This is a genomic window from Jeotgalibacillus salarius, from assembly GCF_004405125.1.
Lineage (GTDB): Bacteria > Bacillota > Bacilli > Bacillales > Jeotgalibacillaceae > Jeotgalibacillus > Jeotgalibacillus salarius.
The window spans coordinates 184,128-404,891 of record NZ_SORX01000003.1; the positions used below are offsets into that span (position 1 = coordinate 184,128).

The 220,764-nt window shown below is 42.3% G+C and carries 272 protein-coding genes, 1 pseudogene and 1 other annotated feature (1 of these 274 cut by a window edge); of the genes and pseudogenes, 91 read left to right on the top strand and 182 right to left on the bottom strand.

Annotation, left to right across the window (positions count from 1 at the left end):
* Positions 1-20: 20 nt before the first annotated feature.
* From E2626_RS06100 to E2626_RS06120, 5 genes are all read right to left on the bottom strand, one after another.
* A complete protein-coding gene (locus tag E2626_RS06100; RefSeq protein WP_134380850.1) occupies positions 21-863 on the bottom strand; it encodes a DUF1206 domain-containing protein in 843 nt (280 codons plus the stop codon).
* Between the two features lie 15 nt (positions 864-878).
* Positions 879-2,747, bottom strand: coding sequence for an LTA synthase family protein (locus E2626_RS06105; RefSeq protein WP_134380851.1), 1,869 nt, complete (start codon positions 2,745-2,747; stop codon positions 879-881).
* A gap of 121 nt (positions 2,748-2,868) precedes the next feature.
* A complete protein-coding gene (locus tag E2626_RS06110; RefSeq protein WP_134380852.1) occupies positions 2,869-4,572 on the bottom strand; it encodes a methyl-accepting chemotaxis protein in 1,704 nt (567 codons plus the stop codon).
* A 234-nt stretch (positions 4,573-4,806) separates the two neighbouring features.
* The gene (locus E2626_RS06115) at positions 4,807-5,718 is read right to left on the bottom strand and encodes a DMT family transporter (RefSeq protein WP_134380853.1); all 912 of its coding nucleotides are present in this window, start codon (positions 5,716-5,718) and stop codon (positions 4,807-4,809) included.
* A gap of 18 nt (positions 5,719-5,736) precedes the next feature.
* Entirely contained in the window at positions 5,737-6,378 is a 642-nt protein-coding gene (locus E2626_RS06120; RefSeq protein WP_134380854.1) for an MOSC domain-containing protein, read from the bottom strand.
* Between the two features lie 109 nt (positions 6,379-6,487).
* On the opposite strand from E2626_RS06120, the gene E2626_RS06125 reads away from it, so the two are divergent.
* Positions 6,488-7,912 (top strand): NAD-dependent succinate-semialdehyde dehydrogenase, encoded by a 1,425-nt coding sequence (locus tag E2626_RS06125; RefSeq protein ID WP_134380855.1) that lies wholly within the window; start codon positions 6,488-6,490, stop codon positions 7,910-7,912.
* A 411-nt stretch (positions 7,913-8,323) separates the two neighbouring features.
* On the opposite strand, the gene E2626_RS06130 is transcribed toward E2626_RS06125, so the two are convergent.
* From E2626_RS06130 to desA, 6 genes are all read right to left on the bottom strand, one after another.
* Positions 8,324-10,477: an ATP-dependent helicase gene (locus tag E2626_RS06130; protein WP_134380856.1), complete on the bottom strand. Its 2,154-nt coding sequence runs from the start codon at positions 10,475-10,477 to the stop codon at positions 8,324-8,326.
* A gap of 283 nt (positions 10,478-10,760) precedes the next feature.
* On the bottom strand, positions 10,761-12,473 hold the full coding sequence (cydC, locus tag E2626_RS06135) for a thiol reductant ABC exporter subunit CydC (protein WP_134380857.1): 1,713 nt from the start codon (positions 12,471-12,473) through the stop codon (positions 10,761-10,763).
* Positions 12,466-14,187 carry a thiol reductant ABC exporter subunit CydD gene (gene cydD / locus E2626_RS06140; protein ID WP_134380858.1) on the bottom strand — a complete coding sequence of 574 codons (1,722 nt, stop codon included), beginning with the start codon at positions 14,185-14,187 and terminating at the stop codon, positions 12,466-12,468. Before cydD ends, cydC begins: the two co-directional genes overlap by 8 nt.
* A gap of 285 nt (positions 14,188-14,472) precedes the next feature.
* Positions 14,473-15,072 carry a response regulator transcription factor gene (locus tag E2626_RS06145; RefSeq protein ID WP_134380859.1) on the bottom strand — a complete coding sequence of 200 codons (600 nt, stop codon included), beginning with the start codon at positions 15,070-15,072 and terminating at the stop codon, positions 14,473-14,475.
* A complete protein-coding gene (locus E2626_RS06150) occupies positions 15,069-16,202 on the bottom strand; it encodes a sensor histidine kinase (protein WP_134381125.1) in 1,134 nt (377 codons plus the stop codon). The genes E2626_RS06145 and E2626_RS06150 overlap by 4 nt, the downstream gene beginning before the upstream one ends.
* 151 nt (positions 16,203-16,353) lie before the next feature.
* Positions 16,354-17,400 carry a Delta(5) desaturase DesA gene (gene desA / locus E2626_RS06155; protein WP_134380860.1) on the bottom strand — a complete coding sequence of 349 codons (1,047 nt, stop codon included), beginning with the start codon at positions 17,398-17,400 and terminating at the stop codon, positions 16,354-16,356.
* Positions 17,401-17,906: 506 nt separating this feature from the next.
* On the opposite strand from desA, the gene E2626_RS06160 reads away from it, so the two are divergent.
* The 7 genes from E2626_RS06160 to E2626_RS06190 all read left to right on the top strand — a co-directional run bounded on the left by E2626_RS06160 (position 17,907) and on the right by E2626_RS06190 (position 23,347).
* The gene (locus tag E2626_RS06160) at positions 17,907-18,851 is read left to right on the top strand and encodes a M23 family metallopeptidase (RefSeq protein WP_134380861.1); all 945 of its coding nucleotides are present in this window, start codon (positions 17,907-17,909) and stop codon (positions 18,849-18,851) included.
* 106 nt (positions 18,852-18,957) lie between these two features.
* The gene (locus E2626_RS06165; RefSeq protein ID WP_134380862.1) at positions 18,958-20,085 is read left to right on the top strand and encodes an NADH-dependent flavin oxidoreductase; all 1,128 of its coding nucleotides are present in this window, start codon (positions 18,958-18,960) and stop codon (positions 20,083-20,085) included.
* 300 nt (positions 20,086-20,385) lie between these two features.
* Positions 20,386-20,769: a hypothetical protein gene (locus tag E2626_RS06170; protein WP_134380863.1), complete on the top strand. Its 384-nt coding sequence runs from the start codon at positions 20,386-20,388 to the stop codon at positions 20,767-20,769.
* Positions 20,770-21,068: 299 nt separating this feature from the next.
* On the top strand, positions 21,069-21,434 hold the full coding sequence (locus E2626_RS06175; protein ID WP_134380864.1) for a YidH family protein: 366 nt from the start codon (positions 21,069-21,071) through the stop codon (positions 21,432-21,434).
* Positions 21,435-21,549: 115 nt separating this feature from the next.
* Positions 21,550-21,819, top strand: coding sequence for a 30S ribosomal protein S14 (gene rpsN, locus E2626_RS06180; protein WP_134380865.1), 270 nt, complete (start codon positions 21,550-21,552; stop codon positions 21,817-21,819).
* Between the two features lie 12 nt (positions 21,820-21,831).
* Positions 21,832-22,179: a hypothetical protein gene (locus E2626_RS06185; protein WP_134380866.1), complete on the top strand. Its 348-nt coding sequence runs from the start codon at positions 21,832-21,834 to the stop codon at positions 22,177-22,179.
* Between the two features lie 10 nt (positions 22,180-22,189).
* Complete coding sequence (locus E2626_RS06190) at positions 22,190-23,347, top strand: SidA/IucD/PvdA family monooxygenase (protein WP_134380867.1); 1,158 nt, start codon at positions 22,190-22,192, stop codon at positions 23,345-23,347.
* Positions 23,348-23,352: 5 nt separating this feature from the next.
* On the opposite strand, the gene E2626_RS06195 is transcribed toward E2626_RS06190, so the two are convergent.
* The 4 genes from E2626_RS06195 to E2626_RS06210 form a co-directional block, all read right to left on the bottom strand.
* Positions 23,353-23,550, bottom strand: a complete 198-nt coding sequence (locus E2626_RS06195; RefSeq protein WP_134380868.1) for a hypothetical protein — start codon at positions 23,548-23,550, stop codon at positions 23,353-23,355.
* Between the two features lie 12 nt (positions 23,551-23,562).
* A complete protein-coding gene (locus tag E2626_RS06200) occupies positions 23,563-24,999 on the bottom strand; it encodes an NAD(P)H-binding protein (RefSeq protein ID WP_134380869.1) in 1,437 nt (478 codons plus the stop codon).
* A gap of 119 nt (positions 25,000-25,118) precedes the next feature.
* Positions 25,119-26,414: a globin-coupled sensor protein gene (locus tag E2626_RS17450; RefSeq protein ID WP_134380870.1), complete on the bottom strand. Its 1,296-nt coding sequence runs from the start codon at positions 26,412-26,414 to the stop codon at positions 25,119-25,121.
* A gap of 152 nt (positions 26,415-26,566) precedes the next feature.
* The gene (locus E2626_RS06210) at positions 26,567-27,004 is read right to left on the bottom strand and encodes an RrF2 family transcriptional regulator (RefSeq protein ID WP_134380871.1); all 438 of its coding nucleotides are present in this window, start codon (positions 27,002-27,004) and stop codon (positions 26,567-26,569) included.
* 174 nt (positions 27,005-27,178) lie between these two features.
* Between E2626_RS06210 and hmpA the strand changes: the two genes are divergently transcribed.
* The 4 genes and pseudogenes from hmpA to E2626_RS06230 all read left to right on the top strand — a co-directional run.
* The gene (gene hmpA, locus E2626_RS06215; protein ID WP_134380872.1) at positions 27,179-28,384 is read left to right on the top strand and encodes an NO-inducible flavohemoprotein; all 1,206 of its coding nucleotides are present in this window, start codon (positions 27,179-27,181) and stop codon (positions 28,382-28,384) included.
* Positions 28,385-28,842: 458 nt separating this feature from the next.
* Positions 28,843-29,061, top strand: coding sequence for a DUF1659 domain-containing protein (locus tag E2626_RS06220; protein ID WP_134380873.1), 219 nt, complete (start codon positions 28,843-28,845; stop codon positions 29,059-29,061).
* Between the two features lie 31 nt (positions 29,062-29,092).
* Complete coding sequence (locus E2626_RS06225) at positions 29,093-29,314, top strand: DUF2922 domain-containing protein (protein ID WP_134380874.1); 222 nt, start codon at positions 29,093-29,095, stop codon at positions 29,312-29,314.
* Positions 29,315-29,377: 63 nt separating this feature from the next.
* Positions 29,378-29,464 (top strand): annotated as a pseudogene (locus E2626_RS06230) (YvrJ family protein); the annotation flags it as partial.
* Between the two features lie 92 nt (positions 29,465-29,556).
* Here E2626_RS06230 and E2626_RS06235 read toward each other — a convergent pair.
* Both E2626_RS06235 and E2626_RS06240 read right to left on the bottom strand, forming a co-directional pair.
* Positions 29,557-29,736 (bottom strand): hypothetical protein, encoded by a 180-nt coding sequence (locus E2626_RS06235; protein ID WP_134380876.1) that lies wholly within the window; start codon positions 29,734-29,736, stop codon positions 29,557-29,559.
* Complete coding sequence (locus tag E2626_RS06240; RefSeq protein WP_134380877.1) at positions 29,733-29,921, bottom strand: hypothetical protein; 189 nt, start codon at positions 29,919-29,921, stop codon at positions 29,733-29,735. Before E2626_RS06240 ends, E2626_RS06235 begins: the two co-directional genes overlap by 4 nt.
* 104 nt (positions 29,922-30,025) lie before the next feature.
* On the opposite strand from E2626_RS06240, the gene E2626_RS06245 reads away from it, so the two are divergent.
* Positions 30,026-30,334 carry a TIGR04104 family putative zinc finger protein gene (locus E2626_RS06245; RefSeq protein WP_166786753.1) on the top strand — a complete coding sequence of 103 codons (309 nt, stop codon included), beginning with the start codon at positions 30,026-30,028 and terminating at the stop codon, positions 30,332-30,334.
* A 37-nt stretch (positions 30,335-30,371) separates the two neighbouring features.
* Here the strand turns inward: E2626_RS06245 and E2626_RS06250 are convergent, their stop codons facing one another.
* On the bottom strand, positions 30,372-31,217 hold the full coding sequence (locus E2626_RS06250; protein WP_134380879.1) for a putative RNA methyltransferase: 846 nt from the start codon (positions 31,215-31,217) through the stop codon (positions 30,372-30,374).
* A 147-nt stretch (positions 31,218-31,364) separates the two neighbouring features.
* Between E2626_RS06250 and E2626_RS06255 the strand changes: the two genes are divergently transcribed.
* Complete coding sequence (locus tag E2626_RS06255) at positions 31,365-31,556, top strand: hypothetical protein (RefSeq protein ID WP_134380880.1); 192 nt, start codon at positions 31,365-31,367, stop codon at positions 31,554-31,556.
* 420 nt (positions 31,557-31,976) lie between these two features.
* Here the strand turns inward: E2626_RS06255 and E2626_RS06260 are convergent, their stop codons facing one another.
* The 11 genes from E2626_RS06260 to E2626_RS06310 all read right to left on the bottom strand — a co-directional run bounded on the left by E2626_RS06260 (position 31,977) and on the right by E2626_RS06310 (position 41,874).
* On the bottom strand, positions 31,977-33,017 hold the full coding sequence (locus E2626_RS06260) for an NAD(P)/FAD-dependent oxidoreductase (protein ID WP_134380881.1): 1,041 nt from the start codon (positions 33,015-33,017) through the stop codon (positions 31,977-31,979).
* Positions 33,018-33,320: 303 nt separating this feature from the next.
* Positions 33,321-34,289 carry a phosphotransferase enzyme family protein gene (locus E2626_RS06265; RefSeq protein ID WP_134380882.1) on the bottom strand — a complete coding sequence of 323 codons (969 nt, stop codon included), beginning with the start codon at positions 34,287-34,289 and terminating at the stop codon, positions 33,321-33,323.
* An 87-nt stretch (positions 34,290-34,376) separates the two neighbouring features.
* A complete protein-coding gene (locus tag E2626_RS06270) occupies positions 34,377-34,838 on the bottom strand; it encodes a GNAT family N-acetyltransferase (protein ID WP_134380883.1) in 462 nt (153 codons plus the stop codon).
* Positions 34,839-34,848: 10 nt separating this feature from the next.
* Positions 34,849-35,445, bottom strand: a complete 597-nt coding sequence (locus E2626_RS06275; protein WP_134380884.1) for a hypothetical protein — start codon at positions 35,443-35,445, stop codon at positions 34,849-34,851.
* Positions 35,442-35,651: a helix-turn-helix transcriptional regulator gene (locus E2626_RS06280; RefSeq protein WP_134380885.1), complete on the bottom strand. Its 210-nt coding sequence runs from the start codon at positions 35,649-35,651 to the stop codon at positions 35,442-35,444. The genes E2626_RS06275 and E2626_RS06280 overlap by 4 nt, the downstream gene beginning before the upstream one ends.
* Positions 35,652-35,934: 283 nt before the next feature.
* Positions 35,935-36,546, bottom strand: a complete 612-nt coding sequence (locus tag E2626_RS06285) for a flavin reductase family protein (protein ID WP_134380886.1) — start codon at positions 36,544-36,546, stop codon at positions 35,935-35,937.
* Positions 36,547-36,563: 17 nt separating this feature from the next.
* Entirely contained in the window at positions 36,564-37,919 is a 1,356-nt protein-coding gene (locus E2626_RS06290) for a sensor histidine kinase (protein ID WP_134380887.1), read from the bottom strand.
* Complete coding sequence (locus E2626_RS06295) at positions 37,916-38,611, bottom strand: response regulator transcription factor (protein ID WP_134380888.1); 696 nt, start codon at positions 38,609-38,611, stop codon at positions 37,916-37,918. Before E2626_RS06295 ends, E2626_RS06290 begins: the two co-directional genes overlap by 4 nt.
* 30 nt (positions 38,612-38,641) lie before the next feature.
* The gene (locus tag E2626_RS06300) at positions 38,642-39,397 is read right to left on the bottom strand and encodes an ABC transporter permease (RefSeq protein WP_134380889.1); all 756 of its coding nucleotides are present in this window, start codon (positions 39,395-39,397) and stop codon (positions 38,642-38,644) included.
* Entirely contained in the window at positions 39,369-40,298 is a 930-nt protein-coding gene (locus tag E2626_RS06305; protein WP_134380890.1) for an ABC transporter ATP-binding protein, read from the bottom strand. The genes E2626_RS06300 and E2626_RS06305 overlap by 29 nt, the downstream gene beginning before the upstream one ends.
* 115 nt (positions 40,299-40,413) lie before the next feature.
* Entirely contained in the window at positions 40,414-41,874 is a 1,461-nt protein-coding gene (locus E2626_RS06310) for a glycoside hydrolase family 32 protein (RefSeq protein WP_134380891.1), read from the bottom strand.
* A gap of 302 nt (positions 41,875-42,176) precedes the next feature.
* On the opposite strand from E2626_RS06310, the gene E2626_RS06315 reads away from it, so the two are divergent.
* From E2626_RS06315 to E2626_RS06340, 6 genes are all read left to right on the top strand, one after another.
* On the top strand, positions 42,177-43,157 hold the full coding sequence (locus E2626_RS06315) for a nuclease-related domain-containing protein (RefSeq protein WP_166786754.1): 981 nt from the start codon (positions 42,177-42,179) through the stop codon (positions 43,155-43,157).
* A 258-nt stretch (positions 43,158-43,415) separates the two neighbouring features.
* Complete coding sequence (locus tag E2626_RS06320; RefSeq protein WP_134380893.1) at positions 43,416-43,799, top strand: GntR family transcriptional regulator; 384 nt, start codon at positions 43,416-43,418, stop codon at positions 43,797-43,799.
* Positions 43,796-44,701 carry an ABC transporter ATP-binding protein gene (locus E2626_RS06325; RefSeq protein WP_134380894.1) on the top strand — a complete coding sequence of 302 codons (906 nt, stop codon included), beginning with the start codon at positions 43,796-43,798 and terminating at the stop codon, positions 44,699-44,701. The genes E2626_RS06320 and E2626_RS06325 overlap by 4 nt, the downstream gene beginning before the upstream one ends.
* On the top strand, positions 44,673-46,655 hold the full coding sequence (locus E2626_RS06330) for a DUF6449 domain-containing protein (protein WP_134380895.1): 1,983 nt from the start codon (positions 44,673-44,675) through the stop codon (positions 46,653-46,655). Before E2626_RS06325 ends, E2626_RS06330 begins: the two co-directional genes overlap by 29 nt.
* 72 nt (positions 46,656-46,727) lie before the next feature.
* Positions 46,728-47,420, top strand: coding sequence for an ABC transporter ATP-binding protein (locus tag E2626_RS06335; RefSeq protein WP_134380896.1), 693 nt, complete (start codon positions 46,728-46,730; stop codon positions 47,418-47,420).
* Positions 47,417-48,751, top strand: coding sequence for an ABC transporter permease (locus E2626_RS06340; RefSeq protein ID WP_134380897.1), 1,335 nt, complete (start codon positions 47,417-47,419; stop codon positions 48,749-48,751). Before E2626_RS06335 ends, E2626_RS06340 begins: the two co-directional genes overlap by 4 nt.
* Before the next feature lie 96 nt (positions 48,752-48,847).
* On the opposite strand, the gene E2626_RS06345 is transcribed toward E2626_RS06340, so the two are convergent.
* The 5 genes from E2626_RS06345 to E2626_RS06365 all read right to left on the bottom strand — a co-directional run bounded on the left by E2626_RS06345 (position 48,848) and on the right by E2626_RS06365 (position 54,823).
* Positions 48,848-51,157, bottom strand: a complete 2,310-nt coding sequence (locus tag E2626_RS06345; protein ID WP_134380898.1) for a bifunctional diguanylate cyclase/phosphodiesterase — start codon at positions 51,155-51,157, stop codon at positions 48,848-48,850.
* A 125-nt stretch (positions 51,158-51,282) separates the two neighbouring features.
* On the bottom strand, positions 51,283-52,383 hold the full coding sequence (locus tag E2626_RS06350) for an S-layer homology domain-containing protein (RefSeq protein ID WP_134380899.1): 1,101 nt from the start codon (positions 52,381-52,383) through the stop codon (positions 51,283-51,285).
* A gap of 130 nt (positions 52,384-52,513) precedes the next feature.
* Positions 52,514-53,143 carry a YczE/YyaS/YitT family protein gene (locus E2626_RS06355; protein ID WP_134380900.1) on the bottom strand — a complete coding sequence of 210 codons (630 nt, stop codon included), beginning with the start codon at positions 53,141-53,143 and terminating at the stop codon, positions 52,514-52,516.
* An 80-nt stretch (positions 53,144-53,223) separates the two neighbouring features.
* Complete coding sequence (locus E2626_RS06360) at positions 53,224-54,288, bottom strand: hypothetical protein (RefSeq protein WP_134380901.1); 1,065 nt, start codon at positions 54,286-54,288, stop codon at positions 53,224-53,226.
* Entirely contained in the window at positions 54,281-54,823 is a 543-nt protein-coding gene (locus E2626_RS06365) for a sigma-70 family RNA polymerase sigma factor (protein ID WP_134380902.1), read from the bottom strand. The genes E2626_RS06360 and E2626_RS06365 overlap by 8 nt, the downstream gene beginning before the upstream one ends.
* Before the next feature lie 210 nt (positions 54,824-55,033).
* Here E2626_RS06365 and mbcS point away from each other — a divergent pair, with 210 nt between their 5' ends.
* The gene (gene mbcS / locus E2626_RS06370; RefSeq protein WP_134380903.1) at positions 55,034-56,614 is read left to right on the top strand and encodes an acyl-CoA synthetase MbcS; all 1,581 of its coding nucleotides are present in this window, start codon (positions 55,034-55,036) and stop codon (positions 56,612-56,614) included.
* Positions 56,615-56,814: 200 nt separating this feature from the next.
* Here mbcS and E2626_RS06375 read toward each other — a convergent pair whose 3' ends face one another.
* The 12 genes from E2626_RS06375 to E2626_RS06430 form a co-directional block, all read right to left on the bottom strand.
* Entirely contained in the window at positions 56,815-57,339 is a 525-nt protein-coding gene (locus E2626_RS06375) for a FixH family protein (protein WP_134380904.1), read from the bottom strand.
* Positions 57,340-57,434: 95 nt separating this feature from the next.
* Complete coding sequence (locus E2626_RS06380; RefSeq protein WP_134380905.1) at positions 57,435-57,989, bottom strand: SCO family protein; 555 nt, start codon at positions 57,987-57,989, stop codon at positions 57,435-57,437.
* Positions 57,986-59,362, bottom strand: coding sequence for a sensor histidine kinase (locus E2626_RS06385; RefSeq protein ID WP_134380906.1), 1,377 nt, complete (start codon positions 59,360-59,362; stop codon positions 57,986-57,988). The genes E2626_RS06380 and E2626_RS06385 overlap by 4 nt, the downstream gene beginning before the upstream one ends.
* Entirely contained in the window at positions 59,359-60,036 is a 678-nt protein-coding gene (locus tag E2626_RS06390) for a response regulator transcription factor (RefSeq protein WP_134380907.1), read from the bottom strand. Before E2626_RS06390 ends, E2626_RS06385 begins: the two co-directional genes overlap by 4 nt.
* Positions 60,037-60,387: 351 nt before the next feature.
* Positions 60,388-61,110: an amino acid ABC transporter ATP-binding protein gene (locus E2626_RS06395; RefSeq protein WP_134380908.1), complete on the bottom strand. Its 723-nt coding sequence runs from the start codon at positions 61,108-61,110 to the stop codon at positions 60,388-60,390.
* 12 nt (positions 61,111-61,122) lie between these two features.
* A complete protein-coding gene (locus E2626_RS06400) occupies positions 61,123-61,791 on the bottom strand; it encodes an amino acid ABC transporter permease (RefSeq protein WP_134380909.1) in 669 nt (222 codons plus the stop codon).
* Positions 61,792-61,816: 25 nt separating this feature from the next.
* Positions 61,817-62,659, bottom strand: coding sequence for a transporter substrate-binding domain-containing protein (locus E2626_RS06405; protein WP_134380910.1), 843 nt, complete (start codon positions 62,657-62,659; stop codon positions 61,817-61,819).
* A 47-nt stretch (positions 62,660-62,706) separates the two neighbouring features.
* Positions 62,707-63,558: a MurR/RpiR family transcriptional regulator gene (locus E2626_RS06410; protein WP_134380911.1), complete on the bottom strand. Its 852-nt coding sequence runs from the start codon at positions 63,556-63,558 to the stop codon at positions 62,707-62,709.
* A gap of 339 nt (positions 63,559-63,897) precedes the next feature.
* Positions 63,898-64,731, bottom strand: coding sequence for an SDR family oxidoreductase (locus E2626_RS06415; protein WP_134380912.1), 834 nt, complete (start codon positions 64,729-64,731; stop codon positions 63,898-63,900).
* A gap of 340 nt (positions 64,732-65,071) precedes the next feature.
* A complete protein-coding gene (locus E2626_RS06420) occupies positions 65,072-65,512 on the bottom strand; it encodes a MarR family winged helix-turn-helix transcriptional regulator (protein WP_134381126.1) in 441 nt (146 codons plus the stop codon).
* 295 nt (positions 65,513-65,807) lie between these two features.
* Entirely contained in the window at positions 65,808-66,320 is a 513-nt protein-coding gene (locus E2626_RS06425) for a divergent PAP2 family protein (protein ID WP_244094251.1), read from the bottom strand.
* 87 nt (positions 66,321-66,407) lie between these two features.
* Positions 66,408-67,430, bottom strand: coding sequence for a phosphotransferase enzyme family protein (locus tag E2626_RS06430; protein WP_134380914.1), 1,023 nt, complete (start codon positions 67,428-67,430; stop codon positions 66,408-66,410).
* A gap of 259 nt (positions 67,431-67,689) precedes the next feature.
* Between E2626_RS06430 and E2626_RS06435 the strand changes: the two genes are divergently transcribed.
* A complete protein-coding gene (locus E2626_RS06435; RefSeq protein ID WP_134380915.1) occupies positions 67,690-67,881 on the top strand; it encodes a hypothetical protein in 192 nt (63 codons plus the stop codon).
* A 119-nt stretch (positions 67,882-68,000) separates the two neighbouring features.
* On the opposite strand, the gene E2626_RS06440 is transcribed toward E2626_RS06435, so the two are convergent.
* The gene (locus E2626_RS06440) at positions 68,001-68,285 is read right to left on the bottom strand and encodes a hypothetical protein (RefSeq protein ID WP_134380916.1); all 285 of its coding nucleotides are present in this window, start codon (positions 68,283-68,285) and stop codon (positions 68,001-68,003) included.
* A gap of 6 nt (positions 68,286-68,291) precedes the next feature.
* A complete protein-coding gene (locus tag E2626_RS06445) occupies positions 68,292-68,696 on the bottom strand; it encodes a hypothetical protein (RefSeq protein ID WP_134380917.1) in 405 nt (134 codons plus the stop codon).
* Positions 68,697-68,821: 125 nt separating this feature from the next.
* Between E2626_RS06445 and E2626_RS06450 the strand changes: the two genes are divergently transcribed.
* Positions 68,822-69,481, top strand: a complete 660-nt coding sequence (locus tag E2626_RS06450) for a haloacid dehalogenase type II (RefSeq protein WP_134380918.1) — start codon at positions 68,822-68,824, stop codon at positions 69,479-69,481.
* 176 nt (positions 69,482-69,657) lie between these two features.
* On the opposite strand, the gene E2626_RS06455 is transcribed toward E2626_RS06450, so the two are convergent.
* A complete protein-coding gene (locus tag E2626_RS06455; protein ID WP_134380919.1) occupies positions 69,658-70,194 on the bottom strand; it encodes a cysteine hydrolase family protein in 537 nt (178 codons plus the stop codon).
* A gap of 69 nt (positions 70,195-70,263) precedes the next feature.
* Here E2626_RS06455 and E2626_RS06460 point away from each other — a divergent pair, with 69 nt between their 5' ends.
* Both E2626_RS06460 and E2626_RS06465 read left to right on the top strand, forming a co-directional pair.
* A complete protein-coding gene (locus tag E2626_RS06460) occupies positions 70,264-70,545 on the top strand; it encodes a hypothetical protein (RefSeq protein WP_134380920.1) in 282 nt (93 codons plus the stop codon).
* Complete coding sequence (locus E2626_RS06465; RefSeq protein ID WP_134380921.1) at positions 70,542-70,916, top strand: VOC family protein; 375 nt, start codon at positions 70,542-70,544, stop codon at positions 70,914-70,916. Before E2626_RS06460 ends, E2626_RS06465 begins: the two co-directional genes overlap by 4 nt.
* Positions 70,917-70,964: 48 nt before the next feature.
* Here the strand turns inward: E2626_RS06465 and E2626_RS06470 are convergent, their stop codons facing one another.
* Entirely contained in the window at positions 70,965-72,248 is a 1,284-nt protein-coding gene (locus E2626_RS06470) for a Bcr/CflA family multidrug efflux MFS transporter (protein ID WP_134380922.1), read from the bottom strand.
* Between the two features lie 202 nt (positions 72,249-72,450).
* On the opposite strand from E2626_RS06470, the gene E2626_RS06475 reads away from it, so the two are divergent.
* Entirely contained in the window at positions 72,451-72,711 is a 261-nt protein-coding gene (locus E2626_RS06475; RefSeq protein ID WP_134380923.1) for a hypothetical protein, read from the top strand.
* A gap of 112 nt (positions 72,712-72,823) precedes the next feature.
* Positions 72,824-73,060, top strand: coding sequence for a hypothetical protein (locus tag E2626_RS06480; RefSeq protein WP_244094252.1), 237 nt, complete (start codon positions 72,824-72,826; stop codon positions 73,058-73,060).
* Between the two features lie 45 nt (positions 73,061-73,105).
* Here the strand turns inward: E2626_RS06480 and E2626_RS06485 are convergent, their stop codons facing one another.
* Positions 73,106-73,951: a GNAT family N-acetyltransferase gene (locus E2626_RS06485; RefSeq protein WP_134380924.1), complete on the bottom strand. Its 846-nt coding sequence runs from the start codon at positions 73,949-73,951 to the stop codon at positions 73,106-73,108.
* 182 nt (positions 73,952-74,133) lie between these two features.
* On the opposite strand from E2626_RS06485, the gene E2626_RS06490 reads away from it, so the two are divergent.
* Positions 74,134-74,385 (top strand): GlsB/YeaQ/YmgE family stress response membrane protein, encoded by a 252-nt coding sequence (locus tag E2626_RS06490; RefSeq protein WP_134380925.1) that lies wholly within the window; start codon positions 74,134-74,136, stop codon positions 74,383-74,385.
* A gap of 27 nt (positions 74,386-74,412) precedes the next feature.
* Here E2626_RS06490 and E2626_RS17455 read toward each other — a convergent pair whose 3' ends face one another.
* The 7 genes from E2626_RS17455 to E2626_RS17575 all read right to left on the bottom strand — a co-directional run bounded on the left by E2626_RS17455 (position 74,413) and on the right by E2626_RS17575 (position 79,354).
* Positions 74,413-74,925: a methylated-DNA--[protein]-cysteine S-methyltransferase gene (locus E2626_RS17455; RefSeq protein ID WP_134380926.1), complete on the bottom strand. Its 513-nt coding sequence runs from the start codon at positions 74,923-74,925 to the stop codon at positions 74,413-74,415.
* Positions 74,926-74,984: 59 nt separating this feature from the next.
* Positions 74,985-75,821 carry a VOC family protein gene (locus tag E2626_RS06500; RefSeq protein WP_134380927.1) on the bottom strand — a complete coding sequence of 279 codons (837 nt, stop codon included), beginning with the start codon at positions 75,819-75,821 and terminating at the stop codon, positions 74,985-74,987.
* A gap of 100 nt (positions 75,822-75,921) precedes the next feature.
* Entirely contained in the window at positions 75,922-76,872 is a 951-nt protein-coding gene (locus E2626_RS06505; RefSeq protein ID WP_166786755.1) for a sensor domain-containing diguanylate cyclase, read from the bottom strand.
* 16 nt (positions 76,873-76,888) lie between these two features.
* Entirely contained in the window at positions 76,889-77,698 is an 810-nt protein-coding gene (locus tag E2626_RS06510; RefSeq protein ID WP_134380929.1) for an alpha/beta fold hydrolase, read from the bottom strand.
* A gap of 89 nt (positions 77,699-77,787) precedes the next feature.
* Positions 77,788-78,774: a hypothetical protein gene (locus E2626_RS06515; protein ID WP_134380930.1), complete on the bottom strand. Its 987-nt coding sequence runs from the start codon at positions 78,772-78,774 to the stop codon at positions 77,788-77,790.
* 180 nt (positions 78,775-78,954) lie between these two features.
* Positions 78,955-79,257 (bottom strand): DUF4870 domain-containing protein, encoded by a 303-nt coding sequence (locus tag E2626_RS06520; RefSeq protein WP_481808265.1) that lies wholly within the window; start codon positions 79,255-79,257, stop codon positions 78,955-78,957.
* On the bottom strand, positions 79,220-79,354 hold the full coding sequence (locus E2626_RS17575; protein WP_481808264.1) for an HvfA family oxazolone/thioamide-modified RiPP metallophore: 135 nt from the start codon (positions 79,352-79,354) through the stop codon (positions 79,220-79,222). The genes E2626_RS06520 and E2626_RS17575 overlap by 38 nt, the downstream gene beginning before the upstream one ends.
* A 188-nt stretch (positions 79,355-79,542) precedes the next feature.
* Between E2626_RS17575 and E2626_RS06525 the strand changes: the two genes are divergently transcribed.
* Positions 79,543-80,193 carry an SDR family NAD(P)-dependent oxidoreductase gene (locus E2626_RS06525; protein WP_166786756.1) on the top strand — a complete coding sequence of 217 codons (651 nt, stop codon included), beginning with the start codon at positions 79,543-79,545 and terminating at the stop codon, positions 80,191-80,193.
* A gap of 53 nt (positions 80,194-80,246) precedes the next feature.
* On the opposite strand, the gene E2626_RS06530 is transcribed toward E2626_RS06525, so the two are convergent.
* Genes E2626_RS06530 through E2626_RS06545 form a run of 4 tightly spaced genes read right to left on the bottom strand, consistent with a single transcriptional unit; the run spans position 80,247 to position 85,370 of the window.
* Positions 80,247-81,383 (bottom strand): mannitol-1-phosphate 5-dehydrogenase, encoded by a 1,137-nt coding sequence (locus E2626_RS06530; RefSeq protein ID WP_134380932.1) that lies wholly within the window; start codon positions 81,381-81,383, stop codon positions 80,247-80,249.
* The gene (locus E2626_RS06535) at positions 81,383-81,814 is read right to left on the bottom strand and encodes a PTS mannitol transporter subunit IIA (RefSeq protein ID WP_134380933.1); all 432 of its coding nucleotides are present in this window, start codon (positions 81,812-81,814) and stop codon (positions 81,383-81,385) included. Before E2626_RS06535 ends, E2626_RS06530 begins: the two co-directional genes overlap by 1 nt.
* Positions 81,811-83,904: a BglG family transcription antiterminator gene (locus E2626_RS06540; RefSeq protein ID WP_244094271.1), complete on the bottom strand. Its 2,094-nt coding sequence runs from the start codon at positions 83,902-83,904 to the stop codon at positions 81,811-81,813. The genes E2626_RS06535 and E2626_RS06540 overlap by 4 nt, the downstream gene beginning before the upstream one ends.
* A gap of 29 nt (positions 83,905-83,933) precedes the next feature.
* Complete coding sequence (locus E2626_RS06545; protein ID WP_134380935.1) at positions 83,934-85,370, bottom strand: PTS mannitol transporter subunit IIBC; 1,437 nt, start codon at positions 85,368-85,370, stop codon at positions 83,934-83,936.
* Positions 85,371-85,693: 323 nt separating this feature from the next.
* On the opposite strand from E2626_RS06545, the gene E2626_RS06550 reads away from it, so the two are divergent.
* Complete coding sequence (locus E2626_RS06550) at positions 85,694-86,452, top strand: RsbR, positive regulator of sigma-B (RefSeq protein WP_134380936.1); 759 nt, start codon at positions 85,694-85,696, stop codon at positions 86,450-86,452.
* 57 nt (positions 86,453-86,509) lie between these two features.
* On the opposite strand, the gene E2626_RS06555 is transcribed toward E2626_RS06550, so the two are convergent.
* The 3 genes from E2626_RS06555 to E2626_RS06565 all read right to left on the bottom strand — a co-directional run bounded on the left by E2626_RS06555 (position 86,510) and on the right by E2626_RS06565 (position 88,542).
* Positions 86,510-87,052, bottom strand: a complete 543-nt coding sequence (locus E2626_RS06555) for a glycerol-3-phosphate acyltransferase (protein ID WP_166786757.1) — start codon at positions 87,050-87,052, stop codon at positions 86,510-86,512.
* A 175-nt stretch (positions 87,053-87,227) separates the two neighbouring features.
* Positions 87,228-87,767 carry a GNAT family N-acetyltransferase gene (locus E2626_RS06560; protein WP_134380938.1) on the bottom strand — a complete coding sequence of 180 codons (540 nt, stop codon included), beginning with the start codon at positions 87,765-87,767 and terminating at the stop codon, positions 87,228-87,230.
* A gap of 136 nt (positions 87,768-87,903) precedes the next feature.
* The gene (locus tag E2626_RS06565; protein WP_134380939.1) at positions 87,904-88,542 is read right to left on the bottom strand and encodes a TetR/AcrR family transcriptional regulator; all 639 of its coding nucleotides are present in this window, start codon (positions 88,540-88,542) and stop codon (positions 87,904-87,906) included.
* 171 nt (positions 88,543-88,713) lie between these two features.
* Between E2626_RS06565 and E2626_RS06570 the strand changes: the two genes are divergently transcribed.
* The 3 genes from E2626_RS06570 to E2626_RS06580 all read left to right on the top strand — a co-directional run bounded on the left by E2626_RS06570 (position 88,714) and on the right by E2626_RS06580 (position 90,552).
* Complete coding sequence (locus tag E2626_RS06570; protein ID WP_134380940.1) at positions 88,714-89,454, top strand: glucose 1-dehydrogenase; 741 nt, start codon at positions 88,714-88,716, stop codon at positions 89,452-89,454.
* Positions 89,455-89,559: 105 nt separating this feature from the next.
* The gene (locus E2626_RS06575) at positions 89,560-90,156 is read left to right on the top strand and encodes a hypothetical protein (RefSeq protein WP_134380941.1); all 597 of its coding nucleotides are present in this window, start codon (positions 89,560-89,562) and stop codon (positions 90,154-90,156) included.
* A gap of 108 nt (positions 90,157-90,264) precedes the next feature.
* Positions 90,265-90,552, top strand: coding sequence for a hypothetical protein (locus tag E2626_RS06580; protein WP_134380942.1), 288 nt, complete (start codon positions 90,265-90,267; stop codon positions 90,550-90,552).
* Between the two features lie 48 nt (positions 90,553-90,600).
* Here E2626_RS06580 and E2626_RS06585 read toward each other — a convergent pair whose 3' ends face one another.
* From E2626_RS06585 to E2626_RS06620, 8 genes are all read right to left on the bottom strand, one after another.
* Complete coding sequence (locus E2626_RS06585; protein WP_134380943.1) at positions 90,601-92,154, bottom strand: flotillin family protein; 1,554 nt, start codon at positions 92,152-92,154, stop codon at positions 90,601-90,603.
* A 184-nt stretch (positions 92,155-92,338) separates the two neighbouring features.
* Positions 92,339-92,812: a GNAT family N-acetyltransferase gene (locus E2626_RS06590; protein WP_244094272.1), complete on the bottom strand. Its 474-nt coding sequence runs from the start codon at positions 92,810-92,812 to the stop codon at positions 92,339-92,341.
* Between the two features lie 5 nt (positions 92,813-92,817).
* Positions 92,818-93,603 (bottom strand): nucleotidyltransferase domain-containing protein, encoded by a 786-nt coding sequence (locus tag E2626_RS06595; RefSeq protein WP_134380945.1) that lies wholly within the window; start codon positions 93,601-93,603, stop codon positions 92,818-92,820.
* Positions 93,604-93,621: 18 nt separating this feature from the next.
* Complete coding sequence (locus E2626_RS06600; protein ID WP_134380946.1) at positions 93,622-93,924, bottom strand: hypothetical protein; 303 nt, start codon at positions 93,922-93,924, stop codon at positions 93,622-93,624.
* A 6-nt stretch (positions 93,925-93,930) separates the two neighbouring features.
* Entirely contained in the window at positions 93,931-94,128 is a 198-nt protein-coding gene (locus E2626_RS06605; RefSeq protein WP_134380947.1) for a hypothetical protein, read from the bottom strand.
* Positions 94,129-94,203: 75 nt separating this feature from the next.
* Positions 94,204-95,196 carry a YeiH family protein gene (locus tag E2626_RS06610; RefSeq protein WP_134380948.1) on the bottom strand — a complete coding sequence of 331 codons (993 nt, stop codon included), beginning with the start codon at positions 95,194-95,196 and terminating at the stop codon, positions 94,204-94,206.
* A 118-nt stretch (positions 95,197-95,314) separates the two neighbouring features.
* Entirely contained in the window at positions 95,315-95,935 is a 621-nt protein-coding gene (locus E2626_RS06615) for a pyridoxamine 5'-phosphate oxidase family protein (protein WP_134380949.1), read from the bottom strand.
* Positions 95,932-96,144, bottom strand: coding sequence for a hypothetical protein (locus E2626_RS06620; protein WP_134380950.1), 213 nt, complete (start codon positions 96,142-96,144; stop codon positions 95,932-95,934). The genes E2626_RS06615 and E2626_RS06620 overlap by 4 nt, the downstream gene beginning before the upstream one ends.
* A gap of 126 nt (positions 96,145-96,270) precedes the next feature.
* Here E2626_RS06620 and E2626_RS06625 point away from each other — a divergent pair, with 126 nt between their 5' ends.
* A complete protein-coding gene (locus tag E2626_RS06625; RefSeq protein WP_134380951.1) occupies positions 96,271-96,552 on the top strand; it encodes a hypothetical protein in 282 nt (93 codons plus the stop codon).
* A gap of 83 nt (positions 96,553-96,635) precedes the next feature.
* Entirely contained in the window at positions 96,636-97,769 is a 1,134-nt protein-coding gene (locus E2626_RS06630) for a M14 family metallopeptidase (protein ID WP_134380952.1), read from the top strand.
* 181 nt (positions 97,770-97,950) lie between these two features.
* Here E2626_RS06630 and E2626_RS06635 read toward each other — a convergent pair whose 3' ends face one another.
* Both E2626_RS06635 and E2626_RS06640 read right to left on the bottom strand, forming a co-directional pair.
* The gene (locus E2626_RS06635) at positions 97,951-98,376 is read right to left on the bottom strand and encodes a DUF5392 family protein (protein WP_166786758.1); all 426 of its coding nucleotides are present in this window, start codon (positions 98,374-98,376) and stop codon (positions 97,951-97,953) included.
* A 185-nt stretch (positions 98,377-98,561) separates the two neighbouring features.
* A complete protein-coding gene (locus tag E2626_RS06640; protein WP_134381129.1) occupies positions 98,562-99,515 on the bottom strand; it encodes a phosphatidate cytidylyltransferase in 954 nt (317 codons plus the stop codon).
* 40 nt (positions 99,516-99,555) lie between these two features.
* On the opposite strand from E2626_RS06640, the gene E2626_RS06645 reads away from it, so the two are divergent.
* Entirely contained in the window at positions 99,556-100,113 is a 558-nt protein-coding gene (locus E2626_RS06645; RefSeq protein WP_134380954.1) for a hypothetical protein, read from the top strand.
* 19 nt (positions 100,114-100,132) lie between these two features.
* Here the strand turns inward: E2626_RS06645 and E2626_RS06650 are convergent, their stop codons facing one another.
* The 5 genes from E2626_RS06650 to E2626_RS06670 form a co-directional block, all read right to left on the bottom strand.
* Positions 100,133-100,834 carry a DUF459 domain-containing protein gene (locus E2626_RS06650; RefSeq protein WP_134380955.1) on the bottom strand — a complete coding sequence of 234 codons (702 nt, stop codon included), beginning with the start codon at positions 100,832-100,834 and terminating at the stop codon, positions 100,133-100,135.
* 101 nt (positions 100,835-100,935) lie between these two features.
* Positions 100,936-101,325 carry an RDD family protein gene (locus E2626_RS06655; RefSeq protein WP_134380956.1) on the bottom strand — a complete coding sequence of 130 codons (390 nt, stop codon included), beginning with the start codon at positions 101,323-101,325 and terminating at the stop codon, positions 100,936-100,938.
* The gene (locus tag E2626_RS06660; RefSeq protein ID WP_134380957.1) at positions 101,322-101,762 is read right to left on the bottom strand and encodes a DUF1801 domain-containing protein; all 441 of its coding nucleotides are present in this window, start codon (positions 101,760-101,762) and stop codon (positions 101,322-101,324) included. Before E2626_RS06660 ends, E2626_RS06655 begins: the two co-directional genes overlap by 4 nt.
* The gene (locus E2626_RS06665; RefSeq protein WP_134380958.1) at positions 101,763-101,978 is read right to left on the bottom strand and encodes a hypothetical protein; all 216 of its coding nucleotides are present in this window, start codon (positions 101,976-101,978) and stop codon (positions 101,763-101,765) included.
* A 47-nt stretch (positions 101,979-102,025) separates the two neighbouring features.
* Positions 102,026-103,060, bottom strand: a complete 1,035-nt coding sequence (locus tag E2626_RS06670; RefSeq protein WP_134380959.1) for a DUF2332 domain-containing protein — start codon at positions 103,058-103,060, stop codon at positions 102,026-102,028.
* A gap of 151 nt (positions 103,061-103,211) precedes the next feature.
* On the opposite strand from E2626_RS06670, the gene E2626_RS06675 reads away from it, so the two are divergent.
* Positions 103,212-104,234: a threonine aldolase family protein gene (locus E2626_RS06675; RefSeq protein WP_134380960.1), complete on the top strand. Its 1,023-nt coding sequence runs from the start codon at positions 103,212-103,214 to the stop codon at positions 104,232-104,234.
* Between the two features lie 43 nt (positions 104,235-104,277).
* On the opposite strand, the gene E2626_RS06680 is transcribed toward E2626_RS06675, so the two are convergent.
* Positions 104,278-105,756: an MDR family MFS transporter gene (locus E2626_RS06680; RefSeq protein WP_134380961.1), complete on the bottom strand. Its 1,479-nt coding sequence runs from the start codon at positions 105,754-105,756 to the stop codon at positions 104,278-104,280.
* Between the two features lie 117 nt (positions 105,757-105,873).
* Here E2626_RS06680 and E2626_RS06685 point away from each other — a divergent pair, with 117 nt between their 5' ends.
* Positions 105,874-106,410, top strand: a complete 537-nt coding sequence (locus E2626_RS06685) for a TetR/AcrR family transcriptional regulator (RefSeq protein WP_166786759.1) — start codon at positions 105,874-105,876, stop codon at positions 106,408-106,410.
* 192 nt (positions 106,411-106,602) lie between these two features.
* On the opposite strand, the gene E2626_RS06690 is transcribed toward E2626_RS06685, so the two are convergent.
* From E2626_RS06690 to E2626_RS06725, 8 genes are all read right to left on the bottom strand, one after another.
* Positions 106,603-108,051 (bottom strand): protein adenylyltransferase SelO, encoded by a 1,449-nt coding sequence (locus E2626_RS06690; protein WP_134380963.1) that lies wholly within the window; start codon positions 108,049-108,051, stop codon positions 106,603-106,605.
* A 178-nt stretch (positions 108,052-108,229) separates the two neighbouring features.
* Positions 108,230-108,847 carry an HAD family hydrolase gene (locus tag E2626_RS06695; RefSeq protein ID WP_134380964.1) on the bottom strand — a complete coding sequence of 206 codons (618 nt, stop codon included), beginning with the start codon at positions 108,845-108,847 and terminating at the stop codon, positions 108,230-108,232.
* A gap of 108 nt (positions 108,848-108,955) precedes the next feature.
* Positions 108,956-109,303: a carboxymuconolactone decarboxylase family protein gene (locus E2626_RS06700; RefSeq protein WP_166786760.1), complete on the bottom strand. Its 348-nt coding sequence runs from the start codon at positions 109,301-109,303 to the stop codon at positions 108,956-108,958.
* Between the two features lie 84 nt (positions 109,304-109,387).
* Complete coding sequence (locus E2626_RS06705; protein WP_134380966.1) at positions 109,388-109,678, bottom strand: DUF5316 domain-containing protein; 291 nt, start codon at positions 109,676-109,678, stop codon at positions 109,388-109,390.
* Positions 109,679-109,696: 18 nt separating this feature from the next.
* On the bottom strand, positions 109,697-111,358 hold the full coding sequence (locus tag E2626_RS06710; protein ID WP_134380967.1) for a DUF2207 domain-containing protein: 1,662 nt from the start codon (positions 111,356-111,358) through the stop codon (positions 109,697-109,699).
* A 138-nt stretch (positions 111,359-111,496) separates the two neighbouring features.
* Entirely contained in the window at positions 111,497-112,102 is a 606-nt protein-coding gene (locus E2626_RS06715) for an NUDIX hydrolase (RefSeq protein WP_134380968.1), read from the bottom strand.
* Positions 112,084-112,599 carry an NUDIX hydrolase gene (locus E2626_RS06720; protein ID WP_134380969.1) on the bottom strand — a complete coding sequence of 172 codons (516 nt, stop codon included), beginning with the start codon at positions 112,597-112,599 and terminating at the stop codon, positions 112,084-112,086. The genes E2626_RS06715 and E2626_RS06720 overlap by 19 nt, the downstream gene beginning before the upstream one ends.
* On the bottom strand, positions 112,592-113,125 hold the full coding sequence (locus tag E2626_RS06725) for a histidine phosphatase family protein (protein WP_134380970.1): 534 nt from the start codon (positions 113,123-113,125) through the stop codon (positions 112,592-112,594). The genes E2626_RS06720 and E2626_RS06725 overlap by 8 nt, the downstream gene beginning before the upstream one ends.
* A 171-nt stretch (positions 113,126-113,296) precedes the next feature.
* Between E2626_RS06725 and E2626_RS06730 the strand changes: the two genes are divergently transcribed.
* From E2626_RS06730 to E2626_RS06740, 3 genes are read left to right on the top strand one after another with little or no spacing between them, the layout of a single operon-like run.
* Positions 113,297-113,722 (top strand): DMT family transporter, encoded by a 426-nt coding sequence (locus E2626_RS06730; protein WP_134380971.1) that lies wholly within the window; start codon positions 113,297-113,299, stop codon positions 113,720-113,722.
* 8 nt (positions 113,723-113,730) lie between these two features.
* Positions 113,731-114,408, top strand: coding sequence for a Crp/Fnr family transcriptional regulator (locus E2626_RS06735; protein ID WP_208528128.1), 678 nt, complete (start codon positions 113,731-113,733; stop codon positions 114,406-114,408).
* Positions 114,408-114,908: a DMT family transporter gene (locus E2626_RS06740; protein WP_134380972.1), complete on the top strand. Its 501-nt coding sequence runs from the start codon at positions 114,408-114,410 to the stop codon at positions 114,906-114,908. Before E2626_RS06735 ends, E2626_RS06740 begins: the two co-directional genes overlap by 1 nt.
* Before the next feature lie 269 nt (positions 114,909-115,177).
* Here E2626_RS06740 and E2626_RS06745 read toward each other — a convergent pair whose 3' ends face one another.
* The 6 genes from E2626_RS06745 to E2626_RS06770 form a co-directional block, all read right to left on the bottom strand.
* Complete coding sequence (locus E2626_RS06745; protein WP_166786761.1) at positions 115,178-115,639, bottom strand: hypothetical protein; 462 nt, start codon at positions 115,637-115,639, stop codon at positions 115,178-115,180.
* 115 nt (positions 115,640-115,754) lie between these two features.
* The gene (locus tag E2626_RS06750) at positions 115,755-116,258 is read right to left on the bottom strand and encodes a GNAT family N-acetyltransferase (protein WP_244094254.1); all 504 of its coding nucleotides are present in this window, start codon (positions 116,256-116,258) and stop codon (positions 115,755-115,757) included.
* 4 nt (positions 116,259-116,262) lie between these two features.
* Complete coding sequence (locus E2626_RS06755) at positions 116,263-117,249, bottom strand: glutathione S-transferase family protein (RefSeq protein ID WP_208528129.1); 987 nt, start codon at positions 117,247-117,249, stop codon at positions 116,263-116,265.
* Positions 117,250-117,526: 277 nt separating this feature from the next.
* Positions 117,527-118,102, bottom strand: a complete 576-nt coding sequence (locus E2626_RS06760; RefSeq protein WP_134380975.1) for a protein kinase — start codon at positions 118,100-118,102, stop codon at positions 117,527-117,529.
* 6 nt (positions 118,103-118,108) lie between these two features.
* Complete coding sequence (locus E2626_RS06765) at positions 118,109-118,483, bottom strand: DnaJ family domain-containing protein (protein ID WP_134380976.1); 375 nt, start codon at positions 118,481-118,483, stop codon at positions 118,109-118,111.
* Positions 118,484-118,564: 81 nt separating this feature from the next.
* Positions 118,565-119,128 carry an XRE family transcriptional regulator gene (locus E2626_RS06770; RefSeq protein ID WP_134380977.1) on the bottom strand — a complete coding sequence of 188 codons (564 nt, stop codon included), beginning with the start codon at positions 119,126-119,128 and terminating at the stop codon, positions 118,565-118,567.
* 101 nt (positions 119,129-119,229) lie between these two features.
* Here E2626_RS06770 and E2626_RS06775 point away from each other — a divergent pair, with 101 nt between their 5' ends.
* Positions 119,230-120,177 (top strand): DMT family transporter, encoded by a 948-nt coding sequence (locus E2626_RS06775; RefSeq protein WP_134380978.1) that lies wholly within the window; start codon positions 119,230-119,232, stop codon positions 120,175-120,177.
* Positions 120,178-120,352: 175 nt separating this feature from the next.
* Here E2626_RS06775 and E2626_RS06780 read toward each other — a convergent pair whose 3' ends face one another.
* The 4 genes from E2626_RS06780 to E2626_RS06795 all read right to left on the bottom strand — a co-directional run bounded on the left by E2626_RS06780 (position 120,353) and on the right by E2626_RS06795 (position 122,772).
* Positions 120,353-121,219, bottom strand: a complete 867-nt coding sequence (locus E2626_RS06780) for an aminoglycoside 6-adenylyltransferase (protein ID WP_134380979.1) — start codon at positions 121,217-121,219, stop codon at positions 120,353-120,355.
* On the bottom strand, positions 121,216-121,413 hold the full coding sequence (locus tag E2626_RS06785) for a DUF4083 domain-containing protein (protein WP_134380980.1): 198 nt from the start codon (positions 121,411-121,413) through the stop codon (positions 121,216-121,218). Before E2626_RS06785 ends, E2626_RS06780 begins: the two co-directional genes overlap by 4 nt.
* A 171-nt stretch (positions 121,414-121,584) precedes the next feature.
* Complete coding sequence (locus E2626_RS06790; protein ID WP_134380981.1) at positions 121,585-122,313, bottom strand: MOSC domain-containing protein; 729 nt, start codon at positions 122,311-122,313, stop codon at positions 121,585-121,587.
* 18 nt (positions 122,314-122,331) lie between these two features.
* Entirely contained in the window at positions 122,332-122,772 is a 441-nt protein-coding gene (locus tag E2626_RS06795; protein ID WP_134380982.1) for an NUDIX domain-containing protein, read from the bottom strand.
* A gap of 140 nt (positions 122,773-122,912) precedes the next feature.
* Here E2626_RS06795 and E2626_RS06800 point away from each other — a divergent pair, with 140 nt between their 5' ends.
* Positions 122,913-123,374, top strand: a complete 462-nt coding sequence (locus E2626_RS06800; protein WP_134380983.1) for a hypothetical protein — start codon at positions 122,913-122,915, stop codon at positions 123,372-123,374.
* Between the two features lie 38 nt (positions 123,375-123,412).
* Here E2626_RS06800 and modB read toward each other — a convergent pair whose 3' ends face one another.
* The 5 genes from modB to E2626_RS06825 all read right to left on the bottom strand — a co-directional run bounded on the left by modB (position 123,413) and on the right by E2626_RS06825 (position 126,627).
* On the bottom strand, positions 123,413-124,072 hold the full coding sequence (gene modB / locus E2626_RS06805) for a molybdate ABC transporter permease subunit (protein ID WP_134380984.1): 660 nt from the start codon (positions 124,070-124,072) through the stop codon (positions 123,413-123,415).
* A 3-nt stretch (positions 124,073-124,075) separates the two neighbouring features.
* A complete protein-coding gene (modA, locus tag E2626_RS06810) occupies positions 124,076-124,831 on the bottom strand; it encodes a molybdate ABC transporter substrate-binding protein (RefSeq protein ID WP_134380985.1) in 756 nt (251 codons plus the stop codon).
* Positions 124,832-125,172: 341 nt separating this feature from the next.
* Positions 125,173-125,643, bottom strand: coding sequence for a hypothetical protein (locus E2626_RS06815; protein ID WP_166786762.1), 471 nt, complete (start codon positions 125,641-125,643; stop codon positions 125,173-125,175).
* A 122-nt stretch (positions 125,644-125,765) separates the two neighbouring features.
* A complete protein-coding gene (locus E2626_RS06820; RefSeq protein ID WP_134380987.1) occupies positions 125,766-126,275 on the bottom strand; it encodes a GrpB family protein in 510 nt (169 codons plus the stop codon).
* A 133-nt stretch (positions 126,276-126,408) separates the two neighbouring features.
* On the bottom strand, positions 126,409-126,627 hold the full coding sequence (locus E2626_RS06825) for a hypothetical protein (protein WP_134380988.1): 219 nt from the start codon (positions 126,625-126,627) through the stop codon (positions 126,409-126,411).
* Between the two features lie 350 nt (positions 126,628-126,977).
* Between E2626_RS06825 and E2626_RS06830 the strand changes: the two genes are divergently transcribed.
* Entirely contained in the window at positions 126,978-127,562 is a 585-nt protein-coding gene (locus tag E2626_RS06830; protein ID WP_134380989.1) for an MEDS domain-containing protein, read from the top strand.
* On the opposite strand, the gene E2626_RS06835 is transcribed toward E2626_RS06830, so the two are convergent.
* On the bottom strand, positions 127,555-128,505 hold the full coding sequence (locus E2626_RS06835; RefSeq protein ID WP_134380990.1) for an NAD(P)/FAD-dependent oxidoreductase: 951 nt from the start codon (positions 128,503-128,505) through the stop codon (positions 127,555-127,557). The genes E2626_RS06830 and E2626_RS06835 overlap by 8 nt on opposite strands.
* A gap of 116 nt (positions 128,506-128,621) precedes the next feature.
* Here E2626_RS06835 and E2626_RS06840 point away from each other — a divergent pair, with 116 nt between their 5' ends.
* Positions 128,622-129,035, top strand: coding sequence for a VOC family protein (locus E2626_RS06840; RefSeq protein WP_166786763.1), 414 nt, complete (start codon positions 128,622-128,624; stop codon positions 129,033-129,035).
* 113 nt (positions 129,036-129,148) lie between these two features.
* Here the strand turns inward: E2626_RS06840 and E2626_RS06845 are convergent, their stop codons facing one another.
* Entirely contained in the window at positions 129,149-130,087 is a 939-nt protein-coding gene (locus E2626_RS06845) for a sensor domain-containing diguanylate cyclase (protein WP_134380992.1), read from the bottom strand.
* A gap of 247 nt (positions 130,088-130,334) precedes the next feature.
* On the opposite strand from E2626_RS06845, the gene E2626_RS06850 reads away from it, so the two are divergent.
* Entirely contained in the window at positions 130,335-130,520 is a 186-nt protein-coding gene (locus E2626_RS06850) for a hypothetical protein (RefSeq protein ID WP_134380993.1), read from the top strand.
* Between the two features lie 11 nt (positions 130,521-130,531).
* Here E2626_RS06850 and E2626_RS06855 read toward each other — a convergent pair whose 3' ends face one another.
* The 4 genes from E2626_RS06855 to E2626_RS06870 form a co-directional block, all read right to left on the bottom strand.
* Entirely contained in the window at positions 130,532-130,978 is a 447-nt protein-coding gene (locus E2626_RS06855; protein ID WP_134380994.1) for a DUF4181 domain-containing protein, read from the bottom strand.
* 139 nt (positions 130,979-131,117) lie between these two features.
* Positions 131,118-131,771 (bottom strand): SDR family oxidoreductase, encoded by a 654-nt coding sequence (locus tag E2626_RS06860; protein ID WP_134380995.1) that lies wholly within the window; start codon positions 131,769-131,771, stop codon positions 131,118-131,120.
* A gap of 54 nt (positions 131,772-131,825) precedes the next feature.
* The gene (locus E2626_RS06865) at positions 131,826-132,332 is read right to left on the bottom strand and encodes a peroxiredoxin family protein (protein ID WP_134380996.1); all 507 of its coding nucleotides are present in this window, start codon (positions 132,330-132,332) and stop codon (positions 131,826-131,828) included.
* A gap of 76 nt (positions 132,333-132,408) precedes the next feature.
* A complete protein-coding gene (locus tag E2626_RS06870; RefSeq protein ID WP_134380997.1) occupies positions 132,409-132,690 on the bottom strand; it encodes a GNAT family N-acetyltransferase in 282 nt (93 codons plus the stop codon).
* 118 nt (positions 132,691-132,808) lie between these two features.
* Between E2626_RS06870 and E2626_RS06875 the strand changes: the two genes are divergently transcribed.
* On the top strand, positions 132,809-133,702 hold the full coding sequence (locus E2626_RS06875; RefSeq protein WP_244094255.1) for a DUF5996 family protein: 894 nt from the start codon (positions 132,809-132,811) through the stop codon (positions 133,700-133,702).
* A 76-nt stretch (positions 133,703-133,778) separates the two neighbouring features.
* Complete coding sequence (locus E2626_RS17185; protein WP_166786764.1) at positions 133,779-133,943, top strand: hypothetical protein; 165 nt, start codon at positions 133,779-133,781, stop codon at positions 133,941-133,943.
* Between the two features lie 33 nt (positions 133,944-133,976).
* Here E2626_RS17185 and E2626_RS06880 read toward each other — a convergent pair whose 3' ends face one another.
* Positions 133,977-134,183: a hypothetical protein gene (locus tag E2626_RS06880; protein ID WP_134380998.1), complete on the bottom strand. Its 207-nt coding sequence runs from the start codon at positions 134,181-134,183 to the stop codon at positions 133,977-133,979.
* A 165-nt stretch (positions 134,184-134,348) separates the two neighbouring features.
* Positions 134,349-135,305: an alpha/beta hydrolase gene (locus tag E2626_RS06885; protein ID WP_134380999.1), complete on the bottom strand. Its 957-nt coding sequence runs from the start codon at positions 135,303-135,305 to the stop codon at positions 134,349-134,351.
* 124 nt (positions 135,306-135,429) lie between these two features.
* Between E2626_RS06885 and E2626_RS06890 the strand changes: the two genes are divergently transcribed.
* A complete protein-coding gene (locus E2626_RS06890) occupies positions 135,430-136,290 on the top strand; it encodes an MBL fold metallo-hydrolase (RefSeq protein ID WP_134381000.1) in 861 nt (286 codons plus the stop codon).
* 115 nt (positions 136,291-136,405) lie between these two features.
* Here E2626_RS06890 and E2626_RS06895 read toward each other — a convergent pair whose 3' ends face one another.
* The 7 genes from E2626_RS06895 to E2626_RS17190 all read right to left on the bottom strand — a co-directional run bounded on the left by E2626_RS06895 (position 136,406) and on the right by E2626_RS17190 (position 139,843).
* A complete protein-coding gene (locus E2626_RS06895) occupies positions 136,406-136,699 on the bottom strand; it encodes a putative quinol monooxygenase (RefSeq protein ID WP_134381001.1) in 294 nt (97 codons plus the stop codon).
* Positions 136,700-136,718: 19 nt separating this feature from the next.
* Complete coding sequence (locus E2626_RS06900; RefSeq protein ID WP_134381002.1) at positions 136,719-137,354, bottom strand: nitroreductase family protein; 636 nt, start codon at positions 137,352-137,354, stop codon at positions 136,719-136,721.
* A gap of 24 nt (positions 137,355-137,378) precedes the next feature.
* Positions 137,379-137,813: a MarR family winged helix-turn-helix transcriptional regulator gene (locus E2626_RS06905; protein WP_134381003.1), complete on the bottom strand. Its 435-nt coding sequence runs from the start codon at positions 137,811-137,813 to the stop codon at positions 137,379-137,381.
* 219 nt (positions 137,814-138,032) lie between these two features.
* Positions 138,033-138,533 (bottom strand): cupin domain-containing protein, encoded by a 501-nt coding sequence (locus tag E2626_RS06910; protein WP_134381132.1) that lies wholly within the window; start codon positions 138,531-138,533, stop codon positions 138,033-138,035.
* A gap of 106 nt (positions 138,534-138,639) precedes the next feature.
* Positions 138,640-139,428 carry a putative hydro-lyase gene (locus E2626_RS06915; protein WP_134381004.1) on the bottom strand — a complete coding sequence of 263 codons (789 nt, stop codon included), beginning with the start codon at positions 139,426-139,428 and terminating at the stop codon, positions 138,640-138,642.
* Between the two features lie 38 nt (positions 139,429-139,466).
* On the bottom strand, positions 139,467-139,676 hold the full coding sequence (locus E2626_RS06920; RefSeq protein WP_134381005.1) for a DUF6440 family protein: 210 nt from the start codon (positions 139,674-139,676) through the stop codon (positions 139,467-139,469).
* 17 nt (positions 139,677-139,693) lie between these two features.
* Positions 139,694-139,843: a hypothetical protein gene (locus E2626_RS17190; protein WP_166786765.1), complete on the bottom strand. Its 150-nt coding sequence runs from the start codon at positions 139,841-139,843 to the stop codon at positions 139,694-139,696.
* A 111-nt stretch (positions 139,844-139,954) separates the two neighbouring features.
* On the opposite strand from E2626_RS17190, the gene E2626_RS06925 reads away from it, so the two are divergent.
* The 4 genes from E2626_RS06925 to E2626_RS06935 all read left to right on the top strand — a co-directional run bounded on the left by E2626_RS06925 (position 139,955) and on the right by E2626_RS06935 (position 141,438).
* Positions 139,955-140,140 carry a hypothetical protein gene (locus E2626_RS06925; protein WP_134381006.1) on the top strand — a complete coding sequence of 62 codons (186 nt, stop codon included), beginning with the start codon at positions 139,955-139,957 and terminating at the stop codon, positions 140,138-140,140.
* Positions 140,140-140,613, top strand: coding sequence for a hypothetical protein (locus E2626_RS06930; RefSeq protein WP_134381007.1), 474 nt, complete (start codon positions 140,140-140,142; stop codon positions 140,611-140,613). The genes E2626_RS06925 and E2626_RS06930 overlap by 1 nt, the downstream gene beginning before the upstream one ends.
* 70 nt (positions 140,614-140,683) lie before the next feature.
* On the top strand, positions 140,684-140,806 hold the full coding sequence (locus E2626_RS17460; protein ID WP_279587257.1) for a hypothetical protein: 123 nt from the start codon (positions 140,684-140,686) through the stop codon (positions 140,804-140,806).
* Between the two features lie 86 nt (positions 140,807-140,892).
* On the top strand, positions 140,893-141,438 hold the full coding sequence (locus E2626_RS06935) for a hypothetical protein (protein ID WP_134381008.1): 546 nt from the start codon (positions 140,893-140,895) through the stop codon (positions 141,436-141,438).
* A 6-nt stretch (positions 141,439-141,444) separates the two neighbouring features.
* Here the strand turns inward: E2626_RS06935 and E2626_RS06940 are convergent, their stop codons facing one another.
* The 9 genes from E2626_RS06940 to E2626_RS06980 form a co-directional block, all read right to left on the bottom strand.
* Complete coding sequence (locus E2626_RS06940; protein WP_134381009.1) at positions 141,445-141,960, bottom strand: hypothetical protein; 516 nt, start codon at positions 141,958-141,960, stop codon at positions 141,445-141,447.
* Positions 141,957-142,475, bottom strand: a complete 519-nt coding sequence (locus E2626_RS06945; RefSeq protein WP_134381010.1) for a DinB family protein — start codon at positions 142,473-142,475, stop codon at positions 141,957-141,959. Before E2626_RS06945 ends, E2626_RS06940 begins: the two co-directional genes overlap by 4 nt.
* A gap of 41 nt (positions 142,476-142,516) precedes the next feature.
* Entirely contained in the window at positions 142,517-143,119 is a 603-nt protein-coding gene (locus E2626_RS06950; protein WP_134381011.1) for a hypothetical protein, read from the bottom strand.
* A 51-nt stretch (positions 143,120-143,170) separates the two neighbouring features.
* Positions 143,171-143,620 (bottom strand): hypothetical protein, encoded by a 450-nt coding sequence (locus E2626_RS06955; protein ID WP_134381012.1) that lies wholly within the window; start codon positions 143,618-143,620, stop codon positions 143,171-143,173.
* Positions 143,621-143,635: 15 nt separating this feature from the next.
* Entirely contained in the window at positions 143,636-144,052 is a 417-nt protein-coding gene (locus tag E2626_RS06960) for an RDD family protein (protein ID WP_134381013.1), read from the bottom strand.
* A gap of 222 nt (positions 144,053-144,274) precedes the next feature.
* Positions 144,275-144,727, bottom strand: coding sequence for a tetratricopeptide repeat protein (locus E2626_RS06965; protein WP_244094256.1), 453 nt, complete (start codon positions 144,725-144,727; stop codon positions 144,275-144,277).
* Between the two features lie 16 nt (positions 144,728-144,743).
* The gene (locus E2626_RS06970; RefSeq protein ID WP_134381014.1) at positions 144,744-145,403 is read right to left on the bottom strand and encodes an HAD family hydrolase; all 660 of its coding nucleotides are present in this window, start codon (positions 145,401-145,403) and stop codon (positions 144,744-144,746) included.
* 24 nt (positions 145,404-145,427) lie between these two features.
* Positions 145,428-146,393 (bottom strand): phosphotransferase, encoded by a 966-nt coding sequence (locus E2626_RS06975; protein WP_134381015.1) that lies wholly within the window; start codon positions 146,391-146,393, stop codon positions 145,428-145,430.
* A 120-nt stretch (positions 146,394-146,513) separates the two neighbouring features.
* A complete protein-coding gene (locus tag E2626_RS06980) occupies positions 146,514-147,107 on the bottom strand; it encodes a class I SAM-dependent methyltransferase (RefSeq protein WP_134381016.1) in 594 nt (197 codons plus the stop codon).
* A gap of 146 nt (positions 147,108-147,253) precedes the next feature.
* Between E2626_RS06980 and E2626_RS06985 the strand changes: the two genes are divergently transcribed.
* The gene (locus E2626_RS06985) at positions 147,254-147,985 is read left to right on the top strand and encodes a hypothetical protein (protein WP_134381017.1); all 732 of its coding nucleotides are present in this window, start codon (positions 147,254-147,256) and stop codon (positions 147,983-147,985) included.
* 255 nt (positions 147,986-148,240) lie between these two features.
* Positions 148,241-149,821 carry a glutathione ABC transporter substrate-binding protein gene (locus tag E2626_RS06990; protein WP_341785732.1) on the top strand — a complete coding sequence of 527 codons (1,581 nt, stop codon included), beginning with the start codon at positions 148,241-148,243 and terminating at the stop codon, positions 149,819-149,821.
* Between the two features lie 217 nt (positions 149,822-150,038).
* On the opposite strand, the gene E2626_RS06995 is transcribed toward E2626_RS06990, so the two are convergent.
* Positions 150,039-150,821: an MBL fold metallo-hydrolase gene (locus E2626_RS06995; RefSeq protein WP_134381019.1), complete on the bottom strand. Its 783-nt coding sequence runs from the start codon at positions 150,819-150,821 to the stop codon at positions 150,039-150,041.
* Positions 150,822-151,179: 358 nt separating this feature from the next.
* On the opposite strand from E2626_RS06995, the gene trhO reads away from it, so the two are divergent.
* Complete coding sequence (gene trhO / locus E2626_RS07000) at positions 151,180-152,139, top strand: oxygen-dependent tRNA uridine(34) hydroxylase TrhO (protein WP_134381020.1); 960 nt, start codon at positions 151,180-151,182, stop codon at positions 152,137-152,139.
* 54 nt (positions 152,140-152,193) lie between these two features.
* Here the strand turns inward: trhO and E2626_RS07005 are convergent, their stop codons facing one another.
* Positions 152,194-152,430: a hypothetical protein gene (locus tag E2626_RS07005; protein ID WP_134381021.1), complete on the bottom strand. Its 237-nt coding sequence runs from the start codon at positions 152,428-152,430 to the stop codon at positions 152,194-152,196.
* A gap of 244 nt (positions 152,431-152,674) precedes the next feature.
* Between E2626_RS07005 and katG the strand changes: the two genes are divergently transcribed.
* From katG to E2626_RS07030, 5 genes are all read left to right on the top strand, one after another.
* Positions 152,675-154,885, top strand: a complete 2,211-nt coding sequence (katG, locus tag E2626_RS07010) for a catalase/peroxidase HPI (protein ID WP_424955121.1) — start codon at positions 152,675-152,677, stop codon at positions 154,883-154,885.
* Positions 154,886-155,192: 307 nt separating this feature from the next.
* A complete protein-coding gene (rluF, locus tag E2626_RS07015) occupies positions 155,193-155,900 on the top strand; it encodes a 23S rRNA pseudouridine(2604) synthase RluF (protein ID WP_134381022.1) in 708 nt (235 codons plus the stop codon).
* Positions 155,901-155,992: 92 nt separating this feature from the next.
* Positions 155,993-156,718 (top strand): YwaF family protein, encoded by a 726-nt coding sequence (locus E2626_RS07020; RefSeq protein ID WP_134381023.1) that lies wholly within the window; start codon positions 155,993-155,995, stop codon positions 156,716-156,718.
* 48 nt (positions 156,719-156,766) lie between these two features.
* Positions 156,767-158,257 (top strand): phytoene desaturase family protein, encoded by a 1,491-nt coding sequence (locus tag E2626_RS07025; protein WP_134381024.1) that lies wholly within the window; start codon positions 156,767-156,769, stop codon positions 158,255-158,257.
* 76 nt (positions 158,258-158,333) lie between these two features.
* Complete coding sequence (locus E2626_RS07030) at positions 158,334-159,023, top strand: phosphatase PAP2 family protein (protein ID WP_134381025.1); 690 nt, start codon at positions 158,334-158,336, stop codon at positions 159,021-159,023.
* 105 nt (positions 159,024-159,128) lie between these two features.
* Here the strand turns inward: E2626_RS07030 and E2626_RS07035 are convergent, their stop codons facing one another.
* The 3 genes from E2626_RS07035 to E2626_RS07045 all read right to left on the bottom strand — a co-directional run bounded on the left by E2626_RS07035 (position 159,129) and on the right by E2626_RS07045 (position 160,710).
* Positions 159,129-159,281 carry a YpzG family protein gene (locus tag E2626_RS07035; protein WP_134381026.1) on the bottom strand — a complete coding sequence of 51 codons (153 nt, stop codon included), beginning with the start codon at positions 159,279-159,281 and terminating at the stop codon, positions 159,129-159,131.
* A 191-nt stretch (positions 159,282-159,472) separates the two neighbouring features.
* Positions 159,473-159,877 (bottom strand): anti-sigma regulatory factor, encoded by a 405-nt coding sequence (locus E2626_RS07040; RefSeq protein ID WP_134381027.1) that lies wholly within the window; start codon positions 159,875-159,877, stop codon positions 159,473-159,475.
* A gap of 134 nt (positions 159,878-160,011) precedes the next feature.
* The gene (locus E2626_RS07045) at positions 160,012-160,710 is read right to left on the bottom strand and encodes a Na-translocating system protein MpsC family protein (protein WP_134381028.1); all 699 of its coding nucleotides are present in this window, start codon (positions 160,708-160,710) and stop codon (positions 160,012-160,014) included.
* Between the two features lie 274 nt (positions 160,711-160,984).
* On the opposite strand from E2626_RS07045, the gene E2626_RS07050 reads away from it, so the two are divergent.
* Complete coding sequence (locus E2626_RS07050) at positions 160,985-161,164, top strand: hypothetical protein (RefSeq protein ID WP_166786766.1); 180 nt, start codon at positions 160,985-160,987, stop codon at positions 161,162-161,164.
* A 64-nt stretch (positions 161,165-161,228) separates the two neighbouring features.
* Here the strand turns inward: E2626_RS07050 and E2626_RS07055 are convergent, their stop codons facing one another.
* Positions 161,229-161,891 (bottom strand): TVP38/TMEM64 family protein, encoded by a 663-nt coding sequence (locus E2626_RS07055; RefSeq protein WP_134381030.1) that lies wholly within the window; start codon positions 161,889-161,891, stop codon positions 161,229-161,231.
* Between the two features lie 287 nt (positions 161,892-162,178).
* Here E2626_RS07055 and E2626_RS07060 point away from each other — a divergent pair, with 287 nt between their 5' ends.
* Complete coding sequence (locus E2626_RS07060) at positions 162,179-162,358, top strand: hypothetical protein (RefSeq protein WP_134381031.1); 180 nt, start codon at positions 162,179-162,181, stop codon at positions 162,356-162,358.
* Between the two features lie 32 nt (positions 162,359-162,390).
* Here E2626_RS07060 and E2626_RS07065 read toward each other — a convergent pair whose 3' ends face one another.
* On the bottom strand, positions 162,391-162,621 hold the full coding sequence (locus tag E2626_RS07065; RefSeq protein ID WP_134381032.1) for a hypothetical protein: 231 nt from the start codon (positions 162,619-162,621) through the stop codon (positions 162,391-162,393).
* Positions 162,622-162,742: 121 nt separating this feature from the next.
* Positions 162,743-163,150 carry a hypothetical protein gene (locus tag E2626_RS07070; RefSeq protein ID WP_134381033.1) on the bottom strand — a complete coding sequence of 136 codons (408 nt, stop codon included), beginning with the start codon at positions 163,148-163,150 and terminating at the stop codon, positions 162,743-162,745.
* A gap of 121 nt (positions 163,151-163,271) precedes the next feature.
* Here E2626_RS07070 and E2626_RS07075 point away from each other — a divergent pair, with 121 nt between their 5' ends.
* A complete protein-coding gene (locus E2626_RS07075; RefSeq protein WP_134381034.1) occupies positions 163,272-163,646 on the top strand; it encodes a DUF5412 domain-containing protein in 375 nt (124 codons plus the stop codon).
* Positions 163,643-163,903, top strand: a complete 261-nt coding sequence (locus E2626_RS07080) for a hypothetical protein (protein WP_134381035.1) — start codon at positions 163,643-163,645, stop codon at positions 163,901-163,903. Before E2626_RS07075 ends, E2626_RS07080 begins: the two co-directional genes overlap by 4 nt.
* Before the next feature lie 290 nt (positions 163,904-164,193).
* Here E2626_RS07080 and E2626_RS07085 read toward each other — a convergent pair whose 3' ends face one another.
* The 4 genes from E2626_RS07085 to E2626_RS17540 all read right to left on the bottom strand — a co-directional run bounded on the left by E2626_RS07085 (position 164,194) and on the right by E2626_RS17540 (position 167,552).
* Entirely contained in the window at positions 164,194-164,742 is a 549-nt protein-coding gene (locus tag E2626_RS07085) for an AAA family ATPase (RefSeq protein ID WP_244094258.1), read from the bottom strand.
* A 285-nt stretch (positions 164,743-165,027) separates the two neighbouring features.
* The gene (locus tag E2626_RS07090; RefSeq protein ID WP_134381037.1) at positions 165,028-165,381 is read right to left on the bottom strand and encodes a nuclear transport factor 2 family protein; all 354 of its coding nucleotides are present in this window, start codon (positions 165,379-165,381) and stop codon (positions 165,028-165,030) included.
* 76 nt (positions 165,382-165,457) lie between these two features.
* Positions 165,458-167,311 (bottom strand): ribosomal protection-like ABC-F family protein, encoded by a 1,854-nt coding sequence (abc-f, locus tag E2626_RS07095; RefSeq protein WP_134381038.1) that lies wholly within the window; start codon positions 167,309-167,311, stop codon positions 165,458-165,460.
* A gap of 106 nt (positions 167,312-167,417) precedes the next feature.
* Entirely contained in the window at positions 167,418-167,552 is a 135-nt protein-coding gene (locus E2626_RS17540) for an RAxF-45 family protein (protein ID WP_424955122.1), read from the bottom strand.
* 166 nt (positions 167,553-167,718) lie between these two features.
* Here E2626_RS17540 and E2626_RS07100 point away from each other — a divergent pair, with 166 nt between their 5' ends.
* Both E2626_RS07100 and E2626_RS07105 read left to right on the top strand, forming a co-directional pair.
* Positions 167,719-168,189, top strand: coding sequence for an NUDIX hydrolase (locus tag E2626_RS07100; RefSeq protein ID WP_134381039.1), 471 nt, complete (start codon positions 167,719-167,721; stop codon positions 168,187-168,189).
* Between the two features lie 23 nt (positions 168,190-168,212).
* Positions 168,213-168,620 (top strand): DUF4279 domain-containing protein, encoded by a 408-nt coding sequence (locus E2626_RS07105; RefSeq protein WP_134381040.1) that lies wholly within the window; start codon positions 168,213-168,215, stop codon positions 168,618-168,620.
* A 315-nt stretch (positions 168,621-168,935) separates the two neighbouring features.
* Here the strand turns inward: E2626_RS07105 and E2626_RS07110 are convergent, their stop codons facing one another.
* The 6 genes from E2626_RS07110 to E2626_RS07135 all read right to left on the bottom strand — a co-directional run bounded on the left by E2626_RS07110 (position 168,936) and on the right by E2626_RS07135 (position 171,709).
* On the bottom strand, positions 168,936-169,151 hold the full coding sequence (locus tag E2626_RS07110; RefSeq protein ID WP_041121612.1) for a helix-turn-helix domain-containing protein: 216 nt from the start codon (positions 169,149-169,151) through the stop codon (positions 168,936-168,938).
* 11 nt (positions 169,152-169,162) lie between these two features.
* Positions 169,163-169,642 (bottom strand): DUF2975 domain-containing protein, encoded by a 480-nt coding sequence (locus E2626_RS07115; protein WP_134381041.1) that lies wholly within the window; start codon positions 169,640-169,642, stop codon positions 169,163-169,165.
* 178 nt (positions 169,643-169,820) lie between these two features.
* A complete protein-coding gene (locus E2626_RS07120) occupies positions 169,821-170,135 on the bottom strand; it encodes a hypothetical protein (RefSeq protein WP_134381042.1) in 315 nt (104 codons plus the stop codon).
* Positions 170,136-170,156: 21 nt separating this feature from the next.
* Entirely contained in the window at positions 170,157-170,711 is a 555-nt protein-coding gene (locus E2626_RS07125) for a hypothetical protein (RefSeq protein ID WP_134381043.1), read from the bottom strand.
* Between the two features lie 64 nt (positions 170,712-170,775).
* Positions 170,776-171,348, bottom strand: coding sequence for a group-specific protein (locus tag E2626_RS07130; protein WP_134381044.1), 573 nt, complete (start codon positions 171,346-171,348; stop codon positions 170,776-170,778).
* A 22-nt stretch (positions 171,349-171,370) separates the two neighbouring features.
* Entirely contained in the window at positions 171,371-171,709 is a 339-nt protein-coding gene (locus E2626_RS07135; RefSeq protein ID WP_134381045.1) for a cupin domain-containing protein, read from the bottom strand.
* 122 nt (positions 171,710-171,831) lie between these two features.
* On the opposite strand from E2626_RS07135, the gene E2626_RS07140 reads away from it, so the two are divergent.
* On the top strand, positions 171,832-172,077 hold the full coding sequence (locus E2626_RS07140) for a DUF3953 domain-containing protein (protein WP_134381046.1): 246 nt from the start codon (positions 171,832-171,834) through the stop codon (positions 172,075-172,077).
* A gap of 16 nt (positions 172,078-172,093) precedes the next feature.
* Here E2626_RS07140 and E2626_RS07145 read toward each other — a convergent pair whose 3' ends face one another.
* From E2626_RS07145 to E2626_RS07155, 3 genes are read right to left on the bottom strand one after another with little or no spacing between them, the layout of a single operon-like run.
* Entirely contained in the window at positions 172,094-172,288 is a 195-nt protein-coding gene (locus E2626_RS07145; protein ID WP_134381047.1) for a hypothetical protein, read from the bottom strand.
* A gap of 17 nt (positions 172,289-172,305) precedes the next feature.
* Positions 172,306-173,097: a phosphotransferase family protein gene (locus E2626_RS07150; RefSeq protein ID WP_244094259.1), complete on the bottom strand. Its 792-nt coding sequence runs from the start codon at positions 173,095-173,097 to the stop codon at positions 172,306-172,308.
* The gene (locus E2626_RS07155) at positions 173,094-173,549 is read right to left on the bottom strand and encodes a GNAT family N-acetyltransferase (RefSeq protein ID WP_134381049.1); all 456 of its coding nucleotides are present in this window, start codon (positions 173,547-173,549) and stop codon (positions 173,094-173,096) included. The genes E2626_RS07150 and E2626_RS07155 overlap by 4 nt, the downstream gene beginning before the upstream one ends.
* Before the next feature lie 108 nt (positions 173,550-173,657).
* On the opposite strand from E2626_RS07155, the gene E2626_RS07160 reads away from it, so the two are divergent.
* The 5 genes from E2626_RS07160 to E2626_RS07180 all read left to right on the top strand — a co-directional run bounded on the left by E2626_RS07160 (position 173,658) and on the right by E2626_RS07180 (position 178,122).
* Positions 173,658-173,996, top strand: coding sequence for an NIPSNAP family protein (locus E2626_RS07160; RefSeq protein ID WP_134381134.1), 339 nt, complete (start codon positions 173,658-173,660; stop codon positions 173,994-173,996).
* A gap of 121 nt (positions 173,997-174,117) precedes the next feature.
* Positions 174,118-175,341: a dicarboxylate/amino acid:cation symporter gene (locus E2626_RS07165; protein WP_134381050.1), complete on the top strand. Its 1,224-nt coding sequence runs from the start codon at positions 174,118-174,120 to the stop codon at positions 175,339-175,341.
* A gap of 108 nt (positions 175,342-175,449) precedes the next feature.
* Complete coding sequence (locus E2626_RS07170) at positions 175,450-176,277, top strand: metallophosphoesterase (RefSeq protein ID WP_134381051.1); 828 nt, start codon at positions 175,450-175,452, stop codon at positions 176,275-176,277.
* A gap of 26 nt (positions 176,278-176,303) precedes the next feature.
* Positions 176,304-176,726 (top strand): NUDIX hydrolase, encoded by a 423-nt coding sequence (locus E2626_RS07175; protein ID WP_134381052.1) that lies wholly within the window; start codon positions 176,304-176,306, stop codon positions 176,724-176,726.
* A 97-nt stretch (positions 176,727-176,823) separates the two neighbouring features.
* Complete coding sequence (locus E2626_RS07180) at positions 176,824-178,122, top strand: APC family permease (RefSeq protein WP_134381053.1); 1,299 nt, start codon at positions 176,824-176,826, stop codon at positions 178,120-178,122.
* 71 nt (positions 178,123-178,193) lie between these two features.
* Here the strand turns inward: E2626_RS07180 and E2626_RS07185 are convergent, their stop codons facing one another.
* Complete coding sequence (locus tag E2626_RS07185) at positions 178,194-178,520, bottom strand: four-helix bundle copper-binding protein (RefSeq protein WP_134381054.1); 327 nt, start codon at positions 178,518-178,520, stop codon at positions 178,194-178,196.
* A 151-nt stretch (positions 178,521-178,671) separates the two neighbouring features.
* Here E2626_RS07185 and E2626_RS07190 point away from each other — a divergent pair, with 151 nt between their 5' ends.
* Positions 178,672-180,006, top strand: a complete 1,335-nt coding sequence (locus E2626_RS07190) for a sensor histidine kinase (RefSeq protein ID WP_134381055.1) — start codon at positions 178,672-178,674, stop codon at positions 180,004-180,006.
* The gene (locus E2626_RS07195; protein ID WP_134381056.1) at positions 179,981-180,655 is read left to right on the top strand and encodes a response regulator transcription factor; all 675 of its coding nucleotides are present in this window, start codon (positions 179,981-179,983) and stop codon (positions 180,653-180,655) included. Before E2626_RS07190 ends, E2626_RS07195 begins: the two co-directional genes overlap by 26 nt.
* 57 nt (positions 180,656-180,712) lie before the next feature.
* Here the strand turns inward: E2626_RS07195 and E2626_RS07200 are convergent, their stop codons facing one another.
* Entirely contained in the window at positions 180,713-181,345 is a 633-nt protein-coding gene (locus tag E2626_RS07200) for a YdhK family protein (protein ID WP_134381135.1), read from the bottom strand.
* A 268-nt stretch (positions 181,346-181,613) separates the two neighbouring features.
* On the opposite strand from E2626_RS07200, the gene E2626_RS07205 reads away from it, so the two are divergent.
* Entirely contained in the window at positions 181,614-181,874 is a 261-nt protein-coding gene (locus tag E2626_RS07205; protein ID WP_134381057.1) for a hypothetical protein, read from the top strand.
* Between the two features lie 49 nt (positions 181,875-181,923).
* On the opposite strand, the gene E2626_RS07210 is transcribed toward E2626_RS07205, so the two are convergent.
* From E2626_RS07210 to E2626_RS07235, 6 genes are read right to left on the bottom strand one after another with little or no spacing between them, the layout of a single operon-like run.
* Positions 181,924-182,436, bottom strand: a complete 513-nt coding sequence (locus E2626_RS07210; protein WP_134381058.1) for a GNAT family N-acetyltransferase — start codon at positions 182,434-182,436, stop codon at positions 181,924-181,926.
* A 10-nt stretch (positions 182,437-182,446) separates the two neighbouring features.
* Entirely contained in the window at positions 182,447-182,851 is a 405-nt protein-coding gene (locus E2626_RS07215; RefSeq protein WP_134381059.1) for a hypothetical protein, read from the bottom strand.
* Positions 182,848-183,588 (bottom strand): AAA family ATPase, encoded by a 741-nt coding sequence (locus E2626_RS07220; protein WP_134381060.1) that lies wholly within the window; start codon positions 183,586-183,588, stop codon positions 182,848-182,850. The genes E2626_RS07215 and E2626_RS07220 overlap by 4 nt, the downstream gene beginning before the upstream one ends.
* A 43-nt stretch (positions 183,589-183,631) precedes the next feature.
* Complete coding sequence (locus tag E2626_RS07225) at positions 183,632-183,997, bottom strand: YybH family protein (protein WP_134381061.1); 366 nt, start codon at positions 183,995-183,997, stop codon at positions 183,632-183,634.
* Between the two features lie 47 nt (positions 183,998-184,044).
* A complete protein-coding gene (locus E2626_RS07230) occupies positions 184,045-184,761 on the bottom strand; it encodes a hypothetical protein (protein WP_134381062.1) in 717 nt (238 codons plus the stop codon).
* 24 nt (positions 184,762-184,785) lie between these two features.
* Positions 184,786-185,328 carry a nucleotidyltransferase family protein gene (locus E2626_RS07235; RefSeq protein WP_134381063.1) on the bottom strand — a complete coding sequence of 181 codons (543 nt, stop codon included), beginning with the start codon at positions 185,326-185,328 and terminating at the stop codon, positions 184,786-184,788.
* Between the two features lie 113 nt (positions 185,329-185,441).
* Between E2626_RS07235 and E2626_RS07240 the strand changes: the two genes are divergently transcribed.
* Complete coding sequence (locus E2626_RS07240; RefSeq protein WP_134381064.1) at positions 185,442-186,251, top strand: SAM-dependent methyltransferase; 810 nt, start codon at positions 185,442-185,444, stop codon at positions 186,249-186,251.
* A gap of 38 nt (positions 186,252-186,289) precedes the next feature.
* Here E2626_RS07240 and E2626_RS07245 read toward each other — a convergent pair whose 3' ends face one another.
* Both E2626_RS07245 and E2626_RS07250 read right to left on the bottom strand, forming a co-directional pair.
* Positions 186,290-186,472 carry a hypothetical protein gene (locus tag E2626_RS07245; RefSeq protein WP_134381065.1) on the bottom strand — a complete coding sequence of 61 codons (183 nt, stop codon included), beginning with the start codon at positions 186,470-186,472 and terminating at the stop codon, positions 186,290-186,292.
* Positions 186,473-186,658: 186 nt separating this feature from the next.
* A complete protein-coding gene (locus tag E2626_RS07250) occupies positions 186,659-187,300 on the bottom strand; it encodes a uridine kinase family protein (protein ID WP_134381066.1) in 642 nt (213 codons plus the stop codon).
* Positions 187,301-187,443: 143 nt separating this feature from the next.
* Between E2626_RS07250 and E2626_RS07255 the strand changes: the two genes are divergently transcribed.
* The 3 genes from E2626_RS07255 (at position 187,444) to E2626_RS07265 (ending at position 190,003) form a co-directional block, all read left to right on the top strand.
* Complete coding sequence (locus E2626_RS07255; RefSeq protein ID WP_134381067.1) at positions 187,444-188,391, top strand: hypothetical protein; 948 nt, start codon at positions 187,444-187,446, stop codon at positions 188,389-188,391.
* A 25-nt stretch (positions 188,392-188,416) separates the two neighbouring features.
* Positions 188,417-189,517, top strand: coding sequence for a serine hydrolase (locus E2626_RS07260; RefSeq protein ID WP_134381068.1), 1,101 nt, complete (start codon positions 188,417-188,419; stop codon positions 189,515-189,517).
* Positions 189,518-189,598: 81 nt separating this feature from the next.
* On the top strand, positions 189,599-190,003 hold the full coding sequence (locus E2626_RS07265) for a GNAT family N-acetyltransferase (protein ID WP_134381069.1): 405 nt from the start codon (positions 189,599-189,601) through the stop codon (positions 190,001-190,003).
* A gap of 40 nt (positions 190,004-190,043) precedes the next feature.
* Here the strand turns inward: E2626_RS07265 and E2626_RS07270 are convergent, their stop codons facing one another.
* Together E2626_RS07270 and E2626_RS07275 are read right to left on the bottom strand one after the other, a co-directional pair.
* Positions 190,044-190,568, bottom strand: coding sequence for a dihydrofolate reductase family protein (locus E2626_RS07270; protein ID WP_244094260.1), 525 nt, complete (start codon positions 190,566-190,568; stop codon positions 190,044-190,046).
* Positions 190,569-190,618: 50 nt separating this feature from the next.
* On the bottom strand, positions 190,619-190,990 hold the full coding sequence (locus tag E2626_RS07275) for an iron chaperone (protein ID WP_134381136.1): 372 nt from the start codon (positions 190,988-190,990) through the stop codon (positions 190,619-190,621).
* 228 nt (positions 190,991-191,218) lie between these two features.
* Here E2626_RS07275 and E2626_RS07280 point away from each other — a divergent pair, with 228 nt between their 5' ends.
* The gene (locus tag E2626_RS07280; protein WP_134381071.1) at positions 191,219-192,418 is read left to right on the top strand and encodes an EAL and HDOD domain-containing protein; all 1,200 of its coding nucleotides are present in this window, start codon (positions 191,219-191,221) and stop codon (positions 192,416-192,418) included.
* Between the two features lie 52 nt (positions 192,419-192,470).
* Here the strand turns inward: E2626_RS07280 and E2626_RS07285 are convergent, their stop codons facing one another.
* A complete protein-coding gene (locus E2626_RS07285) occupies positions 192,471-193,688 on the bottom strand; it encodes an MFS transporter (RefSeq protein ID WP_134381072.1) in 1,218 nt (405 codons plus the stop codon).
* Positions 193,689-193,885: 197 nt separating this feature from the next.
* On the opposite strand from E2626_RS07285, the gene E2626_RS07290 reads away from it, so the two are divergent.
* Positions 193,886-194,314 (top strand): NUDIX hydrolase, encoded by a 429-nt coding sequence (locus tag E2626_RS07290; protein WP_134381073.1) that lies wholly within the window; start codon positions 193,886-193,888, stop codon positions 194,312-194,314.
* Between the two features lie 255 nt (positions 194,315-194,569).
* Positions 194,570-194,746: a hypothetical protein gene (locus E2626_RS07295; protein WP_244094261.1), complete on the top strand. Its 177-nt coding sequence runs from the start codon at positions 194,570-194,572 to the stop codon at positions 194,744-194,746.
* Positions 194,747-194,803: 57 nt separating this feature from the next.
* Here E2626_RS07295 and E2626_RS07300 read toward each other — a convergent pair whose 3' ends face one another.
* The 3 genes from E2626_RS07300 to E2626_RS07310 form a co-directional block, all read right to left on the bottom strand.
* A complete protein-coding gene (locus tag E2626_RS07300; protein WP_134381075.1) occupies positions 194,804-195,154 on the bottom strand; it encodes a hypothetical protein in 351 nt (116 codons plus the stop codon).
* Between the two features lie 99 nt (positions 195,155-195,253).
* Positions 195,254-195,652, bottom strand: coding sequence for a hypothetical protein (locus E2626_RS07305; protein ID WP_134381076.1), 399 nt, complete (start codon positions 195,650-195,652; stop codon positions 195,254-195,256).
* 30 nt (positions 195,653-195,682) lie between these two features.
* The gene (locus E2626_RS07310) at positions 195,683-197,185 is read right to left on the bottom strand and encodes a S41 family peptidase (RefSeq protein WP_134381077.1); all 1,503 of its coding nucleotides are present in this window, start codon (positions 197,183-197,185) and stop codon (positions 195,683-195,685) included.
* Between the two features lie 204 nt (positions 197,186-197,389).
* Between E2626_RS07310 and E2626_RS07315 the strand changes: the two genes are divergently transcribed.
* Both E2626_RS07315 and E2626_RS07320 read left to right on the top strand, forming a co-directional pair.
* Positions 197,390-198,778, top strand: a complete 1,389-nt coding sequence (locus E2626_RS07315; RefSeq protein WP_134381078.1) for a vWA domain-containing protein — start codon at positions 197,390-197,392, stop codon at positions 198,776-198,778.
* A gap of 310 nt (positions 198,779-199,088) precedes the next feature.
* Positions 199,089-201,881, top strand: coding sequence for a bifunctional diguanylate cyclase/phosphodiesterase (locus E2626_RS07320; RefSeq protein ID WP_134381079.1), 2,793 nt, complete (start codon positions 199,089-199,091; stop codon positions 201,879-201,881).
* 97 nt (positions 201,882-201,978) lie between these two features.
* Here E2626_RS07320 and E2626_RS07325 read toward each other — a convergent pair whose 3' ends face one another.
* Both E2626_RS07325 and E2626_RS07330 read right to left on the bottom strand, forming a co-directional pair.
* On the bottom strand, positions 201,979-202,653 hold the full coding sequence (locus E2626_RS07325) for a DNA alkylation repair protein (RefSeq protein ID WP_134381080.1): 675 nt from the start codon (positions 202,651-202,653) through the stop codon (positions 201,979-201,981).
* Complete coding sequence (locus tag E2626_RS07330) at positions 202,650-203,150, bottom strand: GNAT family N-acetyltransferase (RefSeq protein ID WP_134381081.1); 501 nt, start codon at positions 203,148-203,150, stop codon at positions 202,650-202,652. Before E2626_RS07330 ends, E2626_RS07325 begins: the two co-directional genes overlap by 4 nt.
* A gap of 95 nt (positions 203,151-203,245) precedes the next feature.
* Between E2626_RS07330 and E2626_RS07335 the strand changes: the two genes are divergently transcribed.
* Positions 203,246-203,437 carry a hypothetical protein gene (locus E2626_RS07335; RefSeq protein ID WP_134381082.1) on the top strand — a complete coding sequence of 64 codons (192 nt, stop codon included), beginning with the start codon at positions 203,246-203,248 and terminating at the stop codon, positions 203,435-203,437.
* 73 nt (positions 203,438-203,510) lie between these two features.
* Here the strand turns inward: E2626_RS07335 and ileS are convergent, their stop codons facing one another.
* Both ileS and E2626_RS07345 read right to left on the bottom strand, forming a co-directional pair.
* A complete protein-coding gene (gene ileS / locus E2626_RS07340; RefSeq protein WP_134381083.1) occupies positions 203,511-206,585 on the bottom strand; it encodes an isoleucine--tRNA ligase in 3,075 nt (1,024 codons plus the stop codon).
* A 47-nt stretch (positions 206,586-206,632) separates the two neighbouring features.
* Positions 206,633-206,870, bottom strand: a binding site (T-box leader).
* Between the two features lie 92 nt (positions 206,871-206,962).
* Positions 206,963-207,211 (bottom strand): hypothetical protein, encoded by a 249-nt coding sequence (locus E2626_RS07345; RefSeq protein WP_134381084.1) that lies wholly within the window; start codon positions 207,209-207,211, stop codon positions 206,963-206,965.
* 135 nt (positions 207,212-207,346) lie between these two features.
* On the opposite strand from E2626_RS07345, the gene E2626_RS07350 reads away from it, so the two are divergent.
* Entirely contained in the window at positions 207,347-207,898 is a 552-nt protein-coding gene (locus E2626_RS07350; protein WP_134381085.1) for a DUF4256 domain-containing protein, read from the top strand.
* Between the two features lie 33 nt (positions 207,899-207,931).
* Complete coding sequence (locus E2626_RS07355; RefSeq protein WP_134381086.1) at positions 207,932-208,561, top strand: alpha/beta hydrolase; 630 nt, start codon at positions 207,932-207,934, stop codon at positions 208,559-208,561.
* A 16-nt stretch (positions 208,562-208,577) separates the two neighbouring features.
* Here E2626_RS07355 and E2626_RS07360 read toward each other — a convergent pair whose 3' ends face one another.
* From E2626_RS07360 to E2626_RS07385, 6 genes are all read right to left on the bottom strand, one after another.
* A complete protein-coding gene (locus tag E2626_RS07360; protein ID WP_134381087.1) occupies positions 208,578-209,138 on the bottom strand; it encodes a DJ-1/PfpI family protein in 561 nt (186 codons plus the stop codon).
* Entirely contained in the window at positions 209,135-210,037 is a 903-nt protein-coding gene (locus tag E2626_RS07365) for a hypothetical protein (protein ID WP_134381088.1), read from the bottom strand. Before E2626_RS07365 ends, E2626_RS07360 begins: the two co-directional genes overlap by 4 nt.
* A gap of 174 nt (positions 210,038-210,211) precedes the next feature.
* Complete coding sequence (locus E2626_RS07370) at positions 210,212-210,922, bottom strand: class I SAM-dependent methyltransferase (RefSeq protein WP_134381089.1); 711 nt, start codon at positions 210,920-210,922, stop codon at positions 210,212-210,214.
* A gap of 316 nt (positions 210,923-211,238) precedes the next feature.
* Positions 211,239-211,769, bottom strand: coding sequence for a GNAT family N-acetyltransferase (locus tag E2626_RS07375; RefSeq protein WP_134381090.1), 531 nt, complete (start codon positions 211,767-211,769; stop codon positions 211,239-211,241).
* Positions 211,723-212,523 carry a phosphotransferase gene (locus E2626_RS07380; protein WP_244094262.1) on the bottom strand — a complete coding sequence of 267 codons (801 nt, stop codon included), beginning with the start codon at positions 212,521-212,523 and terminating at the stop codon, positions 211,723-211,725. The genes E2626_RS07375 and E2626_RS07380 overlap by 47 nt, the downstream gene beginning before the upstream one ends.
* 33 nt (positions 212,524-212,556) lie before the next feature.
* Positions 212,557-213,069, bottom strand: a complete 513-nt coding sequence (locus tag E2626_RS07385) for a CGNR zinc finger domain-containing protein (protein ID WP_134381091.1) — start codon at positions 213,067-213,069, stop codon at positions 212,557-212,559.
* Between the two features lie 107 nt (positions 213,070-213,176).
* Here E2626_RS07385 and E2626_RS07390 point away from each other — a divergent pair, with 107 nt between their 5' ends.
* Together E2626_RS07390 and E2626_RS17545 are read left to right on the top strand one after the other, a co-directional pair.
* A complete protein-coding gene (locus tag E2626_RS07390; RefSeq protein WP_134381092.1) occupies positions 213,177-214,328 on the top strand; it encodes an MFS transporter in 1,152 nt (383 codons plus the stop codon).
* Between the two features lie 57 nt (positions 214,329-214,385).
* Positions 214,386-214,529 carry a hypothetical protein gene (locus tag E2626_RS17545; protein ID WP_424955123.1) on the top strand — a complete coding sequence of 48 codons (144 nt, stop codon included), beginning with the start codon at positions 214,386-214,388 and terminating at the stop codon, positions 214,527-214,529.
* A 279-nt stretch (positions 214,530-214,808) separates the two neighbouring features.
* Here E2626_RS17545 and E2626_RS07400 read toward each other — a convergent pair whose 3' ends face one another.
* From E2626_RS07400 to E2626_RS07430, 7 genes are all read right to left on the bottom strand, one after another.
* A complete protein-coding gene (locus E2626_RS07400) occupies positions 214,809-215,294 on the bottom strand; it encodes a GNAT family N-acetyltransferase (RefSeq protein ID WP_244094263.1) in 486 nt (161 codons plus the stop codon).
* 15 nt (positions 215,295-215,309) lie between these two features.
* Entirely contained in the window at positions 215,310-216,662 is a 1,353-nt protein-coding gene (locus E2626_RS07405) for a sensor histidine kinase (RefSeq protein WP_166786767.1), read from the bottom strand.
* Entirely contained in the window at positions 216,659-217,330 is a 672-nt protein-coding gene (locus E2626_RS07410) for a response regulator transcription factor (protein WP_134381094.1), read from the bottom strand. The genes E2626_RS07405 and E2626_RS07410 overlap by 4 nt, the downstream gene beginning before the upstream one ends.
* Positions 217,331-217,341: 11 nt before the next feature.
* Entirely contained in the window at positions 217,342-218,505 is a 1,164-nt protein-coding gene (locus E2626_RS07415; RefSeq protein ID WP_244094264.1) for an ABC transporter permease, read from the bottom strand.
* Positions 218,498-219,187, bottom strand: a complete 690-nt coding sequence (locus tag E2626_RS07420; protein ID WP_134381095.1) for an ABC transporter ATP-binding protein — start codon at positions 219,185-219,187, stop codon at positions 218,498-218,500. Before E2626_RS07420 ends, E2626_RS07415 begins: the two co-directional genes overlap by 8 nt.
* Positions 219,184-220,053, bottom strand: a complete 870-nt coding sequence (locus E2626_RS07425) for an efflux RND transporter periplasmic adaptor subunit (protein ID WP_134381096.1) — start codon at positions 220,051-220,053, stop codon at positions 219,184-219,186. The genes E2626_RS07420 and E2626_RS07425 overlap by 4 nt, the downstream gene beginning before the upstream one ends.
* Positions 220,054-220,173: 120 nt before the next feature.
* Positions 220,174-220,626: an NUDIX hydrolase gene (locus tag E2626_RS07430; protein ID WP_134381097.1), complete on the bottom strand. Its 453-nt coding sequence runs from the start codon at positions 220,624-220,626 to the stop codon at positions 220,174-220,176.
* Positions 220,627-220,667: 41 nt separating this feature from the next.
* On the opposite strand from E2626_RS07430, the gene E2626_RS07435 reads away from it, so the two are divergent.
* Positions 220,668-220,764: the start of an aspartate/glutamate racemase family protein gene (locus E2626_RS07435; protein ID WP_134381098.1), read on the top strand. It continues 596 nt past the right edge of the window; only the first 97 of its 693 coding nucleotides appear in the window; the start codon lies at positions 220,668-220,670; the stop codon falls past the right edge of the window.

Consider the following 220,764-nt stretch of genomic DNA (forward strand, 5'->3'; position numbering starts at 1 on the left):
AAACGCCTGCTTCCGCTTTTCTATTCATCTTTACCAAAGTTCATTCTTGCGTATCGTCCTCTGATGATTTCGTAGATGGCGTAGAGGATGAGTCCTGCTGCTGTGAGGCCGAGAAGAACTTGTCCATATGGCTGTGAGGCGATTTCTCCGAGTGCCCCGTCCAGGCCTTTAGACTCTTCAGGATTTGCCGTAATTGCTGTCTGCATAAAGAAAAAACCAACCATTGCGAGCACAACTCCTCTTGCAATTAAACCTATTTTACCTGATTTACGAGCCAGGTTTTTCTCATGCTCATTCATATCATTTAATATAAACTTGCGCATAAATTTCTCTTTATAACCAGTGTATAAGTTATAAAGTCCATAAATGATGACGCCGGCACCCAGTATTCCGATCAGCAATCTGCCAAAAGGCTGACCAAGCAGCATGGCAGAAATTGTTTGGTTCGAATTCCCTCCGCCGCTGCCTGCATGCATCGCGATCTGGATCGCAGAAACAGCTAAACCTCCATAGATGATACCGCTGATTGCATAAGCGATTCTCGTTGCAATTCCCCTGGTGTCCTTCCCCTTATGCTGGGGATCCAGAATCGCACGGATAAATTCCCATATGACATAAAACAGGAGCCCGATTCCTACAATCCATAACAGAATTTCTCCAAACGGAAGTGTAGCAACCTGCTGCATGGCACCGGATGTATCAGTGGTCTCTCCGCCTCCAACACCAAGTGCAGCAAGCAGCGCCAGAATCCCGACGATTCCATACACTGAGCCTTTGGACATGTAGCCAAAGCGCCCCATACGACGTACCCACGGTTTCACTTCTTCTTTTGTCTCATCTGACTTCGTTGTCATCTGACTCATGATTTTTCTCTCCTTTTATTCCTCTACTGTTTGTCCCTGGAGCTGACCAACACCATTTTTCTTAATAATCGTGTCGGACATTCTTAATTGTCCGGCAGCTTCATACAACATTTGTGCACAATTTTCTTTATCTGCTTCTTCTTCGCTTTCGATGTTATAACATTTTCCATTTTCCCGTTCGCTTGTTAAGTCTGCCTCATAGTAATAGCCGTCATAAACAAAGGAGCCTTCTCTGAATACTGTTAATCTCGGCTGATCATGTAAAAGGGAATTGCCCATCATATACCCTTTATCCAAACCAAGTAAGGAAAGGATTGTAGGTGCAATATCAATTTGACCACCGGTTTGTTCCATGACGGTGCCATCATCCATCTTTGGCAGTTTCATAAACAGAGGCACTTCCTGACCGAGTGCGAGATAGTCAACTGCTGACTCTGCTTCTGCCATCTCAGCCATCTCTCTGCCCGACTCCTGTAATCCACTGTCATGATCACCATAAGCAATCACCAGCGCATCTTCCCATATACCTTCATCTTTCAGGCGTTCAACCATAGCGCCAAAAGCCTGGTCAACAAAGTGGATGTTATGGTAATAATTCTGAATAATTTCTTCTTCCAGGCTCTCAAGATTGAGCTCCTTTTTTTCTTCAGGGAAGTCGTAAGGAGTATGACTGGTTAAAGCGACCATAAATGCATAAAACGGATCATTCATTTCAAGCATTCTGTCTACAGAGGACAAAAAGAAATCCTCATCATTTAATGTCAGTCCAATGACATCACCTTCCGGAAAATCTTCTATGCTGTAAAAGTGATCGAATCCGAAGTTTTCATACACTTCATCTCGGTTCCAGAAAGTTCGTTCAAATGCGTGAAAAGCAGCCGTTTCATAGCCCGCTGATTCCATTTTTTCTGGCAGTGAATCATATGAATGATCCGGGTATCTTGTATACACTGAACCTGCTTTCAGTGGATAAAAAGAACTGTTAAGAATAAATTCAGCGTCAGAGGTTCTTCCCTGATGGGTTTGATGATAAAAATTTGGGAAATACATCACTTCATCTTTAAACTCATTTAAAAACGGAGTCAACTCCTGCCCTTCAATTTCCTGATCAAGCACTGAGTTCTGGAAAGATTCCAACTGTACGATAATGACATTTGGACGTCCTTCTACAGTTGTTTCAACCGCAGACTCCTGGTCCCGGTTACTATCAAAGAATTGCTGCATTTCCCTCAGCTGGGATGAAGTAAGTGATTTCTCTTCAATAAACTGGTCATCAATCTCCCGTCCAATATCTATTGCATGATGACCGAGCATGCCAAGCTTAAAGTAGTTTCTCATGTTAGATAAAGAGTCCTGCACAAGCCATTCATCTCTGTCAGCTGCATTGATTGCCAGTGGAGCAGTAAACAATACAACACCTGTAACGGCAGCAGTTAAAGCAGCCTTTGACCGCTTCTTAGCAGGATAATCATTAAATTTTCTTTTTCGATCTTTAAGAAGCAGTACTCCCCACACAATTACATCAGCAAACAACAGGAAGTCGAGTGGATAGATCAGATCCCCGAGTCCACCTCCAACTGCGCCCATCTGTGGAATCTGTATAAGTAGTGCTACTGATAAAAAGTCTGTAAAATAGCGGTAATACCAGATATTAGACGCAATTAATACGGTGATTAAAATGCTCAGATAAAATAAAACCCATCGCCTGATACGTGGTGAGATCCACAGAGACCAAAAAGAAATCAGAATGAGTGCGCCAAGACTTACGAAAAATAAATTCAGCCCGAAATAAGTCCCTGTAGCCGGGCCTACCATGATCATTTTAATAAGTAGTATAAGTACAAATAACATATAGTCTCCGTACATCAGCCATATTCTCTTCAATTGTTAACCTCCTCCCATGTTACCCTTTACCCTCTGTAAACTGTATGTAACCTGCATGAAATATGGAAATTTCACAAAAGAAAAACCGCCCTGTTTGGGACGGTTTAATAATTGAGGATTATTAAGACAACTTAAATTGTTTCAACAATCCGTTCAACTGCACAGCTTCATCTTTCAGAGAACGTGCGCTTCTATTTACTTCTTCCATAGAGGCACTCGACTGCTGTGAAGTAGCAGATACTTCTTCAATTCCTGCTGCTGATTCTTCTGAAACGGAAGCAATGCTCTCAATTGACGCGTTCATCACTCTGGTTGATTCAATGACTTCGTTGACAGAAGCAGTTACACTTTCAACCTGAGTAGAAACATTATCAATTGTTAACTTCAACTCTCCAAACAATGTACCAGTATGTGAAATTTTTGAAGAACCATCTTCCACCATTTCATAGCCTTCTTCCAAAGAAACGACTACTTTCTTAGCCTCACGCTGAATTCCGCCAACAATATTTGTGATATCGGAAATCGATGTCGTGACGCCTTCAGCGAGCTTTCTCACTTCATCCGCAACAACTGCAAATCCTTTTCCGTGCTCCCCGGCGCGTGCTGCTTCAATCGCAGCATTTAGCGCAAGAAGATTTGTCTGGTCTGCAATTGCCTGAATGACTTCAGTAAGTTTTGCAATGTCATTTGTCTGCTGATCAAGTCCTCTTACCATTTCAAGAGATCCCTTTACTTTCTCATCAATCGCCGACATGGTTTCAACCGATTCAGTCATGGCTTTACTGCCCTGAGTTGTTACTGACATCATAGACTGAGAATCTGATTTAACCTGATTTTGTTTTTCTTCCACACTGCTCATGACAGCAGTAAAATCATTCATTTTCTCAGACAGGTCTGATGAAGCATGCGCCTGCTCTTCAGAACCGCTGGAAAGCTCCTGCATTGTAGAAGCGATCTGATGACTGCCTTCCTGCACTTCATCAGCGTATTGTGTAAGTACTTCACTTTGCGAATGCACAGTACCAGACACTGCCGAAACCTGCGTAAGGAGATTCCTTAAATTCCCTTTCATCGCATTGAAAGAATTACTAAGCTGTCCAATCTCATCTTTACTCTCATAGTCCATATCCTCAACAGTTAAATTACCATTAGCAACTTCATCTGCAAGACTAACCACTCTGTTGATATGACGTCGGACTGTACGATTCACGGCGAATAAAATGATCAAACTGATTAAGATTGATAATCCTACCGCGATAAACATTGTCGTAATACCTCCCGCTGCTGAAGCTCCAGCATCAGCGGAAGCCTGATCACTGTCTTCCTGAATCAATGCTGTTAAACTCAAAAGCTCATCTACAGTTGTACTTCTCAACTCCTGCGTTTCATCGCGGGCTGCGTCAAGTGCTGCACTGCCCTCTTCTGTATAATTCGGAATGATGTCATTTATAAAAGCATCATCCATCGCTGCTTTGTCCTGCTGAACCTGATTCATCAATTCAATCTGGTCAGCTTCATCCAGATCTGCTATTAATTCTTCCGCCGCAGCATCAAAACGCCCGCTCATTTCATTGTATTCATCAATATACACATCCTGGCCTTCATTAACATAATCAGCTACCCGGATGTCCATTCCTCTGAAAATGGCTGCCATATTGTTCACACTAACTGCACGGTCCCCCCGCCTATCCATTGCGTCAACATCTTCCTGAATCCCCTGGAACACAAAAAGTAAAACAACTGCAGTCACTAAAAACATCACAATTGTTGCTAATACGGCTGTGAAGTATTTCATACCAATAGACAAATTACGAAAAAATTTCATTCTCAAACCTCTTTTCTTATTAAATTATCAATTCAAATTATAGTATAAAAGAATCATGATGCATTTATATGTTACTACTCATTTTCTAATTAAACAATAAAATTTACATTAATAATTAGTTCTTTCGATTCACAAAGGAAGTTTTTATGTACAAAAAAACTATTAAATGGAAATAAAACGGTTATGTAATTTCACAGAAAAAGGTGACCAGTCTCCAAGGACTGATCACCTTTTTCAATTTAATCTTTGTTTTTTCCGTTGAAGCCAATGATCAACAAATCCGCTTCCTCCAAGTACACCAGCTACAATCAGCGCAAAGCCTGCAATTTGCCCTAAGAATACCGGCTCCCCCAGAAGCAGTGCTGCTCCGGTAATGGAGAATAATAAATTCAGATTTGTGAAAACGGCAGATTCACTGGGACCGATCAGACGAATCGCGTTATTATAAATCATATGACCTACTCCGGTTGCGATGAAGGCTGAAGCAAAAAAGATTGCGTAATGATACCCCTCACCTTTTAACAGCGTCTGATAACCTGCAGGTTCTGTTGCTAAGCTGATTACACCAAGCATCACCGACCCAAGTACCATCATCCAGCCAGTCAGTAACAGAACATTTAAAGACGTAGAGAGCTTTTTGATTAAGACGAAGCTGATCGCCTGCGTAATGGCTGCCATTAATATATACCAGTCTCCTGCAGCTACTTCAAAATCACCGGTGCTCCCGGCGACCATCACAAGAAATACGCCTGCAAACCCCACTATAATTCCGCCAACCTTCAGCAGTGTGAGCCGTGCATTTAAGAAAATGACTGCTGCAATGGCAGTCAGGATTGGAATGAGCCCTAATATAAGGCCGGTATTAACTGCTGTTGTACCTTTCAAGCCGATCGACAAAAAATAATGATGACCAACAATGTTGAATAAACTGATGAGAAAAATAACACCGAAATCTTTTACACTCGGAATCTCCCATTTTCTCTGCAGCAGGAGCACTGAAAGTACGACGAGTCCTGCAGTTAATATTCTCATTGAAGTCATGGCTACCGGAGAAAATTCATCTACTAAAACTTTAAGTGCAACTACATTCAGTCCCCATGCCACCATGATTGACACGAGCCATATATATGCGTTGGATTGTGTCATGTGTTCACCTGATTTCTTCTATTGATTACGTTTCTGTATTAATTTTGGCTTAAGTGTTTTCGACAGCGCCTCTGCCTCCAGGACGCGGTCGTATTGTTTTAATGCAGGGTTTGGTGAAAACAGCAGTTCATTCACTTCCTGAACCGTCACACCCGCGGGATCGCGACTGATCAGCTTCAACCCATCACCAGGCTTCACCGTTCCATCCTTCAGCACACGAAAGTAAAACCCGGTATAACCAGACTCTCTCATGCGGACGATCAGCTCAGGTTTGTTATATTTAGCAGCGATCTTAAAACACGGCTGCCTTGGCTCTGTGACCTCGAGCATTGCTTCTCCAAACTCAAACCTGTCTCCTATGTGTGTGTTTCGTTCATGAATACCTTCTGTTGTAATGTTTTCCCCAAAGAGAGCTGCTCCGTCATGTACATCCATCCAACCATCCCAAAATGCATAATGGTCATGCGGATACAGACAAAGCGCTTTCTCAGTTCCACCATGATGTTCTGGCGTCTGCTCATCTTCAGCCAGCCCTGTAAATGATAAAAACATTTCATTCTGGATGGGCTGCTTTAAAAGCGCGCTTGGAAATGATTTTCTGCCAAATGTAAGCTCTGTAATTCTTGCAGTATGTATCGCACGGACCTTGTAAACAGTCATGATCAGCCTCCTCACTTTGACACGCTAAACATAGTATACAGTACTTTTTGATTGAACTGAAAATGAATAGGGTAGAGATAGTATAAACCAAAAATCAGGAGTGAGTGAAATGGATACATATAACTTAATTATCAATGGAGAAGAAACCGGACAGAATCTGGAAACAATTGATGTGATTAACCCGGCAACTACAGAAACAATTGCAACGGTACCTAAAGGCAGTAAAAAAGAAGCTGTGAAAGCAGTGGACGCAGCCCACCACGCTTTCAAAGACTGGTCAAAGCGCAGCGCGTATGAGCGCAGTGCTTTGTTAATGAAATGGGCAGACTTAATCGATGAACACACTGATGAGCTCGCACGCATCATGACAATTGAACAGGGAAAGCCGCTAAAAGAAGCTGCAGGTGAAATCAAGTACGCAAATGGCTTTATTAAGTGGTTTGCTGAAGAAGGCAAACGTGTATATGGTGAAACGATCCCTTCTTCAAAAGGAGAAAGACGCCTTTTTGTTCATAAGCAGCCAGTTGGTGTGACAGCAGTCATTACACCATGGAATTTCCCTGCTGCCATGATTACCAGAAAGGTTGCGCCAGCTCTCGCAACTGGCTGTACAACTGTGATTAAACCGGCAACTGCAACGCCGCTGACTGCTTTTCGTCTCGTGCAGCTTGCGAAAGAAGCAGGTATACCGGATGGTGTGATTAACGTTGTGACAGGAAAAGCATCTGATATCAGTGAAGCCTGGCTTGAGGATACACGCGTGAGAAAGCTTACATTTACAGGCTCTACAGAGGTTGGTAAATCGCTGATGAAGGGTGCAGCAGACACGATGAAAAAGATCTCACTTGAGCTTGGCGGTCATGCCCCTGCAATTGTAATGGATGATGCTGACCTGGAAAAAGCAGTGGATGGTGTTATTGCAACGAAGTTTAGAAACGCTGGTCAGACATGCGTAAGCGCAAACCGCATCTATGTACATGAAGACATTGCTGACGCATTTACAAAGCGATTCACTGAAAAAGTTGAGGAAATGAGACTTGGAGATGGTCTTGAAGAAGGCGTTGACCTTGGACCACTGATTGACGAGGATGCGGTTGAAAAGGTACAAAAGCATATTGAAGATGCGAAGGAAAAAGGTGCAACCGTTGAAACAGGCGGTGAGCTCCGTGACGGATTATTCTTTAAACAGACTGTTCTCTCAGGTGTTACAGATGACATGCTTTGCATGAAAGAAGAAACGTTTGGACCAGTTGCACCAATTACGACTTTTAAGACTGAAGAAGAAGCGATTGAGCGAGCAAATGATTCCATCTATGGTCTGGCTGCTTACCTGTTCACCGAGAATATTTCAAAAGGAATCCGCTTATCCGAGCAGCTTGAGTATGGCATCGTCGGGTTGAACGATGGACTGCCATCAGCTCCGGAAGCACCATTTGGCGGATTTAAGCAAAGTGGACTTGGCCGAGAAGGCGGACATCAGGGAATTGAAGAGTTTCTTGAGACAAAGTTTATTTCGGTTGGTATGGAAGAATAACAGTCAAAGAGGCTGAGACAAAACAAACTCTTTTGTTGAGTTAAACAAACTTTATATTAAAATCTAAGTGTAGCGGAGCGTAAGGCGGTGACTCCAGCGCGAAGAGACGGACAGGTGAGACCCCGCAGACGCGAAGCGTTGAGGAGGCTCACCGCCGGCCGCGCGGAAAGCGTCCGCCTGAAGCGCAGCGAAACGAGTAAGAGGATAAGACAGCTTATATGTCTTATCCTCTTTTTATTTTATTGAATTCTACTTTCCCTGCTCCAAATGAATGTCTGCGCACTCATGACAAAATAACTTCCCCTGGTGATAAACAGCATCCAGAAATCCATCTGCACAATACACTGTTTTTCCACACTTCTTGCACTTCCCAACTTCTTCCCGCATGTTCTGTCACCCCAATCAAAATAATCACTCAACCGGCTCCAGCAAACCCATCGTTAAACACAGATCAAGCGCGAGCCTTTTTGTTCCTTTTGAAAACTTAATCTCAAGTCCATCTTCAGAAAATCCTTCAATTCGTCCGGTCCCGAACACACGGTGCTTCACTTCCCGCCCGACTTCAAGGTCAGATACCTTCCTTAAAGCAAGAGGGTTTTGAGGCACTCTGCTTTCATCAATTTGCTGTTCCTCAGGTGGATTTATTATTTTGTTCACCCTCAGCAAAAACGGTGAAGGGTTCGTTTTGCTTCCTGCACGGTTTCTATACGATAGCAGTTCAAGCTCTTTTTCAGCACGCGTCATACCTACATAAAACAGACGCGCAGCTTCTTCCATCGGATCTCTATTTCCATTATCCTGTTCTTTCACATCACTTTTGGAAGGGATCACATCTGCAATCAAATCCAGCATATACACCTTTTTGAACTCCAACCCTTTTGAACTGTGAAGTGTTGAAAGCGTCACAGCATTTTCCTGCTTGTTAAACTTGGATGTTTTCAATAACGACTCCAGCTGCTTCAGGCGATTTGCAAAAGCAACCATTCCTGTTTCCTTCTGCGCAATTTGTTCAAGCGTTGAAAGCACGTCATGCAAATACTCGATGGAAAAGCCCAGGTTTTCACTCATTTTCTCGAGCGCCCGGTCATACCCCGCCTGTTCTCTGATCAGACGAATTACGTGGTAAGGCTCCCCGCCCTCCATTCTGGCAAACGCACGCTTCAGTCCATTAATCTGCTTCCTCTGATAATCTTTTAGCGAATTCAAATTCAGTAAACGGTCAAAAACAGTCCCTTCCTCCGGCTGCTTTTTTAATTCAAACAGCTGCTGACGCGTAACATATCCAAGACACTTCATTGAAATCTTCTCAAACAAATCAACCCGACCGCTATTAAACGTCAGCCTCATAAAATTAAGAATGTCCTCCACAATCCAGTGATTAAAAAACCTCACGTCTGAATCCTTCATATAAAACGGAATCCGCGCACGCTCAAGTTCATTCATAATCAATATAGAAGAAGCATTCGTTCTGTACAGTACCGCCGCGTCCCTGTAATGATCAAGCTTTGAAAGCTCCTGCGCCAGATAAGCAGCCTGGTCCTCGTAATCAGGAAACACCTTGATACTGACTGGTTCTCCTTCTTCATTTTCAGTGAACATATTCTTTTCATATCGATTTTTATTGCGTTTGATAAACTCATTTGCCGCATTGACAATTTCAGTTGTAGAACGGTAATTCTGCTCCATCATTAAAATGGTAGCGGAAGGATAAACTTTTTTAAAATCAAGCAAATACTGTGGTTCAGCTGCACGCCATGTATAAATCGACTGGTCATCATCCGCTACGACACACAAATTCTGATGAGGCTCAACCAATTTTTCAACAATCGCGTGCTGAACAAGTGATGTATCCTGACTTTCATCTGTCAGCAAATGATCATAGCGGTCCTGGTACTTTTTCAACAGTTTTTTATCTGTCTGAAACGCTTCGAGTGCGAGTGTCAGCATATCATCATAATCTAGCAAAAGCTTTTCGGGATCCTGTCGCTTGATCGCTTCATATTCTGCTGCGATTTCTTCAGCATTCGCAACTTCACATATGACTGAATGCCACTTTTTCCGCGGGAGTAGCTTGTTCTTAATCAGACTGATATAGTTTGACATTTCCTCAAGCTGATCATCAGTCATGGCTTCTTTGTTGAACCGTTGAAATAACGTACGCAAAAGAAGCTTTTTATTTGCAGTATAGTCCGCCGGATCTTCCACAGGCCCTTCAATCAGCTGCCAGGTCTTGTTTCCTCTTTTTAAATACTCACGGACAACCGCAAACGCAAGACTGTGGATCGTTGAAAAATCTACCTCGGGAAGTGCAGGAAACATCCTTCTATAACGCTGTTTCATATCCTCGGCTGCCGCTTTACTGAAGGTGACGCCTTTGATACGCACAGGGTCCGCCCCGCGCTCTTCTATCAAATGTCCAATCCGCATCATAATGGTTGTTGTCTTTCCTGACCCGGGAGATGCGAGTAAAAGCAGTGGTCCGTTGCCGTGAAGGACAGCCTGCTTTTGCACGTCATTCAGTTTGACACCAATCTCACGCTGTTTTCTTGTAAAAAAATCTGCCATTTACGTTCGACTCCTGTGATTAATAGTACTGTTATCGTACCACTGATTTTGCTTTTTGAGCAGGGGATAATTGTGTGTTTACAATGTTAGACGCAGCACTCTTTTTGGACGAATAGGACTTCCCGGTCAGCTGATTGCTACTGCTTGCCCAGGGGATTGCTATCAGTTCCCGTGCGTATCGCTACATCTTCAGCGAAGATTGCTACGACTTCAGACCAGCATTGATACAACTAACACGCCATCTTCTAAACTTTGAAAAAGAAAAACCGCCTCATCGGCGGTTTCACACTAAAATTTCCTGTTCAATTCTCTTCATTTCGTAAAACATTCCGCGTGCATCCATCAGGTCAGTAAACGTACCCTGTTCAGCAATCCGGCCACCATCCATGACGATGATCCTGTCCATTTTCTCAAGCCCCTTCAGCTGATGGCTGATCAGACATACCGTCGCATCTTCAGTGCGTTCTTCCAAATAACGCATAATCTCTGCAGACGTCACGTTGTCTATTGAACTGAGCGGTTCGTCAAGCAGCCATAAACTGCGTTTTCTCAGTAAGACTCTTGCAATTGCCAGCCGCTGACGTTCCCCGCCCGAAAGATTTTCTCCTTTTTCAAGCACCGGATCATCTAAAGAAAATCTGGAGAGGCTTACTTTTTCAAGCATCCAGAGCATCTCTTCATCTGTCAGACCTTCTCTGGCAATTTGCAGATTATCTCTTACTGTACCGAAAAAGAAATGATTTTCCTGCATGACGACGTTTGACTTTTCCCAAATATCTTCAGAGCGGATATGACTGATCTGCTTATTCTGAAGCTGAATGTCACCCTCTGATGTTCTCAACACTCCGAGCAAAAGCTGAAAAATTGTCGATTTACCTGAACCGCTTGCACCGACAATGGCTGTTTTGGAACCGGCTTCAATGCTAAAAGAAACTTCATTAACTGCCGGCCGCTCTTCTCCTTCATGTGTATAGGAGATATCATTAAATCGGATCACCGGTGCTTCATCAGACAGTGTTTCATATGGTTCAATAGCAGTAACCGGCTTTATCTCTGTCACCTCATTCAACCTTTCAGAAGCTTTTCTGCTGTCTTCTAAGTGGGGTGGCAGTGCAGCCATTGGTGAAGCATTTTCAAAAACACTCAATGACAGCATGACAAGCATCGCAAGAAACAGCCCGTCCAGTTCACCCTGCTGCACAAGATAAACACCTGCTGCCAGGACACCCCAGGAAATCAGGAGACCCGCTGCCTGGTTGACTGACTGATTAAACATACTCTGACTGCTGCTTTTTTCCTGATTAGCAATATAAGCAGCAGATGAGTGATGAAGCGACTTCTCTTTATCATTAAGCTGCTGATAGATTTTAAGATCTCTGAACCCGTAGAGTACTTCAGCCGTATCAGTTGAAAGTACCGCTCGTGACTCTCTGACTTTCTCTTCAATCTTTTGTCGGCGCAGCGCAAATACTGCAGGAATTAATAGTCCGGTTAATAATAGACCCGCTGCAAATATCAGCGGAAACCAGAACGAGTAAAAAGCGGTAAAGATCATTGAACTCAGGAATACAAACACGAGTACAATTGGCGGGTAATAAACGCGTAAAAAGAAGTTTTGCAGACTTTCAACGTCGCCTGTAATTCTTGCCAGTAAATCCCCGCTTCTGAATTTCTGAAAAATCCCCGGAGCCAGTGGTTCCAGCTTTTCAAAAAAACGTACACGGATACCTGCCAGAATATTAAAAGTTGCCCGGTGTGAAACCATCCGTTCACCATATTTTGATCCTGCCTTTACAAGACCAAACACCTTAATAAAAGCAATAAGCAGCGTTAGCGTATAGACAGGAGGCAAAAGTGCAGCTTTAGAAATTAAATATCCGCTGGCCGCAAAAAGACCAGCTGCGGTTACTCCTCCTATATATCCGAACAGGACAGAATACCAGACGTTTTTTCTTTCAGCTGCGATTTGTTTTAATACGATTCCGAGCTCATTCATGACCGGCACCTCCCTGCACCATTTCTATATAAGCAGGTTCTATTAACAAGTCCTCATGCTTCCCTTTTGCTTTTAACGATCCGTCTTCAAGCATCAGAATCTGATCTGCGTTTCTGATCGTATAAAGCCTGTGTGCCACAGTAATGACTGTAGCACGCTTGGAAAGCTCCTCCATCGAAGCTGTCAAGATCTGCTCTGTTTTCAGATCAAGACCTGTTGTCGGTTCATCAAACAAAATGACAGAAGGCTTTTTAAGAAAAGCTCTTGCCAGCGCAAGACGCTGTTTTTCCCCTCCCGAAAGTCCTCTGCCGCCTTCTCCGACAGGTGTATCCAGGCCGTTTTGCAATGCTTCAATTAACGGATTCAAACCTGCTTTTTCAGCTGCTGATGCAACCTCTTCAAGAGTGGTTTTACGCTTACTTCCGATCGCAATGTTGTCAGCCAGCGTACCCGAGAAAATAAACGGCTGCTGGGATATATAACTAAGCTGATTAAACCAGCTTTCCTCTTCAAACTCAGACAGTACTTTCCCATTCAGTCTGACCACACCTGACGAAGGGGCAATCAAACCGCTTAATATGTTCAAAGCAGTTGATTTTCCTGAACCACTTTTTCCTATTAAAGCGACATTTTCATATGGTTGAAATACTGCATTCAACGGGCCAATTTCAAATCCGTCTTTACCGTATTGGAATCCAGTCTGGTCAAGTTCGATGCGCGGCGGGGCTGAACCTTCCAGCTTTTCACTTCCCCAATTTACGCGATCTTCATCTTTCGACAGTTCTTCATCAATTAATTTGGCAGCACCAATACTTCCACGCCCTGTATGAAATGCATTGCCAAGCTCTCTGATCGCAACATAGAATTCAGGTGCCAGAACCAAAATGAAAAATGCAGTAAAAAACGTAACACTTTCAAAATAAATCAGTCTCAAACCGAGCTCAAGCGCAACCAGCCCGACACCGAGCATCGAAATATATTCAAGTGCCAGCGACGAGATAAACGCTATTTTCAGTACTTCAAGCGTTGCATCTCTGAACTTCAGGCTGCTGTTCTCAATTGATTCGCGCTGCTTCTTCGCCTGACCAAACAGCTTCAAAGTTGTCAGGCCCTGAAGAGTATCGAGAAATGTGCCTGAAAAAGCAGAAAGCTGCTCCATCTGTTCTTCCGACTTTTTTTGAGTTTTAATACCAATAATAATAAAAAATAGTGGAATAAAAGGTGCAGTTATAAGTAATACAGCTCCTGAAATCCAATCCATCGCAAACGCGGCAATGATAATCATCAGTGGAATGACACCTGTTAAAATTACCTGTGGAATATATTTACTGAAATAACTGTCCACTTCATCAACCGCATCCATTAATACGCTCACCTTTCGGCCAGATTGCCCTTCAAGAGAGGCCTGAACCGGATTTCCCGCGTATTTTTCAAGTAACTTTTCCCTGATCATCTGTTTGACTTTCGCAGCCATCCAGGCTCCTGCCCGACCGCTGGCAAACGTCAGCATTGCACGCGCAATTAGTGCTAAAGCCAACCAGCCAAATAAAGGGAATACATCTGAAAATGAAGCTCCGTTTAAAAATACTTCATCAACGATTTTGACAATAAAGTAAGCTTGAGCAATTATACTTGCCCCGGTTAAGACCGCTATTACTGTAATTAACAGCTGGGTCCCTTTATATTGCTTCGCATATTGCGAAAGTTGATTCATAAAGGATGTCTCTCCGATCATAAAATATTGGCGATATTGTGAATTTATTCACATGTGTTGTTAGTGTTTATTATATATGATTATACGTGATTTTTCATCAGAGAGGATTGCTTTAGCACATCGTATGTAGAGATGAATATTTTTTAATAGAAAAACTCTATTCAAGTAAGCAGTTAATTTCCGCTTCAGGGGATGGCGCGGCCTGGTGCTGAGCCGTCAGTCTCAACTGTCCATTCCTGCCGCGGTCGTCCACTTCCGCTCCATCCACCTCAGAAAAAAATGATATTATTTAAACCAGCCCTTCTCCCTGAAGCGGGAAATGGCCTCTATACGGTTTGTCACTTCAAGTTTATCAAGAATAACTGATATATAGTTTCGGACGGTGCCATTTGTAATAAATAGTGTACCGGCAATTTCTTTTGTGGTTTTGCCTTCCGCAATCAGTTCCATTACTTCACGCTCACGCTCTGTCAGCGGATTCGCTTCAGTCAGTGCCATATCAACGAGCTCCGGTGCATAGATTCTGCGTCCATCCATAATTGTGCGGATCGAGCGCCCAAGTTCTTCACTTGGACTGTCTTTTAATAAATAACCGCTGACACCTGCGTTTCTGGCTCTTTCAAAATAGCCGGGTCTTGCAAATGTGGTTAAAATGATAATTCTGCATGCGTCCCCGCGCAGTTCCTCAGCAGCATCCAGACCCGTTTTCAAAGGCATTTCAATATCCATAATGCAAATATCAGGCTTTAGTGATTTCACCATTTCAACAGCCTCTTCACCATTCTTAGCCTTCCCGATGACTTCCATATCATCTTCAAGATCCAGCAGGGAACCAAGCGCTCCGAGCAGCATAGTCTGATCTTCAGCTAACACGATTTTTATCATAGCGCTTCCCCCTTAGACACCTGTCTCAGTATAGTTGGCACACTGATCGTGATCGTTGTACCGAGTCCACTTTCAACATCAAGTGTCCCATTAACAAATTCGAGACGTTCTCTCATTCCTCTTAAGCCGTTACCTTCTATTGATCTTTCCGCAGAAAAACCCTTACCGTTATCTTCAATTACTATATTTAATTCCTTCGTCAGCTGTTCTACATTCACTTTGCAACGCGTGGCATTACTGTGCTTAACCACGTTGGTGACTGCTTCTTTCACACACATGCTAACCACATTTTCAACTAAAAGAGGCACATTCTCAAGTACAGGGTTTCCTGTAATCTCAACATGAATCTGAGCGGCATGAAGCAGCTCACGAATATGCGTCATTTCTTCATCAAGTTTCGTACCTCTCATATCAGATACGAGCTCACGTACTTCTTTCAGCGCTGTCCGTGCTGTCTGATTAATATCACCCAGTTCACTTTTAGCACTTTCAGGATTTGCGGTAACTAACTTTGAAGCCAGATCACTCTTCAACCCTATTAAAGAAAGCTTTTGTCCAAGCGTATCGTGCAGATCTCTTGCGATTCGCTGACGTTCCTCCATTACCATGAGGTCAGAAATACGCTTTTGAGCATATTCAAGCTGGCCTTCAAGCTTTTCCCTTTTCATTCTGTTATACGAATTAAGCGGAAGTAAAATAACCCCGATTATACTGATTAAAACAAATGGAAACTGTGTGAAAAACAATTGGTCCTGTGTGAAAAAAGCAATGTTTACAGTAATGATTGTTGAACCGACTAAAATCCCATATAAAGTAAAGAATCCCGCTTTATTCTGAACACTTGCAATCATAAAAGATAAAAATATCGCAAAGTACACAAAGCCGAAGTAAATCGTCATCGCAATACTTATCGCAATCGCAATGCCAACCCATACATAATTTACCCACCCTTTAGTCAGGTAGGTTAAACGGTAAGCTGCAAAAAACATCACAATCATGACGACACCGGCTGATATCTCTACCCAGGAAGATGACCTGAATATGAAATAAAAAGGCAGCATACAAAAGATAATCCATATATAAATGTTCAATCCTGCATTCTGAGGAAAAATATTATACCATTTTTGCACAGTCATTCCGCCCTTTCTCTGCATTTAGTATAGCACGGATTAAAGGCTGCTCAGAAGAATAGAATCGCACGGCATTCAATTTTTGGGTTCCCTTTTAAAACCCCGGAAATGAAAAAAGCGTCCGGAAAGTCTGATGACTTCCCGAACACTTCTATTCAGACTTCGTTTGCATACGACGAAGTTCAATTGACATCTTTTCTTTTTTAATCTGCTGCTTTACTTCATTGAAGCTGACAAATGTTTTACGCGATTCATCGTAAAGACGGAACTTGATTGAAGCAAGACTCGAACGCATTGTGATCGTTGTCGCCTGTTGAAGCGGCGGCGTTGACTCATGCGCTTTTTCAAGATGATAATTCGGTACTCTCGGGCTTAAATGGTGAACGTGATGGTAGCCAATGTTACCAGTCACCCACTGAAGTACTCTCGGCAGCTTATAAAAAGAACTGCCATCTACTGCTGCTTTCACATAATCCCATTCAGACTCATCTTCAAAATAAGAATCTTCAAACTGATGCTGTACATAGAACAACCAGATGCCAAGGAATCCTGAGATAAACATGATAGGTGCATGGACAAGCAGGAATGCTTCCCAGCCAACCAACAGAATCATTGCCGTATACAGAGCAACAATCGAAATGTTCGTCACATACGTATTTTTACGTTCTTTCTTACGCGCATCTTTTCTGTTGAAACGATTTGTTACCAGGAACAGATAAATCGGTCCCAGTCCGAACATAACGAGTGGGTTACGGTACATTCTGTATGAAAGACGTTCTTTCCATGAAGCTTCTTTATACTCTTCAACCGTCATCACCCAGATATCACCCGTTCCACGCTTATCAAGGTTTCCGCTTGTAGCATGGTGGATTGAATGCTCACGCTTCCACTTTTCATATGGAAACATCGTAACAATCCCTGACAATGTGCCGACCACATTATTCAGCTTTTTATTCTTGAAAAACGATCCGTGACAGCAGTCATGGAAGATAATAAAAATCCGAACCACAAATCCTGCGGCAATGATGCCAAGACCCAGTGTTAGTAAGTAAGAAATTTCAAGGCTCTGGTAAGCCAGGAACCATAATATAAAGAATGGTGGTATGGTATTAATCATTTGTTTAATGCTTGCTTTCATATCTGCTTTTTCATAAGGAGAGACACTTTTACGCAACTCAGCTGTTTTTTGTTTACTCATGTTTTTCCTCCTCTGTAACTCTTATGACCTCATCATAAAGCTTTCCCCATAATAAAATAAGTCATGAGTGTAAGGAGTTATATATGACACTTGTCATATACCGAAAAGCAGAGGCAGGCGTTTTGGGGCGTATGTGCTGGACTGAAACGATTAAGATAAAGGAAACACGGTGAACGAAGTGAACCGATGTTGACTTATCGAAATGAGCTGAGGGAAGCACACTAGCCACTGCCTGTCGGAGCTGGACAACACGAAAATTGGAGGCGAGCGTTCTGGGGCGTACACGTTGGACTGAAGCGCCGGAAATTTGTGCGAATACAACCTAATTTTTGCCCGATTGCTACCACTCACCAGTCTGATTGCTACGAGTTCCCAGGTGTATCGTTACAATCTCAGCGCGGATTGCTACCACCTCCGACGAAATCACGACTTCCCCGCTGCATTAGAATGAAAGAACAACGCTTGAAATCACTTCATCTGTACATACTACTCATGAGGTGATCAAAATGAAAACTTTTTTAGCTGCAACTGTCAGCTTTCTGCTATTATACTCAACTGCAGCTGCTCAGGAAGATCGGCAGGCATTATTAAACGAACGTTTGATTTACTACAGTGCATACCATCATCAGGGTGTACCGTGGTATTATCTCGCAGCCATTGACCAGTTCGAACGGAATATACAGCCTCTCCGTCATGATATGGAGAAAAAAGAAGGGTCGCTTGCACTAACGATTCCGGAAGAAAGATGGTTTGGTCCGCTCCACCCCGACCAGGAAAATCTATCGCCTTTTTTCATTGAATTTTTCGGGGGAATCGGACAGGATATAAACGGTGACGGCAAGGCTGATCCGAATGACCCGGAGGATCTTTTTGGGTCTATGGCAGACTATATCAACAGCTACAGTTCTTTTAAAGAAGCGATGAATGCTTATTACGACCGTAAAGAATCTGTCAGTCAGATTCTGACGATTGCAGAATTGTACCAGCACTTTAATACACTCGATTTGTACACGCACTTCTTTCCTCTGCAAAAGGATTACCTTTACAGTTATCGCAGTACCTGGGGCGGAAAGCGCGGATGGGGTGGCCGGCGCATGCATGAAGGCACTGACCTTTTCGCAGGATACGGCACGCCTGTCCTGGCAACAACTTTCGGAAAAATCGAAGCACTCGGCTGGAATGATTATGGCGGATGGCGCGTCGGTCTCAGGGATATTCACAATGTCTATCATTACTATGCGCACCTTTCCAGCTTTAAAAAAGGGCTCGAGCAGGGTGACATTGTAAAAGCCGGCGACCTTATCGGCTATGTCGGAAGTTCAGGCTATGGGAAAGAAGGTACGAGCGGTAAATTCCCCCCTCACCTCCATTATGGTATGTATATTGATAACGGAAAGAATCAATGGGCGTATGACCCTTTTCCATCATTAAGAAAATGGGAATCAAGCTGACCTGCACATTCACTGAGCAGGTTTCTTTTAGTTACTCGAAATAACAATTATAATGAGTCTCGTGTTATTCATTCATTTTGGTAAACACATAAGGAGGCTGACAACGATGACTAGAAAATTCATGGACTCATTTACATTTAAGAATGGGGTCACACTGAAAAATAGAGTGCTCATGGCACCAATGACAAACTTCTCTTCAAAGGATAATGGAGAAGTAACAGAAGAAGAGCTTGCGTATTACCGCGTACGTTCAGGCGGAGTAGGTGCTGTATTGACTGCCGTTGCTAATGTTACTGATGGCGGCAAAGGTTTCCACGGAGAAATCGGCGCACACCGGGATGACCTTGTACCAAGCCTTAAAAAGCTTGCTGACACAATCAAAGGTGAAGGTGCCAAAGCGATCTTACAAATTTTCCACGCTGGCAGAATGTCACCGCCTGAATTACTTCCTGACAATCAGACAGTCAGTGCGAGTGCGGTTGCACCTGAACGGGAAGGCGCAGCAACTCCACGCGAACTGACCAATGATGAAATTGAACAAATTATTAAAGCATTTGGCGATGCAACCCGCCGTGCGATTGAAGCAGGATTTGATGGTGTTGAAATCCATGGTGCAAACACTTATCTGATTCAGCAATTTTTCTCCCCTCATTCAAACAGACGTGAAGATAAATGGGGCGGCTCCGTTGAAAAGCGTATGACGTTCCCGCTTGGAGTGATTGATGAGGTAAACAATACAGTAAAAGAATTCGGTGATGATTCATTCATCGTTGGGTACCGTCTGTCACCTGAAGAACGTGAAGAACCTGGTATCACAATGGAGGATACCCTGACATTTACGGATCGCCTTGCAAAAGAAGAGCTTCACTACATTCACGTGTCAGTACAGGACTTTCAGCAGGGATCAATGCGTGACGAATCAGATACTGCTTCACGCGTGCAGCTGATTCAGGATCGTATCGGTGATCAGGTACCAGTCATTGGAGTCGGCTCACTTCATACACCTGATGACGTTGAAAAAGCAATGGAAGGCGGAGTACCGCTTATGGCGCTTGGCCGTGAAATCATTGTTGAACCTGAATGGATTCAGAAAGTTGAAGCGGGTCGCGAAGGCGAGATCAGAACGTCCCTTTCAGTGGATGACCGCGAAGTATTAACAGTTCCTGAGCCATTATGGAAGGCGATTGTAAATACAAAAGGCTGGTTCCCGGTAAAAGAGCACCAGAACGCATAATGATTTCCACCCCCACTCTGCGTGGGGGTTTTTTATTTGATTGCACGTTTGTGTAGATAATTTGTGAGTCTCGATGTTGGACTTGTGAGTTCAGAAAGCACTTTTGGCAGTTCAGCCATGCTTTTTGTGAGTTCACCATCCCTGTTAGCCGCAACCATGCCGTTTATACCATCCCCTTTTCATCCACTACTCATATTACGACACCTGATTTCTTTAATTTGTCATATAGATTCATAGCCACTGCTTCTGATTGCAGTTAGAATGGGAGGTGATGATTGTTAAAAAGGAGCGTCATTTAATATGCATAAAAAGCACAGTAATTTACTTTTAAAGACAGCCGCGATTTTCGGAATGATCGGTGCAGGTATCGGCGGACATATGGCGGGTTCTTATGATTATGCTTTCAGAGCTGCCCACGCACACATTCTCGTCGTAGGCTGGCTTTCTTTATTTTCATGGGCCGTTTACTACCGCGTATTTAAACCAGTTTCTAAAAAGCTGGCAGCTGCTCATGTTTATACTGCGATTATTGGTACCATCGGTTTAACTTCAGGAATGATACTGGACATTTTTTCATTGCCACAGCCGCTCTATTTTATCGTCTATATCGGCGGTGGTGTAACACTGCTTGTCAGCTTTATTCTGTTTGCAGTTCTTGCATTGTTTATGAAGCACGAAGGATAATGAATGCTCGGTAAATTTCCGTTCCGTACGGAGGCTTTCCGGACGTGGACCGTTTTTTGGTCCCATCAAGCCTCCTCGGCTTCGCCTGCGGGGTCTCAGTTGACACGCTAATCGTCCTGAAGTCCCCGCCTTCCACTGCAATTAACCTATCATTTTCTGAATGAAATTAGTATTAAAAAAGGAGTATTATTCTGTAACTTTTACAGAATAATACTCCCTATTTAATGGCAGGGGCATTTGTTTTTTAATCCACCTAAAGGGAAATGATAATGATAGAAGAAATGGAAAGGAGCTCCCATATGAACAAGAATTCTGATATAGAAAAAACACTTATACAGCAGCATCTTGCCAACGAACGGACCATGCTTGCGTGGATCAGGACTGCTATTGCATTAATCGGAATCGGCTTTTTGGTGACGAACCTTCACTATACGATTGGAACATCAGGCACTTATAATACAGATTCTTTTATTAATTTCATCGGATTTTTTTCCGTTTTTCTTGGCATCCTCACCATCGTACTTTCCATGATTTCTTATTTTAAAAATGCTAAATCCATTAACGATCAATCCTTCCACTCCTCCCGCTATACAGTCATTCTACTTGGTGTATTCGTACTGATCGTTGCAGTTCTTTTTGCCATTTATTTTGTTATAAGTATCTAAGCTAAGCTGTCCTTCTGATTGAAGGTCAGTTTTTTTATGCTTGCATTCGTTTTCTTTATGTGGTTTACTATCATTTATAAAACGTAATCATTACGATTTAAAAGGAGTTTTATAAATGGCTAAGAAATCAAAAGTTGTCAAAGAAAAAAAGCGTCAGGCGCTTGTTGAAAGATATGCAGAACAACGAAAAGCGCTGAAGGAAGCCGGCGATTATGCTGCGCTCGCGAAGCTGCCGAGAGACTCTGCCCCATCGAGATTAAAAAATCGCTGTGAAGTAACGGGGCGTCCGCGCGGTTACATGAGAAAATTCAAAATGTCGCGCATCGTATTCCGTGAATATGCACATAAAGGTCAGGTACCTGGCGTTAAGAAATCAAGCTGGTAAGGAGCATGTATGATGAACCCTCATTTGTTGGAGATCCTGGAAAGAGATATTGTACGTTTATTACCACCATTTGATAAAGCACTGTACACATTTATAACCGATGCTGAAGAAGAAATTGCCGCACAGTGTGAAACGAAAGAAGAATTTCTTCAGCAGCTAGTTCAGCAATCGCCGCATACACTCGCTGCTAAGCAATTCAATCTGTCATTTGAACAGGTTCTGATGATGATGAAGAAAATTGAAGTTCATATTGATGATGCAATGAATCAAAAACTGAAACGGATCAAGTGGGAAGAGAAAACTCCGGTCAAACGACATGCCGGTTCAGTGTCTTCCCAGTATTTCCTCCTGACAGTCTAGAGGTGATAGAATGCTTGAATGGCTCATAGCAGGTGGCGGTATACATGGTTGTACCATTGCAGCCCATCTTTTAAAACAAAAAAACACTTCACAAAATCAATTAAAAATCATTGACCCAAATCCCGAACCGCTCGCTGAATGGAAGAATCGCACTGGGTTTATCGGGATGCCCTATTTACGTTCACCCGGCGTTCACCACCTGGATGTGAAGCCATTCAGCCTGAAACAATACGGGAAATCTTATGGGACGGAAACCGATTTTTACGGAACTTACAGACGGCCCTCACTCTACTTATTCAATGAACACTGCGACTCTCTCATCAAAAAGACTAACCTGAAAGAAGTTTGGCACGAAGGCATGCTCAGCCTGATTGAAAAAATGGATGGTTACTGGAAGGTACAAACAAAAAGTGGCGATCAGTTTTATACGAAGAATCTTGTGATTTCAACGGGAGTTAATCAAAAATTGTTTTTGCCTGAGTGGGGACACACAGCAAAGAAACTTGCAGCAAATCGGGTGTCACACGTGTTCGACAAACAGCCAGTAAAGCCGGAAGGTCCTATTATCGTAATTGGCGGTGGGATCAGTGCGGCACACCTGACCATTAAGCTCGCCAGACAATTCCCCGGTCAGGTCACACAATTATCAAGACACCCATACAGGATTCACGATTTTGACAGTGATCCCGGTTGGCTGGGTCCTAAATACATGAACGGTTTCAGCAAGCTTAGTCTCAATGAGAAACGAAATACAATTTCAAAAGCAAGAAACAAAGGATCCATCCCCCGCGACTTGAACAATAAGTTACACCATTTAAAAGAAAAAGGTCGTTACTCCTTCGCGATTGGTGAAGTTGAAACGGTTCAATATAAAGCTGATGCGTTTCATATAAAATTGGGCACGGGTCAGAAAATGACAGCTAAAACCATTTATTTTGCTACAGGCTTTTCACCTGAAGTGATGAATACTGATTTTCTGAGTGATTTAATAAAAAAAGAGAACCTTCAGTGCGCACACTGCGGGTTCCCTATTGTTAATCAGCATCTGGAATGGTGTGACCACTTGTTTGTGTCAGGACCTCTTGCTGAACTTGAGCTCGGACCTTCTTCAAGAAATATTATCGGCGCGATGAAGGCAGCAGAAAGAATTACTTCTGCCTCATGCTAAGTCACCTATTCTTTTCTTCTGAACCTGGCAGCGATATACAAAATCATAAAGAGCAGTGCAAGGCTCAGCATCATGTTTGTTTCAAGAATACCACCCATTGCTGAACCTTCACCCGCGCTCGTCATCAGCAGACTGACTGCTGCCAGGAAAAAGAAGAAGATTGAGATGACGAGCAGGATCAGTTTCCACCCCTGCTTCAGCATATGATATCCCTCCTAAGCTTCCACCACTTCTTTTTTTGCACCGGAATCTTCATGGTGTTTTCTCATTAGCTTTTCTAAATGCTTTTTATATAAATACATCACAACCAGATGCACGTTTGCCTGCGTATATTTATAAATAAACCATGGCATTGAAGGCTCGTATTCATGAATTGCGATGATGCACTCCTGAGTATCAGGGATTTGTCTGAATTCTATTCGTGCGCGGCTGTCGTCCTTGACAGAAACAAACCGGCCGCCCGTTATTTTGTATAACACCCTGTACTGATCACTTTCATCAGGTGCGTATGACAGTTCAAGCAGAGGCTTAGTTTTGCTAAGTAGAAACACCTGTCCCTTTTTATGTGCGTCCACTTCTGTCCATAACAGAGGATTTGCAAGCGTAGAGAGCCATTTCATGTACTCCTCGCCAGCCCACTCTGCATTTTTACCTTCAGGCAGCATGACACGCTGAACTGAACGCACATCTTTTCCTGTTGGATTCGGCTTCAGGTAGTCAGGTGCTCCGGACGCTTCTTCTTCCTCTTCTAAAGCAGTCTTTGCAGCTTCTTTAAAGGAAATCTTCCCTTCACTGATCCCTTCTGCCTTATTCTTGGCCACCATTGAATGCTGAAGACTCTCTACAAGCGGATACACCATTTCTTTTGAAGCGCCGGTAACCAGCATGACCCACAATCTCGAAAGATTAACAGTCATAAATGGTACATCCACCACTCTTGGCTGTTTCCCAAGCACTTCAGCAGTCTGTATCATCATTTCTTTGTAGGTCATCACTTCAGGACCACCTACATCGATTGAGCGATCCTTCACTTCATCATTGCCCACACTCTTACTTAACGAACCTACTACATCTTTAAGGGCAATCGGATGTGTCTTTGTGCGCGTCCATTTTGGCAGCAGCATGAAAGGAAGTCTCCTGGCGAGTTTTGATAAGATCGGAAATGAAGAACCTTTTGGCCCGACAATCAGTCCCGCACGAATGGTCGTAACTGGTGTCCCATAAGCTCTTAACACTTTCTCAACTTCAAGCCTGCTACGCAGATGGCGGCTTAATTTATTGCGCTCTTCGTTCTGAGGGACAATACCACTCAGATAAATAATCTGTTTTACTCCCTGCTTTTTCGCGGCACGGGCAAAGTTATCCGCTAAAATCAAATCCATATCTTCAAATTTCGCCTGCGTTAATTTAGCAGACGGCTTCATTGAATGAATCAGGTAAACGGCATAGTCTGCGCCTTCAAGTGCTTTTTCAGCATCCTTCATTGAGAAGAAATCAGCAGATCGCCATGTTACGTGCTCAGTATTTTCTTTATCGTCACCACTTCGGGACAGCGCAATCACATCGGCTTTTTGTTGTATTTGTTCCAGCAGATTTCCGCCTATGTATCCTGTTGCGCCTGTCAGTGCAATGACTGGTCTATTATTTTCCATACCATCCCGCTCCCTTATTTAATCAAGTCCTTCGTGTATACCCGGAAAAGATTAGATTGTAACAAAATGGATGAGCGGAGTGTGTTTTTTCGCAAACAAAAAAACCGGTTCACACCGGTTTACTTCTGCTCTGCTTTTCTCACAAGCTGCTCTGTGGCAAGTGAGAGACCACTGGTCGTTTCATTAATTTCCTGGATGGAGGAAACAATTGTTTCAAGATCTTTTTTATTTCGTCCGAACATTTCCAGGTAGTTCTCCATCTCCACCTGGAAAGTCGTTAATCCGGTTTTCACCCGTTTCACGTTGTCCTGGGAAGCATTATTCTCTTCATTCACTTCTTTCAATTGTTTCACTAATGATTGAATGCCTTTGTTATTCTGATCGATCAGCTCATTAATTTGTCCGCTGAGTGCTTTGGCGTTTTCAGCAAGCTTTCTCACTTCACTCGCTACAACTGCGAATCCTTTTCCATGTTCCCCTGCTCTTGCAGCTTCAATAGAAGCATTAAGTGCTAAAAGGTTCGTCTGATCAGCAATTTCTTCAATGCCTTTGGTCATTTTAATGATTTCCTCAGACGTATTCTTCAAATGATTCATGCCCTCTACAGACGTTCCAACTTTTTCAGCCGCCTGAACAAATTGCACTTCCATTTCATTCATCAGTTTTGCATTTTCTTTTGCCAGTCCTACCAGATTTCTGCTGGATTTTTCTGTATTGCCGGTCTCTTCTAAAATTTTAGCCGCACTCTCACTTGTACTGATCACAGTATGCTCAGCCTGAGTTACAGAAGCAGCCACTTCCTGACTGACTGCTGCAATCTCAGTCTGTAATTGCTCATTACGCTGATTCGATTCTTCGAGTGCATTCATTCTGATTGTCATATAATGATCTGTCACCAGCTGCGAATCTAGATTCATCGCATGTGTGATTGCCAGAAGTGCTTTTTGAAGTCCCTCAGGATCTTTTTGCAACTGCTCTACTACTTTTGGAATCAGCAGTGTCTGAAAAGATGCATAGGTTGCCAGAAACCAGGTCACCGGAACACCGAATCTATTATGCGTTTCGCCCATTCTTTTTCGCATAGCAAAATACTGCTCGTCCAAATTTCCACTCAATAGACTTCTGAAGTAATCAGCAAATACTTTTTTCAGCCTTTCACGTGTTGAAGATTCACGTGCAATCGTTGCCATTTCAGGACTTTTCATTAAATGATCAAGAACTGTTTCCAAAATATCATCCAGAATAGATGTGATGACCGGACGGAGATCCACAAGTGTTTTTAAATACTCCTCTTTGAATCCCATATAAAATAATCTGTCTGCTAATTCAGGTTTTGTCTCAACGATTTCTCTTTTGGCTGGGTACGACATCGGCGCTTCAAACTGAGCAATCTCTTTTTTGCGGAAATTCAGCATTTTACTAACCTCACTTATATTATGATAATAGTCCTTTTTATTATAACTGATTCTTTATTCCTATTCCCTATTTATTTTAAAAAACTCATTTCTATTTGTCTTTTTTTAATGTGCAAAAAAGAGACAAAGCCCATAGTTTAGGACTTTGTCTCTTATTCGTTCTGAAACAGGCTGCGTAATTCGAGCGGATTATGCACCAGGTCAGCAAGCGTATATTCATCCAGCACATCCAGGTATGCCTGCAGAGCTTTCGCCAGTGCATGCTTTAATCCGCAAACCGGAGAAATCACACAGTGTCCTCCTCCAGGCTGGAAACATTCAACCAGTTCAAAATGATCTTCTGTTTTTTTTACCACTTGACCAATATTGATTTCTTCAGGGTTTTTCGCAAGACGAATACCGCCATTTCTCCCTCTGATCGTTTCAATCAGGCCCAGCTTCCCAAGTTCATGCGTCACCTTCATCAGATGATTTTTCGATATTTGATAAGCATCCGCAATTTCCTGGATATTAGACAGCTCCTCTTTGTTTTTAGCACCTAAATAAATGAGTACACGCAGGGAGTAATCTGTATATAAAGTTAACTTCATTAACCTCACCCTATTCTATATTGAGACCTTATTATACATGTAAAGACATCTGACTGCCAAAATGAAGTTTAGTTGTGTCTATTTTATTAAAGATGTATTTTAAATATTGCTTTTAAATTCACAGACGTTATCATTAAGATATATTAAAAATACATCTTTAATGGAGTGAATGATATGTTATCTCAAAAAACGATCGACACAGTCAAAGCCACAGTACCTGTACTTGAAGTCAAGGGTGTTGAAATCACCACACGTTTTTATGCCATGCTTTTCGAAGCCCATCCCGAGCTGTTAAATATATTTAACCACGCTAACCAGAAGCAGGGTCGTCAGCAGACTGCACTTGCGAATACCGTTTATGCTGCAGCAGTGCATATTGATCAGCTTGAAGCCATTATTCCTGCCGTTAAAAAAATTGCTCACAAACACCGCAGCCTTGGCGTATTGCCTGAGCACTATCCGATCGTTGGAGAGTATTTACTAAAAGCGATCAAAGATGTACTCGGTGACGCAGCAACAGATGATATTTTAAACGCTTGGGGTGAAGCATATGGTGTGATCGCCGATGCATTTATTTCTATTGAAAAAGATATGTACGACGAAGCATCTTCAATAGAAGGCGGCTGGGAAGGATTTAAAGACTTTACGATTGCGAAAAAGGAAAAAGAGAGCTCTTTGATTACTTCTTTCTATTTAAAACCTGTAGACAGTGAAAATCTTCCTGAATTTATGCCCGGCCAATACGTAACTGTACGCACACAGATTCCTGGTGACGAGTACATGTTAAACCGTCAGTACAGCCTTTCAACTTCATATACACCGGATTACTACAGAATTTCTGTCAAAAAAGAAGCTGAGATGGACCCAAATGGACGCGTTTCAACTTTTCTTCATGAGGAATTAACTGAAGGCGATACGCTTGAGTTAAGCGTTCCAGTCGGAGACTTCTTCTGCAATATTCACGAAAATCAGCCCTTAACACTGATCAGCGGCGGGGTTGGTATTACACCTATGTACACGATGTTAAAATCAATTGCTGAAAAAAATACCGAGCGTCCTGTCACCTTCATTCACGCAGCACGTAACCAGGACGTTCGCGCATTTGGTGAAGATGTACAGGAAACTGTGTCTAAGCTGACCAACGGCAAAAGCTATATTGTCTACGAACAGGAAGGCCTTGACGGGGACTTTACCGGATTTATTAACGCTGAAGTGCTGAAACAGGCAGCCAACCTTGATGGCGATTTCTTCGTCTGCGGACCAGTACCGTTCATGGAAGCCGTGATTCAATCCCTGACTGCGATCGGTATCCCGGCTGAAAGAATTAACTTCGAATTTTTCGGCCCGGCCATGGCCATTAAAACAGAACAGAATGAGTAATACCATTCTGTTAAATTTAACTATTGGATCTGTTAAAGCTGTGCAAAAACAACATTAGGCTTTTACAAAGCTTGATTATTAAAATAGTATTGCTAAAAACAAAAATATCATAATGCTTAATAAAGGAAATGGCACTGTTAAAATACAGAGCCATTTCCTTTTTGATTACATCACAATTATTAAAAACTTAGGTTCATTGGAGCGTAAGGCGGTGACTCCGGGAAGATAAGCCTGTCAGCTGAGACCCCGCAGGCTTGCCTAGGAGGCCATATCGGACCACAAAACGGTCCATCGATCCGGAAACCGGAAACCCTCTGCCTGAAGCGGAAATGAACCGGACTCCTTTCGAAGACTTTCTTCCATCAAAAGTGTTCTCCTCAGTTTACAAATTTAAAAATCCGCTAGGTGTCTCTTCTTTCATTTACTTACGATCTAGTGAGTGAAAGGAGGTGATCAACATGGCGAACATTTCAACAGATGATATCAGAATCAGATTACTTTTTGACGCAGGACTGAACGAAGAAGGAAAGCCATTTACAAAACGTAAAACTTACAGCCGAATTCGTCTGAACGCAACAGCAGAACAGATGTATAACACTTCGGCAGCACTCGCTTCTCTGTCAAGCTACCAGCTGATCGAGATTGAGCGTGTAGAAACAGGTGCGGTCACACTTTAATTTAACATTACTCTAGAAAGGAGGAACTTGTATGAACAAAACGTTAGAACTCATTTTCATTACAGCTGAAGGTGGCAGCGCCTCTTTAACAGTGGATTCACCTGTTGAGCCGGTTGTTCCGTCAGCTGTTCAGGCTGCAATGCAGACTGTCATTGACGAAAATATGTTTCTTTCTCCATCAGGAGCACTGACAGGGGTAAAAAGCGCGCGGGTTGTATCCAGAGGTGTTGAAGCAGTTGATTTAGAAGTATAAAAAGATGAAGCGGTCAGCTCAGGCTGATCGCTTTTTTAACTCATATCGAAAGGAGCTGAAAGAATGGAACAGTGGATTTCTTTCATTAGTGATGTCGGCTTTCCAATTATTGTGACGCTATACCTGCTTCACAGAATTGAAGCCAAGTTATAAGCAGTCATTCAATCCATTCACGGTTTAACAGAAGCCGGTCATAGCTAGAAAAAAAAAGAACCTGAGGCATCGTGGCCTCAGGTTCTTTTTCATTTTTCATCGGGAGCCTTATACCATCCCATCTTCGTCCATAGCAGGTAATAAGCAAAAGCAAATACTGCGGCTGCGACGATATTGACTGGAAATAGTACTTCTCCATTTTGAATCAGATCAAATATTCCGAGCAGGCTGAAAACGATGATGAATACGCCCATTGCCCGTTTCTTCATTCCTGATCCTTCTTTTTCCTTTTTAATTCAAAGTACCACATGAGCATTGTAAAGAAGAATCCGAAAAGAACAGATTGAACCGCATTTGGCCCCCAGTTAATCTGATCAGCCAGCGCCAGGTCCCACAGCATAGAAAATACAAAATAAATGACAGTGTAAATGACAAAACGAATAATAAAAGACAAATTTGACGCCCCTTTTTTCCAATCTTTTGAAACCTATCGCGATGTTATTCGTATATAAGCTAACAACAGTATGACATATATAAACTTAAATGAGGAGGGTGAACATGCCTGTCTGTCAAAATTGCAATTACAAGTGGACATATAGTGAAACATTAAAAAGATCTGTTTTTATAGGACCTAATGGCGCAAAATGCCCTGACTGTAATGAGAAGCAGTATCCAACTACCCGCTCGAGACAAAAATGGGGCGTACTTGCTGGACTGATACCAGTTTTAATGATCATCATAACCGGGATGATATTAGATTTTGCTTGGCCTGTCGCATTGTTTATAGCTTTAGTCGCTGCTATTTTAGTTATAACTCTCTTACCATTCACTTTCGACCTATCAAATGAAAACGAACCGCTTTGGTGATTTTATTCCTGCTTAAGCAGATTGATCAACTGTAGCTTTATCTTCTTTTCCGTCCAAACAGTACCTCGACATCTAATGTCATTTCCGTTTCTTGTTTCGCTTTAAATGAGGTCACCTTTTCCGGATCCGCACTCCAGCTCAACGGCGTCATATTTACCAGTGCTTCAATGGCCTTACGATCAAGTTTTTGCGTAACTGTGACAGTGATTTTATGAAACACATCGAACTGTTCATAAAAAGCAGATACAGTCTCATCGTTTTCATAATGATCCCCAAAATAATGATTGCGCAATTCCTTTAAATAGCCTGCTCCTGGAACGATCTTGATCACTTCTCCGGCATTTTTTAGAAGTCGATTAAATTCCTGATAATTCGCAGGTGACAGGATATTTAAAATATAATCAACAGTTCCGGCTTCTACCGGAGCTCTCGCCAAATCAGCTGTAATCCACAGCGGCTGATCGTAATGACGGGCAGCTAACTGGATGCCATCTTTCGCAAGGTCAATCCCCACTCCAGTAAATCCTTCAAGTTCACCTGTAATATGTGCTAAATGAGTCCCCTCACCGCAACCCGCATCCAGGATGATACCCGCTTCACGCTCCTTCAAATGGGTAATTACTTCATTTATGGCTGGTTTAAAAAACTCAGCTTCACTCATTAAATAATGCCTTGATTCAAATAGATCCTTTGTATATTTAGTTTTTAAATTTTTTGTCAGCAAATGTAATGATCCATTTTTAGCGAAATCAAACTGGTGATTTTCTGAACAGGTCAGTGATAATGACTGTTCTGTGAGTTTTTTTCTGCAGATTGGGCAAAGTAAATAAGGAAATTCTTCATTCACTCTTAATGCAGCAGCCTCTCTTTTTTTTAATTTCATTCATTTACGCTCCGTTCACTTTTCTAGTTTCCTCTATCATAACAAAAACCGAACTTTTTCTTATTTCATTTAATGATAGATGTGACAAATGTTTGTCCTGTTGAATAGCGGGTAAATTAAAAACAAAATCCTAAGGAGTGTTTTACAATGGAAAACAAGCATCAGGATTTCGGTGAGAAAGTAAAAGATGCTGTAAACAAAATCACTGGAAAAGATGAAAAGAAGAATGCTAACAATCACGAGCACGACGATCCGTTGTTGAAAAATAAGCTCCACGAAGCAAAAACAAAAGGACTGGTCAGAGACGATTCAGGAATTACGAAGAATAACAGTATATAATGAGAAACTGTCTGTAAAGCCCCCGTGCTGATCAGACAGTTTTTTTATTGGAGATGATAAAAAGTAAATACTGGTGTCAGACGAATAAAGTTACACACATATCATGGAGTTATTCACATACTTTATGCACATATCCACTAAAAAGCCTGAATTTACAGGGTAAGTCGCGAATTGTTGTCCACATGTGGATGACTTAATTATACGGATTATAGAACTGAGGCTGTGGATAATAATCGTCTATAACAGACGAAGAGGATAAGACACATTTGTCTCATCCTCTTCATTCCAGCATTTATGAAATAGCTATATTAAAGACTACTTAAGCTGCTGATTGGAGCGTAAGCAGTGACTCCTGCGTTCGGCCGCGAAAAGCATCCGCCTGATGCGGAAATCATTAGCCAACTTTGTCAGAACCAAAGATTAAATATTTTTAGCAAGTTCACGATTTTTTTCTTTGAACACATCATTATGTGAAGACACCATTGCAGCAGCCCCGGCATCAGGCGTAATATAGCGCTTCGCCTCGTTCACCGCATTAGCAGCATCATGAAATGCCCCCATCAGTAAATTCAGCTTCCCGTCATGCTTGGAAATATCACCAGCAGCATAAAGGCCCGGCACACTTGAGCTTCCACTTGATTCGGTTTTAATAAAATAATCATCCACCATCTCAATTGGCAGTGCGCTGTTCTTAATCAGTGACGCATCAATTTCATAGCCGTGATTGATAATGACATCGTCTACTTCCAAAGAACTTAATTCATTTGTAATGCTATGCGTCAGTTCAACGCGATCAATGCCATCATGCGCCTCGTTTGCATGCAGCTTTGTAATTTGAGTATTCAGCAGACATTCAGCCGTACTGCTCATCAGCTGACCAATCTGCGCTTCATGTCCTTTGAAGTTACAGCTTCGGTGCGTAATATAGACTTTCTTAGCGATTGGCTCAAGCTCGTTAGCCCAGTCAATTGCTGTATTACCTCCACCTGAAATCAGAACCGTTTTATCCTTAAATTTCTTAAGGGATTGCACAGTGTAATGAAGATTAGTGACTTCAAAGCGCTCTGCCCCTTCAATCTGCAGTTTTTGCGGGTTTAAAATACCACTTCCAACTGCTACGATAACAGTTTTTGAAATATGTAAATTACCGCTGGCAGTCTGCACTTCAAAGTGACCGCTTTCATTTTTACGGATAGATTCAACCTTCTCATTCAGAAAGACAGATGGGTTAAAAGTCAGTCCCTGTTCAATCATTTGCTCAACCATTTTTGCACCCGTGACCGGAGGCATACCTCCTGCATCCCAGATCATTTTTTCAGGATAAACATTTACTTTACCGCCTAAATGCGGCTGATATTCAAGAATATTCACTTTCATGCCACGCAGTCCACTATAAAAAGCTGAATATAGCCCCGCTGGCCCTCCACCGATAATTGTCACATCAAATAAATTTTTATGCATGATCTTCACTCCTGATTTTCAATTAAAATCTCCCGTGAACATTGATATACAAGCAAATGATTCTCATTCTCATTTAAATTCCTTCTTTATTGTAGCATATGTATCAGAGAAATTACATTGACAATTTTATTTTGGGTAGATTCGGAAGTTTTTGTTAGTACTTGGTGGGGTTTTGATTAGTGGACTCTTACTTTTGACAGTTCAACTTCCTGATTTGTCAGTTGAAATTATATTTTGTGTGGTTTATTACTATGTATATATTTTCACCAAAAAATCCAGGCACCCTCTCAGGTACCTGGATTGTTATTTTTCCTTAAATCCTCTCACATCAGAAGCCAACTGTCCGAAAAAGTGGTTCATATTCTGTCCATTGATCCAGGCGCGGCCCCAAACATCTTCATTTGCAGCAAGAATCCCCATGAACCAGATTCTGCGGGCGGCCACGAAGTATGGCAGTGCTTTTTTATCTGCTTCGCTGATTTCCCTTACGCTTTCATACCCATTTAAAAATGAACGCCAGCACGTTTTTTCCTGCTGTGGATAATTGTTTTTCAGGTTCCACCAGAATACCGCAATATCGTAGGCACGGTAACCGACACCGCAGCAATCGTAATCAAAAGCTTCCAGATTCCCATCATGTAAATGGAAGTTGAAGTTGTGAAAATCACCGTGACAGAAGCCATAAGAAAGTTCTTTATTTTCTACAACCTCTTTTACTTTACTGACAGCTTCATGCAAAAGTGTTTCCTGTTCTTCTGTCAGTGCATGCCCGAGCCGTTTCATAACGATTCCAACCGGCGCCTTCAGTAAATGGTTGATGTTCAGCTCATAACCTCTGCTGTAGGACGGCTTGAATCGATCAGTGGCATTGTGCAGATTCGCAAGCGCGCGGCCGATTCTTCCACTGTTCTCTTCCGTAATCTCCGGACGCTCACCTTTAGAATAAGTAAACATCACACCAAACCTTGTACCTTCAGGCGCTTCAATTTTTGTTAAATGCTGGCCGTCTTTACGCTTAATCGGGACTGAAGAATGGATGCCTTCATGCTGAGCAAACTCTATTGCTTCCAGCTCAAATAATATTGCATCCTCCTCCCGCCAGCCTTTGCGGTACACGCGGAAAATATAATTGTCTTTTTCTGTTTTCAACACATACGTGTCATTCAGACCGCGTGCAAGAAACAGACATTCTGTTACTTCAGGCAATTCGTAATCATGAGCCAGATCTTGTATCGTTTGTTCTCCGATAAGTGAATGTTTGATATGGATCATTTAGACTCAATCCTTTCAGACGTTATTACTCTATACATTCGTGACAGGCATAAAAATTCCTTCTTTTCTAAAAGTGAAACGAGTATTTTATACAGATTGGAGCAGCTCAGGACTTCTATACACCTTTATCTTCCCGCCGCTCAATCCGTAACAGACATCTACATAGGTCCAGCCTGCTTTTTCATAATAACCATCAAGATCAGTACTTAAATAAACATGCCGATAACCCATCTCTGCGGCTATTTTGCACACTTCATTCATCATTTTGAATCCTAATCTCTTCTTCCTGTAATCAGGATCAACATAAAGACAGGCAAGCCAAGGCGTCAGATCCTGCCTGCTGACGAGTTCATTTCTAAGGAGTGCGACCGTACCGATGATTCTGTCAGCATCTTTTATGATATAAAAACAGGGTACATCCGATTTCTTTGAATGCCTCATACAGTCCTCATAAAACATCCGATTATCTTCTGAGCCCCACGTCTTCCAGAACCACTCCACTTTTTCGTTAAAGTCATAATCATTAGCGTTTACTTGTATAAGTTCCATTCAACGTCACCTATTTTCTGTATTCTTTTATCCAGACGATTCCGTATACGAGGGTTGGGATGATGATTGTACATGCAAGGAGGTATACTGGATATTCAGGTAAAAATTTGTAGACTAACGGATATACCATTACAAACACTAATAGAGTCGGCACAAGAATTCCGAGTGACTTATAAGCTGCTTTAGTGGCATCGCGAGTAATCTGAATTTCTCTTTCATCAGTCTCTTGAAACTCAGTCATTTTTGTCGCAAATATATTAAAAGTCTTTGAACGATCACGTGTAATAATACTATAGACCATCCATAAAATCGTAAAAATAAATAAAAGCAACCACGGAAGCGAATTTATTGTTTCGTTAATTACATCTGTCTCTGTCTGCCCTGTTTCATTATCCGTTACTTCCCGCACATCTTGAATCGTGATTCCATTCAAATCGACTGTTATCTCATTCGACCAACTTACCGTTTTTCCAAGGACATCATCCAATTGACGTGCCTCAAACCCTTCTGTTAAATCCTGCATTGTATGTACAGTACTCCCGATCGTAACTGCCAACAGCACATAAAAAATCACACTGCATATCGTCTCGATTAATACCCGCTTCACTGACCTTCCTCCTCTTTTGTGAAAATAGCTTCTACCGATTCTCCAAACACTTCTGCAATATTTAACGCCAGCAGGAGTGAAGGCGTGTAACTGCCCTTTTCAAGCGACACAATCGTCTGCCTTGTCACGCCAATCTTCTTGGCGAGTTCTCCCTGCGTGAGACCATCCCTCGCCCGGAGTTCCTTCACCCGATTTTTGATAGCCATTTGATCTCCTCCAATATATGTTAATCAGATTGTAAAGTATACTTGTCATTTTGTAAAGTTGGTTTTACTTTTAGTGGTTGAGAAGATTTGGGGTTCGTGGATAGAATGCGGTTGTTCGTAGAAGAACAGGGTAGGTTCTTAGAACAGGGAATGGTGTTCTAAGAAAAAGTGAGGAGGTTCGTAGAAAAAACAACCTTGTTCGTGGAATAGTGCCAAAAGACCCACTCTCCATACACAATAATAAAACCGGAAAGCACTCCGCTCCCCGGTCATCAAATCAACTCTATTTCGGCCGCTCCAGCGAAAATACTTCACCGAGCTTCGCATAATTGCTGCCGGCCAGTCTGCTCACAGCCTTCAGCACGTCTGCATGAATCCTGCCATTTTCATAGATCGCCTCATCAATATGAAACCGCACCACACGGCCGATCAGTAAGTCTGCAGCAGGCTTTCCATCATGCCTGCCAAGCTGAACATTCTGCTCAAGTACACACTCCATTCTGAACCTGGATTCCGCCAGACCCGGTACACTTATCGCTTCGCTATCAACTGTTGTCAGCTCGGCCAGTTCAACTTCACTCTCGTCAGCCGGCAGATTAGCTGATGTCTGATTCACCTTTTCCACATTTGATTCATCCACAATATGAACCACAAATTCATTTTTGAACTCAGCGTTCCGCGCAGTGTCCTTCTGCTCACCCGCTTTTCGTTGAACCGACACTGAAATCATCGGTGGGTCAGCAGATACAATATTAAAATAACTAAATGGCGCTGCATTCAGTACGCCTGTTTCAGATTCAGTTGTCACAAACGCAATAGGACGCGGAATAATCCCACCGGTTAAAAGCTTATAGTTGTCGCGTTCTGATTGATTTTCAGGGTTGATGGATAACATATTGACTCACTCCGTTTTTAATGTTCATCTTCCCTTTTAAAAGGAAGACTAACCGTAAAAGTACTTCCCGTTCCTTTTTCACTGATGACAGAAAGTTTGCCGCTGTGAGCCTCAACGATAGATTTCGCAATCGAAAGTCCGAGTCCGCTGCCACCATCGGTTCTTGCCTGATCAGCTCTATAGAACGGGGTGAAGACTTTTTCAAGTAAATTCCGATCCATTCCATGTCCATTATCCATAAGATCAATATGCCAGTTGTGATTTGACAAACGCGTGCTGATTTCTACACGGTCTCCGCCATACCGGAAAGCATTATCTATAAGGTTTGTCATTACCTGCTGCATTCTGAGAGGATCAATTTCAAGAATAACTGCTGGCGCCACTGAACCCTTGATTAGCATCCTGTGGTCGTGCTCAGCTGTTTCCATATATTCAATTAAATCATCAGTGAATAAGGTACTGACAACAGGTTGTCTATAGACCGGCAGTTTTCTCAACTCCAGCCTGGTCAAGTCGAACAGATCCTCAATCAGACTGTCTACCTGAAGTGTCTTCTTATGAATGATATTTAAATATTTCTGCTGTTTTTCTTCTGATTTGACAACACCATCACGAAGCCCTTCCACGTATCCCTGAATAGAGGATAACGGGGTTCTGAGATCGTGTGATATACCTGCAATAAGCTCCTGCCTCGCACGTTCATATTCCTGCTGTTTTGCAAAAGAGTCTTTTATTTCCTGTCTCATTAAGTTAAAAGAGCTGATAAAGCGCCCGATCTCATCTTTTTTACCTTGCTGAACCGGATACTCAAGATTCCCTTTTCTTGCTTCTTCACTCGCTTCATAGACTGATTTTAAAGGTCTTAAAACTGATTTTGACAGCAGCCACACCCATAAGCCGATCGTCAGCAGCAGCGCGAGTATTCCACTGCCAATACTGATAAGGATGTACGTAAGGATCTTTGACTCCAGTTCAGTGGATTGAAGAAATAACTCAGCCTGCACCGGTTCTCCTCTGGACGTTTCTCCTTCAATCACGTCTGGTGTGTAATTAAAAGCAAGTCCATTAGGAGAGGTGTTCCGCAACGATTCACCATAGACCTGTTCACCCTGGTACGTCACATCTAAGGCCACGTCATATGATTCGGAGATTTCATCCAACCGCTGATCAAATTCACTGCTGGTAACTGACGGCAACTCCTTAAGCAGCGCTTGTATTTCCTCTGTAGTTTGCTGGTGGGACGACTCTATTTCACCAGCCACCCTTTCGATACTTAAGGATAATAGAGTGAGTGTCCCTGCTATGACAGCTAGCGGAATCACAATGACAGAGATTAAAGCAACTACCATTTTCATCTTCAGCGTTTTCATCATTTACCGTCTCCAATAAACTTATATCCAACACCCCATACAGTTTGGATCCACCGTGGTTGTGAAGGGTCTGTCTCAAGCTTCTCACGCAGCTTTCGGATATACACATTTAACGAATTAAAATCCCCCAGATGGTCATATCCCCACACTTCGTTGAACAATTGTTCTTTAGAATAGACTTGTCCCGGACGCTTGGCGAGGACGTAAAGAATCTGAAATTCTCTCGCAGATAAAAGTAGATCGCGTTCTGAAAGCTTAACGGTCATCTGCTTTTCATCCAGTATCAGCTCTCCGTAGCGGAGCACCCCCTGCTCATGTTGTGCTGAAAAATAACGGGAGCGTCTGAGATGGGCTTTTACCCTAGCCGTGAGTTCACCTGGACTGAAAGGTTTTGTAATATAATCATCCGCTCCAATGCCCAGCCCGATAATTTTATCCGTTTCACTGCGTTTAGCTGTCATCATCAGCACCGGGACGGTAGACGTACTCCGTATACTCCGGCACACTTCCATCCCGTCGATCTCCGGCAGCATTAGATCCAAAAGTACAAGTGAAGGATCAGCGTGCTGAAATTGTTCCAAGCCTTCTTTACCATTAGCAGCGAGAACAGTGGTAAAACCCTCAGCTTCCAGGTAGTCCCTCACCAGCTCTGCAATTTCTGTTTCATCTTCAATAATCAGTATCGTTTCGCTCATAGATTACACACCCTTAATAGATTGACTCTATTATACGGCAACATCCCGCCGCTGAAACACCTGCCAGGACACAACTGCAAAAATAACCAGATATGCTGCAATGACAGCCAGTGAAAATCCAACTGTCATTCCCTCAAACAGCACTCTATTTTCTTTAAACTGAGTCAGGTTCGTATTTGCAAATAAAATATACTTCGCCCATTCATAGCGACCCGCAAGCATCGTCATCTGCGGACCGGTAAACATAAGGAAAATCGACAACCCAATCGCAAGGGAACTGCTTCTGAACACTGTTGAAATCATAAAGGCCATTGCTGCATAAATGACCAGTTCACCTATATAAAGAAGGTAAGTCTCAGCCAGGTCTCCCAGCATATTTACTTCATTTATATAAAGCGGTTCAAAACCAAAGAGTAATCCGCCAATCATGAGAGAAGCACCTGCCAATACAAAAAGCATCAACACACCATAAAGAATAACCACCAAGAACTTTGCAGCCAGAATTTTCACACGTCTGACAGGTCTGATCAGCAGCAGTTTAATCGTTCCACTTGAAAATTCTGATGCAACCGTGCTGCCCGCTGCAATAATCGAAAAGAGAATTGTCACCGCATAAAGTGTGGAAGCGTCTGCGACGAACTCCCAAAACGCTGTAACCTCAGTAAAATAAGCGGTTCCACCTCCAAGAGTTGCCACGAGCGCTACAAGAATAACACCCATTATCAGTGCAGATGGTTTTTTAATTAATTTTACCCATTCATTTTGAAGCAGTCTGAGTGTATGCATGCTGATCCTCCTCTGTCATTTGAAGAAATGAATCCTCGAGAGTTTTCCTCATAGGTGTTACTTCATAAATATCGATCTGATGTTTTGATAAATGGTGAATGAGTTCAGGCAGTTCATCTTTTTCTGCACGAACAATCAATCCATTTTCTACTTGCTGATAAAGTCGATTGCTCAATAGTTCTTTCACTTTTTCTAGAGGAGCAGCGTTCAGTAATACATCATGGCTTCCTGAATCCACAAGCGTTTCGGTCTTCTCAACCCTGATCAGATGTCCGTTCTGAATAATACCAATCCTGTCGCACATCAGCTGCATTTCAGATAGCAAATGACTCGATACGAACACAGCCATCTGCTCCTCTTTTGCGATACGTCTGATATACTGACGGATCTCTCTGATTCCCGCTGGATCCAGACCGTTCGTCGGTTCATCAAGAATCAATAGTGACGGCTTGTGTAATAGTGCCTGTGCAATCCCCAGGCGTTGCCTCATGCCAAGTGAATAACCTTTTACTTTTTCATGAATTCTTTTTTCAAGACCAACAAGCTTTACGACCTCATCAACTCTTTCTGCAGGAAGCTTTTCAGGAAACAGTCGCTCATACTGACGAAGATTTTGATAACCGGTTAAATGCTTGTACATTTCCGGATTTTCAATAATCCCTCCGACATGCCGGACCGCCTTTTCAAAGTCAGTTGTAATAGAGTGACCGTTGATTAAAATCTGTCCTTCTGAGACTTTCGTCAGCCCCACCATCATTCTGATCATCGTCGTTTTACCTGCTCCATTCGGTCCCAGGAACCCAAAAACCTCACCCGGATAAAGCTTCGTACTAATCCCATGAATAATCTCTTTTCTGCCTATTCTCTTCTTCACATTTTTAATCTCTACGACTGTTTTCATCAGGCTCATCTCCTTCTACCTGTATTCTGACAAACAGAACTTAAACAGAATGGACGAAATCCTTAAAAATATCTTAAAAAAGACAGGTCCGGCAATTTGCCAAACCTGTCCTTAATTAAATCACTTTATTTAAATCCCATTTCTCAAGCCGCTCTATCACAGCCGCTCCATCTGCTTCAAACTCAATTCCATCCGACGTTTCTTCCGGATAAATACGCGCCGTCATCACAGCTTCACCGTTATTAATGAATATTTCTGCAGATGATTGATCAAGGAAGAAGTGAAGTGTTAAACGGTCTTGTTTTTTCACTTCCACTGTTCTTGTCCCACTGACACCTGCACCTGATTCTGTACGATCGAGTGTAACTGATGAGTCCTGTCTTTCCCATTTCAAAAACGTTTTCTGACCGTTACCACAGCGGACATTCACGCTAAAAGCATCCGCATCTTTCACATTCACTTCAAGTTTCATCTCAATGCATGTTCCACTGATTGAATCAAACGTTCGTTTAGCTGAAATGGGTTCATTTTCAACGTAAACCTCTTCTTCTCTCAGCTCAGCAAGCTCCGGCAATGGCTGAACTAGCAGCCGGTCCCCGTCCGGCACAAGCACTCTCGGAATCGTCATCGCCCCGCAAAATCCATGTGCCTGCGTTGGCATCTCACTCTCCCACATATCCATCCAGCCAATCATCACACGTCTGCCCTCAGGATCTTCAAGTGTCTGCGGAGCATAAAAATCAAAACCCGCATCAAGCATATGAAAATCGCCATGCGTGAACTTTCCTGTCTCATAATCAAGTTCGCCAAGCACATACACCGCCTGATGCAAATTATGAAATTTATTTCCTTCCGGCTTCACGCCCTGTGGTGACATCACAAGTACGTCACGTTCACCTAAATGAAAGAAATCCGGACACTCCCACATAAATCCGCCGTTCTCTTCTTTTTTAGCCGAAACAGCGACAAACTCCCAGCTCTTCAAATCAACCGACTTATAAAGGAGTACCTGTCCCTTGTGATCCTTCGTTCGCGAACCAAGCACACAATAATATGTATCACCATGCTTCCACACCTTCGGATCCCTGAAATGAAACGGGTGGATATCACCGTCAGGCGCCCCTTTGATAACCGGCTCCGGCCATTTAGTGAAATGAATCCCATCCTCACTCTCAGCAATCATCTGCACCTGCTTCAGATCGGAATCATGATCAGGTCCTGTCCACACATTTCCCGTATACATCGCCACAAGCTTTCCATCCACTTCAATCGCACTGCCCGAAAAACATCCGTCCGCGTCATCTTGCGTACTAGGCGCGAGGGCAACAGGAAGGTGTTCCCAGTGCACCAGATCCCGGCTCACTGCATGCCCCCAATGCATCGGCCCCCACTCCGGCGAAAACGGATGATGCTGATAAAACAAATGATATTCACCTTTAAAATAAGAAAAACCATTCGGATCATTCATCCAATACGCCCGCGGTGCCACATGAAATCCCGGATACCAATGATGTGCCTCAGCTTCCGGCTGCTTCTCCTGAATAGACGCCTCTGCAATTTGAATCTCCTTCTCCATCACGTCACCTGCTTTCAGTTTGTTACGTTCATTTTAGCACTTTGTAGGATGCAGTTGGGAAACTGGGGGGTTGGGTGCGTTCGCTCTTTAACACTCGGTGTTCGGCATATAACATGTCTTGTTCAACTTTCAGCATACTGTCTTCGTCACTTACCCCCACTTGTTCGACGTTTAAAATTAAACTTCAACTCTAAGGGTATAATGACCTAGGTAATTTAATATTAACATTTTAAAAAATCTCGTGTAATTATCTTCAAAATCATATATGATAGGTGAAAATAAATAGACTTGGAGGAATAGCATTGATTTTCCATGAAAGAAAACCCTCAATCCGCGCTCATGCATACGAGCTCCTTTCAAGACATTTGCCTGAAAACCTTCCCGCTAAAACTTCCCTTTTAAAAGAAGCCTCTATTATCAGAGCAGGTGAGTTTGGTGAAAAACTCATAGACCAATTACTACTCCCTTTCGGATCAGATGAATTTTTGATCGGTCTAAATCTCACTTTCCCTTTTGACGGAGAAACAATTCAAATTGATCACTTGGTTTTAACTCCCTCGTTTGCGTTAACAATTGAAACAAAACATATAAAAGGCCACGTTAAGCTAGACCTTGAAAACGAACAGATGTATCGTCATGAACCGGACGGCTCTATTTTCACTTCCACTCATCCTCCCCTTCAAGCTGAACGTCACCGAAAAGGTCTATTACAAATTTTTAACAAAATGAACGTTGACCTCCCAGTATACTCCTTGATTCCGTTCACACATTCAACTGTTCATTTAGAAGCTGTTGGTTCCTACACTGTTCTCCCTCAAGAAATTTGCCGGAGTGGAAGGTTTACAATGAAATTAAGAGAACTATGCGAATCCGGTCTCCCTCAAAAAATTTCTCCCCTAGCGTTACCTCAAATTGCTGATACTCTTAAAACATATACTGTAAATGAAAAAATTTATCATACGCTTGATCGGTTCAATATAAGTAAAAGTCAGCTTATTCCAGGTGTCTGGTGTCACTTTTGTTCAGAGCTGTCTTGTATCTGGACAGGTCGACGCTTTCGATGTCAATTATGCAGAGAACCAAATGATGAGACTTATCAGGATACCTTATTTGTTTACCTCACTTTTGTATCTGAATCCATTGCTAATAAGCAGGCACGCATAATGTTGAACTTAACGCGTCCGGGAACAGCGAGAATTTTGATGCTTAAAGCCGGTCTAGAACCTTTTCATAAAACTAGCAAGAGGTTTTACCGTATACGAAAAAGCATTCGTGCCAATTAATTGGCACGTTTTTTTATTAGTCAAAATACCTGAAGTATCGAACCTATATAATTAAGTGTTGAACTAAGCTAGTTAACTGTTGAACACTCCGGGTTAAACGTCGAACCCCATCAGTTTAACGCCGAACACCTATTTTTTTACGCCGAACCACAAACACCAACCACTAAAAATATTTTCCAAATGCCTATTGACCACCCTCCTCAACCGTATTACAATAAGTAGTACAGGTAATACACTAATATTTGGAGGAGGGTGCGGATGTTTACGTTGGATACGCGCAGCCGGGTTCCGATTTATGAGCAGCTGATGGATCAGTTGAAGACGCTGATGATACGGGATTTATTGCAGCAGGATGATCAGCTGCCATCGGTCAGGAATCTGGCACAGGAATTGACGATTAATCCGAACACGATACAAAAAGCCTATCGTGAGCTCGAGCGTGAGGGATTTATTTATTCCGTTCCTGGAAAAGGCAGTTTTGTAGCACCGTTACAGAATGATGGGAATGAGGAGAGATTGGGGATGCTGAGACAGGATTTAGAAAAAATCGTGAGTGAATTTTTATTCTTGGGTGGATCAAAGGACGATCTGATCAATCTGATTCAAAAAATTGAAATTGGTGAAAAGGAGGGTGAAAAATGATTCATGCATCCGCAGTAAATAAACGGTTTGATGACCTGCAGGCGGTTGAGAATCTCACACTCCATGTAAAGAAAGGATCAATTTACGGACTGCTCGGATCTAACGGTGCCGGCAAAACGACCCTTCTTAAAATACTTGCCGGTATTTATAAATATGATAGTGGTGAAGTGAAGATCGCTGACAAGACGGTGTTTGAAACACCTGAAACGAAACAGCACGTGCTCTTTATTCCTGATCAGCCACACTTTTTACATCAGACTTCTCTGAATGATATGGCGGGCTTTTATAAAGAGGTGTATGCGAGATGGAACGAAAAACGCTTCCAGCAGCTGACAAAGCATTTCAGAATGAATCCTGATAAAAAACTGACAAGAATGTCTAAGGGGATGCAACGCCAGGCTTCGTTTATCCTGACACTGTCTGCGATGCCGGATGTACTGATTCTTGATGAGCCGTTTGACGGACTTGATCCGGTTGTTCGTCAGCAGATGAAAAATGCCATTCTGCAGGATGTGGCTGACCGCGGCCTGACGCTGATTGTGTCTTCACATAACCTGCGTGAGATGGAAGACTTTTGTGATTACGTTGGGATTATGCATAATGGCGGATTATTGTTTGAACGTGATCTGGATGAATTGAAAACAGATATTCATAAGCTGCAGATCGCGTTTAAGAAGCTGCCTGAAAAAGAGGCTTTCCTGAGCGGCCTGGATGTGCTGCATTATGAAAAGCGCGGCAGTGTATTGCTGATTATTGTGAAGGGGCGTGAGGAAGAGATTCTTCCTTATGTACAAAGCTTCAATCCGGCGATTTTTGATTTGCTGCCGTTGACGCTTGAAGAAATCTTTATTTATGAGCTGGGAGGTGTTGGCTATGAAATCCGGAACCTTATTGTGGAATAAAGGACTGTTCAGACAGCAATTAAGATCTGTGACGTGGGTTGGTGTATTTTTGGCACTGGCGCTTGTGATTATGCTGCCGCTCAGCATGTTTATTCGTGAAATGACGCTGCGTAATGATCAGTTTTATGCCGGATTCACTGATTACGAAGGGATCTTAAATCCGCTGTTTGAGTTCTCTATCCCGTTTCAGCTGATCGCTTTTTGTTCATTCCCGGTACTGATCGGTATTATACTGCTGAACTTTATGACGAATAAATCGGCGACGGACTTCTTTCACAGCCTGCCTTTTAAAAGAGGAACGACCTTAACAAATGTTTATATTACAGGTGCAGTCACACTAATAGTTCCGCTTGTGATTACAGGAATTCTGACTGCAATTCTGTATCCCTTCCTGACTGATCAGTTTTATGCAATTTCTGATATTTTCAGCTGGATAGGGCTTTCCTATCTGATTATGCTGTTTATGTTCATTCTCACTGTTGCGGTTGGTATCTTTGTAGGAAATGCACTGCTGCACGGTGCGTTGACGTATACAGTCATTATTGTGCCTGCACTGATCATTTTGCTCGTACTGGTTAACCTTCAATATTATGTAACCGGTCTTGCGCTCACTGCTTATACAGAAACATTATTAACAAATGGTATTTTCTTTGGCAGACTGATCGAGTTGACGCAGACACCTTTTAGTTTGATGGAGTATCTGATCTATACGCTGATTGCTGCTGCACTTGTTGCTTTCTCTTACTTTGCTTATGCGAAACGACCTTCTGAAGCAACTGATCAGACAATCGTCTTTCCGCTTTTCCGCTATGTGTTTCTGTACAGCCTGACACTTTTCGTCATGCTGATCTCCGGATTCTATTTTACAGAAATTCAGCAGGGCAGCTTTATCTGGACGATCGTCGGCTATCTGCTTGGCGCATTTATCGCCTACACGGTTTTACAAATGATCCTTCAAAAAACACTGCGTTTGTCATGGCCGTGGAAAGGGTTTGTTGTATACGGTGTTGTTGTGACGCTGCTGATTGTTCCCGTGAATCTTGTGGCTGGTTTTTATGAAGATAAAATTCCTGCAGTAAGTGAAGTAGAGTCTGTAGAAATTCACAGTCCGAACTCCCGTAATAGCTTCATGCATGTTGAAGGAGCTGAGATGCCCGCTTTAACTAATGCTGATGCAATCGAAATGGTCACTACTGTTCACGAACAGCTGATTGACCACAGACATAGCCAGTTTGATGACTGGAGTACCGTGATTATTAATTACACGCTTGAAGATGGCAGTACGCTCTCAAGAGAGTACGATGTGAATCATGACTATTTAAAAGACGTGACGGTCGACTTAAGAAGCACGCAGGCTTTTAAAGAAGCATATGATCCTGTCTATTTAGCTTCTGAGAGTGACAAATTGAACTATATGATGTTTTATTCTAATCAAAATGGCGAGCCGATCAGAATTGCCGATGAAGAAAAAATGGCGAGCCTGATCGCTGCAATGAAAGAGGATCTTGAGAATCTTCCTTCTGAGGAGCTGGCAGTTGACTGGAGTCCGCAGTCTGCAGGTGAAATCCAGTTCTCGATGAATCTGCCATATGATTATCATTCAGTCGTTACAGAAGACCATAAAAATACGATTCAATGGATGAATGAAAATGGCTACGGGGACGCAATATTTCTACCTGAAAACCTGGAAGAAGTGACGGTGGCTAAATCCGAAGGCGACGAATTTTTCCGGGAAGTGGACTCTGTTGTGTATGAAAACAGAAGCACGCCGGATGATTTAAATGTACCAACGATTACGATCACAGACTCCGCTCAAATTGAAGAATTATTTGAGATCGGATCTTTTCAGAGCTATGGGGATTATGTGATTTTCTATCGCGTGAATGATGGCTACAACTATCTTGGCATTGATGAGTCAGAAGCACCGGAATTTCTCACAAGCCAGTTCGATTAATTGAATGAAAGGGATCTGTTTTCAGGGTCCCTTCTTTCTTTTTGCCAAAAAACAGAAAAAAGGAGTGTTAGTATGATCGAAATTAACCAATTAAGCCACCATTTCACACTAGGAAAAAAAGGTCAGCAGACTCGTCTGGATGTGTTAAAAAATATTTCTCTTCATGTTAATGAAGGAGAAATCGTGTCTATTGTCGGCCGGAGCGGTTCCGGAAAATCTACACTTTTAAACTTAATCAGCGGTTTTATACATCCTTCTGAAGGTGAAATTTTAATTCTGGATCAGAAAGTCAGCGAATTCACTGAAGAAGAATTTGCAGATTTCCGCCTTAAAAATATGGGCTTTATTTTTCAGAGCTTCCAGCTGATCCCGAGTATGACAGCCTATGAAAATGTTGAACTCCCACTGATTTTGAAAGGTGTATCTGAACAGGCGAGAAAACAGATGACGCTTGATATGCTGAAAACGGTCGGACTTGATACATTCAAGGACCATTACCCTAGTGAGTTATCAGGCGGGCAGCAGCAGAGAGTCAGTATTGCCAGAGCGCTGATCCTTGAGCCTCCCCTCATTTTAGCGGATGAGCCGACAGGAAGCCTGGATAGTGAAACTGAAGCGGACCTTCTGAACTTTATTAAAAAGTTAAATCGCGAGCGTGGCATTACGTTTGTCATTATTACTCATGATGATGAGGTAGCCAGAATCGGTCACCGTACCATAGAGATTGCAGATGGTGAGCTTGTGAAGAGCGGGGTGCTTGTATGAAGCTAAAAGATCAGTTCCGTTTCATTCAGCAGAATATGAAGAAAAATAAAATGCGTGTATCTATGACGATTCTGGCGTCAGCAATGAGTGTTGCCTTCCTGATCGTACTTGCTTCTGTCGCATTTGGTCTGCACGATACAGTAATCAAGGACACCATTGAATCGCCTGAAGTGACTCAGATTGAGGTGGCTGGTAAGGATATAGGAAACGGCAATGCTGAGAGTTTATCAAACGAGGATATTGAACAAATCGAAGCGCTCGAAGGTGTAAATGCTGTCACACGTTCAAAGCAGGTCAGACAGGAAACCCGCTACATAACAGAGGGTTATGAAATCAATACCCAGACGATCCAGAGCCACTTTCCATCCATGAAAAATGCTGGAATGGACTTAGGTGAAGGGGCATTCCCCGAGGAAAAAGATGAAGTCGCTGTCGGCTATCATTTTGCACTCAACCTATTGAAAGACGATGTTGATCCTGAAGAGGCAGAGTACGGAGAAGACGGTCATCTGATACCTGAACAGCGCTTTTCAGGTGAGATCATTGGCCAGACTTTCGATCTTGAATTTAAAAGAATGCAAGATGGTGAAGAAATCACTGAAACAGTTCCCGTTACAGTTACCGGTGTAATTGAAAAGCCCGGACGTGAATGGGCATGGGACCAGAATGTCTATATTACAGATGAAAAACTTGCTGAGCTTGAAGCCATTACCGGCACATCAAAGGCGATGCTTACTGACCCTGCTGATGCTGCAGAAGACACTGGATATGACAGTGCCACTGTGTATGCCGATGACCTTGAAACAGTAAAAAGCGTTATGACTTCTCTTGAAGAAGAAGGTTACTTTGTCTATTCAATGGTCAGTGAGATGAGTCAGATCAATACACTATTTAACATTGCAAAAGCTGGCCTGATCTTTATCGGTACCATTGCGATTCTGATCGCATCTATCGGCATTTTTAATACAATGACGATGGCTGTGACTGAACGCGCCCCAGATATCGGCATCATGAAAGCCATTGGTGCAAGTCCAAAAGTCATTAAACGGATCTTTCTGCTTGAGAGTACGTATATTGGACTGATCGGAGCTGTGATCGGGATTGCAGTTTCCTATGTAATCAGCATTGGAGTTAACCTTGCTTTACCACTAATACTCGAGTCGGCATTTGACGAGGAGCTTCCCCAGGGACTGCAGTTCTCCTCCATTCCCTTCAGCCTCGTTCTGATTGCAGTTGCCATCTGCCTGATTGTGACGATGCTTTCTGGTATGAGACCCGCAAAACGTGCCACTGAGATTGACGTGTTAAAAGCGATGCGCAGAGAAGTGTAATGATTCATCGTTTTATCCAAAATAAGAGCAGTACTGGGTTTCATTCACCAGCACTGCTCTTATTCTAATTTCTCAAAAAACCACCAATTTGTCCGCTCAATACCTCACATCTGAGGCAGCTTGCTGATAAGCAGATTCCTGTTGTAATAAAAGTGCGACCTGATCCGGTTTAAGCGGTCTGCTAAAATAGAACCCCTGGATTTTCGAAGTGCTATTAGCCCTTATAAACGCTACCTGCTCAGAAGTTTCAACACCTTCAGTAATGACATACATCCCAATGCCGTCAAGTACCTGATAAAGCCCCTTCAACAGCTTAGAGTCAAATTCTTCGGAAGGCACATTCTGAATAAATGACCGGTCGATTTTCACTACGTTAACCGGCATATTTTTCAGGTTAAATAATGTGGATGTCCCTACTCCGAAATCATCAAGCGCAACCCTTACATCCTTCTTTCTGAGTTCTTCAGCAAATTCCACAATTTCGCCATCAAAGAAGAAAATATCACTTTCTGTTATTTCGACCTGTAGCTCTTCTGCAGGGAATTCGTATTTATCAAGCAGCATGTCCAGCTTCTCAAGGAAGCGGTCTTTATTTTTCATCTGCATTTTTGACACATTGACAGCGACACCGATCTGTCCCAGTCCACTGTCTCGCCACTGCACTGTCTGCTTTATACTTTCCTCAAGTACCCATTCACCAATATCACTGATAAAGTTGCCGTTCTCAGCAATCGGAATAAATATATTTGGAGGAATTCTTCCCTTTACCGGATGATCCCATCTGATCAGTGCTTCGACTCCGGTCATTTGATCTTTGGCGCTTGTATAAATCGGCTGGTAATCCAAATACAATTCATTGTTTTTAAGTGCAAATTTCAAGTCGTTTTCAAGTGTCAGTGTGTTCTTATAGTCAAGATCCCCCGCCAGATCATGATAATGGAGAAGCTGATTTTTACCTTTACGCTTCGCTTCGTACATGGCAATGTCCGCCGCCTGCAATACCTCATCAAAAGAAGCGCCATCAGAAGGATATCGTGCAACCCCCACACTTGAAGTAACATATGTTTTAATGTCATGAAGCTCGTAATTCTGCTTCAGTTCTTCAATCATTTGTCCGGCACGCATTTCAAGGTGGGCAGCGTCACTGGCATGTATGAGCATTAGAAACTCATCTCCGCCCATTCTCGCGACAACTTCATTTTCAGTATCAACAAAGCTCCTTAAGCGATCGGCAACTTTCTTTAAAAGAATATCTCCCATTTTATGTCCAAGTGAATCATTAATTCGCTTGAATCCATCCAGATCAAAGAATAAAAAAGCAATACTTGTGTTATCTATTTTTGCCAGACGCTGAAACTCCTCGATAATACCATATCGATTCAGCATTCCCGTTAACTGATCATGCTGTGCCATCTTTGATATGTCACGATGGCTTTTTTCAGCTGAATCAAGCATCCCATTAATCGAATTTCCAAGGTTATGAATTTCATCTCCATTATGCAAGTGCCACTTCACCCTTGAACTGATGTCTTTAGAACTGCGGATCTGATTCAATTGCTTTGACAGACTAGTTACTCTTGAAATCATCAGACGATCAAGCATGACGTATAGAATAATTGCAATTACAGCCAGTAAGACCAGTAAATATAAAACAAACTTTGTAATGACATCTCTTTTTGAAAGATAATAGCTGCGTGGTTTATCTATTGTCAGGTTCATATAAGATGATTCAATCGAGCTGCTAAGAATATATGAACCTGACATTCTTTCTTCATTTACAATATTAAGTGTCCGCATATTACGATCGGGTAATCCCCCTATCACTGCAGAGGATAAATTCAATGATAAATCGTGACCCAGCCGCTTAATATAGTTATGACTGATATTTCTTGCCATAATCAGTTTTCCGGCTGGAGCTCCGATATTTGAAGTAGGCAGAATCTGCTGAACAGATACCATGAAGAAAGAATTTTCACCGCCAATTAAATAAGGGTGTACTGAAGGTTCCAGCCCGTATAACCGATCAGTGAGCAATTCTTTTTCCGGCTCAAACCCATAGCTGCGGTCAAGCACCAGACCCCCGTCCTCATCTACTGCCATTACCCGCCAAATACGGTTATTCATAAACGTATTTTCATCTATATTTGATGTGATAAAGTCCGGATTTCCACCCTGAACAAATTCATAGGTATCATCCCACTGTGCCCAGTCCCGATTCAGGCGGGTAAGGAGGTCTTCTTCCAAACTGATCGCATTGCTGATACGGTCCATATCCTTGTACATACTCTCTTCATCCATTGCCAGTGCATCTGACAATAGCATGGGACGGATAAGGGTCGTCAGCAAAATGAGAAATAAGAACATACTTCCACCAATTACCCACAATGTCTGTTTCTGAAGTTTCATACCCCCACCCCCAATCTTAAGACCTATTCTAAATAGTACTATGTATTTATTTTACGTCATGTATAATTTTAGTCAATAACAATTCAATGGAAAAACCGGTCTCTCCGCAGAGACCGGCTCATTTATTAAATAGTCCAGCGGTCGTTGACAATTGCGATCAACACCCACTCACCACTGCTATTCTTCTCAAACACAAGGTTCAAACTCTGCCAATCCATATAATCATATTCCGACGTTCCCTCAAAATAATATTCTACTACTCTGCCGGCAGGATATTTCTGTCTGATTAACTCCTGAGTTGAAAAGTGCTTGGAACGGTCATAGCGGTATTTAGCTTCATAATCCGCTTCCATCAGCCATTCTTCATCATATTCGGCCGGTGTCAGTTCAATCGGAAACCCTGACCCGTCCTGATCTCCCCAGTAATACACGGTTGAATCATCCATAAAACCATCCAGTTCTGATTCACTGAACTGTACCCCACCGTGATCAATACAATTTCCAGCGTATGGACAGAATGTTAGTGGTTCTTCACCCATATAGTTTGCAAGCTGATCAAATTCTTTATTTTGCAGATGCGCAAGAATTTCGTTTGAGGTTTCAAGAAGCGCCTGATATTGTGGCACAAAAGACGGTTCAATTGCACGTGCTAAAAATGCCGCAAACTGTCCACGTGTAATTTTTTCATTTGGACGAAACGTACCATCCGGATAACCCGTCGTCACACCGTGTTCCTTTAGTTTCGCTACAGCCTTTGACATTTCACTATTACCGGACACATCACTGAAGCCTGAAGGTGGTGCTTCCGCCCATTTAAATGCTCTTGAAAAAATTAAGGCTGCCTGCCCTCTTGTTAAATCACTGTGTGGCCGGAAAGTACCGTCACTGTATCCACTAATGTAACCCTGTTCATAAGCTGACATCACATATCCAGAATAATAAGCATTTTCCGGGACGTCACTAAATGGTGTTGCCCGCTTTTCTTTGTAAAGGTAGATCCCTTCACCAATCATTTTCATTGCCTGTGACCTTGTTACTTTGTTGTAGGGTCTGAAGGTTCCATCAGGATAACCATCAATAATCACTTGTTCATGCAGATAGATAATTTCCCAGACAAACTGATGATTCATCGGCACATCATCGAATGACACAACACCTCTCGCCTGATTAGGAAACAGTAAAAACAATAGAATGGAAGCCGCTGCTAAAATCCCGAACTTTTTCATCGGAAATACGCCTCCTTTTGCTTACTATTATAACATTTTGAACACGCTTAAATTTGAATATTCAGAAAATATTTAAGCTAAATTTTCCGCGCAAAAAAAGACCCGTTCACGATGAACAGGTCTTCCGTTATTAAAGTACAACTTCTGTTTCATTTGTCAGCCGCTTGCGTGTATTCGTTACCGGTGTGATGAAAAATTGAATCAGCGACCCAATTCCAAATGCCACAATGACTGTTCCAAGTCCAATCGGTCCGCCAAAAAGAAATGCGATGACTAACACGGTCACTTCCATCACTGTCTTCGAAAAAGCCAGGCTTTTACCAGTCCGCACCTGAATCGCCATCATCAGGCTGTCAATCGGATTTCTTGCAAAGTTCGCCTGCAGATAGAACGTGATTCCGACTGCGATAATGATTACGCCAGCAGCGAGCATCATCGCTCTGACCGGCATTGTCAGTGCATCAACTCCGGCAAATGCAACGAGCAGCCAGAAGTCCATAAACACGCCGATCAGGAAAATCGTAATAATCGCCAGAAAATCCGGCATTTTCTTCATCAAATAACCATTTAGCAGAATCAAAATGATTCCTAATATAAATACCCAAGTCCCAACCGTAAAACCGATTGTTTCTGATAAACCAACATATAATGCATCCCATGGCCCAACGCCCAGATCCGCAACGATCATCATACTGATTCCAAACGACAGCAGCAGTAATCCAAGCAGATAAAACATCCCTATTACAAAACCTTTTTTCAAGATTGCACCTCTTCTTCTTAAGATCTACCTGAATATCTTAACACGGAGAAGAGGTCCGTACCACTAAAAGTTGTTCTACATTACCACCATTCGGGAAGAGATATGACTTTCCAAACTCCCTTTTCTTTTTGAAAATGAAATTCCTCACTTACATTCTGATCTGAATCGAGAATTCCGATATACGCCTGATCCTCACTCAACATCACTTCAAGTGCTTCACCTTCTTCCGATAAACCATTAATCATTTGTGAATGACCTGTCCTACCTAAATTGTATGTTTCAAGTACTTCATGATTTGTAAAAAACAGCAGCTGATCATCGTAATCTAACTTCGGTAATATATTAATGATTTCTGTAGGCGTAATTTCTGTTAATGATATCGACTTATTTTTAACTTTTTCAGCAAGAGCAAAAGATTCCTCAATCCCCAAAAAAGATGACTTTTCACTAATAGATCTTTCGTCAAACTGTAAATATGGTGGTCCAATCGGCACTTCCAGCATTGCCCATGTATTATGCTGACCTGTAGCAGTATCAAAGTTAATATAGATCCCGCTGAATTGCAGCGTTACGCTTTCTTTTGTCTTTCCTTCAAATTCAAAATATTTTTCATAGAAGTATAGCCTTCTCTGCATACGAAGTTGACTTCCTTCAAGATCAATTGGAAATTCAATATCCTCGAATTTGTCAGGCTCAAATAACGACCATGATTCAAGATCAGGGTTTTCAGTAATATTGCCTTCCATTTCAATCGTTTTATCAAACTTTACATAAGAGTTTCCATTTTCATTTTCAGATAAAAGTATATCTGTGACAGTCCACCCATTCAACACATCACCAATTTCAAACTCTCTCATATCAATATTCTGTTCTTCAACTGGCTTAACGTTTTCCTCTATGCTCTCTTCAATCTTATCAACTTCCTCCGGCTGATCCACCGGCGCCTGCTCTTCCACGCCAGTCAGCTGCACAACCAAAAACATCGCTGCGGCCGCTGCAACGGCAGACAGACTGTAAGGCAGCCACTTCGCTGACCGTTTTTTCTCACCGCGCTTAATCTTATTCCACACTGCATTTCTGTCCTCACTCGAAAACTCCGATTGATCAGGCCAGTTCAGTCGTTCCGGAAGCTTATTTTTACTCATGACCAGTCCCACTCCTTTCCTGATAAACATAGGCCTTTCTCAACTTTTCACTCCCGCGTCTGATCCGCGTCTTGACTGTCGGAACCGGTAAGCTGCAAATGTCCGATATTTCCTGATAGGACAGCTCATGTTCAAAGTGAAGAAGTAAGAGCTCACGGTATTTCACCGGCATTGCCATCATCATGGATAAAAGTAGCTGCTTTTCCTCTTTTAGCACTGCTTCATCTTCAAGTGAAAGCCGGTTTGCCTTTTCATTTTCAAATGAGTGTTCAAACAGGCTGACTTTCCTGTGATTCCAGCTTTTTAAGTGATCTTTCGCTTTATTTGCTGCAATTTTAAAAATCCACGTTTTCATTGAAGATCTTCCTTCAAACGTTTCCCATTTTTCATAGACGGTGACAAATACGTCCTGGGAGAGGTCACCTGCTGTCTCCCAATTCTTCACATATGTATAGATAAACCGCTTGACTGCCGTACCGTATTCGTTCATTACGGCTTCTAAGCCATCGCGTTTTCTGACAGAAGAATGATCCATTCACTCACTTCCTCTTTTAAATTGTTACTGGTTAGACGATCGTAATTTTAACACTGATTCATTTATTTTACAGATGCTGATTTGTTTGAAAATTCCCAAAACGACCTTGACGAATGTTTTTGGAAACGTTTACAATATTTAAAGTAAGAACGTGCGCTGAGCGAGCGTTCAATCACCACACCATAGAGAATATCGAACGGGGGAATGGGTATGAATGCTGAGAATTTAATTGCACCAGAACAGTACAATATCGCAAAAGAACTGGATCAGTTCGCTTCTGATGATAAGAGGATTGCGATCAAATGGCTTGATGATAAACAAAACAGACGTGACGTTTCATACAAAGAGCTGGTAGAACGCACGAATCAGTTTGCACTTGCACTTAAAAGTAAAGGCATTTCAAAAGGTGACAAGGTACTCATCATTTTACCGCGCCTTCCGGAAGCATATATGAGCTATCTGGCATGTCTGAAAGCCGGTATCATTGCGATTCCATGCTCTGAAATGCTGCGCAACAAAGACCTGGCTTATCGTATGAAGCACTCGGATGCTAAAGGGGTCATTGCATTTCACGAGACGACTTCAGAGGTAAATGCAATTGATGAAGACCTTCAGGCATTACATAATAAATTCATTGTTGGCGGGTCCGAAAACGGATGGGAGTCTTTAGAGGCTCTTGCTGATCAACAGTCAACTGAATACGATGGCGAACCGACTTCACGTCATGATACAGCCTTCCTTCCATATACATCTGGAACAACGGGTAATCCAAAAGGTGTGATTCATACACATGCATGGGGTTACGCGCATGTCCGCACAGCTGCGAAAGAGTGGCTTGGCGTTCAGGAAGGCGACCTCGTATGGGCCACTGCAGCACCTGGCTGGCAAAAATGGATCTGGAGTCCATTCCTTTCGACGATCACACTTGGCGCAACGGCATTTGTCTATCACGGTGGCTTTAATGCTGAAACCTATATGACCTATTTAGAAAAAGAAAAGATTAATGTGCTTTGCTGTACACCGACTGAATATCGTCTGATGGCAAAGCTTGATAACCTTGCTTCTTACAAACTGCCTGAATTACGAAGCGCAGTATCTGCAGGAGAACCGTTAAATCGTCCTGTCATAGAGGCATTCAAAAATGCTTTTAATGTCATTGTCCGTGATGGCTACGGTCAGACAGAAAACACGCTGCTGGTAGGTACACTTCAAGGTATGGAAGTAAAGCCGGGCTCGATGGGCAAACCGACACCAGGGAATAACGTGGAAATTATTGATGAGCACGGTCAGCCTGCAAAAGAAGGCGCTGTTGGTGATATTGCTGTTCATAAGGACTGCCCTGCACTATTTTCTGAGTACTACAAGGACCACGAACGTACCCAGGCGGCTTACCGAGGAGACTGGTATCTGACTGGAGACCAGGCATCCCGTGACGCTGATGGCTACTTCTGGTTTGAAGGGCGCAGTGATGATATTATCATCAGCTCAGGCTACACAATTGGACCTTTTGAAGTAGAAGACGCACTGCTGAAGCACCCTGCTGTTCGTGAATGTGCAGTCGTTGCGGCTCCGGATGAGATCCGCGGCAGCATTGTAAAAGCGTATGTTGTTCTTAGAGATGACAATGCGACTGGTGATGAAGCGCTTGTGAAAGACCTTCAGAATCACACGAAAGAAATGACGGCTCCTTATAAATATCCGAGACAGATTGAATTTATCAGCGAGCTTCCGAAAACAACTTCCGGTAAGATTCGCCGGATTGAATTGAGGCAGAAAGAACAGCAGACATAATATAAAAAGAGCTGACTGCAGATTGTTTGCAGTCAGCTCTTTTTATGTGTGACGTGCCAGATCTCGAGATGTGTGTTGCGCTAATCCCGCGAGTCGTGGTGCTTATCTCACTTTTCGTGGTGCATACACCAGGCACTCTTGTGCTAACACCCGGGTGTGTCGGTCCTCACCCACTGCTCAGTTGCGCTAACGTCCAACATTTAATGGCCGTCGTGGTCCTCCTCTTCATCATGACCTGCCTCATCTTCAGCATGTTCATCATCAGAACCATCGCCATGACCATCCATATGACTGCTCTCCTGATTCTCAGCATTTTCTTCAGCAGCAGCGATCTGCTCATCTGTCGGCTCGCCTACATGAAATTGTGTTTTCGGCATCACGTGCATATCACGCGCAGTCGTATGCGCCTGGACTGTATAAATGCTTTCTTCAAACGTATAAGCTACCTCGTACACACCGTTTTCAGTATGAGATGCTTCTACACGTTCACTTTCTGTACCTTCAGCGTCATTCCAGATCTCAAATAGCACTTCATTCGCGTCTTCAACCACTTCTCCGCCCTGCGTTACTTCAGCCTGTAAAACCGTTTCCTCACCAGGCACAGCATCATCAGGAACTGAGATCTCTACCTCAACCATCTCCGGCATTTCAATCGCGGTTTCTTCCTCTTGAGAGCAGGCAGCAAGTAATACAACTGCCATTAATCCAAATAACCATTTTTTCATTTCACTTTCTCCTTTACATCAACAATATCCTTAGTATAATCTGCTTGTGTGAAATTAAAGTGAAGCCTCTTTGACCTTCACATTTTATTCACAGCTTATTGTAAAGTTTCTACATCATCAGTGATTTTACCGACTACATTCTCTTCTGTAAAATTGTACTCACTGAAAACCCTGCCTTCCCGGTCCATCACATAAAATGTCACACCATGCAGAACCTGATCAGCATCGTCAGGTTTATTCACAAGCGACTGAAACTCTTCACGGGCAAAGTCTTCAATTTCCTTCTGGCCATACCCCGTTAACATATGCCAGTTCTCATCAGCTTCTGTGAATTGCGCTAAAAATTCTTCCAGCTTTTCAGGCGTATCCACTTCAGGATCCACACTAAATGAAACAATCTCAGCGTCCAGCCCTTCTTCTTCAAGCGCTTTCTGCACATCAGCCATTTTATATGTCATCGGCGGACAAACTGTATCACAATTTGTAAAAATGAAATCAGCAATCCAGACCTTTCCTTCAAGGTCAGCGCTGCCAAATGAATCTCCATGCTGATCCGTATAGTTGAAGCTGCTGATCGGCGGACCATCCGGCTCACTTCCGCACGCTGCTAAAAATAAAGAAGACACGATCATTAATAACCATTTTTTCATTCTGACTGTCCTTCTTTCGGAATAGAAATATCAATTTTAAATGCAGATGGTTCTGTATCTATGGTCAAATCCCCATTCATCAGTCTCACAAGCTGCTTGACAATTGCAAGACCCAGTCCAGTTCCACCTGTCTCACGATTACGATCGCGATCTGCCCTGTAAAATCGTTCTCCAAGCCGCTCTTTTTCCGCAGTAGTGAGAGTTGAATCATTGATCACTGTCAGCAGCATATGCGCTCCTTCCTCCATCAGACTGATTCTCACTGTTGATTCCGCAGGCGCATACTTTACTGCATTTTCAATCAAGTTGTAAAAAATCTGCTGAAGTCTCTTTTCATCCTGCACAACAATCAGCTCTTCATCGACATCTGCCTCTACAGTCAGCGTCTTTTCCTTTGCAGCGAGTGAGAATAACTGTGATGTGTCATAGAGCAGGTCTGCAACAGCAATCGGCTGTCTGTTAAATTCAGCATATCCTTCTTCCAGACGGTTCAAATCCACCAGCTCAGATAAAAGTGTGTTCATTCGCTGCACTTCACTTTCAATCGTGGAAAGTATGAGTTCTTTATCCTGATCTGATTTCTTCAGACGCTCTGTATAGCCCTGAATATAAGTTAACGGCGTTCTTACTTCATGCATAATGTCCGCCAGGAATTCCTTTTTACGTTCCTCCTGATGCTGCAGGGCTTCACTCATTTGATTTAACGCAGCCGATACCTGACCAATTTCATCACGCTGTTTCACTTTCAGACGCCTTGTATATTGACCATCAGACACACTTTTAGAGAATGACTCAATTGAAGCAAGCGGCTTAAACAGCGAATGCCTGATTCTACTGACGAGCATGCTGAGCACAATAAAGAACAGCACACCTGCGCCGATTAATAATGGGATACTGCTGCCAAACACCTGCGAAAGCCCTTCAAGCGGCACAAAAATATATACATAACCGGCTGTCGCTGTACCATCTGTAATCGGGTAAACGCCGCCAATCACTTCTCTTCCGTAATGTGACACATAGCCTTCTTTCATCATCGACTGACCGCCAAGCAACGATTCACGGTCTGATTCCTCCACAAGCATTTCGCCATCTATTTCGTATGGAAAAAGAAGATTCAGCTCATTAAGATCGTCAGCCACCAGCACCTCATATTCAGAAACCACGTTATACCAGTGAATCTTTTCAATAATTTCTTCGGTCAGCTCACCTGAATGATAGTGGGCAGCCGTTCGCTGTCCCTGCGATTCCACTGACTCCCTCACTGTTGTCAGATATAAATCACGATAAGTGAAATGAAGAAAAATGAATGCTGCGAGCAATGTGACACCAATACTTCCGGTCAACAGCAAAAAAATCTTCCGGCTGAATGTCACGGTGTTTCCTCCAAGCGATAACCAACGCCCCGAACGGTTTTGATTCTGTCACTTTCTTCAGGCAGTTTCATTCTCAGTGTTTTCATGTGAGTATCCACCGTTCTTTCAGAGCCGGGATAATCAGGGCCCCATACAAGCTCCATCAAACGGGCCCTCGTGACGGTATGACCTTTATATTTTATTAATAACGCCAGCATCTCAAACTCCTTTTTCGTTAAAGGAATGAGTCTGTCTCCGCTTCTTACTTCCATATAATCAAGGTCGAGCGTCATATTACCGGAACGGATAACCTGCTGGCTGGTTTTGGACCCTGATCGCCTTAAAACAGTTTCTATGCGTGCGATCAGTTCTCCTGAATGGAATGGTTTAACGATGTAATCATCTGCCCCCAGCCGCAGCCCTTTCACCTTGTCCCACTCTTCTCCGCGCGCAGACAAAAAAATAAAAGGGATCTCAGACAGCTGACGGATTTCCTTCAATAGTTCAAAGCCATCCATAAAAGGCATCATGATATCCACCACCATGACATCCGGATGGTAACTTTTGAATTGCTGAAGGGCCTCCACACCATTTGCTGCTTCTGCAACTTCATAATGTTCTTCTATTAGAAAAGAGGCAATCAGCTCCCGCATCGGCGGTTCATCCTCCACAACCAGCACCTTATAGCCAGACATATTAACACCTGCTTTATCGTAAATTGAATACGTTTATTGTAACAGCTTTGTGTGAAATTAAGGTGAAGTCGGATCGTTGGGGGGAGCGGATTGGAGCATTTGTATGTGCGGTTCGGAGAAAAACAGCTGTGGCCCTTAGAAAGATAACCTTTGTTCTCAGAAAAAAGTGTACGGTTCGGAGAAATTTAAATCATGTTCTTAGAAAAAACAATGTGGTTCTTAAAATTGTGTAATTTGACCTACGTGTCGATGTCCGATCCTTCGCAGCTACTCCGTCACCAACGCACACAAAAAAACCACCACACAAAGCCAAAATTCTGACTTCATGCAGCGGTTTCCACACTATTTATTTTACTCAACAAGCTGAATAAACTGCTTCGTCCGTTCATTAGACGGATTCTCGAAAAATGTTTTTGGGTCTGCTGATTCAATAATGACACCTTCATCAAGCATAATAATCCGGTCTGCAACTTCACGTGCAAAGCGCATCTCGTGAGTTACGACAACCATCGTCATTCCTTCTTCAGCAAGATTCTTCATAACCTGAAGCACCTCAGTTACGAGCTCCGGGTCAAGTGCAGAGGTTGGCTCATCAAACAGCATCACTTTAGGTTCCATGGCAAGTGAACGCGCAATTGCAACACGCTGTTTTTGACCACCTGAAAGCTTATTCGGATAGACATCTGCTTTATCTGCAAGTCCTACCTTATCAAGCAGCTCTTTTGCATGTTTGATCGCAGCAGCTTTCTTCTTTTTCTTGACCTGCATAGGCGCTTCAATGATATTTTCAATCACAGTTTTATGCGGAAACAGGTTAAAGTGCTGGAACACCATCCCTACTTCTGCACGAACTTTAGACAGGTTATCTTTTTTGTGATTAATTGTGGTGCCATCAATCGTAATTTCACCATCATTGATCATTTCCAAAAAGTTAAAACAGCGCAGAAGTGTACTTTTACCGGATCCGCTGACGCCGACCAATACCACTACTTCTGATGGCTGAACTTCAAGATCAATGCCTTTTAAGACTTCCAGGTCACCAAATGATTTATGAATGTTATTCGCTTTAATCATGTGCGACCCTCCTTAATCTTTATCAAAATCGAGTTTATTTTCATACCATCTGAGCAGGTATGTGAAGATCATAACGAGAACTAAATAGTAGAATCCGACAATTAAATAGGTTTCAAACGGCTGAAAAGACTGTGCCGCTTCTCTGTTTGCAAGGGAGAACAGCTCGGCTACACCGATGACATAAACAAGGGAAGAATCCTTCAGCGCAATGATAAACTGGTTACCAAGAGGCGGGATTGAACGACGCAGTGCCTGCGGGAAGACGATACGTTTCATCGTCTGGGATTTTGTCATCCCAAGTGAAAAACTCGCTTCTGTCTGTCCTTTATCGACACCCTGAATCGCCCCACGGAAAATCTCTGCAATATAGGCACCATTGTGCACCCCAAGTGCAATTGCTCCTGCCCAGTAGTTGGACAGCGTGACAAATTCGGTAATTCCAAAATATAAAAACATAATCTGTACGATCAGCGGAGTTCCACGGATCACAGTAATATAAAAATTCGCAATCATCTGCAGCGGTTTTGCTTTCGACAATTTCAGAAGCGCAAAGAATAACCCTAACAGACAGCCGAGAATGATCCCGACTGCTGTTAACTGAAGGGTAATGACAGTAGCTTCCAAAAAGCCGGAAAGCGTTCGGGTAAACACATCAATCAGTGTTCCGAATATCTCTGGCATACTAACACCTTCCTACCTTATGGACTTATTCTAATACTTCAATTCCTTCAGTTTCGGTTTCAAGAAGATTACGTCCGAAAAGATCATTTGAGATCTCATCATACGTACCATCTTCCACGATTTCTGCCAATGCTTCATTGATTGCTTCAAGCAATGCTTCATCATCTTTATTTACAGCGACAGCTGCTTTTTCAATCCATAATGGATCGCCAACTTCTTTAATTTCAAGCCCCTGCGCCTGTGCTTCAAACCCAACTACATCGGCTGTAATAACGGCATCAAGTCGCCCTTCAATCGTTAAATCATTCAGTGCCACAACATCACTGTTATAGTATTGAATGTCGTCTGTGTATTCCTGTGCAGCTTCGTCATAGGTACTCTGTGCAACTACACCGATTGTTTTTCCTTCAAGGTCTTCCGGCGACGTGATGTCACTATTATTCTCGTTTACAAAGATCATCCCGCCTGAGTAATAGTATGGATCTGAGAAGTTAACCTGTTCTGCACGCTCATTCGTAATTGCCATACTTCCAATAATCGCATCGAAACGGTTACCGGTCAGCCCCTGCAGAATCGTTTCCCATGGTGTTGTAATCGGGTTCGGCTCAAGTCCCATTTTTTCAGCAAGCGCGTAACCGATCTCAACGTCAAACCCTTTCAGTTCTCCGCCTTCTTCGTAGTTAAATGGCTTGTATAGTCCACTTGATGCCCAAGTTAACTTACCTTCTTCAAGCAGATTGAATTCGCTTCCTGCTTCTGATGAGCCACCTTCGCTATTTCCTGTATCTTCGGCAGAATCATCGCTTCCGCATGCTGCCAGCACCATTGCCGCTGATAATGATAACCCAAACAATACCTTCTTTTTCATGAGTAATGCTCCCCTTTTTTGTGTTTTATTTTTAAAGGTAAAAACCTTTAGTCACGGTAAAAAATTTCTTTTTCCTCGTACATTTTTTCAACACGCTCTAAGTTCGCACTGACTTTTTCATGTTCTTTTACTGAGACAAATCTCATTATGGAGGTCAACAAAGCTACTACTGCAGTAAACGAATCAATCTTCAAATTAGAATTCATCGCCGCTTCAAGTAAAATATCTGAGTGTTCCGCAACCGGAGAATCCATTGAATCCGTAATCGAAATAATGGCTGCTCCCTGAGATTTAGCAGTTTTAACCGTTTCAAGAATATTTTTCGTGTAACGCGGAAACGCAAGAACAATCACGACATCAGACTCATCCATTTTCGACAGCTGCTGGTAGTACTGGACGTCTCCCTGCATCAGCATTTCAGTATTGTCGAGGACCATACTCATCCACTGTGTAAATAAGTGTCCAAGGCCAAAACTGAATAAATTACTTGTTACGTAAACCTTCCTGGCATGGCTGATTTCATCAACTACACGGAGCAGATCTTCCTCCTTCAGTGAATGCTTAAGCTTTTCGATATTCGCAATATCAGCATCAAGCAGACTATGCAAAAATGCCTGCCCTTCACTCCGGGTCTCCTGCCGATCAGCCTGATCAGCATGAAAACGCTGTTCTGCAAGCTTTCGCTGTATCAGATGCTGCGCCTCCGGATAGCCTTTGTAACCAATTTTCTGCGTCAATCGAATCACAGTCGATTCACTCACATTGACCATCTTCCCGACCTCTAATGCAGATGAAAAAGCAATGACACTCGGATTATCGAAAAATAACCGTGCAACCTTTTTCTGACCTGCACTAAGTGCCGAATATGAATTTTCTAATTTTTGCAGTATATCCTGCATTTCATAGCCTCCAACAAATGATTTGCAACAGTAACCTAGTTATATTGTAACTTTATGCAGGAAATCCTGCAAGTGCGTTTGGTGAATTTTCTGAATTCATGGTGTTTCATGCCTAGTATAGCGCTGGTTCGTGGAATTTCCTGTGATCTTCGTGGAAAAATATGCTTGGTTCAGAGAATAACACTTAGTGTTCAGAGAAAAAATGATCTCGTTCGGAGAAATTTGTCGTTAGTTCGCTGAATAATAACCTTTGACCTATTCTCGTCTGCCAGATCTCCAAGCCACTAATAAAAAAACCCCGCCTGCATTACACAGACGGGGTTCGTCATTCATCAATCCTTATAGTCCTACCCGTTCCTCACTCCAGCCCCACAGCTCTTCTGCCAGCCATTCATTATCAGCTTCTTCTGACACGGCGAATTCCTTCATTTTATAAAAGTATTTACCCGTGACTCCCTCAACTTCAGGACTTGTGGCAAGATAAACTGTAGTAGCAGCTCCTTCTTCAGGTGACTGGAAAAACGGCTTCAGCACCTTATGCACACCTTTACCAAATTCCGTTTTACGGTCTACACCGATGTTTGTGGAAACTGCACCCGGGTGAACAGCATTTGACGTAACATTCGTATCCTCAAGACGTTTAGCTAACGCTTTTGTAAACAGAATGTTTGCGAGCTTTGAACGGCCATATGCCCTGGCAACGTTATATCCCTTTTCAAAGTAAGGGTCATCAAAGTCAATTTTGCCCCATTTATGTGCACCAGAGCTGACGGTCACAACTCTTCCCTGCTCAGCAGCTTTCAGCTCGTCAAGAAGCAGATTGGTCAGCAGAAAATGTCCAAGGTGATTCACACCCAAATGAGATTCGAACCGATCATCTGTCAGACGGCGTTTCAATGAAACCACACCTGCATTATTAATCAGTACATCCAGTTTGGAAAATTTCTTTTTGAACTCCTCTGCAAAGTTTCTGATGCTTTCAATAGAACCCAGGTCACACTGCATTAACGTTAACTCTTCTGAACGCGTCTGTTCTTTTGCCGAGATCCATGCGACTTTCCCGCGACGCGTATTTCTGCACACCATGACTACGTGATATCCCTGTTTCACCAGTTCAATTGTCGTCGTGAGCCCCATACCGGAATTTGCACCTGTTACCAATGCTGTTTTCATATGTACTCGCTCCTTTAGCTTTGAAAGATTTTAATTAGTATAACAGAGTTGGGGTGTGGATTCTTTTATGGAGAGCAGCCGGGCCTTTTGATACGAAGCTCACAAACATAGCTGATGAGCTTGCAAATTGCGCCTGCCAACTCACAAAAAAAGGTGCTGAACTCACAAAATCACCGCCTCAGCTCACAAGTTTTGTCACCTGCTCCACTACACAACCAAAAAAGCTCTCCTGCACAAAACAGAAGAGCTTTTCACTACTTATATTCTTTCACAAATACCATTTAGACTTATCCGCACGCTGGAATAAACTTGTTCTTACAAGTATTTGACGCAAAAAAGATTATTCTAAATTTGATCTGATTTTATCAAGCGCCTTCAATGTCAGCGCCAGTTCTTCTTCTGATAGTCCTTCGGATGCCTGGTCAATGGTTTTTTGTGCAAGTAATTCAAGCTCTTTTCTCACACGCTTTGCTTCATCTGTAAGCGAGATTTTATTTACCCGTCGGTCTAAATGATAGACTTCCCTTTTGACATAATCACGCTTAATAAGGTTATCAATCAGTCTCGACACGCTCGCCTGATCTCTTTCATTTTGTGTAGCCAGATCGTTTTGCGTCTGACCATCACGCTCATATAGTCGACTTAAAATCTGCCACTGTTCATATGTCAGATTGAACCCATTTTCTTTGAAGTTGCGATTCAAACGGCTGTTCATCAGCCTTGAAGCATGAAACAACTTATAGCCCGGGGAATCGTTCAGGAAATATTGGTTGTCATTCATATGATCCATCCTTTTGTTTTCACATAACTGATAGTAATGGAAAAATCGATTTCAATGCAAGCTTATTTTAAAAACCCAGCACATATTGAGTGATCGAACTGCCGAGTATGCTCTTATAAAACAGTCATTTTAAGTAATAAGACCATCGACGGACGGAACACTCCCGTCATTCCGGGTGTATCCTGCAGTCAACTGTGCTCATATGACCGTCACTAAGCACTTTACAAACGTGAACCACACCAGCTGGATGCGGCTACCTAAAAAAATCCGCAGCCAGTATAAGCTGCGGATATCTTTATTCACCTTTAAAGTCTTTAGCAATCATAGGTTGCGGCTGATCTGTTTCATACTTTCGATCCTCAAGTTTTGCTGAGGCAATACCGTAAAGAATGCCGAAAATTCCTCCTGCCAGTACTTCTAACGGCTGGTGACCCAATAATTCCTTTAATTCTTTATCGCGCTTTTCAAACTGAAGGCTTGGATAATCATCTGAAATAATTTCGAAATGATCTTCAAGGTCATTTACAAGGCGTGCAATCTCACCAGTATGTCTGCGGACGCCCTGGGCATCATACATTACAATGGTTCCGAATACGATTGCTAAGGCTGTTTCAATATGCCTTGTCCCACGGTTTGCAGCCACGTACGCTGCCAGTGAGGCTACGCCGGCTGAGTGAGAACTTGGCATCCCGCCTGTCTGCACAAGCGGTTTCAGCTCCCATTTACCAGTCAATTTTTTGTGCGTTACAATTTTTAATGCCTGGGCAACCCCAATGGCAGATAATGAAGTCCAAACTCCTCTGTTCACTAAAAATCTCCTCCTGTCAGATATGTATAATCTGTTAGTAACCATACCCTTCCTGAGGAGAATTATTCTTTAACTGTTGAGGGAATTTCAGGCTTCCTGACTTAATTCTTTATAAATACTCTCGTAATTCAGGTCTACAATTGGCTCTCCATTTAATAAACGCTCACGTAAGCTCTCAACAAGGGCACGCTCCCGTTCACTCGCGTTTTCAAGATCCACCTGTTTATGAAATACGCCGTAGAGTGTATAATCTCTCATTTTCAAAAACAGCGGAACCTTCTGCAGCCATTCCTGATCAAGATCACTTTTGCGAAGATAGCCCTTTAGGAAAGATTTCAGGAATACTCTACCCTGTGCGGAACGCTCTTCAAGCGAAAGCTCTCTATTTTTCCATAAAGACATATAATAAAGCGGGATTGCAATGTCACTAACATAATGAAAGTACATTGAGTCATCAAAGTCGAAAAGGTGAATCTCACCCTCATGAGCAAAAAAATTGCCCATATGGATATCAGAATGTATCAGCCCATATATGCGTTGATCATCCGGTAATTGACGGATGCGGCCAACAAGTTCACGGTTCCCCTGTATAATCAGTTCATCTTCTGCAGATAAGTATTGATCAAGCTCAATCAAATCATCTTCATACCAGTGAGGACGATCAATTTGGGCAGTATCAAAACCTCTTGCTGCAGTATGTAACTCTCCCGTTATCTCTCCCCATTTTTCAAAAAGCGGAACATCGAATACCGGATCATTCAATTTCACGGGTGAACCGGGCGCTTTGTTAAAAAGACAGGCATAAAAGAACGTATCCTCAGCTTGAATCACTTCCACGAGTTCACCTTGCTCAGACTTGTTCACGAGTGATACATTGATCCCTCTTTTATGCAGATCATTAATCCATAACAGTTCACTTTCCACTTCAGTTTTCGTGCGGTGTGACGAATGAGTGAGTCTGAGTACATAAGGGACCCCATTTTTAGACACTTCATAAACATAATTCTCAAAACCATTCAGATTTTTAGCTTCAGTGGCGTCTGCACCAAATCTTGATGCAGCCACTGTAAGCAGTTTGTGCGAAAATAATCGTTCGACTGACTGTTGCATAATTACCTCCATTTTTACTTAAAATATAACAGATAATTCTCTTCTATTGTTCCCCTTTAAGAGAATAAGCGATGTCATTATATTCTTTGCTCGACAGTGTTACTAGTACTCAAACAGAAATATAAGTTCTCAAACCATTGAAACAAGGACTGAATATCTTCTTTTAAAAAGTCATTCGCTAATACACTTTCTCACAACCCTGATTCGCATTCTAATTGTCAAAATGTTATAATAAATTTACTCAAGAGGAGGAAACATGATGATGGATCCTAAAGTGAAATATCTAATGCTCGTACTCCCGACGTTTATTATTAGTGTCATATTGCTTTACATATTACCTGAAAGCAGAAGTCTGCTTGCGATGTCACCAGTAATTGCAGCATGGATTATCTATTTTCTTTGGCAGTATGCTGAAAAGCAGTCTGATGATGATGAAGAAGGAATGGTTTAATTTTATTGGAGGTTTTTAAATGGCAGCTTTATTCACCATTATTGGTGATTTATTCGCAGCAATTGCGATGAATTTCTGGAACCGAAAATACAAAGAAGAAAATCCTGAATCGGAGTGATTCAGGATTTTCTTTCGTGTAATGTTAATTTTTTTACTCTGATACTTTTCACAAACAGGCTTGCTGTAATGAATAGGATAAGGCTCGCAGTCCAAAAACCGTAAGCATACCCCATGACGTTGCCCCAGGAGACCCGGTCATTTATTTCGAAAAACAAAAAATAAACACCTGTACCTGCACCGTCTCTATCATCAAGTGACTGACTCAAACTAAGGCCCTTTAATGCAAATAATCCGGACAAAATCGTCAGTCCAATCGCAATCATTCCTTTTTGAGCTGCTGTCACACCTTCTCACTCCCAGCGTGATAAGATTTCTCCAATTGTCTTTTTTGCATTAGAATTCTTCAAAGTAAAAGTGCCGTCTTTCTCAGAGCTGGTAAATCTTGAATACTGCCCGCTTTCTTTCCACAGATAAATACTTTCGCGCCGATTATCCTCATATGTAAATGTAAGCTTTACATCGGCAACAACTGCCATCTCAGACTGACGCGACTGATAGTCTGAGCTATTCAGCACCTCTCTAAGCTCCTTTTGTTCTTCGTCATTTAACACCATAGACTCTTCTCCATATAACTGCTTTTCTTCATCCCAATACTGAACAGTAGCTGCATAACTTTTTTCAAATTGGTTGGATGCAAAAATCATCCCTGCCAGACCAAAAAACAGAACGAGTGCGATGATGACCGGTTTTCTCATGATGTATAGTTCTCCTTGAAAATTTTTCTTATTTAATCAGACGACTGACTTTCATAAAAGTTACAGGACTTTTGGGTTATTTTAGTATAAAAAAAGGGAAAACATCCGCTAAGGAGATGAGGCAGATGCCAACCATTAAAGCATACATATTTGATGCATATGGGACGTTATTCGACGTTCATTCAGTGATGAAAGAGCTTAATTCTCTTTATCCCGATAAAGGGGAAGCCATCAGTCAGACGTGGCGCAAGAAACAAGTGGAGTATTTTATTTTAAGGCAGGTAATGGGGCGCTACAAACCGTTTGACCAGGTGACACGGGATTCACTGGTTTACGCTGTGAAAGAGAATGATCAGTCTATTGATGAAGATCAAATTGAGCACATGCTCGAGAGCTATCGTCAGTTAAAGCATTACGATGAAACAGAAGAAGTCTTAAAGCAATTACAGGGTAATGAATTGATCGTTTTTTCAAACGGCTCGGAAAATATGCTTCATCCTCTGATCCAATTTTCAGGGCTGGAGCCATTATTTTCGGATGTCATCAGTGCAGATGAGATCAAACAATATAAGCCGGCACCGGCAGCTTATGCATATGCACTTGAGAAAGCCGGCGTTAAGCGTGAAGAAGTCTTATTCATGTCGTCAAACGGCTGGGATATATCCGGCGCAAAGAGTTTTGGATTTCATACGGCGTGGATTAATAGAAACGGACTTCCTGTAGAGGAATTACAGTTAAAGCCTGATGCAGTTTATGAAGATTTGAAGGGTATACTAGAGTGGTAAAATGCGGTCGTCCGTTTTATGGGCGATCGCATTTTCTAACTGATAAATAGCCGCAGCAATAATGAGTAACATGAACACATATCACTTCAATCCGATCCCGGAAGACTCTTTAATCGTTCTGCTGTTTCACCCGCTGCAGCCGTTCTCTTCTTTTGCTGATACTCCTTCTTTCACTCTTAAAGTGATATCTTTTCAGCAATCTGTATATCAGCATTTAACGATTGTTTAATGATTCTCATTGCACTGTCATGCGCTTCCTTTGATTCTGCCGCTGAACAATCCTCAGGCACGCAGATCTCATATTCCCGCATATGTGCATCATTTGCTGTGAAGAGTACACATATATCAGTCGCCACACCGGTGATAATTAAGCGTTCAACATTAAGCTGTTTTAAGAGAATGTCCAGCTGGGTGCCAAAAAATCCTGAATGCTTCGGTTTGATAATGAAATAATCATTATCTTCAGGCAGTATTTCTTCAACAACCGGTTTCCCTTTGGATTCTCTGCATTCCTCTACGACTGCATCCGTATTATCCTGCCAGTGGTTGAAATGATCGTTCACATAAATGACGGGCAGCCCTTTCTTTTTGGCACGTTTCTTTAATTCTTTTAGCCGCTCAACCATCGGAATCGAGTTTTTAAGCAGGTCGTCCCCACCTTCGAACTCCATATGATTCATCATATCTATTAGTAATAAAGCTGTTTTTTTCATTTTGTCACACTCCTTATTACCAATATTTCACTTGATTATAGAAGGTAAACGCCTATAGCGGGATTGTTTGTGAGTTCAAAGGTATACCTTGCAAGCTTAATGACAAAAGACCCATCCTTCATGCTACACTATCAATATGTTAAAAAGAGAGGATCTGAGTATATGAAAGCGGTTAACCTCATGATCGTGATTATCACGCTGATGCATTTTTCTTTCCTAATCAACCAGACTGCCTTTGATGGCGAATTCAGCGGTTTAGTCATGACAATCAATACAATTTTATTCCTGGTTGCAATGATCACTTTTGCTACTGTACGTAATGCTGCACGCAAAAGCAAGGTGACATCATGAAACTGCATATGCTGACGATTTTCGTCACTGACTTTGAGATAGCCAAGACGTATTACAGTGATTTATTAAGCTGGAGCTTTATAAAAGAAGACAACTATCATCTGGAAATGCGTACCGAGGGAACAAAAGTACATTTCTATTTAGCAAACCGTAACACTTCTCCCGGTGATTACTCAAGAGAAGCCAGAACAGTGTTCGTTTTTGAAACGGATAATATCGAACGGGAAATGAAGATATTACAATCTAAAGGCGTGCAATTTTTACACGTTGTACCGAATGAAAATGATTTCAGTCGATACGCAGCTTTTAAAGACCCTTTTGGAAACGTACATGAATTATGCGAACTAAAGAAACACCAGCTCCCTGAATGATAGGAGGCTGGTGTTTCAATTATTTCATACAAGTGCACTTTGAATTTATTAGCTTTCTCTAAACAATTCATCCGCTTTCTTCTCTGCACGACGAGCCAGGCCAAAGTATGCAACGAGTGCCAGGATACTTGCACTTAAAATAATCAGCCCCATTGGCACAGCGGAGTATTCCCCCGCAATCCCAACAAGTGGTGCAGTGAGAGAACCCAGCACAAGCGGCAGCATTCCAAGAAATGCAGAAGCACTTCCGGCAATATGCCCCTGTGTTTGCATCGCCAGAGAAAATGATGCGGTCGCAACCATTCCGATTGACATGACAAAGAAAAACAGTGGCAGCGCAACAAAGAAAAATGGACCATCTAACAGTACAGTAATCGTCAAAACGGCCCCAGCTGTGACAGCCTGTGATAATCCATAAAGCAAAAATTGCCGTTCTGAAATTCTATGGGAGAGACGTCCGACAGACTGTGTTCCAATAATCAGACCTATTCCATTTAACCCAAACAGATAACTGAATTCCTGCTCTGAAAAACCATAAATATTCTGGTAAACAAATGGTGTACCTGAAACATAGGCGAATACACCAGCAATCATAAAGCCCTGAGCTAGTGAATAACCCAGGAATTGCTGATTCGTAATCAGAGATTTAAAGTTTTTCACCGTTTCTCCAATATTATTCGGCACTCGTGATTGTTCTGGCAATGTTTCTTCCAGACGCAGTGTAATCAGTGCGAAAAGCAGAATTCCCACGATGCCCAGAACGATAAAAACACCATTCCAATCTGTAAAAAGCAAAATGGTACTGCCAACAATCGGTGCCAGTATTGGGGCAAGATTACTAATCAGCATCAACAGTGCAAAAAACTTGGTCAGTTCCCTTCCACTGTATGAATCTCTGACAATCGCACGGGAAATCACGATCCCCGCCGAAGCAGAAAAACCCTGCAGGAAACGCAATCCAATTAAAACGTAAATATTTGGTGAAAATGCAATGGCAAATGAAGCAATTGCATAAGCGATCAGTGCAATGACAAGCGGTTTTTTTCTGCCGTGCACATCACTTAACGGTCCATTCATTAACTGACCTAAACCGAGTCCCAGCAAACATGCAGTTAAGCTGAGCTGTACAGATGAAGCGCTCGTCATCAAATCTGCAGCAATCGTTGGAAAAGCTGGCAGATACATATCAATGGTTAAGGGACCCATTGCGCCAAGTGCCCCGAGCATTAATGCAAGACGGGTCCGTTTTGACCCGGAAAGTGTATTCATATTGATCAAGCCTCTCATTTCTTCGATAGTCGAAACATGATGACTATTATACACCTCTTCCAAAGACTTACCTATACAAGCGCTTTAATTTCTCAAATATTTTTATTCACTTCAAATAGATTGCTATTTTTGAACACTTTCGCAACAGAGTATTTCGTCCTGTACAGACATTTCATAAGCATCTTGTTATCATCCAATTTCAGGCGTATAATTATATCTCAGCAATCCGTTTTCAGTATGACGGTCAGACGAAAGGATATACGGAGTGAAAAACACAAAACACTTTATCATGATGAATGTCGGACTTATTCTAGCTGGCGTCCTAGGCTATTACCTGATTTTAAATGAAACTCCTAAACCGAAAATCTTTGCGATTTCGTTTCTATTTTTCTTTTGGGTTATGACAGACTATGTAAAAGCATATATACAAAAAGCAGGCGCTTCAAAAAGCATGCTATGGCTCGGCAACCTCAGTTTTTTAATCACAACGGCAATTGGTTTTGGCATCATCTATTTAGCTTCATAATTTCAACCGTGCAGACGCACGGTTTTTTTATTTGAATGATTCATGATAATCACCCATGCCTTAACCTCTCCTCCGCGTATGATATAGAGAATTCTACTTGAGGAGGATAACCATGAATCCGCATTTTATACACCCTGCTGACTTTGAGCGCATGGCTATGGAAGAAAGAAATTATTACGGCAGACCACGTCCACGCCCTTATGGAAGACCGAATTACTATCAGCGTCCCCGTCCATACTGGGGAGTACCTTTTTTGGGCGGGTTGGCAGGCGGACTGCTGGCTAACACGCTTTTCCCACAGTACGGCGGTTATTATGGAGGATACCCTTATTATTATCAGCAATGGTAAATTGCCAGATCTAAAAAGAACTGCTTCGCAAGGAAGCAGTTCTTTTTACTGTTGCCTTGTATTCATTTGAAACACTCTTTTTGGATCAAACTCAAAGGCAATGCCTCTGTAGATCCCCTGGAGTAGAAAACCTGCTTTTTCAGCAGTTCTCACTGATGCCACATTATCCGCAGCACAATCCCAGTAAGGTACACCGTCTTCTGCATGGCACGTTTTTACAAAAGCTTTTGCTGCAGCAGTACCAAGCCCTCTCTTTTTAAAAGATTTATACGTTTCAATATCCATTACATGAACATTTCCTGCCCTGAATCCTGTCATGCAAATCGTCGCAACCTCTTTGTCTTTCATGACACATAAACCGATTCCATTTTCAAAAAAGTCCTGCTCTGAAGACCAAAACAAATCAATTTTTTCACGAATTAATCTCCGGCTGAAATCACTTGCCTGAACCAATCCCTTTTCAAGCGGCACAATTCTGAAGCCCTCCGGACACTCAGGATTTTCATGAAGGACAGATGGATAGCGGTAAATGAACTGCTCCCATTTCTCATTCGTGCGGTCTCCAAATACATCATCAAGCACCAAATCCCAATTAGGATGATAAGATAATACCTCAGCTTCATGTATGCCTGTCGCAATTGCTGAAGGACCAATGATCATATCAATACATTCTCTCAGTTTTGTAGTAAACAGAGGATTTTTCTCTTCACCAAGCACAAAAATCCCATCCATATTACCAAGCCAGACCACAGCAGATACAGGATCGTGCACCTGATCTACAAATACCCTGCCTCTATTTACTCCCTCAATGACTGCCCTGACTTCAACAGAGCCTTCGTCCGTCAAAAGAGGTTCAACTAAATAAAATTGATCTGCCGTTAATTCTTTCATCCTGAAGCTCCTCTTTTAAAGTTCTTATTTAATCTATCGTAACACAGACGATTTCAGAACGTATATGTGAGCACCTCGGACAACCACCAGGACAGTATGAATGATTTTATCACCCTATACATATTCTTTTCAGCAAAAGGGTATGTATAAAAAAGAATATGTCACTGAAAGGAGAAATTATTATGGGTTTTATTTTATACTTAATCGTAGGTGGACTAATCGGTTGGCTCGCAGGAATGATCCTTGGTAAGGACGTGCCAATGGGCTGCATTGGTAACATTATCGCCGGGATCATCGGTTCGTGGATCGGTGGAGAATTATTAGGCAGTTTCGGACCAACACTTGCAGGAATTGCGATTGTCCCGGCATTTATCGGCGCAGTTATCTTTGTATTCCTGTTAAGCCTCATTTTGAAAGCTGCAAATAAGAAATAAAAAAAGCTGGCCGCGGCCAGCTTTTTCTTATGCTTTCAATTGAATTCCCTCTACCTGATGAAGCACTCTTTTTACATCCAGACCTGCACTGAATCCGCCAAGACCGCCTCCTTTTGCAATCACCCTGTGGCAAGGGACAACAATCAGTAACGGGTTAGCCCCAATTGCTGTTCCAACTGCACGAAATGCTTTTGGTCTGCCCACTCTCTCTGCAATATCAGCATACGTTCTCGTTTCACCATAAGGAATTTCAAGCAGGGCCTGCCAGACTTCCTGCTGAAAAGGCGTTCCTTTGGGCTCAATCGGCATGTCGAATGATTTCTTACCCTCAGTAAAATATGCACGAAACTCATTTGTAAAAGGATGCATTTCCTGAGAACTTTCAACCAGGATGGCACCCGGATAGAATTTCCCAGCCCATTTCTCAAGCGCTGCATACCCTTCTTCAGGTCCGCCGATATAACACACTTTTCCATCAATGGATGCAAGTTGGTAAGCGTCATTGTTATGTGTGAATTCTGTCCAACAGATCTTAGTCATCAATATCCCACCTGCACTTTTCCTCTATTATACATTGTACATAGAACGAAAAAACAGCCTCATTCAGAAGCTGTTTTTAGGAATATTCCGTTTTGAGAAGGGTCTTTAATAAACCATCCACCTGCAACTTGTGCTGCACCTGTTTTTTCAGCTGCCTGTAACAGGGTTTCCTCATTCGGGAATACAAGTGTATATTGTACAAGCCCGGCTGCTTTTTCAGATGGCGCCGGAGCTCCTGCACCATTCCAGATATTTAAGCCAATATGATGGTGGTAACCTTCTGTTGAAATAAACAGTGCCTGCTGACCATAGCGGCAAACTGCTTCAAATCCAAGTTTCCCATAAAAATCTTCTGCTTCAGACAAATCAGATACATGTAGATGAATATGACCCATTTTTGTTTCTTCAGGGAGCTTTATCCATGCGTCATGGGGCACAGCCATAACCTCTTCAAAATCAAGCGGATCAACAGTCATTTTCACTTCTTGATTATGCCAGTTCCATTCTTCCTTTGCGCGGTCCCGGTAAACTTCAATCCCGTTTCCATCAGGATCATTGAAATAAAGCGCTTCGCTTACTAGATGGTCAGATGCACCCAGTTGTATGTCATGAGCAGCCAAATGTTCAATGATCGAAGCCAGATCCGCACGTGATGGTAATAAAATAGCAAAATGATACAGTCCTGTTGTACGTGGCTGCCTTGGCTGAACACCTTCCGGCTCGATCAGTTTCAATAATGATGTTTTTCCATCTGCAGTTAATTGCACCTCATTTTTGTCCTTCGTCAGGACGCTAAACCCTAAAATGGTTACATAAAAATTTTTTGCACGTTCGAGATTTGTTACATTAATCGCTACTTCTTCTACAAAAGTTGCGGGAGAATGATGAAAACTCATATAATAAACACCTGCCCTTCAGTTACTTTATGTAACTAATTATATTTTAGAAACAAAAAGAAAGCAAGATTACTTCCCTGCTTTCTTTTGTCATCCTTATTTATCTGAGTGTTACCTGATTTCTTCCATTTCCTTTTGAATAGTACAACGCTTCATCTGCACGCTTGAATATCGACTCTTTAGTGTCCATTTCTTTCGCACCGGAAACACCGATTGAAATTGTAATTGGACTGTGTGGCCAATCACTGCTTTCGATATTCTGACGCATTCTGTCAGCTATTTTTACCGCCAGTTTTTCACTGATGCCTGACAAAAGGATAACGAATTCCTCGCCTCCAAATCGGACAAGTACATCATCTTTCCTGACTTCTTGTTCAAGCTTCCAGGCAAGATCCTGTAATACCTGATCTCCGACCGGATGTCCAAATTCATCATTCACTTTTTTAAAATGATCAATGTCTATTATTAAATAAGAGAAAATAAATGATTCCGAATGAAATTTTTCCAAAAATGCAGACAGCGTTTCTTCATAATAACGTCTGTTTTTCACACTTGTTAAAGGATCAATCATTGCAAGATCTTCAAGCCTTTTATTCGCTTCAATAATTTCTTCTCTTTTAGATTCAAGTTCAGACAGCAGTTTCTGCAGCTCTCCATTTGCGTTGTCAGTGTCTTCGAGAATTTTCTCTACCTGCAGTTTAGCTGAAATCAAACCGTTTTCGAATTCATCACGCGTTTTCATTTTCACGAAAATGTATTCATACTGTCCATCCCTCTCCTGCGCATTCATCAACACAGGCACAGGACCCTCAGATGTCTCCAGTGTCAGATACATTTCATCAACCTTTTTATACATTGAAATAACCGGAGAAAAATACGTTTGGAAATATAACTTTGAAGGCAGTGTTAATAGTGACGTGATATGCCGCTGCTTCAATTCACTGCTTCTCTCTCCTATCAGACCACTGATCATTTCATTTGCTTCGATGATTCTTCCATCGGGCTCTGTCATGATAAATCCGCACGGGGCATAGTAAAGCTGCGTGTCCATGCTCATCCCCCCTGAGTTATACCGCTTCTACTGCAATATATTTCTTTATATATTTTATCACTTCTTCCGGATGACTGATATGAGGGTTGTGACCTGTTGCCCTAAGCACAACCAATTCACTATCCGGAAACTGGTTCACAAGGTAAAGTGCTGCTTCATGAGGCACAATCGTATCATCGCTCGGCTGCATGACAACCACAGGCACATTTAAATGTGCCAATTTCTCCCGCATATCGACAAGAAATGTTGCCTCTGCAAACTCCCTTGCAATCGTTTGATCATTAGATAAAAGCTCTTTCTCAAAACCTTTCGCTAATTCAGGACGATCTTCATTTTTAGAAGCTGTCGGTGCCAGATACTTTGCCCACTCGTTAAAATTCTTTTCCATCATATTCAGCATGCCGGAAATACTTTCTTCTTCAAATCCGCCATGGTATCCATCATCATTCAAATATCTTGCAGAAGCTGCAATCATCATCATCTGCTTAAATAGATTCGGCTTTTTAGCAGCAGCTATCGTTCCGATCATGCCGCTGACAGAGTGACCAACGAAAATCACTTCTTTTAGTTTTAATGCTTCACAAATCTCGATCACATCTTCAGCATAGCCTGCTAAAGAATCATAGCGGTCAGATGAATAAGCCTGCTTATCAGAATGACCGGACCCCACATAATCAAACGTAATGATTTGATAGTCAGCTTCAAATGCTTTTACGACTTGAGCCCAGGCATTTTGACTGCTGCCAAAGCCATGCGCAAACAGTAAAGCCTGCTTTCCGCTACCCTGAATATGAACATTGTTTCTTTTTAATACGTCCGTTTTCATCCTGACCACTCCCCGGAAAAGCTTCTCTTACCTTTATTTTCGGTCTATTATATTACTATTTTACTACATTTTTAAAATTAAAATAGTCATTATTTATCTACAGGCACTTCATTCTCAATCTGGTCAAATATTGCACGAACACCCTTCCACCAGTTCGGGTCCTCTGCGTACTTTCTATTGATCCACCGGATTGGATCGTGTCCATCAGGTCTGCCCTCACTCAAGTTGACTACAGTTCTTGCCGCAATTTCTGAAGACTCTTCAATGGTTGAGTTGAAGTCTTCCCAGCTATGAAACACGTTAAATGGATTATTTGCTATTTCTTCAGCCTCTGGATGATCTTTGGATACAAACCCCTGCTCCTGACCTGTAATGGCAAACAGCAGATAGGGATGAATATTAAAATCGTAGGCGGCTTCATAGATGGCAGTAAAATATTGTTCTTCTGCCAGTAGAGAATTTCTTTCAGAGAGCCATAATGTCAGGGCGTCCTGATCAATTATTGTAAATTGCATATCTTCAGGTAATTCGTTAGCCGGACCATTATAAACCGGCTCAACCTGTATATAGTCACGATTCACAGGATCGCTTACTGAATCTGTGTTTTTATTGATTAGCGAAGTATAAAGTAAAAGGAACACAGCGGCGAATATAGCAGTGCTGAGTAAGAACGGTTTTTTAATCGTGCGTGTCTTATCATCTGTACTTTCATGTAAGACATCTGCTTCTTCCGGGTAAAACCGGTCAGCAAGACGCGTATCGATATCCTGCTGCTCCATCCATTCCACAAGCCGGGCTTTTGATATGTGGTCAACCGAGACTTCAACTAAGTCATACTTACTAAGCTTCATTTCGCCAGAAGTGATCATCTTTTCAAATAGTGTCAGGCGTGCGTTTTCTGCTTCCTCAAAATCAGGAAGTGAACGTGCAATCATCTGATGCAGCGTTTGTGACAAGAGAGCGGCACGCTTTTTAGGCGATGCTTCAGGATATTTTTTTAATAAATACTTTTGAACTCCTGCAATTTTCTCTTGCGACAAAACCAGATCCTGTTTCAGAAGCTGTTCATCTTCCATAGACAACCCTTCTCCGTCATCATACTTTTATCTTATTTTAACACAGGTCTTTATTCGCGATATGTATTTTCCGATCCGGGCAATAGTGAAATAACAAATATAAAAAGCTGACCTCCAATTGAAATAGGCCAGCTTTTGATCATGAATATTGTATTTAGTGACTGATATCACAAAGTGTTGTTAATGCATTTTTCTTAGTTGATCTTTCGCCATCTTCCCCGCCATCGGCAAGTGATAGCGTTCACCCTGATACGCTTTGAACATTAATAACAGCCATAATACGAGTGCAACAGGTCCGATCAGCAGACTGATGATAAAGCCGATGACCGGTATAAAGTTGATCACAATACTTAGAACGAAAAGCGCACCAAATACGATCACTGACTGCATGGCATGGAACCTGATTGTCTCATTTTCTTTTTCAACAATCAGTAGCACGATCCCGCTAATAAACCCTACTAAGTATGCCAGTAACCCTCCCACATTTTCCTGAAGACCTGTTGACGATTTTTTCATTCCCGGAGTGCCCTGTACCACATTTTCCTCTCCTTTCGATTTGGGCTAAGAATGAGCGCTGCATTAATTAACAAAATATTCTGTTATTTAATTATATGTCAAGAAATTCTGTTCGTCAACGCGAACTGCACGAATTGATCATCTGTTAAACCGAGTCATGACACACTTAAAATTGCTCTATTCCTAAGCAGGTGCTAAGTTCAGACTAAGAGAAAAAGATACGTTTTTCGACATTTGAAGGAGATGAACACCATGGCGGGTAAAGCAGTTTGTATTATCGGTGCGGGACCAGGAATCAGTTTGAGTGCTGCGAGGAAGTTTGGTCAAAGCGGATACTCAGTCGCTTTAGTAGCGCGTAATGAAGAGAAGATTAAATCGTACGCAGATCAACTGAATGATGAGGGAATTGAAACAATTGCGATACAGGGAAATGCGTTAGCAAATGAAAGTATTCGAAAGGCAATTCAAATGACCTATGACACATTCGGACGCATCGATGTGCTACTTTACAACGCTTTTACTTTTAGAAATGAACTTCCATCTGAAATGGATCCGGTCGAGTTTGCAAGTGATCTGCAAGTGGATGTGATTGGCGCTTTGACTGCTTTTCAGTCAGCAGTGTCTTTTATGGAAGAAGGAAGCTCAATTCTATTTACAGGTGGAGGGCTTGGAGTTAAGCCAATGAAGAAGTTCACTTCAGTTTCTGTCGGTAAAGCTGCGATCAGAGCACTCGCGCTGTCTCTAAACCAGGAACTTAAAAGTGAAAATATTTATGCAGGCACGTTAACCATCAATGGATTTGTGAAAGAAGGTACACACTTTTCACCAGATCACATTGCTGAAAAATTGTATGAGATGACTGAAAAACGCAACGGTGCTGAATGGACCTTTGATCGAAATTGATCAATAAACATAAAACGGGCCAGCTTCCTGATGGATGCTGGCCCACTTTTTGTTTAATTTGACTGTTGATAATAACCAATAATCCGGTTACTCATCTCACTCCCTGCCTCAATACCAGAGGCTTTCTCAAGTGCAGCAGCTGGACCATCCTGTTTGATCCATTCCTGCAATTGTACCGCTTCGGGATCTTCAGTAATATTGAAACGAAGCGCAGCCGCAATCGTCTTCTCGAGGTTGACCGGCTCCACATGATTGCTTAGCCCAACAGCCGGATAGGTGAGACGGTCTCCCGCAGACAGTTTGCGCAGTGGTGCACGGCCCACACGGTCAAGTCCGTCTGAGATATAAGGATTTCGATAACGCTCAATGATCTTTTTCACGTAAGTCTGATGTTCACTTTTATCCAGATCAAACTTTCCAGTTAAAAAAATACTTGTTTCTTCCAGGACACCTTCAAGCAAATGGATCATTTCAGGATCATCCATCGCTTCTTTTACCGTTTTATAGCCTTTTAACAAGCCGTTATAAGCAATTGAAGCATGCCCTGTATTCACTGTGAGCAGCTTTCTTTCGATAAATGGAACAAGGTTTTCCACGAAGAGCGCACCTTTTAATACAGGCTGCTCTCCCTTCAATCCCGTAGTTTCAATGACCCATTCAAAATATCTTTCCACTTCTATCGTTAAAGGATTGTCATGGTGCTGAATCGGAACTATGCGGTCGACTGCTGAATTCGGGAAGCCTGCTTGCGCAAAAACCCGTTCTGCATCTTCAGGCGAGAGGTGTTTTTCCACTTCTTCCTTCAGTTGATCACTGCCACCAATCATATTTTCGCATGCGATTACATTTACGCTCACACCGGCTTGTCTTTCACTCAGCCCTTTTGCAATAACCGGTGCGATAAAGGGTAGTACATGCGGTCCGACAGAAGCTGTCACGATATCTGCCTCAGCTACAGCTGCAGCTGCTGCTACAGGATTTTCTTTACTGTTAATGCCATTTACGCCATTTACAACAAAAGATTCTTTCGTTTCGTCAGCGAGCACGACTTCGTATTTTCCATCCTGATTCAACCGGTCGATCACTTCATCATTCACATCAATGAATGTAACTTCATATCCTGACTGCTGGAGAATTGCGCCTATAAATCCGCGTCCAATATTGCCCGCTCCAAAATGTACTGCTTTCATTACTCTGCCTCCTCAAAAATAGCGATAATCTCCTCTTCTGATTTCGCATTGATCAGACGCTCTACATTTTCTTCTTCAGAACATGCGATCGCAATTTTTGAAAGAATTTCAAGATGCTCTCCGTCTTTTCCTGCAATACCTACAACAATATTCACTTCATTATCATCAAACATGACACCTTCCGGCAGTTGAAGAACAGATATACCAGATTGCTTTACAAGCTTCTTTGAATCTTCTGTGCCGTGAGGAATCGCAATCTTATTGCCAATATATGTCGTTGAAATTTCTTCCCGTTCAAGCATGCTTGTGATGTAGTCGGCATCCACATAACCCTTTTCAGCTAATACAGCGCCTGCTTTTTCGATGGCTTCTTTTTTAGTTGAAACACTTTCGTTCAGGTAAATATTTTCTTTCTTAAAAATCTCACTCATGATGAACCCTCCATTAGTTGATGTGATTTTGTTGTATAAAACTGATTTAATGTTTTTTGCAGGAACTGAAAGACTTCCTGCTGATCGCCATTTCTGACCAGATGCATCGTATATTCTTCTTCAACGAGACTCCCACTGATAGAACTCAGTACTTCTGCACCCCTGTTATCAGTTTCCGATGGTGAAATCATTAAAATCAATCGGCTCACTGCTGTAGGCTCGCCGTCCATCCCTTTTAACGTATGGGGACGGTCAAGGTCATATAATCTGAACACCGGTTGTTTGACTGCACCGTCCCGGCAGTGATAAAGCGCAAGACCGGTGTCCGGAATGCCCATACCTCCAATATCTTCACGTGCACTCAGACTCTCCAGGACTGCGCCTCTATCGGAAATAATGTTTTCTTCATAAAGAGAGTCATCAATCTTTGTTAAAACGTGCTTGAATTTCCGAATATCTCCAAGTGACTCAAGCCTGAACTGTCTAAGCACCTGCTCAACAGCCGTTGCATACTGGTTCATCAGCTTCAGTCTGTGTAAAAACGGAACCGGATCATCCGGTTTCTGTTTCATTGCTGAAGGCTTTTTCAGTGGCTTAATCGTCTGAATTGCCGCTCTGATCCTTTCTGCATCCTGCTGTGGAAGCAATGGATTAACCAGCAGATAATCTTCTGCAAGACCACTTAAACCAACTGTGGAAATAATAAGGTCAAAGTGGGTCCTGTCTAAGTGTTTTTCAACTTCACTGATTGCAGATAATGTGATTGATTTAAACTCATCAAATTCTTTATTTAATCTGCTTGCAATCATTTTTGACGTTCCAATCCCACTCGCACATACGACCAGAACATTAAGAGAGTCCGGACCTGTCACACCCTCGAGCGCTGAACCGAAGTGAAGTGCCAGAAAAGCGATTTCACCATCCGGAAACTCATATGCCGGCAGCACTTCTGAAAGACCTGATCTGACAGCTTCAAACAGCACTGGATATTCTTTTTTAATTCGTTTAGTCAGCGGGTTATACGTATAATTTTTTTCTTTTGCCCTTTGTATACCAGGTTCAATGTGTGCGATCAGGCCTTCTATCAGATCCGGATCATCTATTAAATTCACATTCATTCTGTCAGAAATGGCGCGCACAAGCTGGTGAACTGTCACAGCAAGTTCAGGGTCAGTCAGCTGATCAACAAACTGTTCCTGAAAGCGTCTTTTAGCTGTTTTTAAATGAATCGTAATATAGCCTGTTTCCTGCTCTTCTATCTGAAGATTAAATGCTTCTGAAATCACACTGATAATCGTTTGGGCAATTCCATATTCAGACAACTGCTTAAAATCATCGAGAAGTTCCTCGTTGTGTTCAACCGTTGAACCAGCACGTATCCGCTCAAGGGACAAGCATATATGCAGCAGCAACGATACGTAAGCGCTATCTGTCAGTGGGTAGGGAAGCTGGGCGATCTCAGTTTTAATTAACCGGTCCACCTGATCAAACTCTTCTTTGGACACGATTGAAAACACACGGTGATCAAGCGTCCGCTGATTGAACAGCTGACCTTCGTGAATTGAATAAATGGACGAGCTCTCAAGCTCCTCCATCATTAAGTTTGCAAGTGATCGCCGCTTCGACTTTTCATCTCCTGACAGCTCAATACCATACCCTCTTCTCCGGATAATGGTTACCCCATAAGGATTCAGGAATTCTTCCAGTTCATCAAGTAACTGACTGAGGGCAGCAGTAGCAAGTTGAAACTCGTTTGCCAACTCAACCAGCTTCACAACTGAATCCTGCTTCATCAGGTAATGAAGCAACAGAATTTTTCTTTCTCCGGGATCCAATTCTGATGAAGGAACCTGGAGCAGCGCAGATTCCAGCTTATTGAAATCTGCGCTGTCTCCTGTCAGCTTCATGCCTCTACCCGCCTGCTTATCAAGTTTCAGGTTGAACTGAGTGCATATATCTTCAAGCTTCTGAAGTTCTCTTTGAACGGTCCGCTGACTTACTTGCAGATGTTCCGCAAGCTCAGCAAGCGTTGTATACTGGTGCTGAGCGGTCAGCAGAATATGAAGCATTTTACGTTCTCTTCCTGTCATGTACACGCCCAGGCACCTCCTTTTAAAAGTTAAGCAGATTCGTTTTTCTTGAGTTCATTAACAAGCTCGTCGTACTTCGGGCTACCCAGAAAGTTATCAACAGAAATGTGTCTTGCATCTGGGCGTTTGTCCACCGCACGCTGCGTTAAATCTTTGTGGGTGATAATGATATCAGCATCGTCCGGGATCTGGTTAATGGCCGAATTGGAAACCGGAATATCAATGTCAGCTTTTTTAAATTTATTTCTCAATAATGAAGCACCCATTGCACTTGATCCCATTCCGGCATCACAGGCAAAAATTACTTTTTGTACGTTTTCAAGACCTGCAAGTGAAGCAGCAGCCGGCTCATTTGTTACAGAAGTTGTACCCTGGTTCTTTTTACCTTTCATGTCCTGCATACGCTCAGTAGCTTCTGTCAGAGCATCGTCTTCTTCAGTTGACTTTGTAAATTTCAACAGGAACCCTGCTGATGCAAATGAAACGGCTGTAGAAGCAAATACACCGGCTAGCATACCAATGTAGTCGCCACGCGGCGTCATTGCAAGATAAGCGAAAATACTACCTGGTGATGGTGTTGCCACAAGCCCTACATCGAACAGTGTGAATGTCATAATACCAGTTGCTCCGCCAAGGATCGCTGCTAAAATCAGGATTGGTTTCATCAGAATATAAGGGAAATAAATTTCATGAATTCCCCCAAGGAAGTGGATGACACCAGCACCCGATGCTGATAGTTTCGCCATACCCTTTCCAAAAACCATATAAGCCAATAGGATTCCAAGACCCGGTCCAGGGTTCGATTCGACCATGAACAAGATAGACTTACCAGCTTCTGCCGCCTGGTCCAGCGCAAGAGGCCCAATCACACCATGGTTAATTGCATTATTCAGGAACAGTACTTTTGCCGGCTCAACGAATATACTTACAAGCGGTAACAGATTAGCATTTACAATGACCTGTACACCAGCTTCCATCACCTGGTTCAGCCCTTGAACAACAGGACCAACACCCGTATAGGCAATCAGTGTAAGGATTGCTCCAAGTATACCTGCAGTAAAGTTATTAATCAGCATTTCAAAACCTTGTTTTACCTTACCTTCAAACAGTTTATCAATCTGCTTGATCAGGTAACCACCAAGCGGTCCAAGAATCATTGCCCCGAGGAACATCGGAATATCTGTTCCGACGATAGCACCAATTGTCGCTGTGGCACCAAGCACTCCTCCCCGAACACCATAAATCATGTGCCCGCCGGTGAAACCGATTAGCAATGGTAGAAGGTAGTTAATCATTGGGCCGACAACTGTCGCCAGATCTTCATTTGGCAGCCATCCTGTCGGTATAAATAATGCCGTAATTAACCCCCATGCGATGAAGGCACCCATATTCGGCATAATCATACCGCTTAAATAGGATCCAAATCTCTGAACCTTTGCTCTTACTCCTGACTTATTTTCCGCCATTTTTTCTCCCCCTTAAATCATTTTAGGCATAAGTGATGTTGTTAATTTAATAATAAAGCGCTTACTTATCCAAAACAACGAATAGAAAATTCAGCTTTGTCATGTCAGAAGTGGACATTTATTAATTAACGAATATTTGAAATGAAGGAAGGAGATTTCTATTATGTATGGAATAATTATATAGCAGAACTTTCAGATCCTTCTTGAAGAGGGTTAATGAAGACTTTTATCTAATGATTTATAGCTGAAAATGAAATTGCTTTAGTAGTTTGAGAGGCTTTAGCGTATAATATATCCGATACAATAAGGATGGGGAGATTGTCATGACTGCATATGGAACAATACCGGAGACAATATCTCCGCTTCAGGCATTAGACAGCATTGGAGAAACCATTCTACTAGCTGATCTTGCATATAATATCCAATGGATGAATAAGAAAGCTGCGATTCTTTTAGATGAAGTCGCTTTGCTTTATGGGCTTTCAGGCAGCAGTGACATGATCGGTAAAAATATGGATCTTTTTCATCGCACACCAGGTTATCAGAAAAGGATCATGCCACGTATTACCGAAACACACCGGGCAAGAATTACAATTAGAGAAATCGTCGTGACTGATATTGTGATCACACCGATTCGTTCAGAAGGAGAAATCCAGGGGTTCGTCATCATGCTAATGGATGTAACGACAAAGGCCGAGGAATACGCCGCAAAAGAAAAGCTGATTAAAGATTTATCTACTCCGATTATGAAGGTATGGCATAATGCAATTGCTCTGCCGTTAATTGGATCTTTTGATCAGGACCGCTTTGATTTATTAGTCGGTGAAGTCCTTCAGGAATGTTCAATGCATCAGATTGATTATGCATTAATTAATGTCAGTAAAATTCATTTTGATGAAGAATATGCTACAACAGTTCAATTTCAAAAACTGATTGACTGCCTTCGCCTGATTGGTACAGAATGTATGATTGTCGCCGTTCCCCCTTCACTGGCTGTAAACATGACAGGGCTGGATAGAGATGTGATGATTCATAAGAACGCTTATGAAGGATTGAAGTATATTATTGCGAGAGATGAATAACTATAAAGGAATCTGCCGGAGTGATCACTGACAGCTTACGGCAGATTTTTCAAGTCATCATTTCTTGTGTACAAAAAGCAATGCAATAAATGCCAGGCTCATTCCCACTGAAACAATTGTCAGTCCATAAGACAAAAATAATGTAACAGGAACCATTGCAATCGCAAAAAATCCGGAAATGGTATAACGTCTTGAAAAGCCATAACATAACCCCATCGCAATAGCAGCTGCTGCCAGCGTTAAAGGTTCAAGCCACAGCGCACCCGCCAAGTACACTACGATCCCTTTCCCGCCTTTAAATTGTAAATATAAAGGAAACAGATGACCCAGCAGCACAAAGAGGATCCCTGAAAATATGGCCCATTCTAAACCGCCAAACCAGATAGTTATGATCCATAAGGCGATCCAGGTTTTCACAGCATCAATGAAAACTGTCAGCAGGAACCCCTTTTTCCCAAGTACTCGCCCAGCGTTTGTTGCACCTGCATTACCGCTCTCCAGCGTACGTATATCCTGTTTTTTGAAAAGTTTTGTAACGATATAAGCGCCGTTAAAACTGCCTAATAAGTAAGGCAGTATGGCTGAGAATAATAAGATCATTGCATTTAACCCCAGACTTGTGGAATATATACTCATTCTTCATAATGCAGAGAATACCCTTTGATATTCAAGACATATCAAACACACCATACAGAAAAACGTAAAAATGACCGCTGCTCTATAACAGAGCAACAGCCATTTCTATGATTCTATATTGTTTCTGAATATTTTGCAATCACTTGTTTATACTAGCTGAGGATTTTTTTACCTCTCCAATCCAGATCATATGATCAAAACCACCGCCCCAGTAATTTTCTAATATGATATCCGGCTCTCCAAGCCGCTTCTTCCAATAAGTTTGTGAACTGACAAAGCCCGCATCCAAATAGAATTTAGACTGACCTCTTTGATAAAGAAATTCTTTCGTGTAGTTCAGGAGCTTACGTCCGATTCCCTTTCGTTGTTGTCCAGGATGTATGTAGATGCTGCCCACTTCAAACACACCTTCTTCCGGCTCCAGACCACAGGTGATCAGTTCCCCTGGTCTCATACAGGCAATGGACCCAATCACTTCATCGTTCTCTACTGCTACAAACATCACTTCTTCATCCGATTCAATTATCCTTCGCGCAACTTTACAAAGACGCTCGGTTTCTTTTTCAATTAACCATTCTTTATCTTCTATCTTTTCATTTGAAATCAGTTTTAACTGACATGCCGCAATCATACGGTCTAAAGAGGGAAGGTCCTCTTTTTTCAATTCTCTAATGATCATCTTTTCACCCTGCTTTGTTCATGTTAATACAATTATACTAAAAAGCTGTCTGAGAATGGACCCGAACAGCTTTTTATCTTTTTCGACGTTTCCAGCCCGACCTGCATGATCTGGGTTAATCGTATTTAATGAAATTTTAACCACCAAAGGGATTTCTTACTCTATTAAAATCTATCAGTAGCGGACTTAAGATTGTTTTCACTTTAAAACGTTGTTCTGATCTGTGACGTACAATCATTAATAATTGATCAGCCATTTCTTCCGGAGATCGCAAAAAACCTGTCTGAATCCAGTAGATTAATAATCCTGTCACCGCAATTGAGTGATAAACCGCATACAATTCGTGGTCCACATCACCATGCTGAGAAAGGTCAGAGAGCATGACATCTTTAATTGCCAGACTTAATTTTTGATGAAATAAAGCGAGAAAAGGAGAGAATACCACTTGTGTATAGGCAGCCTGATTTTTTAATACTGAGTGAAACAAAGTGATTTCTGAAAAGTGGAGGTCCTGTAGCTGGAATGAAGTTAATTGAGTGTATGGCTCACGATATGCCTCTATGACTTTAGCAACCATGTCATCTAAAAGCTGGTGAATGAGGTCATCAAGGCTGTCGTAATGATGATAAAACGTTGTCCGGTTCACTCCTGCATTTCGACAAAGGCTTGCAACCGTAAGATTTTTTAACGAATGATTTGATAACGTTTCCAATAACGAACTTTTCAACTTGAGACGGGTTCGCATGACACGTCTATCCGGGTATATGGTTGACATTAAAAAGCCTCCTTGAGAATTATTCAACAAATTCAGTTTGATTGTAGAATAACAATGACAAGGCCTATAGAAAGAGAACTTATACCTTCATTATACTATAAGTGAGCAGCGTTTCTGCACACCCCAATTTAAGGCAGATGTGCTGTCATATAAAAAATGGGAGGTATCAATATGGGTCGTCTTGATGGTAAGGTAGCACTGATTACAGGTGGGGCACGAGGAATGGGTGCTTCACATGCAAAGCTTTTTGTGAAAGAAGGAGCAAAGGTCGTAATCACAGATGTGCTGGCAGATGAAGGGGAAAAAACAGCAGAAACGCTTGGAGACCACTGTATATTTTTAAAACACAACGTAACGAGTGAAGATGAATGGAAGCATGTCGTAGAGAAAACTGAAGAACATTTTGGACCAATTAATATTCTTGTCAACAATGCAGGGATTGTGATTCAGGAGCCGCTTGAAAGCCTGAGCCTCGAAAATTATAAAAAGGTCATTGAGATCAATCAGGTCGGTGTATTTTTAGGCATGAAGTCAGTCATCCCTTCAATGAAGAAGACGGAGAGATGTTCGATTGTTAATATTTCTTCTATCTCAGGAATGGTGGGACAACCCATGACACTCGCTTATAATGCTTCAAAATTTGCAGTCCGCGGGATGACAAAATCAGCGGCTGTTGAGCTCGGATCACTTGGAATCAGAGTGAATTCCATTCACCCTGGCATCATTAAAACACCTATGACACAAACCCCTGAACTCGAGGCGGTTCTTGAGCAAATGCTTCAGGGTATTCCTCTCGGGCGGACAGCTGAGCCTGAGGAAGTATCAAAATTATGTCTCTATCTCGCTTCTGATGAGTCAAGCTATTCTTCAGGATCTGAATTTATTATTGATGGCGGAATGATTGCCGGTTAATGAAAAAAGTCGTTCGCTGAGGTGGACGACTTTTTTAATCTTTACATAATTAAGGTTCGCTTGTTTCCACTTCTTTCAAGTATGATATTAAAAAGAGGTGATGACGTGAAATTTCTTATTGTGTGGTTATTGTTATTGGCTTATGCAGTGTTTTTTGCTCCGGGTTCTGAAGGGTCAGATCCTGTACTGGATAATGTCTTTGCAGGAAATTGGGCAGCAATCGATCCGCTGGTGCTGACTGTCTTTAACTCGTTAGGTATCTTCCCTTTAATTTTTCTTACTATATTATTACGGAATGACCAGCAGAAATGGCCGGCCTGGCCGTTTTCACTCGCAGCTTTTGCCGGCGGTGCCTTTGCACTGCTTCCATGGTTTGCATATGGAGATCGCCCTGCTGAACGTGGATTGAGAACACCTAAGTGGCTCCTGATCGTCCTGCGTTCAAAAGTATGGCTGATCTTTTTGCTCATTTTCATTTTTGGCAATTTACTTACCCTCCTGCAAGGTGTTTCCTTCACTTCGTACGCTGAAGCGTTCCAGGAATCCAGCCTGGTATCAGTCATGACTGTTGATTGGTTTATTTTATGGTGGCTGTCTGTGTATGCGATTCATCGATTTTACCCGGATGCACAAAGAAAAGGCCTTGCGTGGATTCCGATTGCAGGACCGGTTCTGGTGTTGCTATCTTTAAAAAAGTCTTAACATCCGGCTCAGTAAACGCCGCCTGCTGACGATCTGCAGTGCGGTTTTTCTATGTTTAGAATACCGGCCACTTTTCCATACTACTGTTAAAAAGGCTGTGAATAGCATATGTTCCCTGATATTCAGACAAACTTCTGGGATGCAGTCATCGCAGTACCCGTAGTTATGTTATTGACTCAGATAACTAAAAGTATCATCAGACCTTCTAAGCCCACCATTCCATTCATCGCACTTATTTTCGGATTATGTATATCTATTTTTATTAGTCATAGAGAAAGCCTTCTGGCCGGTGTTTTTATGGGATGGTTTTATGGCTATGCGGCTGTCGGTTCCTACGCTTCTTTGAAAACAACTGTCATTTCTTATCTCAAAAAAGTCAGAAGAGAACCTTCTTAACTAAACACAAAAAAGAGCAGCCTCACGAGGAGACCACTCTTTAAGCTTTTATTCTTCAGAAGATGATGGCTCTTCTGGAGCTGATGGTTTATTGTTTGCCGCATTAGTTTCTTTAGCTGGTGCAGCCTCTGAAGCTGCCTGTTTTTCATCCTGATTTGTCACAACCGTATGAGTGTTTCCGCGGTTCACCATATCAGAAAGCAGCTTAGAAACATCAATACCTGTCAGCTCTTTCAGTGGTTCCTGAATCTCAATCATTGTCTGTGTCACACTCTTACCATAAGAGGAAACTCCATTGCCGCCACCTGTATCAAGGATCTTAACAGAATCAATGTTTTCCATCGGCTTCGCTACTTTTTCAGCAAAGACCGGCAGCATCTCAATCAGCTTCTCAGCAAGGATGACTTCGCCGTGTTCAGCAATTGCTTCAGTCAGAAGTCGTCTTGATTCTGCCTCAGCCTTACCACGCTCTAATATAACCTGCGCTTCGGCAAGACCAGCTTCACGCTGAATTTTCGCTTTTGCTTCTCCATCAATTTCCGCTTTACGCGCATCTGCTTCCGCCTGACGTGTAACTGTGTAGTAATCGGCATCAGATTTTGCTTTACGGATCTTGTTTTCTTCTTCTTCAATGTCTACCTGACGTGAACGTTCAACCTGCTGGATGCGCAGTTCTTCTTCTTTACGTTTCGAAATCAGCATTAATTCTTCCTGCTGAACTTCTTTATCCAGCTTCGCCTTCTCGAGCGTATAAGACTGCTCTGACTTCGCACGTGCACGTTCTGTTTCTTCTTTAATCGCTGCATCTTTCAGGTCTTTATTTTTCTGTGCTGCAGCAATTTCAGTCTGGCGCATATATTCCTGCTCTTTCGCTTCCTTATCAGAATTCGCACGCTGGATCCGCGTTTCTTTTTCAGAGTTGGCTTCTGCAATTTCAGCCAGCTTTCGAACCTCTGCAATTCGCGGACGTCCAAGGTTTTCTAAGTATCCATTCTCACTGTCAGCATCACGAAGATCCGTCAGCCCTAGTGATGTGATACGGAACCCCATATCATCCAGCTGTTTCTGGGCAACCTCAGTTACCTGTTTGTTAAATGATTCACGGTCTTCGTTAATCTGTTCAACCGTCATTTTAGATAAAATTGCCCGGAGATTTGCACTCAGTACTTCTCCGATTTCCTCTTCCAATTCCTCAGATTTTTTTCCAAGGAACTGCTCTGCATAGTTTGCAATCCCCTTTAATGTATCAGCAACTTTTACCATTGCTACTGCGTCAGCAACAATTGGCACTCCGCCATTCGTATATACGCGCGGCGTTGTCAGCTTCAACTGGAACGACGTCAGCTCAACCGGTGTAGCTGTCTGATGCATGCGCAGCAGGTGGCCCCCACCACGGATGATCTTCATTGACCGGCCTTCATTGTCTGTAAAGATGTTCGTTTCTTTTTCAGAATCACCTAGCTTTGGTCCTGTGATAATCAGTGCCTGATTCGAGCGTGCTGTACGGTAGCGGATTTTGTAATAAACAAATACAACTATCCCTGCAATTGCCAGTAACACAAGAATCGGGATAATAATTGATAATGCAGCAAATAATTCCATTATGTATGCCTCCCTGATAAAATTTGATTGTTCTGACTATATGTACGGATGAATAGAAGAAAGGTTCCATTTTTGGCGAAAGTTTTCCTTGAATAATTTTAACTTAAAGTGGCAAGTACATGATTTAAGTCTGTAAAATTGAACTTTTCAGCTATCGATACCAGATATATAATAATTAAATTTTTCAAGTTTGACTTTCCAACTTAAGACTCATCACCCGCTGCTCCCCGACCGGACCGGTAACCCTTCTGCCTGTGTCTTCAAAACCCGAACTCAGGTACAGCCTGAATGCCGGATCATTTTTCAGGTTGACTGATAACACAATTTCATCGCAAGCAGGAAACTCTTTTCTAACCCACTCAGTCAGCAGCTCCATCGCCTGCTTTGCATAACCCCTCCCCTGTTGATCTTTCGTTATAGACAGTGAAGCCAACAGGCATGCCGATTCATTTGGTGTATAATTCTTCAAACGTCCGGATTGTTCAAGGACGAAAAACCCAACAGCTTTTTGTTCAGCTAAGATCACCACAGGAAACTGCTCTGTCGTTAACCTGTCCAGTTGATCTGCAGGTAATGTCGTAAACTGCTCCTGTTCTTTAGTAAGATAAAAGTTTGTCAGATCCTTCTGATAGATCCTTGAAAAATGTTCAAGTGTCACTTCATTCAACTATTCACACGCTCCCCATCAAGCACTTCAATCATTTTCTCTATAAACGGAAATGCCTCCGACTCTTCACCAAGTGTTTCTTTAAGCCAGACAGTCTCAGTTTTCAGAATTACAACTGTCTTCCTCATCGCCTGCTCATGATTTTGAGGTGTTATATGTTCCAACATATTGATCAGTGCATTCAACGGCTCTGCCGGTAATGACCGCATGGCATCTTTCATCCCAAGCTGGGCACGGTGAGGAGCATAACGGTGAAATAACACACGCACAAGATATTTCGTCATCAAATGAAGTGCTTCTATCGCCCAAATGTCATTCCCTCTGTTCCAGGCTTTCCGGTACTGAAATAAAAACCAGCCTATATCAAATGCCTGTTCTTCCAATTCTGCAGCAGATAATGTGAGGTGCTGTTTGTCTTTAAATTGTTCCATGAGATTCTCCGGATCATATAAAACAGTAAAATAATCCGTTGTCTTAAACGTTTCTTCCGTTACTGTAAACAAGTCCACATGCAGCAGATTGTCATACACCGTGATGACCTGCGGCGCAATAATAAAAAGACTTTCATGGAACAGCATTGACCCGTAAGCAGACAGGTGTTCGACTCTTCTTGGTAAAAACTTATCGATCTTTTCCCCGTCAACAAAGCAATAAAGATCTACATCCGAGAATTCATCGCCTTCATTTCTTCCCAGTGACCCTTTTAGCACCACCGCTTTTACTAACGGATCATTTTTCAAAGATTCAGTTATTTTTTCAGCTGCTTCCATCTGTATATTCATTAAACATTCCTCTCTTCATTATTCAAAAGGATAAAATACTTCTTCTCCATCTTCATAGATCACACTGAATTGTTCCGGTGTAAAACCTTCCAGCCGGTTACGATCAATCGGTAATACCCAAAAATGCTGATCTGGGCTTACTTCTATTAACAAACCATCTCCCTGAAAACGAACAGTTGCTAAACCGGGTGGGCGGTAGCCAAAAAGCAAGCCGTATTCACCTGCTGCCGTTGTATTAAAGTTGCTGATACCGAACCGCTCACCGTTTTCAGTCGTTGTAAGAGCTGCACTTGGACCGGTAATGCTTCTCCATCCCAGCAAACCCTTCTAATATACTTCTGCAACAATTAGATTATCATCCTCGGTAATCGCTATAGCCTCGCCGCTGCTCACATTGTGAATAGCCAGCACGTTCCCCTCTATGCTTTCTTCTAAATTACTATGCAGCGCATAAATCACACCCCATGTCAGAACTCCCACTATAGCCAGTCCAATTAATATGATTGAAACTTTTCTTCCGATCACAATCCCTCCCATAGAAAAACCCTGTTGATACCATTGTATCGAACAGGGTTTCCAACTACTACCTTTTTTCATTTTTTAAACAACAAAAAACGTCCACACAGAAAGTACAACTGACACGCATAAAATAATCAAAAATGGTCTCATTGCCTGACTGCGGATATCCTGCAGACTCACGTTCAGTCCTAGCCCGACCATTGCAGCTGTTAATAACCATGTTGTGAGACCTGAAACAAATTCAAGCACTTCATCTGAAACCGGAATGACCGGCCCAATCACATAAGTCCCTACAATACTCATCAGTAAAAACCCGATCAGAAACCATGGGAAACTGACTTTTGCTTCAGCTGATTCCACTGACTTTCTGTTCATCCAGTACATCAGAATAAAGCACAGCGGGATCAGTAAGAATACTCTGCCCAGCTTTGCGAGAAGCGCCATTGCAAGACCATCTTCCCCTGCCGGCTCTCCCGCAAGCGCCACATGTGCGACTTCATGCAGACTCAGTCCTGCCCACATCCCGTATTCAATATCAGTGAGTGGCAGCACCGGGCGTAATAACGTATAGATAATGGCAAAAACCGTTCCCAGCAGCGCAATAATCCCTACGCTCATCGCTGTATCCTTCTCTTTCACTTTTAAAATCGGTGCGACTGCAGCAATAGCAGCTGCCCCACACACGCCAGTTCCCACAGCTACAAGCATGGAGATAGCCTTATCCGCTTTAAATACTTTCGCAAGCCACACGGTTACGACAATCGCAAAGATAATGACAGCTGCATCTCTTATTAATAATCCGAAGCCGTCCTGTAAAACAATCTCAATATTTAATTTCAATCCGTATAACACAATCGCTGCACGCAGTAGACGTTTCGTTGAAAATGTAATACCCGGTCTCAATTTGTCCGGGTATCCGAAAATCTGGCGGTAAAACACTGCTATCAGAATGGCTGCAGCAAGCTGTCCCGCCCGGTCAAATCCGGGAACCATTGCAAGTAAATAGCCAAGACCTGCGATCAAAAATGTAAATAAGACACCTGTCAGCCAGGCGGTTTTAGTAGATTCGTTCATCAGCTCACCCCGGCATCTACTATACGCCTGGTTTGATCATTAGAAAAGCAGAAACTACGATATTCATCGTATTCTGATCATACTGAAAATAAGCAGGTGACAGCACCTGCTTATTAAATCAGTACAACTTATTCTCATAGCTGTTTTTCAGCTTTTCTTCCACGCCCTCCTCGGTCAGATTCGGCAGTTTTGCATGTGCCTGAATGGCTCGAGCCGGCTTTGGCAGCTCCTCTTTTTCTAACCAGGAATCCGGCTTCCAAAGTCCTGATCTGATAAAAGCTTTTGCACAGTGAATAAAGCACTCATCAACACTCACCTTAATCGCAAGGAGCGGGCTTTTACCGTTCACTGCCATCTTCTCAAGAGTGGACGGTTCTGTGATAAGAACTGCACGCCCATTAATCCTGAGCGTCTCTCCAAGTCCCGGAATCATAAATAATAATCCGATGCGGGGATTTTCCAGCAGATTCGATAATGAATCCGCTCTTTTATTTCCCGGTCGCTCCGGAATCAGCAGGTGCTGTTCATCCTCGACGACAACAAAACCCGGTGCATCTCCCCTTGGTGAAGCATCACAATATCCATTTACATCAGCCGTGGAAATTGTTAAAAATGGCGACTTACTGATGAAGCTGCGACAATGCTCATCCAGATGATCAATTACTTTATTTTGTACCAGCTGACTCGGTTCACCTAAATATTCTCTGAGTTGTTCCTCAGTTTTGATATCTCCGATCATATAGTCCTTCTCCCAACTTTTTGTGATAATAGAAACGCAATACTCGCAGATCCCAGCACCACAAGACTGTTAACAAGCGTCATGTTTTCAGCGATTGACTGCGTCCCTGATCCCTGCGTGTATGTATACGTCAGCCATAACCCTGACCCTATTTGATATGCAGCCAGCAATATGATTAGACTCCCAATAAAAATTAAGTATCTTTTCACGTTCATCACCTCTTGTTTACATTTACGTTTGGGAACTAATTTAGTTTCATAAGACAGATAGACTTCTTCATTTACATGAAAAGGAAATAGATGGATAATAGAAGGAAATCACTAAAGGAGAATGTTATGAAGTATTCAATTTTTCGATGGCTTCATATTGCGGGTAGCGGCATCATAACGATTCCGTTCAGTCTTTTCCTGGCTTCCGGCTTTATTGGTGAAAATTATAACGATGAACTCTTTCTCGCACCTGGATTTCTGACCTTTATCGGAGTCTGGCTAATTGGCGCAGTGCTAATGTTCATCAATAAAACTAAAATAATCGGTATGATTTTAACGTCATTGCCTGCAGTATTTTATGTGGCCGTTATCGTTTACGTTGTGATCATACCCGCTCTGACTTACTGAACCTGCAGTCTCCTCATGGTTTATAAATCCTGATAAGTGGAAAGCAAGAAATAATAGATACCGTACAGGAGAGGATGCAGACCATGAAAACCATTGAAGAGTATTTTCCGGTTACATATGAACAATCGAGAGAAACGTTTCGCAGCAACCTTGAAAAGATCAGCCTTTACTGGCCTGAAGCAGAGCTGACGACACGTCCGATTGGTAAGGAAGAAGATAATACAATTGATATGATCTATTCAGGCGGGACTGAAACAAATGAGCGAGTATTATTGATGACTGCCGGTGAACATGGCATTGAAGGTTATGCCGGAGCTGCAATGCTTGATGTCTTTGTTCAGGAAGTTGCAGAGCAGATTGATCCAAAGCGAACGGGGATATGCCTGATCCATGCAGTCAACCCATGGGGAATGAGAAATTTCCGGCGTGTAACAGAGAATAACGTCGATTTGAACCGTAATTACCTCGTAGATCCCGAACAGGTACCACAAGACGTCAATGAAAATTACGAAAACGTGATGAAGGTCTTTCTGCCGAATGGCATCATAGATAACTATCACCTGGCAAGAATTGACCTTCAGACAAAGCTTGCAAAAGGCCTTGTTTCTGAAGGTCACAGCGGTCTGACGAGTGCAAAGGGAATGGGTCAGTACGAATTCCCAACAGGCGTTTATTATGGTGGAAAAGAAAAAGAAGAAAATGCGATATTCCTCCAGGCGATTCAGGAAAAACTGCTTTACGAATATCCGCGGGTGATTCATATGGACTGGCATACAGCGCTTGGACCAACAAATGAAGTTACCATGCTCCTGAGTGAAGATGACGGCCGCTCGCTGAAAGAACTGAAGAAAACATATGGACTGAAAAATATCCAGCAATTCACGCCGGAGAAAACAAAAGGTGATTCCACTCATCACTTTTATGCACTTAAAAACAGACAATATCCTGATACCTATTTGTTTTCCGCATTGTTTGAATTTGGCACATTCGGAACAAGCATGAGTGCCAGCCTGCGGGAATTCATGACGATTATTCTTGAAAACAGACTTCATCATGATGGGGCAGAGCACGAAAAAGACAGACAGGCGATTCTGGATGAGTTCAAAGCGATGTTCTATCCGGAAGAAAAAGAATGGCGTCTTGCTGTTTTAGCAGAAGGCCGGAAAGCAATGTCCAGCTTATTGAAGAATGAAGGGTTGTTTACAATTAGAGGTTAACGCAAAAAGAGGATTGCCCTGGGACAATCCTCTTTTATTTATGCCGTCATTTCCAACTAAGAAGCAGTACACGTGAACGTCGCATTTCATGATTTGAGTGCCGTATTATGACTCAGGACGGAATGATACACCCGGTTTAATGGTCGCATCAATGGATTTGACCGTCATTGCCCGCTTGCAGTTAACCCCAGCGTCCTCTTTTTTCTTTCTGAAGGAATTCGATAAAAAGATCTACACCCTTCAATGCATCATTCCGTACACGTCTTAAATATTCTTCTCGATAGTCACTATCACTTTCCGCGATCCGCTTCAGCATGTAGTCCTGTGTCTGTGTAACGACTTCTGTTCGTTTAAGTTTGGCTTCTTTTGACAACGCCATGCCGACAGCGCCGAGCACGGCAAACAATAGAAGTGCCGGAATGATTTCAGTCGAGACCCCAAAAGGGAGAATGATCAGAAACAGGTTTAGCATAGAAACGACAACAAGTGGTGTGCCCCAAAGTCTGTATTTCAAAAACTGCTTCGTGATTGGCTCAATTTTATCGTTAAGCTTTGAAAGCTCCTGCTGAATATAAGGCGGGTACTGTTCAAGTTTTTTATCCATCATATACAATCAGCTTCTTTCTGCTTATTTGATGTGCTCACTAATTTCTTCTTGAGAAAATTATAATGTGAGTTCATCCCGCAAGTCAAAGACTGTGATTTACAGAAAGGAAATGGATTCAGACTCACAAAGTGGTAGATTCCCTGATTCATGAAATATGGATGAGAGTCAGTCCGCAATTTTCTCTTTTAAAAAATATAATAATAAACCATATGGAAAAATACAGGCGCTGTATAAGTCAGGCTATCAACCTTATTAATCGTCTTACTTTCAATCACCCGTCCATTGACTGTTTCTTTCAGAAAGAAATTTCGTTTCAGAACAGACATCACAACTGTTCCGAAAAATCCTGTTACGCTAATTAACAGTCCGGAGAAAATACTGAAGCTAAGGTTCATCGGTGTAATATAAGGCGCTATAATGACAGACAAAAGAACCGTTCCAATAACGCCTGCCGCAAAACCATCCCAAGTCAGATCGGGATTTGCAGACGGCAGCAGTTTTTTCTTGCCGAATTTTTTCGATACCAGCAGATGAATCACATCGTTAGCCTGCGTCAGGGGAACCAAATACAGCACCATTAATGCGCCATACTGTTCTGCGATCCGTACGTCATGTCTCGTGATCTCAGGCATCGTCGCAAACAATGCCAGATGACTGATCCCAAACACCAGTAGCATTAATCCCCACTGCGTCATACTGACCGACTTTAGGAAACCGGCACTGCCATTCCTGAAAATTCTTACGAGTGGCAGGAATAAAAACACATAGATTGGAATAAAGACAATAAACATGCCATACCAGCCAATATAGATCCAGAAAAAATTCAACGGAATTGCAAGGTAAGCCCAGATAAAAATTCTTCTGTCCTGCTTCCTCGTTTCAAGCATCGAAAAATATTCACGGAGTGCCAGGAAGCATAAAATCATCAGTGAGATCAGCGAGACCGTCGGATGAAAAGCCATTGAGAGCACAAAGATAATCGCCATACCCCACCACAGCTTCGTTCTGATCATTAATTCATCATATTTATCGCTGCCCTTATTTTTCCTTTTATGAAAGTATGTTATAACTGAAACAACGAGACTGACTAAAATAAGTAGTAAGAAAATAAAATATATGTATTGCAACACATCATTCAACTGCTTCACCTCAACTTTCCTGAAGGGAGTGACAACTTCTTTGGATAATCAAAAGATCTATATTCTTTTAACGGATACCGGCACCGCCTTTACTAAAACAATTAAACGCTATACAAAAGCGCCTTATAATCATTCTTCACTTTCCTTAGACCGGGAGCTGATTCAATTATATAGCTTCGGCCGCAAAAATCCTAATAACCCCTTTAATGGCGGATTCGTCCAGGAAGATGTGCTGAAGGGCACCTATAAAAAGTTTCCTAACACAACCTGTGCTGTATATGAAATGACCATCACTACCCGTCAATACGAAAAAATCACCAGAATGATTCGTTTATTTCAAAAAAAGGACCAAAAAACGATTTATAATTTGCTCGGTGTATTCGGCGTGGCTTTCAAAGAACCGTTTGAACCGCATGGCTCTTACTTCTGCTCACAATTTGTAGCAGAGATTCTACACCGGGCAGGCGTGAAGCTCTGGGATAAGCTTCCTGCGCTTGTTGAGCCGGATGACTTCAGGAAGTCTGAGAAAACAGTGTTAATTTATGAAGGACTGCTGACTGCCTATGAACCTGTATCCGGACGTAAAAAAGCAGAGTGATTGCGCACTCTGCTTTTCTTTAAAAATCATATTCTTCAATCATTCGTTTCGTAATTAGTTCATACCCTTTTTCATTCGGATGCAGGGCATCGCTGAAATACTCTGTGCTTTTCTCTTTCAAAATGCCATCCGTTGCGATAAATTTCACGCGCGGATATTCCTCCACCATACTTTTACTCAGTTCATTCCAGTCATCTATAATCTGCTGAATTTCCTCATTTTCAGGATAAGGGTTAAACAAACCTAAAAACAGGATGGGTGCCTCAGGATTCTCTTCACGCAGAATCGTTAAGATCTCTTCAAGGTTCTTTTCATAATCCTCTTTACCTGTCTGAATACGATCATCATATAAAGGATTCAGGTCTCCACCGTTTGTTTTGATCAAATCATTTGTCCCGATAAATACAGTAAAATACTCTGCGTTCTTCAGCGTGGCTTTTACTTCTTCATCCTCCAGCTGTGTAAGCAAGCCATCTGTCTGCTGACCCGGGATTCCATAATTATAGACAGTCAGCGGTTCATCGCGATTTTCATTCACCACTTCTTCAAGGTTTTCTGCATACCCCGCGCCCGACTGATCACCAACACCATAGGTTAATGAATCTCCAAGTGCCACGAGCTCCTGCCCGCGCTCAGGTGTATTATGGTCATATATCCACAATCCCCCCGCACCTGCTGCGAGAACAATCAGTGCCAGGATTGATAATTTCACTTTATTCATTTAAAAAACCTCCTAAGGAATATGGATTCCCCGGGAGGTTCTGATCAAACGCATCTGCTTGTTTTGTCATTAAAACGTTATATTAAGCGGGTCTGATTACCCTATTTCTCGTTTACGACAACAGCCGCATAGCGGTCATGCGCCATGCTTCTGCCATCAACACCTTCATATGTTTCTTTATCTTTAAAATATTTGAATCCGCCCACAGTATCACGATAAACCATACGTTTTAACAGCTGTTCAGTGGTCAGCGGGAACCCGTCTTCACTTTCAAGCTTTAGCCCCATCGCGCGGCAGCCGACTGTCTGCCCGCTGCTCTTCAGCTGAGCGAGTTCAAGTCCCCACATCACTGCAGTTGGTGTGACTAATGCATGGAAGGCTTCATTTTTGATTTTCTTTCTTAACGCATATTCAACACCTGCTGTGACAGCACTTGATACAGCTAAGTCGATTAAAATGGCTTTCAGCCGTCTTTTTGTTACTTCATTCATGTTTGATCTGCTCCTTCCGCCGGATACGTTTTTTGTAAAAATTCAATTGACTGCCTGATCAGTTTCTTCAGCACTTCAGTATGTACATCATTCAGCTTATTGATATACACACATGCTTTACCCGAAGTATGCTTACCGAAATCCTCAAGCAGTGCCTCGCGTTCAGCGTCACCTGTTGCAAAATATAAGCTGATCTTTGCCTTCCTCGGTGAAAAGCCTACAAGCGGTGCATCACCTTCGTGACCGGTTGGATACTTGTAGTGATAAGAACCAAATCCGATGATGCTCGGCCCCCACATTTTTGCTTCATAGCCCGAGGTTTCCTCGAAGATTTCAAGCAGCCTGTATGCATCCTCACGCTTCTTTGGAGAATCCACTGCTTCAATAAATTCAATGACACTGCCATCATGCTCTTTTGTTTTTTGTTCATAAGCCATTTAAGAATCCCCCTTCTGGTCTTTGAAATCATATAGCCCTCTAAATAGCGTCAAGAGACCACCAAGAATTGCAGATCCAATCATGATGTTAATGTGAAGAGGCACTCCTCCTTCTCCAAGTGGTCCGGTTCTGACATGAAAATACATAAAATAGACCATCCAAGTGGCTATTCCAAGCATAAAGAAACCACCGGTCACCTGTATCCACTTTCTCATCGACGACCACTCCTTGGCTTACATACGATTAATTTACTAAAAAAGATTCACTCCCCCTGCCATTTCACATCGTTCCATTCAAACCACCTGCCGTGACCGTCCGTATCACCAATCAAATATCTGGTGCAGCGACCGTCTACATATAGATCCACTCGCAGCTTTCCATCTGTGATGTTATTGAAAATGTGTGCTGTATCTCTTGTGTCACCAAGCGCTTCAACCTTCTCCATCAGATCTTCTCTTACATGTGCCGGCATTTGATTGGCTACATGCGTATGAAAAATGCAGAGCAGCGTATCCTGCTCTGACTGACTGGCAAGCTCAGGCAGCAGGTCGACTCCCTTACCCTCTATGAGCTTCGGCGGGTTTTCTCTTAGAATGACAGAAGCCTGATCAAAGTTTCTCCTTCTGTCATGATGCTCAGGCCAAATCAGCGCTTTTAACCAGAGACGATCATCTTCATGTGTGAGATCACTGATATTCAGATCCACACCAATCCGGCGTTCCACCGGTGGAACGCCCACTGATAAATCAGGCAGGCGGCCATTTCTGACTTCAGATGACAAAGTCAGCATTGACGACTGATTTCCATATAGCGCATCACCATACGAGTAAGCATACTGATCCCACAACAGCTGAAGACCTGCACTTGTCCCGATTTCAATCAGTGACAGCGGCTTTTTAACTTCCCGATATAATGAGACAAAGACAGGATATAAATAAGCGCACCTTCTCACTTCATTTGTCTGAACACGGCGCTTTCTTAACAAGTCACGAATCTGTTTATGATGGGTCAGTACGAATTCTTTAAAGGCCGGAAAAGGTGACTGACCTGTTTCCGGATTTTCCGTCAGACCCGGATAAAAGGCTCTCAGAACATGATGTGATTCTTTCATTAGCAAATACTGAACCGCTCCAAATAGAAGGTTTGGTACAGGCTGTCCCTCTTTGGCATCCTTACATATTTCAAGAAGCTCTGAGTCTTCTGCAATATTTAACGATAATGCTTTGTAAAAAGGGCTTGACCCTTCACATTGTTCGATTGCAAACTGCTTAAATGCGTGTGACAACTGACTGTTCATATGCGTCCTCCCATTTTCCCCTGTTAACGTATCTTCTTCTATACAGCATGTTTGAAATCCTGCATATGGAAATTTACGTTTCGATTGCTTGCCCGGGCTGAATCAAGAGCGTATGCTAAAAAACAGAGATAACGTTTCAGGAGGGGTACATATGATTGATTTACGAAGTGATACAGTAACAAAGCCGGATGAAAGAATGAGAAAAGCGATGTATGAAGCTGAGGTTGGTGATGATGTATACGGTGAGGACCCGACCGTTAACCGTTTAGAAAGATTGGCAGCTGAAGTACTCGGAAAGGAAAGTGCGCTGTTTGTGACAAGCGGTACGCAGGGCAATCAGATTGCTGGACTCGTTCACTGCAGACAGGGGCAGGAAGTGATTATGGAATCGCAGGCCCACCTGTTTTTATATGAAGCGGCTGCAATGTCAGCTTTAGCCGGCGTGCAGATTAAAACACTTAAAGGTACACGCGGTGCAATGAATCCGGCTGAAGTTGAAGCAGCGATTCGCGGTGCAGATATTCACGAGCCTGAGACAGGGCTGATCACACTTGAAAATACACATAATAAAGCAGGTGGTGCAGTGCTTCCGCTTGAAAATATGAGAGAAATCTATGAGATTGCTGGAAAACATCATATTCCGGTTCATTTGGATGGCGCCCGGCTTTTTAACGCCCAGGCTGCAACCGGGATATCCGTAAAAGAATACGCAAAGTACACTGACACCGTTCAGTTCTGTTTATCAAAAGGACTCGGTGCACCGGTCGGCTCCATCATTGCCGGGTCAGATGAATTTATTAAAAAAGCACGCAAATGGCGTAAGCGGCTTGGCGGAGGACTTAGACAGGTCGGCGTGATTGCGGCACCAGGGATTATTGCACTTGAGAATGCAGAACGTCTGAAAGACGATAACGCCAATGCAAAGAAACTGGCAGACGGCCTCCTGAATATTAAAGGGGTTGCCATTGATAATGAAGTGCAAACCAATATTATCCTGATGAACCTTTCAGATTCAGGGATTGAAACAACAGTATTTCTTGAGCAGTTAAAAGAAAATGGGATTATTGCAGGCGGCTTTGGACCTGGCATTGTGAGGTACGTAACGAACAACGGGGTTTCAGAAGAAGATATTGATGAGACGTTAAAAGTGGTTCAGAAAATCATGAGCGTATAACCTAAAAAGGTGTCCGGCATTTTATCGCCGGACACCTTTTTTATTATGAAGTCATTCTCTCTTCTTCAATAGACTCCGCTTTTGCAGCTTCTTTTCTTCTTTCTTTTAAAAATAGCACAAGCACTGCGCCGATCACTGCCATACCGGTTGCAACTGTAAATGTCAGTCCATATCCGGCATACAGAGCATCCGCCGACACTGCTGCTTCAAGCTGTTCAGCGCCAAGTCCTGCGTAATTGGACATATCAGGTTCAAAGTTCAGTGAAACCTGCGTCATGATCGTAATCAGAATCGCCGTTCCAATCGCAGCCCCTACCTGCTGCATTGTGTTTGCCATTGCTGAACCATGCGCATTCAACTTTGCCGGAATCTGATTTAATGCGTGTGTCATGACAGGCATCATGCCAAATGATAATCCGAACATACGGATTGCATACACAATCGTAATCGTTGTAACCGAAGTCGTTGCATCAAGTGTTGTAAAGAAGAACGTTGTAACAACGACAATCAGCATCCCTGGAATCGCAAGCTTTTTCACACCAAATTTATCAAACAGAATTCCTGTAATCGGTGACATGATCCCGATCACAATTGCACCCGGCAGCAGCATCAGGCCTGAATCAAGCGCACTCAGTCCTCTTGCTGTCTGCATATACATCGGCAGAATCGTCTCCGCACTAATCATCGCTATAATCACAAATACAGAAACAACCAAACCGATTGAAAAATCCCTATTCTTAAATACTCTAAACTCAAGCAATGGCGTTTGCAGTCTCAGCTGGCGCCATACAAATAATCCAATAATCACAAACCCGCCGGCAACACACGAAATGACAAGCGCATCATCCCACCCGCGTTCAGATCCTGTACTGAAACCGTATAACAATCCACCAAAACCAAGTGAAGACATCACAATAGAGATGACATCAACCCTTGGATTAGTCTGCTCTGTCACGTTTTTAATAAAGACAAATGCCAAAATCCATGTGAGTATCGCAATCGGAAGCACTGCGTAAAACAACATGCGCCAGTTATAATATTCTATCAGTAAGCCTGATAAAGTCGGCCCGATCGCCGGTGCAAATGAGATCACGAGCCCCATTAATCCCATTGCTGTTCCTCGCTTTTCAACCGGGAAGATATTAAGCAGCACCGTCATCATCAGCGGCATCATGACACCCGACCCCATTGCCTGCACAATTCTTGCCACTAGCAGCAGTGCAAATGAATCTGAAAAAGCAGCGACTGCCGTTCCGAAAGTAAATACTGTAATCGCCGTGATAAAAATCTGCCTCGTTGTAAATTTACCGATAAAAAACGCTGAGATTGGAATCATGATTCCGTTTGTCAGCAGAAATGCTGTCGTCAGCCACTGCACCTGGTGCGCGCCGATATCAAAATGCACCATAATTTCAGGCAGCGCCGTTGCTAGCAGCGTTTCATTTAATAAAGCAAAAAAGGCACCCATCAGCATAACTGCCACCATAGGACCTTTTCTTATATGCTGAAAAGATTCTGTCATTCGAATCATCCTTTCTATATAAAAATCACAGAGTTTATCATAAAGGATTCTTTACTGGTTTTGAATGATCAATTTTTCTATAATGTACAGATAAACGACAGTGTAGGAGATGTGTCTATGAAAAAGGAAGATTTACGGGTGAAGAGAACAAGGAAGCTGCTGTTTGATTCACTGATCCGCTTACTGAATAAACCCGGTATTACATTTGAAGGTGTCACAGTCCAGCAGATCTGTGAGGATGCAATGGTCCACCGGTCGACGTTTTACTCCCATTACACAGATAAGTATGACTTATTTATCGTGGAGCTCGGTCGGCTGGATGACAGACTGGATGCAGCTGATCGGGTGATGCGGCTGAAAAAGCCTTTTACCATGATGCAGAAGCTGGACTATCTGGAGGAGCTTGAACACGTGTTTTTAGCAAATCAGAATGACACGTATCTGGCTAACCGCCTGCAGCAATCCTTTAAGAAAAATATTGAACGGGACCTGACCTTGTTAAGCGCTGAAGCGGATAAACTGGATGTGCCGCTTGATATGTATGCAGAATTTCACTCAGGGACCATCGCGATGCTGCATATGTGGTGGCTTAGGCAGGACAAGGTGTATACAGCTGAGGAGATGGATATTTATTTTGAGCGGTTGATGGGGTGATGGGCGGGTTCGGAGATCAGGCGTAGTTGTTCGCAGAAAACATGTGTGTGTTCGGAGAATAGCATGCCTGGTTCGTAGAAAAACACGAGTGGTTCAAAGAATAAACACGAAGGTTCAGAGAATAGTGTAAAAAGACCTATCCCTTATACGCACAAAAAGCTGCCCTTCTCAGGCAGCTTTTTCATTTTCATCTCATGTGCCGCAAAACGTCCGGTAAGTTCCTGCTTCCGGATCCGGCCCATTGCAATAAGGCGTCTGCTCATCACTGTATGCGTAAGGGTCCTTCAGCACATCCAACAGACGGTACATGACACTGAAGTCGTCGCGTTCAACGGCCGCTTCAATCGCCTCTTCCACACGGTGATTACGCGGGATCACATTCGGATTATGCTGTTTCATCAACTGCTGAACTTCTTCAGTTGAAGCATCCTGACGTTCAAGCCGCTTATTCCATTCCGTTGACCAGTTCTTGAAATCATCACTGTTTATCGGAACTTCACCCAGCGTCAGCTTCCGGAATGTATTTGTGAAATCAGCTTCTTCTTTATGCATTAAGTTCAGAAGCTGAACAATCAGGTCTTTATCTCCCGGTTCTTCATTCATTAAACCTAGCTTATTCCGCATCTCATTCAGCCATGCCGCTTCATATAATTCACCGTATTGATTCATTTCCTGCTGGGCAATGCTGATTGCTTCCTCCTGATTTTCATGAAGCAATGGAACAAGACTCTCAGCAAAACGTGCAAGATTCCATCCTCCGATATGCGGCTGGCTTCCGTATGCATAGCGTCCCTGGGCATCAATTGAACTGAATACAGTAGACGGATCATAGTTGTTCATGAAAGCACAAGGTCCATAATCGATCGATTCGCCGCTGATCGTCATATTATCAGTGTTCATGACGCCATGAATGAAACCGACACGCTGCCACTTCGCAATGAGTGAAGCCTGATTTTTCATGACACCTCGGAGCAATTCCAGGTAAGGATTATCAGCCGAAGCCGCCTCGCTGTAGTGACGTGTAATTGCATAGTCAGCCAGCGCCTTCACATTTTCCGCTTCAGTCAGACGGACAGCGTATTCGAATGTTCCCACCCTTAGGTGACTTGAAGCCACCCGCGTGAGCACCGCACCTGTCAGCATTCTTTCACGCCTGACCGTTTCACCTGTAATTGTGACTGCAAGACTGCGGCTCGTCGGAATTCCTAATCCATGCATAGCTTCACTGATGATATATTCTCTTAGCATCGGACCTAGTGCGGCCCGGCCATCACCGCCGCGTGAAAATTTCGTACGTCCTGATCCCTTTAATTGAATATCCACTCTTTTTCCTGATGGCGTAATCTGCTCTCCGAACAATAGCGCACGTCCATCTCCAAGCATCGTGAACTGGCCAAATTGATGACCTGCATATGCCTGCGCAATCGGCTCAGACCCTTCAGGCACTTCATTACCTGCAAGTATGTCTTCTTCATCAGCCAATACTTCCGGGTCCAGTCCAAGCTCTTTTGCAAGAGGTTCGTTGAGCACCACCAGATCGGGGCTTGCAACCGGGTTCGGCTCCATTTTAGAAAAAAAGATCTCCGGCAGCTCTGCATAAGTTTGCTCAAGCTTCCATCCTGCTTTTGTCTGCTGTGTCATCGTGCATCCCTCCTCTTATTATGTTCTCCTGACTTCAATTTTAACATGCCCATTTTTGAACAAGATCAGCGTCATTGCGGGCGAGTGAGTGATCGGCTTTGTGAGTTCGGCTCGTGCTTTTGTCAGTTCAGCTGCCGCGTTCGTGAGTTCAGCGACCTTTGCACTACACGCCACCAAATCAAAAATGCTTTTTTAGATCTGGCAGCCGCTCAATCTCATACTCAAAATCATTCACTTCTCCAAATCCATATTTCGCATACACAAACGGTACACCTGCTTTGCGCGCTGCATCGCGGTCTCCCTGTGTATCTCCTACATATATAGAATCCTGCAGTCCGTTCCGGTCAATCACCAGCTTAATATTCTCACCTTTTGAAAGACCCGTTCTTCCAGGGTTTTCAAAGTCATCGAAATACTTGTCGAGCCCGTGATATTCATAGAATGCCTCAATGTAGCCTTCCTGACAGTTACTTACGATGAATAACCGGTACTTTTGAGATAAATCTTTAAGTGTATCCTCGAGATCGGGATACAGTTCTCCACCATTCTTCGCCACGTAAGGAATTTCAATTTCAGTTAAATAATCCATTACAGATTTCTGATCTTCTTCACTTAGTTCAGGGAAAAAGATCTGAGAAATTTCATGCATCTGCTTCCCCATTGTCTGCTTCAAATCATCAAGCGTCAGCTTCTTATCAACTTTCGGATAATCTTCAATTGCTTTATTCCATGAAGTTAACACGGTTTCCCGCGGATCCCACAGCGTGCCATCCAGATCAAAAATTATGCTATCCATATGTCATTCCTCCAAAAGTGCTTTTGTTTGGGTTTACCCGAATTCTCTTGCCTATATGTATGAAAAATATAAATGCCTGACAACCGCAAGCTGTCAGGCTCTTCAATATCATCGATTACGAAACTGCTTCAGCAGCTCAATTCCCATTGTCACACCGTGGCTCATCGCAGAACCGCCGCCATAAGCTGCAGCGACCATCATTGTTTCGTGAATCTGCTGATCAGTACAGGCATGTTCTACACATTGGTCCATATGGTAGGCAATGCTTGATTCATCACCATCATTCACTGCAATTGCCAGTGCCATCAAGTGCTTCTGAGGTTTAGGAATATCTCCCTCTTCAAAAGCTTTGCCGGTAAATTGATTGTACTCATGAACAGCTGACGGCATAAAATCATGGATGTTTTCGATTCCGCGGCGATAACGATTTAAAATATTTTCTCCATCTAAATTCATGTTCCCACTCCTTCTCAGCATTCGTTTTACATCTAACGAACGTACTCAGAGATTAGGATGACCCTGCGGGAATAACGGTATACCTTAATTCAAAGAAAAATACAGGAATCCCGCTATGATTAAATTCGGTAACGCCAATTGAGCAGAATACTTCATTATTTTCATACGGTCTTTCCGTCCTTCTTTTGTTTCAGTGGCCAGATTCGCTCTCATCTCACTGCCACTGACCATTGCGCCTGAAGAAAACATCATCACGATCAGAAACAATAAGCCGAGGCCTGCTGGAATGGTGTAAATCTCTCCTGCACCCCAGATGATCCAGGATAGAATAACTCCGAGCAGTCCAAGGCCTGTTCCAATACCGACTGTTTTCACCCAATCACTCCTTTTTTATTAAAACGCACCTGAACCTCCACCGCCGCCGCCAACCCCGCCTGCTGAACCGGAAGCAGCCGATGAGGCACTGGTACTTGATGCTGAGGCATTGGCTGACTCGAATCCCGGTGAAATAGCGACTGATAATAACAGAAGGGTAGCTACATCAATTCCACCGTGATCCATCGATGGTGTAAACCCTGAAAATTTCTTTTCAATTGGTCCGGAGATTTTTTCATCATTTGTTCCGATTCCGTATAGATACACCCTCATCTGATCGTCCTCAGTCCAGTGATTTGTATCCGGATTCTTCTTCACGCGCTGCCATTCCCGGTTGATCATGACGCCCTCAAGTGTTCTCGGGTGATAGCCAAGCACATATGCCAGAAATCCTCCGATCAGTACAATCGAAAAGAACAATCCCGGCAAGAGGTCAAACAGCGGGAATAAAATAAGAAATGGAATCATTACCGCTGCCGCTGCCATTACCAGCCTGCGCCGGGTGCTGATATTTTCAGACAGCTGTTCTGCATCAACTTCTTCCTTAATCGCGGCATGCCATTTTGCCTCATAATCCTGAAAGATTTTCTGATTAGACTCTTTTTTGGCAAACTGCTCAACTTCTTTAACAGTAAAGGTGTCTCCATTTCCGATCGTATCAAACAGCCATTCCGCTAAAATGCGCTCATGATCCAGCAATCCGTTTCTCTTTATCAAACGAAATTCGCGTTCTGTTTCCTGAATCACATGACCTTTTCTCACAAGTTCCAACAGGGCTGCATTAATGGCCTGACCTGTCAGCATATGGTAGTAGTTGAAAGAAATTGTCCCCATCAGTGACATGATTTCACGTGGCGGCCCATTCGGTGATAGCTTTGAATCAGCCTTACGTTTAATACCTCTGGCTCTGACCCATGCTCTGATCCAGATGATACCGAGCAGCAGAGCTTCTAATACAAGGACAACAATCCCGATATTCATGATCCAACCGCGTGTTTCTGCAAATGCAGCAGCCTCTTCTTCCTGACGATCAATTTCGCTCATCAGGTCAGACCGGATTTCTCCATTCGTCCCTTCAACTGCAAATACTTCAGCATTCCACGCAGCCTTGACGTCCCCATTCTTACCCTCAGACACGTGACCAAGATTGAATACCACGGTGCCTGACGCATCAGTTACAGCTGTGCCTTCAGCTTCACCATAGCCGAGTGCCAGCACATCTTCTGTTGGCGATGGAGGTGTTAAGGTAATGACCATATTTTCATAATCCGACTCATTTTCTTCGCTGAAAAATGGCCAGAAAAACTGACCCATATCCTCGTGTACAGTCACTCCATCCTTAATCATATAAGTGAGCGTTACCGTAATCGTCTCATCATCACCACTACGGTAAATACGATAAAGGCTCCCATCCTGTTCAATATTTAACGAATCGTTATTTTCAAAAGCCTGAAATTCAGTAATCTCAGTTCCTTTCTTCGTAACCAGTCCTCGTGAAATTCCATTAAATTCTCCATCGAATTCATAAGTGTGAGTTTCAGTCACATAGACATCCCCGGATTCCTGAACTTCCGCATTGATGTCAGATCGCTCAATGGAAAAATCCACCGCAAGTGCCTGCCCCGGGAAAAACAGAAACACGCCAAGCACTACTGTCATTGTGATTCTAAGTACGTTCATGTTCGTCACCTCTTACGTAAGTTACGGACGTGAAGGTGAAAAGGTTTCAATTTTCTGTCACTTATCACAGCTAAAAAAGAATAAAAGTATTTGTTTCAACTAAAATGAGTAGATTAATCTAACAATTTTTATAAAACCTTATTTATACTGACCAATCCGCTCAAGCACAGTCAGGTAAAATGCTGCTTTATGCGGAACAAATGATTCTAAACCAACAGACTCATCTACTTGTACCTTACTACCATCACGGATCTTAAATCCCTGAATGTTAATTTCATCAAGTTGTCCACTGCAAAGCCTGCGGAATGCTTCAAGATCTGCTTTAACAATGCCTGTAACTTCTTCATCTTCTAAATCAAAATCATTTTCATTAAATTTACTTTTTAATAGAAACGTATGGGCAAACTCCTTGTCGATAAAACCTTCCCTTTCTGCCACACACTCAATCACACCAAGAGACTGAAGCTGTTCAAAAGGAACCTGAATGCCAATCTCCTCCTGCATTTCCCTTACGCCATCACGAACTGTTTCCTTTGCCAGCAGATGACCTGCAGCAGTGATATCCAGAAGCCCGGGATAATCTTTTTTATCTTCACTGCGCAGCTGAAAATAAAGTGAATTATTCTCAACCAGCCAGCAGTGAAACGTTTCATGCCAATAGCCTTTTTCATGTACTTCTGATCTTGCTTTTTCACCTATGTATTGATGTTTCTCATTAAATATTTTTAATCGTTCTGATTCCATGGGGCCTCCTCAGTTTTTTCAACTACCTGCCAATTTTCATATATGACAGGTTCTGTTGATATTCTTTTAAATAAAAGCCAGTTAAAAGCCTCAATCACAAGAGGTGATACATGATCGGCAGTGATCTCATCTTCCGCTATCCAATACGTCCCAAGCGAATCCTGTGCATCGAACTGATGTGGGTCCTTAAGTTCCCCACCTGCTTGCTCCACCTGATAAAACACAGCAATATGATGAACATGAGTATGGTTGCGCCAAAGCCATGGAAGCTGAAAATCTATCGTTCCAATCTGGGTTTTTCGCAATATCTCCATTCCTGTTTCTTCAGTGAATTCCCGATCCAGCGCTTCAAAGAGACTCTCCCCTTCCTCAAGACTCCCACCTGGCAGATCGTATCTGTTTTTATACGGCCCCCCGCTTTTCTTAATGACAAGAAGTTTGTCGTTATTCATATACAAACCATATACGCCAAAAGCTCTGTGCCAGGATTTATTCATCCCACACACGCTCCACCGTCTTCTTCTCCCCATCAAACACATACACATCAGGATTACTGAGCCTCTGCCATCCACCGAAACCAAACCCTGCGTCATATTTGCTCAGAAAATGGGACATGATTCCACCATGGCTCACAATCAGCGTGTTTCCTTCTTTTTTACTTTCCACTTCTACCACCTCAGACATTCTCTCTTCAGCATCGCTTGCAGATTCCCCGCCCTCAAAAACAAGCTCCGTATCCGAAAATGATTGCTCAAGCTTTTCAAGCCAGTCCGGCAGATTTCCAGTGCTCAGCACCCTTTCTGAAAGATTTTGATTAATATGTATGTCTAACTTTTCATTCTCTGCGAGGGGCTGGATTGAATCAATCGCTCTTTTAAAAGGACTTGAAATGATACGCTTCACTTCTGTATTTTCAAAAAAGCGAACCAATGCTGCAGCCTGCTCTACCCCTTCCTCTGTTAAAGGAGCTTCCGGTTCCTGACCTTCTGCTTTACAGTGTCTGATCAAATATACTTTTGACATCATTTACCGCCTCCTTGAAGAATTACATACAGTATACAGCAATTTTTTCCATCTTTTAAAAGGATTCCTTTACTTCATTTGTTTAATGCTTCACACTATTTGGGACATATGTCCTTTTTACGACTGATACTAAGTTATACAGTTGGGCTGACAGAAAGGTGCGTGAAGCAGTTGAAAGGAACTTTATTTGCACTGGCAGGCGGATTTTTCCTGACCTTTCAAAGTGTAGCAAATGCAACAATCAGTGATCAGATCGGCACGTGGCAGGCTGCTGCGATGACACAGCTGACAGGATTTGTACTCGCAATCATCATTGTACTGACATTAAGAGACCGATCATATAAAGACCTCGGGCAGGTGCCGAAACTGTATGCCTCAGGTGGTGCACTTGCTGCGATCGTACTATTCAGTAACATTACCGCAGTCCATCTGATGGGCGTGACGCTGACAATCGGCATTTTCCTGATTGCCCAGCTTGTGGCAGCGATTATCATTGATAAATTTGGCTGGTTCGACATGATCAAAAAGAATATCAGCAGGACGCAGATTATCGGTGTATGTCTGATGATTTTAGGCGTGATTGTGCTGAAAATCTAGGAGGCATCATGGAAAAGAAATTAAATGATTACCTGAAAATCTATCAACTTGATGAGCTTTTTAACGAAAATGTCTGCAAAGCGATGAAGCTGCAGACTTATTCACCCGGGCAGCGGTTATTTTCACAGGGAGAAAAGTCAGACAGAATGCACCTCTTAGTAGATGGCAAACTGAAAGTATCAATGCTGACACCTGAAGGGAAGCGGCTAATTCTCGCATTCAAAACGCCGCTTGATATTGTTGGTGACATTGAATATGTGCGCAACTGTCCCCTGATTAATACGGTAGAGAGCGTGATGGAAACAACGGTCATTGAAATCCCTTATTCAGTTCTTAAAAAAGAAATGGCTCAGCATGCCCCCTGGCTGCAATTCTTACTTGATACAGTAACGAAGAAATTCGAGATGAAGTCTCATACGATGAATTTTAACCTGCTCTATGCAGTCGATGTCCGGCTCGCAAGTTACCTTCTTTCAATGACACCAGTACAGCCAGTTATCACTTCTGCTTCATTGATTGATATCGCAGATCTGATCGGTACGAGCTACAGACACTTGAACAGAGTACTTCAGCAGTTTCATCAGGAAGGCTGGATCATCAAAAAAAGGGGATCAATTGAAATTGTAAATCGCCAGGCGTTACTTGAACTGGCTGGAGAAAACATTTATGAAAAGGAGGCATTTTGATGGTCATTGGAATTTTACTTGCACTGCTTGGAGGAACACTGGTCTGCCTTCAAAATACATTCAATGCAAATGTGAAAAAGCAGGTCAGTGTCTGGTCGACAACAATGCTTGTGCTTGCACTCGGCTTCCTCGCTTCATTTGCAGCCGGGCTGGCGTTTGAAGGAACTGCTTTATTCAGCTTCGATGCAGACCTATGGTTCTGGTTCAGCGGGGTTGTAGGGGTTGGCGTTGTTGCCTGTGTCACACAGGGTGTTCAATCGCTCGGACCAAGCCGCGCGATCTCACTCGTGATGGTTTCCCAGATTTTTTTCGGACTCGTGTGGGACTCACTCGGATGGTTTGGACTTGAACAGGTTCCTTTTACATTTCAATCATTTTTAGGCGTGCTGCTGATTTCAGGCGGCGTATTACTGTTCCAGCTCGGACCTGCAATAGAAGAAAAAGCACGTGGGCAAAAACAACGGACTGCTGCAAGGCGTACGGTGAAGGTGAATGGATAGAAATTGTAAAAAGCGTATGGGTGAATGCCCGTACGCTTTTTAGGCTGCATATCATCCGGTTGCCGATATCACTGAGCGAGGATTGCCGCTTAATTGAATCACCCCTCTGGATATATGAATCACCTCTTTGTGTAATTAGTACGGCAACCTGATTAATTATAACACCGGCAATTTTGCATCAGAGAATTGATACATCTCTCGTGTTTATTGAATCACCCCCACAATTAATTGATTCATCTCCACCAGTTTTTGAACAGCACAAGGTGTATTTATCCTGCCTTTGCGCTAACCCTTCTTCTGAATAAATAAACTCCCAACCCTCCAACCGCAGTAAAACCGGCAAATATCAATCCACCGGCCACATAATCTGGCTCGCTGCCAGGAGCTGTATCCGACGTTTGATACTGTTGCTCTCTGTAAGCTTTGATATATCGATTTCCTACTTCAACTGCGATTGCCTCAGAGGTATCTGTCCCTTCAATTGAATAGTATTTGGTCCCTTCCCGGTAAGCATTGGAAAAGTTGCCGGAGAGCTGTTCCATGTCAGAGAAGGCGGTAACTTCCCCAATTTCATTTCCAACCTCTTCTGCAATCTCCTCACTCACTACATAGACGTACCCATCCCACACAACAAACATATAAGCCCATGATGTAGCGTTACTACCTTGTGGAAAAATGAAAAAACACAAAACAATGAACCCCGCCACTAAAATCCCAGGAGTACGTTTCATCGCATTCATCCCTTTTTTAAATTGGACGTTCAATCGATTCATTCGTTTCCGTTTTCTATTCAAATTAAATCCCAAAAAATAAAAAAAGCCGGGAACCCCGACTTTTCTGATCAAACTATATGTTCTTTTTGAAAGCCTTCACCACAATCCCATCATCAGCGGGTACAAAATCATACTCAGGCATCCGTTCGAATCCGTACTTGCCCTGATAAAGGCCAATGGCATCATTCATAAAGGACCCTGTATGCAGCCCAATTGCATCGAACCCTTTTGCCTTTGCACGGCTGATACATTCGTCAATTAAAGCTGATGCAACACCGGATCCGCGCGATTCGTTACCGACTGCAAGCACACGAATTTCCGGATAATCCATTTCATCAACGTAGCCTTCGTACGCATCTGTTTTCGCTGGAAATAGTGCTACACTGCCAAGTATCACTCCATTTATTTCAGCGACAATCAAATCAACACCCTCTTGCTGATCCGCTTCAGATGAAATTGCCTTTTTCAGCGCTTCCCAGTGTTCAGCCGGAACTTTTTCAGTGTGATCTTCATAAGCTTTTACACGCTGTTCACGAATAAATGAAAGTTCTTCTTTTCTTGCATCACGTATAATCAATCTATTATTCCTCCTCAAATCGAAGAAATTTATCTTGCTGGCCAAGCTTCTCTCTGTCATGCGGCTCATTCCACACTGTCAGATCAGGCCCTTTTGGTAAAATACGCATTTCAGACTGATCAGGGTTGATCGTAATTGATACATGGTAATGTTCCTTAATCGCTTCAAATTCAGTTGTATCACCAAATCCTTTTGTCTGGTAAAGATCGCGCGCATAACCCCATAAATTCGGAAATTCTCTGAGCAGATTGCGATTCGTATTAAAACCGTTGTAGTAAGCTGCATCAAAACGGGCAAGCGTTGTATATAATCTCACGTCAGAATCCGTAATGAAACCCCCATGCAGGAAACGGCGGTCAGCAAGACGCTCTTCAAGGGTATCCAGACGCTTAAAAAGTGTATCAAATGCTGCTTCATATGCTTCCTGTGATTGGGCGAACCCGCATTTATACACACCATTATTCACTTCATGAAATATCGCTTCATTTAATTCATCTATCTCAGTGCGCAGATGTTCAGGATACAGGTTTGGCGCATTCTCTTTATGAAACGGACGCCACACAGTTTCAAAGTAATTCGTCATGTTGAAGTAATCATTGTTAACTGCTTTCTTCGTCTGCAAATCAACCATGACAGGCACTGTAGGCCGCCCATCATAATCCGGTTCCGCATTGAAATAAACGTCACTTACATATTCAGTACCAAGAACCGGATCCTGATCATTTTCATCCAATGTAAATGCCCAGTCTACGCGACCGATCCTTGGACGAAGCGGACTTGCTTTCCCGAGACTGATTGCGTCTTCTAGTCCAAGTACACTGCGCACAATGACCTGTCGATGTGCCCACGGGCACGCTGCGGACCACAACAGTCTGTATCGCCCACTTTCAACCGGCAATTCACCTTCTCCGTTGCCAAACGGTGTAACAAAACGATTAACCTGTCTTTTAAAAGAACCATCCTTACTGATCTCAGCAGGCTTCTTTGACATCAAAATCCCTCTTCCCTTTTCAGAAATTTCAGACCTGTCATTGTTATCTCATTTCCGAGTAAAACAATCAAGAATGAGGGACTAGGGGATGCGTTTTAACCTGATAAAAAAGGGATTAGTGCAGGGATACGCATAGGTCTAATTACACTTTTCTAAGAACCGCATAGAAATTTCTAAGAAGTACATGGTTTATTCTAAGAACCTTTGATATTTTTCTCCGAACACCCTCTGTTTTTCTAAGAACGTCAGGTTCCTTTCTACGAAACCCCATCCCCTCTCATTCCTTCCCGCACCCCACACAGCGCCGGTCCTGATCATCTTTTCCATAAATCCTCAGCTCTTTCTCCACGCCACAAACTGCGCACGCTTCAAAAAAAATCTGCGGAATCACACCAGCATCAGCTTCCCGAACCCATTCAGATTCATACTGTTTTTTCGTCATACCATAATCAATGAAGACAAGTCTGCCAGCTTCATTGATTCCAAAATTTCCGCTATCTTTGAGATCAAAGCTGTCAAACTCATGGTCCAGTATGCTGAGAATCTTTTTATAAGGCTCTGTCAGTCGTTCATCATCTTCAGACAGATCATAAGTCTGGGCGTTCCTCAATTCGAGTGGCTTGGCAAATGACTGCACTGCATATTCCTTATGTACTTCTGTTACCTCTGCAAAATACCCAACATACCCAAGACGTTTCATTTCCTGATAGATCAGCAGTTCATGCCTCGATTGCTCATATCCAATCGGGTGCAGATGAACTTTGATTACCTTGTTTCCAGCACGATATGCTTTTCGTGTGGATCCTACCCCCAGAAAATTCTGTGCTGTACAATAATCTTTCCAATTCTCCACGCTGCTTTACCCCCAAATACGCCTTGCTGCTTCTAAAGCATCGATCGAAATCGGCATTTTCTGAAGAGGAGGCGGACAGGATTTATTATGCTCTGCAACTTTTTTATTGAGCTTTGCAACTTCTTTTTTCTGCGCTGCAGGATCAAGTTTCTCCAGCTCACTCAGTCTGTCACTGATCTCATGCTGCAGCTTCAGCCAGTGCGGTTTATACCCTGCATCTTTTGCGATTTTCTGAAAGTGTTGAAATGTATCTCCTGAAAAATATTCTTTCGGTATCTTTTCACCGGTCCCTTTTAAATTGTCCATTCCACCCGTTTTTGAATAGTCCTTTAAAATATCGCCGATCAAATCACTTTTAGGCGGCTGTTCAAAATCGCTCATTCAAAACACCCCTTTGTTTTCCTTTTTTTAGCATATCACAACCAGATCAAGCAGTCTGACTATTCACTAATTTTACACATCTCAAAGGGAATAAATCATCACAAAATGAAGAATCGCTGTCTCCCCGGAATGATTCATATAAGCGTGCGGCTGATCTGCATTGAACTTAATAGAGTCAAAACGCTCAAGCTGATATTCTTCTTCACCTACGCGGACAACCACTTCTCCCTCCATGACCGTAATATATTCTTTCACCCCGAGCTGGTGCGCCTCTGCCTCATAAATGCTGTCAGGCTGTAAGTAGCCTTTGTGAGATTCAATCGACCCCTGCACCTGTGTTGTAAAAACAGGCTCAAGCTTTAGCGACTGGTTCTCACTCATCACGCTGTTTCCGCTTTTTTTCAGCAGCGTAACCTCCTGACTTTCTACCATTAATGATGAAATGGGGATACGCAACCCGTTCGCAATCTTCCAGATAATTGTAAGCGAGGGATTCGCCTCCCCGCGTTCAATTTTACCGAGCGTTAATTTACTGACCCCAGTCAGATCAGCCAATTCCTCAAGAGTAAATGCCTTATCTTTTCTCAGCTTTCTCAGAATTTCACCAACCTTTTTCGTAAAATCTTCAGGTCTTTCATGCGTCATATTTATTCCTCCATATTCAAAATAATACTTGCACTCTTCAGCAAAAAGTATATTATATTATACATTATATCATTTATAGAATACTAAAAGAGGTGAATTTGATGAAAGCTCTATTGATTGGCATCTTATCTTCAATGTTCTTTGCGGTCACATTTATTCTGAATCGTTCCATGGAGGTTAGTGGTGGCAGCTGGCTGTGGAGCTCCTCTTTACGGTTTATCTTTATGGTTCCTTTTTTAGTACTGATTGTGTGGATGAGAGGAAATCTTCGCGGTTTGTTGAGTGAAATGAAAAAGCAGCCGCTCGAGTGGATCAGGTGGAGTGTTGTCGGATTTGTCCTGTTCTATGCTCCGCTTACATATGCAGCTGCTTACGGTCCGGGCTGGCTTGTCGCGGGTACTTGGCAATTTACGATTGTAGCAGGATTATTATTGACGCCTCTTTTTCTAAAGTCTGACGGAAGCAGGCACAGTGTTCAATTCAGATCTTTATTCATTTCATGTATCATTCTGGCAGGTGTGGTGCTGATTCAGGTTCAGCAGGCTGATCACCTTAGTCCTTCCGCATTGCTTATCGGTGCTTTGCCCGTCGTGATTGCAGCTTTTTGTTATCCACTCGGAAATCGTAAAATGATGGAGTTGTGCGGGGACCGACTAGATACTTTTCAACGTATTCTCGGTATGACACTGGCTAGTCTTCCTGCCTGGCTCATCTTAAGCGGAATCGGGTTCGTACAGACAGGTCCGCCTTCATCAGGACAGATCATACAGACATTTATCGTTGCAGTGAGCTCTGGTATTATCGCAACGGCGCTGTTCTTCATTGCAACAAACAGCGTAAGACATGATCAGGGCAGGCTTGCGGCAGTTGAAGCGACTCAGGCAACACAGGTACTTTTTGTAATCGCGGGTGAAGCCGTGCTTTTATCAAGTCCTCTGCCATCAGGAATTGCTTCAGTTGGAATTGGACTGATTGTTGTGGGGATTGTGGTACATACGATGAATATGAGAGTGGCCGGGCGCAGGATGGTTGCGGTGAAAAGCGGGTGAATTGGTGTGGTTTTTCTAAATGTCGTGAATGGTTCAGGACATAACTTGTGATGTTCGTGAGATGTCGGCGCATGTTCATGACATGACCCTATTCGTTCATGAGAAAATCAGTCTTGTTGAGGAGTTTAATGGGGGTGGTTCATGAGATTATGACAATAGGCCCACCCCCACACACTTAAGAAATCGCCTCCGCATCACCTGGCAGCTCGCGTACACGCCGGACAAACATCAGCATCTGACTTTCATCTTCTTCAGGATATTGAAAACCTGTCATGCCAGCCACTTCACGACCGAGCATGCCAAATAGTTCACACGCTGCCTCTACAGCCTCCCATTTATTTTCGGCATAGGTCCTCATGTAAATCTCCCAGTAATCATTAGGCAAAAACTTTTTAAAATACTTACCCATTTTACCGGCAGACACCTGATATTCATGCTGTCCGCCAATCCACCACTTAATCATCTGATCCAGCGCGCTGCGTGTCGTGAGTTCGTACATATGATGCGCATACGGCAGCTCATTCCGCCACAGTCCTTTAGCGACATTTTGAAGGCACCACCAGAAATCATTTGTGACACTGTCGAACTCACCCATCGAAGGCTTTTTTATAAAATAATCCCGGTCAGTTGATTCAGGAATGTCAGGTAAAATACCGTCGTTATCTAAAAGCGGAATCGTCAGTGAGTCATCCCGATAGACCTTTTGCATAAAATCAACTGACTGAAATGACAGGTCAATCCGGTTACCGTCATCAAACAACATTAAAAAAGCATACCGGTCCGGATCTATTTCTAACCCCTTGCCGGCGTCCAGCGCATCCGACTGCTGCATCATGAGCAACTTTCCAAAGTGCTGAATCCATGACTGGTCTGCTGTGAAAGGCGATACATCCTCTGTCACATAGACAATATCGTAGTCCTGAAAAATATCTTCAGGCGCATTGGGATTCGTACGTGATCCATTCATATAGACTGCCCTGATGCGCGCATCTGCTCTTGCAAAGTCTAAAATCAGCTCCATCATTTCCTGCTCTGATCTCATTTCTGAACCTGCTTTTCTTCAAGTAATGTAATAATCCGATCCAGCTTTTCGTTTGTTTCGTCCGATTTCCTGTTCTGTACAGATTTCGTGACGACCATTCTCTTAATAAACAAACTGAATGATACGACGAACAATACAATCATTCCTAACATAACGATCAGAAAAATAAGATCTCCACCACTTATACCACCCATTTAAATCCCCCTTATCTACTTAACTGATATCAATGATAACGCGTCCCCAATACAAAACGCTCATGACTAGAAAAACCACACCAAACGTAACGAAGATTGAAGGCAATCTCGATCTGAAATAGATAAGACCTAACCCAATGACAAGGTGTATAACTATAAACAACAATATACTCATGATTGTCTTTCACCCGCCGCAAGAATCTTATCATTTACAGAAATTACACCAGCTTTCCTCACAGCCGCATACATCCCAAAAATATTCCCGTGCTTTTGATATACCGTTTTTAATACAAGTGGATCAATGCCTGTTGAGACCGGATCAATATTAATGATGCTGCAGCGCTCACAAGGCCTGACGATTTCAATTTCTGTCGATCCAATCTGCAGCCTTTTTCCCGCAAGCTGCTCCTCTGAAAAAGGTGTCCCGTTTATTAGTGATACTACGAGATTTGGCCGGAACCTTCTCCAGTCGATCGGTTTTCCCGTTTCCTCCTCCAGCGCTTTCACTGAGGCCTCATTGACAATCAGAATATGTTCTTCCTCAATTGCACCAAGCGGAACGTTCTCTGGCGCATACACCTCTTTTTTCAATGGTTTACCTGCAAGCTCCTGAAATTCATCCAGGCACGCTTCATCATCCCAGTAAAAAGTCCTGCCATCCGGAGCTGTGATCAGAACCCTCGGAAATTGTTGTGCAGACTCTTCACCATCAAAAGCAGCGCTGTACCCAACCATTTTTGGATTTTGAGTCGCTGTATGATAACGATTTTCCTCTAAAAACGTATGACTGCGATCCCCATAGACGCCATAAGCCATCAGCTTCGTGGACTCCACCTGTTCACCACTCAGTGACTTGACCGGGTGACGTATAATCGCGCTGATTTTCCCGATTTGCTCCATCATCGCACCTCCTCAAAGTTAATTGACATCGCCTAAATAAACGGCTGTCTGATCAAACTTCTGAATATACGAAATGATAGTCCGCGGGTATATTCTGTAATGTTGAAGCTCTCTGATCGGTAACCATTCAATTCCGGTCTGGTTCGCATCCAATACGATCTGCTTATCATTTTCACCGGTGATCTCGCAGCGAAAGTAGGATTCGATCTGATGAACGTGTGAATCGAATGCTGCGAATTCATGATTTTTCCCTATGTATTCTCTTACGTATAATAGTTCTCCGGGTTTCACAATCAGTCCCGCTTCCTCCAGACATTCTCTTATACATGCCTCGTGCATCGTTTCTCCATCTTCCTGACCGCCGCCCGGGAAAATGTAGAACGTGCCTTGTTCATCTGTATTTGTTGTTAATAATACTGAATTTTCTTTAATGATGATTGCTTTAGATGAATGACGCATCACTATTCCCCTTATTCTTAATTTCTCTTGATCTTATCACACATATCCACCAAATTTCCCTAAGATTATGTTATTCTTGTATACACATTGAATACATATGATACGATCCTACTAAATTGTAAGGAGATAAAACTTACATAATGAAAAACTTTTTAAAAAAGATGACACTACCGCTGTTAATTATATTCATTGCTACTACCATCCTCTTTTATGATCAATATAATTCACAAAAGCAGGAACTTTATTATCAAACAAACGTTATGGCACAAAATTATTTGCTCCACCTTGATCGATTTCTTGAATATCAGGAAACATTAATTGATATAGAATGGTCAGCTGAACAAAAAGAGGAATACAACGAAAGACTTCGCGGACTAGAATGGCATGGAAACGGATCGGTTATGCTGATTGACCTGGACGATAAAGAAGTTCAGGAATTACGTTTTATTTTTGGTGATATTCGTACAGAAATTTATTATTTCGGCGATGTAACCACCCCTGCAGAGCGAAAAGAACGCTTTGAGAATGTATTAAACATGAGAAATGAGCTTCAATCATCTATCGACTACTTAAATGAGAACTATCCAATACCAGACGCTTAAACCATAAAACAGCATTCGCCACCATGACGAATGCTGTTTTATTTACTTCTTAACCCCTGCACCAACACCAGCATCACAAACGAAATCCCTACCATGCACGCCACCCAAAGCCAGGCCATCTGCATATTTCCTGACTCAATTGCCAGATAGATCGCTGTGGAAGCGGTTTGCGTCCGGCCGGGGATATTGCCGGCAAACATAAGGGTTGCACCGAATTCGCCAAGTGCGCGTGCAAAACTTAAAATGAATCCTGCAATAATGGCTTTCCATGCAAGCGGAATTGAAATTTGCGTAAAAAGCTTCCACTCTCCCGCTCCATCCACACGTCCAGCATGCTCGATCTCTTCATCTATTGATTCAAAACCTGTTTTAGCTGATTGATACATGAGTGGAAATGACACCACAACAGCCGCAATAACTGCTGCCCACCATGTAAAAATAACCGGCTGCTGAAACAGCCATTCAATCGCCTGACCTGCAGGGCTATTCCTGCCAAAAATCACAATTAGTAAAAATCCTACGACTGTCGGGGGGAGTACTAAAGGAAGTAAAAATAACGTTTCAACCATTGCTTTTCCTTTAAAACGACGAGCGGCCATCATTCTTCCTGCTAAAAGTCCAAGCACGAGGACAACCAGACTCGCAACCGTCGCAATTTCAATGGATAATCTGAGCGGTGACCAAAAATCTACTGGCATACGCTAATTTAACCCTTTAAAACCAAGCTCTTCAAACACAGCTAATGCATCATCACTTTGCAAATAATCCAGAAAAGCAGCTGCGTCTTCAGAGTGAGTTGCATCTTCCAGAATACCTGCCGGATAAACAATTGGCTGGTGCCAGTCCTCTTCTGTAAATGCTGCAATCTTCACCTGATCAGAAGTCAGCGCATCCGTATAATAGACCATCCCCGCATTGACGTTTTCCGACTCCACATATGACAAGACCTGCCTTACATCTTTCGCATAGACAATCTGTTCCTCAAAATCGCTCCACAATTCAAGATGTTCAAGTACTTCTTTACTGTATTCCCCTGCAGGAACTGTTTCCGGCGTTCCGATCGATATGCGTTCAACATCTGTTAAATCTTCAAAAGTAGCAATATCTAAATCAGCGCGGGGCACGATCATGACCAGCTCATTTCCGATCAATGAGGTGCTGTCTTCTTCACTGATCACGCCTTCTTCTATTAACTCGTTAAATTGCGTTTCATTTGCTGAGATAAATAGATCAACAGGTGCGCCTTGTGAAATTTGCTGCTGCAAACTTCCTGAACCTCCAAAGTTAAAAGTCACTCCAATACCTGTTTCTTCTTCAAACTGCGTTTCAATTGTATATAAAGCATCCTGGAGGCTTGCCGCTGCAGATACTGTCAGTTCGGTACTTTCATCTTCCTGCTGAGTGGCCGAACAACCGCTGATCACAAGTACACCAAGTCCTAACAACCATTTTTTCATTCGAGTCTTCCTTCCAAAATAAGTTGGTTTTAGTATATCAAACTTTGTTGGATATGAGACTGAATGAACTTTATGAGATTAGCAGGAACGGCATTGTTCACATGACTAAAAGAGGAGCTGTCTCACCTTCTTACTCGTTTCGCTGCGCTTCAGGTGGACGCTTTCCGCTTGTGGGCCGTTTTGTGGCCCCATTTGACCTCCTCATCGCTTCGCGTATGCGGGGTCTCACCACGCACTGCAGTCACTACCTTTCGCTCCGCTGCACTTGGATTGCAACAAAAATATTGTTTAACTCAACAAAAGAGATTGTTTTGTCTCAGCCTATTTAACAGCTTTAACGATCAATCTGCCATTGTACATGCTGCTTCACTGTATTGAATTGACGGAAGAAGAACGATATTTGCTTTGTGGTCAATGGTCGCTTTACATCTTGTCGTGAATTGACGTACCAGTTCGATCATAGAAAGGACTTCTTTAGGAGAATAATGAATCTGATATGCGTGCTTTTTCAAATAACGTTCGGCTTCAACGCCAAGCTGGGCGATTAATAGGGTCAGATAAGAGGAGGGGCAGCCTTGTACAATCACTTGAGAGGTCAACGCTGACAAATGCCGTTCTTCTTTTACACTCAGGCTGTAACGCCGTTGGACAGATTCTCTTAACAGATGCACTGCGTAAGTGAACCACGTCTCCATACTTTCATTATAAGCATAAAAACGATACTCTTTTTCATTCAAAAACTCTTCCAGAAGTTTTTCCGTTAACAAAGACAGGCTTGATAAGTGTGGGCGGAGTGTTTGATTTACGCTCATATCATCTTCCTTTCTTTTGTATATTTATACCTATTTTATAACTTTTTGAATATTCAATAAACTGTTCCTCTCTGTTTTTAATCTATTTGTAACATTTGTAACAAAATAAGTCATTTCAATGTCTATCTGCGCCATCCAAGCGCTTTACGCTCCAGCAGCTTAATCACATTATTCTTTCCCTCAATATACGCCTCAATATCATTTGGGTAAGTCCGGGATAGCCGTACTTTTAATGCGCCATAAGAAGCAGCCTCTTGCGGATGCTCTCTTAAATAGTCCCGAAATGCCAGATGACGGTCAATTTCATACTGGCTGGACACATCATACATATGTACATGATGTGTGCGTTGCTCTCCTCCCTTTCTGAAATATCGTCTGCCTGAAAGTCCATATTCACCCATTGATTCGTACCCAAGCATCTCCATTTGATGTGCCTGCCGATCTGCTTCTTTAACATTTTTCAAGATTGGTAGAATATCAATGATCGGCTTAGCCTGAAGCCCGGGAACAGAGGTACTGCCAATATGGTGAATGTCTAACAGTTGATCCCTAAAAATATCCATAATTTTTTCTGCCTCTTCCTCATACAATCGCACCCAGTCATTATTATATGAACTGACAATAACTTTCATGCCAACTTTCTCCTCTCAAGTTCAATTTTCCAGTCAATGCAGCTTATATCATTTAGCAAAAATTCAATTATACCTCACGTCTTAAAACCCAAAAATAATAGACCGGAAGCGCTAAAGTACGCATCCCAGTCTATTATTTCACTTTGTATTTTTCCGTAGCTTCTTTAAACCGTTGTTCTTTTGAAATTTCTTTCCGGGTCATTTCATCGTAAATCGCTGAAAGCAGAAAATACCCTTTTACTATAAAAGCTGACAACACAGCAGCAATCAACAGCAGTCCCCAGGGTCCAAAAGCCATCACTGACAGTAGAATAGCAAATCCGCACACTAAAAATATCAGAAAAAATGCCATATACAAACCCCTCACTTACGTTTTGGCTTTGTTAAATTTCATTGTTGTTTATGTTGGAGCGTCAGGCACAGGTGGGACAGACGAAACCTGATAGCTCAGCACCCGGTCAAGGAAAGTGTCCACCTGAAGCGGAAATCAACAGCCGACTTTAACAGAACTTACATTTAAAAGACTTCAACTATTTTTTTGTTTATTTAACAGAAGTATAACAAACCCTGTTTACATAAAGGGATATTTTTGAAAAGATGTATGACACTACACCTTCATTCGTTTTTTGTAAGAACCTTTTGTTTTTGCTGTTCTACTTTAGTATAATGAAGAAAGAATACATGATTAGGAAGGGTGATCAAATGAAACATTCGCTTCCAGACCTCATTGAAGCGCAACGAAATGTTCATGTTCTTTATTCATATGATGAGATGGATAAATACCTGCAAAACGTTTTAGCCTACATAATCGATAGTGTCCGTGCTGAAGAAAATATAATCCTGATTGAAAATGAACGTATATACATAAAGATCAAAAAAGAACTTCATGAACTGATTTCAAAAGAAGAGATGGAATATATTCATTTCATTAACAGCTTTGACTTTTACTTTTCAAGCGGAAGTTATCATCCGCCGGCTATCACTGCCTATTTTGAAAAAACTGTTCAGCCTTATATACAGAACAATAAGTCATTTCGTTCGTGGGCACACGTGGAATGGACTTCCGTAGAAGAACCGCACCACCTGATACATGATTTCGAAAATATTATTGACGATGCGGTCAAACAAATTGAATTCCCCCTCGTATGTGCTTATAAACAGACAAATATGCCTATTCATCTTAAAACAATGCTTAATCAGTTACATCCTTTTATTCTTGAAGAAACGTCTTTAAGTCCTGTCGAAGATTCATTAACTGTAAAACCCAGCGTACTCAGCTCTAATTAATACTTTTGGCAATTTGATTGGCGACTGAAATTCCTGATATATATGCACTTTCAACCCGGGTGCGTCCAGATGGATCATCCGGCTCAAGGAAAGTGTCCCCGCACAGCCAGACAGGGTGATTTTCCAATTTGTAGAAAGGTGCGTTGAACACTTGCTTCGCCTGGGCATAACGCCAGCGCTTTAACTGCTTTGAAGTAACCTCAAGACCCTCAAGCTGTTGATTTGTCAGACGTAAAATTTCACTCAATGCCTCCTCTTCACGATCAAACCAGGCTTCACTCCAGTCTCCAGTCATATATACGCTCAAAATTGAGCTTTCAGACATTCCTTTATCAGCGTTATTAACAATTTTCAACACACCTTCAGGCAACTCCTCATCAAGTAATCCATACTCCCCAACCTGAATATTTTTCTCAAGCTCAATCAATCCAACAAATGCAGGTTCAAATATATGTTCTCTGAGCTTTTTATCAGCTGCTGTTAAAGATAGTGTCGAGCTTTCAAGTAAGTCTGCAGCCTGTGGCAATGGCGCCGTTAGGATGACTGCGTCGTAGTTAAGCTGATCAGAAGCTGATAATGTCACGCCATCCTCGGGTGACAGGCTTACTACCTTTTCATTAAGACGAACATTCAAATCACGCGCCAGGTATTTTGCGATTTTATTCATTCCGTTTGTGCCTGCGTAGCGCGGGTAGGGGTCTGCGAACCATTCATTTACCAGACCTGCTGATTCCCATTCCTTCACCTCATGTTTAAAATGATCAGAGCGCACCGTAAAATAAACAGCCCCATGATCTGCCTGTCCATCGTTGATTCTCCTCGTCGCCAAGCGCCCTCCGACACTTTTGCCTTTTTCAATAACCTCTACATCATGTCCTGCTGCCTGTAATGTTCGGGCCGCCATCAGTCCGGACATCCCTGCGCCTATTACACCAATTTTCATCATATCTTCTCCCTTCAACCTCATTCTTTCATTGTATCGGTCAATTATTACATGAACAGCTATTAATATGCTAAACTAATATGGAATTTAATGTTATTTATAAAGGAGATGTTTTTTTGTTTAAAGTAGGCAGTATTTTTATTCCAGTGACAGATCTTGAGCATTCTTCCAAATGGTATGAAGAGCACTTTCAGGTAAAACTGATAGGGCAATGGGAAGGCGGTGCCGGATTTTACTTTCCCGATAGCGCTGTCCAACTTGGTCTGATCGAAGTGCAAATTCCTCAGCCTTCACAGTTTTTAAACAGGCACGCTCAGCAAAATACTTATTTTAATTTAATCACAGAAGATATTGTTAGCTTACATAAAACATTTATTGATCAAGGATTAACTGTTCGCCAAATCAACGAATTTGGGGGCATGAAGTATTTTGACTGCGCAGATCCTGATGGAAACGTGTTAAGTATAGTTGAGGAAGTGCCCGGCTCTCCTTTTCACTCTGAACAGGTGGAGAAGCTTCAGCAGAAATAATACATTTCGAAGTTACCTATGAAAGCCATAAAACAAAGTAAGATGTGAAAAATGAATTTTTCACATCTTACTTTGTTTTTCGAAAAGATTGCATCATCTAAAAATGCTATAAATTAGATACATAGCTTATTCAATTCTTTATCTTTATACATTTCTTTATCTGCCTCAGAAAAGAGAGACGTCATTTGCCCCTGGGAGGATGGAGTGTATGCTCCTCCAATTGAAAGAAATATACCCGCTTCTTTACAACTGTTCCGGGTTCTTTCCATAAGTCGAATAAGATCAGCTTCTGCGACGTCCTGCAGCAGCACAACAAATTCATCTCCGCCGATTCTTGCCGCAATCGAAGAATCATTGACACAGTTTTTCAAATGGTCAGCTGCCTGCTTGATCAGTTCATCTCCGGCTGCGTGTCCAAATGTATCATTCGTGAATTTCAGCTGATCCAAATCACAGAGTAATAACCCTGCCGATACATCGTCATCTTCATCCAGTTTCGTAAAAACTTCTTTAAAATATGTACGATTATACAAATCAGTTAAGCTGTCATGGTAAAGCTGATACTGAATCTTTTCCTGCATCACAATCCGCTCATCTATATTTCTCAGCATTCCCTGCAGCGCAACGAGTCTGCCGTTTTCATAGATAGGTGTCGCATACTCTTCAAACCAGCGGTAATGTCCTTCTTTATCCTTCCATCTCTGGATAAGCGGCTGACTGTAGTCTACCTCCCCGACCAGCTTCTTAAGCAAAAGTTCTTTATCATCAGGATGAATGTCCTGAAAAGCCACTTCCGGACTTAAGTATGCGCCTTCATTACTTCCTTTGCCAAAGAAATTTTCAGCGGATGGACTCAGATATTTAAATTTTACAACTGGATAAACGTCTGCATAGTACATAAAATCATTCGGCGTTTCAACGAGATGAATGAACTGCTGATGCTTGTTCGTGAGCACTCTGTATTTTCTTTTCAAACGAATATAAAACCACAGATTAAGTACACCGATACACATCACCACAGCAGCCAGAACAATTATCTGTATCCCATTCATACGCACACCACCTTCGTTATCACAAATTTCTCATGATATTCACTATACCCGGCTAAAGCATTGTAGGCAACTGAAGATTTGTGATATAAATGAATATTTATCCATTTACCAAAAATCTGTCTTTGATCATTCGTTATACTTTTTAACTTTTTGATACACTAAGTATTCAATAGCATGTTTCTATAACGACCTTAATAATGGATGGGTTTAAGCGTTGTGATCAAAATGAACGAGAAGGGGTTTTGATATGAAGAAGAAAACAGAATCATGGAAGATATGGGACGCGATTTTCACTTCCGGATTTTTGTCTTTATTTACAGACAGCGAAGAAGCTCGTCACGACAATAAAAAGTTCAAACAGATGCTTATCCAGCTCATCTTCAGTGTTCTCTTTGCAACTGCACTGTTTTTTATAATCTTTTGGCTCATATGAGTTTCTACATCCTAATTCAAAAATAGTCCGAAGCCATCTGTAAAAAATAGTGCAAGCAAAAAAACAATACTGTAAGTCAGTATAATTAATGTGTACAGGTAAGCCTTGCGATTTTCTTCGTACTTCCATTCCATGAAGGCCCTGAGAAGTTCAGTTACACCAATAAAAACGAACATAAAGAAGTATGGCTGCAAATACCATTTCAGATCGGAAGAAAACATTGCTGCATTTATGATAAAGCCAATGATTAATACAGCTATAAAAATACCACGGATCACCCAATCAGCTTTTTTGTGAACAGCATTCACGTAATCTGTGGAGAATATTTTTCCCCGTTTGGCACCTAGCAACCTACGGCTAATCATACTTATAGGTATGTAAAAAATTAAAAACACAGCAACAATGAATAGCAGTTTCCACCAGAAGTTCTCATCCAGTCCGTATGTTAAAGTATTCAAGTACACTCACCTCAATTCGCATTTGTCTTAATGAATAATATACCATTAAATACCACCTGCATGAACAAAGAATAACATCATATTTTTTCAAAAAAAAGATGCCCAGCTGTTAACTGGACATCCACTTCTGACTAACATTTTATTTTAAAGACTGAATAGCTTCATCTACTGCCGTGTCTCCATTAATCACCTGAAACTCTTTGCCGATCGTTGAGTCATTTTCAAGTGTAGCTAACAGTACACGTGCAACATCTTCACGGGAAATTTCACCGCGGTCTACTGTTACATCCGCTTTGACTTTACCGGTACCTTCGTCATTTGTCAGACCGCCCGGATGAACAATTGTGAAGTCCAGGTTTGTGCCTCTCAGCCATTCATCTGCATAATGTTTTGCAGCAACATAAGGCTTAAAGGAATCCGGCGCATTCTGAATCTCTTCACGCGTTGTATCGAATGAGCTGACCATCACATAGCGCTTCACTCCTGCTTTTTCAGCAGCTTTAATCGTCTTCACGGCAGCATCCAAATCGATCATCATCGTTTTATCATCGCCTGTTTTCGGACCGGAACCTGCAGTAAATACGATCGCGTCCACACCTTCAGCAGCTTTTGCAATATCATCAATCTCACCTTCAAGGTCCACAAGCACTGTTTCAGCACCAAGGTCTTCAAAGTATGATTTTTGCTCTTCTTTACGGATCATTGCACGCGCTTCTAAACCATCACTTTCCTGTACAAAACGCGTAAAATGTTTACCTACTTGTCCATTTGCTCCAATAATTAGTACTTTCATTTTTAACATCCTCCTAAAACTTATCACTCTTTATATAAGTAAATATTTAACCTTTTATTTCAGGTTTTTTCTAATATAACTAATAGTTTTTCTAATTTCTTTGGCATGAGGTCTGCCAAACGGATTTGTCTGTCTTTGCTGATAGAGTACTTTCCCGTTTTCATTCAATAGGAAATATGCAGGCTCAGCATGTTCACCGTGATCCTCGTAAGGAGCATCCTCACCGTGATAATGTACATCATATGCCTTCAGAAAACTGAAGTCTTCGTCCAGCAGCACCGGGAAACTGAACTGGTGCTCCTGCATCATCTCTTCTAGACTGCTTTTTTCATCATGTGTAACCGTTATAAGACTAACATTGTGTTTATCAAAATAGCTTTTCGTATCTTCAAGCTCATCCAGTTCCTCCATACATGCAGGACACCACGAGCCTCTAAAGTAAATAAGCAGGAACCACTTTTCATCATTTTGTTCAAGCATTTCTGCTAAATGGTATTCCTTTCGATCCAATCCAGTTAGCTTAAAATCAGGCGCTTTGTCATTTAATTTAAAGACGCTCACAAAACCACTCCTCAAAAGTCGGTATGTGAGGTGTTTACCCGAATCGATCTTTTTTAATCAGATGGGTGTGCTTGCTTTAACTGTGAAGTACATCCCTATACTCCTGATGTTTATCGAATTCTCCTTTAGCAAACGGGCAAAGCGGCATGATTTTCTGGTTATGTTCTCTCGCTTTTTCTACGATATGTTTGACGAGCTTCCCGGCAACACCCTGGCCTCTGTAATCATCTTTAACGCTTGTGTGGTCAATAATCAGAATGTTTTCTCCCGCTCTGCTGAAGGTTGCTTCCCCGGCCTCGTTATTATTCTGATCATACGCTGCAAAACGTTTTTCTTCTTCTATAAATGTAAAGTCCATAACTGACGCCTCCTTTTTTAAAGTCCTTTCCCCTTAGAGAAAAAATTCAACCCCTTCAAGATTAGCGGGATGGCAGACCGGGAACATAAATAAGGAGATGAAAGAAGGAGGCTGAACGATGATTAAACATAGTGAATGGAAAGAAACAAAATTTACACTGCACCTGCTCTCTCAAATTCTCGGGAAAATCAAGCTGAAAACTGCGCCGCAGCAGCCGCAATGGGGACATGTAACGCTTCCGATTACAGCTGAAGGCTTCTCAACAGGATTACTTTTTTATCATGATCGCTTTTTCCAGATTGATCTATCCATTTCACAGGCTCATATCATCATGAACGTAGATGGCAACCTCCATACAATCAGCATCACCGAACAAAAATCAATCAAGCAGTACTATGATGAGATTTTTTCTGTACTTCATGAAGATCAAATCAGCTTGACAATCAACACAATTCCTCAGGAAATGCCATACACTACTAAATTTAACGAAGATGATACGCCACGTGAGTTCGATCAGGAAAAAGCACTGCGGGGGTTAAAGTTACTTCAATTCGCTTATCATCAGGAGCTCACTTTTATCAGTCCATATCGCTGCAGAAAACTAATGCCTGCACTATTCTGGGGAACCTTTGATATTTCAACGCTCATTCTTCACGGAAAAATGGCGCCATTTTCCGAAGATAAAGTCATTGAAAAGGCTGCTTTTGATGAGCACTTTATTGAGTTTGGCTTCTGGCTCGGCGACGACGACACAGATGATCCTTCATTTTTCATTCTTCCTTATCCATTTCAATTTCACCCGCTTGAAAATGAAAGTGACATCGAACCTGAAGCAGCATACTATGATGCTAATGCCAGCGAGTTTTTCTACCATTTAAATCAAGAGAATGATATGAATTCATCAGATATTCAGGCATTTTTTCATTCTGCATATAACATTTTAACTCGTGAGCTTGAATGGCAAGGCTGTTCCTATTATGAAGTTCCATTGGAAATGCCACCTCAGCTTTGATAAGCTGCAACTGACTTAGGCGAAACTGACCGCACATGATAAAATAAAACCATCCTTTAGATGATGGTGGTGTCTCATGAAACTCGCACTTGGACTTTTCATTTGCTTTATTGGCGTTGTATTAACAAACCTGTCTTTCAGCGACCTCGAACAGGTCGGAAACATCACCCTTCAAACCGCAGGATTTCTTGTGATTATTTTAGGTTTATATGTCATTGTGAAAACACGCAAACATAAGTAAAGGGAAGCCGCATGATTAGCAGCCTCCCTTTACTTATTGCTTTAACCAATATTTAATCCGGGCACTCCCCAGCACAGCGACAATAAACAATGCAAACAAGGTTAGTACCCACACGCCCATCTGACCTGCTTCTCTGATTTTATCTGAATTCAAAAAGACAAATATAATGGCACTAACGAATGCAATATAAAAAAGGATATTCGGTATAATCCACACGACTATCAGTCTTCTGGGACTCATGAGTATCTCTCCTCTCTATTTGGATCTCATATGCTTTTAATTCTGTTTTCATTAGGATGAATCCTTCAATTTAGATAAAAAGGTGTTCATTCCAGACTGGCTGAATGCCAGAAATAAAATTAAACACCGTTTGTAAAGAGAGGTTCCTGGAATCCATATTTCACATCACATGTAATTGTCTACAAATCCCCAAACCTTTTCCCAGTAAACTTCAGGATCAACCTTTTCAGCTTCTCCATGGCCTGCTCCTTCAATAATCAGCTTGTCTTTTTCTACTTCAGCTGCCCCATATACATCATCAAGCATTCCGAATGGCACAAATGTGTCTGCATCTCCATGAATGAATAACATGGGAGTTTCACTTTTCGCAACCTGGTCTACAGCCGATGCTTCATACAAATCGTAGTCTGCACGAATGTTCGTGACTGTGTTTGCAGCATTAAGCACCGGAAACTGCGGTAAGCCAAACAGGTCGTCCAGCTGATAGGTAAATACGTCACTCACTGATGCATACCCACAGTCTTCAACGATCACTTTTACATTGTCAGGCAATTCTTCTCCTGATGTCATCATGACTGTGGCACCGCCCATCGAAATACCGAATAGCGCAATCTCTGCATCCGGATTGATCTTCAGCACTTCATCAATCCACAGAAGCATATCCAGCCGGTCATGCCAGCCCATACCTATGTAGTCACCTTCACTATCACCATGACCCCGGAGATCAGGCGCAAGCACGTTATATCCCTGCTCATGAAAATTCCGGATATATCTTGTCATACCTGAAGCATCCATCATGTAGCCATGAGCGATAACTGCCCATTTTTCACTGGCTTCTTCATTGATATACAAATCTGCTGATAGATTAAGATCATCATTTGAAGTAATCGATAAATCCTGAGGATGAACCTCCTGCTCAAATGCTTCATCAGCTGCGTCCAGTGCTTCAGCGACTTCAGCCATAACTGCTTCGCTTTCCGCCAGGTTTGGATTCCCTTCTAAGAACTCTTTCTCATCTTTTGCACTCAGTGCATATTCATAAAAATAATTTCCAACTGCCCCGTAGACGACAACCAACAGCACAATGACAATTGCGGGTATGAGTATCCATTTCTTTTTCATCCAGACATCCTTCCATGATTTGCTTATAGATTGATTATATCTTTAAGTGTAGAAAGAATCTTCTTTTGCTGCTTCAGGAAACAGGTTATTCTTAACTAATAACCGTTTAAAAAGGAGAAATCATATGTCACAGCAACTCATCACATTATCAGACCGTATTTCCTACCTTACCCCTGTTGGCCCGACTGACCGGCCGATTTTAATGTCGGTCACAGGTGAGCGCCACACCCTTATGATTGACGGAGGTAATTCCAAAGCGCATGCTGATCTGTTTTTAGAAAAACTGAAAACAGAAGGCAAAACACTCCCGACAATGGCCATGGTGACGCATTGGCACTGGGATCATATCTTTGGACTGGCTGCTCTTTCAATCCCGACAATTGCATCATACGATACGAAAAAAGCAATGGAGGAACTCGTTAATTTTAAATGGGATGATCAATCGATAGATGAACGAGTAGCAACCGGTGTGGAAATTCAATTTTGTGCAGATGCAATCCGAGAAGAATTTAAAGAAAACCGTGATATTCAGGTTGTGATGCCCTCTATCCTGTTTGAAGATGAACTGACGATTGACTTGGGCGGTGTGACTTGCCTGCTGAAACAGGTTGGCAGTGACCATGCCAAAGATAGTACCGTTGTCTATGTAAAAGAGGAGAAATTGTTATTTCTCGGGGACGTGACGGCACCACTGATGTATGCCCCAATCTGGCATTATACTGCTGAAGAAACGCTGAAATTGCTTGATCATATTGACCAATTTGACGCAGAAACGTATGTGATTTCTCATTACAAGCTGATTTCTAAAGCGGAGTATGTGCAGGAATCTACGTTACTGAGAAAAGCAGCAAGCCTGGTAAACAAACAAAATGGTGATCTCGACCAGATGAAACGTGATTTGACAGACTTTTGTGGAAGACCGCTTGAAGAAAACGAAGAGGAAACACTTATGTATTTTGCGAATGGTGCTGCCGCAAAAACCTGAGCTTATAAATCTTTCAAAGAAGTTATACGTAGCACGCGTTTCCCTCCTGAACAAATTAATATATTTCATAAAAAAGAGATCCGGCATGTAATCCGGATCTCTTCTCACATTAAGATCACTTTAATTCCTCGCCCTGAAACATTTGTACTGAAAGCGGTGCACCAAGGAATGCCGGTGCTTTTTCTACAAACGCTTTGAAGTGATCACTCTCATTATGGCGCTGAACAGCATCCATACCGGTCCATAACTCCACCATAGTGAATGTGTTTTCCTGCCCGATATCTTTTTTCAATGAATAAGAAACATTGCCTTCTTCCTGCTGAGATGCTGAAGTTAAAAGTTTGGCAGCTGCGAGAAATGCTTCTTCTTCTGCAGGCTGAACCTGTAATTGTGCAAGTGTAATAATCATATTGATCTCCTCTTTCCCCTTACTCCCACTGAGTGATTTCTTCAATTGGCAGACGGACAGACTGATAGCCTTTTTCTGCCGCTTTTCCGATTGAAATCAGCATAACCGGCTGGTAGCGCTCCTTGTCCATGCCGTAAGCTTCAGCAATCTGATCTTTTTCATAACCGCCGATTGGGTTCGTGTCATAACCATGTGCACGTGCCGCCAGCATTAACTGCATTGAAACCAGACCTGCGTCAATCAGATTCATTTCTTTCATCTGCTGTTCAGGGACTGAGCTGAGCATTCCTTTAATACCCGGTACCTGACGATCTCTGACATCAGCAGGCATAAGTCCTTTTTCCACAGCCGAATCATAAATGTCTTCTATATAATCAAGACTGTTCATATCTACAAACACCGCAATGACAGCTGAAGAGGTTTCAACCTGTCTTTGGTTAAACATTGCGAGTGGCTTTAACGTCTCTTTCCCTTCTGCACTGTCAATGACAGTAAATCGCCAAGGCTGCAGATTAACAGATGACGGTGCGAGCGTCGCTTCTGTTAAAATCTCTGTCATTTCTTCTTTACTGATTTTCACTGAAGGGTCATACTCACGGATCGAACGTCTTCCTGTGATGATTTCTTTAAAGTCATTTGTTATTGTTGTATTCATTTCAAAAACTCCCTTATTGATAAATTAATTTTGAATATCCGTTACATTTTGCTGTAGTCGTTTGAGCTTGTCTGACAAATCACTAATTTCTTCCTCTGTGAAGTCTTTCAGTACTTTTTCAACAAACTGCTGTTTCTCACTTTTAAAGGAATCAATCTGATCCCTTCCCTGCTTTGTTAATCTCACAAAAGTGACTCTGTTATCAGCAGGATTTTTTCTGCGGGCAACCATACCCTTTTCTTCAAGCTGCTTGAGATGTCTTGTAATGGCGGCATGATCAATGCTCACTTCTTTTTGCAATGCCGACTGATTGATTTCATCTGCTTCAAAAAGCACATGGAGCAAATCCAGCCTCGACTGACTCATGCCAGTACAACGCTCAAATTTTGGACTCATAAATTTATAAATATCATTTAATTGATAAATAATTTTCCCTTTTTCTGAACAATTTTTCCTCAAAGCATGCACCTCCCGATAATCATTGAGGGGTCAATTAATTACTCATACTCTTTTGTGTAAGTTGACTTTGAAAGCATAATACATCATTACTTGATGGGTCAATCATTTTGCTCGGGTCAGCTATATCATCATAAAAAAATCGTCTGAACCACAATCATCTATCATGATGATTGTGGTTCAAACGAACACTTAATTCAGACTCTATTAAAGACCTGATTCTTAGTAGTGATTTTCATTTTCTCCTTCAGCTGCGATTGCATCAGCCTTTGTCTCGTGCACTGTACCAAACGGGTGGTTCGGCGGTGCATAGATTGAGTATAGTTTAAGTGGAACACACCCTGTATTCGTCAGATTATGCCACGTTCCTGCTGGTATGATAATGGCCGAGTCGTCACAAACATATCTGACAAAATCCAGATGATCTTTCCGTTCGCCCATTTGAACGATGCCCTGGCCCTTTTCAACACGCAAAAACTGATCCAGATTAGGATGCGACTCAAGTCCAATACACTCACCTGGCATCAAACTCATAAGGGTGAGCTGGAGATAATCACCTGTCCATAACGCTCTTCGAAATGAATGGTTTTGCAGCGTATCTTCATTTATATTTGTCACAAAAGGATGAGGCCCTTGGTCCCTCAGATGGTTAAGATGATGGTAGCAGTGATGGTAATAAGGCATTCCATTTGGCCAGGCCATTACTGGTCCCTGTTCATACATATGATGATAACCTGCATACAATGTTCTCAAATCCTTTCACCATTGATAACATATCTTATGCAAGTTTAGGCAGGAGGTTCGTTTGATACGCACCTTCACTTATGTATCAAAGAATCGAAAATTCTTCATTTTTCAAATCAGTGATAAACATATGACCTGGCGCATGCGTGATCACCAGGCTGGGTTTCACATTCATCGCCACTGCTTGTGGAGTGACACCGCAAGCCCAAAAGACTGGAATTTCTCCATCTTTAACCGTAACTGCGTCTCCGAAGTCGGGGCTGTTAAGATCGTTGATGCCAATTTTGGACGGATCACCGATATGAACCGGTGCCCCGTGAACTGATGGAAAGCGACTCGTTACCTGGACAGCTCTGATCGCCTGATCTTCCGTCATTGGTCGCATACTTACCACCATTGGTCCTTCAAATTGTCCCGCTTTCGTACACTGTATAGATGTTTGATACATCGGAACGTTGCATTCTTCTTCAATATGTCTGATTGGAATGCCATTGTTCATTAATGCTTCTTCAAAAGTAAAGCTGCATCCGATCAGAAAACCAACCATGTCATCTGTCCAGAGATCAGTTACTTCGTTACGCTCTTCTGTAAGTTTTCCTTCTCTATAAATCCGGTACTTCGGTATATCCGTTTTCACATTTGCATCAGCTGCAGAGAGTGCCGCAACGGCTGATCCTGCTTCAATCACATCAATAATCGGACAAGCTTTTTGATTCCGCTGACAAAAAAGCAGAAATTCAAATGCCAGCTCCTTTGGCAGAACGGCAAGGTTTGTCTGAATATAACCATTCGCCATGCCTGAAGTCGGCTTTGTCCATTGCCCAGTTCTGATTAATTCTCTTGCTTCTGCTGGTGTCAGTGCTGAGATGTTCATTCTGTCTATACCCCCACTTCTGATTAAATCCTGCGTTATTAAGATCTGTTCTGATCAATCACTACCTGGCCATTTTCATCCAGTAACGGAGTAATGCCGCTTCCGGTTCCAACCCATGTATGCAAGTAGTGAACACCGGTTTCACGGTCTATTAAAATCGTGACTCTTCCAAGCTCCGGTAGGTTTTGAATTGATTTCACTTCAAATCTGTCAACTTCAGTTTCTTTGATCCTTTTTTTAAAAAGCATGAATGAACCTCCTTTAATTAACTGGTGATCCAGTTAACTATAAAAGCAATTGCGTACAATGGAACACCGACAATGAGTGTGCCCGCTATAAAGTAACAAAGACCAGTAAATATCATTTTAAAAACATCAGATATGGCGCCTGCCAAATCATCAATGAATCTAAGCACATCACTCACATCCTTCTTAACTTGATGATATCACACCTTCCATAATTGGTATTTCATTCCCTGTTCTTTTCACATACAATAGAGATCACAATGAACACTAGGAGGATGCATATGAAAATTGTATTTGGCTTTATACTTGGTTTTTTCGGCTTATTTTTGACCGCTCTGACTGTTGGCAGCTTCGGGACAGCAGGAAACATCGTGATGAGTGCGATTGGCTATATACTTCTTTTACTGGGAATCTATATTCTAGTAAAAGCAATCATCGCCAGAGATGCACGAAAAGAGAATACATAATGAAAAAAATATGTACTTTATTATTCGTTGTGCTGATGATGTTCCCTGCTTCCAATGTGATGGCTTCACAAACAATAATTGATGAAGTCGAAATCTCCGGGTATACTTTTACCATTTCACAAAGTGATGAGGAAAATAGTTTTATATGGAACATCAGCTATCAGGATCAATCTTTCATATTAAGCGAAAATGCATCAAATCAAAGCCTTCTCACAGGCTATCGGGATGCACTCTATGACACAAAGACCTCACTTATCACTTCCATCATTGCCGGCTGTTTTATAATCATCGCACTGACATTCAGCTTCATTTTCTTTAAGCGCAATAAAGAAGAAAGAAGCAGTCCGCTTTTACTTATTATAGGTGTGATGGTGGGGATTGCCGTTTATACTTTGACCTCAAACCTGAGTGAGTATCTGATTGCACTAAAAAATGCTGAGTATTTTTTTAAAAGTCTAGCAACAAAGAGCTGAAGAGATAAATATTTCAATACAAAGATATGAGTTTGTGACATTCAAATGCATAAATAGAGGAGTCAAAACCATGGATATTGTCGGTAGTTTATTCGGTGGCGCTATCGTGCTGCTGATCATTTATATGATCTCGAGGGTCGCTCATTATTTTAATAACAACCAAAAACAAATGATTGAAATGAATAAGAAGTAGATCAGTTAATGAAGATGGTGGAAGAAAAAAAGAGAAGCTGAATTTGCAGTTAGGAAATACCAATTCAATAGAAAGAGTTGTTCCTCATGACATACATATTAATTGCTTTATTTATCATCGTGATAGGCCTGGTCCTTTATACACGCTCAAAGCTTGCAGGTATCCTGGTTGTCTCAACACCTGTCGTTATTTTGACTGGCTGGTGGGTGTTAGTGTCCAATCACTATTTTGTTCCATCTACAAATTTAGAAAATGAAGCGGTTGGGGAATTCCGTTTACTTGAAACCCTCGCAGAAGATCAGTTGGATTCGCTTGGTACATTTGAAGAAAGAAAGCAGGAGAACGGCTACTCTTATCAAAACGAGGACCACCTACATCTCAGTACGGATGAAGAGAATAGAATTCTATCAGTTTCTTCAGGAGAATCTCATCTTGAAGCATCTTCCGGTTTAAAGGTTGGAGATCGTTTATCTAAAGCTAAAGCATTGTATGGGGATCATTTTTATACATATCAGGAGATGGGTTTGGGTGAAGCAACGGTTTATGTAGATCGGGAAAATCAGTTTTTGTTAACACTGTGGAGTAAAGATGAAATGAGCATTTCAAGCATTTGGCTCTCAACGATCCATTAATAGACTTTAATTTGTTGGGGCCTCATTCTGCTCATAAATCACATTCTCCATCTCATCCCGAATAATCACATCCGCAACCCTGACTCCACCAGATTCATTTTGACCATCATACAGCAAAAAAGCCCCTTTACTCTGATCCGTTTCAACAGTCTCAGCAGTTCCGTCAGAGTAAGTGATCGTAACGCTTTTTGCCTCTTTGCTGATCTCTTCCTCCATCACAACACTTGCGGCTACAATATCACCTGAAATCGTTCTGACCATGACTGGATCACTTTCCGTCCACGCATACGGCGTGAATTCTTCATCATATTTCGCTGTTCGGTGTGCAACAGTATACAGGCCTTCTTTTACTAAAATAAACGTTCTATCATCCCCGTTCTTCACGTCAATCGGGTCGAGTTCATGCTGATCAACGAAGCCTTTAAGCTGTTCTTCTGACAAAGTCTTATCATGAAAAATACCAGTGATGTTTACAAGGATCAGAATAAAAACACCTAAAATAATCAACTTTTTCTTATTCATTCTCTCTCCCTCCTCAAGCGCTTTGTTTGAAAGATTTGACCACTGTGCCGGGCTTCATGTTCGATCAAATGATAGATGACCCATTCAGGTGTCACATTGTATTCTTCTAATTCCCGTGACGTCCGCCAATCAATCCCGGTCATATTTCTAAAATGATCGCACAGCGTTTCTCTGACTTTTTGCAGCCGGTAAATATGCTGATCAATTGATTCACCTTTAAAAGGTGAGAGCCTTTCGTCTTTCCAGCTTTCTTTAGGAAACAAGGCTTCAATTTCCGGGTCCCAGTCCCGGCACAAAACCTCTCCATAAAGCCACCCTGCTTCCACAGCTGCAATATGGTATAGAAGAGTGCCAATCGAATGGAGTCCTTCAGGTTCATCATCAAGTTCTTCCTGCGTTAAATCAATGATTTTAGAAAGAAGTGTTTGACGCACATCCTCCAGACACCAGACCTGTCGCCCAATATCCGGTGAATATCCTGGAAGAGTTTGGATCGTTAAGTGTTCTTTTGTCATTAGAATCTCCTCCTGACAGGTTGATTTGTCTCCAAAGCGTGTTATTGAATAAATTCAGCTTTTAAAAGATAAGCAACATCATACTCCTCAAGCTCATCCTGATATAAATCAGGATCTTCAGCGAAGTCAATAGGCAGTGAACTCATCATGCTCTCTGAAGAATGTGCAAGGTAAGCAAGCAGCAGTTCATCCTCTATCGGCTGCTCTTCTTCAACAAACAAACCCCACGTACTTGAGAAATCTCTTCCCGTAAGGTTTTGCATTGCGTCTTCCGTACTTGTATATGTTGTAGAATCCTCTACCCCAACACCAATACGAAAGTGCTGAACAGCCGGTCCACTTTCTTCATAAGGACCACTTGATGTTGTAAAAACGATCGATCCGTCCTGGTCAAGCGGCGTAATCATCTCACTGACGTTTTCTATAAATTCCCCGTTCTCGTATTTCTCTACCCACACTTTCATTTCTGTATAGCTTTCTTTCAGGTCATATTCAAACATAAAATACTGATCTGCATTAACGGTGAGGATGAAACTTTCTCTTTCTGTCAGTTCAGACTCCTGGATTGAAGCAGATTCATCGTTATTACAGGCCCCTATTAATAAGACAAGCGGTAAAGCAAAAACCAACTGATTCGTTTTCATCTACTAGCCTCCTAAAAAATCATTTTCCTGCTCTAAGATTGCAGAAGTTTTTTAAAGGCTCTCATCATAACCGCCCTGCTCTTTAAGATACGCTGCATCCTGCTCATTAATCTCAAAATACTCAACCTGGTCCCAGCTCTCCCCTGCACGCTCACCGATGATTGCGCCTTGTTCTGTAAACCAGATTCTTGATTCAATCAGCACTGCAGACTGTGTTGGACTAGAAACCCAAATATGCATATCTGGCTCAACATCGCTCATTTCCTCATCAGAAGTCTCTTTATGCATAAATATCATCATTGTATTATCAATGACAGATTGATCTTCAATGTCTGAATAAACCTTTTCAAAGTTGATTCGCTCCGGCTGATCACCATCCTGATAACCGAATTGCACTTCCCTTGATACTTCCTGAGGATTGATTTGCTGATTTGTTATGTAAACTGCAAAGAATACCAGGACCGCGATCGCTATAAATCCCAAAACTTTAAGTATTTTCATAACGTCTCCTCCTTACTAAGATGAACGACTCGTTTTCTTAATAACAACTGTATGAGCCAGAAAATCATGAAGTCCTCTCTTTTTAGGCGTAAAGCCGATCATAAAATACCCAATAAACAAAATTATATGGGATAACACACTGGCAAAGTAACGTCCGAAAGACTGCCAGAAAGAAATCTTTTCATAATGTCTGTTCGTAATTTTCATTCCTAACATCGCTTTGCCAGGGGTCGCTTGTAAACGTGTGATTGGAAACAGGATAAAAAAGCACGTGCTAATAAGACCAAAAGGAAGATAAATGGCTCTTATACTTTCAAAATCCGTCGTTCCGTAGACGAGATATGAAATAATCATGAATGGTGGAACGATAATCAATCCATCAATCATAAACGCAACAAACCTTCTCCAAAAACCTCCATAGGAAGAATTCATACTGAATAACCTCCTTTTCAAATATTATCACTATAGTAACCTTACGTTTTATATGAATGAAAGTTTCTTTTTGCATTATAATATCTGGTATTTTATGTATACAGGAAGAGATAAAACAGATTACTCGTTGATGATTTGGGACGCAGTTCGAAATGGACAAATATTCAAATCCACTACAGCTGACTCCGTTTTATTTGTATTCACCAGACTTCATCCAATTTATCACTGTAAAAAAGGATCGATTTTTTTATACCTTAAAATTGCTTTATCATTCGTTGTATTGACCAGCGTATGAAGTAATACTTCCATCGCCTGCTGATGCTGCCCCACATTATGCAGCGCCATGGAATAGAAGACCTTTAATTGCTCAGCCTCCGGAAAAACTGCGATCGCCTCTTTTAAAATCTGAGCAGCTTCTTCGTATCTTCCTAATACGCGATATGTACTTCCTAACCCCAAGTAAGCACCTTCCAGATCCTCTGAAGGCAACCCAAGCTGAATAGCGCGCTCGTAATGCGGCACAGCTTCTCTTTCAAGTCCAAGATTGTCATAGCACCATGCCATTTGATATTGATATTCAGCGCGGTCCGGCTCTTTTTCAAGCACGCCTTCCATAAAATTTCTGGCTTCTTCGTAGTTCTTTTCTTCTCTGAGTTTCTTTAATTGTTCGAGCATCAGAACACTCCTTTCATTAAGCATCAACAGCAATTATCAATAACTCCTGCAAATCTTCTATCACATAGCTTGCTTCTGCATTTTCCCAGTGCAGATCTTCTTTCCAGACAGTTTTCATTCCTGTATGTCTCGCAGCTTTAATATCATTAAGAGGGTGATCACCTACAAACATTGTCTCTTCTGCTTTCACACCCATTCTTGCCAGCGCTCTTTTGAAAATTTCAGGATCAGGTTTTTTCAGATTTTCACAACCGGAGATAAGAATCTCATTAAAAAATTGCTCAATCCTAAGCCCCTTGATATTATTCTTTTGAAATTGGCAGCGGCCGTTTGAAATGATGCCTAACTTCAGACCATTTTGCTGCAGTCCTTCCAATGTTTGATGCAGGTTTGAAAATCCAACACAGTGATGCTGAAAATGATCCAGGTAATCCTGAAGTAACTGTTCGTAATTCAGACCAGCAATGTTAAATTCTTTTATCAGCTGACTGTACACCTTATCCTTCCAGACATACCCTTTAGCATCCAGTTCAATAAACCTTTTCATATATGTATCTTTAGAGATGTGATGAAATGCTTCTGAAAATCTCTCATATTGATCTTCTAAAAATTGTTTCAATGAAGCATCACGATCGAGGAGTGTGCCGTCCAGATCGAATAATATTGCTTTAATCATATACGTTTTCTCCCTTTGTTAGATTTACTTTTCAGTCAGTATCTCGTCAAGCCGATGCCAGTTACTTGCAATCCATCTATTTTCTTCATTGAACCTTGTAAGGACAGTGGATCTTCCCGGCTTCGGCACGCTCAGCCACTCCGCTTCTCTCCACCAGTTCAGCTTTAATGCACGGATTAATCTGTCTATCGTTAACGGCTGGTACTCACGGAATCCATTTACAAAAGCGAGCGCAGATTTCACATCCAACAACTGATTACTCATACACCCCGACAATATTGGTCTCGCAATATCAAAATCTTTGTATACAACATTTAGTCTGTCAAAATCCAGGATCGCTGACACTTCATTTCCCTCGAAAAGGATATTGTCGACGAACAAATCCCAATGACTCCACCCAACTTCACACGTCGCAAATTGATCCGGTTCATTCTGCTCCAGGATGGAGAATTGCTCTTGTAAGTGAGTAAGCGTCTCTTCACAACCTGCTCTTTCAGCTTCTTTCCAACGCTTCTTCCAATCTTCAATCATGCTTTCCTTTGAACGAATATTCCAGTGAAGATCATTTGAAGCAGGCAAAAGCATATCCAGTGCAGCGTGCAGCCGGCCTACTGCTCTTCCTAAGCTGTACATCTGTGCCTCATTTGCTGTGCCTGGCACTAAGTTTTCTCCTGAACATTTCTCCGTGACAATGAAGCGTTCATCTCCGGTTGAACGGATAATAAATTGACCCTTAAAAGAATACGGTCTGGGTACCGGATGATGTAACTCCCACAGTTTAGCCTGAGTGTGAAGTGAAGCTTCTAATCCAGTCATTAAATGCTCAGGATAACGCTCTTTATGATATTGCTTTACAAAAAGATTCTCACCCGACGTATTGATCTCCCATTTCAGGTTTTTGTAACCGAGTTTAATTTGTCTGTCAGCTGTTACCGTAAGCTCAAAGTATTTCTCTATAGAATTAAAGATGTCCTGCTTTATAAAGTCCATCAACTTAACGACCAAAAATCTACCACTGAGTGATGATCAGGTGTGGTTAAAAAGCAATTTGTTTTCATAGATTATCTTTCTCCTTAAATTACAGTCGCCTACGCTCTAATTCCCTTAAATCTACTCGTGCACTTTCCCCTCAAACACAACAAACACGCCTCTTCCATGCCGCTCTACCCGTTCCACTTTAAATCCGGCCTCTTCGAACAGCTGAATGGTCGGGCGGTTCAGGTGGCAGCCGTCACATACTGCTTTCCAGGCAGGTGTAAGGAAGTCCTGGGCTTTGGCTGCTGCCTGATGTTCAACCTTTATGTGCTCAAAGAAATGAAAGGTTGCTCCGGGCTTGCTGACTCTCTTCATTTCTTTTAATGCTTTTACTGGATCAGGTATGGTACAAAACACAAGTGTTCCGGTAATCGCATCAAATGACTGATCAGGAAATGGCAGTTCTTCAGCTTTGGCTGTATACGTCTGAACGGGGACAGACGCACGTTTGATTTTTTCTGAAGACTTTTCAATCATTTCAGGATTTGGTTCAATCGCTTCTACATATGCTGCTTTTTCATAGAACGGGAAGTTCGCGCCTGTGCCAAACCCAATTTCGAGTACGTTTCCCTCTACATTCCCGAGTAAATTCTTTCTGATTTTCTGGAAAGCCGCTCTTTCAAATGGTGCCATTGCTATGTCATATACGGAGGAAAACAATTTACCCATGTTTCAACCACCTCAATTAAATTAAAATATTCAGTTATTTTATTCCCTATTATTTCATGGAACTGGCAGGAATACCTAATCTTTTGCAGAATCTATTAACTTACCTTATCCATTTTATAAGGAATAACAACAAGCGAGGTTAAGCAATGAAAAAATTCACAGAGCATACGCCTGTTGTGTTTGAGCAGGCCAGGGCTGACAGCAAAATCTTCAGAACAGAGTACCCCCTTTCAAAAGAACTGCGCAGGCAATTCATCAAGAACGTTTACGGCAAGTTAGATCACTATGTACTGAAACAATCTGTCACCGGCATGTACCCCGATTTCCTGAAGTTCGCCAGGATCTGTGAGGCCAGACCTGAAAAAGAAGAACACGCAGCGCAATTATTTTATTGGTGGCGACTTCTCAATGATGCACACAAAAACCCCTCATCTAATATCTTCTCTGAATTCCACTACGAGCATTTCACTTTTTTCAAAAAACATCCTATTTTTCTTTCCTGGCTTAACTTAGCTAAACAAGTATGTCCTGACTTTTATTACGTGGCTGAAGGAATTACTCCACACAGCTGCTATCTCATTCAATTAAAAGACAGAAAAATCATCAAAATGATGCTTCCCGGATCCAATCAGTCACTTCCACAAAATGGCACTGTGATCTCAGCCACCTTACTCCCTTTTTCAAGCCAGCTCCATCTCCCCATTGCGATGTACCAATTTGAAGAAGCCGCAACTGAAGACATTGTTGCAATCCTCAAACACTTTCATATCGAAATGAAGGATGAAATCGATCCGTACCAGGTCTGGCTGAAAATATTTAAATCTTTACTGCTCGTGGAAAAGTACTCTCTGTCGGGTGAAGAACCGTGGAAGAAATAATAAGAAGGTGCGCCCTACAAAGACTGACACTTTTATAACCACTTATACAAAATTTTGTCACTTCACCACGTTAAATCATCAGAGTTAATAGAATGATAGATTTTACAAATTATAGAACCGCCGTAGCACTAAACTACTTTTATTCGTTAAACGAAATAATTTTTATACAAAAACTATTGATTTTTATTCAGTTTTGCCTCTATAATTTCAATAATCTAAATTTTCGTAAATCTAAACAATATGGGGGTCATTTCATTGAATAAAAAGATTTTAGGTGTTTCCGCTTTGTCGACTATGCTCGTATTGTCTGCATGTGCAGGTGGCGGCGATGAAGGATCAGATGCAGAGAACTCATCAGAAGGATCAGGATCAGACGAAATTATTCTTGCCACAATGTCAGATGCAGTGTCCATGGACGTTCATTTAACAAATGATATCCCTTCTGCAAATATGCAGGTTCAGGTATATGAGAAGCTTTTAACATTGGATGAAAACAATGAAGTAATACCTCAGCTGGCTGAAGAGTGGGAAACGGTCGATGATGTAACATGGGAGTTTAAATTGCGTGAAGACGTCACCTTCCATGACGGAGAACCATTTAATGCAGAAGCTGTAAAAGCAAACTTTGATCGTATATTAGATGAAGAAATCGGTTCTCCACGTGCCGTACAATATGAAATGGTCGACAATGTCGAAGTGGTGGATGAATACACGGTACGTTTTAACCTGAAATACCCGTTTGCCCCACTACTTGCAAACCTGACGAATATGGGTGGGTCAATCATCAGTCCTGCAGCCATTGAAGCTGACTATGAAGCGATTGAAAATGGAGATGAAGCAGGATCTTATATTAATGAAAACCCAATTGGGACAGGCTTCCTGGAGTTTGAAAACTGGACGCCTGGTGAAGAAATGACACTTGTAAAAAATGAAGATTACTGGGACGGAGAAGTAGCGTATGATTCTTTTGTATTCCAGATCGTGCCTGAAGGCGGAACGCGTGTCGCAAACCTTGAAACAGGTTATGCACACATTATTGACCCGCTTGCCCCTAATGAAGCAGCACGTGTTGAACAAATGGAAGGCGCATCTTTAGCAACTCAGGATAGCGTCGGGTTAAACTACATTGGTTTTAATACTGAAAAAGAACCTTTTGATGATCCAAAAGTCAGACAGGCTGTTTCAATGGCAATTAATAAAGAAGAAATTATTGAAGGAATCTATGATGGCTATGGTGAAGTAGCAACCGGACCGCTAGCGCCAGTAATTCCAAACGCAGCCGATCTGCCGGGACTTGAATACGATGTGGAAGAAGCAAAATCACTGCTTGCAGAAGCTGGCTTTGAAGACGGCTTTGACACAACAATCTGGACCAATGATAATCCGCAGCGTATGGATATCGCAGTAGCAACTCAGGATGCACTCACTGAAATCGGTGTTAATGTAGAGGTTGAAGTACTTGAGTGGGGCGCTTACCTTGAACAGACTGGTGAAGGCCTGCACGACATGTTCATTCTTGGCTGGTCAAACCAGAATGCGAATGCTGATACAGGTCTATACCCACTGTTCCACTCATCTCAAATCGGGGCTGCCGGAAACCGCTTTATGATCCAGGATGAAGAGCTGGACGGTTTCCTTGATGAAGCACGCCAGACGACTGATGAAGCAGAACAGGAACAGCTGTATGCTGATGCACAGGAGCGACTGATCGAACTGTCACCTGCCATTTATCTACAGCACCAGACCTATCTTGCAGGACATCTGGATGAAGTAGAAGGATTCTGGATGAATGCGAGCGGGTTGTACCAGTTGAAGGATGTAGAATTAACAGAGTAACAATACAGCGAAAAGCCCGGGGCATAACTGCTTCGGGTTTTTGCTATTTTAAAATGCAATTTATCCGACTGTTAAAAGCGTTCAATGAAAGAGAGCGATGAATCGAATAATCATGGCGGTGATCCAAATATTCAGAGAGGTGTATCAATTGTGCCGGGCAGTGTCACATCTATCTCAACGAGTGAATCGATTATCAAATCCACCATATCCCTTACACTTAAAACTTCACACTAAACCCATTAAACTCATGCACACCAGTTCCAAACCGAGCCAGATCATGCTCTCTTAAAAACAGTGCTGCATTCTTGGCCTCAAGCAGAATGTCAGGCTCCAGGCCTACTGAGTTGTGAGATCCGAACACCTTCTTCACTCCTTTTAGTGATGCAATCTTTTCCCAGGATTCTATCAGCGCTTCAGGATTGGTTGATGGATAAAAAGCATATACAGGGGTTTCATCATAAAGAATATCTCCAGTGAATAAATATCCATTTGTTTCATCGAAAATCGAAATGTGCCCCGGTGAGTGGCCTGGTGTATGAAGAATCTGTAATTTCCTATTTCCAAGGTCCATCACGTCCCCATCTTCAACCAGGCCCGTTGGCTGTCCCGTGAACGGTTCATAGGTTTCCGGATCAAATGAGTTTGGAACAGGCTTCGTAATTTCCTTCCTTATCCCTTTTCTGACCTGCTCAATTGACAGTCCCTCAATCCCTTTTACAAGCCATTCCTGATCGGCTTTATGTACATAAATATGTTCAAATGCTCCATGACAGCCAATATGGTCCACATGAACATGCGTTGTCACCACGTAAATAGGTAACGTAGTCAGCTGGTCAGTCATTCTTTTGATGTCATCGATGCCCAGTCCTGTATCAATAAGAACGGCCCTTTTCTCCCCAATCAGCAAAAAAGAATGAACCTTTTCCCAATGACCGTATTCACTGATCGCGTATGTGCATGCATCAATTCTCTGAACTGTGAACCAATCGTCTTTAAGCATAGGAACCCTCCATCATTAAATGGTATTTTATAAAGAGTGCGAAATATTATTTTCTGGTAAATTGGCTTTTCCGCACTCATTATTGGCTTTTTTATACATAATGATACACGCGTTACAACGATTTGTTTATCAAATCAAATTATCACTATAAGGCAATTTATTAAAAGAATGATACCTGTCCCTCCTGTGCACATTTCATGACACTCTAACCTCCGTCCCCACATTGCACACACCCTAAAACAATCATTTCCTCTTCCTTTGACGTACATACCTCTGTTATACTATCTGATGGAGAGTTTTGAAAAACTCTACCCCATCAGGTTATTCCTGCAAAATAATATGATAGGTGGAAGAAAAAATGGACTATAGAATATTGTTATATTATCACTACACTAAGATTGAAGACCCTGAAGCGGTTGCTGCAGAGCATTTGGATTTTTGCAAAGAGCTTGATTTAAAGGGCCGCATTTTAATTGCGCATGAAGGGATTAATGGTACTTGCTCAGGCACAATCGAGCAGACAAATGCTTACATGGAAGCAATGAAGAACCATCCTTTATTTGAAGGTATTGTATTTAAAATAGATGAGTCTGAAGGTCACGCATTTAAAAAAATGCACGTGCGCCCTCGTCCTGAACTTGTGAACTTAAGTCTGGAAGATGATATTAATCCAAATGAGATAACAGGCCGTTACTTGTCACCAAAAGAATTCTACGAAGAAATGCAGCGCGAGGACACAATTGTTCTTGATGCGCGTAACACATATGAGTATGATGTCGGTCACTTCCGCGGCGCAATCCGTCCGGATGTTGAAACGTTCCGTGACCTGCCAAACTGGGTAAGAGAAAATCGCCACATGCTTGAAGGCAAGCGCGTGCTAACGTATTGCACAGGCGGAATCCGCTGCGAGAAATTTTCAGGTTGGTTAGTCAAAGAAGGATTTGAAGATGCTGCCCAGCTTCACGGTGGGATTGCAACTTATGGAAAAGATCCTGAAGTAAAAGGACAGCTGTGGGACGGTCAAATGTATGTATTTGACGAGCGTCTGACTGTTCCGATCAACCAGGTAGAGCACGTTGTTGTCGGTCGCGATCACTATGACGGCACTCCTTGTGAGCGTTATATCAACTGCTCAAACCCGGATTGCAACAAGCAGATCATTGCGCATGAAGAGAACGAAGAGAAATATCTTGGCGGCTGCTCAATTGAGTGCGCGAAGAACGTTCGCAATCGTTACAGCATCCGCATGGGTCTGACTGGTGAAGAAGTTGATAAGCGCCTTGCAGTTCTTGAAGAAGAGTTGACTGCGAAACAATAAGAACATGTAAAAGCTGCTGAGGGCATTTTCCCTCAGCAGCTTTTTTCCATTCTATTAATCATCCCTGAATTGCATATTGTACTTTTTATAGATTGACTTAATCCATAAAACCGTCAGAACGGTGAAAAAAGCTGTAAAAATAAATGCTGCCAAAAACCCAATTTCATCAAAAAACTGACTAAATAAATCTGAAGTAGAAACGCCCATCCACCCCAGGATCGCCGGGATAACAAATAAACCAATGAATACCGGAACCGCAACGTACAATATCAGCCACAATACCTTGTTCATCTCATCCTCCCTTATAGTTATCTCGTGATTATTTTCTGAATTTACTATACAATTATATCATGCGGGCTCATTAAATAGAAATAATTTCCTATTAAAAGTTTCCAAGTGTTTTAGCTTTTACTTTTGTCAGTAATTTATTATAATTATAATCTGAGAATGGTTATAACATTATTCTCAATTTAATCATGTTAAATCACAGTTATTTACTACTTATCTTTTTAAAATAGAAAGGGGAATAACATTTATGAGTAACAATGAAATGGATCATAGTAAAGCTGGCGCTGAGCAGTGCCCGTTTACTGGACAAAAATCAAGTGAAGAAAGTGCAATTACGACTTCAAAGGTCGGCACTAAAAATAAAGACTGGTGGCCTAACCAGCTGAACCTGGACATCCTTCACCAGCATGACAAAAAAACAAATCCGCTTGGCGAGGATTTTAATTACACAGAAGAATTTCAAAAGCTCGATTATGATGCACTGAAAAAAGACCTTCATACTCTGATGACAGACAGCCAGGACTGGTGGCCGGCTGACTATGGCCATTATGGTCCATTATTCATCCGTATGTCATGGCACGCAGCCGGTACATACCGTACTGGTGACGGACGCGGAGGAAGCTCGACTGGACAGCAGCGTTTTGCACCGCTTAACAGCTGGCCGGATAACGCAAACCTTGATAAAGCACGCCGTCTGTTATGGCCTATCAAACAGAAATACGGTAACAAGATCTCTTGGGCTGACTTACTTGTATTAACAGGTAACGTGGCACTTGAATCAATGGGACTGAAAACGTTTGGTTTTGCAGGTGGACGAGCAGACGTATGGCACCCTGAAGAAGACACTTATTGGGGTCATGAAAAAGAATGGCTGGAAGACAATCGTTATTCTGGTGACCGTGAGCTTGAAAATCCGCTTGCTGCCGTTCAGATGGGACTTATCTATGTAAATCCTGAAGGCCCTAACGGTAACCCGGATCCACTTGCAAGTGCACGTGATATCCGCGAAACATTCTCACGCATGGGTATGAATGATGAAGAAACTGTTGCACTTGTTGCTGGTGGACACACATTCGGTAAATCACACGGTGCCGGGGATCCTGAAAAAGTCGGCGCTGCTCCTGAAGCTGCAGACGTTGAAGAGCAGGGCTTAGGCTGGAAGAGTTCACATGGCAGCGGAAAAGGCCGCGACACGATTACAAGTGGTGTTGACGGTGCATGGACTGCTAACCCTACTCAGTGGGACAACGGTTACTATGACCTGTTGTTCGGATATGAATGGGAACTGACTAAGAGCCGCTCAGGTGCTAATCAGTGGAAACCTGTAAATCCTAAAGACGAAGACCTTGCACCTGATGCAGAGGATGCTTCTATCAAAGTTGAAACAATGATGACGACTGCTGATATGGCGTTGCGCATGGATCCTGATTACGAAAAAATCTCACGCCGTTATCACCAGAATCCGGAAGAGTTTGCTGATGCATTCGCACGTGCATGGTTCAAGCTTCTTCACCGTGATATGGGACCAAAAGACCGTTATCTTGGACCTGAAGTACCACAGGAAGAACTGATCTGGCAGGATCCGATTCCTACAGTAGACTATGATCTTTCAGCATCTGAAATCTCTGATCTGAAATCAAAAATTCTAGATTCCGGACTGACTGTAAGTGAGCTTGTAAAAACTGCGTGGGCTTCAGCAAGCACATACCGCGGATCTGATTTCCGTGGCGGCGCAAACGGAGCACGCATCCGCCTTGAACCTCAAAAAGGCTGGGAAGCAAACGAGCCTGAACAGCTTGAAAAAGTATTGGCAGTATATGAAGGTATCCAGAGCGGACTTGATAAAAAAGTCAGCCTTGCTGATCTGATTGTACTTGGCGGTACTGCTGCAGTTGAAAAAGCTGCTAAAGATGCAGGCGTACACATTGACGTGCTATTCTCACCTGGACGCGGAGATGCAACTCAGGAACAGACAGATGCTGACAGCTTTGACGTACTTGAGCCGGAAGCAGATGGGTTCCGTAACTATCAGAAGAAAGAGTACACGTTAAGCCCTGAAGAAATGCTAGTTGATAAAGCACAGCTTCTTGGTCTGACTGGCCCTGAAATGACAGCACTAATTGGTGGACTTCGCGTACTTGGCGCTAACCATGGCGATACAAAACACGGCGTATTCACTGACCGCGTCGGCGTACTGTCAAGCGACTTCTTCGTTAACCTGCTTGATATGGGTATCGAGTGGAAGCCAGTCGGCTTTAACCTGTATGAAGGCCGCGATCGCAAGACTGGCGAAGTTGTTCGCACAGCAACGCGTGTCGACCTTGTATTCGGTTCAAACTCAATCCTGCGCGCTTATGCAGAAGTATATGCACAGGAAGACAACAAAGAGAAATTCGTACGTGACTTTGCTGCAGCATGGGTGAAGATCATGAACGCTGATCGTTTTGACCTTAAGTAAGTTTCAGATGTGATCCGGAGAGCGCCCTTGTGTGCTTTCCGGATTTTTTTGTTTTAGAGATAAAATGGAGCTGGCCAGAGCTAGGTCTTTGGATACTTTTCTACGAAACAAAACAGTTTTTCTACGAACACTACTTTTCATTCTAAGTACACCACCATTTTTTCTAAGAACCTCCCACACTTTCCTGAGAACATCACCAGGTTTTCTACGAACCATCTTTACCTCACAACTCCAAACCACCACCCTTTCTCCCCTCCACCCAAACCTGTTATACTAAATAAACGAATCTTAAATAGGAAGTGACAATATGCGTTTAAATAAATTTATCAGTGACTCAGGCAAAGCATCGCGCCGTGGAGCTGACCGCCTGATCGAAGAAGGTAAAGTGAAGGTCAACGGTAAAAAAGCAAAAATCGGCATGCAAATCGAGCCGGGTGATGAAGTCATGGTGAACGGACAAACAATCCGACTTGCGAAAAACAATGTTTATGTTGCCCTGAACAAGCCAGTCGGAATCACTTGTACATCTGAAAAAGGAGTCAAAGGAAATATCATAGATCTCGTCAACCACCCGCTCCGCATTTCACATGTCGGCCGTCTGGATAAAGAATCTGAAGGGCTGATCCTCCTTACAAATGATGGAGATATTATCAATGAGATCCTTCGTCCTGAGAATGAGCACGAAAAGGAATACATCGTATCAGTTGATAAACCGATTACGCCTGACTTCGTTAAACAGATGTCAGAAGGCGTCAACATCCTTGGTACAAAAACAAAGCCTGCCAAAGTCGTGGAACTATCCAAATTCGACTTCCAGATCACACTGACGCAGGGGATGAACCGCCAGATCCGACGCATGTGTGAAGAACTCGGCTACGAGGTATACCGCCTGCAGCGCACGCGCATTATGAACATCCAATTAAACAACATGCCTGTCGGTCAATGGCGTGAACTTTCTAAAAAGGAACGCACACAGCTGTTTAAAGAACTGGATTATGAACCAAGAGAATGGTAAACAAAACACCCGATCTGCCTCAATGTTAGATAACGAAGCAGACCGGGTATTTTTCTATGATTAGACTGTATTTCTTTAAATGAGGTGAGCACATGTTTTCAGGGGAAGTCCAGGAACGCTTTATTCTTTTTTCAACCGAACATATCGTGATGCTCGCCCTCTTCGTATTATTGACGATCGCAGGGTTGTGGTTGTTTTTACGAACAGGCTTTGTGAAGAATGCGACCTTTTGGACATGGCTGTTTGCTGGCATTTTCATCATTTCAGAGCTCAGCTATCAGATCTGGGCAATCTCAGTCGGCATCTGGCAGGCAGCTAATTACCTGCCGCTCCAGCTATGTTCATTCAGTACTTTTTTCGGCTTATTCCTTTTATTCAAACCAAACCGTCCAATCTTTTATTTTTATTTTTATATTGCAATCTTCCCGCCGGTTTTCGCCCTTTTAACGCCAGATTTAGCTTTTGCATTCCCGCACTATTTTTATTGGAAATTTTTTATTCAGCACATGGCAATTCCATTATCCGCAGTCTTTCTGCTCAGACGTGACGGCTATACTCTTCCGAAGAGCTCAATCGTATACGCACTTATGCTACTGAACTTTTGTGCGCTTGGAATCTGGGCCGCCAATACTGCAACAGGCGGGAACTATTTCTTTTTAAATGGGCCTCCTGCTTCTGATACAGTTTTATCAATCTTCGGTGATGGGGTGCTGTATATCATCGGACTTGAGCTCACTGCACTGGTCGTTTTCATCGTCACCTGGTGGCTTGGCAAGAAGATGGTCCCCCGGACAACTGTGAAGCGTATTGAGAATTGAAAGCTGCAGCGTCTCTCATTAAGCTTTTGACTAAAGGAGTTGGACATGATGGCAAAAGAAGAAATCATCGTCATTGGTGGAGGTATTGGCGGGCTGACTGCCGGGGCTCTTCTGTCACAGGCAGGCTGCAAAGTAACGATTCTTGAAGCATCCAGAGAATGGGGCGGCTGTGCTGGTAAATTCCAGCGGCATAAATTCCTGTATGCATCCGGTGCGACACTTGGGATGGGTCTTGAAAATGGGGGCATCCATGAGCGTGTTTTTCGGCATCTTGGGATTACAGTAGATGCATTCAGACTGGATGAGGTGATGAAAATCAGGCAAGCTGCCCGGACACTGACTTTCCACGCAGACCGCCAACAGCACGTTCAGTCACTCCAGCAAGCTTTCCCCTCTTATTCACATGAAATTGCCGGCTTTTATCAGGACGTTTATCAGAAAGCGGCAAAAATCCGTTTATTAATGAAGAAGCTTCCGATTCTGCCAATCAAAACAGGCAGAGAAGCTTTTGAGCTTTTAACGTCGCTAAAACCGACTCACGTGACACTGACACCAGATTTTTTTAAAACCGTTGGTGCTTTACTTAAAAAACACAGCCTCCACCAATGTAAAGATTTCGTTCATTTTATCGATGGACAGCTGATTGACAGCATGCAGACGGTGAGTAAGGATTGTGCATTGCTGATGGGTGTGCTCGCGCTCGATATATATCATGAGGGTGCTTATTATGTGAAGGGGGGACTATATCAGTTCGCTGATGAACTGGTGGAAGCTGCAAAACGAAATGGTGCAAAGACTGTGCTTGGACGTCGCGTCACTGCGGTTCGAAAAATCGGGAATCAGTACGAAGTTGAAGATCATCGCGGACATATCCGAACCGCCGATCACGTGATTTGTAACGCACCCGTCCAGGCACTTCGGAACCTAATGGAAAAAGATCTATTCGAACAACTTTCTTCAGGTGTTAAAAAACGTTCAAAACAGGATACCTGGGGCACAATGACACTTTATATGTCTCTGGATGAAGCGCACTTACCGGAAGACTTCCCGCTGTTTCAGCAGCTGATGAACCATAATGGCAAAAGTCATGATGAAGGAAATCATTTGTTTTTGTCTGTTTCAGATCATAATGACCGGAATCGCGCACCGGAGGGATTCCGCACGTTAACAGTCAGCACACATATCAATCTGGATCACTGGAAATCAAAAACACAATATGATCAGAACAAGGCTGTTTTAAAAGAGAAAATGCTGGATACAATCCGTTATTACTACCCATCCATCGACCAGGCGATCATCGACATTTACCCGGGAGCGCCAAAAGCGTGGGAGCGATTTCCACATCGTCCGGGCGGTGTCGTTGGCGGATTTGCACAAACCAGAACGCACTCCCTGTTTTTCAGCCTTTCACATCGCACACCACTCAAAAACTTCTGGCTTTGCGGTGACTCTGTCTTCCCGGGTGGCGGTACGATCGGCGTGTCAGTAAGCGGGTATCACTGCTTCCATTCCATTACAGGCAGGAGATTGATTCAGTGATTAATAGGTTTTAAGTTTCCCACTACTCATTACAGGGAAAACGTACTATTATGACTGAAGAAGGACGTGTACAACTATGCTGGATACATTAAAAGCGATCCCTGCCAGGACCTATATTTTAATTGTCACTGCACTTGTAATCATCGGCGGGGGCTTTTACATATTTGCTGAGCTTGGAGAAGAAGTGCTCGAGAATGAAAAAATCATGATTGACCAGCACGCTGCTGACTTTGCGGAAAGCATCGCTACCCCCGGAGTAACAACATTCTTTGCGTTTATTACAGAGCTCGGATCGGTCTGGGCGTTGACTGTAGGATCAATCATCATGCTTGGTGTACTCTGGTATTTTTATCAGCGTAAAAAGTGGAGAATTGTTTATTTTGTTATTGCAATGGGTGGAGTAACACTCTTGATAAGCGGGCTCAAAGCTGCATTTTCAAGAGATCGTCCGAACCTAATAGAGCAGTACGATGGAACCGGTTATAGCTTTCCCAGCGGTCATTCAACCGCACCAATCGTTTTTTATGGATTTATTATTTACCTGATCATCAGAAGCCGTCTGAATGCTTTAGCAAAATGGGTACTCAACATCGCTCTTGGCATTTTGATTTTACTAATTGCCTTCAGCCGGCTTCCGCTTGGCGTACATTATTTCACAGACGTAATCGGAGGACTGACACTTGGGCTGACATGGCTTGTCACCTGTATTGCCATACTTGAGATTACTTTATGGCAAAGTGGAAGAAAAGCGAAAAAAGAGTTATAAACCTGGCTGAGATCCTGTTTGGAAAAAAAGGCACAGCATATACTTTTCCATATTCAAAGAAGGCTCAAAAAATGAGCCTTCTTTTTTTGTCAAACTGATCCATCATTACGATTGACGGGCTTTTACATCCCTTTTCAAAATATACGTATTGAGAGACATTTCAGTCTGACCATTCACCTGGGAATGTGTTCGCTTTGGCCTTGTCCAGTTATGGTGAAAAAGCTGAGAATGCTGATCCAAACGATCTTTATAACTCACCGGTTATCACCTCTATGACAGGATGTAAAGCATCATATCCCCGTGGGAATATGAACAATAGCATGTGCAAAAACAACTCATGTTATGAATAGTTTATTGTGGAAAATTTTTTAGAGGGAAAATACGAAGCCTGTGAGGTGGCTTTTGACATTGAAAGCACACCTGTTAAAACGTAAACCTGCCCTATATTTTTAATTCATTTGCCACTTAATCACAGTAACTTTTGTACCGCTGCCTTCTTCAGAAAGGATTTGAAATTCATCCATCATTCGTTTCAGACCGGGCAGTCCTGCACCAAGACTTCCGGAAGTTGAGTACCCCTGTGTCATCGCATTTGAAATATCAATAATCCCAGGTCCTTCATCCTCAGCCACAATGATGAGCCCGGATTTGTTCATCTCTTTAATTGCTTCCACCTTTATTTCTCCATTTCCGGCATAACGATAGATGTTTCTGGCCAGCTCGGAAACAGCTGTAAGGACCCTCGACTGATTAGTAGCGCTGAAATTTAGGAGCTTGGCGAATTCTCTGCTGGTTTTGCGGGCTAAAATGATATCATCTTCCTTTTGAATATGAATCACTGCCGATTTATCCATGTCTCTTCATCTCCTCCCTGCTAATTCATGCTCTGTTATACTTCTAAAAGATCGCTCCTCTTAATAAAATAAAAAAAGCCAAAAACAGGGAATGATTCCCCGTTTTTGGCTTATGTCCGGTTCTATCGCCCGGATCATTGCTGCCCGTTATGATTTGGTTTTAAGATGATCAGAAAAATACCTTTGTCGAGATCGAAATCCCACGACGCAAAAGCATTTTCTATGTCAGCATCCAGGTGCTCCTGAAGCTGTTCTTTGTGTTCATTAAGAAGTCTCTTCTCTAAATTACGTTTTACCAGCGTAAGTGTTTCATAAAAACCCAATTGAATCATTTCTTTTTCAACTGCGATTAAAATCTGGTGGCGAATGACGATTAAGGTCCTTGGATTCAAAAGGTATGAATAAACCTCTCCCGGTGCCTTTTCAGCCTTCGCACTCACTTTGATGATTTCACTATGTACTTCTTCCTGATTCTGATAAGGTTCATTACGCTGGTCCGATTGAGACGTAATGCCAATAAACATTCCCGATTGACTATCGAGATTCCAGTCGTAATGAAATTCTATGATGTCGAGATCAGCACACATATTCACATATGTTTTAATTTCATCAATCAAAGCAGGCATCAGCATGTCTCTGATCTTCTCTACTGATTTACTTTGTTTATTATCAAGTAACTTGTTTTCCATCGGGGAAAGAAAGTCCTTTATGTAGATCGTAATGTAAGGAGGAGCAATCGTTGCAAATACCGCGCCAGGTCCTTTTCCAAAATGATCTCTTAATAACTTCCCGACAAAAGAGCCTAAATCTTTTTCTATTTTCTTAATATCCATGTTGGCCATCCTTCTCAAGATCCAAGCTTTATATCCCGAACCCTCAATAGCATGATAGTTTTATGAATCCCAGTTTCTTTATTATAACTGAAATACCGGGATTCACCTAAACATTTATGCAGAAGTCTTGCATGAATCACAACTCATCTGCCAATACAATGAATATTCGTTCATAAATTTTCTAATAAATGGTACAATCAAGCTAATTAGAAAATCAAATGCTCGATGCAATTTATGTATGAACATAATTCAGAATGTGAAAGGATTGAAAAAGATGTGGTTATTTTTCAGCTTAATTGCAGGCGTATTGCTGCTGGGAATGTACTCAGATCGTAAACATAAGAAAAAGAGAAGTAAAAACCCCTCTTATCATCATCCGATTCACCCCGATGCCAAACCTGGAGACAGTTCGAATTATACTGCAGGGGATTACAGGGAAAATAGCGGATTATAGTGTGAACTGAAGACAGTAAAAACCAGGCTGTCAAAAAGCAGCATTGCTTTTTGACAGCCTGGTTTTAAGGAGATTCGTTTTCCTGTGCCCTTCCCTGCAAATAAGATTTGATCTTTTTCCTGAATAACATTGGGATGATAAAAATGACCGCGAAAATCGTAACGGCCAGGACAATCGTTTCTGCGCTGTCTGATCCGGTGCTGAATCCCAGAAACGTATAAGCAAATGTGCCGGGAATAATTCCAATCAGGGTTGCAAGTGCAAACGGCAGCAGACGAATCTTAGACGCTCCTGCTGCATAACTGATTAAATCAAAATTAAACAGCGGTACCAGCCTGAGTAACAAAACGATAAAGAATCCATTATGCTCTAATTGGTGCTGAAGTTTTTCACCTCTTTTACCAAGCTTCGCCTCCACTCTTTTGGCACCAGCTTTTTTGGCGAACATAAAAGCAAGAATCGCACCAGCTGTAGCCCCGGTCATTGTCAGCAATGTGCCGTAGAGCGGTCCAAACGCCAGTCCCCCGGCAAGTGATAAAACGGAGGCCGGAAACAGAATGAATGGCCTGAATGTATAAAGCATGACATATAGGATTGGTGCCAGTAATCCAAATGATAAAATCCAGTTACGGATTCTTTCAGGTGATAAATCAAGCACAGTCTGATTCAGCACAATTAAACCCGCGACAACTGCTGCAATGAGTAGCAATCCACTCCATTTTTTCATCTATAACACCCGCCTTTAACCCTTCGCTCAAAAATAAAACTGAAACTGAAAGATATCTTAATCGTAACTTCTATACCTCTTCACGTCATATTTCCGGTGTAATAAACTTTTACAGATATATATAACCCTACAATCAGGCTACTGTAAAACATAATATGAGTGAGTTTCTTATATGATGGTCAGGGCAAAAACCGAGGCTTACGGGGAAGGAATCTTGTTGAACGGATCAGCAATGAAGTTGATATACTATTAGGAAGTTCTCCTTCATATGAAAGGAGTTGAAGATCTTGGAGACCTTTGGCAGAGGTTGTCTTTATATCATCATTGGTGCAGCGGTTCTTTTGGGGCTTGCTTTCATTACACAGAGTCACATTCAAATTCCAATTTTTATTTTCATTCCTCTTGTGGCACTGGCGTTTTACACAGCGAAAAAGAAGACTGAGAAGAAGCGAGAGGATAATTGGTAAAAATCACAAAAAGACGCCAGCAGCGCGTCTTTTTATTTTGCCTCAATTCGTTTTTTGGCTATGTAATGGCTGAGAATATACACTAAAACCATGCATATAGATGTGATTATCAGTGTACTGAAAGCATAAGTGAGATCAAACTGTGCCAGACTTGTTGGCTTCGTTTCCCCTATTCCCGCCATTTGATAAGCAATGCCTTTATGGTCGATCACGATAATTGAAACAATGATTCCGATGATCAAACCGGCTAACAATTTTTCCACTTCGCTCACCCCTAAGTTATGTTTAATTTCCATTATTTTACCATAATGATCAATTAATTACCAAGATCAACCTATGAATTAGAAGAAGAGATTATGTTAAGTATCAGTTGAAATTGCCCATTTACCGTTCTTTATAAAGCGCTAAATCTTTTACGTCGTTTCCCTTAAGCTCAAAATACCAGCTCTGTCCGGGATTAAAGTCGATGGTGTAGGAGTGTTCAACAGGCAGGCGCTTGTCACCATTTTCGTTAGTTATGATGAAAAGTTCAAATTGCTCAGAGCTAGAAGCACTCATATCTCCTTTTAAAAGCTCGATCACCATACTTTCACCCTTTTCAACCTCTGTTCCATTTGCATTTATCACCATGTGTGAAGAAGTCTCCATGTTTAACTCCAGCCCGTACAAGTTAAAATCCGTATTGTTTTTTATGTGAACATATACGCCGTTACTCCCTCCCTCCATACCGCTGCTAAATCCGCAACCGGAAATAAATAGTACAGCCCAGAATGTAATCATCATCTTTTTCATCACGCTTCCCCCTTTTCCAATAAATTCATTATAGAGGGTTGTTTATTGATTATCAATAAATTATTATTGAATTATAAATAAAATCAATTGATAAGCGGAGGTTTCATTTTGAGTTCATTAACTGTTTTCAAAAAAAGTTCTTCTTGGCGTATTCGCAGGTGTGCTTTTATCCATTGGAGGAATTGTATTTCTCATATACTTCTTTTTCTACAATATAGACAGGCTGCCTCAAGGCGAATCCTTAACTGAAGAAACTTCCCCCGACGGCACGTATACGTTAAAGGCCTATATCATAAATGGCGGGGCCACTACCTCATACTCAGTACGGGGAGAGCTTGTGACCAATGACAGCGGAAAGACTAAAAATGTTTACTGGCAATATCGTAAAGAAACCGCAGAGATAAAGTGGCAGGACGAAGATACGGTTGTGATCAACGGGGTTGAACTGGATGTTCCTGAGGAGAGATATGATTACAGAAAGGATGGGTCATCGTGAAAAAAATACGTGGTGTGATATTACTGGTGATCATTCTTGCTGTCACTCTCTTTGTGATCAACAATATTAAACTATACGACATTAAGTCAGCTGTATTGGCAAAAGAAGACGACATTCAAATTGAATCTATTACCCAGCTTGGTGGATGGGGCGAGTGGTTTCAGGAATATTCGCTTGTTGTTGAAAAGGATGGGAGTAAGTATAGAATTTGGACGGATGGAGACGGGGAGATAGATGATTGGGAAGTTCTTAACTGAACTAAAACGAATGTGAATTTAACTTGCAATTTTATATCGTTAATTACTTAAAATATAAATTAACGATATTTTCATTTGGCATTATAGCGTTAAATGTCTATCCGTCTTCTTACTGATCTGATAACAGACAGAGGAACAGACGTTATTATCAGTATGATTTGATTAGGGTTATGAACGAGTGAAGTCTGATCATTGTACAAACAATTGCAGTTTCAATGAAATGATGATGTTTAGATATTTAAATTAAGGACAAACTAAATGTATCCCCTATTTGATAGGCCGGTTTCAATCTATTTGAAACTGGCTTTTGTTTTTGTGTGACTCAAAACATCAGCCACAAGAGATTCAGGATCTTTAGTTCCATCTAACACACAATCAGCACTGGGTTTCACTGTATTTTCCATATGCAGATACGCACGGCGGCTGTCGGTCAGATAGTACTGCAGTTCATTCATGATACTCACCGTTTCACGACACTGCTGATCTCTTAATACTCTTCTCGCCATCGCAATATCAAGTGGAGTATCAATATAGATTGAGTAATGAATATATTTTGCTACTTCATTATGTAAATAGCTAAAAGGATAATCAAGAATTAAGTATGATGGAGCATCTTCCTGATTGAGAACTTTTTCAATCTGATCAATCAACGGCTGCATCCCCCATTCTCGCAGGTCTCCTCCCTCATCCACCCATTTCGTTAAATTTTCGGGCGCTTTTTCAAATTCTATTTCATCAAAATATATTGCAGCTGAGCATGGGAGAGACTCCAGCAGCTGTTTTGTGAGTGTCGTCTTGCCTCCACCTGATACTGCTGCGATTGAAATCAATTTTGTCATACGCTGAGTATCCTCCTTATTCATTTGAACGGTTGATGTCTTTTATTTTTTCTGTGGTTAACTGGGTAACCAATACTAGAATGATAATCATTAACCCAGAAACTGCAAGGTTTGCAAACCCGCTTAATACCAGAAGTCGGTTCGATATAAAACTTAGAATGGTGAAGTACAATAGAAAATAGCCGCAAATTGAACCAACAAAAAGCTTTTATCTAACATTCTGCTCATTTCCTCTCTCTTATTCTTATAACATTTATATAAAGTATTTTTTTAGGAATTAGTTCTCTATATCTTAGCCGCAGCAGTCCCCTGGTGAAAAATCATCTGCCTCCCAACCTTCTCTTTCTTCCAGATCGAACAGCGATTAGCAACCGCCCCAGTTACCTTATTACGGGACTGATAGATGGCCTGTACAGTATCTTCTGATAGCGGACGGATATCGAAGCCAAGCACTTCCACATCAATCGTTCCTGCTCCGCCTTCTGTCATCAGATCGGCTTTTCTAAAAGTGCCACCTGATTTCCCAAACTCAAGGAACTCCTCATGGATAAGGCCATCAAGATCCTTAAGCGATAATCGCTTTGTATTGTCCAACAGTTCTTTTTCATGAAACAATATCGTTTCTTTTAACAGATTCATTGAACTCCCTCCAATAAAAAACGCACTGCCATTTCAATTAATTGTAAATGACAGTGCGTTCATATGCTATCTATTATTAGGACTCCTGCATCATCCACTCTTCATAGAGCTGATCCAGTTCAGTCTGAAGCGCCAGCCTTTCTTTTGTCAGGTGCTCATAGGCTTCCCAGTCATCCCCAACTGACTCGATTTCAAGATCCAGCGCCTCAAGTTGTTTTTCAAGCGCTGCAATCTGAACTTCTGTATCAGGCTTCTTCTCCTTTTTCTTCACCGGTTTTTCCACCGGTGCAGCTTTTTCTGCTTTCTCAACTAAAACAGGTACCGGCCGCTTCTCTCTCGCCCAGTCATAAGCACCCTCATAAACTGTAAGCTCCCCATTTTCAATCCAGGCCGTCCTGTCAAAGATCGCATTTAGAAAATATCGGTCATGGGACACAGCAATAATGGTGCCCTCAAACTGCTGCAGTGTTTCTTCAAGCACCTCACGTGATTCGATATCTAAATGGTTTGTCGGTTCATCCAGAACCAGCAGATTAATTTCGTCATGCATGAGCTGCGCCAGCCTCAGACGCATCCGCTCTCCACCACTCAGGTTCTCTACCTTTTTAAAGACGTCATAGCCATAGAATAAAAATCGTGCCAGCACATGTCTGGCGTCTCCTTCTGTTATTGAAACATGCTCCCTGAACACATCAATCACACGCATGGAAGGATCGCGATATGAAAACAACTGAGACAGATAACCAACTTTTACATTGCTGCCAATGCGGCAAACTCCCTCATCCGGTTGTGTATCTCCTGTAATCATTTTGATGAGTGTGGACTTACCTGCACCGTTCCCACCGACAATGCCTATATGATCCTGCCATTTAATAGAAAGGTCTACATTTCTAAAAAGCCAGTGTTCATAACGCTTTCCAACCGCTTCAAACGTGATGGCATCTTTTCCGCTCCGGTCAGCCGCATCAAGCGTCAGCGACATCTTCTTCACCGTAACAGGCTTTTTCACACGTTCCATCCGCTCAAGCGCTTTTTCCATACTTTTCGCTTTCTTAAAAAGCTTTTCATTAGGCGGATTGGCTTCATTCGCCCACTGTCTCAGCCTGCGGATCGCTTCCTTCATTTTTTTAATTTTTTTCTGCTGCTCTTCAAATTGGTGAAACTCCTGCATGATCCGCTCTTCTTTGGCTTTTACATAAGCCTCAAAATTCCCTTTATAGCTGTAAGTCTCCCCGTCCTCGATTTCCACGATCCGTGTAGCTGTCTGATTGAGGAAATGACGGTCATGCGACACCATCAGGACAGCACCCTTATGCGTTTTGATAAACGTTTCGAGCCACTCAATGGCATCCATATCCAGGTGATTTGTCGGTTCATCAAGTACAAGCAGATCAGGATTTGTCAGCAGGATGGTTCCAAGCATGATCTTTGTCTGCTCTCCACCGCTCAGATTGTTAAAAGGCATATCTACAAGTCTGTTGAGCTGAAGCCCATTAATCACAGCCTGAACTTTCGCATCACGTTCATAGCCTTCAAGGATGGCAAACTGCTCCTGCAGATCGCCATATTTAATCAGCAGATGATCCAATTCCTCAGGTGAAGCCAAAGCCATTTCCTGTTCAAGCACCTTCATTTGCTTCTCAACCGCCATCACTTTTTCAAAAGCGGTCAACAATACATCATTTCCAGTCCAGCCTTCAGGATATGATGGGATCTGATGAAGATAGCCGAGTGTGAGCCCCTTCTTTTTAATGATCCTGCCTGAATCAACAGGCTCCTTTTCAGTCAACAGCTTTAACAGCGTCGTCTTTCCACATCCGTTCGGTCCGACAAGTCCGATAATTTCTGAATCCTTCACTTCAATTGTCATATCTTCAAATATGATATTACCGCCCATCATCTTGGCGATATTCTCTGCTTTTAATAACATATTCCGTTCCTCCAGGTTTTCAGCTGAGGAATTGTCTTTTTAAACGCAAAAAAGACTGCCTGATCAACAGACAGTCTTCCCGCACATAGCGAAAAAGAATGGTTCATCAGCTGGTGTATTTTCGTATTTTGCTAAAAGTGGACAGACTTCTCCCGTAATTGGCAAAATCGAAAATTAGCGCACGTGAAAAATACAGAAAGCTGATTCGTTTTTCACATGCCATGCCAGCAGATTGATTCATTCCCTTTCACCTCCGATCAGTTAAGTTGTCGTAATTGTAGCACAATTTAAAATGGATGTGTATAGTCATTTCTATTTTCCCACTTATAACAGACTTCTTTATAAAAAAGGAATTTTTTCCTTTAAAAAAGAAGTAACTATGTAGAGATAGACAAAGGAGATTAAGAATGAATGATTATATCAGAACGATGCGAGCATTGATCGGCCACCAAACGTTGATGACAGTAGGCTGCGGCGCGCTGATTGAGGATCAGGAAGGAAGAATTCTTTTACAAAAGAGGACGGACCACAGCCTTTGGGGGATTCCAGGCGGGATCATGGAAGTTGGAGAGACTTTTGAAGAAACAGCGAGAAGAGAAGTACTCGAGGAGACAAACCTCAAGTTAGATGATCTGAAGCTGTTTGGCGTTTATTCAGGATCAAGTGGATTTTCCGAATATGAAAATGGAGATAAGGTATTTAGCGTTCAAATCATATTTAGTACAACAGGACACCAGGGCCAACTAAAGCAGAATAATGAAAGCCATGAAGTGCGTTTTTTTCACAGAGACGAAGTTCCTCAAAATCTCAACCAGCATCAGGCTCCCTTTATAACGGACTGGGTCCAGCATAATAGCAGTTTGCCTATTATTAAATAATTGATATCAGGAGGATTTGTATATTGGATAAAACAAAAACAATGTTATACTTCGAAATTGCAGCGACTCACATGGATACGAAATCTGTCACAGAAAAATTAGGTGTTACCCCTTCGGAAAGATATCAGAATGGAGATCTGATCGAAGGCAGTAATCGTTACAGAAAGCAAAGTGCATGGCGAATCAGTAGCGGCTATCAGGAGGATCTCTTTCTGGACGACAGCTTTAAAAAGGTAATTGATCCGCTTCGTGAGAAAATATCAGTAATCAATGATATACGTAAAGAGTATAATGCCACCTGCCGCCTTATTGTAGTCAGTGAAATGTTTGATGGGCATACACCTGCACTTGGATTCCCTGCAGATATTGTCCGGTTTGCAGCTGAGGTGGATGCGGAAATAGACCTTGATTTGTACGCCTGGGAGTATTAGGCATGACTTTTAAAGAAAGTTGAAAAGTGGTAGTTATGCATAATAGGATTGGACATCAGAGCAGTAGCAATCAATTGAATCACCTTTTATGATATTTTTAAATTTCTGTACATCTAATGTTTATTGGTTCAGCTCCGGGATTAATTGGCTCACCTTCAGAATGAATTGAATATTCACATTGGGTACCTCAATCTATTTATAACCTACTCTAATTTTTTTAGGTTCACTGTATGAAGTATCTTCCTTTTTTATCAAACCGTCCTCAATATACACAAATAAAAAGCCAAAACCGCTATAGCAGTTTCAGCTCTTATTTCACGTATTCTCATCCGGCACATATTCAATGATATCTCCAGGCTGGCAATCCAGCGCTTTGCAGATCGCTTCAAGCGTTGAAAATCGGATGGCTTTTGCTTTTCCATTTTTCAAGATTGAAAGGTTCGCCATCGTTATACCAACTTTTTCAGTCAGCTCCGTGACACTCATTTTCCGTTTCGCCAGCATGACGTCTATATGAATGACAATTGCCATGTATGTTCACCTCAGACTGTTAAATCATTTTCTATTTTAATATCAATTGCATTTCTTAATAATTTTTGAAGAACGTATGCAAATACAGCCACAACGAAGGATGCAAAAATAACCGTCATCCCTATTACAATTACACCTGGTGCGTCATCATACTCACCGATCAGGAAAAAGAAAGGCATTGTTGCTGTATATACCGCGCTGACTGCAAGCGCAGAGAACTTAATCATGCGTAAAGCCTTTACAGCCTGATCTGAAAAAGCATTGTTCCGGTCAATCAGGTTCAACAGTTTGAACGACTGATACAGCGCGTAGTAAAAAGGAATACCCGAGACATACATCCCAATAATAATACCACGTACCCAGCCACCAAACACCTCATCATCTGCCACACCTCTCCAAAGTGCCGGCAGCGCAAACACACATATCGCCAGTACGGCCAGAGCGAGTACGATTAAAACAAATTTCAAAAACATAGTTGAACTTTTACTCATATAAGACACCTCTCACATTTTCACAATAAATAACGCTTCACCATAATAGTAGTTAAGAAAATTTTAGCATGTTATTTATTGAAAAACAATAAATTTTTACTGTTTATTATATAAAAAAGTTCTGATGCCTGTTTGAAAAACATCAGAACTCTCCTATGTAAAACGAATGATACAGATTTCATACTTTTTTAACCCACAAACTACCCCACCAGGTCAGGATCACACAATATCCCACGATAATAAAAATCGCCCAGACAGCTCCCTGCTGCAGTTGTGACAGAAAGAATTCAAATTCATTTTGCTCTGCAAACCTGATAGAATCAGCACTAAATAACAGTCCAACGACAGGTATAGCAACCACAAGGAGTAAAACAAGGATCTCCATCACAAACTTTTTTCTTCTTCCAATCCTGATCACTGCTGTAAAAAATGTAACAGCCAGAAATCCATAGTAGATGACCCAAAACCAGCCGGGCAGCGTTTCCCAGTACACCTGACCAACACCTCCCTCAGTTTAATCGGTTACCTCGAATCCAATCGTCCCTGTAAATTCAAACTTTTCATCAGATCCCGCAATATTAAAGTCAGTTTTTGCATCTATTTCATACTGACTCTTTGGAAACTCAAGTGTGCCCATTTGTGTAAACACTTTATCTGAATAAGGTTCACCCGGCATCCCTTCTACATAGCTGCCACCCGAGAAATGATAATCATGCGTAATGGTTTCTCCTGATTCAATTGTGGTCGTAATCAGCGGCTGCTCCATGGCTGACTGAAACTCGTAATTCTCTGTGAGATTTTTCGTATCCAGCCAAAGCCAGGTACCACCGTGCTCAATATCAATATCCTTTTCACTGTTATTAGTCAATGTTGCTTTCACCCGGACTTTTTCACCCTTCTGATAAATGTCTTTTTCTGAAATCAGCCGAAAATCAAAGGTTGCATCTCCATCTTCTGCTTCTATCGTGTAATCCGACTCTGCAGCAGAATCCCCCGAGGAACTCCCATCACTATCAGTACCACATGCACTTAACATGAATATGCAGCTCAAACCAAGTATGCGTTTCATAAGTCTACCCCCTTTCCGAATGTCAAAAGCACTATATAAATTAGACTATTCAGAAAGAGAAAGGTTACAGTATATCAGGTGTTCTTTCACTCCATTCAATGACCTCAGCTTTAGAGACATCCACCATTCCATGACTCATCACATGAGGAACAAAGTGAAACAGACCAAATCTCCTCTCTTTTGAATCCTGTTCTTTGAAATAATTCAGCGTATCCTCGGGAAGTTCAGTCAGTTCCTGATAATGATCAAGTTTCAGAAATTCAACTTCCTCAGGCCTGATTTCTGCTGTCGGACCCTGATAGTCCTTTGCATTATAGGTGTATATCACACTTTGATTCTTGCTGAGTGCTGTAATTGGAATGCGGAAAAATCGTATGTTGTCCGGAATATCCATACCAGCTTTTTTTAAAGCCTCGTAGAGATAGTTGGGGTGCATGGGAAGAAAAAATACAACGTCATTCCAAAGACAATTCAGATGAGGAATCCTTCTTCCGAGCAGCTTTGCTCTGTCTGGATGATCGAAGTATTTCCTGCTATGTAAGGTGTATAGTGTTTTATTATGATCTTGCATTTTGTTTAAGGGAATTAGCGTTTCACCGTACATGCTTTTTGGAACCATGTGATAGATGTATTGCATATGCATTCCTCCTCATTGATGCTCATTCTGATAGGTTTAAGTGAATATGATTAACATCTAACGCAGTCAGCCCCGATGCTGAAATGGTCTCATGCCACTCGCCCTGCTCCCAAAAGACCGCATGTCCTTTCATCACCGGTTGATACTTTCTGTTCTCACTGCACACTTCTCCTTCGCCACTTAGAATCAATATGAACTGTGCCACTGTAGCCTGATGAAAACCTATTACGCCGCCTGCTTCCAATGTGACAAATGATGTTTTTATTTCTCCTGCTAATGAAAAAATCGGGTTGAGCAAAAAATCAGAATCAAAATGCGTGACATGCTTCGCTACTTCTTTTTCTATCTTAAAAATTTTCATGCTGCCCACCTCCCTGTTTTACAAGTATATGGGGTGTTACGAAGAAATACAGGACTGAAAATGGAATTTTTTATGTGGTATAATGGATTTAGACAAAAAGGTGATTGGACGGAGATGAAACCATGATATTAAAGCTGATCAGAATAACTGCTGCCGTAGTGACCTTTGCCTTTGCGCTGCATAGTTCAATCACAGAAAGCCATTTGTATATAGGCTGGATGATGTTATCTCTCGGCGTAATGATGCTCGCAATGGGGATTGAAGAAATTCAGAAAGATAAGAAGTGGATTGGCTACGTAAGTTTAGGAGCTTTTGTTCTGATTAGTAGTACCGGGATTGAACAGCTCATCCAACTATATAAACAATAAAAAAGCCGAACTCATGCTATGCCAGCCATGAATTCTGCTTTTTAGATTTTTCCTTCATTTCTTCAATCTGCCGCTTCTTTTCACGATAAGTCAGCCACAATCCAAATCCCGCCACTACTGAAAATAGTGGAATCGTTACAAAATCACTCACAGGTGTAATCGATCCCAAAACCAGGATTGCAAAACCCACAACAAGTATAAACATACCCATTCTCCCACCCCTTTCACTCAAAAAAACTCATACAATCCATTCTCAAAATAATTAAACTCCTTAGAACTCAGACGAAATCTCTCATACCCCTCGTAAAAAGCTTCAGTCAACTCACTGTCAGCCATTACTTTTCTAAGCGCCAGTGCCACATCATACCTCGGATCTCCAACAGTCATACCAGCTACATCTATAAATAATGAGACTTTACCTTCCGTGACCATCACATTATCTGTTGTACAGTCTCCGTGAATCAGAGTCTGTCTGATCTCAGGAAGCGAATTTATCTTTAGCTTTTCAAACAGGACTCTGTCTCCATCACACTCTCCCGCCTCAAGATACCGCTCCGCTCTCTTCAGCTCACCTTCAAGCCAATTGATGTTCCAGTTAAAATGAGGTGATGATGTCCCATGAAGCCTTCCCAACAGCTTTCCAAAACTCTTCATCAGATGTTTTTTCTCATTCTTACTGCCCGCATCCCTCAATGCTTTTGTCAGCGTAACTCTTTTTTCAAACGTCATCAAGAGGTGATTTTGGTCAGCCGCCTCTATGTAATCAATATAGAATGGTACAGGAATTTCATGCTGACCCTTAAGATTTTTCAGCACTTCAGCTTCTGTCTTCAGCCATTCACGGTATTTTTCTTTAAATGAGCTTTTCAAAATATACAAACCATTTTCTGCTGAAATTTTATGTACAGTCGAAGTCCATCCCTGATCATCCAGCAGATCAACCTGATGAATTCGGCCAGTTGATTTTTCAATGTTACTCAGCAATTCTTCATTAATGTTGAACTTTAATCCCCTTGTCAACGGTGTCCCTCTTCTCTCGCTTTGATGTAACCGTAATAGGCACATGTCCCATTTTGAGACAGGTCCTTCACTTCAAAACCACATTTCTGATAAAACGGAAAGTTATTTGCTGAGGTGTGTGCAAACCAGTCGCCGTGAGGAAGCTTTTGAAGACACAGCTCTACCAACTTACTGGCAACGCCACTTCCTCTGTAATCGGTGGATACTACGAGATCCATGATATTCGCTGCCATTACCTGATCTGAAATTACTCTGATCATCCCGACCATTCTGTCATGATCCCAGACAGTAAACGCCCAGGTTGAGTTTTCAAAGATCAGTGTAAATTTTTCTTTTTGCCAGTCGGGAATCTGGCGCGACCAGCCTGCTTCCTGAAACAATTTTTCCACTTCTTCTGCCGGTATTCCCTTTGTTCCCTCTCTGATCACCAGACCATTAAAATACTGATACAAAGTCATCCCCTCCTGCTTCAACCTTTAATTCTCTACACAAGAAGGAATCTCCTTTTTTTAACAGAAATAATATATGAGAGTCATATATTACAAAATGAGGTGAACAGATTGTTTTTCAGAAGAAAGCATTACATCATCAAAAGTTCATTTACTGAGCCTTTTAATGAGCATTTCAACAATACGAATCTCCCAAATCAGCTGAAGCACGGCTCGCGCCTGGTGGGCCGGTGGATGCGTGATCAGAAGGATGGCACGACTGAAGTGTTTGCGATTTGGGAATATGATAGCTATGAGGATTATGCAGCAATTGAGACTGCTATCAAAAACGATCGCGAGCATGTTGCAAGAATAAAGAAATGGTATGAGTTGCATGGAGGCAGAGACCATGTGTTGAGTGAGTATATACTTGAGGTGAAAAACGAAGTGCTGGAGGATACAGTCAGTTAAATAAAGGTTTTGTAAGCAACTCCTTTGACATTACCCTTCGATCTGTATTACCTTTAATCCCGACCTATTTAATATGACTTTAAGGTGTTAAATGAATAAATACTTTTTAGGAGGGATTTCATTGAAAAAGATCTGGAAAGGCTATCTGGATGCTTCGCTGATTCTGAAGATCACGATTGCCCTTGTCATTGGTGCAGCAGTCGGTTTTATTTTCGGTGAGCAGGCATCCGTTCTGACACCGCTTGGCGATCTGCTGATGAATCTGCTGAATTTCGTCATTCTGCCGCTGATCTTATTTACACTGATCGTTGGGGTAAATCAGACAAAGATTAATTCTCTTGGCCGCATGGGCGGGAAAGTATTTCTATACTATGCTGCAACTTCGGCACTTGCGATTATCGTGGGGCTGACTGTTGCTTCTCTATTTTCGCCTGGAACCGGCATGACACTTGATACAAGCGAGACTTTTGAAGCACCGGAGAATCCCGGTATTGTAAGTGTATTGCTGAGTATTGTACCGTCAAATATTGTTACAGCATTCTCTGAATTCAATCTGCTGGGCATTATTTTTACAGCGATCGTATTCGGGATTGCAATCTCTTACCTTCGTTCAAAAGAAGAAACGCAAGCACTTGGTGAACAGGTATACAGTGTCGCAAATGGACTGAATGAAGCGACGATGTTTATCGTGAGAGGCGTGCTTCAATACGTACCAATCGGTGTATTTGCAATCGTTGCAAATACAGTCGGAACGCAGGGTACAGGCATTCTGGTTGAGCTCTGGAACGTGGTCATGGTGCTGTATGTAGGAATTGCCGTACAGATTTCACTCTATATTTTAGTGCTGGTACTGTTCAAAATCAGTCCGGCTGCTTTCTTCAGAGAAGCCAGAACACCAATGCTGACTGCTTTTGCTACGCAAAGCAGTTCGGGCACGCTGCCATTGACGCTGAATGCAGCGAAGAACCTTGGACTTTCAAAAAGCTTATATGGCTTCAGCCTGCCGCTTGGCGCAACGATTAACATGGACGGTGCAGCGATTCGGATTGCAGTATCTGCCGTCTTTGCAGCAAATGTAGTCGGACAGCCGCTCGGATTTACTGAAATGCTGATGGTCGTACTCGTCGGAACGCTCGCTTCAATCGGAACAGCAGGTGTACCAGGCGCTGGTATTGTGATGATCGCGACAGTATTTGCCCAGCTCGGTCTGCCAATGGAAGCTGTTGCACTGCTTGCAGCCATTGATGTGCTTGTTGGAATGGGTGCTACGATGCTGAATGTGACGGGAGATCTTGTGGGGTCCAATGTGATTAATAAAACTGAAGAAAAGAAGAAAGCTGCTTAATATGAAGAGCTGTCCTTTAATGGGGCAGCTTTTTCATTTATGATCAAGATGGTGTAACTTACATACATAGAATCCGTATATACCATTATTCATTTTTTGGAGGACTACATGAAACGTAAAAAATGGCTCCTACTTTTAATTGTGATATCTTTTCTGATTTTCTATCTATATGATCAAAATAACACTCTTACTAAAAGTTCATATACAGTCAGCTCTGACAAAATATCTGACAGCTTTGATGACTTTAAGATTCTGCACCTGTCTGACCTGCACAATAAGTCTTTCGGTCAAAATCAGCAGAAGCTGGTTGATGAAGTCAAAGAGTCTGAACCGGATATCATCGTGATCACAGGCGACATCATTGATGAAAGACGGTATGATGAAGAACCCGCTTTAACACTTGCGGAAGAAATGGTGCAGCTCGCTCCTGTTTATTATGTATCGGGAAATCATGAAATGCGTTCAGGAAAATATGATCGTCTAAGATCGAAACTGATTGATATTGGCGTCAATGTTCTTACAAACGAAACCACCACATTTTCATTTAACGACGCCAGTATACAGATAGCAGGCATTGAAGACCCTTCTCCTTCAAATGCGAACACCACCGCAATCAATCTTCAACAGACATTTATAGAAGCTGAAAGCGAACAATTTACTGTATTGCTGGCACATAGACCCGAATGGTTCTCTCTTTACCGCGATTATCAGCCCGACCTGATTCTCTCAGGACACGCACACGGCGGACAGATCAGACTCCCATTTTTCGGAGCCCTCATCGCTCCGAACCAAGGGCTCTTTCCTGAATATACTTCAGGGGTTCATGAAGAGGATGAATCCACCCTCATTATCAGCCGTGGCCTTGGAAACAGCCTTTTCCCCTTCAGAATTAATAACCACCCTGAAGTGGTAGAAATTATTCTCCAACAAAGTTAGATTTGTATATTAAAAGGAGTGGAATGATGAAAAGAGTAGATGTAGTGTATTCGTTGATTGTTGATGAAAAAGAAGAAAATGTACTGGTGGTCAATAACATTAAATATGACAACTGGTCTTTGCCGGGTGGCTCTGTTGAACAGGGGGAAACAATGGCTGAAGCGGCAGTAAGGGAAGCCCGGGAAGAAACCGGATTGAATGTTGAACTCGGCCGCATTCTGACGGTGAATGAAGCTTTTATGATAAACGATCAGCATCATGCGATCTTTATTACCTTTGCCGCCAGCATAACAGGTGGTGACATTGAGATTCAGGATACAGAAACAGTCGCAAATGTGAAATGGATGAGTTTAAGTGAGGCTGATCAATTGATGCCTTATTACAAGGGTGGTTTGAAGCAATTGCTCAAGGGTGCTGCTCCTTATGTGTTTCAGGGGGAAGTGAATTAGAGACCTTTACAGCCGGAATGATGACTGTTATTTTTTTCTGGCTCTGCATAACTTCTGCAAACTTTGTGGGTAAAGCACTCACAAAGGAGTTGATCGCATGAGTGATTATAAGAAAAATAGTATTACATTAACTGGAGCTGTTGGGCTTGGAACCGGTGTGATGATCAGTGCCGGCATTTTCGCTTTGCTCGGGCAGGTGGCTGAACTCTCTGGGGCATGGTTTCCGCTAATGTTTATCGCAGGTGGTATTGCCACAGCATTCAGCGCTTATACCTATATTAAAATGAGCAACGAATACCCTTCTGCCGGAGGAATCGGTATGTTTCTCGTAAAGGCATATGGTGAAACCACTGTGACAGCGGGTGCTGCCTTACTGATGGCACTTTCTATGGTGATTAACCAGAGCCTTGTCGCAAGAACTTTTGGTACATATACGCTTCAGTTATTCGGCACGGATTCCGGAAGCTGGCTTGTACCTGTTCTTGGTGTCGGCTTACTGGCAATTGCTTTTCTGATTAATATTGCAGGCAATTCATTTATTCAGACATTTACTTCAATTATGTCACTGCTGAAAATCGTTGGGTTATCTATTTTTGCTATCGCAGGTTTATGGGCAGCAGGCTTCTCTTTTGAAGCAGCAGAGCCCGGTGGAAATCCCCCTGACCTGTCTCCTGCAAGTTATATCGCTGCAATTGCACTGACTATTTTAGCCTTTAAAGGTTTTACCACGATCACAAACAGTGGATCTGAAATCAAAGAACCTAAAAAAAATGTAGGTCGTGCGATTATGATTTCAATCGCAATCAGCCTTTCTGTCTATATACTCTTGGCATGGGCAGTTTCAGGGAGTCTTTCTATCACAGAGATTATTGAAACAAAGGACTATGCACTTGCTGAAGCAGCAAGGCCTGCTTTTGGGAGCTTAGGTGTCTGGTTTACGGTTATTATCGCGATTTTAGCAACAGTATCAGGTATTATTGCCAGTGTTTTTGCCGTTTCTAGAATGCTTGCGATGCTGACTGATATGAAGCTCATTCCACACAGACACTTTGGTATGCCGGGTGATATTCAAAAGCATACCCTTGTTTACACCATTGTCTTTGCGATGGCACTCACGATTTTATTCGATTTGAGCAGAATTGCTGCAATCGGGGTTATTCTGTATCTCGTCATGGATATGATCATCCATTGGGGCGTTCTGAAAAAACTGAAAGGTAAAGTAAAGGCAAACCGCGGAATTGTGACAACTGCACTGTTGATCGATGCAGTTGTGCTGAGTGCTTTCGTCTGGGTTAAATTGCAGCAGGATTGGCTAATCGTGGTCGTAGCTGTAGTGATTACTTTACTCACTTTTGTCGGGGAGAAATTCTTTCTAAAATCAGTTAGCCAGGATTAAGAAATGTTTATTCACATCGAAGAAACCGGTGCGCAACATATGCGTACCGGCTTTTTCATGTATAGGTGATATTAAACTGCCATCTTACGGCATTCCTCTGCACATTTACGGCAAGCTTCCGCACACTGCTGGCAGTGGTCATGGTCATGCTTTGCACATTCATCTGCACACGATTCACAGATCTCTGCACATAACCCGCAAATCTCACGTAAATGAGGGCTGTTTGTCTGCATCGCTGTGATTGCAAGTGCACATGCATCTGCACATTCACGGTCTGAACGGATACAATCCGCCATCATCTTAACATCCTCTTCACTCAGGCAGGCATCAAAACAATGATTGCAGGCTTCGAGACACTTCTTACAAGCTTCAAGACAATCCTGGAATTGCTGATTCATTTTATCTCCTCCTAAAATCGTTTCTAATTAAGCATTTCCCTTTCAAATTTCTGTTAAACGATTTAACCTAAATCCATGAAAAGTCCTGCCTTTCTGCATATTTTCTGCACAAAATCTGCGTATACTTGAGACATGAAATGAGGTGTGGACCGTGAACAGACTTTCACTGAAAATCAGCCTTTTTTATTTATCAGGGCTTGCTATTATTCTGACAATCTCGTTGTTTGTTATGCATAACCATCTCGTTAATCAACAGGTAGAAAATGAGCTTGAAAGACTTCAGCAGCGCGGTGACAGTCACAGAGATGTACTTGCTGATAATTTTGATATGAGAACGATCAGTCATGTTGTCCTGATGGAAGAAAAAGCACTCACAGAAGTTGTGATTATAGCCGAAAATGGTTCACTCGCAGGTGCTTCCAATCAGGCTGACAATCATATAAACGAAGACTGGCTGACAGCATCTGAAGGTACTGCAGAAGACGACTGGCGCAATCAGCCATTCTTAGTCAGCATCAGCCCGATCGATGGTGGTGGCAGCGTGATTATGCTTGAACCTACTGAACAGATTCAGGCGCTGATCAGAGAACTGAACCAGCACTTTGCGATTGCGGCTCTGCTAACCGGACTTTTTCTTCTTTTCAGTCTGTATTTTTTAAGTCACTTTATCACTAAACCGCTTCTTTCAATCAGAAAGGCAGCCGGAAAACTCAGTCAGGGAGATATTCTTACAGTCCCCGAGACGAAAAGGCAAGATGAAATTGGTGAACTCGCCCGGTCCATCACAAAAATATCAGGTGATCTGCATCAGATTCAAAAAACGCGCAAAGCTTTTTTAACTTCGATTGCGCATGAGCTTAGAACCCCCATCACTTATATAAAAGGGTACGCAGGACTTCTAAAGAAAGAAGATTCACCCTACGGACAGATTATCTATGAAGAAACAGACAGGCTCCATCAGCTCATAGAAGATTTGTTTGAACTTGCAAGAATGGAAGAACAAAATTTTACAATAGAACCTGAGCGGACTGAAATCACTTCATTTGTGCGGAGTGTTACTGAAAGAATGCAGCTGGCTTTTGATGAACAGAACATCAGACTTCTGTTTCAGGCTGATTCAGCTTTTTATAAAGAAATTGATCAAAACCGTTTTGAACAGGTGCTGATTATCATCTTAGATAATGCTTTGAAATATACACCTGCAGATCAAAAAGTACTGGTTTCAGTGAGCAATGAAAAAATTGAAGTGACGGATGAAGGTCCCGGTGTACCTGAGGATGCACTACCCCAGTTGTTCGATCGTTTTTACAGAGTGGATACTTCGAGAAACAGAGACACCGGCGGCACTGGACTCGGGCTTTCGATTGCAAAAGAAATGATTGAAGCGCATCACGGAAAGATTTCGGCTGAAAATACAGGTTCAGGACTGAAGATGATCATTGATTTGAAAGGAGTCCATCATGAAGAAAATCGTACTCGTCGATGATGAACAAAGAATGCTTGATCTGCTTGAGCTATATCTGAAACCGCTCGGCTATGATTGTATAAAACTCCGGAGAGGCGAGGATGCGATCAGTTTGGTGAAGGATGAAGAACCAGACTTAATCATTCTTGACGTGATGATGCCCGTGATGAACGGCTTTGAAACGTGCCGGATGATCCGCAGATTTTCAGATGTGCCGATTATTTTATTAACAGCACTTCATGAAAAAGAGGATATCGTCAAAGGGCTGCAGGATGGTGCGGATGACTATATCGTAAAACCGTTTGACGAAGATGAGCTGGTCGCAAGAATACACGCCGTATTCAGACGGACTTCAGATGATTTTGCCAGAAGAATTGAATATGAGGGACTGGTCTGGGATGAATTTTCTCATGAGCTTTCTTATAGAGGAGATTCCGTAAAAGTAACACCTAAGGAATTCTCAATCCTTGGACAGCTTCTTAAAAATCCCGGCCGTGCTTACTCCAGAGAACAGCTTTTGTCGATTATCTGGGGATATGAAGCCTGGACAGATGGCCGTACGGTAGATTCGCATGTCAGAAACCTTCGGGACAAGCTGAGAAAAACAGGGTTCCCTGTTGAAAAACATTTACACACGGTGTGGGGAGTAGGTTATAAGTGGATCAAATGACTCAAAACCTGTACATAACCACAAATGCTGAGAGGCTATATACCCCTCAGCATTTTGTTATTCAGCAGACAATTCACTTTCAGTTACCCATTTGTGATTCGTTACTTCTTCACCTGATTCCAGCGTGAAGTCAATCATATAAACAGTGGTTTCTTCCACAGAATCAATGGTTGCAGTTGCGCCGTCCATTCCTTCCATATGATCAGCCTCTACCTCCACTTCGTCGCCTTCTGCATAAGGTTCGTCTGCAGCATCAGCCGTTTCCTCGTGTATAATCCATTTGTGATCCTCTACTCGTTCCCCGCCATCAGTCGGGTCATAGGAGATACTGTAAGCAACTGTATCGTAAGCACCAACAATTGTTGCCTCTGCACCTTCCATTCCTTCCATATGTGCTTCAGTGATGATTGCTGTGTCACCTTCTTCAAACGTTGGGTTTTGTGCTTCTTCTAATCCCTCAAGTACTTCTCCGGATCCTGACATATCCATACCTGAATGATCCATGCCATCCATTGAATCCTCTTCATCCATATGGTCCATGTCATCCATGTTTTCTTCCATATTCTCATCCATGTTATCACTCATGTCACCGGAACCCATGTCGTCCTCATTACCGCCGCATGCTGCAAGCACTAGACTAAGCGTAAGCGCCATGGTTCCCATTAATAATTGATTTTTCATTTGTATCATCCCTCCAAGTTGTTGGTTCACTTTTAAATTACCCAAAAAATGTGCAGAATCATTGCAGAAAAATGAATTTAGCACACTGTCACAGAAGTTTTTATAATTAAACGTGTGTCAGGAGTAGGCGTTGTCAATTTGCATAGCGCAGACAATACTTTCAAATTTACTTGCCATCTCTACACCCCTGACATTCCCCGGCACCTTTGCCAATCCTGCTCTTTTACTTCACCCGCTGCTTCCTCTAAAATAAGGACAATAAACCTCACACCAGGGAGTGATTCCAATTAACGAACAAGCCTCTCCACTGATTATTATTGGTGCTAATATTGCAGCTGCAATCGTGTTCATCTCCCTGATTCTCAGGTCACAGGATGGATATGGATTAGCTGATTTTGCACTCATGCTGCTGATGTTATTCGTCATTCTCTACATTAAAAAGCTTGAACAGGACACCTTATCCAAAAAGATGAAGCTGTACGCAAACGCTGGTTATTATGTGACAGCACTGGTTGCAGTCATCGTGTTTTATTGGTAAAGACATGAAGAAACCAGGAAGCCGATACCCTTCCTGGTTTTACGTATACTTATATAAATTTCCCCATAATCAGCTCATCTTCATAATGATCAGGACCAAACCTGACATGCTTCAGCTTACGTCCTTCTTCATTAAATCCCATATCCCCATACAAATGAATCGCACGCTCGTTATTCGCAAATACTTCAAGTGAAATTTTCTCGACTCTGCCATCCTGCTTTGCCCAATCAAATAAAGACTCAAGCAACTTGCGTCCAGTTCCCTGATTAGTATAACCCTCCTGCACACTCATCCCAAACAGACCCTGATGGCTGAACTTTTTCAGTGAAGACAAACGAAAATTCAGCATGCCGATAATATGATCTTCAATCACCGCGACCAATACGACCCCACGTTCCTCATGTGAACGGATCCATTCTCTCTCTTCATCGATCGTCACCTTGAATTCAGATAACGAAGTCCCCATCTTATCACTGTTTTCCGTCAGTACCTGTTTGACATGATTTCTGAGACCTTCTGCATCCTGCTCTTTCGCATGCCTGATCACAACTTTTTGATCCATACTTTCCCCTCTATTCCATTACGCCTCTAGCGTCTTCGTCATAGGTTACTTCAAAAGATTCCTGCTGTCCGTCCCATTCAACTTCAAATTGCAATACGTCGTCTTTATTTAGCGTTGCACATCCGCCGCAGCTGCCACTTCCCCTGATCACTTTAGTTTCACTTAAATTGACGTTGCCGGAAGAACCTGACTCTATATTTGTCAGAACACTATACGAAACCTCTTCAGGGTCACCACTCCCTAAATAATCAATTCGATATTCTATCTCCTGTTCAGTCTCATTTGATTGTGAAGATATATAATTCACACGCCAATTTTCCGACTCTCCTGTAAAAACGAGTACTTCAGGGGCTTTACTAGTATTGGAACATCCTGCTAATAAGATCAATGTCAGTATGAGTAGCCACTTTTTCATTCCTCATCCTCCTCCGAAAACAACTGCTCAAGCATCCGCTCCCTGTGCTGTAAAAAATAATGGGTAATCTGATAGTGATCAGTCATTTCATACTCAATCAGCTGAATTTCACCCTGGTCAAAACTCAGAATGTCAGCACCCGGATACCCAAGCAAAATGGGTGAATGCGTCGCAATGATGAACTGACAGCTTCCCTGTTGCTCAAGGTCATGCATAATTTTCAAGAGGGCAAGCTGACGTTGCGGCGAAAGTGCGGCCTCAGGCTCGTCCAATAGATAAATCGCTTTTTGCTGGAAGCGGTTTGCGAAAAGTGACAGAAAAGATTCCCCGTGAGACTGATCATGAAGTGACTTCCCGCCGTAGGAACCATATGTCTGCATATCCTCCTGAGCCATTTCATCTAAATGGGTCGCGAATTGATAGAACGACTCCGCACGCAGAAAAAAGCCGTTCGTCACTTTTGGCATCCATGACAGCCTGAGATAAGGACCGAGCGCTGAATCTGATGCGTGCAGCTCATATGTATTGTTTCTTCCGCCGCCGGCCGTATTAAAACCGCACTGGTCAGCAATCGCTTCAAGAAGCGTTGATTTACCTGAACCGTTTTCCCCTACAAAGAACGTGACATTCTTTTTCAAATCGAGCTCACTGAACGTTCTGATTGCAGGAATATGAAAAGGGTAACGGCGCTGATCGTTAATTTCTTCGCGTTTTAATGCAACTCTTTTCAAAAACATGCTCTTCACCTCTTTATATACATACGGGTTAGCCGGCTAAATGTTACGCAAGCTTGCTTAAATGCTCATGAATCAGCTTCCATCCATCATCCGTTTTCGCGAAAACATTCGTTGCCCGTCCGCTCCCCGAGATTAATTTCCCTTCATAATACCCTTCATACTGATAGACATACACACAGGTGGCTGATTGTTCATCAGCATGAAGCCACCTGATATCAACTGCCGAGTAAACTTCTTCTTTAATGATTGCCCAGGTGCTTTCAAAATACGCCTGAATCTCGTCATGTGTTCTGCAAATCTGACTCGTGAACCAGAATAATGCGTCCTCATGCAGCACCTGCCTCACATTTTCAAAATCGTGCGTGTTGGTTGCCTCTATGTATGTTTGAAGTGTTTCTTGTACGTTCATGTATTCATTACTCCTTCATAAGAATCTTTTTTCAAAAACTGTTCCATTTATTTCAATAGCGTTTCACTAATCACCATACTCAACCTTAACCGGCTGAACCACTGCTCTGCTTCTTCCACACTCGTGGTGGGTGCATTAATAGATTCGTGATATTCAAGTCCATTTACCTGAATCGTACTAACCTCTACGCATGCTCTTTTTTTTGCAATCATCAGCCATTCTGCATCAGTCATCTTTGCCTCTGAATATTGGTTAATTACTTCACCAATCTCATTGGAAAAAGCACATGACCCCGCAGTAATATCTATTTCCCACCCCAGAGTGAGCGAGCAGATTTTATTTGTGATTTTCTCAGTTTCAACCCAACTTTCCGGATGGGTATACATCGCCTGATCCGTTCTGCCAATGACCAGATAATCATATTGCGGTATATCCCGGACCAATAAACTCAGCTCTTCCGGATGATATGATATCCACGTTAAAAGCCGGTCCAAGTCACAATAATGATAGTGAGAACAACTTGAGTCTAAACCGAATGCCACAACCGCTCTTCTGGCATGAGCTGCCCCACCCTTGGGTATAACTTTCACATGAAACGGACTCTCATGGCATAGGTATTGAAGCAATTGTTCAGATGATTCGTTACTGACAGTGATCCATACTTTATTGTAAAGACCCATCATTGTTTCTTCAGACTTTTTCAAACGAAATAACAAATTACCCCTTGGATCGTGTACAACGGCTATCAGATCAACTTTTTTCATTGTGAGTGCTCCCCAGTCGCGCAGTTATATTCTGACTTCCGGCCAATATAAAGACCATTTTTTATGATTCAGTCGGTTATAAAAAACTTTCATCCGTGATGGATCTCCCCGAAAATAAGGCGTTGGTTTCACGCTGAAATGCAAAAGATCCTCTAAACCATGTGGTGCATATAACACCATACGATCGTTCACGTCTAATTTAATTCCCAGGGCAGTGACGGTCTCTGGAAACTTCGCAATTGCATCCCGAGCTGACTCATATGGATCAAGACCATTGACCATGTGCATGCGCGCCTGATTTTTTACAGACCATGGTAAGCCGGGCAGCATGCGGTGTAATTCTTCTTCGTAACCCTTCTCTGTTTCTTCACTGATATCTGAGGGATCGAAATATATGACATCTATATCATCAAGAGGCACAATTGCTTCCCCCTGACTCAGTTCATCCCAGATTTTTTTACGTATATAACCTGCACAGACCCACCAGTCTTCCAGGTTTAAATGTTGAACAGCTTTTAAGATCTCCCGTGTTTCTGCGTCTGAAGCAAACCATCGTTCTGGATTCATGTGATTTCCCCGATTCTATCATTTCTCTACTGTTTCACTTCTACAAAAAATCCCATATCCCCTTCATTCATGTTAAATTAACTTAAAAGGCTACACAGAAGGAGTATAGGTGAATGTCACAAAACAGCGTACAGCAATTCATCAGACAATATGAGCTTTTTGAAAATGATCAAATCCAGCAAACCCAGCTCCAACACCGATATGCACTGGTTGAAGCATTTGGGATCAAGAAAGGAATGAAAGTACTTGAAATCGGTTGCGGCCAAGGGGATACGACCGTCGTGCTTGCTGATGTAGTTGGCGAAAACGGGCATGTAACGGCTGTGGATATCGCTCCTCCAGATTACGGAGCACCTTTTACGCTTGGCGAGGCACATGAGCGCGTCAATCAGTCAAAGCTTGGCGACAGGATTGATTTTCATTTGGAAACAGATTTTCTGGAGATGAAGCTGGATAAGCAGTACGATGCTGTTGTTCTTTCCCATTGCTCGTGGTATTTTCACGATCCCGCTCAATTGCTTGCCTATTTTAAAAGGATTCGTTCAATCAGTAACATACTGTGCTTTGCAGAATGGGATATGCAGTTTGAGAAAATCACACAGCGGGGACATTTCTGTGCTGCATCTATTCTAGCGCTGTATTCACAGTTCACTGCAAACGATGGAAACATTCAAAATCTGTTCGGGAAAAGTGAGATTAAAAAAATGATAGAAGATGCAGGGTTGAAGGTTGATCACGAACTGCGTGTTGATGCTCATTTTCTTCAGGATGGGCAGTGGGAAATTGATTACGCCAAGGAAGTTACCAAGGAATTTGCAGCTGCACCTGTCAGAATCCAGACTCTTGTTCAAAATTATGCGGATATGTTAGATGTTGAGGGAAAGAATGAGTCTCTTGATAGCTTTGTGATTGTGGCTAAATAACCCTATAAAACAAAAGGTCTTAGAATCCAACACAGGATTCAAGACCTTTTTCTTTTTTTCTCGGTAAAAGTAAATATCAAGGCAGCCACACTTAAAATTAAAGCCACCAACGCAACAAGCAGATTGTATTCATGTCTATCTGTGAAATAAATTATAAGACCTGTAACCATTACCGCGGCCAATAAAATGAGCAATATAGTCCTGATCAGTTCTCTATTCATCATTTTTCCCTCCCTTCAAAAACTCGACGAACGCACATATACTAATTCGGGTCACATTCACTGAAATTAAGGTCACATCCCGCAAATCCCAGGTCATATTCACAAAATTTAAAGTCGCATTTCCTGCCCGGCCATATTTTCGGGTCATATCTCAGGAATCTCGGGTCACATCCACTCAATCCCCGGTCACATTCTCATTTTTTCAATCACAAACCCGTCCCCCGATGTATTCACCACCACATCAAACCCCTCGCGATACCTATGCATAAACACCTCGTACTGAACCCGCCGCTCATGGTGTGACTGCTTCAAATACTCAAGTTCCATACCGCGCTCTTTAATATCACGGCCGGATCTTCTCAAAAATTCCGTCTCACCATCAGTATAGAAATAAATACTGAGATCAAATAATGACTGATCCAGAAACGCCACGCTCATTCCCTCTGCAACCGTCACTTTCTTATCAGATGAAAGCAGCTCACTCGGCAGCCAGTCTGTATCAAGCGTATACAGGTCCATTCCCTTTTTCAGCATCTTCATGTCCCTTTCAAGCGACAGCATGTGATGAGCTGCCGGGTGACACGCCGTCATTTTAAATGTATGCTCTTTACCTTCCCACTCATATGTAATCATCGTGTTCTTCCTGACCGCAGAGTCAGTAATATACGGATCCGTATTCAGTATATTCAAATGATCCTTCCCAATCCGCTCAGCTAGATTCTGTGTAAAAGTCGTTTTACCGGCAGCCCCGTGTCCTGAGATGCCAATCAGTATTCTCCTATCTGCCCTTTTAATTAACGCCAATATCTCCTCAATCAATAGATCCATCCCATAGCCCCCTTGCTATTTTAACAATTTCTATCATACCTCCTCCCAACAAAAATTGGTAACGTCTCCTTTTAAACGAAATTCCCCGGAACTTCCAGCCTGTTCGTCCGTATATTTACTAACAAACCTCTGGAGGGATTCACGTGGAAAAAACACTTGAGAAAAAACAGCTGGATCTGAGAAAAAGACTTGATGAGAAACGCAAATTAGAAAAAAGACAAGTAAATGTTCGTTCACAACTCGTTGAACATGAACACAAGAAGCAGGAGCTTGAACAGAGCCTTTCAAAAGAGCAGCTGGATCTGCATAAAATAGACCGTTTCTCGTTAGTAAACGTGGTGAGAAAGTGGAAAGGCACGCATGAGGAACTGCGGGAAAAAGAATATGATGAGGCCGCAAAAGCTGAATTGAAACTGAACGAGCATGAACAGATGCTTGAGGATCTGCGAGGTGACGCAAATGAACTGGAGAACAAACTGTCCGCTTACGGAACTGTTGAGGACGACTGGGAAGCGTTTTTGAAAGAAAAAGAGCGCTGGATTAAACAGAATGACGGTGAAACAGCCCGTGAAATTGACCTCCACCTGAATCATTATGCAGACCTTGACGCGCTGCTCGTTGAAATTGATGAGGCGATTTATGCCGGCCGTAGTGCTGAAGCTTCACTGGAAGCTGCCCTTGCAAGCCTGAATTCAGCACACGGCATGTCAACATGGGATACATTCCTTGGTGGCGGTATGATCGTAACCGCAATGAAGCATAATGATCTCGATCAATCACAGGATGCTCTGCACGATGCCCAGCGCAGTCTTCGTAAGTTTGAAGCTGAACTGAAAGATGTCAAAGATGAAACAACTGAATCAATGGATGTGGAGAGAGGTTCCTTTATTACATTTGCAGATTACTTTCTGGATGATATATTTTCAGAGTGGACGATTCACAGCCGGATCAATGATTCGATTAGTAAAGTAGAAGAAACAAAGTCAAAAGTTGTGCGTGCTGTTGGCAACCTGCAAAAAGAACGAGGCCAGATTCTGCAGCAGCAGAAAGAGGCCTGGGGTCGCTACCAGCATTGTATTGAACACAGATAAAATGATGACAACAGGAGTGACATAAGTGAACTGGATTTTTATTGGATCAATGATTGTTGCACTATTGATTGGTGGGGGATCCGCCTTCTTTGCATATCATACGAGAAAAATAAAACCGCGTGCTTTCACACAATTTATCAAAGAACGCCCTGATACCATTTCCCTGAAGGTTCAGCGAAATGATGAGGTGCTTGTTGCACAGCAGGAAAACCTCATGCTTCCGCTTGCCAGCACGGCAAAAATGGTGATTGCAGTTGAATATGCTAAACAAGCAGCGTCAGGCAACATTAATCCTGATGAGGTGATATCTCTTTCAACGCTTGAACCTTTTTACTTCAAAAGAACGGATGGCGGCGCACATGAAGCATGGCTGAAAGAGATCAATCGCCAGGACCCCGTGACACTCTCTCAGGTGGCAGAAGGTATGATGCATTACAGTTCAAACGCAAACTCAGACTACCTCATGCACAAACTTGGACTGGACAGAATCAATGCGGGTCTTGAGGAAACAGGCCTCACAGATCACGAGCCGATCTTTCCATTTGTCGCAGCGCTTGCTGTACCTTATATACTGACAACTGAACAGAACCTGACGCTAGAAGGCGCAAACGCTGAAATCCGTGATATGTCAAAAGAAGAATATAGAAATATGACCATCATGATCATGGAACGCTGGCTGGATCAGCCCTGCACAGATCAGGAAAAGCAACAGATACTGAAATGTCTGACAGCACCTGCTCAGAAAAACTGGTCTGATCACCTGACCCGCTCCAACGCCAAAACGTATACGGATTTCATGGAGAAGCTGAACAGCAAGACGTTTTTTTCAAAAAAGGTTCACAGTCACCTGGATCCACTTCTCGAACCACTCATGGAAAGTCCAAAGAACCGCGAATGGCTCAGACATACCGGTCAAAAAGGCGGTTCAACTCCGCACGTGCTGACTTTTTCGTTGTACGCCACTGACCTTAAAGATAACCGGACTGAAATCTCATTCTTCGCTGATGGGCTTGAGCTGCTTGAGCAGATCAGGCTATCGAAATCCATGAATGATTTTCAGAAAGCAATTTTGAGAGATGAAGATTTCAGGACACATATAACAGAAAAGTTATCTCAGAAACACTAAATTTGGAGGTCATTATTTTGTTACTTTATTATTGATTTTTCAGCTTCTATTTGACTACCACCAAAAAAGGAGCTGACTGAATTGAATTTCCAATATGATTTGAATGGTATTACCCCACAGATGCTCGAAGGGTTTTTCGACGGGTGGCCTGATCCCCCGTCACCAGAGAAACACATGAAGCTTTTAGCAAACAGCAGTCATATCGTTGTTGCGACTGACGCTGAGAAACAACAGGTCATTGGTTTTATTACAGCGATCAGTGATGGGGTCCTGTCTGCTTATATTCCACTCCTTGAAGTATTGCCTGCTCACAAAAACGATGGCATCGGCAGTGAGCTTGTACGCCTGATGCTTGATCAGCTGAAGGATTATTATATGGTTGACCTTTGTTGTGACGACGATCTTGTTCCTTACTATGAAAAGTTCGGAATGTATAGAACAAATGGAATGATCGTCAGACATTATGCAAGACAGTCCGGGGAGTAATAGGAGTTGATTTTTTGGAAAAAGCGGGATGACTAAAAAGTCATTCCGCTTGTTTTTTCATATAATGCAACATCACAATCTGATTATATATCTCTGTTCCTTTAAGCTTAAGTTCAGTGTACTTTGAACCCTTTGGAAATAGTGGAACTCCCTCACCAAGCACAACAGGGATGACTGCTATATAGTATTCATCAATCTGTCCTGATTCAAGACAAGCTTTTACAACTTCTCCCCCGCCGACTATCCAGACCGGACCACCGTGTTTTTTCTGCAGTTCAGGCAGCAGCGTGTCCACTGATTGTGATGTAAAAGTGGCATATCCATCCTCCTGCTTTGTTCTTGATAGTATATAAACCGGTCGATCCTGATAGGGCTTTTCATCTGACATCTTCAGCACTTCCTGGTACGTACGATTCCCCATCACAACTGATGAAATTCCACTGTAAAAGTCGTTGTACCCATTGTCTCCCTCACCTTCCGCTTTCAACAGCCAGTCAAGAGAATGATCCTCTTTTGCAATCATGCCATCAAGGCTCATTGCGATGTAAAGAATGTTTTTACTCACTTCATGTGCCTCCTTTATGAACCACTTTTCAGCCATGTAACAAGTTGATTTTATTTACGCCAAAAAGTCGTACATTCTGCTTTATTCTTCATGTTAAAATCAATCATTTTTCTAAGCAGATCATAATCCACAGGTTGATTCCATGGAAATCTTACGAGCATTTTACTGTGATCATGTCCTGCTTTCTTAATTTCATCTGCAAAATAATCAATGCCTGCTTTTTCAGGCGAAACAGCCAGATGCTTTTTAGATGTACTAAAAGCAATAATGAACGTGCCGTGATGCGTGAACATCGGCTGATTCCATGCTATTTTCTGAATCAGCTCGGGATAAGTATGACTTACCCAGCCCAATACATCTGCTGTCTGCTTTCGGTGCTCCGAATTTTCAATTGTCTCAAGAAATTCCTGGAAAGTTTCCATAGTGATGCCTCCTTTTAGTAACTGATACAAAGTTTGGCCTTCTCTTGAATCAGGTTCGACACAAGTATAGAGATTCCTTCCTACACTCATCGCAACCTCCCCCTTCACAAAATCTTTTTACCCCGCACATCACTTAAAAACTGTTTCTGTTACTTCTTCTGCTTGCTTACATCAGTTGGGTAAAATATACTATGTATAAGAATAGTATGATTTTAGGAGAGATCTTGAATGTTTATTGCCCGGCAACCAATTTTCGAACGCGATTTAAGCACATTTGGATATGAATTACTGTACCGGTCATCCCAGAACGCTGCTGGATATGATGGAACTAATGCTAATTTATCAACGATTTCTGTTCTCCAGGGATTGCTGGAAACAGGACTTGGAAAAATTAGCGATTATTCGCATGTCTTTGTTAATTTCACCAGGGATATGCTGCTTTGCGATATAGTTGAAGTCATTCCACCTGATCAGATGGTCCTTGAAATCCTAGAAGGAACGAAAATTGATGATATGCTCGTGAACCGGGTAAAAGAGTTAAAAAAACTTGGCTATAAAATTGCATTGGATGATTTTGATGCTGATTTGAACAAGTACGAATTGGTTGAGGATGCGGATATTATCAAGTTTGATATTAGATCCACGCCATTAGCATCAATCACTACACAAGTAGCAGAAGCACTTGTGAGAAATAAAACACTTTTAGCTGAAAAAGTCGAAACATTAGAAGAATTTGAGCATGCCAAAGAAATGGGCTTTCACTTATTTCAGGGATATTTTTTCAGCAGACCGAATATTATCACCAGAGCAACTTATAAAAGACAGTACAAACATACATACCTGAAAGTGCTGATGGAATTAAAGGCTCCTGAACCTTCTTATCAAACTCTAACAGAAATAATAGAAACCGATGCTTCACTAAGCTATCGTCTGATGAAAATTATCAGCCACAGAAACCAAAACAAGTTAGCTTATTCAATCAAACGCGCGCTGGTTCAGATGGGGATCAAGGATTTTGAAAGATGGATGAACATTTTAATGCTGCAGGATTTGACGGAGGGTAAGCCGGATGAGCTGCTAAAACTGTCACTCGTCCGCTCCAAATTTGCAGAGCAGTTATGCGCAGCCAGCTATTTGCACGCAAGAAAAATTGATGCCGCAGTGATGGCACTGTTCAGCACAATTGACGCCATTCTCGATGATCACATGGAAAACGTGTTACATACAGTGCCGTTGTCCCCGGAAATTAAGGCAGCTTTGCTAAATGGAGACAGTTTGCTTGCACCAATCTATCACGCAGTCATATGTTATGAAAAAGGCGACTGGGCGTGTGTTGAAAAGTGGACGAGTGAGTTGAATATTGAACCCGGCCTTTTGAATGATATGTATGTTCTTGCAGTGGAGTGGGCGAATGAGGTTTATAAATAATGAAAAGTGAGATTTACCATTTGCCCTATTTAAACAAATGGTAAATCCTTTATCATGATTCATCTGCAAAAGCTGCTTCCCTTCCCGGTTTCCATAAGAAAACACAGAAAAAACAGGATAGGATCAGCATAAGCAGTGCAGCTGTGATGATTGCTTCCCTGAGAGAGAATAAGTCTGCGGCAACGCCAAGTAACAACACAAACAGGATCTGAAGCGCACTTTGCCAGAGTTCGAATACGCTTGTGACCCGCCCCATCATATCAACCGGTACGTTATTTTGATAGAAGGTCGCCATACCCGTATTTAGAAAAGAGTTAAAGAATCCGAGCAGAATAAACCCTCCTGCAATACTTGCAAAAGACCATGAGAATGCATAGATGATATAACCGATTGTCATCATTAAAAGGCCCGTGGTCATCATCACGCGAATTGAAAGCTTTTCAGACATAATAGAAAGCAGCAGCGCCCCCGCAATAGAGCCGATGCCGGTAATACTGATTAACAGACTGTATTCAAGCTCTGTCAGCCCGACTACTTCTCTCGCAAAAACAACTTCCTGTGCATCCATCGCAAAGGTAAAAAGCAAAATGATGATAAAGCCCATGTACACGGTTGCTACAAAAGATGCTTTTTTCACAAAATCATATACGACTGTAAAATCTGCTTTTACCTGTTTTACAGTGAGCTTTGGAATGGTTGCTTTTTCGATTTTCTCCTTTTCAGGAAGCAGCATCATCAGCCAGGCCGCTCCCACGAAAAACAGTGCATTCAGCCAAATCGTCAGATCAATGGAGGTGAGCAGAATGAGCGTCCCTGCCACTGCCGGTCCAACGATAAAAGCGCCTGAAGCGGTAAAAGAACGGATGGCATTGAACCTTTTTCTCATATCCTGCGGTACAAGGATCGTGATATATGTAATTGACGATGGGTTAAAAAACGCCTTTGCAATGCTGAGCAGGACGAGTATGCCGTAGATAATGATCACATTGGGTGCAAATGGGATCAGCGCAATGAGTCCGGCCCTCGCAACGTACGTCACCATCATCACTTTTCGCTTACTTCTGTAATCAATAAAGCTCCCTGTCCAGAACTTCATCACAATATTAGTGATTGGCGCTACGATCCACAGACCAGCAACAGCCGCTGCAGAGCCAGTCATATTCAGGACAATGAGATTGATCGCAACCAGATAAATGAAATCTCCTATTGAGGCTACGCCTGTTGAAGCAAGAAGGACTCCAGGGTCTTTCCATTTTTTCAAATTTGTCATTGGTTAACTCTCCTAATCAGACTTACATATAAAGTTGGTGAAGCCGAATATAACTACTAATTCAAACAATCGTTTGTTTGGTATTTAACATACACCTCTGATTGCAGTTCCCCGCCTTGAATAAACCTGAGATACTTCCCATTTTATGTTAACATAATATTAATTGAATTTTAGGAAAATAGAAAGGAGGCACCAACTTGTCACAACCAGCCCATTTATATACCGTGCCCAAGCATATTATTTCGGCAGCAACAGTTGTAGTGAATGAAAAAAATGAATTGTTACTGATCAAAGGACCAAGAAGAGGATGGGAGATGCCCGGTGGTCAGGTGGAAGAAGGCGAATCACTTGAAGCCGCTGCGATCAGGGAGACGAAAGAGGAATCCGGGATAGATATCGAAATTGTCCGGTTTTGTGGGATTTTTCAAAATGTAGAGCGATCAGTCTGTAATACGCTGTTTCTCGCAAAACCAGTAGGCGGTCAATGTACAACATCTCCCGAGAGCCTGGAGGTTGGATTCTACCCCGTTGATGAAGCACTTGAAATGGTTACGTTCAAAAACTTCAGGGAGCGGATTAAGCGTTGCCTTCATAAAGACACACAGCCATTTTACATAGCTTTTTAATTAGTTGAATGAGAGGTGACGAAATGTTTCCTTACAGCAGTTTTTCAAGCCTATTATTTTCGATATTGATCTGGTGGGTCATCCTTTTTCTGCTTCAAAGGTTGTCTAACCGTTACCCTGAGCCAAACCCAATCAAAAAAGATCTCATTATTTCATTGCTGCAAAGTATTATAGTTATCATTCTCTTTCCCATCATTCTCTACTTTCTTATCTAGACGGGGTAGCTCATAAAATATTGTAATGGAGGTCTTTATGATGGATTCAACCTTTTTCCTATTTCCAATTTTCATATTTCTTCTTTATATAGCAGCATTTATCTTTGTGGTTTGGTTCATGGTTACATTAATTAAGCTGCAGAAGGAAAAAAACGAGCATTTAGCCAAGATATCAAGCGGGATTCACCTGATAAGCAACAAGCTTGATAAAGAATAGATGCAAAAAAAGACGTCACTTTCCTCTGATGGAGGTGACGTCTTTTTGTACATTGCCTTATGATTTCTCCTCACTGTCCGATTCACTGCCTGGAAGTGTAATATGAAGTGTCTCGATGTTGATAGAATAAGCCGGAGCCACAGGCTCGCTTTTAAAATCAGAAGAGGCAATCTGTGCTTTTAATTCTTCAAGCTGTGTCTTAAGATCTTCAAGTATGCGATTTTGCTGATCATATCTCTTTTGAACTTCAATTTTATCGATCTCTTCTTCTTTAACCGCCCTAATTGCTGCTACTGTATCTATTGCATCCGCAACCGTTGTTAAGGCTGCAGCAATAACAGTAAGTCTCGAAGCAGAAAGACCTCTTCTGTGATTGATTGAACTGTCAGGTAAATATGGATCATTCATAAGCTTCGCCCTCCCTATTTACACGGACAAAACTGTATTCGTTAGTTTAGTAAATGCAAATGGGTGTAAGTGCGTGACAGGGTTTGATTCAGTGTATAATCAAACTTCTATATTCCTCAACCAGTCGGCTGCAAACGGAAAAGCCGCCAGGGCAACTATTGTAAATAACACCATTTGAATGAGTGATACTTTAAAATCGTCTGTCTCAAGGTATTTCCACTCTATGAAAATATTGGATATACCATGTAAGTATACAATCAATAATCCGTATAGAGCTGTATCCATCCACGAATCTGTAAACGTGTGAATGACCATTAAGATAATCACACTAAACACTGAAACGATCATATTCGCAGCTGTATGATATCCGTTAATCGTCTGACCTCGTTTTTTTCTGATCTTCAGTTTTAAAAATTTTATGATGATCACAGCCGAAAGCTTATCAAGTAGATAGATCGTCAGTAAGGTAAGAAAAACGATCAGCAACAATTCCCACACACTTAGCCTCCTACTCTAATAAATTACGATTTAATCTATATCATGCTTCTCCTCTATCCACTTAACAGCCCGCTCCATTGCATCACTTCCTGACAGCCAGATATCCGGTTCGATTCCAACTGCTTCCCTTTCAAATGAATACGGACTGACAAAGAATGTTGAAGGCATATGAATATCGATCCCGGAGTGCGGCAGATAAAAAAGTGAACCGGCATTACTTGTATACGCTCCTCTTGTGGCAGTTCCGATTAACGTAGTCTGATCATATTCAAGCAAGTCTGAAATTAGCATTTCTGATGCTGATGCAGAGTTCTCATTCATCAGAATATATAACGGTGTTTCAAGCGAGGGCGTTTCTGAGATTTCTACTCCGGTACCTGCCCACGTCGTTCCAAAAGTATCAATGCCTGAGTCAGGTTCAGCCGGCAACTTGAACTCTTCACTCAAGTCGGGCATGAAAAGACCATAGTCTTCATAAAATGTTTTATACACTGCGCCTTCTTTCATGTGACCCTCTACCCTTTCAGACATAAACAGGTTTACTGTATTTGTATCAATCCAGACACTTTCATCATGTGATGGAGGAGCGCCCGTCAGGTCATGAATAACACGTGTACCAAACCAAGTAGAACCACCCCTATTATTCCGCAAATCCAGAATAGCTGCAGGTGCACCCTCAATCACATCAACCACGTCGAGCAAATCTTCAAAAGTTAAATCATGATCTTCAGTGAACTTAAATGTGCCAAATCGAATAACAGGAATCCCTTCGTCCGTTTCACTGATACTGAACAATTCTTGAGATCCATTCTGCTTCACCGTCATTTGATTAGAAAATGATGTGTAGGTTTCCTCTTCAGTTTCAAGCGCCCACTTGCCTCCACCGCCATTTTTCATACTGACAGCCCTATAGATTTCTTCTCCATCCTCACTTAAAGACGGCCTCATATAAGGTGACACCTCCTCACCGTTAACTGAAGTAACCTCTTCCCCTTCGAAAAAGTATGTATTTCCCTCTTTGGTAAACGCCCAATCTTCCACGCTATGAGGGATCGCCTCTTTTATAAAGGGCGGGAAACCCGCAATGGCAAAATGCTGATCCTCAATAAACGAATAAACATCGCTCAACTTCCCGATAAACGTAAGCGTACTGACTGACTGGCCCTGCGACTCAATCCACTCATTCAGCTCGCGGTCGGCCGCCTGAAATGCTTCATCACCACCATAAAATTCATAAGGTCCAAAGCCATATCGCATCGCACGAAGAAACGTATCCGCATCTGCACGCATGTCATCTGCAGTTACTGTCTCGGGCATTGGCCGCTCTTCTGTCAGTCCGCTTAGCGTATCAAGAGACAGTTCAGGAATCTCCGTTTCTGTGAAATCCGGTAAATAATCTGAAGTTGCAGGCGGATCAGGAAACTCTTTTTCCTCAATAAATTCTTCAGTAAAAACTTCCTTTTCAAAAGCCTGTTCGTTGTCATCACATGCACCCAGAAGTAAAAACGGTAATAAACATACATATTTTTTCATTTTTTCCACCCCATTATGCTATGTATACGTGAATAGAACAGGAAAAGTTTCACGAAGTAATGAAGTAAAGGGTCTGTCCCCATCCTTCATTTTTCCAGTAAAAGAGAATGAATTTAATAAATATTTGAAACTATTCCAAACGATGGACGTATAAACACTTATGAATCCCAGGAAGTTTTGAGCGTTTTGAAAGGAGAAGATTAGATGAAAAAGAGATTATGGTTCTCTGTGCTTGCCTTAAGTTTAACTTTGGCAGCCTGTCAGGATGAGACAGAAAATGAAACTGAAAGCACAATGACAGAAGAAGAAACTCAAACTGAAGAAGTTGAAGAAGTCGAGGAAGTTTCCGCAGAACCGGAGAGCGTACTCGGTGAGCTGAAAGAAATGAATCTCCCTTCCCTTCCTCAGGAGCCGCAGGATTTTGTGCAGCAGGGAGAAGGACTTTTAAATAATGAAACAGTAGGCAACGGGAATGAATCACAGGCTGCTTTCCTTGAATTATTCAGTGACGTACCTGCTTTACCTGAGAATGCAACGCAGGAAGAGATGGAGTTGTACTATCAATACATCCATAACATCACCAGAGTAAGTCTTCCCGACCCATCCGATGTGCTTGATATAGCGCAGTTTGATATGGAAGGTATGCCTGAAGCAGACCGACGCTATGAGTTTAAAGAAAACTATAATATTGAAATCATTTTAGATGCCAGCGGGTCGATGGGCGCGGATGCCGGTGGTGAAACCCGTATGGAGCAGGCAAAAGAGGAAATTCAGAATTTCCTTGCTTCAGCACCAGAGGAAGCGAATGTCTCCCTTCGCGTATACGGTCATGAAGGGACCGGTGATGACGCTGATAAGGACATGTCCTGTTCTGCCATTGAAGAAGTATATGAGCGGGGACCTTATGATGAAGCCGCTTTTCAGGAAGCACTTGATCAGTTTGAACCTGCTGGATGGACCCCTGTTGCCGGAGCGCTTGAGTCAGCTGCAGAAAGTTTTGAAGGCTTGGATGGTGCACAAAATACGAATTTAATATATCTCGTCAGTGATGGGATTGAAACGTGTGACGGAGACCCGGTTGCAGCAGCAAAAAGCTTTGCCGGAAGCAATATTTCTCCGATTATTAATGTGATTGGCTTTAACGCAGACTCTGAAGCACAGCAGCAGCTGAAAGAAGTGGCAAAGGAAGCCGGCGGTGCCTATGCAAATGTGAATAATGCAGAAGAGTTACGCAATGAATTTGAGCAGACGAAGGATATCCTGAAGGAATGGGAGCAATGGCGTATTGGTGCCTTGAACGATCGAAACTGGACCAGCGCAAATGCCACCGTTGATATTAACAACTTCAGTATAACTTGGAATAACAACGCCAGAGCGCAGGTCAATTCAGAGTATAATGCAATGAGTCTCTTAGTAGACGAAGAAAAATTCACCTACGAGCAGTTGCAGCCGATGAAAGACCTGGCGACTGCCAACTATGATCTGGCGCTCGAGACAGGCAGTGACTTTTATGAAGAACTGCAGCAAGTAAAAGAAGAAGGAATTGAAGGAATGGAACAGAAGATTGAAGATGCCAAGCCGGATGGAGAATAGACTTGTATGAATTAAAAAACGGGGCGTTTCTGCTGAATTTTTGAACATCAGCAGAAACGCTCTTTCCATGGAGCCTCTTTATCCATGGTAGATAGCTCTTAATTAGAACGCGCACACAAAAATAATGCCATTATGGAGCTCCTGTTATCTTTTAAACCAAAACGCACCTATCGTTTTGAAAACAAACTACTAAATAACCATTAAATGTTCGAAAACACTAGCTTTTCCCTACAAAATAAAGGATCATTAAGTTAAAACGACGAATGTATACAGGAATTGACATATGTAGAACGAGAAAGGTGGGACAGCTATGCAGCAAGATCGGTACTCCAGATTAGCCGAAATTACGAAAATGATTCATTTAAAGCTCGATAAACGATCTGTGTTAGAGCAAGTAGTCAAAGCGATTTCTGAAGAGATTGTCCGTTGTGATGCCGTTGGGATTTACCTGCCGATATCAGAAGATCAGTTTCAGGGGTTTGTAGGAAAGCCGGATCAGTTTCACGGAATTACGCTTGATAAGATGGTGATTGATCTTAAGAAAGACCGTTTTGCAGCGGAAATTGTCGAAACCAGGAAGAGTATTTATATTCCGGATACGAGTCAGGATGACCGGCCGGATCCTGTTCCAATAGAATTATTTAAGATCAAATCGATTTTTGGCATTCCGATTTATTATGAAAAATCTATGTACGGACTGGTGTTTTTATTTGATTACAGTGCTCCACTTCATTTAAACAAAGAAGAACTTGAAGCGATTGAATCCTATATAACGATGGCTGCAGTCGCGATTCGAAATACAGAGTTATTTACACGTTCACAGAAACTTGTGAAAGATAAGCAGCTTTTACTTGATGCTACTGGTGAACTCTCACGATGTGTGACTGTCCAGGAGGCCCTTGAAACCAGCTTCCGCTATATTGGCGAGGCGCTAGACAATCCAAATGTTGCTGCTCATCTGAATGATATGTATACGCAATCAGCCTCTCCGCACAAACTCTCCTCAGAAAGTACGTGGAAAGAAGAAGAGTGGAAAAAAATACACAACGAAGTGAAGATTAATTTTCAGGAGGACGCTGTTTACCAGGAAGTGATGCGGACAAAAGGACCCGTCATGATTGCAGACGCCATCAGTGATCCACGTACAAATAAAGAGGCAATTAACAGCTTTGGTATTAAAGCCATGTATACGCTCCCCCTCATCTCCCGTGACGAAGTGTTAGGCACACTGGGCATTGTCAGCTTTGACAGCCCAAAGTCATATACAAATGCTGAACAACAGCTTGCAATGTCTATTGCTGATGCAACTGCCGGCGTGCTGGATAACTTAATTCACCTTGAGCAGCTCGAAGAAATTATTTCTCACCGGACCCACGAGCTGCAGGAAAAAAATGAGATCCTTGAGAGTATGAATGAAGACCTTCGACAACTCAGCAAAAAGAATGAATCTATACTGAACTCTGCCGGAGAAGGCATCTACGGCTTAAATAAAGAAGGGGTCATTACCTTCTGCAACCCTACCGCAGCAACAATGCTTGACTATGATGTCGATGAACTTGTTGGAAAGAAACAGGCTGAAGTTGTTGCACACTATTCAAAGGAAATGGATCTCTACCAGCACATGAGCTCTCCAATTCATGACTCCCTTATCAGTGGCGAAAAAGCATACTCCGCTGAAGAAAAATTTGCGAAGAAAGACGGCAGCCTCTTTGATGTGGAATATGTTTCTACACCGATTCAAAACGGCGAGCACCATAGCGGGACGGTTGTAACCTTCAGAGATGTGACTGAGCGAAAAGAGATGGAAAGAAAGATTCATACACAAGCGTACTATGATATGATCACCCGATTGCCGAACCGCAGCTATATGACGCAGAAAATAAGAACAGCCTTAAAAAAATTAAATGGGGCAAACGAGCGTCTGGGCGTGCTGTTTTTAGACCTGGACCGGTTTAAGCTGATCAATGATTCGTATGGACATGTAGCCGGTGACCAGGTGCTTTATGAAATTGCCGAACGCTTCAGAACGCTCGTTTCTTCACGTGTGACTGTGTCGAGACTCGGAGGAGACGAATTCATGGTGCTTGTGGAAGACATTGAGCGGATCGAAGAACTGGATGAAATTGCGATGAAATTACTTGGTTTCCTGACAGATCCGGTTCGCATCGGCAGTAACGAGCTATTTACCGGTGCAAGTATTGGCATCAGTGTCTATCCGGACGATGCGCAGAACGAAGAAGAATTAATCCGCAATGCAGATACAGCCATGTATTTAGCGAAAGAATATGGCGGCACCTACCACTATTTTACTCATTTGCTGAGAGAAAAGAATATTGAGCGCTCAAACCTTCTCAATGCGCTGCATCAGGCAGTTGAAAAATCTGAACTTGAAGTCTTCTATCAGCCTAAAATCAATTACGATACGAAGGAATTGATCGGTGTAGAAGCTTTACTGCGTTGGACTCACCCTGAATTCGGCAAAGTCCCGCCGGATAAATTCATTCCGCTTGCTGAGGAAACAGGCCTGATTCTGAAGCTTGGAAACTGGGTGCTGAAAGAAGCAATTGATCAGCTGAAAGCATGGCACGCGGAGGGTCATATGATCACAATGGCTGTGAATTTCTCCATCCGTCAGATTCAGCACCCGCGCGTTGTACAAACGGTTAAGTCTGTTTTAGACAATGCCGGAATTGATCCGAAATACCTGGAGATCGAGCTTACAGAACATACCTTGATCCAATCGCATGATGCTGCAAAGATTCATGAACTAAAAGATCTCGGACTCACTATTGCACTCGATGACTTCGGGACAGGCTATTCTTCTTTAAAGTACATCAAAGATTTCCCGATTGACTGTATTAAAATTGACCGGTCATTCGTAGATGGAATGACACAGGTTCCACACATCGCCGCCTTAAATTCCACGATCATTCATTTGGCCAAACAGCTGGATTATGGTGTCATTGCAGAGGGCGTCGAAACACAGGAGCAGATTGATCTGCTGATGAAGGAAGGCTGCTATTGCATGCAGGGATATTTCTTTAGCAGACCGGTACCTGCTGATGAGCTGCAGGAGATGATTGAGAGTGGAGTTGCAGATTGAGGATATGGACGAGATCTGGATTGCTGGAAATTCAGAAAATCGAAGCTGATGCAGTTCTGCATCAGCTTCGTCTCATTTTAAGCGTCAGATGCTCACTCTAAATATTTTTCAGCGCTTCCCGTTTACTTAGTGGCTTTAATTGATGTAAAGAAACAAATTTTTTTACGGTTGTGGGGTTCGTTTTTGCATATTCCCTCAGAGCCCATCCAATTGCTTTTTGTACAAAGAATTCTTCACTGTCAGCTTTATAAAGAATGTATTGAAACAACCGCTCTTCATCTGTAAGATTTTTATATTTCAGCTGATATAATATTGCGGCCCTCTGAAGCCAAATATTTTCATCTTTAATCCAACGGTCGGCGTAGTGTGAAATGAGCTCCGGATAGGTTTGAAACATATGCCCCATCACATGTGGAGCAATTTCATCTACTGTATCCCACCAAGATTTACTCACTAATAAAGAGCTTAACCAGGTCATATCATCCGGAGTGAGAGACTTTTTTTCTGCCTGTATGATATCAAGAGCTGCTTTTTGATACTCCCGTTCTGGACGCTCCCACAAAGTCAAAACGACATTTTCTAAATGTTCTTTTCCAGGAACACCATTCTCCTCCAAAAACTGTTTCGTCAGCTTTCGGCGTATTGGCGTTCGAACCCCTAAAAAGTCAAACTGATTCCTCATATAGTTTTCAGACCAATCCGCATACTCAATATCAATGTGTTGTGTGTAAAGTTTGGCAAGTTCTTCAACGTATTCTTTGACTAAGTTCATGTCATAGCACCTTCTGCTTTTTTCATCACCATGAACTCAACCTTCCGATCTCCGCTTACATTTACAAAAGTACCAGTCTCTTTAAAACCTGCTTTCTCATAAAGGTGGATCGCTCTTTCGTTGAATGAAGCAACACTTAGACGATACTGATCATAACCGTATGTACGCTCTCCAAAATCCATGATTGCCTCCAGAAAGCGAGCTCCCCTCCCTTTACCTGTAAGTTCCGGATGCAGACCAAGTCCTAAATCTGTAAATGCTATATCCTCATACAGCTGCTCTTTTACACCACCTGGAACCTGTGCATTCTTCCCATAACAGAAGTATCCGATCAGCTGATCGTTTTCATAAACTGCAAAGTAAGTGCCGTCCATGAGTTCATCGAGATCTTCAGGATCACCTGACATACTGTAGATGCTGTATGGCTCTTCGTAAGTCCATTCATTTATGTGGCGTGCTGCTTCAATTGTCATGTTTTGCACTTGATAGAGTGACATATTTTTTTCTCCTTTATTTTGTGGCAATCGCTCTATGAAACTTTTTCTCTGATAAAAACGTAAATGGGTTATATACATAACAAGGAGCGTTTGAGATGAACTCGAAAATAACTTTATTTATGCTTTTAGTTGTTGGAAACATCCTGTTAGTCCTATCCAATACACTGATTGTAGACGGCTGGCCTCAAGGTCTTATGCTAGGTGCAGCAGTTATACTGAACATTACAGCCGGCGGAGGACTGCTAGCAATGGTGATTCAGCAGAGGTCAGCACCAAATCAGAATTAATTTACAGCCACCACTTTTGCTGTGGAAGCAGTTGAATTTCTGAAGCAGAGGGTCTGACCCCCTGCTTCAGTAATCACTCAATCGCAATCCCAAACTCTTCCCCATCAACCACTAATCGCTTCATGTTCTCGTTCTTTCCAAACTTCAGCTCACGGACCAGCAGGTTACTCTCCAGTAACTCTCTAAACTGTGTCACCTTTAATCGCATTTTTTCATCCGCATCAATCACAAGCACCACACGCTGATCAACCGGCAGATTCAGCTCTTTTCTATATTGCTGAACACCACGGATCAATTCCCGAACTAGTCCTTCAGCTTTCAGTTCTTCTGTTAATACGGTATCAAGCAGAACTGTATAATCAGCATTAGATGCAAGCTCAAGTCCTTCGTCTGCCTGTTGCCTTACTTGAAGATCCTCACCTTCAATTCGTTCATCAGCCACCTCAGCGAATCCCTGCTCTGCAATTTTTCTTGCTTCTTCAGACGTCAGCTGCTGTAATTCCTTTTGAACAGCTCCAACCTTCTTACCAAGCTTTTGACCGGCTGTCGGAAAATTCAATTTCACTTCATAACGTACAGCTTCTCCCGCTTCCTGCTGAAGGTTCACCGCCTTTACATTCATTTCGTCCATGATGATCGCTTCATACTGCCTCAGCGGCTCCGTTTCTTCCTTAGATCCAATGACAGTCACACTTGCGAGTGGCTGCTTCGTTTTTAGACTCGTTGCATTTCTCAGCTGCCGGGCAAGCTCCACGACCTGAAGCACCCGGTCCATGTCTGCTTCCAGCTTTGAATTTCTTAAAGTTGGATCTGCTTTCGGGAAATCAGCTAAATGAACGCTTTCCTCCGTTAAATCTAAATGAATATCCTCAGCAATAAATGGCGTAAATGGTGCAATCAGACGACTTAAGGTGATCAGCACTTCATGCAGCGTGTGATAAGCAGCGAGCTTATCATCACTCATATCCTCTCCCCAGAAACGATTCCGTGAGCGGCGGATATACCAGTTGCTCAGCTCATCCACAAACACTGCCAATTCACGTGCTCCAGCAGTAAAGTCATATGCATCCAGGTGGCTGCAGACAGCTTCAGTAACTGTAGTCAAACGTGATAGTATCCACTCGTCTAATAGAGCACGCTTTCCTTTTTCATTTACTGCCGGATCAAACCCATCGATATCTGCATACATTCTGTAAAAAGAATGCACATTGTGTAAAGTATCAACCAATTTTGACTTCGCCTGACCAACCAGATTTGCAGAGAATCGCTTATTATTCCACGGCGCGCTGTCAGCTAAAAGTGCCCATCGAAGTGCATCTGCTCCATATTGTTCGACCAGCTCCATTGGATTGATGACATTCCCTTTACTTTTAGACATCTTCCGGCCGTCTTCATCCAGGATGTGACCCAGTGATAGCACCCGTTTATACGGCGCTTTCCCGGTAAATAACGATGAAACTGTCAGCAGGCTGTAGAACCAGCCACGCGTCTGATCCACTCCTTCTGCAATCACATCAGCAGGAAACTGCTTTTCAAAAAGTTCTTTATTTTCAAATGGATAGTGATACTGGGCGAATGGCATAGAACCACTGTCAAACCAGACATCAATGACTTCCTTTGTACGGTTCATTGTGCCAGCACATGAGGAACAGGTCAGCTGAATCTGATCTACATATGGCTTGTGAAGGTCCAGATCCTCTCCAATATCGTTCTTTGCCTGTTTTCTTAAATCCGTAACACTATCCGGTGCATGCTGATGTCCGCAGTCATCACAAACCCAGACATTGAGTGGCGTTCCCCAGTAACGGTTCCGCCCGAGATTCCAGTCGACCATTCCTTCAAGGAACTTACCAAAACGGCCATCTTTCATGTGATCCGGATGCCATTCAACTGACTGATTGTTGGCGACGATCGTATCTTTAAGCGCAGTCGTCTTGATAAACCAGCCTTCCATCGCATAATAGATCAGAGCCGAATCGCATCTCCAGCAGTGCGGGTAGCTGTGCTCGTATTTCTCTTTATCAAATAAACGACCGCTTTCAGAAAGCAGCTTTATAATCGCCACATCCTGGTCTTTCGCCTTTTCACCGGCAAACGGCGTCACTTCCGCTGTATAACGGCCCGTTTCATCAACCACCTTTACAAAGTCCAGTCCACTATCTTTAATCGCCTGATAGTCATCTTCCCCGTGTGCCGGTGCCAGGTGAACAATCCCGGTCCCGTTGTCCTCTGTCACAAAGTCCGCCGCAATGACTTCATGACCTTTTTGAAGTGTTAAATAATTGAGTGGAGGTTCATAAGACAGACCAGTCAGTTCACTTCCCTGATGCGTACTGACGACTTCATATTCTTCTTTGAAGACCTGATCAGCCAGGTTCTTCGCAACAATATAAACTTCCTCTCCCTGCTTCACTTTTATATAAGTCAGATTCCGGTTCACAGCAAGTGCCACATTTGACGGCAAGGTCCATGGTGTTGTCGTCCAGCCGAGAAAGTATTCGTTATCCGTATTTTTCACCTTGAATTTTGCAGTAACAGAAAGATCTTTGACATCCTTGTAACCCTGCGCCACTTCATGAGAGCTGAGTGAGGTCTGGCAGCTCGGGCAATATGGAACAACACGATGACCCTGCTCTAAAAGTCCACGCTTGTGAATGGTTGAAAGGATATGCCAAACACTCTCGATATAGCGATTTTCAAGCGTCACATACGGTTCATCCATATCCACCCAGTAGCCAATCGCATCGGTAAATGTCCGCCACTGCTTTTCATAGTCAAACACACTTTTCTTACACTCATCTATAAATTTTTCCACGCCGTATTCTTCTATTTCACGTTTTCCGGAAAGACCAAGCTTTTTCTCTACCCCAAGCTCAACAGGAAGCCCGTGCGTATCCCATCCGGCTTTCCTGAGTACCTGGTACCCACTCATCGTTTTATAGCGCGCAACAAAATCCTTTATCACACGGCCCAGCACATGCCCGGCATGCGGCAGTCCATTCGCAGTCGGTGGTCCTTCATAGAATACAAAGGTTTCTTTCCCTTCCCGCTGATCAATAGACCGTTGAAACACCTGTTCATTTCTCCAAAAATCCTGCACCCGCTTTTCCCGATCCGGTGCTGTCTTTTGCAATTGTCTCTTTGTCATTATGGTTCCTCCTTCATCAAATACAAAAAAGCCCGCCCCTAACAAACGTTAGGGACGAGCTAAGCCCGCGTTACCACCCTGATTCTCAGAGAATATCCCTGAGCACTCAAAATCAACGTACCATCATACGCGTTCCTTGTAACGGCGGAATCCCGTCAGCACTTAAAATGGTTCAGCACTGCTTCTCGGAGAGGATCTTCACAACCGCCTGAACACTGACTCGCACCATCCGTCAGCTCTCTGTGCTTCAGCACGCCTATTACTCTTTCTCGTCATAGAATGTTAATCATTGGGTTTTGTTAGAGTTAGCTTATGCTAATTAGGAGAGAGTTGTCAAGGAGATTAGAACTCCGAAGCACAGGGTCTGACCCCCTGCTTCACGCATTCAAGCTATAAAAATAATACCCCAGTCCCATCACAATAAAAAAGCTGAACATCACAAACACATTTGCAACGACCAGCAGCCAGTTTCTCGCGATGCCGGCAAAGACGATGCCGAGTGCGCCAAACAGCATGGACAGTAGCGTGAGTGGTGTTCCGTAATCCAAAATCAGGTTTGGCAGCCACGCTAAGACACCCAGCACAAAGAATAATGCTGATAGATTCATATACTTATGCTTTTTCATTGAGAGATCCTCCCTCTTTAATGAACTGTTATTCAACTTTACCACAATATGGGTATAAAATCATGCAGGTATTTCCATTATAGATAGCGAAATGGTTAAGGAGGCGAAGATCAAATTTAGCAGGGAGGCTTTGGAATGGCATTATCTGAAGAACAACAAACAGAACTTTTATTTGTATTAAAAGAGAGATTTGAGAATCATATAGACCGGCACCCTGAAATCGATTGGCAACATGTAGCGCAAAAGCTATTGGAGCAACCTGAAAAACTATGGTCGCTGAACGAAATGGAAGAAAGTAAAGGCGAGCCGGATGTCGTGGCACTTAATGTTGAAGCAGATGGTTTCACTTTCGTGGATTGTGCACCTGAAAGTCCTAAAGGTCGGAGAAGTGTGTGCTATGATAACCCCGCACTTGAAGCGAGAAAAAAATACCCACCTGAAAACAGTGCTTTAAATATGGCTGAGGATATGGGAATTGACCTGCTGACTGAAGAACAGTACCGCAAGCTTCAGGAATTTGGAAGCTTTGATCTGAAAACATCAAGCTGGGTTAAAACGCCTGACACGATCCGAAGCATAGGTGGTGCCCTTTTCTGTGACCGCCGCTATGATACTGTCTTTGTCTATCATAATGGTGCAGATTCCTATTACTCTTCAAGAGGGTTTCGCGGCGTGCTGAAAGTTTAAATCATTCATCATATCGATTAAAAGGAGATCTCAATGAACGTCAACAAGAATGTCGCGGATACTACTAAATATACACATATCCATTCAGGATCAGACACCGTCTGCTTTATGTTTTCCGGCGCAGGATATACTTATGACAAGCCATTATTTTACTATTCAACCATGCTGATGCTTGAGAAAAAGATTGATATTGTACAAGTCCATTATTCATTCAAAGAAGACGTTTTGAAAAAACCGATGGATGAGCTGATTGGGACGATGATGAATGATGTAAATCCGGTTCTTTCTGTAGTGTTAGACCAGCATGATTATCAACATGTGATTTTTCTTGGAAAATCACTTGGTACGATCCCAATTGCGTGCGATCTGATGCAAAGAGAATTATTTGCTGATGCTAAAATGATCCTGCTTACACCTCTTCTAAAACTGGAGCCGGTGTTAGAAGGTATGCTATACAGTGAGCACGAGCAGTTACTGGTGATTGGCGGTAAAGACCCTCATTACAACAATGAACAGCTACTTACTCTTGGGCGTTCAGGCATACATACTTCAATAATTCCTGAGGGGAATCATTCACTGGATACGGGGCTTTATGACACTAAAGGTTCTCTGAAGGCGCTGATGGACGTGATGATGATGGTAAAGAGGTTTTTGGATGAGTGAAGTATGGGGTCAGACCCTATACTTCGCTCGAAAAATACCATTCTTTCTTGTAATCCAGACCAAGTAAATCTCCGAATGTAAAAGCAAACTCTATAAAAGCAGATCCTTTTGCAGTAACAATTTGATGATCTGTGACAACCGGCGAGTCGGCAAAATCTCCTTCATCAAATACTCCTAAAAACGCTCTTTGTTCTGCTGTTAGTCCTGTCGTATATTTTCTATGACTCAGCAAATCACTCATAGCTAAAAAATAAGGAGCACTTGATATAGCACCAATTAACCTTTTTTGATCATATACTTTCTTCAAAAATGCTGTCAATTCTTTATGTTGAACTAAGTGTTTAAAGTCATCCACCCCTGGCAGCACCATGCTGTCAATTTGCGCTAAATCCACCTCATGTATCGTTGTATCCGGGACACATGATAAACCCGCTTCCCCTTTTACAACCTGGTCATCCAGTCCGATATAAATTGTCTTTTTTCCGCCCTGCTGAAGTACAGATATAAGAACTGAAAGCTCATACTCACTGAATCTCGGATATATAAGAATGCCTGTGTATGTCTGATGACTGTTCATGGTCTCACCTTTTCTTTCGACATGCCCTTCCGATAACTAATTTGATTCAGATGCCCCCATTCACTTAACAAATCTTCCCAATGAACCACTTTCCACGGATTAAAGAACATCTGTCCGTTTTTATTAAAATAAAGCGAGTCCCCGATATGAAAGGCTGCATGCTGTATAACTCCCTGCTTATCCTCAAAAACAAGCACATCCCCCGGTTCCTGTATGCTGTCTGAACTTTCGTACGCTGCCCGCTTCAACACAGCGGAAAATTCATCTTCAGTCATCCAGCAATGAACCAAATTTTCATCCGAAGTAATACCATAGGTTGTTGCAGCTAGACAGTTAGCGCCATGTGAAGAACTAAATGTGTTTGCATACTTTTTCAAATTCACAGGAGCTGTGTCAGGTAGCGGGAGAGAATGCCACTGATCCCATAGTTGGGCGTATGCTGACATAATGCTTCTCTTATCTTCGATGGAAAAAGATTGCCACAAGGCACCCTGTATCACTACGTAATCACTTCCCTGCACATGATGTACATACTCATCAGGTATAGTGATGGAAGTGGGAAGGATTTCCTTCGGGAAAATTAAACCTTTACGGAGCGTAGTTTGAAGCTCGAGAAGATATACTCTCACTTCTTCTGGTAAACCGGTAATCCAGTCATGGGATGCCACGAGCACATGCGTCATTTCTTCTGACAGAGCCCAGTACATATAACTATTATTCAGATTCTGATTGGTATAATTAGGCTCGCTGAAAAAGCTTTTACGGGTGTACAGTTTCTCACCGGTTATATAATGTTCAATGATTTCAAGCGCAGACTCCTTTACAAAAAAGAAATCCTGATCGGGTATGTATATTTCACACCATTGATTTAATTGTTTTTCTGTTGGTTTTATGAACATAAGTAAATCTGTCTCCTTTAATTGTCACATCTATATGACTGGTTCCACAAAATGTGAGTGAATTCCTTTCATTCCTGCAAACTTTCCAATATAAAGAAATATCTCATTCATTTATGAGATTTTAATAAAAAGGAGATCGGACACATTTGTCCCAGCCTCCTAATCACAATTCTGCTATTCAGCTTTTTTCCTGAACAATGCTGTCCAAAGACCCCGCAAACCAAACTCCTGGTCATCTTCATCTTTTTCTTTCATTGGTCTTATTTCTATTACCTCAAATCCTGCAAAAATAGCCTTTAGTTTCTCCTCGGTAAAACCCAGCCCGCCGTTGAGGTTACGCTGCTTGTACACATCCAGATCAGATAATTCCGATCCGCCAAGCTCTCCACCTTCCACGAAGCAGGTCAGCGCAAAATATCCATTTGGCTTTAAAGCTTTTTGCAGTAAGTTTAAATAACTCATTCTGCGATGGGGCGCAATATGATGAAAGCAGCCTGAGTCATAAACGATATCATAGAAGCCTTCTTCTATATCAAGCTCAAATACATTTCCACGAATAAAATTGATATCCAGCCCCTGCGCAGAAGCTCTTTCCTTTGCCCACTCCAGCGATTTCGAAGACAAGTCAACCGCATCAACCTCGCAGTCCTGCTGAGCAAAGTAAATGGCATTACGTCCGGGACCACTGCCAAGCTCCAGCACATGACCAGGCTTCATTACAGCATTTTTGAAATAACCAACTAAATTCTCATCAGGTTTGTTCTTAAAAAATGGGATCTCTTTTTCACGCTCATCATAAAAATCATTCCAGAACTCAACCGGATCGCGCATTAACTCATCCAGCATCTCCAGCAAGTCTTCATTGTTCAGAATTAACTTACTCATATGTATCCCCCTGTCCTTTTTCCTGCTCTTTCATTATAAAGTTCAGGAAAAAATTTCAGGTTTCTGGAAGGTTAAAATCAGATTAATTCAGCTGTTTAATGATTCCTGAGAAAAGCGATATCCAGGGCTTACAGCGTCCCTGCAGAGACTTTTCCCCTTACCAAATCAAGTTCATATATCAAAGCCTTATGAGTGCTTCCGGGCAATCAACGGGCAATCTCTGAACACCTGAGACATAGTAAAAAATATCCTACAAACAGTTTATATTACATTTATTACATAATTGTTACAAAACCGAAGGGCAGGGTCTGACCCTCTACCCTTCACTCGCCAGCAGCCCGTAATGAATCAAGTTCACGTACGCTCCATCCTTCGTCACATGCTCTCTCAATACGCCTTCTTTTTTCAACCCGATCTTTTCAATTACTTTACCTGAAGCAGGGTTTGTATCAAAGCAGCGTGCATAAACTTTATGAAGTCCTTTTTCCTCGAAAGCAAATTTGATAATGGCTTCAGCCGCTTCAGTTGCGTAGCCTTTCCCCCAATGCTCTTCACCAATCCAGTAACCGAGTTCGCCATGATTAAATGTTTTATGTATGGATATACCTACTGATCCAAGCAGCTGGCCGGTTAACCTATCCGTCACGGCTAAATCATACATTCTCTCATTTTTCCGATTCTCTTCATGAAACCCGATCCATGTCAGCGCATCTTCTTTTGTGTAAGGGTATGGGATATTCAATGTATGCTGGTAAATGTTAACGTTGTTACACATTGCCGCAACATCCCGGGCATCCTTTTCACTGTAAGTTCTCAGGATCAATCTGTTTGTCTCTATTTGTTTCATCTGATTGCATCTCCCTTATATACTGAATATCTTTTCTATAATGTTCAACATGACCTTCTGTTTTCATTTTAAGAAATGCAGGGTCACCATTTGCCGCGTTATTTTCAATCAAAAGGCATAAAGCTTCCAGCCGGAAGACTACCGTTTCAAGTATATTTTCAAATACTTCACCATAGCTTTTCATAAAAACGGTCATTCTTCTTTCTTGTTCAGCCTGATCAAGGTGTACATACTCCGCATTCTCATCCAGATAAAAACGGCTCAGCGGCACACATGTATAAAGCGCATAAGCGACGTCCCAGCTTACCGGTCCAGGGGCTGCCACATCAAAATCAATGACGCCACACACTTTCTCATCGCGGAATATCAGGTTGTAGATTGCAAAATCATGATGACAAATCACTTCACGAGGACCAGGCGTGCCGGGCAACGACTGCCAGCTATCATCAAATGTGAAATCACGTACAGCTTCGTGATAGTCGCGCAGCATAGAAGCAATTGCTATTAAATTTTCATCTGACCACATATAAGCTTTTGCAGGATAATTCCCAGCTTGCCCTTCAATAAAAGTTAGAATTTCTCTTCCTTTTTCATCTGTACCAAGAAACCTTGGTGAATAAGGGTAATTCTTTTCTTCTAAACGAAGCAGCAGTTTGTGAATCCGCTGACTGCCATCTTTCATTTCCCTGCGGACTGTCTCACCTGCACGTATGACTTTTGAGACATTGCCACCTGGTAACTCTTTTTCATTCAATATACTTCACCACCTTCATTTCGGACCTGAAGCTTAGTTTGTCTTCTCCCGATAGGTCCTCACCTTCGAAATCGTTCCACATGCACGCCCACTCTTGCTTTGCTTCGTCATACTGCACCACTTTTTTGTTCCGCTTCTTGATGAATCAAAGAACACATACTGACAATCCGGACACATTTTAAGTCTGTGAAGCTGCTGATCCTGAGCTAGCTTTACCAGAATCACTGTCAGATTCCCAATAAAAGATTCACTGACCGCACGAGGTTCAAGCGTGTATTTATGATTTTCATCCTTAATTTCAAAAGTAATTTTTTCAGAAAACACCTGATTCAGCTTTGTGAATGTTCTGCTTTGAATCAATTCTCTTGTATCATTTCTGAACTTAATCACTTCTTCAAGCGGCTCTGCTTTTTCAATATGAAAATGTTTTTTCATAAATGCCGCAAGCTCTGAATCACTTGTAAGAAGCTCCGTTTCCTGTCTCAAAGTGTTAGAAATATACCACGTGTTGAGAAAGTCCAAAAAACGCTGCACATTCAATTCCATTGTAACCACCTTTTCCAATTGCCGGTTGTCTTATGGAAGAGTATACCATACAATAAATGTAACCACCTAATAAATTAGATGGTTACAAAAACTGAAGGGGAATTCAAATGCATTCAATTGAGCGGAAATCAGTCATTGTATCAGCATTCTTTTTAAATACTGCCGGGTTTGCTGTTTTTTCATTTCTGGCAGTCTACTTGAATATTTACTTAAACCTTAAAGGTTGGGAGACAGTGGTTATTTTGTCCACCCTGACAATCTCATCCCGCGGACTCCCCTTTTTCCTTGGACTTGCAGGAGATCGCTTAGGTTTTAAAAACCTGATGATCAGCGGCTTATTACTGCGTTCACTAGGATTTTACGGACTTGCTGTTTCCTCTGAATTCGGATGGCTGGTGCTATTTTCTGTATTAATCGGTGCAGGTGCTGCATGCTATGAGCCGTCTGCTCTCGCTTATTTCGCCTCTCAGCCTGATCCCGTCCTGAAAAGAAAGACTTTTTTATATTTGAATATTAGTTTAAATGCAGGCGCAGTGGCAGGACCGCTTTTGGGAGGATTACTACTGACAATTGATCCAGTTATTCCTTTTTACCTTAGCAGCTTAACTTTTTTAGCATTATCAATTCTGCAATTCTTTTTGTTAAGCTCCTCTGAGAGTAAGAAATCCCGTTTCAGCTGCTCTGAAAGTCTGGCAGACATTATACACAATAAGCAGTATCTGTACTTTTGTCTGACCATGATATTTTACTGGTTTTTATTTGCACAGTTAACCGTTGCCTTTCCTTTATACATGTATGCCCTGACAGAAAGTAATCAATGGGTCAGCTTTGTTATCACAATGAATGCACTTACTGGAATTACGCTGATGATTTTACTCAAAGGAGTTTTTCAGACTGTTCATCCGTTTACTTTAATCCGAATTGGTAAGCTTTTGACTGCATGCTCCTTTTTAATGGTTGCTGCATACCCCGGGAGCTACTGGCTGTTAGTGTGTGTTGGCATATTCACTATTGGCGAAACCATGATACTGCCATCATCTGATTATGCTGTGTCGTTATACAGCTCAACTCAGAATGATGCCGCCTATTACGGATTCAGTGACTTTTCATTTGCAATCGGTGCAACACTCGGAAATTTCGCAGCCATTTCACTTCTGACTGGTGAATCTTCACAGCTATATCCATGGATCTTTTTTACGTTAATCGGAGTTTCAGGTTTTCTGCTATCATTAAAGTTATCTGAGAAGTCAAAAGTATGATACTTATACATAAAACCCGTGCCAAATTTGATGTGCTAACCGAAAAGGATGAAAATAATGAACTTTGACTATGTGAAATTAGAAGTATTATTGCCTGAAGAAACGATTGTTCCACTAAGAAACCGTTTGAATGATGCAGGAATATTGCGTATTGGAGCTTACGACCATGTGATCTCCTATACCCATACAAAAGGTTACTGAAGACCCCTTGAAGCAGCTAATCCATTTAACGGAGAAAAGGGAGAAATCTCTTATGGGGAGGAATGTAAGCTGGAGTTCAGGTGCCTTCTGCAGCATGTAAGTAAAGCAAAAGAAATTATTAAAGATACACACCCTTATGAGGAAGTCGTCATCTATGTCATTCATTTGTTAGAATAGATCATTTTATAAATGGATCAGGAGAGTTCTGCATCCATTCTCCTGATCCAATTATCAATAAGGTTCTTTATCCAGCTCGATCTTCCTGACTGTCCCCGTCTTCTAATCTGATAATATAGCAGAATAGCAAAGTGCATCATATACTTCACCGTGATCGCCTTCCCATGAGTCGCGCAGGTAACCCTCTTTTACAAACCCGCACTTAATAAACGTTTTCCTCATTGCGAGGTTATCAACCCGTGTGTATGCCTCAATCCGGATCTTTGGGTCACCGCGGTTGAATACGTAATCCTTCAGCCATTCCAAAACCTCACTACCTAAACCGAGTCCTCTGCTGCTTTCTGAGAGTCTCAGATCAAATAAAGGGATTGTGTCTTCAATATCGTGAATGATCAGTAATCCACACTTCTTCCCCTCACTCATCACCCAGAACGTTTCACGGCCATCCGAATACCAGCCATCATTAACAGCTTTTGTTAAGCGTTCTTCGGATGCAATCGCTTCAACGTGAAAGGGCCATTCACTATTAGTCATAAATGTGATTAAATGACTTGTTTCATTTTGAAATTTTGTTACATTAATACTCACAAGACTTACACCTCTCTATTCGTTACTTTCAGGTTTAATCAATGTATCCGGGAGAATAATAATAAAAGTCGATCCATTTCCGGGACTGCTTTGAACGGTTACTTGTCCACCATGCAATTCAACGATCTTTTTCACAAGTGACAGACCCAATCCTGTGCCTGAAGCATTTCTTGTACGATCCGCCTGATAGAATCGTTCAAATATCCGCTCAAGATGCTGCGGGTCAATGCCTTCTCCTGTATCACTGACCTCAACACGAATCTCACCATCAGAGATATCCATTTTCACAGACAGTTTTTCATACTGAGGTGAGTGCTGAACGGCGTTTTTCAGTAGATTAATCCAAACCTGTGACATCAGCTCACGGTCTCCAGTCCACGTGCATTCCGGCAGATTAATTTCGAGTTCAAGCTCCTTTGTTTCCCAGTGGGGCTGAAGCATTAAAATGCATTCTCTAATCTGCTCATCCAGCAGATAGCTTTCTTTCGTCAGATGAATCAGCTTGTGATCGAACTTGGAAAGTTTAAGTAACGTGGAAGATAATTGAGCCAGCCTTTTTGCTTCTCTTTCAATGACAGCAGCATATTCTATGCGTTTTTCGTCCGGAACAACTTCTTTTTGAAGTAATGCTGCAAATCCAATCATAGAAGAAACAGGTGTTTTGAATTCATGTGCCATAACAGCAGATAGTTCTTTATTCAGGTATTCATTCGTCTCAAGCTCTTCAGCCATTTGATTAAACTGCCTTGCCAAATCACCGATCTCATCGTTACCATTGTCCTGAATTTTCACAGCGTAATTCCCTTCATATACCTGACGGGAAGCCTTACTGATTTGCTTCAAGCGTCTTGTTAAAAAAGATATGGCGAATAAAATCAGCAGCGAACCAATCAATGCAACTGCGAGGAAGCTGTAAATGGTCGTATCACGGAATTGTGTAATCTGATTATTATTCAGGTTTGGAGAAATCATATAGATCTCTCCACTTAATTCAAATGCAGCATAGGGCAGCTCACGAAAATCGGTTAAAGTTCCGGTAATGACCTGTCCCGCTTCAAGTTGACCGATCTGCTTATCTGTATAATCTGCCTCTCCGGCATTCCGCCAGTCAGCGATCGAATCATAAGAACGGGATACCAGAATATCGCCAATTACCAGGTCTACAGCCTCTTCTGCTGTAAAAGAACCTGATGTAACAAGTGTCTGTAAGATTTCCCCCTGATCATTCAGCTGCAGTTCGACATCCTCTCTGATCCGGTCCAGCTGAATGGTGAAAAGAAGTGTGAAAGAAATCATCATTGGAATGAATAACAAGCCGATGAAGATGATGAGAAAACGTCCGTATATCGTGTGAAAAAAACGCTTCATATGTGTACCTCCAACCGGTAACCAAGCCCCCATACCGTTTTCACTTCAAAGTCATTGACCCCCTCAAGGCGCTGTCGGATCCTTTTGATGTGCACGTCAATTGTACGAAGATCACTCTCAGCGTCATATCCCCAGATGTCATCCATTAGCTGCTGCCGGGTGAATATCTTTGTTGGACTTGATGCGAGTTTAAACAGAATCTGAAATTCTTTCAGAGGAAGCTCCAATGTAGTTTCACCGTAAGTAACCGTTCTTGAAGAATCGTCAATGACTGTGCCTCCAAACTTGATCTGTTTTTCTTTTGATATGTGAGCTCTCCTGAGAAGTGCACTTACCCGGAGAAGCAGCTCTTCTAATTCAACCGGCTTGACCAGGTAGTCATCTGCTCCGGATAAAAATCCTTTCCTTTTATCCTCAAGTGTTTCAAGTGCCGTCAGCATCAGGACCGGAAAGTCATAAACCTCCCTGAGTTCTGATGTTAGCGTCACCCCATCTAGGTTCGGCATCATCACATCCGTTATGACCAGGTCAATTCCCTGCTGGTCAAGCACCTGAAGAGCCTCTGAACCATCTTCCGCTTCAAAAACACGGTATCCGGCCTGAGTCATTCCTTCCCTGAGATAATGACGCAGTGCCTGATCATCTTCTACAATTAATACACGAACCATTTTTTCTCCTCCTATGCGCTGCGGAGTGCTTCAATCGGATTCAGGCGCGACGCTTTTCTGGCCGGAACAAACCCGAAAATCACACCAATGATCATAGAAAAACCTGCAGCGATAACAATTGAAGTGCCAGACAGTGTAAAACCGATTCCCATCGCCAGACTGGCAAGGAAGGCAAGCGCGGCACCAAATCCGATTCCGATCAGACCGCCAAGCAGTGACAGGAAGATCGATTCCAGTAAGAACTGAAGCTGAATATAACCAGGTGAAGCACCTAACGCTTTCCGAAGCCCAATTTCACTCGTGCGCTCAGTCACTGACACAAGCATCATATTCATAATGCCAATTCCGCCAACCAGCAGTGAAATTGAAGCAATCCCTACTAACAGCATAGATAACATTGAATTGATCTGGTCAATAGATGCCAACGCATCTTCAAAGTTCGTTACGCTGTAGACATCCTCATTCTGGTTAAATGCATTTCGTAAAACCACTGTTGCCTGATCGACAATTCCATTCGCATCAGCACCCGCCTCCATATAGAGGTCTGTCTGATTGATTGTCGTAACACCCAACACTCTTTGTGCTAATGGGTAAGGAATCATCACGAGTTCATTGACGGATGTGACAGAGAAGCTGCTTGAAGGTGCCAGTACACCGACAACTGTAAAGGTTCTGCCGTTAAGTGTCACTTCTTTATTAATCGGATCTTCAAGCGGAAACCATTGATTTGCTAATTCAGCCCCAATCACCGCAACAGGCGTTTCCTGTTCTATATCTGCCTGTAGCAACCCTCTGCCTTTTTCAAGTGCATCAGGCGTTTGTTCAAAATAAACTTCGCTTCTGCCGGATAGTGAGATGTCGTCGGCAGAAACAGGACTCGCAACCATTCCCTGTAAAGTCGGAGAGACACCTCTTACCCCTTCGATCTCTGTTAAGTCTGCTATTTCCTCTGACGTCATTCCTGCTTTTTGTTCTGTGCCCTGAATCTGTATACTGATCCGGTCAGCGCCAAATGTGGAAACCTCTTCATTAATAGAAGCTGTTGCGCCATTTACAATGGTCATTAATGCAATGATGGCACCAACACCGATCACAATCCCGAGCATCGTCAGAAATGAGCGCATCCGGTTTGCTGAAATATTGAGCCATGCCATCCGAATATTTTCTCTAAACACCTTGACCACGCTCCTCTCTGATCTCTCCATCGAGTAAATGAATGATACGGCTGCCATAGCGCGCAATTTTCTCATCATGAGTAATCATGACAATTGTTTTTCCTTCCTGGTGAAGCTGTGTAAACAGCGTCATGATCTGCTTACCTGTCTGCTGATCAAGTGCACCTGTAGGTTCATCGGCAAGAAGCAATGAAGGTGCTGTCACCAGTGCGCGCGCAATGGCTACACGCTGCTGCTGACCACCGGACAGTTGATTTGGCTTATGAGACAGCTTATCTGCAAGCCCTACCTTCCCAAGCAAATCCGCTGCAAGATTTCGGCGTACTTTTTTTGATAATCCGGAATAAATAAGCGGAAGTTCAACATTTTCTAAAATAGATAGCCTCGGAAGCAGCTGAAATTGCTGAAAAACAAATCCAATTTCTTTGTTTCTAAGCGCAGCAAGCTCCTTTTCACTCATGTCAGCTGTATTTTTACCGCCTACTGTATAGTCACCTGATGATGGCGTATCAAGGCAGCCGATCATATTCATCAGCGTGGATTTACCAGAACCGGAAGGACCAAGTATCGTCACAAAATCACCCTGCTGCACCTCTAACTGAATAGATTTCAACACGGTCTGCTGTTCTTCTCCCAGCTGGTAGGATTTTGATAGATCGTTCATTGAAACGATGGCACTCATTGACCGCCGCCTCCCATCATCGGTGGAGCAAAGCCTCCGTCAGCGTTATTTTCTTCGATTACGATTTGATCGCCACTGACAAGCCCTTCAGTAATTTGAACACGCAAACCATCTGTTATACCAAGCTTAATATAGCGTTTGGTTAGACCCTCTTCACCATTCTCTATCCATACAAATGGCTGGTCCTGATCATCATATTCGATCCCATCAAGTGAAAGAGTGGGTACATCAGTTACTTCCTCACGCACTGTTAAAGCTTCAAGCGTCATACCTGCTCTCATATTATCAGTTTCATCTATTTCTACTTTTGCAGTGAAATAAGCACGTGCACTTGGTGAGCCATTGGTGACTGCTTCATTTGCTATACTACTGATCTCGCCATTTACCTCTTCATCCATTGAGGAGATACGGATCAACACAGACCCGCCTTCAGTAACGTAGCCAATATCAGACTCATCGATCTGTATACTTGCTTCTAAATCTGTGTAATCCACAATCTCCATAAGTGGTGTCCCTTGCATAAGCTGCCCGGATTCTGCTTTGACCCCACTAACTGTGCCACTGGCTGGTGATATGATATTTCCCTGCTCTCCTTCAGCCAGAACATCTCCCTCGCTCACGACCTGACCTTCTTCAACAATGATGTTAAACAAATCTGACCTTTCTGCTGATACGAGCGTCCGGCTGTCCGGTGTCAGCGTTCCAGTGAAGCTGTTATATGTCGTAATCGTTTCTTCTGTCACTTCCTCTGTTTTTACAGCACCTGTATCATTCGCAGCAAAAAGTGGAACAGCTGCACCTGCTACCACGACTAATGCTACTGCTCCAATCAGCCACCCTTTTTTCTTAACCTGTTTTTTTGTCATGATGAATCCTCCTATTTAAGTGATAAGAGGATCATAAACAAAAGGTATGAACGAATTATGAACTGGCAGTTGATGAATGTAATCGGATATTCAGTTTAATTATGTATGTCGAGAATCGGGCTAACGTAGTTGATTGGGATTCTTTTTTGAAGCGGAATTACTGGTGATTTTCACTGTAACTTCTCTTGGCCTGACATCAATAGTAGTTAATGCTGTCATATCAATCCATACCGGCAGATACGTTCCTCTGGTATCGTTGACGTCCGTTAATTCTTCCCCCTGTCCAGCCCCAAATATTCCACCAGTAATATCAGCCTCAAAAAAATACTGGATTCCTTCATATTCTATTTCAGACATACATTGTCCCACCTTCACAAGCACACCCAGTTCTTCAAAAGCCTCTCTTTTTGCCGCTTCTTCAGGCGTCTCACTAGGCTCAATACCGCCACCCGGAAAAACATAATATACTTCGTTGTTTCTGACTCTTTTCATTAACGCGACCCGACCATTTTGAACAATGACAACTGCACTTCTATTTCTTATAAATGGACACCTCCACTTTTTCCAAATCATTAAAACGAGTATACTTGCAGTGACGAAAGGTGGGAATAATGATGAAAACAATTGGGCTGATTGGCGGAATGAGTTGGGAATCTTCTGCTACTTATTACCGGATGATCAATGAAGCGGTAAAAGAACAGCTTGGCGGCC

What these genes read in the sequence shown, in the direction of transcription:
- E2626_RS06100 (WP_134380850.1), bottom strand. Translation starts at nt 863, where the DNA reads ATGAGTCAGATGACAACGAAGTCAGATGAGACAAAAGAAGAAGTGAAA.
- E2626_RS06110 (WP_134380852.1), bottom strand. Translation starts at nt 4,572, where the DNA reads ATGAAATTTTTTCGTAATTTGTCTATTGGTATGAAATACTTCACAGCC.
- E2626_RS06115 (WP_134380853.1), bottom strand. Translation starts at nt 5,718, where the DNA reads ATGACACAATCCAACGCATATATATGGCTCGTGTCAATCATGGTGGCA.
- E2626_RS06120 (WP_134380854.1), bottom strand. Translation starts at nt 6,378, where the DNA reads ATGACTGTTTACAAGGTCCGTGCGATACATACTGCAAGAATTACAGAG.
- E2626_RS06125 (WP_134380855.1), top strand. Translation starts at nt 6,488, where the DNA reads ATGGATACATATAACTTAATTATCAATGGAGAAGAAACCGGACAGAAT.
- E2626_RS06130 (WP_134380856.1), bottom strand. Translation starts at nt 10,477, where the DNA reads ATGGCAGATTTTTTTACAAGAAAACAGCGTGAGATTGGTGTCAAACTG.
- cydC (WP_134380857.1), bottom strand. Translation starts at nt 12,473, where the DNA reads ATGAATGAGCTCGGAATCGTATTAAAACAAATCGCAGCTGAAAGAAAA.
- cydD (WP_134380858.1), bottom strand. Translation starts at nt 14,187, where the DNA reads ATGAATCAACTTTCGCAATATGCGAAGCAATATAAAGGGACCCAGCTG.
- E2626_RS06145 (WP_134380859.1), bottom strand. Translation starts at nt 15,072, where the DNA reads ATGATAAAAATCGTGTTAGCTGAAGATCAGACTATGCTGCTCGGAGCG.
- desA (WP_134380860.1), bottom strand. Translation starts at nt 17,400, where the DNA reads ATGAGTAAACAAAAAACAGCTGAGTTGCGTAAAAGTGTCTCTCCTTAT.
- E2626_RS06160 (WP_134380861.1), top strand. Translation starts at nt 17,907, where the DNA reads ATGAAAACTTTTTTAGCTGCAACTGTCAGCTTTCTGCTATTATACTCA.
- E2626_RS06165 (WP_134380862.1), top strand. Translation starts at nt 18,958, where the DNA reads ATGACTAGAAAATTCATGGACTCATTTACATTTAAGAATGGGGTCACA.
- E2626_RS06170 (WP_134380863.1), top strand. Translation starts at nt 20,386, where the DNA reads ATGCATAAAAAGCACAGTAATTTACTTTTAAAGACAGCCGCGATTTTC.
- E2626_RS06175 (WP_134380864.1), top strand. Translation starts at nt 21,069, where the DNA reads ATGAACAAGAATTCTGATATAGAAAAAACACTTATACAGCAGCATCTT.
- rpsN (WP_134380865.1), top strand. Translation starts at nt 21,550, where the DNA reads ATGGCTAAGAAATCAAAAGTTGTCAAAGAAAAAAAGCGTCAGGCGCTT.
- E2626_RS06185 (WP_134380866.1), top strand. Translation starts at nt 21,832, where the DNA reads ATGAACCCTCATTTGTTGGAGATCCTGGAAAGAGATATTGTACGTTTA.
- E2626_RS06190 (WP_134380867.1), top strand. Translation starts at nt 22,190, where the DNA reads ATGCTTGAATGGCTCATAGCAGGTGGCGGTATACATGGTTGTACCATT.
- E2626_RS06195 (WP_134380868.1), bottom strand. Translation starts at nt 23,550, where the DNA reads ATGCTGAAGCAGGGGTGGAAACTGATCCTGCTCGTCATCTCAATCTTC.
- E2626_RS06200 (WP_134380869.1), bottom strand. Translation starts at nt 24,999, where the DNA reads ATGGAAAATAATAGACCAGTCATTGCACTGACAGGCGCAACAGGATAC.
- E2626_RS17450 (WP_134380870.1), bottom strand. Translation starts at nt 26,414, where the DNA reads ATGCTGAATTTCCGCAAAAAAGAGATTGCTCAGTTTGAAGCGCCGATG.
- E2626_RS06210 (WP_134380871.1), bottom strand. Translation starts at nt 27,004, where the DNA reads ATGAAGTTAACTTTATATACAGATTACTCCCTGCGTGTACTCATTTAT.
- hmpA (WP_134380872.1), top strand. Translation starts at nt 27,179, where the DNA reads ATGTTATCTCAAAAAACGATCGACACAGTCAAAGCCACAGTACCTGTA.
- E2626_RS06220 (WP_134380873.1), top strand. Translation starts at nt 28,843, where the DNA reads ATGGCGAACATTTCAACAGATGATATCAGAATCAGATTACTTTTTGAC.
- E2626_RS06225 (WP_134380874.1), top strand. Translation starts at nt 29,093, where the DNA reads ATGAACAAAACGTTAGAACTCATTTTCATTACAGCTGAAGGTGGCAGC.
- E2626_RS06235 (WP_134380876.1), bottom strand. Translation starts at nt 29,736, where the DNA reads ATGAAGAAACGGGCAATGGGCGTATTCATCATCGTTTTCAGCCTGCTC.
- E2626_RS06245 (WP_166786753.1), top strand. Translation starts at nt 30,026, where the DNA reads ATGCCTGTCTGTCAAAATTGCAATTACAAGTGGACATATAGTGAAACA.
- E2626_RS06250 (WP_134380879.1), bottom strand. Translation starts at nt 31,217, where the DNA reads ATGAAATTAAAAAAAAGAGAGGCTGCTGCATTAAGAGTGAATGAAGAA.
- E2626_RS06255 (WP_134380880.1), top strand. Translation starts at nt 31,365, where the DNA reads ATGGAAAACAAGCATCAGGATTTCGGTGAGAAAGTAAAAGATGCTGTA.
- E2626_RS06260 (WP_134380881.1), bottom strand. Translation starts at nt 33,017, where the DNA reads ATGCATAAAAATTTATTTGATGTGACAATTATCGGTGGAGGGCCAGCG.
- E2626_RS06265 (WP_134380882.1), bottom strand. Translation starts at nt 34,289, where the DNA reads ATGATCCATATCAAACATTCACTTATCGGAGAACAAACGATACAAGAT.
- E2626_RS06270 (WP_134380883.1), bottom strand. Translation starts at nt 34,838, where the DNA reads ATGGAACTTATACAAGTAAACGCTAATGATTATGACTTTAACGAAAAA.
- E2626_RS06280 (WP_134380885.1), bottom strand. Translation starts at nt 35,651, where the DNA reads ATGGCTATCAAAAATCGGGTGAAGGAACTCCGGGCGAGGGATGGTCTC.
- E2626_RS06285 (WP_134380886.1), bottom strand. Translation starts at nt 36,546, where the DNA reads ATGTTATCCATCAACCCTGAAAATCAATCAGAACGCGACAACTATAAG.
- E2626_RS06290 (WP_134380887.1), bottom strand. Translation starts at nt 37,919, where the DNA reads ATGATGAAAACGCTGAAGATGAAAATGGTAGTTGCTTTAATCTCTGTC.
- E2626_RS06295 (WP_134380888.1), bottom strand. Translation starts at nt 38,611, where the DNA reads ATGAGCGAAACGATACTGATTATTGAAGATGAAACAGAAATTGCAGAG.
- E2626_RS06300 (WP_134380889.1), bottom strand. Translation starts at nt 39,397, where the DNA reads ATGCATACACTCAGACTGCTTCAAAATGAATGGGTAAAATTAATTAAA.
- E2626_RS06305 (WP_134380890.1), bottom strand. Translation starts at nt 40,298, where the DNA reads ATGAAAACAGTCGTAGAGATTAAAAATGTGAAGAAGAGAATAGGCAGA.
- E2626_RS06310 (WP_134380891.1), bottom strand. Translation starts at nt 41,874, where the DNA reads ATGGAGAAGGAGATTCAAATTGCAGAGGCGTCTATTCAGGAGAAGCAG.
- E2626_RS06320 (WP_134380893.1), top strand. Translation starts at nt 43,416, where the DNA reads ATGTTTACGTTGGATACGCGCAGCCGGGTTCCGATTTATGAGCAGCTG.
- E2626_RS06325 (WP_134380894.1), top strand. Translation starts at nt 43,796, where the DNA reads ATGATTCATGCATCCGCAGTAAATAAACGGTTTGATGACCTGCAGGCG.
- E2626_RS06330 (WP_134380895.1), top strand. Translation starts at nt 44,673, where the DNA reads ATGAAATCCGGAACCTTATTGTGGAATAAAGGACTGTTCAGACAGCAA.
- E2626_RS06335 (WP_134380896.1), top strand. Translation starts at nt 46,728, where the DNA reads ATGATCGAAATTAACCAATTAAGCCACCATTTCACACTAGGAAAAAAA.
- E2626_RS06340 (WP_134380897.1), top strand. Translation starts at nt 47,417, where the DNA reads ATGAAGCTAAAAGATCAGTTCCGTTTCATTCAGCAGAATATGAAGAAA.
- E2626_RS06345 (WP_134380898.1), bottom strand. Translation starts at nt 51,157, where the DNA reads ATGAAACTTCAGAAACAGACATTGTGGGTAATTGGTGGAAGTATGTTC.
- E2626_RS06350 (WP_134380899.1), bottom strand. Translation starts at nt 52,383, where the DNA reads ATGAAAAAGTTCGGGATTTTAGCAGCGGCTTCCATTCTATTGTTTTTA.
- E2626_RS06360 (WP_134380901.1), bottom strand. Translation starts at nt 54,288, where the DNA reads ATGAGTAAAAATAAGCTTCCGGAACGACTGAACTGGCCTGATCAATCG.
- E2626_RS06365 (WP_134380902.1), bottom strand. Translation starts at nt 54,823, where the DNA reads ATGGATCATTCTTCTGTCAGAAAACGCGATGGCTTAGAAGCCGTAATG.
- mbcS (WP_134380903.1), top strand. Translation starts at nt 55,034, where the DNA reads ATGAATGCTGAGAATTTAATTGCACCAGAACAGTACAATATCGCAAAA.
- E2626_RS06375 (WP_134380904.1), bottom strand. Translation starts at nt 57,339, where the DNA reads ATGAAAAAATGGTTATTTGGATTAATGGCAGTTGTATTACTTGCTGCC.
- E2626_RS06380 (WP_134380905.1), bottom strand. Translation starts at nt 57,989, where the DNA reads ATGAAAAAATGGTTATTAATGATCGTGTCTTCTTTATTTTTAGCAGCG.
- E2626_RS06390 (WP_134380907.1), bottom strand. Translation starts at nt 60,036, where the DNA reads ATGTCTGGCTATAAGGTGCTGGTTGTGGAGGATGAACCGCCGATGCGG.
- E2626_RS06395 (WP_134380908.1), bottom strand. Translation starts at nt 61,110, where the DNA reads ATGATTAAAGCGAATAACATTCATAAATCATTTGGTGACCTGGAAGTC.
- E2626_RS06400 (WP_134380909.1), bottom strand. Translation starts at nt 61,791, where the DNA reads ATGCCAGAGATATTCGGAACACTGATTGATGTGTTTACCCGAACGCTT.
- E2626_RS06405 (WP_134380910.1), bottom strand. Translation starts at nt 62,659, where the DNA reads ATGAAAAAGAAGGTATTGTTTGGGTTATCATTATCAGCGGCAATGGTG.
- E2626_RS06410 (WP_134380911.1), bottom strand. Translation starts at nt 63,558, where the DNA reads ATGCAGGATATACTGCAAAAATTAGAAAATTCATATTCGGCACTTAGT.
- E2626_RS06415 (WP_134380912.1), bottom strand. Translation starts at nt 64,731, where the DNA reads ATGAAAACAGCATTGGTAACAGGTGCAAATTCCGGTATGGGGCTCACG.
- E2626_RS06420 (WP_134381126.1), bottom strand. Translation starts at nt 65,512, where the DNA reads ATGAATGACAACCAATATTTCCTGAACGATTCCCCGGGCTATAAGTTG.
- E2626_RS06430 (WP_134380914.1), bottom strand. Translation starts at nt 67,430, where the DNA reads ATGCAACAGTCAGTCGAACGATTATTTTCGCACAAACTGCTTACAGTG.
- E2626_RS06435 (WP_134380915.1), top strand. Translation starts at nt 67,690, where the DNA reads ATGATGGATCCTAAAGTGAAATATCTAATGCTCGTACTCCCGACGTTT.
- E2626_RS06445 (WP_134380917.1), bottom strand. Translation starts at nt 68,696, where the DNA reads ATGAGAAAACCGGTCATCATCGCACTCGTTCTGTTTTTTGGTCTGGCA.
- E2626_RS06450 (WP_134380918.1), top strand. Translation starts at nt 68,822, where the DNA reads ATGCCAACCATTAAAGCATACATATTTGATGCATATGGGACGTTATTC.
- E2626_RS06455 (WP_134380919.1), bottom strand. Translation starts at nt 70,194, where the DNA reads ATGAAAAAAACAGCTTTATTACTAATAGATATGATGAATCATATGGAG.
- E2626_RS06465 (WP_134380921.1), top strand. Translation starts at nt 70,542, where the DNA reads ATGAAACTGCATATGCTGACGATTTTCGTCACTGACTTTGAGATAGCC.
- E2626_RS06480 (WP_244094252.1), top strand. Translation starts at nt 72,824, where the DNA reads ATGAATCCGCATTTTATACACCCTGCTGACTTTGAGCGCATGGCTATG.
- E2626_RS06485 (WP_134380924.1), bottom strand. Translation starts at nt 73,951, where the DNA reads ATGAAAGAATTAACGGCAGATCAATTTTATTTAGTTGAACCTCTTTTG.
- E2626_RS06490 (WP_134380925.1), top strand. Translation starts at nt 74,134, where the DNA reads ATGGGTTTTATTTTATACTTAATCGTAGGTGGACTAATCGGTTGGCTC.
- E2626_RS17455 (WP_134380926.1), bottom strand. Translation starts at nt 74,925, where the DNA reads ATGACTAAGATCTGTTGGACAGAATTCACACATAACAATGACGCTTAC.
- E2626_RS06500 (WP_134380927.1), bottom strand. Translation starts at nt 75,821, where the DNA reads ATGAGTTTTCATCATTCTCCCGCAACTTTTGTAGAAGAAGTAGCGATT.
- E2626_RS06505 (WP_166786755.1), bottom strand. Translation starts at nt 76,872, where the DNA reads ATGGACACGCAGCTTTACTATGCCCCGTGCGGATTTATCATGACAGAG.
- E2626_RS06510 (WP_134380929.1), bottom strand. Translation starts at nt 77,698, where the DNA reads ATGAAAACGGACGTATTAAAAAGAAACAATGTTCATATTCAGGGTAGC.
- E2626_RS06515 (WP_134380930.1), bottom strand. Translation starts at nt 78,774, where the DNA reads ATGGAAGATGAACAGCTTCTGAAACAGGATCTGGTTTTGTCGCAAGAG.
- E2626_RS17575 (WP_481808264.1), bottom strand. Translation starts at nt 79,354, where the DNA reads ATGCAGCGCTCATTCTTAGCCCAAATCGAAAGGAGAGGAAAATGTGGT.
- E2626_RS06525 (WP_166786756.1), top strand. Translation starts at nt 79,543, where the DNA reads ATGGCGGGTAAAGCAGTTTGTATTATCGGTGCGGGACCAGGAATCAGT.
- E2626_RS06530 (WP_134380932.1), bottom strand. Translation starts at nt 81,383, where the DNA reads ATGAAAGCAGTACATTTTGGAGCGGGCAATATTGGACGCGGATTTATA.
- E2626_RS06535 (WP_134380933.1), bottom strand. Translation starts at nt 81,814, where the DNA reads ATGAGTGAGATTTTTAAGAAAGAAAATATTTACCTGAACGAAAGTGTT.
- E2626_RS06540 (WP_244094271.1), bottom strand. Translation starts at nt 83,904, where the DNA reads ATGACAGGAAGAGAACGTAAAATGCTTCATATTCTGCTGACCGCTCAG.
- E2626_RS06545 (WP_134380935.1), bottom strand. Translation starts at nt 85,370, where the DNA reads ATGGCGGAAAATAAGTCAGGAGTAAGAGCAAAGGTTCAGAGATTTGGA.
- E2626_RS06550 (WP_134380936.1), top strand. Translation starts at nt 85,694, where the DNA reads ATGACTGCATATGGAACAATACCGGAGACAATATCTCCGCTTCAGGCA.
- E2626_RS06555 (WP_166786757.1), bottom strand. Translation starts at nt 87,052, where the DNA reads ATGATCTTATTATTCTCAGCCATACTGCCTTACTTATTAGGCAGTTTT.
- E2626_RS06560 (WP_134380938.1), bottom strand. Translation starts at nt 87,767, where the DNA reads ATGATCATTAGAGAATTGAAAAAAGAGGACCTTCCCTCTTTAGACCGT.
- E2626_RS06565 (WP_134380939.1), bottom strand. Translation starts at nt 88,542, where the DNA reads ATGTCAACCATATACCCGGATAGACGTGTCATGCGAACCCGTCTCAAG.
- E2626_RS06570 (WP_134380940.1), top strand. Translation starts at nt 88,714, where the DNA reads ATGGGTCGTCTTGATGGTAAGGTAGCACTGATTACAGGTGGGGCACGA.
- E2626_RS06580 (WP_134380942.1), top strand. Translation starts at nt 90,265, where the DNA reads ATGTTCCCTGATATTCAGACAAACTTCTGGGATGCAGTCATCGCAGTA.
- E2626_RS06585 (WP_134380943.1), bottom strand. Translation starts at nt 92,154, where the DNA reads ATGGAATTATTTGCTGCATTATCAATTATTATCCCGATTCTTGTGTTA.
- E2626_RS06595 (WP_134380945.1), bottom strand. Translation starts at nt 93,603, where the DNA reads ATGAATATACAGATGGAAGCAGCTGAAAAAATAACTGAATCTTTGAAA.
- E2626_RS06610 (WP_134380948.1), bottom strand. Translation starts at nt 95,196, where the DNA reads ATGAACGAATCTACTAAAACCGCCTGGCTGACAGGTGTCTTATTTACA.
- E2626_RS06615 (WP_134380949.1), bottom strand. Translation starts at nt 95,935, where the DNA reads ATGATCGGAGATATCAAAACTGAGGAACAACTCAGAGAATATTTAGGT.
- E2626_RS06625 (WP_134380951.1), top strand. Translation starts at nt 96,271, where the DNA reads ATGAAGTATTCAATTTTTCGATGGCTTCATATTGCGGGTAGCGGCATC.
- E2626_RS06630 (WP_134380952.1), top strand. Translation starts at nt 96,636, where the DNA reads ATGAAAACCATTGAAGAGTATTTTCCGGTTACATATGAACAATCGAGA.
- E2626_RS06635 (WP_166786758.1), bottom strand. Translation starts at nt 98,376, where the DNA reads ATGATGGATAAAAAACTTGAACAGTACCCGCCTTATATTCAGCAGGAG.
- E2626_RS06650 (WP_134380955.1), bottom strand. Translation starts at nt 100,834, where the DNA reads ATGAATAAAGTGAAATTATCAATCCTGGCACTGATTGTTCTCGCAGCA.
- E2626_RS06655 (WP_134380956.1), bottom strand. Translation starts at nt 101,325, where the DNA reads ATGAATGAAGTAACAAAAAGACGGCTGAAAGCCATTTTAATCGACTTA.
- E2626_RS06660 (WP_134380957.1), bottom strand. Translation starts at nt 101,762, where the DNA reads ATGGCTTATGAACAAAAAACAAAAGAGCATGATGGCAGTGTCATTGAA.
- E2626_RS06665 (WP_134380958.1), bottom strand. Translation starts at nt 101,978, where the DNA reads ATGAGAAAGTGGATACAGGTGACCGGTGGTTTCTTTATGCTTGGAATA.
- E2626_RS06670 (WP_134380959.1), bottom strand. Translation starts at nt 103,060, where the DNA reads ATGAACAGTCAGTTGTCACACGCATTTAAGCAGTTTGCAATCGAACAA.
- E2626_RS06675 (WP_134380960.1), top strand. Translation starts at nt 103,212, where the DNA reads ATGATTGATTTACGAAGTGATACAGTAACAAAGCCGGATGAAAGAATG.
- E2626_RS06680 (WP_134380961.1), bottom strand. Translation starts at nt 105,756, where the DNA reads ATGACAGAATCTTTTCAGCATATAAGAAAAGGTCCTATGGTGGCAGTT.
- E2626_RS06685 (WP_166786759.1), top strand. Translation starts at nt 105,874, where the DNA reads ATGAAAAAGGAAGATTTACGGGTGAAGAGAACAAGGAAGCTGCTGTTT.
- E2626_RS06690 (WP_134380963.1), bottom strand. Translation starts at nt 108,051, where the DNA reads ATGACACAGCAGACAAAAGCAGGATGGAAGCTTGAGCAAACTTATGCA.
- E2626_RS06695 (WP_134380964.1), bottom strand. Translation starts at nt 108,847, where the DNA reads ATGGATAGCATAATTTTTGATCTGGATGGCACGCTGTGGGATCCGCGG.
- E2626_RS06700 (WP_166786760.1), bottom strand. Translation starts at nt 109,303, where the DNA reads ATGAATTTAGATGGAGAAAATATTTTAAATCGTTATCGCCGCGGAATC.
- E2626_RS06710 (WP_134380967.1), bottom strand. Translation starts at nt 111,358, where the DNA reads ATGAACGTACTTAGAATCACAATGACAGTAGTGCTTGGCGTGTTTCTG.
- E2626_RS06715 (WP_134380968.1), bottom strand. Translation starts at nt 112,102, where the DNA reads ATGGAATCAGAACGATTAAAAATATTTAATGAGAAACATCAATACATA.
- E2626_RS06720 (WP_134380969.1), bottom strand. Translation starts at nt 112,599, where the DNA reads ATGAATAAATCCTGGCACAGAGCTTTTGGCGTATATGGTTTGTATATG.
- E2626_RS06725 (WP_134380970.1), bottom strand. Translation starts at nt 113,125, where the DNA reads ATGTCAAAAGTATATTTGATCAGACACTGTAAAGCAGAAGGTCAGGAA.
- E2626_RS06735 (WP_208528128.1), top strand. Translation starts at nt 113,731, where the DNA reads ATGGAAAAGAAATTAAATGATTACCTGAAAATCTATCAACTTGATGAG.
- E2626_RS06740 (WP_134380972.1), top strand. Translation starts at nt 114,408, where the DNA reads ATGGTCATTGGAATTTTACTTGCACTGCTTGGAGGAACACTGGTCTGC.
- E2626_RS06745 (WP_166786761.1), bottom strand. Translation starts at nt 115,639, where the DNA reads ATGAAACGTACTCCTGGGATTTTAGTGGCGGGGTTCATTGTTTTGTGT.
- E2626_RS06755 (WP_208528129.1), bottom strand. Translation starts at nt 117,249, where the DNA reads ATGTCAAAGAAGCCTGCTGAGATCAGTAAGGATGGTTCTTTTAAAAGA.
- E2626_RS06765 (WP_134380976.1), bottom strand. Translation starts at nt 118,483, where the DNA reads ATGAGCGATTTTGAACAGCCGCCTAAAAGTGATTTGATCGGCGATATT.
- E2626_RS06770 (WP_134380977.1), bottom strand. Translation starts at nt 119,128, where the DNA reads ATGACGCATGAAAGACCTGAAGATTTTACGAAAAAGGTTGGTGAAATT.
- E2626_RS06775 (WP_134380978.1), top strand. Translation starts at nt 119,230, where the DNA reads ATGAAAGCTCTATTGATTGGCATCTTATCTTCAATGTTCTTTGCGGTC.
- E2626_RS06780 (WP_134380979.1), bottom strand. Translation starts at nt 121,219, where the DNA reads ATGAGATCAGAGCAGGAAATGATGGAGCTGATTTTAGACTTTGCAAGA.
- E2626_RS06785 (WP_134380980.1), bottom strand. Translation starts at nt 121,413, where the DNA reads ATGGGTGGTATAAGTGGTGGAGATCTTATTTTTCTGATCGTTATGTTA.
- E2626_RS06790 (WP_134380981.1), bottom strand. Translation starts at nt 122,313, where the DNA reads ATGGAGCAAATCGGGAAAATCAGCGCGATTATACGTCACCCGGTCAAG.
- E2626_RS06795 (WP_134380982.1), bottom strand. Translation starts at nt 122,772, where the DNA reads ATGCGTCATTCATCTAAAGCAATCATCATTAAAGAAAATTCAGTATTA.
- E2626_RS06800 (WP_134380983.1), top strand. Translation starts at nt 122,913, where the DNA reads ATGAAAAACTTTTTAAAAAAGATGACACTACCGCTGTTAATTATATTC.
- modB (WP_134380984.1), bottom strand. Translation starts at nt 124,072, where the DNA reads ATGCCAGTAGATTTTTGGTCACCGCTCAGATTATCCATTGAAATTGCG.
- modA (WP_134380985.1), bottom strand. Translation starts at nt 124,831, where the DNA reads ATGAAAAAATGGTTGTTAGGACTTGGTGTACTTGTGATCAGCGGTTGT.
- E2626_RS06815 (WP_166786762.1), bottom strand. Translation starts at nt 125,643, where the DNA reads ATGAGCGTAAATCAAACACTCCGCCCACACTTATCAAGCCTGTCTTTG.
- E2626_RS06820 (WP_134380987.1), bottom strand. Translation starts at nt 126,275, where the DNA reads ATGAAAGTTATTGTCAGTTCATATAATAATGACTGGGTGCGATTGTAT.
- E2626_RS06825 (WP_134380988.1), bottom strand. Translation starts at nt 126,627, where the DNA reads ATGGCATTTTTTCTGATATTTTTAGTGTGCGGATTTGCTATTCTACTG.
- E2626_RS06830 (WP_134380989.1), top strand. Translation starts at nt 126,978, where the DNA reads ATGAAACATTCGCTTCCAGACCTCATTGAAGCGCAACGAAATGTTCAT.
- E2626_RS06835 (WP_134380990.1), bottom strand. Translation starts at nt 128,505, where the DNA reads ATGAAAATTGGTGTAATAGGCGCAGGGATGTCCGGACTGATGGCGGCC.
- E2626_RS06845 (WP_134380992.1), bottom strand. Translation starts at nt 130,087, where the DNA reads ATGAATGGGATACAGATAATTGTTCTGGCTGCTGTGGTGATGTGTATC.
- E2626_RS06850 (WP_134380993.1), top strand. Translation starts at nt 130,335, where the DNA reads ATGAAGAAGAAAACAGAATCATGGAAGATATGGGACGCGATTTTCACT.
- E2626_RS06860 (WP_134380995.1), bottom strand. Translation starts at nt 131,771, where the DNA reads ATGAAAGTACTAATTATTGGAGCAAATGGACAAGTAGGTAAACATTTT.
- E2626_RS06870 (WP_134380997.1), bottom strand. Translation starts at nt 132,690, where the DNA reads ATGGACTTTACATTTATAGAAGAAGAAAAACGTTTTGCAGCGTATGAT.
- E2626_RS06875 (WP_244094255.1), top strand. Translation starts at nt 132,809, where the DNA reads ATGATTAAACATAGTGAATGGAAAGAAACAAAATTTACACTGCACCTG.
- E2626_RS17185 (WP_166786764.1), top strand. Translation starts at nt 133,779, where the DNA reads ATGAAACTCGCACTTGGACTTTTCATTTGCTTTATTGGCGTTGTATTA.
- E2626_RS06880 (WP_134380998.1), bottom strand. Translation starts at nt 134,183, where the DNA reads ATGAGTCCCAGAAGACTGATAGTCGTGTGGATTATACCGAATATCCTT.
- E2626_RS06885 (WP_134380999.1), bottom strand. Translation starts at nt 135,305, where the DNA reads ATGAAAAAGAAATGGATACTCATACCCGCAATTGTCATTGTGCTGTTG.
- E2626_RS06890 (WP_134381000.1), top strand. Translation starts at nt 135,430, where the DNA reads ATGTCACAGCAACTCATCACATTATCAGACCGTATTTCCTACCTTACC.
- E2626_RS06895 (WP_134381001.1), bottom strand. Translation starts at nt 136,699, where the DNA reads ATGATTATTACACTTGCACAATTACAGGTTCAGCCTGCAGAAGAAGAA.
- E2626_RS06900 (WP_134381002.1), bottom strand. Translation starts at nt 137,354, where the DNA reads ATGAATACAACAATAACAAATGACTTTAAAGAAATCATCACAGGAAGA.
- E2626_RS06910 (WP_134381132.1), bottom strand. Translation starts at nt 138,533, where the DNA reads ATGTATGAACAGGGACCAGTAATGGCCTGGCCAAATGGAATGCCTTAT.
- E2626_RS06915 (WP_134381004.1), bottom strand. Translation starts at nt 139,428, where the DNA reads ATGAACATCTCAGCACTGACACCAGCAGAAGCAAGAGAATTAATCAGA.
- E2626_RS06920 (WP_134381005.1), bottom strand. Translation starts at nt 139,676, where the DNA reads ATGCTTTTTAAAAAAAGGATCAAAGAAACTGAAGTTGACAGATTTGAA.
- E2626_RS06925 (WP_134381006.1), top strand. Translation starts at nt 139,955, where the DNA reads ATGAAAATTGTATTTGGCTTTATACTTGGTTTTTTCGGCTTATTTTTG.
- E2626_RS06930 (WP_134381007.1), top strand. Translation starts at nt 140,140, where the DNA reads ATGAAAAAAATATGTACTTTATTATTCGTTGTGCTGATGATGTTCCCT.
- E2626_RS17460 (WP_279587257.1), top strand. Translation starts at nt 140,684, where the DNA reads ATGGATATTGTCGGTAGTTTATTCGGTGGCGCTATCGTGCTGCTGATC.
- E2626_RS06935 (WP_134381008.1), top strand. Translation starts at nt 140,893, where the DNA reads ATGACATACATATTAATTGCTTTATTTATCATCGTGATAGGCCTGGTC.
- E2626_RS06940 (WP_134381009.1), bottom strand. Translation starts at nt 141,960, where the DNA reads ATGAATAAGAAAAAGTTGATTATTTTAGGTGTTTTTATTCTGATCCTT.
- E2626_RS06945 (WP_134381010.1), bottom strand. Translation starts at nt 142,475, where the DNA reads ATGACAAAAGAACACTTAACGATCCAAACTCTTCCAGGATATTCACCG.
- E2626_RS06950 (WP_134381011.1), bottom strand. Translation starts at nt 143,119, where the DNA reads ATGAAAACGAATCAGTTGGTTTTTGCTTTACCGCTTGTCTTATTAATA.
- E2626_RS06955 (WP_134381012.1), bottom strand. Translation starts at nt 143,620, where the DNA reads ATGAAAATACTTAAAGTTTTGGGATTTATAGCGATCGCGGTCCTGGTA.
- E2626_RS06960 (WP_134381013.1), bottom strand. Translation starts at nt 144,052, where the DNA reads ATGAATTCTTCCTATGGAGGTTTTTGGAGAAGGTTTGTTGCGTTTATG.
- E2626_RS06965 (WP_244094256.1), bottom strand. Translation starts at nt 144,727, where the DNA reads ATGCTCGAACAATTAAAGAAACTCAGAGAAGAAAAGAACTACGAAGAA.
- E2626_RS06970 (WP_134381014.1), bottom strand. Translation starts at nt 145,403, where the DNA reads ATGATTAAAGCAATATTATTCGATCTGGACGGCACACTCCTCGATCGT.
- E2626_RS06975 (WP_134381015.1), bottom strand. Translation starts at nt 146,393, where the DNA reads ATGGACTTTATAAAGCAGGACATCTTTAATTCTATAGAGAAATACTTT.
- E2626_RS06980 (WP_134381016.1), bottom strand. Translation starts at nt 147,107, where the DNA reads ATGGGTAAATTGTTTTCCTCCGTATATGACATAGCAATGGCACCATTT.
- E2626_RS06985 (WP_134381017.1), top strand. Translation starts at nt 147,254, where the DNA reads ATGAAAAAATTCACAGAGCATACGCCTGTTGTGTTTGAGCAGGCCAGG.
- E2626_RS06995 (WP_134381019.1), bottom strand. Translation starts at nt 150,821, where the DNA reads ATGCTTAAAGACGATTGGTTCACAGTTCAGAGAATTGATGCATGCACA.
- trhO (WP_134381020.1), top strand. Translation starts at nt 151,180, where the DNA reads ATGGACTATAGAATATTGTTATATTATCACTACACTAAGATTGAAGAC.
- E2626_RS07005 (WP_134381021.1), bottom strand. Translation starts at nt 152,430, where the DNA reads ATGAACAAGGTATTGTGGCTGATATTGTACGTTGCGGTTCCGGTATTC.
- katG (WP_424955121.1), top strand. Translation starts at nt 152,675, where the DNA reads ATGAGTAACAATGAAATGGATCATAGTAAAGCTGGCGCTGAGCAGTGC.
- rluF (WP_134381022.1), top strand. Translation starts at nt 155,193, where the DNA reads ATGCGTTTAAATAAATTTATCAGTGACTCAGGCAAAGCATCGCGCCGT.
- E2626_RS07020 (WP_134381023.1), top strand. Translation starts at nt 155,993, where the DNA reads ATGTTTTCAGGGGAAGTCCAGGAACGCTTTATTCTTTTTTCAACCGAA.
- E2626_RS07025 (WP_134381024.1), top strand. Translation starts at nt 156,767, where the DNA reads ATGGCAAAAGAAGAAATCATCGTCATTGGTGGAGGTATTGGCGGGCTG.
- E2626_RS07030 (WP_134381025.1), top strand. Translation starts at nt 158,334, where the DNA reads ATGCTGGATACATTAAAAGCGATCCCTGCCAGGACCTATATTTTAATT.
- E2626_RS07040 (WP_134381027.1), bottom strand. Translation starts at nt 159,877, where the DNA reads ATGGATAAATCGGCAGTGATTCATATTCAAAAGGAAGATGATATCATT.
- E2626_RS07045 (WP_134381028.1), bottom strand. Translation starts at nt 160,710, where the DNA reads ATGGATATTAAGAAAATAGAAAAAGATTTAGGCTCTTTTGTCGGGAAG.
- E2626_RS07050 (WP_166786766.1), top strand. Translation starts at nt 160,985, where the DNA reads ATGTGGTTATTTTTCAGCTTAATTGCAGGCGTATTGCTGCTGGGAATG.
- E2626_RS07055 (WP_134381030.1), bottom strand. Translation starts at nt 161,891, where the DNA reads ATGAAAAAATGGAGTGGATTGCTACTCATTGCAGCAGTTGTCGCGGGT.
- E2626_RS07070 (WP_134381033.1), bottom strand. Translation starts at nt 163,150, where the DNA reads ATGAAAAAGATGATGATTACATTCTGGGCTGTACTATTTATTTCCGGT.
- E2626_RS07085 (WP_244094258.1), bottom strand. Translation starts at nt 164,742, where the DNA reads ATGACAAAATTGATTTCAATCGCAGCAGTATCAGGTGGAGGCAAGACG.
- E2626_RS07090 (WP_134381037.1), bottom strand. Translation starts at nt 165,381, where the DNA reads ATGAATCTGTTAAAAGAAACGATATTGTTTCATGAAAAAGAACTGTTG.
- abc-f (WP_134381038.1), bottom strand. Translation starts at nt 167,311, where the DNA reads ATGTTATTAAAAGCAGAGAATATCGCCAAGATGATGGGCGGTAATATC.
- E2626_RS17540 (WP_424955122.1), bottom strand. Translation starts at nt 167,552, where the DNA reads ATGAATCAATCTGCTGGCATGGCATGTGAAAAACGAATCAGCTTTCTG.
- E2626_RS07100 (WP_134381039.1), top strand. Translation starts at nt 167,719, where the DNA reads ATGAATGATTATATCAGAACGATGCGAGCATTGATCGGCCACCAAACG.
- E2626_RS07110 (WP_041121612.1), bottom strand. Translation starts at nt 169,151, where the DNA reads ATGGCAATTGTCATTCATATAGACGTCATGCTGGCGAAACGGAAAATG.
- E2626_RS07115 (WP_134381041.1), bottom strand. Translation starts at nt 169,642, where the DNA reads ATGAGTAAAAGTTCAACTATGTTTTTGAAATTTGTTTTAATCGTACTC.
- E2626_RS07125 (WP_134381043.1), bottom strand. Translation starts at nt 170,711, where the DNA reads ATGAAACGCATACTTGGTTTGAGCTGCATATTCATGTTAAGTGCATGT.
- E2626_RS07130 (WP_134381044.1), bottom strand. Translation starts at nt 171,348, where the DNA reads ATGCAATACATCTATCACATGGTTCCAAAAAGCATGTACGGTGAAACG.
- E2626_RS07135 (WP_134381045.1), bottom strand. Translation starts at nt 171,709, where the DNA reads ATGAAAATTTTTAAGATAGAAAAAGAAGTAGCGAAGCATGTCACGCAT.
- E2626_RS07140 (WP_134381046.1), top strand. Translation starts at nt 171,832, where the DNA reads ATGATATTAAAGCTGATCAGAATAACTGCTGCCGTAGTGACCTTTGCC.
- E2626_RS07145 (WP_134381047.1), bottom strand. Translation starts at nt 172,288, where the DNA reads ATGGGTATGTTTATACTTGTTGTGGGTTTTGCAATCCTGGTTTTGGGA.
- E2626_RS07170 (WP_134381051.1), top strand. Translation starts at nt 175,450, where the DNA reads ATGAAACGTAAAAAATGGCTCCTACTTTTAATTGTGATATCTTTTCTG.
- E2626_RS07175 (WP_134381052.1), top strand. Translation starts at nt 176,304, where the DNA reads ATGAAAAGAGTAGATGTAGTGTATTCGTTGATTGTTGATGAAAAAGAA.
- E2626_RS07180 (WP_134381053.1), top strand. Translation starts at nt 176,824, where the DNA reads ATGAGTGATTATAAGAAAAATAGTATTACATTAACTGGAGCTGTTGGG.
- E2626_RS07185 (WP_134381054.1), bottom strand. Translation starts at nt 178,520, where the DNA reads ATGAATCAGCAATTCCAGGATTGTCTTGAAGCTTGTAAGAAGTGTCTC.
- E2626_RS07195 (WP_134381056.1), top strand. Translation starts at nt 179,981, where the DNA reads ATGAAGAAAATCGTACTCGTCGATGATGAACAAAGAATGCTTGATCTG.
- E2626_RS07200 (WP_134381135.1), bottom strand. Translation starts at nt 181,345, where the DNA reads ATGATACAAATGAAAAATCAATTATTAATGGGAACCATGGCGCTTACG.
- E2626_RS07210 (WP_134381058.1), bottom strand. Translation starts at nt 182,436, where the DNA reads ATGGATCAAAAAGTTGTGATCAGGCATGCGAAAGAGCAGGATGCAGAA.
- E2626_RS07215 (WP_134381059.1), bottom strand. Translation starts at nt 182,851, where the DNA reads ATGAAAAAGTGGCTACTCATACTGACATTGATCTTATTAGCAGGATGT.
- E2626_RS07220 (WP_134381060.1), bottom strand. Translation starts at nt 183,588, where the DNA reads ATGTTTTTGAAAAGAGTTGCATTAAAACGCGAAGAAATTAACGATCAG.
- E2626_RS07225 (WP_134381061.1), bottom strand. Translation starts at nt 183,997, where the DNA reads ATGAACGTACAAGAAACACTTCAAACATACATAGAGGCAACCAACACG.
- E2626_RS07230 (WP_134381062.1), bottom strand. Translation starts at nt 184,761, where the DNA reads ATGAAAAAAGTTGATCTGATAGCCGTTGTACACGATCCAAGGGGTAAT.
- E2626_RS07235 (WP_134381063.1), bottom strand. Translation starts at nt 185,328, where the DNA reads ATGAATCCAGAACGATGGTTTGCTTCAGACGCAGAAACACGGGAGATC.
- E2626_RS07240 (WP_134381064.1), top strand. Translation starts at nt 185,442, where the DNA reads ATGTCACAAAACAGCGTACAGCAATTCATCAGACAATATGAGCTTTTT.
- E2626_RS07245 (WP_134381065.1), bottom strand. Translation starts at nt 186,472, where the DNA reads ATGAATAGAGAACTGATCAGGACTATATTGCTCATTTTATTGGCCGCG.
- E2626_RS07250 (WP_134381066.1), bottom strand. Translation starts at nt 187,300, where the DNA reads ATGGATCTATTGATTGAGGAGATATTGGCGTTAATTAAAAGGGCAGAT.
- E2626_RS07275 (WP_134381136.1), bottom strand. Translation starts at nt 190,990, where the DNA reads ATGGAAACTTTCCAGGAATTTCTTGAGACAATTGAAAATTCGGAGCAC.
- E2626_RS07280 (WP_134381071.1), top strand. Translation starts at nt 191,219, where the DNA reads ATGTTTATTGCCCGGCAACCAATTTTCGAACGCGATTTAAGCACATTT.
- E2626_RS07285 (WP_134381072.1), bottom strand. Translation starts at nt 193,688, where the DNA reads ATGACAAATTTGAAAAAATGGAAAGACCCTGGAGTCCTTCTTGCTTCA.
- E2626_RS07295 (WP_244094261.1), top strand. Translation starts at nt 194,570, where the DNA reads ATGGATTCAACCTTTTTCCTATTTCCAATTTTCATATTTCTTCTTTAT.
- E2626_RS07300 (WP_134381075.1), bottom strand. Translation starts at nt 195,154, where the DNA reads ATGAATGATCCATATTTACCTGACAGTTCAATCAATCACAGAAGAGGT.
- E2626_RS07310 (WP_134381077.1), bottom strand. Translation starts at nt 197,185, where the DNA reads ATGAAAAAATATGTATGTTTATTACCGTTTTTACTTCTGGGTGCATGT.
- E2626_RS07315 (WP_134381078.1), top strand. Translation starts at nt 197,390, where the DNA reads ATGAAAAAGAGATTATGGTTCTCTGTGCTTGCCTTAAGTTTAACTTTG.
- E2626_RS07320 (WP_134381079.1), top strand. Translation starts at nt 199,089, where the DNA reads ATGCAGCAAGATCGGTACTCCAGATTAGCCGAAATTACGAAAATGATT.
- E2626_RS07325 (WP_134381080.1), bottom strand. Translation starts at nt 202,653, where the DNA reads ATGAACTTAGTCAAAGAATACGTTGAAGAACTTGCCAAACTTTACACA.
- E2626_RS07330 (WP_134381081.1), bottom strand. Translation starts at nt 203,150, where the DNA reads ATGTCACTCTATCAAGTGCAAAACATGACAATTGAAGCAGCACGCCAC.
- E2626_RS07335 (WP_134381082.1), top strand. Translation starts at nt 203,246, where the DNA reads ATGAACTCGAAAATAACTTTATTTATGCTTTTAGTTGTTGGAAACATC.
- ileS (WP_134381083.1), bottom strand. Translation starts at nt 206,585, where the DNA reads ATGACAAAGAGACAATTGCAAAAGACAGCACCGGATCGGGAAAAGCGG.
- E2626_RS07345 (WP_134381084.1), bottom strand. Translation starts at nt 207,211, where the DNA reads ATGAAAAAGCATAAGTATATGAATCTATCAGCATTATTCTTTGTGCTG.
- E2626_RS07350 (WP_134381085.1), top strand. Translation starts at nt 207,347, where the DNA reads ATGGCATTATCTGAAGAACAACAAACAGAACTTTTATTTGTATTAAAA.
- E2626_RS07355 (WP_134381086.1), top strand. Translation starts at nt 207,932, where the DNA reads ATGAACGTCAACAAGAATGTCGCGGATACTACTAAATATACACATATC.
- E2626_RS07360 (WP_134381087.1), bottom strand. Translation starts at nt 209,138, where the DNA reads ATGAACAGTCATCAGACATACACAGGCATTCTTATATATCCGAGATTC.
- E2626_RS07365 (WP_134381088.1), bottom strand. Translation starts at nt 210,037, where the DNA reads ATGTTCATAAAACCAACAGAAAAACAATTAAATCAATGGTGTGAAATA.
- E2626_RS07370 (WP_134381089.1), bottom strand. Translation starts at nt 210,922, where the DNA reads ATGAGTAAGTTAATTCTGAACAATGAAGACTTGCTGGAGATGCTGGAT.
- E2626_RS07375 (WP_134381090.1), bottom strand. Translation starts at nt 211,769, where the DNA reads ATGAAACAAATAGAGACAAACAGATTGATCCTGAGAACTTACAGTGAA.
- E2626_RS07385 (WP_134381091.1), bottom strand. Translation starts at nt 213,069, where the DNA reads ATGGAATTGAATGTGCAGCGTTTTTTGGACTTTCTCAACACGTGGTAT.
- E2626_RS07390 (WP_134381092.1), top strand. Translation starts at nt 213,177, where the DNA reads ATGCATTCAATTGAGCGGAAATCAGTCATTGTATCAGCATTCTTTTTA.
- E2626_RS17545 (WP_424955123.1), top strand. Translation starts at nt 214,386, where the DNA reads ATGAACTTTGACTATGTGAAATTAGAAGTATTATTGCCTGAAGAAACG.
- E2626_RS07405 (WP_166786767.1), bottom strand. Translation starts at nt 216,662, where the DNA reads ATGAAGCGTTTTTTTCACACGATATACGGACGTTTTCTCATCATCTTC.
- E2626_RS07410 (WP_134381094.1), bottom strand. Translation starts at nt 217,330, where the DNA reads ATGGTTCGTGTATTAATTGTAGAAGATGATCAGGCACTGCGTCATTAT.
- E2626_RS07420 (WP_134381095.1), bottom strand. Translation starts at nt 219,187, where the DNA reads ATGAGTGCCATCGTTTCAATGAACGATCTATCAAAATCCTACCAGCTG.
- E2626_RS07425 (WP_134381096.1), bottom strand. Translation starts at nt 220,053, where the DNA reads ATGACAAAAAAACAGGTTAAGAAAAAAGGGTGGCTGATTGGAGCAGTA.
- E2626_RS07430 (WP_134381097.1), bottom strand. Translation starts at nt 220,626, where the DNA reads ATGATTTGGAAAAAGTGGAGGTGTCCATTTATAAGAAATAGAAGTGCA.